180 protein-coding genes, 2 pseudogenes, 1 riboswitch and 3 other annotated features (1 of these 186 only partly in view) are annotated in these 221,151 nt (G+C 30.0%); of the genes and pseudogenes, 146 read left to right on the forward strand and 36 right to left on the reverse strand.

The window, feature by feature from the left end:
• Together B2P65_RS14395 and B2P65_RS14400 are read right to left on the reverse strand one after the other, a co-directional pair.
• A protein-coding gene (locus B2P65_RS14395) for a hypothetical protein (protein ID WP_346880384.1) crosses the window boundary here: on the reverse strand, positions 1-64 show its beginning. 416 nt of this gene lie to the left of the window's left edge; the window shows 64 of its 480 coding nt (coding positions 1-64); it begins with the start codon at positions 62-64; its stop codon lies off the left edge, out of view.
• A complete protein-coding gene (locus tag B2P65_RS14400; protein ID WP_035133418.1) occupies positions 55-270 on the reverse strand; it encodes a helix-turn-helix transcriptional regulator in 216 nt (71 codons plus the stop codon). The genes B2P65_RS14395 and B2P65_RS14400 overlap by 10 nt, the downstream gene beginning before the upstream one ends.
• A gap of 943 nt (positions 271-1,213) precedes the next feature.
• Here B2P65_RS14400 and glmS point away from each other — a divergent pair.
• From glmS to B2P65_RS14480, 16 genes are all read left to right on the forward strand, one after another.
• Positions 1,214-3,040: a glutamine--fructose-6-phosphate transaminase (isomerizing) gene (gene glmS / locus B2P65_RS14405; RefSeq protein WP_346880385.1), complete on the forward strand. Its 1,827-nt coding sequence runs from the start codon at positions 1,214-1,216 to the stop codon at positions 3,038-3,040.
• 401 nt (positions 3,041-3,441) lie between these two features.
• Positions 3,442-3,783, forward strand: coding sequence for a cupin domain-containing protein (locus B2P65_RS14410; protein ID WP_346880386.1), 342 nt, complete (start codon positions 3,442-3,444; stop codon positions 3,781-3,783).
• A 17-nt stretch (positions 3,784-3,800) separates the two neighbouring features.
• The gene (locus B2P65_RS14415) at positions 3,801-5,015 is read left to right on the forward strand and encodes an NAD(P)/FAD-dependent oxidoreductase (RefSeq protein WP_346880387.1); all 1,215 of its coding nucleotides are present in this window, start codon (positions 3,801-3,803) and stop codon (positions 5,013-5,015) included.
• Positions 5,016-5,029: 14 nt separating this feature from the next.
• Positions 5,030-5,248, forward strand: coding sequence for a DUF1450 domain-containing protein (locus B2P65_RS14420; RefSeq protein WP_150845930.1), 219 nt, complete (start codon positions 5,030-5,032; stop codon positions 5,246-5,248).
• Between the two features lie 156 nt (positions 5,249-5,404).
• Positions 5,405-6,622 (forward strand): MFS transporter, encoded by a 1,218-nt coding sequence (locus tag B2P65_RS14425; protein ID WP_346880388.1) that lies wholly within the window; start codon positions 5,405-5,407, stop codon positions 6,620-6,622.
• A gap of 270 nt (positions 6,623-6,892) precedes the next feature.
• The gene (locus tag B2P65_RS14430) at positions 6,893-7,309 is read left to right on the forward strand and encodes a DUF2178 domain-containing protein (RefSeq protein ID WP_346880389.1); all 417 of its coding nucleotides are present in this window, start codon (positions 6,893-6,895) and stop codon (positions 7,307-7,309) included.
• Between the two features lie 13 nt (positions 7,310-7,322).
• Positions 7,323-7,523, forward strand: a complete 201-nt coding sequence (locus B2P65_RS14435; RefSeq protein WP_346847762.1) for a helix-turn-helix transcriptional regulator — start codon at positions 7,323-7,325, stop codon at positions 7,521-7,523.
• Positions 7,524-7,584: 61 nt separating this feature from the next.
• Positions 7,585-7,800: a hypothetical protein gene (locus tag B2P65_RS14440; RefSeq protein WP_346847761.1), complete on the forward strand. Its 216-nt coding sequence runs from the start codon at positions 7,585-7,587 to the stop codon at positions 7,798-7,800.
• Positions 7,801-7,976: 176 nt separating this feature from the next.
• Positions 7,977-8,594, forward strand: coding sequence for an HD domain-containing protein (locus tag B2P65_RS14445; RefSeq protein ID WP_346880390.1), 618 nt, complete (start codon positions 7,977-7,979; stop codon positions 8,592-8,594).
• Positions 8,595-8,763: 169 nt separating this feature from the next.
• Positions 8,764-9,468: a 4Fe-4S double cluster binding domain-containing protein gene (locus B2P65_RS14450; RefSeq protein WP_346880391.1), complete on the forward strand. Its 705-nt coding sequence runs from the start codon at positions 8,764-8,766 to the stop codon at positions 9,466-9,468.
• Positions 9,469-9,815: 347 nt separating this feature from the next.
• On the forward strand, positions 9,816-10,673 hold the full coding sequence (locus B2P65_RS14455; RefSeq protein ID WP_346880392.1) for a metallophosphoesterase: 858 nt from the start codon (positions 9,816-9,818) through the stop codon (positions 10,671-10,673).
• Positions 10,674-12,170: 1,497 nt separating this feature from the next.
• The gene (locus tag B2P65_RS14460; protein ID WP_346880393.1) at positions 12,171-12,611 is read left to right on the forward strand and encodes a hypothetical protein; all 441 of its coding nucleotides are present in this window, start codon (positions 12,171-12,173) and stop codon (positions 12,609-12,611) included.
• Between the two features lie 80 nt (positions 12,612-12,691).
• Positions 12,692-13,507, forward strand: coding sequence for a hypothetical protein (locus tag B2P65_RS14465; protein ID WP_346880394.1), 816 nt, complete (start codon positions 12,692-12,694; stop codon positions 13,505-13,507).
• Between the two features lie 819 nt (positions 13,508-14,326).
• On the forward strand, positions 14,327-15,109 hold the full coding sequence (locus B2P65_RS14470; RefSeq protein ID WP_346880395.1) for a hypothetical protein: 783 nt from the start codon (positions 14,327-14,329) through the stop codon (positions 15,107-15,109).
• Between the two features lie 13 nt (positions 15,110-15,122).
• Positions 15,123-15,794: an ATP-binding cassette domain-containing protein gene (locus B2P65_RS14475; protein ID WP_346880396.1), complete on the forward strand. Its 672-nt coding sequence runs from the start codon at positions 15,123-15,125 to the stop codon at positions 15,792-15,794.
• Positions 15,778-16,320 carry a hypothetical protein gene (locus tag B2P65_RS14480; protein ID WP_346880397.1) on the forward strand — a complete coding sequence of 181 codons (543 nt, stop codon included), beginning with the start codon at positions 15,778-15,780 and terminating at the stop codon, positions 16,318-16,320. Before B2P65_RS14475 ends, B2P65_RS14480 begins: the two co-directional genes overlap by 17 nt.
• 837 nt (positions 16,321-17,157) lie before the next feature.
• On the opposite strand, the gene B2P65_RS14485 is transcribed toward B2P65_RS14480, so the two are convergent.
• Together B2P65_RS14485 and B2P65_RS14490 are read right to left on the reverse strand one after the other, a co-directional pair.
• Positions 17,158-17,673, reverse strand: a complete 516-nt coding sequence (locus B2P65_RS14485) for a spore coat protein (protein WP_346847756.1) — start codon at positions 17,671-17,673, stop codon at positions 17,158-17,160.
• 167 nt (positions 17,674-17,840) lie between these two features.
• Positions 17,841-19,118 carry a dicarboxylate/amino acid:cation symporter gene (locus B2P65_RS14490; RefSeq protein ID WP_346847755.1) on the reverse strand — a complete coding sequence of 426 codons (1,278 nt, stop codon included), beginning with the start codon at positions 19,116-19,118 and terminating at the stop codon, positions 17,841-17,843.
• 526 nt (positions 19,119-19,644) lie between these two features.
• Here B2P65_RS14490 and B2P65_RS14495 point away from each other — a divergent pair.
• From B2P65_RS14495 to B2P65_RS14510, 4 genes are all read left to right on the forward strand, one after another.
• Positions 19,645-20,118, forward strand: a complete 474-nt coding sequence (locus B2P65_RS14495; protein WP_346847754.1) for a hypothetical protein — start codon at positions 19,645-19,647, stop codon at positions 20,116-20,118.
• Positions 20,119-20,651: 533 nt separating this feature from the next.
• Positions 20,652-21,866: a hypothetical protein gene (locus B2P65_RS14500; RefSeq protein ID WP_346880398.1), complete on the forward strand. Its 1,215-nt coding sequence runs from the start codon at positions 20,652-20,654 to the stop codon at positions 21,864-21,866.
• Between the two features lie 134 nt (positions 21,867-22,000).
• Positions 22,001-22,729, forward strand: coding sequence for a hypothetical protein (locus tag B2P65_RS14505; protein ID WP_346880399.1), 729 nt, complete (start codon positions 22,001-22,003; stop codon positions 22,727-22,729).
• A 156-nt stretch (positions 22,730-22,885) separates the two neighbouring features.
• Positions 22,886-24,061 (forward strand): amidohydrolase, encoded by a 1,176-nt coding sequence (locus tag B2P65_RS14510; protein WP_346847751.1) that lies wholly within the window; start codon positions 22,886-22,888, stop codon positions 24,059-24,061.
• A 53-nt stretch (positions 24,062-24,114) separates the two neighbouring features.
• On the opposite strand, the gene B2P65_RS14515 is transcribed toward B2P65_RS14510, so the two are convergent.
• Positions 24,115-24,369, reverse strand: a complete 255-nt coding sequence (locus tag B2P65_RS14515; protein ID WP_346880400.1) for a hypothetical protein — start codon at positions 24,367-24,369, stop codon at positions 24,115-24,117.
• A gap of 332 nt (positions 24,370-24,701) precedes the next feature.
• Between B2P65_RS14515 and B2P65_RS14520 the strand changes: the two genes are divergently transcribed.
• The 16 genes from B2P65_RS14520 to B2P65_RS14595 all read left to right on the forward strand — a co-directional run bounded on the left by B2P65_RS14520 (position 24,702) and on the right by B2P65_RS14595 (position 49,452).
• Positions 24,702-26,000, forward strand: coding sequence for an APC family permease (locus B2P65_RS14520; protein ID WP_346880401.1), 1,299 nt, complete (start codon positions 24,702-24,704; stop codon positions 25,998-26,000).
• Between the two features lie 227 nt (positions 26,001-26,227).
• A complete protein-coding gene (locus tag B2P65_RS14525; protein ID WP_346880402.1) occupies positions 26,228-28,009 on the forward strand; it encodes a methyl-accepting chemotaxis protein in 1,782 nt (593 codons plus the stop codon).
• A gap of 444 nt (positions 28,010-28,453) precedes the next feature.
• Positions 28,454-30,529: a methyl-accepting chemotaxis protein gene (locus tag B2P65_RS14530; protein WP_346847747.1), complete on the forward strand. Its 2,076-nt coding sequence runs from the start codon at positions 28,454-28,456 to the stop codon at positions 30,527-30,529.
• 129 nt (positions 30,530-30,658) lie between these two features.
• Positions 30,659-30,829, forward strand: a riboswitch (cobalamin riboswitch).
• Positions 30,830-31,042: 213 nt separating this feature from the next.
• Positions 31,043-32,032 carry an iron ABC transporter permease gene (locus B2P65_RS14535; RefSeq protein WP_346847746.1) on the forward strand — a complete coding sequence of 330 codons (990 nt, stop codon included), beginning with the start codon at positions 31,043-31,045 and terminating at the stop codon, positions 32,030-32,032.
• Entirely contained in the window at positions 32,032-32,826 is a 795-nt protein-coding gene (locus B2P65_RS14540; protein ID WP_346880403.1) for an ABC transporter ATP-binding protein, read from the forward strand. Before B2P65_RS14535 ends, B2P65_RS14540 begins: the two co-directional genes overlap by 1 nt.
• Before the next feature lie 29 nt (positions 32,827-32,855).
• A complete protein-coding gene (locus tag B2P65_RS14545; protein ID WP_346880404.1) occupies positions 32,856-33,890 on the forward strand; it encodes an ABC transporter substrate-binding protein in 1,035 nt (344 codons plus the stop codon).
• 534 nt (positions 33,891-34,424) lie between these two features.
• Complete coding sequence (locus B2P65_RS14550; protein WP_346847743.1) at positions 34,425-35,801, forward strand: sodium-dependent transporter; 1,377 nt, start codon at positions 34,425-34,427, stop codon at positions 35,799-35,801.
• 109 nt (positions 35,802-35,910) lie between these two features.
• Positions 35,911-36,462, forward strand: a complete 552-nt coding sequence (locus B2P65_RS14555) for a 5-formyltetrahydrofolate cyclo-ligase (RefSeq protein ID WP_346880405.1) — start codon at positions 35,911-35,913, stop codon at positions 36,460-36,462.
• An 88-nt stretch (positions 36,463-36,550) separates the two neighbouring features.
• Positions 36,551-38,329 (forward strand): peptidoglycan-binding protein, encoded by a 1,779-nt coding sequence (locus B2P65_RS14560; RefSeq protein WP_346880406.1) that lies wholly within the window; start codon positions 36,551-36,553, stop codon positions 38,327-38,329.
• 164 nt (positions 38,330-38,493) lie between these two features.
• On the forward strand, positions 38,494-39,339 hold the full coding sequence (locus B2P65_RS14565; protein WP_346880407.1) for a C39 family peptidase: 846 nt from the start codon (positions 38,494-38,496) through the stop codon (positions 39,337-39,339).
• Between the two features lie 220 nt (positions 39,340-39,559).
• Positions 39,560-40,258: a response regulator gene (locus B2P65_RS14570; RefSeq protein ID WP_150845957.1), complete on the forward strand. Its 699-nt coding sequence runs from the start codon at positions 39,560-39,562 to the stop codon at positions 40,256-40,258.
• Complete coding sequence (locus B2P65_RS14575) at positions 40,233-42,545, forward strand: HAMP domain-containing sensor histidine kinase (protein ID WP_346847739.1); 2,313 nt, start codon at positions 40,233-40,235, stop codon at positions 42,543-42,545. Before B2P65_RS14570 ends, B2P65_RS14575 begins: the two co-directional genes overlap by 26 nt.
• Before the next feature lie 190 nt (positions 42,546-42,735).
• Positions 42,736-46,395: an efflux RND transporter permease subunit gene (locus B2P65_RS14580; protein WP_346880408.1), complete on the forward strand. Its 3,660-nt coding sequence runs from the start codon at positions 42,736-42,738 to the stop codon at positions 46,393-46,395.
• Positions 46,388-46,996 (forward strand): TetR/AcrR family transcriptional regulator, encoded by a 609-nt coding sequence (locus B2P65_RS14585; protein WP_346847737.1) that lies wholly within the window; start codon positions 46,388-46,390, stop codon positions 46,994-46,996. The genes B2P65_RS14580 and B2P65_RS14585 overlap by 8 nt, the downstream gene beginning before the upstream one ends.
• Before the next feature lie 87 nt (positions 46,997-47,083).
• Complete coding sequence (locus tag B2P65_RS14590) at positions 47,084-47,635, forward strand: pyruvate kinase alpha/beta domain-containing protein (RefSeq protein ID WP_346847736.1); 552 nt, start codon at positions 47,084-47,086, stop codon at positions 47,633-47,635.
• Between the two features lie 230 nt (positions 47,636-47,865).
• Entirely contained in the window at positions 47,866-49,452 is a 1,587-nt protein-coding gene (locus B2P65_RS14595; protein WP_346847735.1) for an ABC transporter substrate-binding protein, read from the forward strand.
• Between the two features lie 132 nt (positions 49,453-49,584).
• Here B2P65_RS14595 and B2P65_RS14600 read toward each other — a convergent pair whose 3' ends face one another.
• The gene (locus B2P65_RS14600) at positions 49,585-50,670 is read right to left on the reverse strand and encodes a uroporphyrinogen decarboxylase family protein (RefSeq protein WP_346847734.1); all 1,086 of its coding nucleotides are present in this window, start codon (positions 50,668-50,670) and stop codon (positions 49,585-49,587) included.
• Positions 50,663-51,331 (reverse strand): corrinoid protein, encoded by a 669-nt coding sequence (locus B2P65_RS14605; RefSeq protein WP_346880409.1) that lies wholly within the window; start codon positions 51,329-51,331, stop codon positions 50,663-50,665. Before B2P65_RS14605 ends, B2P65_RS14600 begins: the two co-directional genes overlap by 8 nt.
• A 224-nt stretch (positions 51,332-51,555) precedes the next feature.
• Positions 51,556-51,779: a binding site (T-box leader), on the forward strand.
• Between the two features lie 258 nt (positions 51,780-52,037).
• On the opposite strand from B2P65_RS14605, the gene aspS reads away from it, so the two are divergent.
• Complete coding sequence (aspS, locus tag B2P65_RS14610) at positions 52,038-53,327, forward strand: aspartate--tRNA(Asn) ligase (protein ID WP_346880410.1); 1,290 nt, start codon at positions 52,038-52,040, stop codon at positions 53,325-53,327.
• A 109-nt stretch (positions 53,328-53,436) separates the two neighbouring features.
• Here the strand turns inward: aspS and tpx are convergent, their stop codons facing one another.
• Positions 53,437-53,922, reverse strand: a complete 486-nt coding sequence (gene tpx / locus B2P65_RS14615; RefSeq protein ID WP_346847731.1) for a thiol peroxidase — start codon at positions 53,920-53,922, stop codon at positions 53,437-53,439.
• 100 nt (positions 53,923-54,022) lie between these two features.
• Positions 54,023-54,574, reverse strand: coding sequence for a manganese efflux pump MntP family protein (locus B2P65_RS14620; RefSeq protein ID WP_346880411.1), 552 nt, complete (start codon positions 54,572-54,574; stop codon positions 54,023-54,025).
• Between the two features lie 591 nt (positions 54,575-55,165).
• Between B2P65_RS14620 and B2P65_RS14625 the strand changes: the two genes are divergently transcribed.
• The 9 genes from B2P65_RS14625 to B2P65_RS14665 all read left to right on the forward strand — a co-directional run bounded on the left by B2P65_RS14625 (position 55,166) and on the right by B2P65_RS14665 (position 65,485).
• Positions 55,166-56,956 carry a MutS-related protein gene (locus tag B2P65_RS14625; protein WP_346880412.1) on the forward strand — a complete coding sequence of 597 codons (1,791 nt, stop codon included), beginning with the start codon at positions 55,166-55,168 and terminating at the stop codon, positions 56,954-56,956.
• 215 nt (positions 56,957-57,171) lie between these two features.
• Positions 57,172-58,644, forward strand: coding sequence for a flotillin family protein (locus tag B2P65_RS14630; RefSeq protein WP_346880413.1), 1,473 nt, complete (start codon positions 57,172-57,174; stop codon positions 58,642-58,644).
• Positions 58,645-58,879: 235 nt separating this feature from the next.
• The gene (locus B2P65_RS14635; protein ID WP_346880414.1) at positions 58,880-60,073 is read left to right on the forward strand and encodes a murein hydrolase activator EnvC family protein; all 1,194 of its coding nucleotides are present in this window, start codon (positions 58,880-58,882) and stop codon (positions 60,071-60,073) included.
• 270 nt (positions 60,074-60,343) lie between these two features.
• The gene (locus tag B2P65_RS14640) at positions 60,344-61,207 is read left to right on the forward strand and encodes an ABC transporter ATP-binding protein (protein WP_346847726.1); all 864 of its coding nucleotides are present in this window, start codon (positions 60,344-60,346) and stop codon (positions 61,205-61,207) included.
• Complete coding sequence (locus B2P65_RS14645) at positions 61,208-61,876, forward strand: ABC-2 transporter permease (RefSeq protein WP_346876662.1); 669 nt, start codon at positions 61,208-61,210, stop codon at positions 61,874-61,876.
• A gap of 11 nt (positions 61,877-61,887) precedes the next feature.
• A complete protein-coding gene (locus B2P65_RS14650) occupies positions 61,888-62,556 on the forward strand; it encodes an ABC-2 transporter permease (RefSeq protein WP_346880415.1) in 669 nt (222 codons plus the stop codon).
• A 45-nt stretch (positions 62,557-62,601) separates the two neighbouring features.
• Positions 62,602-62,982 (forward strand): GntR family transcriptional regulator, encoded by a 381-nt coding sequence (locus B2P65_RS14655; protein ID WP_035132342.1) that lies wholly within the window; start codon positions 62,602-62,604, stop codon positions 62,980-62,982.
• A 13-nt stretch (positions 62,983-62,995) separates the two neighbouring features.
• The gene (locus tag B2P65_RS14660) at positions 62,996-63,844 is read left to right on the forward strand and encodes an ABC transporter ATP-binding protein (protein ID WP_346878144.1); all 849 of its coding nucleotides are present in this window, start codon (positions 62,996-62,998) and stop codon (positions 63,842-63,844) included.
• A gap of 249 nt (positions 63,845-64,093) precedes the next feature.
• Positions 64,094-65,485: an MATE family efflux transporter gene (locus B2P65_RS14665; RefSeq protein WP_346878145.1), complete on the forward strand. Its 1,392-nt coding sequence runs from the start codon at positions 64,094-64,096 to the stop codon at positions 65,483-65,485.
• Between the two features lie 59 nt (positions 65,486-65,544).
• On the opposite strand, the gene greA is transcribed toward B2P65_RS14665, so the two are convergent.
• A complete protein-coding gene (greA, locus tag B2P65_RS14670; RefSeq protein ID WP_346847721.1) occupies positions 65,545-66,015 on the reverse strand; it encodes a transcription elongation factor GreA in 471 nt (156 codons plus the stop codon).
• Positions 66,016-66,254: 239 nt separating this feature from the next.
• Positions 66,255-67,364 carry a DUF3298 and DUF4163 domain-containing protein gene (locus B2P65_RS14675; protein WP_346880416.1) on the reverse strand — a complete coding sequence of 370 codons (1,110 nt, stop codon included), beginning with the start codon at positions 67,362-67,364 and terminating at the stop codon, positions 66,255-66,257.
• Positions 67,365-67,578: 214 nt separating this feature from the next.
• On the opposite strand from B2P65_RS14675, the gene B2P65_RS14680 reads away from it, so the two are divergent.
• From B2P65_RS14680 to B2P65_RS14700, 5 genes are all read left to right on the forward strand, one after another.
• On the forward strand, positions 67,579-67,707 hold the full coding sequence (locus B2P65_RS14680) for a hypothetical protein (protein ID WP_278245237.1): 129 nt from the start codon (positions 67,579-67,581) through the stop codon (positions 67,705-67,707).
• Between the two features lie 162 nt (positions 67,708-67,869).
• Positions 67,870-68,550 (forward strand): uracil-DNA glycosylase, encoded by a 681-nt coding sequence (locus B2P65_RS14685; protein WP_346847719.1) that lies wholly within the window; start codon positions 67,870-67,872, stop codon positions 68,548-68,550.
• Between the two features lie 116 nt (positions 68,551-68,666).
• Positions 68,667-69,140 (forward strand): C-GCAxxG-C-C family (seleno)protein, encoded by a 474-nt coding sequence (locus B2P65_RS14690; RefSeq protein WP_035132349.1) that lies wholly within the window; start codon positions 68,667-68,669, stop codon positions 69,138-69,140.
• A gap of 15 nt (positions 69,141-69,155) precedes the next feature.
• Entirely contained in the window at positions 69,156-70,100 is a 945-nt protein-coding gene (locus B2P65_RS14695; protein WP_346847718.1) for a TDT family transporter, read from the forward strand.
• A 350-nt stretch (positions 70,101-70,450) separates the two neighbouring features.
• Positions 70,451-71,842, forward strand: a complete 1,392-nt coding sequence (locus tag B2P65_RS14700; RefSeq protein ID WP_346847717.1) for an amino acid permease — start codon at positions 70,451-70,453, stop codon at positions 71,840-71,842.
• Between the two features lie 103 nt (positions 71,843-71,945).
• Here B2P65_RS14700 and B2P65_RS14705 read toward each other — a convergent pair whose 3' ends face one another.
• Both B2P65_RS14705 and B2P65_RS14710 read right to left on the reverse strand, forming a co-directional pair.
• Positions 71,946-73,718, reverse strand: a complete 1,773-nt coding sequence (locus tag B2P65_RS14705; protein WP_346880417.1) for a M3 family oligoendopeptidase — start codon at positions 73,716-73,718, stop codon at positions 71,946-71,948.
• A 244-nt stretch (positions 73,719-73,962) separates the two neighbouring features.
• Positions 73,963-74,289 carry a CGGC domain-containing protein gene (locus tag B2P65_RS14710; RefSeq protein ID WP_346847715.1) on the reverse strand — a complete coding sequence of 109 codons (327 nt, stop codon included), beginning with the start codon at positions 74,287-74,289 and terminating at the stop codon, positions 73,963-73,965.
• Between the two features lie 246 nt (positions 74,290-74,535).
• On the opposite strand from B2P65_RS14710, the gene B2P65_RS14715 reads away from it, so the two are divergent.
• The 5 genes from B2P65_RS14715 to B2P65_RS14735 all read left to right on the forward strand — a co-directional run bounded on the left by B2P65_RS14715 (position 74,536) and on the right by B2P65_RS14735 (position 79,432).
• Positions 74,536-75,579, forward strand: a complete 1,044-nt coding sequence (locus B2P65_RS14715) for an ABC transporter substrate-binding protein (protein ID WP_346847714.1) — start codon at positions 74,536-74,538, stop codon at positions 75,577-75,579.
• A gap of 262 nt (positions 75,580-75,841) precedes the next feature.
• Positions 75,842-76,609: an ABC transporter ATP-binding protein gene (locus tag B2P65_RS14720; protein ID WP_035135130.1), complete on the forward strand. Its 768-nt coding sequence runs from the start codon at positions 75,842-75,844 to the stop codon at positions 76,607-76,609.
• Entirely contained in the window at positions 76,596-77,390 is a 795-nt protein-coding gene (locus tag B2P65_RS14725; RefSeq protein WP_414632451.1) for an ABC transporter permease, read from the forward strand. The genes B2P65_RS14720 and B2P65_RS14725 overlap by 14 nt, the downstream gene beginning before the upstream one ends.
• A 155-nt stretch (positions 77,391-77,545) precedes the next feature.
• Entirely contained in the window at positions 77,546-78,454 is a 909-nt protein-coding gene (locus B2P65_RS14730; protein WP_346847713.1) for a DMT family transporter, read from the forward strand.
• A 36-nt stretch (positions 78,455-78,490) separates the two neighbouring features.
• Positions 78,491-79,432, forward strand: a complete 942-nt coding sequence (locus B2P65_RS14735; RefSeq protein WP_346847712.1) for a C39 family peptidase — start codon at positions 78,491-78,493, stop codon at positions 79,430-79,432.
• A gap of 69 nt (positions 79,433-79,501) precedes the next feature.
• Here the strand turns inward: B2P65_RS14735 and B2P65_RS14740 are convergent, their stop codons facing one another.
• Positions 79,502-81,175 (reverse strand): M4 family metallopeptidase, encoded by a 1,674-nt coding sequence (locus B2P65_RS14740; RefSeq protein ID WP_346847711.1) that lies wholly within the window; start codon positions 81,173-81,175, stop codon positions 79,502-79,504.
• A 352-nt stretch (positions 81,176-81,527) separates the two neighbouring features.
• On the opposite strand from B2P65_RS14740, the gene B2P65_RS14745 reads away from it, so the two are divergent.
• Together B2P65_RS14745 and B2P65_RS14750 are read left to right on the forward strand one after the other, a co-directional pair.
• On the forward strand, positions 81,528-82,871 hold the full coding sequence (locus tag B2P65_RS14745; RefSeq protein WP_346880418.1) for a helix-turn-helix transcriptional regulator: 1,344 nt from the start codon (positions 81,528-81,530) through the stop codon (positions 82,869-82,871).
• A gap of 3 nt (positions 82,872-82,874) precedes the next feature.
• Positions 82,875-83,006: a hypothetical protein gene (locus B2P65_RS14750; protein ID WP_346880419.1), complete on the forward strand. Its 132-nt coding sequence runs from the start codon at positions 82,875-82,877 to the stop codon at positions 83,004-83,006.
• 142 nt (positions 83,007-83,148) lie between these two features.
• Here B2P65_RS14750 and thrS read toward each other — a convergent pair whose 3' ends face one another.
• The gene (thrS, locus tag B2P65_RS14755) at positions 83,149-85,086 is read right to left on the reverse strand and encodes a threonine--tRNA ligase (protein WP_346847708.1); all 1,938 of its coding nucleotides are present in this window, start codon (positions 85,084-85,086) and stop codon (positions 83,149-83,151) included.
• 234 nt (positions 85,087-85,320) lie between these two features.
• Positions 85,321-85,569 (reverse strand) — a binding site (T-box leader).
• Between the two features lie 257 nt (positions 85,570-85,826).
• Here thrS and B2P65_RS14760 point away from each other — a divergent pair.
• Positions 85,827-87,173 carry an SH3 domain-containing protein gene (locus tag B2P65_RS14760; RefSeq protein WP_346880420.1) on the forward strand — a complete coding sequence of 449 codons (1,347 nt, stop codon included), beginning with the start codon at positions 85,827-85,829 and terminating at the stop codon, positions 87,171-87,173.
• Between the two features lie 69 nt (positions 87,174-87,242).
• The gene (locus tag B2P65_RS14765) at positions 87,243-87,803 is read left to right on the forward strand and encodes a phosphatase PAP2 family protein (protein ID WP_346847706.1); all 561 of its coding nucleotides are present in this window, start codon (positions 87,243-87,245) and stop codon (positions 87,801-87,803) included.
• A 138-nt stretch (positions 87,804-87,941) separates the two neighbouring features.
• On the opposite strand, the gene B2P65_RS14770 is transcribed toward B2P65_RS14765, so the two are convergent.
• Both B2P65_RS14770 and B2P65_RS14775 read right to left on the reverse strand, forming a co-directional pair.
• Positions 87,942-88,850 carry a polysaccharide deacetylase family protein gene (locus B2P65_RS14770; RefSeq protein ID WP_346880421.1) on the reverse strand — a complete coding sequence of 303 codons (909 nt, stop codon included), beginning with the start codon at positions 88,848-88,850 and terminating at the stop codon, positions 87,942-87,944.
• Positions 88,851-88,867: 17 nt separating this feature from the next.
• Complete coding sequence (locus B2P65_RS14775; protein WP_346847704.1) at positions 88,868-89,140, reverse strand: hypothetical protein; 273 nt, start codon at positions 89,138-89,140, stop codon at positions 88,868-88,870.
• Between the two features lie 195 nt (positions 89,141-89,335).
• Here B2P65_RS14775 and B2P65_RS14780 point away from each other — a divergent pair, with 195 nt between their 5' ends.
• Positions 89,336-90,715 (forward strand): CCA tRNA nucleotidyltransferase, encoded by a 1,380-nt coding sequence (locus B2P65_RS14780; RefSeq protein ID WP_346847703.1) that lies wholly within the window; start codon positions 89,336-89,338, stop codon positions 90,713-90,715.
• Positions 90,716-90,767: 52 nt separating this feature from the next.
• Here the strand turns inward: B2P65_RS14780 and B2P65_RS14785 are convergent, their stop codons facing one another.
• The 3 genes from B2P65_RS14785 to atoD all read right to left on the reverse strand — a co-directional run bounded on the left by B2P65_RS14785 (position 90,768) and on the right by atoD (position 92,445).
• Positions 90,768-91,049, reverse strand: coding sequence for a late competence development ComFB family protein (locus tag B2P65_RS14785; protein ID WP_346847702.1), 282 nt, complete (start codon positions 91,047-91,049; stop codon positions 90,768-90,770).
• A gap of 81 nt (positions 91,050-91,130) precedes the next feature.
• Positions 91,131-91,790 (reverse strand): 3-oxoacid CoA-transferase subunit B, encoded by a 660-nt coding sequence (locus B2P65_RS14790; protein ID WP_035135145.1) that lies wholly within the window; start codon positions 91,788-91,790, stop codon positions 91,131-91,133.
• Position 91,791: 1 nt separating this feature from the next.
• On the reverse strand, positions 91,792-92,445 hold the full coding sequence (gene atoD, locus B2P65_RS14795) for an acetate CoA-transferase subunit alpha (RefSeq protein ID WP_035135146.1): 654 nt from the start codon (positions 92,443-92,445) through the stop codon (positions 91,792-91,794).
• Positions 92,446-93,004: 559 nt separating this feature from the next.
• On the opposite strand from atoD, the gene addB reads away from it, so the two are divergent.
• From addB to B2P65_RS14815, 4 genes are all read left to right on the forward strand, one after another.
• Entirely contained in the window at positions 93,005-96,475 is a 3,471-nt protein-coding gene (gene addB / locus B2P65_RS14800) for a helicase-exonuclease AddAB subunit AddB (protein WP_346880422.1), read from the forward strand.
• A complete protein-coding gene (addA, locus tag B2P65_RS14805; RefSeq protein WP_346880423.1) occupies positions 96,468-100,376 on the forward strand; it encodes a helicase-exonuclease AddAB subunit AddA in 3,909 nt (1,302 codons plus the stop codon). The genes addB and addA overlap by 8 nt, the downstream gene beginning before the upstream one ends.
• A 148-nt stretch (positions 100,377-100,524) precedes the next feature.
• Entirely contained in the window at positions 100,525-102,144 is a 1,620-nt protein-coding gene (locus B2P65_RS14810; RefSeq protein ID WP_346880424.1) for a hypothetical protein, read from the forward strand.
• A 111-nt stretch (positions 102,145-102,255) separates the two neighbouring features.
• The gene (locus B2P65_RS14815; protein ID WP_156964387.1) at positions 102,256-102,423 is read left to right on the forward strand and encodes a hypothetical protein; all 168 of its coding nucleotides are present in this window, start codon (positions 102,256-102,258) and stop codon (positions 102,421-102,423) included.
• 46 nt (positions 102,424-102,469) lie between these two features.
• On the opposite strand, the gene B2P65_RS14820 is transcribed toward B2P65_RS14815, so the two are convergent.
• Complete coding sequence (locus B2P65_RS14820) at positions 102,470-103,084, reverse strand: 4Fe-4S dicluster domain-containing protein (protein WP_346880425.1); 615 nt, start codon at positions 103,082-103,084, stop codon at positions 102,470-102,472.
• A gap of 377 nt (positions 103,085-103,461) precedes the next feature.
• On the opposite strand from B2P65_RS14820, the gene B2P65_RS14825 reads away from it, so the two are divergent.
• Genes B2P65_RS14825 through B2P65_RS14835 form a run of 3 tightly spaced genes read left to right on the forward strand, consistent with a single transcriptional unit; the run spans position 103,462 to position 106,532 of the window.
• Entirely contained in the window at positions 103,462-104,502 is a 1,041-nt protein-coding gene (locus B2P65_RS14825) for a M20/M25/M40 family metallo-hydrolase (RefSeq protein WP_346876649.1), read from the forward strand.
• Complete coding sequence (locus B2P65_RS14830; RefSeq protein ID WP_346847696.1) at positions 104,493-105,521, forward strand: M42 family peptidase; 1,029 nt, start codon at positions 104,493-104,495, stop codon at positions 105,519-105,521. Before B2P65_RS14825 ends, B2P65_RS14830 begins: the two co-directional genes overlap by 10 nt.
• 18 nt (positions 105,522-105,539) lie before the next feature.
• Complete coding sequence (locus tag B2P65_RS14835) at positions 105,540-106,532, forward strand: hypothetical protein (RefSeq protein ID WP_346878159.1); 993 nt, start codon at positions 105,540-105,542, stop codon at positions 106,530-106,532.
• 144 nt (positions 106,533-106,676) lie between these two features.
• On the opposite strand, the gene B2P65_RS14840 is transcribed toward B2P65_RS14835, so the two are convergent.
• Both B2P65_RS14840 and B2P65_RS14845 read right to left on the reverse strand, forming a co-directional pair.
• Positions 106,677-106,847, reverse strand: a complete 171-nt coding sequence (locus B2P65_RS14840) for an HTH domain-containing protein (protein ID WP_084178217.1) — start codon at positions 106,845-106,847, stop codon at positions 106,677-106,679.
• 83 nt (positions 106,848-106,930) lie between these two features.
• Positions 106,931-107,728 (reverse strand): nitrilase-related carbon-nitrogen hydrolase, encoded by a 798-nt coding sequence (locus B2P65_RS14845; protein WP_346847694.1) that lies wholly within the window; start codon positions 107,726-107,728, stop codon positions 106,931-106,933.
• Between the two features lie 287 nt (positions 107,729-108,015).
• Here B2P65_RS14845 and B2P65_RS14850 point away from each other — a divergent pair, with 287 nt between their 5' ends.
• The 45 genes and pseudogenes from B2P65_RS14850 (at position 108,016) to B2P65_RS15070 (ending at position 161,810) form a co-directional block, all read left to right on the forward strand.
• Complete coding sequence (locus B2P65_RS14850; protein ID WP_346847693.1) at positions 108,016-108,843, forward strand: YihY/virulence factor BrkB family protein; 828 nt, start codon at positions 108,016-108,018, stop codon at positions 108,841-108,843.
• 132 nt (positions 108,844-108,975) lie between these two features.
• Complete coding sequence (gene galU / locus B2P65_RS14855; protein ID WP_346847692.1) at positions 108,976-109,851, forward strand: UTP--glucose-1-phosphate uridylyltransferase GalU; 876 nt, start codon at positions 108,976-108,978, stop codon at positions 109,849-109,851.
• A 233-nt stretch (positions 109,852-110,084) separates the two neighbouring features.
• The gene (locus B2P65_RS14860) at positions 110,085-112,124 is read left to right on the forward strand and encodes a PAS domain-containing sensor histidine kinase (RefSeq protein ID WP_346847691.1); all 2,040 of its coding nucleotides are present in this window, start codon (positions 110,085-110,087) and stop codon (positions 112,122-112,124) included.
• Between the two features lie 151 nt (positions 112,125-112,275).
• Positions 112,276-112,617 (forward strand): single-stranded DNA-binding protein, encoded by a 342-nt coding sequence (locus B2P65_RS14865; protein WP_035132193.1) that lies wholly within the window; start codon positions 112,276-112,278, stop codon positions 112,615-112,617.
• 318 nt (positions 112,618-112,935) lie between these two features.
• Positions 112,936-113,886 (forward strand): MoxR family ATPase, encoded by a 951-nt coding sequence (locus tag B2P65_RS14870; protein ID WP_346880426.1) that lies wholly within the window; start codon positions 112,936-112,938, stop codon positions 113,884-113,886.
• Between the two features lie 9 nt (positions 113,887-113,895).
• Entirely contained in the window at positions 113,896-115,023 is a 1,128-nt protein-coding gene (locus tag B2P65_RS14875; protein WP_346878160.1) for a DUF58 domain-containing protein, read from the forward strand.
• Positions 115,023-116,288, forward strand: coding sequence for a hypothetical protein (locus tag B2P65_RS14880; protein ID WP_346847688.1), 1,266 nt, complete (start codon positions 115,023-115,025; stop codon positions 116,286-116,288). Before B2P65_RS14875 ends, B2P65_RS14880 begins: the two co-directional genes overlap by 1 nt.
• 271 nt (positions 116,289-116,559) lie before the next feature.
• Positions 116,560-116,907, forward strand: a complete 348-nt coding sequence (locus B2P65_RS14885) for a DUF6514 family protein (RefSeq protein ID WP_346847687.1) — start codon at positions 116,560-116,562, stop codon at positions 116,905-116,907.
• A 203-nt stretch (positions 116,908-117,110) separates the two neighbouring features.
• Entirely contained in the window at positions 117,111-117,485 is a 375-nt protein-coding gene (locus B2P65_RS14890) for a holo-ACP synthase (RefSeq protein ID WP_346847815.1), read from the forward strand.
• Position 117,486: 1 nt separating this feature from the next.
• Entirely contained in the window at positions 117,487-118,389 is a 903-nt protein-coding gene (locus B2P65_RS14895; RefSeq protein WP_346847686.1) for an NAD(P)H-hydrate dehydratase, read from the forward strand.
• Positions 118,390-118,487: 98 nt separating this feature from the next.
• The gene (locus B2P65_RS14900) at positions 118,488-119,105 is read left to right on the forward strand and encodes a germination lipoprotein GerS-related protein (RefSeq protein WP_346847685.1); all 618 of its coding nucleotides are present in this window, start codon (positions 118,488-118,490) and stop codon (positions 119,103-119,105) included.
• Positions 119,106-119,189: 84 nt separating this feature from the next.
• Positions 119,190-120,353, forward strand: a complete 1,164-nt coding sequence (gene alr, locus B2P65_RS14905; RefSeq protein ID WP_346876645.1) for an alanine racemase — start codon at positions 119,190-119,192, stop codon at positions 120,351-120,353.
• A 126-nt stretch (positions 120,354-120,479) separates the two neighbouring features.
• Complete coding sequence (locus tag B2P65_RS14910; protein WP_051823997.1) at positions 120,480-120,743, forward strand: hypothetical protein; 264 nt, start codon at positions 120,480-120,482, stop codon at positions 120,741-120,743.
• A gap of 15 nt (positions 120,744-120,758) precedes the next feature.
• Positions 120,759-121,112, forward strand: a complete 354-nt coding sequence (locus B2P65_RS14915) for a type II toxin-antitoxin system PemK/MazF family toxin (protein WP_035132183.1) — start codon at positions 120,759-120,761, stop codon at positions 121,110-121,112.
• A 363-nt stretch (positions 121,113-121,475) separates the two neighbouring features.
• On the forward strand, positions 121,476-122,303 hold the full coding sequence (locus B2P65_RS14920; RefSeq protein WP_035132181.1) for a transketolase: 828 nt from the start codon (positions 121,476-121,478) through the stop codon (positions 122,301-122,303).
• A complete protein-coding gene (locus B2P65_RS14925) occupies positions 122,303-123,241 on the forward strand; it encodes a transketolase family protein (RefSeq protein WP_414632266.1) in 939 nt (312 codons plus the stop codon). The genes B2P65_RS14920 and B2P65_RS14925 overlap by 1 nt, the downstream gene beginning before the upstream one ends.
• Before the next feature lie 115 nt (positions 123,242-123,356).
• Positions 123,357-123,734, forward strand: a complete 378-nt coding sequence (locus B2P65_RS14930) for a hypothetical protein (protein ID WP_346847683.1) — start codon at positions 123,357-123,359, stop codon at positions 123,732-123,734.
• Positions 123,735-123,905: 171 nt separating this feature from the next.
• A complete protein-coding gene (ftsE, locus tag B2P65_RS14935) occupies positions 123,906-124,592 on the forward strand; it encodes a cell division ATP-binding protein FtsE (RefSeq protein WP_035132175.1) in 687 nt (228 codons plus the stop codon).
• Positions 124,582-125,475 carry a permease-like cell division protein FtsX gene (gene ftsX, locus B2P65_RS14940; RefSeq protein WP_346847682.1) on the forward strand — a complete coding sequence of 298 codons (894 nt, stop codon included), beginning with the start codon at positions 124,582-124,584 and terminating at the stop codon, positions 125,473-125,475. Before ftsE ends, ftsX begins: the two co-directional genes overlap by 11 nt.
• A gap of 164 nt (positions 125,476-125,639) precedes the next feature.
• The gene (locus B2P65_RS14945; protein WP_346847681.1) at positions 125,640-126,869 is read left to right on the forward strand and encodes a S41 family peptidase; all 1,230 of its coding nucleotides are present in this window, start codon (positions 125,640-125,642) and stop codon (positions 126,867-126,869) included.
• Between the two features lie 207 nt (positions 126,870-127,076).
• Positions 127,077-128,381: a PDZ domain-containing protein gene (locus B2P65_RS14950; protein ID WP_346847680.1), complete on the forward strand. Its 1,305-nt coding sequence runs from the start codon at positions 127,077-127,079 to the stop codon at positions 128,379-128,381.
• A gap of 29 nt (positions 128,382-128,410) precedes the next feature.
• Positions 128,411-130,396 (forward strand): excinuclease ABC subunit UvrB, encoded by a 1,986-nt coding sequence (gene uvrB / locus B2P65_RS14955; protein ID WP_346847679.1) that lies wholly within the window; start codon positions 128,411-128,413, stop codon positions 130,394-130,396.
• Between the two features lie 11 nt (positions 130,397-130,407).
• On the forward strand, positions 130,408-133,233 hold the full coding sequence (gene uvrA, locus B2P65_RS14960) for an excinuclease ABC subunit UvrA (RefSeq protein ID WP_346847678.1): 2,826 nt from the start codon (positions 130,408-130,410) through the stop codon (positions 133,231-133,233).
• Positions 133,234-133,303: 70 nt separating this feature from the next.
• The gene (locus B2P65_RS14965; RefSeq protein WP_035132164.1) at positions 133,304-133,732 is read left to right on the forward strand and encodes an FHA domain-containing protein; all 429 of its coding nucleotides are present in this window, start codon (positions 133,304-133,306) and stop codon (positions 133,730-133,732) included.
• A gap of 16 nt (positions 133,733-133,748) precedes the next feature.
• On the forward strand, positions 133,749-135,065 hold the full coding sequence (locus B2P65_RS14970; RefSeq protein WP_346847677.1) for an FtsW/RodA/SpoVE family cell cycle protein: 1,317 nt from the start codon (positions 133,749-133,751) through the stop codon (positions 135,063-135,065).
• On the forward strand, positions 135,058-136,476 hold the full coding sequence (locus B2P65_RS14975; protein ID WP_346847676.1) for a peptidoglycan D,D-transpeptidase FtsI family protein: 1,419 nt from the start codon (positions 135,058-135,060) through the stop codon (positions 136,474-136,476). Before B2P65_RS14970 ends, B2P65_RS14975 begins: the two co-directional genes overlap by 8 nt.
• Before the next feature lie 127 nt (positions 136,477-136,603).
• Positions 136,604-138,466, forward strand: a complete 1,863-nt coding sequence (gene uvrC, locus B2P65_RS14980; RefSeq protein WP_346880427.1) for an excinuclease ABC subunit UvrC — start codon at positions 136,604-136,606, stop codon at positions 138,464-138,466.
• A gap of 151 nt (positions 138,467-138,617) precedes the next feature.
• A complete protein-coding gene (murB, locus tag B2P65_RS14985) occupies positions 138,618-139,541 on the forward strand; it encodes a UDP-N-acetylmuramate dehydrogenase (protein ID WP_346873756.1) in 924 nt (307 codons plus the stop codon).
• 24 nt (positions 139,542-139,565) lie between these two features.
• Positions 139,566-140,750, forward strand: coding sequence for a pyridoxal phosphate-dependent aminotransferase (locus B2P65_RS14990; protein WP_346873757.1), 1,185 nt, complete (start codon positions 139,566-139,568; stop codon positions 140,748-140,750).
• 248 nt (positions 140,751-140,998) lie between these two features.
• Positions 140,999-141,883: an RNase adapter RapZ gene (gene rapZ, locus B2P65_RS14995; protein ID WP_346847672.1), complete on the forward strand. Its 885-nt coding sequence runs from the start codon at positions 140,999-141,001 to the stop codon at positions 141,881-141,883.
• The gene (locus B2P65_RS15000) at positions 141,880-143,223 is read left to right on the forward strand and encodes a gluconeogenesis factor YvcK family protein (protein WP_346880428.1); all 1,344 of its coding nucleotides are present in this window, start codon (positions 141,880-141,882) and stop codon (positions 143,221-143,223) included. Before rapZ ends, B2P65_RS15000 begins: the two co-directional genes overlap by 4 nt.
• 4 nt (positions 143,224-143,227) lie before the next feature.
• Positions 143,228-144,178: a DNA-binding protein WhiA gene (gene whiA, locus B2P65_RS15005; protein ID WP_346847670.1), complete on the forward strand. Its 951-nt coding sequence runs from the start codon at positions 143,228-143,230 to the stop codon at positions 144,176-144,178.
• 2 nt (positions 144,179-144,180) lie between these two features.
• Positions 144,181-145,485 (forward strand): DRTGG domain-containing protein, encoded by a 1,305-nt coding sequence (locus tag B2P65_RS15010; protein ID WP_346847669.1) that lies wholly within the window; start codon positions 144,181-144,183, stop codon positions 145,483-145,485.
• 32 nt (positions 145,486-145,517) lie between these two features.
• On the forward strand, positions 145,518-145,808 hold the full coding sequence (locus tag B2P65_RS15015) for a Dabb family protein (protein WP_346873758.1): 291 nt from the start codon (positions 145,518-145,520) through the stop codon (positions 145,806-145,808).
• Between the two features lie 200 nt (positions 145,809-146,008).
• Positions 146,009-146,599, forward strand: a complete 591-nt coding sequence (locus tag B2P65_RS15020; protein ID WP_346880429.1) for a class D sortase — start codon at positions 146,009-146,011, stop codon at positions 146,597-146,599.
• A gap of 60 nt (positions 146,600-146,659) precedes the next feature.
• Positions 146,660-150,223 (forward strand): DNA polymerase III subunit alpha, encoded by a 3,564-nt coding sequence (locus B2P65_RS15025; RefSeq protein WP_346880430.1) that lies wholly within the window; start codon positions 146,660-146,662, stop codon positions 150,221-150,223.
• Between the two features lie 65 nt (positions 150,224-150,288).
• Positions 150,289-150,626, forward strand: a binding site (T-box leader).
• Positions 150,627-150,788: 162 nt separating this feature from the next.
• The gene (lysS, locus tag B2P65_RS15030; protein ID WP_346880431.1) at positions 150,789-152,309 is read left to right on the forward strand and encodes a lysine--tRNA ligase; all 1,521 of its coding nucleotides are present in this window, start codon (positions 150,789-150,791) and stop codon (positions 152,307-152,309) included.
• 377 nt (positions 152,310-152,686) lie between these two features.
• The gene (gene pfkA, locus B2P65_RS15035; protein WP_346880432.1) at positions 152,687-153,646 is read left to right on the forward strand and encodes a 6-phosphofructokinase; all 960 of its coding nucleotides are present in this window, start codon (positions 152,687-152,689) and stop codon (positions 153,644-153,646) included.
• 108 nt (positions 153,647-153,754) lie between these two features.
• Positions 153,755-155,512: a pyruvate kinase gene (gene pyk / locus B2P65_RS15040; RefSeq protein ID WP_346880433.1), complete on the forward strand. Its 1,758-nt coding sequence runs from the start codon at positions 153,755-153,757 to the stop codon at positions 155,510-155,512.
• A 193-nt stretch (positions 155,513-155,705) separates the two neighbouring features.
• Positions 155,706-155,995 (forward strand): annotated as a pseudogene (gene tnpA / locus B2P65_RS15045) (IS200/IS605 family transposase); the annotation flags it as partial.
• Between the two features lie 9 nt (positions 155,996-156,004).
• Positions 156,005-157,090, forward strand: coding sequence for an IS200/IS605 family element RNA-guided endonuclease TnpB (tnpB, locus tag B2P65_RS15050; protein WP_346880434.1), 1,086 nt, complete (start codon positions 156,005-156,007; stop codon positions 157,088-157,090).
• A gap of 239 nt (positions 157,091-157,329) precedes the next feature.
• The gene (locus B2P65_RS15055) at positions 157,330-157,689 is read left to right on the forward strand and encodes a DUF1540 domain-containing protein (protein ID WP_035132134.1); all 360 of its coding nucleotides are present in this window, start codon (positions 157,330-157,332) and stop codon (positions 157,687-157,689) included.
• A 149-nt stretch (positions 157,690-157,838) separates the two neighbouring features.
• Positions 157,839-159,377: a 23S rRNA (uracil(1939)-C(5))-methyltransferase RlmD gene (gene rlmD, locus B2P65_RS15060; protein WP_346880435.1), complete on the forward strand. Its 1,539-nt coding sequence runs from the start codon at positions 157,839-157,841 to the stop codon at positions 159,375-159,377.
• 372 nt (positions 159,378-159,749) lie between these two features.
• Positions 159,750-161,039 carry a sensor histidine kinase gene (locus B2P65_RS15065; RefSeq protein WP_346880436.1) on the forward strand — a complete coding sequence of 430 codons (1,290 nt, stop codon included), beginning with the start codon at positions 159,750-159,752 and terminating at the stop codon, positions 161,037-161,039.
• Between the two features lie 24 nt (positions 161,040-161,063).
• Positions 161,064-161,810, forward strand: coding sequence for a LytTR family DNA-binding domain-containing protein (locus tag B2P65_RS15070; protein WP_346880437.1), 747 nt, complete (start codon positions 161,064-161,066; stop codon positions 161,808-161,810).
• A gap of 68 nt (positions 161,811-161,878) precedes the next feature.
• Here the strand turns inward: B2P65_RS15070 and ilvA are convergent, their stop codons facing one another.
• The 4 genes from ilvA to ilvC all read right to left on the reverse strand — a co-directional run bounded on the left by ilvA (position 161,879) and on the right by ilvC (position 166,161).
• A complete protein-coding gene (gene ilvA, locus B2P65_RS15075; protein ID WP_346880438.1) occupies positions 161,879-163,117 on the reverse strand; it encodes a threonine ammonia-lyase in 1,239 nt (412 codons plus the stop codon).
• Between the two features lie 312 nt (positions 163,118-163,429).
• Complete coding sequence (locus B2P65_RS15080) at positions 163,430-164,008, reverse strand: aminotransferase class IV (RefSeq protein ID WP_346880465.1); 579 nt, start codon at positions 164,006-164,008, stop codon at positions 163,430-163,432.
• Entirely contained in the window at positions 163,969-165,069 is a 1,101-nt protein-coding gene (locus tag B2P65_RS15085) for a thiamine pyrophosphate-binding protein (RefSeq protein ID WP_346880439.1), read from the reverse strand. The genes B2P65_RS15080 and B2P65_RS15085 overlap by 40 nt, the downstream gene beginning before the upstream one ends.
• A 93-nt stretch (positions 165,070-165,162) precedes the next feature.
• Positions 165,163-166,161, reverse strand: a complete 999-nt coding sequence (gene ilvC / locus B2P65_RS15090; RefSeq protein WP_346880440.1) for a ketol-acid reductoisomerase — start codon at positions 166,159-166,161, stop codon at positions 165,163-165,165.
• 629 nt (positions 166,162-166,790) lie between these two features.
• On the opposite strand from ilvC, the pseudogene ilvD reads away from it, so the two are divergent.
• The 11 genes and pseudogenes from ilvD to B2P65_RS15145 all read left to right on the forward strand — a co-directional run bounded on the left by ilvD (position 166,791) and on the right by B2P65_RS15145 (position 181,649).
• Positions 166,791-168,464 (forward strand): annotated as a pseudogene (gene ilvD, locus B2P65_RS15095) (dihydroxy-acid dehydratase).
• A 493-nt stretch (positions 168,465-168,957) separates the two neighbouring features.
• Positions 168,958-169,275 (forward strand): thioredoxin family protein, encoded by a 318-nt coding sequence (locus B2P65_RS15100; protein WP_346880441.1) that lies wholly within the window; start codon positions 168,958-168,960, stop codon positions 169,273-169,275.
• 184 nt (positions 169,276-169,459) lie between these two features.
• The gene (locus tag B2P65_RS15105; protein ID WP_346880442.1) at positions 169,460-171,223 is read left to right on the forward strand and encodes an ABC transporter ATP-binding protein; all 1,764 of its coding nucleotides are present in this window, start codon (positions 169,460-169,462) and stop codon (positions 171,221-171,223) included.
• Positions 171,220-172,968 (forward strand): ABC transporter ATP-binding protein, encoded by a 1,749-nt coding sequence (locus B2P65_RS15110; RefSeq protein WP_346880443.1) that lies wholly within the window; start codon positions 171,220-171,222, stop codon positions 172,966-172,968. Before B2P65_RS15105 ends, B2P65_RS15110 begins: the two co-directional genes overlap by 4 nt.
• Before the next feature lie 95 nt (positions 172,969-173,063).
• Positions 173,064-174,011 (forward strand): hypothetical protein, encoded by a 948-nt coding sequence (locus B2P65_RS15115; RefSeq protein ID WP_346880444.1) that lies wholly within the window; start codon positions 173,064-173,066, stop codon positions 174,009-174,011.
• Between the two features lie 2 nt (positions 174,012-174,013).
• Positions 174,014-174,328, forward strand: coding sequence for a thioredoxin family protein (locus B2P65_RS15120; RefSeq protein WP_346880445.1), 315 nt, complete (start codon positions 174,014-174,016; stop codon positions 174,326-174,328).
• Between the two features lie 145 nt (positions 174,329-174,473).
• The gene (locus tag B2P65_RS15125) at positions 174,474-177,395 is read left to right on the forward strand and encodes an insulinase family protein (protein ID WP_346880446.1); all 2,922 of its coding nucleotides are present in this window, start codon (positions 174,474-174,476) and stop codon (positions 177,393-177,395) included.
• Positions 177,396-177,579: 184 nt separating this feature from the next.
• Positions 177,580-178,038 carry a hypothetical protein gene (locus tag B2P65_RS15130; protein ID WP_346880447.1) on the forward strand — a complete coding sequence of 153 codons (459 nt, stop codon included), beginning with the start codon at positions 177,580-177,582 and terminating at the stop codon, positions 178,036-178,038.
• Positions 178,039-178,172: 134 nt separating this feature from the next.
• Positions 178,173-179,039, forward strand: coding sequence for an NAD(P)/FAD-dependent oxidoreductase (locus B2P65_RS15135; protein ID WP_346880448.1), 867 nt, complete (start codon positions 178,173-178,175; stop codon positions 179,037-179,039).
• A gap of 105 nt (positions 179,040-179,144) precedes the next feature.
• Positions 179,145-180,425: a serine dehydratase subunit alpha family protein gene (locus tag B2P65_RS15140; protein ID WP_346880449.1), complete on the forward strand. Its 1,281-nt coding sequence runs from the start codon at positions 179,145-179,147 to the stop codon at positions 180,423-180,425.
• A 426-nt stretch (positions 180,426-180,851) separates the two neighbouring features.
• Positions 180,852-181,649, forward strand: coding sequence for a DMT family transporter (locus B2P65_RS15145; protein WP_346880450.1), 798 nt, complete (start codon positions 180,852-180,854; stop codon positions 181,647-181,649).
• A 712-nt stretch (positions 181,650-182,361) separates the two neighbouring features.
• On the opposite strand, the gene B2P65_RS15150 is transcribed toward B2P65_RS15145, so the two are convergent.
• On the reverse strand, positions 182,362-182,688 hold the full coding sequence (locus tag B2P65_RS15150) for a hypothetical protein (RefSeq protein WP_346876633.1): 327 nt from the start codon (positions 182,686-182,688) through the stop codon (positions 182,362-182,364).
• 141 nt (positions 182,689-182,829) lie between these two features.
• Positions 182,830-183,156, reverse strand: coding sequence for a hypothetical protein (locus B2P65_RS15155; RefSeq protein ID WP_346876632.1), 327 nt, complete (start codon positions 183,154-183,156; stop codon positions 182,830-182,832).
• Between the two features lie 654 nt (positions 183,157-183,810).
• Between B2P65_RS15155 and B2P65_RS15160 the strand changes: the two genes are divergently transcribed.
• From B2P65_RS15160 to B2P65_RS15190, 7 genes are all read left to right on the forward strand, one after another.
• Entirely contained in the window at positions 183,811-186,243 is a 2,433-nt protein-coding gene (locus B2P65_RS15160) for an ABC transporter permease subunit (protein ID WP_346876630.1), read from the forward strand.
• 28 nt (positions 186,244-186,271) lie between these two features.
• Positions 186,272-187,252 (forward strand): oligopeptide/dipeptide ABC transporter ATP-binding protein, encoded by a 981-nt coding sequence (locus B2P65_RS15165; RefSeq protein WP_346847657.1) that lies wholly within the window; start codon positions 186,272-186,274, stop codon positions 187,250-187,252.
• Positions 187,242-188,186, forward strand: coding sequence for an ABC transporter permease subunit (locus B2P65_RS15170; protein ID WP_346880451.1), 945 nt, complete (start codon positions 187,242-187,244; stop codon positions 188,184-188,186). The genes B2P65_RS15165 and B2P65_RS15170 overlap by 11 nt, the downstream gene beginning before the upstream one ends.
• An 11-nt stretch (positions 188,187-188,197) precedes the next feature.
• A complete protein-coding gene (locus B2P65_RS15175) occupies positions 188,198-189,160 on the forward strand; it encodes an ABC transporter ATP-binding protein (RefSeq protein WP_346847655.1) in 963 nt (320 codons plus the stop codon).
• A 220-nt stretch (positions 189,161-189,380) separates the two neighbouring features.
• On the forward strand, positions 189,381-190,061 hold the full coding sequence (locus B2P65_RS15180; protein ID WP_346847813.1) for a YeeE/YedE thiosulfate transporter family protein: 681 nt from the start codon (positions 189,381-189,383) through the stop codon (positions 190,059-190,061).
• Positions 190,062-190,080: 19 nt separating this feature from the next.
• Positions 190,081-190,314 carry a sulfurtransferase TusA family protein gene (locus tag B2P65_RS15185; protein ID WP_035132122.1) on the forward strand — a complete coding sequence of 78 codons (234 nt, stop codon included), beginning with the start codon at positions 190,081-190,083 and terminating at the stop codon, positions 190,312-190,314.
• A gap of 12 nt (positions 190,315-190,326) precedes the next feature.
• Positions 190,327-190,854: a YeeE/YedE thiosulfate transporter family protein gene (locus B2P65_RS15190; RefSeq protein WP_150841602.1), complete on the forward strand. Its 528-nt coding sequence runs from the start codon at positions 190,327-190,329 to the stop codon at positions 190,852-190,854.
• A 31-nt stretch (positions 190,855-190,885) separates the two neighbouring features.
• On the opposite strand, the gene B2P65_RS15195 is transcribed toward B2P65_RS15190, so the two are convergent.
• Positions 190,886-191,776 (reverse strand): LysR family transcriptional regulator, encoded by an 891-nt coding sequence (locus tag B2P65_RS15195; RefSeq protein WP_035132118.1) that lies wholly within the window; start codon positions 191,774-191,776, stop codon positions 190,886-190,888.
• 278 nt (positions 191,777-192,054) lie between these two features.
• On the opposite strand from B2P65_RS15195, the gene B2P65_RS15200 reads away from it, so the two are divergent.
• From B2P65_RS15200 to B2P65_RS15240, 9 genes are all read left to right on the forward strand, one after another.
• A complete protein-coding gene (locus tag B2P65_RS15200; RefSeq protein ID WP_346847654.1) occupies positions 192,055-193,323 on the forward strand; it encodes a YeeE/YedE family protein in 1,269 nt (422 codons plus the stop codon).
• A 17-nt stretch (positions 193,324-193,340) separates the two neighbouring features.
• Positions 193,341-195,038, forward strand: coding sequence for an FAD-dependent oxidoreductase (locus B2P65_RS15205; RefSeq protein ID WP_346847653.1), 1,698 nt, complete (start codon positions 193,341-193,343; stop codon positions 195,036-195,038).
• A 12-nt stretch (positions 195,039-195,050) separates the two neighbouring features.
• Positions 195,051-196,388, forward strand: a complete 1,338-nt coding sequence (locus B2P65_RS15210) for an APC family permease (protein ID WP_346847652.1) — start codon at positions 195,051-195,053, stop codon at positions 196,386-196,388.
• A 255-nt stretch (positions 196,389-196,643) separates the two neighbouring features.
• A complete protein-coding gene (locus tag B2P65_RS15215; RefSeq protein ID WP_346880452.1) occupies positions 196,644-197,366 on the forward strand; it encodes a GntR family transcriptional regulator in 723 nt (240 codons plus the stop codon).
• A gap of 82 nt (positions 197,367-197,448) precedes the next feature.
• Positions 197,449-199,209 carry an NAD(P)/FAD-dependent oxidoreductase gene (locus tag B2P65_RS15220; protein ID WP_346880453.1) on the forward strand — a complete coding sequence of 587 codons (1,761 nt, stop codon included), beginning with the start codon at positions 197,449-197,451 and terminating at the stop codon, positions 199,207-199,209.
• Entirely contained in the window at positions 199,196-200,479 is a 1,284-nt protein-coding gene (locus B2P65_RS15225; RefSeq protein ID WP_346878172.1) for an NAD(P)/FAD-dependent oxidoreductase, read from the forward strand. The genes B2P65_RS15220 and B2P65_RS15225 overlap by 14 nt, the downstream gene beginning before the upstream one ends.
• Before the next feature lies 1 nt (position 200,480).
• Positions 200,481-200,870 carry a DUF1667 domain-containing protein gene (locus tag B2P65_RS15230; protein ID WP_343826045.1) on the forward strand — a complete coding sequence of 130 codons (390 nt, stop codon included), beginning with the start codon at positions 200,481-200,483 and terminating at the stop codon, positions 200,868-200,870.
• Positions 200,860-202,416, forward strand: coding sequence for an FGGY-family carbohydrate kinase (locus B2P65_RS15235; protein ID WP_346880454.1), 1,557 nt, complete (start codon positions 200,860-200,862; stop codon positions 202,414-202,416). The genes B2P65_RS15230 and B2P65_RS15235 overlap by 11 nt, the downstream gene beginning before the upstream one ends.
• A gap of 20 nt (positions 202,417-202,436) precedes the next feature.
• Positions 202,437-204,161, forward strand: a complete 1,725-nt coding sequence (locus tag B2P65_RS15240; RefSeq protein WP_346880455.1) for an FAD-binding oxidoreductase — start codon at positions 202,437-202,439, stop codon at positions 204,159-204,161.
• Between the two features lie 446 nt (positions 204,162-204,607).
• Here the strand turns inward: B2P65_RS15240 and B2P65_RS15245 are convergent, their stop codons facing one another.
• Both B2P65_RS15245 and B2P65_RS15250 read right to left on the reverse strand, forming a co-directional pair.
• Positions 204,608-207,955 carry a DEAD/DEAH box helicase family protein gene (locus B2P65_RS15245; RefSeq protein WP_346880456.1) on the reverse strand — a complete coding sequence of 1,116 codons (3,348 nt, stop codon included), beginning with the start codon at positions 207,953-207,955 and terminating at the stop codon, positions 204,608-204,610.
• A 560-nt stretch (positions 207,956-208,515) separates the two neighbouring features.
• Positions 208,516-210,894, reverse strand: a complete 2,379-nt coding sequence (locus B2P65_RS15250; protein WP_346880457.1) for an IPT/TIG domain-containing protein — start codon at positions 210,892-210,894, stop codon at positions 208,516-208,518.
• A 306-nt stretch (positions 210,895-211,200) separates the two neighbouring features.
• Between B2P65_RS15250 and B2P65_RS15255 the strand changes: the two genes are divergently transcribed.
• The gene (locus tag B2P65_RS15255; protein WP_346880458.1) at positions 211,201-211,785 is read left to right on the forward strand and encodes a recombinase family protein; all 585 of its coding nucleotides are present in this window, start codon (positions 211,201-211,203) and stop codon (positions 211,783-211,785) included.
• Positions 211,786-211,796: 11 nt separating this feature from the next.
• Positions 211,797-211,973 carry a hypothetical protein gene (locus tag B2P65_RS15260; RefSeq protein WP_346847635.1) on the forward strand — a complete coding sequence of 59 codons (177 nt, stop codon included), beginning with the start codon at positions 211,797-211,799 and terminating at the stop codon, positions 211,971-211,973.
• A gap of 309 nt (positions 211,974-212,282) precedes the next feature.
• Here B2P65_RS15260 and B2P65_RS15265 read toward each other — a convergent pair whose 3' ends face one another.
• Both B2P65_RS15265 and B2P65_RS15270 read right to left on the reverse strand, forming a co-directional pair.
• Positions 212,283-213,431 carry a restriction endonuclease subunit S gene (locus B2P65_RS15265; protein WP_346880459.1) on the reverse strand — a complete coding sequence of 383 codons (1,149 nt, stop codon included), beginning with the start codon at positions 213,429-213,431 and terminating at the stop codon, positions 212,283-212,285.
• 7 nt (positions 213,432-213,438) lie between these two features.
• A complete protein-coding gene (locus B2P65_RS15270) occupies positions 213,439-214,896 on the reverse strand; it encodes a class I SAM-dependent DNA methyltransferase (protein WP_346880460.1) in 1,458 nt (485 codons plus the stop codon).
• 702 nt (positions 214,897-215,598) lie between these two features.
• Between B2P65_RS15270 and B2P65_RS15275 the strand changes: the two genes are divergently transcribed.
• The gene (locus tag B2P65_RS15275; protein WP_346847626.1) at positions 215,599-215,736 is read left to right on the forward strand and encodes a hypothetical protein; all 138 of its coding nucleotides are present in this window, start codon (positions 215,599-215,601) and stop codon (positions 215,734-215,736) included.
• 95 nt (positions 215,737-215,831) lie between these two features.
• Here B2P65_RS15275 and B2P65_RS15280 read toward each other — a convergent pair whose 3' ends face one another.
• Both B2P65_RS15280 and B2P65_RS15285 read right to left on the reverse strand, forming a co-directional pair.
• On the reverse strand, positions 215,832-216,350 hold the full coding sequence (locus B2P65_RS15280; RefSeq protein WP_346880461.1) for a hypothetical protein: 519 nt from the start codon (positions 216,348-216,350) through the stop codon (positions 215,832-215,834).
• Between the two features lie 149 nt (positions 216,351-216,499).
• The gene (locus tag B2P65_RS15285) at positions 216,500-217,093 is read right to left on the reverse strand and encodes a hypothetical protein (protein ID WP_346880462.1); all 594 of its coding nucleotides are present in this window, start codon (positions 217,091-217,093) and stop codon (positions 216,500-216,502) included.
• Positions 217,094-217,322: 229 nt separating this feature from the next.
• Here B2P65_RS15285 and B2P65_RS15290 point away from each other — a divergent pair, with 229 nt between their 5' ends.
• From B2P65_RS15290 to B2P65_RS15300, 3 genes are all read left to right on the forward strand, one after another.
• Positions 217,323-219,527 (forward strand): glycoside hydrolase domain-containing protein, encoded by a 2,205-nt coding sequence (locus tag B2P65_RS15290; RefSeq protein ID WP_346880463.1) that lies wholly within the window; start codon positions 217,323-217,325, stop codon positions 219,525-219,527.
• Between the two features lie 402 nt (positions 219,528-219,929).
• On the forward strand, positions 219,930-220,469 hold the full coding sequence (locus B2P65_RS15295; protein WP_346880464.1) for a hypothetical protein: 540 nt from the start codon (positions 219,930-219,932) through the stop codon (positions 220,467-220,469).
• 18 nt (positions 220,470-220,487) lie between these two features.
• Positions 220,488-221,012: a hypothetical protein gene (locus tag B2P65_RS15300; RefSeq protein WP_346847621.1), complete on the forward strand. Its 525-nt coding sequence runs from the start codon at positions 220,488-220,490 to the stop codon at positions 221,010-221,012.
• Positions 221,013-221,151: the final 139 nt, after the last annotated feature.

Raw genomic sequence — 221,151 nt, forward strand, 5'->3', positions numbered from 1 at the left:
TCTTTAGTACTTTTTTGTAGTCCTTATCCGTTGTTGCATTAGATATAATGGCTTTTAATAACATAAATTTTCCTCCTCCAAATCAAAAATAAAGATATCTTCAATATTCATTTCAAAATATTGAGCAATTTTATGGGCCAACACCAATGAAGCTTTATACTTCCCGTTTTCTAAAGAGATAATTGTTTGTCTAGTAACATCTACAGCATCAGCAAGTTCACTTTGCGTAACACGTTTTTCTTTTCGAAGTTCTTGGATTTTATTTTTCAACTTATCACATCCTGTTCTATTAATATTATTTGTAATAAATATTAGAATTTAAATGTATAGTATGCTTTACAATTTAAGTATAGTACACTTTACATTGAATGTCAAGTTTACTATACATTTTTATATTATTTATTTTATATTTTAAATGTGAAAAACCTGAAAGGCCGCATGGGGAGAACAACTAGTTAACTAGTTATATAGTTATATAGTTTTATAGGTAAATAGATTTATAGTTTCATAGTTAAATATTTATATATAAAAAATTTTAGCTATGTTTATATATAAATATTTGTATAATTCACATTGAAATTAAATAAATATTAATAATTGTGGAATTAATTTGAAATAAAATAATATTTAATTGAATAATATTATAATTAGAATATGTATATATATAGATGAATTTCATTTAATAGACACTATTAATAAATACCATTGACCAAAATGTATTAAATGAATATAATATAATGAGGTTAATTGGTTTTAGATTTTGGATAAATAAATATTAAAATTTGGTTTTAAAAATTAATTTTAATATTAAGTTCACAAACTTTATTATTCTTTATATCGTATATGTGGAGTATGAGTATAGGAGAGTATATAAAATGTGGACATCCTAACTCTTTTAAAATACACTTTGAAAACCAAGTGTTGGAAAGGAGGAAATAGTCTAACCACATAACTAAGCGCCAGGACTCTGAGGAGTTGACGAGGATGGGGAGTATCGAATCTTCGGCGGGTGCCCCACGGTATCGCACTACCGTTAACGATTGATAAAGACAGGAAGTGATTCCTGTTACAAAGCAATCTGGTGTAAAACCTTAACTAAATGTGGATAAGTTGATAAGTATTTTTAAAGATCATACTAAATCAAAGGTTTTTCTTATTCATATAGAGTTAAATCTAATTTGAAATAGAAGACATTTAGGAGGAAGATTTTTTTATGTGCGGAATAGTAGGTTATTTTGGAAAGAGAGAAGCAGCACCACTGCTTATTGAAGGATTAAGTAAACTGGAGTATAGAGGATATGACTCAGCTGGAGTATCTATACTAAATGAGAAGGGTATTGATCTTACAAAATGCAAAGGTAGACTTGCAAATTTAGAGGAAAAGTTAGAAGAAGACCCAATAAAAGGACATATAGGTATAGGACACACTAGATGGGCTACTCATGGTAAGCCATCAGATTTAAATTCACACCCTCATACTAATGTGGATGGAACTATATCTGTAGTTCACAATGGTATTATAGAAAACTATATGGAACTTAGAGAATGGCTTATGGAAAAAGGCTATGAGTTTAAGTCAGAAACAGATACTGAGGTTATTCCAAACCTTGTAGATTTCTACTATAAAGGGGATTTGCTAAAGGCAGTAATGGAAGTTACTAAAAAGCTAGAAGGAAGCTATGCTATAGGAGTTATAGCCGCTAATGAGCCTGATAAACTAGTAGCTGTAAGAAATGAAAGCCCATTAATAGTTGGTCTTGGAGAAGATGAAAACTTCATTGCTTCAGACATACCAGCTGTATTAAATCAAACAAGAAAAGTTTATCTTTTAGAAGATAAAGAATTTGTTGTTATGACTAAAGATGGAATAAAAATATATGACCAAAATGAAAAAGAAGTTAAGAAAGAAGTATTTAATGTAACTTGGGATGCTGATGCTGCTGAAAAAGGTGGATATGATCACTTCATGATGAAGGAAATCCATGAGCAACCAAAGGCTATAAGAGATACTATGGCTTCAAGGATTATTCCTGGTCAACCTATAAGAATCGATGATATAACTATTACAAAAGAACAAATAGAAAAATTAAACAAGGTATATATAGTAGCATGTGGAACTGCATACCATGCTGGATTAGTTGGAAAAAATATTATTGAAAAACTTGCTAGAATACAAGTTGAAGTAGATATAGCATCTGAGTTTAAATATAGAGATCCAATAATAGACGAAAACACTCTTATGATAGTTGTTAGCCAATCTGGAGAAACAGCAGACACTATGTCAGCTTTAAGACTTGCTAAGAAAAGGGGTGCTAGAGTAATAGCTGTTACTAATGTAGTTGGAAGTTCAGCTTCAAGAGAAGCCGATGATATACTATACACTTGGGCAGGCCCAGAAATAGCAGTTGCATCGACAAAGGCTTATGTAACTCAATTAATAGCTATGTACACAATTGCTCTATTCTTTGCAGAGCAAAAGGGTACAGTACCTCAAGATAAGATAGAAGCTATTAAAACAGAAATGTTAGCTCTTCCAGAAAAAGCAGAAGCAGCACTTAAGTGTGATGATGTAGTTAAGGCTCTAGCAGCTAAAACTTGCTGTGAAAATAACATGTTCTTCCTAGGAAGAGGCCTTGACCATGCTGTAGCAATGGAAGGATCTTTAAAATTAAAAGAGATATCTTATATTCATTCAGAAGCTTATGCTTCAGGAGAATTAAAACATGGTCCAATAGCTTTAATTGAAGAAGGAACAGTAGTAGTAACTATGGCAACTCAAGAAGACTTATTTGATAAGACTGTAAGTAATATGAAAGAAGTTATTGCAAGAGGAGCTAGAGTGTTTGCAGTGGCTCAAGAAGGTCACACAGATATAGAAAAATCTGTAGAATCAGCAATCTACATTCCAAAAGTAATGGACTTATTAGCTCCAGTTATAGCTATAATTCCAATGCAACTATTCTCTTACTACATGTCCATGGAAAAAGGTTGCGATGTAGATAAGCCAAGAAACCTTGCAAAATCAGTTACTGTAGAATAAGTAATAGAAGCTATATGTAAAAATATTTAATTTTAAGATAAATATTAATTATTTGTAATAAGATTGAATTAAATTTTATAAAGTATAAAAGATATAAGACTAGACATTTTAAAATAAAAATGTCTAGTCTTTTTTTATAATTTCTTATGTTTTTTATTGGTATACATATTGCTATCAGCAGTATCCAATGTAGATTGCATTTTTGAAATTACATGTTCATTAGTAAATACGGATTTTAATACCTTTGAAGTATTTCTAATAAGCATATCACCACTTAAATGCAAAAAGAGTTATTATTATGTTTTAAAAATATATTTAATAATAATATGAAAATTACATAATACTAATAGCATAAGAATTATATTATATAATACTAACCAAAGATGAAGGAGAATTAATTTATGAAAATAGAAAAAATATCTGACAAAATAATGTACAATGATGAATCCTTAACTAAGAAAATAATTTATAAAGAAGATAAGATATTGAATTTTGTTTTAAATTTTAGACCAGGGCAAGGAGTGCCACCACATAATCATGAGCAAAGTGATTTACTTATTCATGTACTTTGTGGAGATGGTGAAATGACTGTAGATGGAAATTCAAATAAAATAACACAAGGAGATGTAATTCATTGTAAAGGAGTAGAAGTGTTTAGTATAAAAAATAATGGCAATAATGATATGTCATTATTTGTAGTATTAGCTCCAAATCCATCAGCAGTATATTCAAAAGGAATATAAAAGGGTGGTGAAAGAATATGACAAATAGGATTATTATAATAGGAAATGGAATAACAGGAATTACTGCAGTGAAAGCCATAAGAGAAGTAGATAAAGAGTCAGAAATATTTATATTTGGAGAAGAGAAATTTTACCCATATAACAGAATAAAATTGTCTAAGAATCTATTTGATGAACTCTCTGAAGATAATACTCTTCTTCTAAAGAAATCATGGTATGAAGAAAATAAGGTTAATATTTACGTAAGCAAAAAAGTAGTAAAGGTTAATATTGAAAATAAAGAAGTAGTTTTATGTGATGAAAGTATACTTAAGTATGACAAACTTTTATTAGCAAATGGAGCAAGAAATAATAAACCTCCAGTTGAAGGAATAGAAAAACCAGGTGTCTTTAACTTAAGAACGTTACAGGATGCATGGGATATTAAAAGTAAAATAAAAAAAGGTGAAAGTGTTATAAACATTGGCGGAGGAATACAAGGATTAGAAACTGCTTGGAATTTGAATCAGCATGGAATCAATGTTTCTATTGTTGAGATTCAATCTAGACTAATGCCAAATCAATTAGATGAAAGGGCATCTAAAATACTTCAGGATTCAGTAGAAAAGTTTGGCATTAATATATACTTAAATACGAGAGTTAATAAAATAGCAGGAAATAATGAGGTTGAAGGTGTTGTAACAAGTTCAGATGAATTTATGCATTGTAATAAGGTTATATATTCTGCTGGAATAAAGCCTAACATAGAAATGTTTGAAGATACGCCTATTAAGTGTGAAAAAGGAATTGTTATAAATGAAAAGATGGAAACTAATATAGCAGATATATATGCAGCAGGTGATGTTGCTGAACTTGATAACTTTGTTCCAGGACTGTGGAATATATCAATAGGCCAGGGTAAAGTTGCAGGATATAATATGATAGGAAAAGATAGTACTTATAAGCATATTGTTCCTGTTACTACTTTAAACGCTTTTAAATTATCCTTATTTTCTATGGGATGTGTAGATGAAAATAATGCAACTAATGTTCTTGTAGAGGATGATGATGAAGGTCAATATATGAAGGTGTTTGTAAGAGATAGAAAAATAGTAGGGGCTATTGTAATTGGAGATACGAAACGATCACCAATATTAAAATCAGCCATTGAAAAAGAAATATCTTTAGAAGCTATTGATTTATCTAAAATTTCAGTAACAGAATTATTGGATAACATACAAAGTAGAAAATAAAGGAGAGAATAAATATGACAGAAATAAAATTTTGTGAAAATAATTTTACATATGGAACTGAAGATACCATGAAGAAATTACAAGAGAATTATCCTGACGTAGATGTAACAGTAGAATCATGCTTAGGATATTGTGGAGACTGTGCTACTAATCCATATGCACTTGTTAATGACGAAATGATTCTGGCAGATTCAGCAGATGAATTATATGAAAAAATTGAAGAGTTAATATAAAGTCTTTGGCTCATATTGATAACACATAAATATCCTCTTTTTCAATAATTTATTTCCCTAACTTAATTATATCACTTAAAAAATGCAAAATATAGACTTTAAATTTCTAAATTTTGCTATTAAACTAAAGATAATAATTGTTTGGGGGATGGTGCTTTGTACAAAGATTTATTTAAAAATAAAAATTTTACTTTGTTATCTATTGGAGGATTTATTTCTTCTATAGGAGATTATCTTTACAATATAGGTGTAACTGTATACATATATAGCTTAACAAAATCCGTTGGTGCAGTGGCTCTTATGTGGCTTTCTAGGGGTGTTTTAAGAATTCCTATGCTGTATTTATCAGGACTCATAGCTGACTCTTATAATAAGAAAAGGGTTATTATGGTTACTAATCTAGTTAGTGTGATTTTTGCATTTCTCTTTATTTTTATTAATGAACAGAGATTATGGCTCGTGTATATTCTAGCATTTATTCTGCAATCTCTTAATGACATTGATGTAAGCTCTGAAACTGCCATTCTTCCTGAATTAGTATCTAAGGAAGAGCTGTCCTACTCTAATTCTATTTTTTCATTTTTACAATCCACCAGTGTATTTCTTTCTCCTGCTATTGGAGGAGTTCTTTATAAGCTTTATGGTAGCAATATTTTGTTTACTATAAATGCTATAAGTTTCTTAATTTCTGGAGTCTTATTTAGTCTAATTAAATATGACTTTATAAAGTCTGATAAAGCTGCAACAAGGTCTGGAATAATAAAAAGTGGCATTGAAGGATATAAGATATTTTCAAGATATTCTAGTGTTAAAACTGTATTTATTATAATGAGCATGTTTGCAGTATTAGGAAGGTTCTATGAAACCTATAAAGTAGCAGTTTCTGATGTTTTATTAAATCTAAACCCAGAAGGCATTATTTACTTTTCTTATGCTTTGGCCCTTGGAGGACTTTCAGTACCTTTCGTAGTTAAGGTCTTATCTAAGAAAAATCATGTAACATTATTTACTATTTCTACAGTAATTATTGGTATTAGCTATATTATATTTGGATATTCACAAAGCTTTATTATAACCTTTGGAATTTTAATTATTTTAGGTTTAGCTCAAAACCTTCAGGGGATATATTCTAGCACTATAATTCAAAATAGTATACCTAAAGAGTATCTTGGAAGAGTATTCTCCTTCTACAAAATACTACTAACTCTCTTTGCTATCCTAGGGCTTTTAATTGCTACTCCACTATATAATTTAATTGGTATAGGTAACTCCTTTACAAGTATTGCAGTTATACTAATTATTCTATGCATCTTCAATCTAAAAAGGAGTTTTAATAGAGCTGTTGATGAAGTTTTAGATATTAGCGAGATATAAGTATATTCAATAATTACAGAAGCCTATATATTAATTTACTAGTTAAATTAATATATAGGCTAGTTTTGCTTTATAACTAATCAAGTTGCCTGCTGCTCTTGTTATTGAACAATATGTAGATTATCAAGAGTAATTTTCCAAAACACTGTCAAAAATGCAATGGTCCTAACAAAATAAATTAATTCTTGACATCTCATTCAACATAGAGTAATATGAAGTTAGCTTCACATGAAGTGAACTTCATATTATACTATGTTAGGAGCGATTCGTTTGAAAAATAGATTTACTGAGCTATATTTATGCTCATTGGCAATTCTCATAATGGGTTTATTTGAAATAATTTTTAATTATACTAGAGCTAGTATTACAGAAGGACTTTATTCAGGTATTATAATGTTTTTCGTAGGGGTAGGGTTTTTAGTTTTCGCTATAACTTCCCACATTAAATATAATGCTAATAGAAAACAGTTGGAAAGAGAGATGTCAAAAGAATATGATGAAAGAGATGACTTAATAGAAGGAAAAGCTTCACACTTTACCATGAGAATTCTAATGATTGTGATTATACTTATGATGTTTCTTTCAAAATGGATTACAATTCCAACAAATGCTGCTTTATTTATAATTATAATATTTTGCATGATTACGAATATATTAGCTAAAAAATATTATAATTATTTTCTTTAATTAGGAGAAGGCTATGAAAAATAGGATAAAAGAATTGCGTTTAGAACATAAGATAACACAACAAGAATTAGCAGATAAAGTATGTGTGTCTTCAAGAACAATTATTTCTTTAGAAAAACAACAATATAATCCATCTGTTTTATTGGCATATAAAATTTCTTCGGTCTTTAACCTACCAATTGAAGAAACTTTTATATTTGAAGAAGATGACTAATTATAAAAATGTATGCAATAAAATTGTTAAAATAATAAAATAATGAGCGGAGGAAAATATTATGATAATTGAAAAACTATTATTTATACTTTTCGGAGTAGTATTAACATTATGGGGAGTATATAGAATGAAAACAGATAAGGCGTTTGTAGGGAAAACGCAAACAAGAAAAAATATTTTTAACCTTTTAATATTAGGAGAAGCTTCTGGAATAGGCCAATTGTTAGGTGGAATTACGTGTATAGGTTTAGGAGTTTTATCTTTTATAATTAAGTAATTTGTAATGTTGAGTAGTTAAAGTTAATAAAAAATGAGATAAAAACCATGATTCTTAAAAATAAGTTTCATGGTTTTTGTATTTAAAGGAATTTGAATGATGACTATAGAATAGTTTAGAGAAAGTTATGAAAAAATTTAAATTATTAATCTATTTAAGTAATAAGGAGAAGAATCATGGAAGAGTTGAAATACAAAGTTCCCAATCGAAAGATAGCTGAAAAAATATTAGAGGAAGCATCTATTTTAAATCCTGGTCCATGGGTGGAACACTCAAGATATGTAGCAGAGGCAGCAGCTCTAATTGCTCAATATGATAGGGATTTGGATGAAGATACAGCCTATGTACTGGGATTACTTCACGATATTGGAAGAAGGAATGGTAGACATTATGTAAGACATGCTATTGATGGATATAACTATGCATTAGAAAATGGATATGATTTTGTGGCTAGAATTTCAATCACCCATGGTTTTCTATGCAGTAATGTAGATGATATATGTGGAGAAATGGATTTAACTAAAACAGAATACGACTTTATTAAAAATTATTTAGATAATATCGAATATAATTCATACGATAAATTAATTCAATTATGTGATGTATTGGCTCTTCCATCAGGATTTTGTTTAATAGAAAAAAGGATGGTTGATGTGGTTATGAGATATGGATTTACTGATTTTACACTAGAGAAATGGAAAAAAACCTTTGAAATAAAAGAATATTTTGAGGGTAAAATAGGAAAATCTATTTATAGTATCCTGCCAGGAATAGAAAAAAATACTTTTGATTAAACTTTTAAAGAAAGTGCAAAACATGTAAGTATAAAATTGTTAAAAAGAAAAGAGAAACTCCTGAAGAATGTATTATAAGAAAAATTAAGGAAGGGATTAATTGTAAAATTAGCAATTTGAAGCTATTTAAAATTTATGTTATCAATTCTTTGAGTTAGGAGAAAGTATTGTGAGGGAGAATGAATTAAAGTCATATCTAAAAAGTCTAGGGGCATCATTGGTTGGATTTGCAGATTTAAATAGCGTTAATACCTCATTGCATAATAATCTAAAGTATGGTATTGCATTTGCAATAAAATTTAAGACTGAAATTATACAAGGTATTTATGAAGGACCAACAAAAGAATATTATGAGGAATACAAAAAAATAAACAAAGAACTTGATGATATCGCTATATGCTGTGTAAGATACATAGAGAAGCAGGGATATAGTGCACTAGCTCAAACTTCAACATATGTTACTAGTGATGAAAATTTGACTACTTATTTACCACATAAGAGAGTTGCTACACGGGCAGGAATGGGTTGGATTGGCAAAAATACTCTTTTAGTTACTCAACAATATGGTAGTGCAGTTCGTATCTCTTCAATACTAACTGATATGCCAGTCATACCAGATATGCATATCAATGATTCTAGGTGCGGAAAATGTAGTAAGTGTGTTGATGCTTGCCCAGCAGCAGCAATAAAAGGTAATTTATGGAATATAAATTCAACAAGAGAAGAACTAATAAATCCTTTTAAATGTCGTAAAAAAGCAAGAGAACTACTAAAACAAAGAATAGGAATAGAAATGTCTTTATGTGGAAAATGTATTGAGATATGTCCATATACACAGCAATATATTAAAAGAAATTCCCATAGGTGTGATTAGAAATATTTTAGTGATATTTTAAGTAAGAGATAAGAAGGCTAACTAAATTAATGTTACCTGATTTTCTCTTTTTATTTTGAAGAAAGTTAGAAAGAAAATTAAAAAATACAATAATATAACTCTAAGTTAAGTTTTATGAGAATCAATGTTTTTATGTTCTTGCACCTTTATGCCATTGATATGACTAAGGCTAAGTCTCCTAGAGTAAAGCAATATTTTAATAAAAATTAGCTTTCACTAATACGATTATTTCAATTATAAATAAACATTTATGTATAAATATGTTATTTAAGTAAAGAGGGTGTTATAATATATACTACAAACTACTTTAAAGGAGAGAGACATATATGAAAAGTAAGTTAAAACGAAAGAGTATAGTTTGTGCTACAGTAGTAGTAATTGCTGTTTTATTGTACTATTTTTTTTATTGGCAAAATAATGGTTTAATGATAACGGAATATGATTATATTAATGAAAAAGTAACAGCAGATACTGATGGATATACGATCATTCACATATCTGATTTACATAATAAGAAATTTGGAACGGATAACAAGAAACTTATAGATAAGATAGCAGAAGAAAATCCAGATATGATTGTAATAACTGGGGATATAGTTGATAGTAAACATACAGATATTAATGTTGCTATATCATTTGTTGAGAATATTGTTGATATAGCTCCTGTGTATTATGTTACAGGAAATCATGAGTGTTATTTAAGTAAAGGTGATTTTAAAAAGTTAGAAGAAAATATGAAAAATAAAGGAGTACATCTGCTTGATAATGACTATGTATCAGTAAATGATAATTTTTATTTAATGGGTATTGAAGACCAGAATTTTAATACATATGATAATGTAAATATATTAGATAATACATTAAATGATATGATGGAGAATGTACAAAGTGATGCCTTATGTATTTTATTAGCCCATGAACCACAGCAATTAGATAATTATGCAAAGAGCAATGTGGATTTAGTATTAAGTGGACATGCACACGGAGGCCAGTTTAGAATACCATTTGTTGACATTGGAATAGTTGCTCCCGACCAAGGATTTTTCCCGAAATATACAGCGGGTGAGTATCAGAAAGATAACACTTGTATGTATGTAAGTAGAGGACTAGGAAACAGTATTATACCTATAAGATTATTTAACAGACCTGAAATTGTAAAAGTGATATTGAAAAATAAAGAATAACCTAGATAATATAGGAGTGCCTAGTATTGCAATTGATAATGTAAGTTTTACTTATCCAGGAACTGTTAAAAGAAGCTATAGATAAAGCAGATTTTCAGGTTTCAAAGGAAAAATTTCAAGATGGTTATGATACCATGCTATCTAGAGAATTTGATGGTATAGATTTATCAGGTGGGCAATGGTAAAGGCTAACTATAGCTAGGGGTTTTTACAATGATAGTAACATGATAAGCCTAGATGAACCTACAGTGGCCATAGACCCTATATAAGAGTAAGATATATAAGAAGTTTAAAGAGATATCCAAGGATAAAACTGCCATAATAGTTATTCATAGACTTGGTTCTGCTAAGAGTGAAGATAGAATAGTAGTTATGGACAAAGGTGAAATTGTACAAGTAGGTACCCATGATGAACTTATGAGTATAGATAGAAGATATATTGAGATGTATGAAGCTCAAAGTAAGTGGTATTTAACTAATTAAGATGAAAAGGCAGTTTGATTTAAGGGATTAATGCAAAATATATCATGGGCAAACTTTTTACAAAAATAATTTAAGATAAACTAATAAAGAATTAATTTTTGAACAATCTTTTTTTCAAAAATTAGTTCTTTTATCTTTTTCACTATTAATCTCTATCTTTATACAGGATTTCTCATTTTCTGCTTTAAAAGGAAAAGGAAGATAAAAAAGAATTTTATGAAGATGATCCTTAATAAAATTATTTAGGTAAAATTTAAAAATAACCCCAGGGACCTATGGAACATTTTTAAATTTTAAATAGCTATACTAATGTAAATGTCAAGTTCAAAATGTAGAAAGTTTCAAGCATGACCACAAAAATTTGATAATTCCTTAATTATCTTCTTATTGTATCATTTCATAAGCACCTTTTGTAATGTAAGAAGGACAAACTATCTTAATAATATGAGAATGATGTTTATCCTGTTACAGTAAATAATTTAAAATATTAGGTTTATTGTTATGAAGGAAATCTTAATGGGATTTATAATGCGGTAATTATACTATTGACCTGAAATAGAAGCTGCTTTTAAAACCATGAAAGTAGCCTGGGGAGCAGTATAAATAATTACTGAGAAAACTTGTGTTTAAATTTTCTCATTGGTAGTTATTAACTGAGAGTCATCTATATTATTTTTATAATAAATAGTTTTATTTTTTTACTTTTCTATACTAAGGGAAGTATATTGGATTAATTTATATTATTTTACATTTATAATATTTAATACAATATTTTTAATTATTCATATAATTATATTAATATTTATAAATAAGTATATATTTATAAATATTTAATTCTATTTACTATATATCTATATATTTACTATAATCCTTTTTTTGTATACTATGTATTATGTAGGTTTTAGTAAAGAAAATACATTTAACTATTTAATACTATCTAAAATTTTAAGCAATTTTAATGTATAGACTTAATTAGAACTTATATAGTAAATATTTTATAGATGAGGTGTTTTGATGAAAAAAAGTAAAAAAATTTATGTAGCTTTATCTGCAGCAATATTATTATCAGGTCTTAGCTTATCTACAGCCTTGGCTAATAATTGTAAGGATTCAGACTGGTACCTTGATGCAAGCTATACTAATTCAACTTCAATGCTAACTAAAGCAAGACCTAAAACTGATACTACCTCTGGCTATGGTCGAGTTATATCTGGTAACATCGATCGGAACTATGGAATGGGTATGCAGCTTAAACGAGGAGATAATGGAAAAGACTTGACAGGTACTTATAGAGTCCTTCCAGCAGTTAGTTTTCCAGGGAATGTAGAAGTGTATGTTCCAAGTAATGCCTATGAAAATGGATATCGTTCTGTTAAGATGCACATTTCTAAATATAGAGGTTATAATAGTGGCTGTGGTTCTTCAGAGGGTAAATGGAGCCCGGATTCTGTTTAATCCATATGTTTAAGCAGTGTGAGAATTTTTCTCATACTGTTTGCTTATTTTATCATATTCTATTTTAAAAGGAGATTATTATGTTAAAGCTTGAACTTAAAAGGGGATTGAAAAGAAAATCATTTATTATAGCTTTGCTGATAGCTTTTATTTTTTGCGCAATTAATATTATTAAAAATGATTATTATTATCTTTCAATGCCTTATGCAAACTATCCGTATTTTTTAGAAGATTTCATGAAATGTGGAATAGTTTCCTCATGTGAAAACTTTATTATGTTTAGATTTACAGATGTATCTAATATATTATTTTGCATTATGCCTATCATTGTATCTATAGCATATGGAGATTCGTATTTGGAAGATTTAAACAGTGGGTTTTTAAAGAGCATTTTTTCAAGATGTAGTAAAAATAAATACTTCATAAATAAATTTTTTGCCAACTTTGTTCTTGCTGGAATAGCTTTTACTCTGCCACTGCTAATAAATTTCTTAATTCATATATGTTTTGAAGCAACTCTTCAGCCAGAAATTTTAAATACAAATAATCTCAGAATAGGAAGTCTTAATTTAGATTTATATTTGAATCATCCTATGATTTATACGTTTCTATGGTTATTTATATACTTTATCTTCTCTGGTGCTATTGCCAGTATATCACTGGCTGTTAGTATTATAACCAGAAATAAATTTATTGTTTTAGTCATTCCTTTTATAGTTATGCAGCTTACATCCATTTTTTTTGCAGTCATTAATATAAGGTCATATAGTCCTATCAACTTTTTATATTTATATAGCGATGCAAATATCTTAAGTATGGTAATTTCTTTTATTGTAATGGTTTTATCGACTTTTATGATTTTTTACTGGGGAGGCAAACATAATGAGATACTGTAATAATTTATATTTATTTAAAAAAGGGCAACTTAAATTTATTATTACAGTAGGCTTACTAATATGGGCAATATCTTCAGCTTATTATATTATCAATATTGATGATATAGTAAGTAGTTTACATGAATATTCTCTATGTAATATGGATTTTATTCTTTCGTTTGACATTAATTCCATACTTAAGGATACCAACTTTACATATATGATTAACCCACTATTCTGTGCCTGTTCTTTATACATAATCTCTATTAATTCACGCATGGTGAGAGTAATCAGATACAATTCGAAAGGTGATTTATGGAATAATAATTTCTTTCTAATTATATTATTTTCATTTATCATCAGTGTTTTATTGGTATTGGGAACGTATATTATCGGTGGTATAGTTCTTGGTGATTTTACCAACACATGGCCTACTGACAGAGGGTTTTTCTATAAAGTATACGGTGATACCAACATATGGACATCTTTAAGTAGAATTCTCACAACAAAGAAAATACTTCTTATTATGCTCTTTTCAACTTTTATATGTCTTTCCATGATTGGAAGCATTATAAATGTACTGAGCATTTTCATAAAAAAACGTTATGTTTTTATAGTTATGGTATCCTTGGTCTTTATTGATTATACCAAGGTATGTACATTCTCTCCATTAAAATGTGATATTATTTCTTCGAATAATATTATTAACATAAATACCCTAGCTATCAAAAACTTGTGTTATATATTTATTATATGGTCTTTATATATATTGGGTAAATTTTTTATGGTGAAAAAAGATCAGTTTATTAAAAATAATAACTTATAGAAGGTGACTAAGCTTTGAATGATATTAAAAGACTACTGTTCCGTGATATAAAAATAAATATTAAATCTGTACTATTTAAGTTAGGTATATTTTTTGCTTTTTATTTTTTATTAAATTGGGCAGAAATACAAGTGCTAAAATCTTATCAGCTTATTGATGTTAAAAGTGTTATTCTTGAAAATTTTAAGGGCTGCGAGTTTGGGGGGAGTTTAGCTAATAATTTTGTTTTCCCTATAAAATGGTTGTTAATTAATGCCTATATTCTTTATGTAATTGGTGACTATTTTTATAAGGATATAAAAGTTAATAGCAAATATATACTTGTAAGGAACAAAAAGCTATGGCAGATTTTTATTTCTAAAATAATATGGGCTTTTCTTGTTATTCTATTCTACTACAGCGTATTGCTTTTAATGAGTGTAGTATTAGGTGTAGCTTACTATTTTCCTTATAATGATATGGCTCCATATTATTATGAAATGGATACTAATAATTTAATTATCACTGTATTGCTATTATATTCATTAACTTCATTAACATTATGCATTATTTTATACACACTGTCATTTAAATTAAAGCATATATATTGCTTTCTTATAGCTATAATAATATGTGTCTCGTCTGTATTCTTTGAAAGTAGTTTTTTCCCAGGACAACATAATTTAGTGCTAAGACATGACCCTTTTGACACTATTCATAATTTATCTATAGGATATTCTATTTTATACAACATAGTTTTGAGCTTTATTTTCCTATTAGCAGGAATTTTTATATCTAGAAAAAAAGAAATATTTTAACAGGAGGGATTTTATGAGCTCATATATACACATGGAGAATGTGATAAAGGAAATAAACGGAAATATAATTCTTGATAATATAAATTTGTCTTTAGATAAAGGAAAAATTTATGGTATCAAGGGGAAAAATGGTTCAGGTAAAACCATGCTATTCAAGGCTATTTGCGGTTTTATTAAAACTGAAGGTACAATAACTGTTGGTGGTAGGCCTGTGGGCATGGACGGTTCATATGCTAAAAATGTAGGAGTGTTATTAGAAAATCCAGGTTTTTTGCATAGTTACTCAGGTTTTAAAAATCTGAAATATTTGGCAGAGATAAATAATAAAATTGACGATAAACAGATTAAAGATACTATGATTGCTTTGGGACTTAATCCTGAGGAAAAAAAACCATTTAAAAAATATTCTTTAGGTATGAAGCAAAAATTAGGTATTGTACAAGCTGTAATGGAAAACCCTGAGGTTATAATCCTGGATGAACCTATAAATGCCTTAGACGAGGACTCTGTAAAAAAAGTAAACAATATAATAAGAGAATTAAAGAGTCAGAATAAATTAGTATTAATATCAAATCACAATACTGAAGAATTAGAAAACATATGTGATGAAATTTACACTATAGATAATGGTAAAATATGCAATAAAAAACTTGTGAGAGGAATTTTAAATGAAAATGAGGCATAAAAACAAGATTAAAATTATTATTTCACTATGCTTAAGCTGTGTTTTATTATTATTTATCTGTTATAGATATTATAAAATGAATTTTGGAGTTCCTCAGAAATTTAAAAATGAAGTGTTCATGATGGATGATCAAGTAAAACTGGATAGTACTGATATTAAAATTACTGACTGTAAGCTGACAAATAATAAAAGCACTAATATTATCAGTATTAATCTTTATATTAAAAATACTAGTAATAAGGATGTTAATATCAATGACTTGATTTATCAGAGTAAAACTCTATATAAAGATACCATTATTGAAGTTCCATACACGATTGAAGGCAATGAAGATAACATTGTGAAATATAACGATGAAAAAAATATTACTCTTAGTTATATCTTCCCATATGAAGCTATAGATGATAATATAAAATTTTATCCCGGTAAACAGTTATATGAGCATCAAATAAAGGACTATATTGAAAATCATCTTTTAATGTATGAAAAATCTATTGAAATAAATTGTGAGGATATAAAAAAATGAAAAAATATTAAGCAAAAATCTAATTTGTAGCACAGTAATATGTCTTTTAGCTGTGGTACTGTTTTTGTATAAAATATATACTTCGCTTTTCAAAGATTATATATGCATTGAATGTAACACCTGCGAAAGATGAGCTGTCTAATGTCTCCGTGTATCAGAGGTTAAAATTGATGAAATTTTTTTGACCCAACGGATGAAAAGAAATTAATGTAAAGAATAAGGATTTAAATAAGCTAAAGCTATGTCGGCGATATAACTTTTGTGGGAATCTTTTATACAGAAATTTCAAACCATTCTATGATTCTGAAATCAGTATATTATCTTAGAGAATAATAACATATAGCATGAAGTACTATAGAAAATCGGATATTGAAGAATATAAGACCTTCTTAGACAGGCTATGTACTAAATATGCGGTGATGTAATCACTATTGATAAACTTACTAAAGTCAAAAAATATAGCTTGTTTAGATAAGGAATAACATGGTACCTAAATATTTACGAAGACGAAGGTAGTAGAAAACATACTTCCGAATTTGAAACTATATATAAAATATAATAATACTCTGGATGAAAATATGTTTAACTTGGACTACAACAAATATTCTAAAAAGGTTTTTTTATGGAATATAACTCAAATATATTCCATAAAACTTATAATAAAGGTGGTGTCCAGTCTATAGGTATAATCTTACATATGGGGTATAGATTATTGTTACAATTAATTATACAATTTAAGAATTTAAAAATCATGGATAGATATCAGTTATTTATACTGAACTATCCATGATTTTTTTATATTATATTACTAGAGATAATTTGGATACAATCCTAATACTATTGAACGTTATACATGCCATTCTTCTCCATGTATTGGAATATAGCTTCTCCGTGTTTTTGTTCTTCTTTTTGTATGTGATTTAATACATCACGAACTCTAGTATCTCTAAATTCGAATATTGTAGTATCATAGGTTCCTGAAACATATTTTTCAGTCATCAATAAATCTGTACACATATCAGCATCAGATAAATTAACTCCTCCTGATTGCATATTATTTGTATTTGTTGTGGAACCTTGAGCTGTCATATTTTGCCCTGAGTTTTGATTTTGACTTTGCGGATTCTGTTGACCTTGTTGTTGCTGACCCATTTGAGGAAGTTGACCACTTAATAATTGATTGATGCTACCTAGATGGGTTCTTTCTGATTGTCCATTAGCATTAAAAATATCTTTTAACTGACTGTCTTTAGCTTGATTTGCATAATTTGTATACTTTTCAATGCAAATTTCCTCATGTTTTTTTTGATCCTCTAGTAAAGTTCTTTCTTTTTGTGATAATGTTATTTCCATAATACTGCACCTCCGATTATATTTTGTGTAAAACCAATTATTTTATACTAGTAAATGAAATAGTATTGAATTTTAAACAGTATACTAGAAAAAACAGGTTAACACTCAATTTAGGTGTTAACCTGTTTGGTATATATATAGATGACATAACAATGAGAATTATATCACTATAGGGATTTGTTTTTTACAGTTTCAGAATTAAAGATTTCTTCATTAAATTCTCCTTCAGCCTTTGCTACAATCATTGTACATACTGCATCACCAGTAATATTAACAGAGGTTCTTGCCATATCTAGAATCCTATCAATTCCCATGATTAAAGCGATACCTTCCACTGGTAAACCTACTGATTGTAATACCATGGATAACATAATCATTCCTACACCAGGTACTCCAGCTGTTCCAATTGAAGCTAAGGTGGCTGTTAAAATAACAGTTAAGAAAGAACTTAAGGTTAAATCAACACCATAAATTTGAGCAATAAATACGGTAGCTACACCTTGCATAATAGCGGTCCCATCCATGTTAATAGTTGCCCCTAGTGGTAATGTAAAGGAAGCAACATCCTTTGAGATTCCTAAATTTTCTTCTGCAATTTCCATGGATACTGGTAAGGTTGCACTACTGCTTGAGGTAGAAAAAGCTACTGAAATGGCTGGGAAGAATTTTTTGAAAAATCTTATAGGACTTAATCTAGTAAATAATTTTAATAGCCCACCATAGACAATAGTAGCATGAATAAGTAAGCTTATTAAAACTAATGACATATATTTTATTAAAGGTATCATTGCATCAAAACCTTGAGTGGCAAAGGTACGAGCGATTAAACCAAATACTCCAATGGGTGCAATTATCATTACGAAGTCTACGATTTTCATAATAAGGTCATTTAATTGTTGAAAAAGATTTGTTATCATTTTAGTTTTCTCACCTAGAGTAGATAATCCTACACCTATTAACATGGCAAATACAATAATTTGTAGCATGTTCCCGTTTGCCATGGATGCAATAGGGTTGTTCGGTATCATATCAAGGATAACTTCAACTAATGGTGTAGCCTCTTTGATAGTAACTTCACTTAAACTAGAATTTGATAAATTTAATCCTACACCTGGTTTAAATACTGTAGACAGTGATAATGCAATTGAAATGGCAATAGCCGTAGTAGCTAAGTAAAATAATACTGTTTTTACTCCAATTCTACCTAACTTTTTAATATCTCCCATGCTGGCAGCTCCGTTAACTAGAGAAATAAAAACTAAAGGTACTACAAGCATCATAATAGCCTTTAAAAATGCCTGTCCAACTAAATAGAAAACTCCATTAATTAATAATTCATCGCGAATGAAACCCTCTGGAATGAAGTTGAATATAATACCTGTCATTAAACCTAGGATTAATCCGATAAATATTTTTGTTGATAAACTTATTTTGCCTTTTTTCATTTTACCAATCCCTTCTAATGATTTTTATTATATAAATTAAATTTTTACCTAAAATTATAGAATTATATGGTGAGTAAAATTATATAATGAATAAAAACAAAAGTCAAACTGCAATTATTGGAAAAGTGAAAAATGAATATGAAATATTTTAAAATCAATATAGCATTATTTGATTGAGTGTTAATCTAGTAATAGCGCACATTATCATGGATATAGATATAGATGTTGAATGTATAAAACTTTTGATATATACAAGTAAATTTTGAAGGATTTTAAAATAAGTATGCAATATTCGTGTAAATAATATCAATGTAGTTAAGAAGAAAGATAAAACTTGAAAAGTTATTTTAATAAATTAACAAATAATAACATATAAAGGATTGTTATTTGCATGGATATATTTTACACTTAGTATAATAGGTTAACAGATACTGTTTATCCGATGCCTACAAGCTCTAATACTCCAATATTCTTCAAAGTGGGAGTAAAGAGCTCTGTTTATATTAAATTTTTAGGAGGGGAATTTATGTTATTTATATTTATGGGGCCAAGCTGTTCGGGGAAATCTTCAGCAGCAGAAGAATTAAAAAAACTTACAGATGTACAGATTTACAGTGGAAAAGATTATTTACGTATGGACAAAAATGAAAATAATGCATGGCAACTATTTGAGGAAATATTGAAAGAAGGTTGTAATAACAAAGATTTACACTCAAAATCAATAATCTATGTAATCTCAGAAAAAAAGGATATAGTAAAATTTAAATTTATTAACGATGCTATTACTATAAATTTTACAGCTGATGCAGAAATAATAAAATCTAGATTTGCAAAAAGGATGAATGGAGTTTTACCAAAGCCAGTAGAAAGTATGATAGACAAGCAGTTACTTGAATGGAAAGACATAACTGCAAAGTTACATGTAGATACAAGTAAAGACAGTCCTAGTGATATAGCTAAAAAGATATATGATCTAGGATTAATAGATAATAATGTATAGGTATTATACTAATACACTATGGGTTGGTTGGAATTTATAATTTATGATAAATGTATTAAAAAATATGCTACTAAGCTTAAATTATGTAACTTTGCTGAAAAAATATTGGTGATGCAATAAATTGATAAAATAGTCTAATAATTTTTATTTACTTTATAAGTTTTCTATGGTAAAATTTACACATAACATATGGGAGGTGCTATAAAGTGATTATTGCTACTTGTTAATTAATTTTTAATGTAAAAATTAATACTGAAAGAAGTCTTAACTACCTAATTATTTAGGTTTATTTGTTGTGCTTCTTTAGAAAATTTACAAGTAAGCGATGTGAAGTTTATAGAACTAAAATTAAAATCTTTTTTACACTTTATATAGTATATTTTTTATTGTGTAAAATATTGTAGATATTTTGGTTGTAATGAGGCGTTGCTTTATTACAGCCTTTTTTAATTTAGTTGAAGAGGTAAAACATCTAACCCTTTAAATTAGATAGGTAAAAATGAAAAAATAAATAGGATAAGGGGTATGAGTATATGAAAAATCAAGTAAAAAATGAATTTAAGGAAATATTGAATATATTTAATGAAGCCTATGTTAAAAGGGATATTAATGAAATAGATATCTTTATGGATAAATTATTTGATAAGGATGAAAGTGTAACTATAGTAGGCACATGTGATGACGAGTGGTGTATTGGATATGAGGAAGTTAAGGATATATTTTTAAGTGACTGGGAATATTGGGGAGATTTAAGAGTTATAGCTGATGAGGCTACTGTAATGGAACTTGAAAATACAGCTATAATTTATACTCCAGCTACAGTGAAATATTCTTTTAACAGTAGAAGTGACACATATACACGTTATTTAGGATATATTAAAGAATATTTTGATGAAAGTTCTGATGAAAGTAAAAAATCTAATAAGGTTAAATTAACAGAAATTAATTGGTCCTTATGTCATTTATTAAATCAAAGGGATGATATAGAAAGAGATTATCTATGGGATATACGTATTTCCTTTATATTAATAAAAAAAGAAAATAGATGGATTATAAAGCATATGCAGTTTTCTTTACCTGTAGTTGGACATCTACCAGATGTAAGGGAATATAAAGATAGTTGTGATAGAACTGAGGTTAATAAAAAAATAAAGGAATTAGAAGAAGCTTATCATAAAAATAAGATAAATAAAAATGAAATAATAGAATTAATAAAAGACTTTAATAGTGAGTATCTAGATAAGGATATGGAATTAAATTTGATAATTGATAAATATTTTTCTTCTAATAATATATTTGTTGCTAATACAGATAAAGAAATATTCACTAGTAAAGAAGAAATTAAGAAGTTAATTAAGGATCATAGAGGATGCTATGATGAGATCAGGTTAGACAGTGAAAATTCTATGGTTGATTTTAATGAGGATATAGCTTGGGTAGTAATAAGAGGTATTATGGAAAAAGTTATTTCAGAAGAAGAGTCCTTTGAAAACACAGTTAATAAAATAAAGGATATATTTAATAAGGATTTAAATGATAAAGAAAAGCTTTTTAACATTAGAAGAAGAATTGCTGAAACCTTCAAAGAAAATGCTAAAGGTGAAGATTGTATATGGCCATTTAGATTAGAGGGTGTGCTTATTAAAGAAAATAACAAGTGGGTATTTAAATATCTCCAATTTGCTTTTCCTTTTAATTATATTCTTGAGGGAAAGACAGAAGCGGCATCTTTAATAAAGAAATATTAATAACAAAGAGACTAGTAGGGAGAATCCTTACTAGTTTTTTGTATAAATAAGGTTTATTCAAATAGTATAATAAGCAATTAAGGGGAATAATATAAATCTCAGTTAATGCAAATAAATATACTTGGGTGATGTAAATGGATAAACTTATAAGCAATAAAAATCTTATAAAAATTAGCTCTAGGATAATAATTATTATTTACTTTATTTTTTTATGGATTGATTTTATAACCAAAGATTTAAAAAACAAATATTCAGTGACATTAAAATATTCAGCTATAGTGCTTTGCTTTATCATATCCTTATTAATTAAATCCCATGGATATAGCAAAAGAGATAAAGGTTTAGTTCAGCTTGCTCGACTATTTACCTTAATTGCAGATTATTTTCTTGCAATTTCCGGCAATTATATTATGGGAGTTTTTTTCTTTTCTCTAGTTCAAATAACTTACATAATAAGGCATAGTATTATGGAAAATAGTAAATATAAAAACTTATTGTTTTTTATAGTATCATTGTCCATAGCCTTAACAGTTTCATTAAAAATAGAAATAGCATCAATAGGAAAAAATCTTGTTGTTTTAGCACTTATATATGCATCTTTATTAATCACTAGTCTTTACTGCTCAGTGAGTACCATAACTAGAGGTAAATATTCTCAAAAAACTTCATGGATAATTGCTTTAGGTATGTTTTTATTTTTTATGTGTGATTTAAATGTGGGACTTTATAATATAGTAGCAGGAGGCAACATAAAATTTTTTCTGGGTTTTTTAATATGGTTATTTTATCTTCCTTCTCAACTATTACTTACATTAAGTGGATTTAAAGTTCAATATCTAAAGAAAGTTTTTTGTAATATTTAACTTTAAAATATTATGAATAATTATTTAAAATCCTACAAAATATAAATACTTAGATAAGAGATAAGTCTAGCTAAGAAATGCATTTAGATTAAGATGAAATTAGAGTTGTTTAGCTATAATTTCAAATGATTATTATATGTTAGAAAGGAGAAGATTATGTTATTAATTAAAAATGGTAAAATATTGACCATGGCTGGTGTGGATTATGATAAGGGATGTATCTTAATAGATGGGAAAAAAATTATAAAGGTAGGAGAATACATTGATGAAGATAACAGTGACATTTCTGAAGTCATTGATGCAAGCAATTGTATAGTTATGCCTGGAATAATAGAAGCTCATAGTCATATTGGTATTCAAGAAGAAAGAAAAGGTTTCGAAGGTAATGATTGCAATGAAATGACTGAGCCAGTTACACCTTACCTTAAAGCCTTAGATGCTATTAACCCTATGGATTCCACTTTCCACAAAGCCTTGAGTGCTGGGATTACTGGAGTAATGGTTGGACCAGGAAGTTCAAATGTGGTGGGTGGGCAGTTTGTATTTATCAAAACTCACGGTAGAGCAATAGATAATATGGTTGTTCTGGAACCTGCTGCAATGAAGGTTGCATTTGGAGAAAATCCAAAATCAAATTATAATGATAAAGATAAGATGCCAACATCACGTATGTCCATAGCTGCTCTTTTACGAGAAGAGTTGTTTGAAGCTCAGCAATATTATAAAAATAAGAAAAACTCTCAACAATCAGGTAATGAAGACAAGGATTTTAATGAAGAGTTTAGAAAAGAATGTTGGTTACCTGTATTTGATAAAAAGATACCTTTAAAAGCACATGTACATAGAGCTGATGATATTCTAACTGCAATACGCATAGCTAAACAATTTGGATTAAAAATGACTCTTGATCACTGTACAGAAGGGCATTTAATTGCAGAAGAGATAAAGGAGTCTGGATTCCCAGCTATAATTGGGCCAACGCTATCAGTACGTAATAAAATAGAGACACAAAATATGGATTTTAAAACAGCAGGCTTGTTGCATAAGGCAGGTGTAAAGGTAGCTATTACTACAGACCATCCTGTTACAAGAATACAAGATTTGGCAATTTGTGCTGGATTCGCAGCAAAAGAAGGATTGGGTATAGATGAAGGACTTAAAGCAATTACAATAAATGCAGCTGAAATATGTAATGTATCACATAGAGTTGGAAGTATTGAAGTTGGAAAGGATGCTGATATTGCAATCTTTGATGGCAATCCCATGGAGATATTTACGAAAACTTTGTATACTATAATTGATGGTGAAGTGGTTTATAAACCAGAAGACTAGCTACAATAATTTTTAGGAACAGGTTTTTGATTTAAAACTAAATAACTTTTTTATTACTTTATTATAATAAAAGTGGCAACAAAGCCAGCTAATACTGATTTTGTTGCCACTTTCTTACATGTAGAAACAAATTCCTTTGTTCCCATAAGTTGTGTATGTGAAATATTATTTGTTGTTGTTATTTTTGTTGTTGTTGTTATTTTTGTTGTTGTTGTTATTTTTGTTATTATTGTTGTTATTATTATTGTTGTTATTATTATTGTTGTTTTTGTTGTTATTATTTTTACAATTGTTGTTTTCCATGACATATCACCTCCTACCTAACTTATAATTTGCAAAAAAAAATATATTATTCATTCTAATAAAAAATTATCAATAAAAATTTTTATGCATAGTTTTTCTTATATAAGTGATTTTACACTAGACTAATTAGCAAAAATTTTTTAAAATATAAGGTACATGATTTTAAGTTGTAAAATTGATATAAAAGAAATACATTTTGTTAAATTACACAAAAAAAATAAGGTGTTAAAAATTTGATTTCTAATGGAAGTATAGAAATTTATAACATTAAGCCTTAAGCATAAAAAACAAATTGTAAGATATAATAAAGCTATAAAAAGCTATTTAGGAGGAAACAATGATAGAAAAAATACAAAAGAAGACAATAACATTTATTGAAGCCATTGCAATAGTAGTTGGAATGATAATAGGATCTGGAATATTCCTAAAACCAGGTATTGTTTTTAATGATGCAGGTTCACCTATAATGGGCATAATGGCTTGGGTAGTTGGAGGTATTATAACTTTAGCTTCTGCTCTTACAATTGCGGAGATAGCTTCATCTATACCTAAAACTGGTGGGTTATATGTTTATCTTGAGGAGCTGTATGGAGAAGTATGGGGTTTCCTATTAGGGTGGGTTCAAACAGTAATATCTTATCCTGCATCGGGAGCAGCTTTAGCCATAGCTTTTTCCACTTATGCTACATTTTTTATTCCAATGAATAACTTCGAGCAAAAACTTCTAGCAGTAGGAATCTTAGTGTTTGTAATAATCATGAATATAATTAGTACTAAATATGGGGGAGTAATTCAAACTATTTCAACGGTGGGAAAGCTTCTTCCAATAGTTGCTATTATTATATTTGGTTTAATTAGTGGTAAAACTCATGATTTTCGCTCCGTTACCGTTATGACTGAAGGAGCTGGTTTTGGAGCTGCAGTATTGGGTACCTTATGGGCTTATGATGGATGGATAGGGGTTACAAACATAGCAGGTGAATTAAAAAATCCTTCTAAGGAAATGCCTAAGGCAATTATTTTTGGAGTTACTTCAGTTATATTTATATATGCATTAATAAGTATAGCAATGGTTAATGTAATGCCCATTGAAAATATAGTTGCATCAACAACACCAGCATCGGATGTAGCAGTTTCACTATTTGGAAAAGGTGGTGCTGCATTTATAACTGCAGGAATTATAGTATCTGTATTTGGAGCTATGAATGGATATTTATTAACAGGTGCTAGAGTCCCATTAGCTATGGGACAGAGAAAGCAATTGCCTTATTCAAAGCAACTGGGTAAAATACACAAAAAATTTGGAACTCCTACTAATGCATTAATTCTTGAAGGGGTATTAGCTACTATTTATATTTTCTCGGGAACATTTAATACTCTTACGGACTTATTAATATTTGTTTTATGGATATTCTTTGTTATGGGTGTCTTCGGTATATTTAGACTTAGAAAAAAAATACCTGCAGATAAAAGACCATATAAAGTTCCTCTTTATCCATTCATTCCAATGGTGGGAATATTGGGAGGAATTTATATATTATATAGTACAATTGTATCTGCACCATTGAATTCTATAATAGGGATTGGTATAGCTCTTGCTGGTCTTCCAATATTCTATTATTTAAAAAGAAAATAGTGTTCAGCCTCAATGATTGAGCTATGACTCTATATTAATAAAAGATTGATTCGGATAATTATTTGAATCAATCTTTTTTATAATGTATAGAAGACTATTTAAGCAAAAATTCAATAGCAAAGTAAATACAATAAAAATTGAATTTTACACTATTCTTATAACCGAATTGTTACGATAAATCAAACAATATATATATAATATGAATAAAGTGTGAAGGAGTTGATATTATGAGAATTGAGGGTATAAAAAAAGTTAGTTCTAAAATGAGTATTGCAACAGTAATAATAACTCTAATAACAGCGATTACTATAAGTGTAGTAATGTCTTATATGAATATTCAAACTAGCAATGCACTATTAGATAGTGAAAGACAAATCTTAAATGAAGATTATGATATGAAAATTAAGGAACAAGTAGAAATTGTAATTGGTATGATAGATACAATAAATAAAAAGACTGAAATAGGCAAACTAACTGTTGATGAAGCTAAGAAACAAAGTGCAGATTTAGTAAGAGAGTTGAAGTTTGGTGAAGAGGGTTATTTTTGGATCGATACTGTTGAGGGTGAAAATATTGTGCTTTTAGGGTCTAAAACTGAAGGAACAAATAGATTAAATTCACAAGATGTTAAAGGAAAATATCTTGTGAAAGAAATAATAGAGAATGGTAAAAAGGAGAATGGAGGATATACTGAATATTGGTTTCCAAAATCGGGAGAAATAGAAGCATCACTTAAAAGAGGATATAGTAAATTATATGAACCTTTTAATTGGGTAATAGGAACAGGGAATTATATAGATGAGATTGATAAGATAATAGCTGAAAAAGAAGCTATTATAAAAAAAGACTTAGTAAAGAGTATAGCTATTAATATAATTTTACTTATTGCCTCATTAATAGTAGCAATAGTTTTATCATCTTTTGTAAGTAAAAAAATAATAAAACCTTTAATTATAATTAAAGATTTTGCAACTCGATTAGCTTCTTATGATTTTTCAGCACCTATTAGTATAGAGAGTAAAGATGAATTTGGACAAACAGCTATTGCTTTAAATATTGCACAAGAAAATGTAAATGGATTAGTAAAAATAATAATGGAAAACTCAGAAAATATCAGTGCATCTGCAGAAGAACTTTCAGCAACAGTTGAAGAATTGGCAGCTAAAACTGTAACTGTTAATGAAGCTGTAAATATAATTGCAGAAGGTGTACAAGAATCCGGCGCTACCACAGAGGAAATAAGCGCTTCTATTGAAGAAGTAGACTCAAGTATAAATATATTATCTTCAAGAGCTATGGAAGGAAGTAATAATGCCAGTGAGTCTAAAGGAAGAGCAAGCAAGGTAAGGGATAATAGCAAAAAGGTAAAGCAGGTAGCAGGAGAACTATATATTCAAAAGGAAGCGAATATGAAAAAGGTAATAGATGAAAGTTCTGTAATAGATAATATTAGAGTTATGGCAGATACTATATCTTCTATATCAGATCAAACTAATCTGCTTGCTTTAAATGCAGCTATTGAAGCTGCAAGAGCAGGAGAGCAAGGGCGAGGTTTTGCAGTAGTTGCAGAAGAAGTAAGAAAACTTGCAGAACAATCTTCTGGTGCTGTAGTAGAAATACAAAAAACTATAGAGACAGTAAAACAAATATTTAATAAAAGTATAGAAACAGGAAATGACATATTAAAATTCATTGATGTAGATATAATGAAGACTTATGATGAATACGAAGAAACAGGTAATCAATATCATTTTGATTCTGATTTTGTAAGCAATATGTCAGAAGAAATAGCAGCTATGTCACAGGAAATTACAGCTACAGTGGGACAAGTAAGCGAAGCAATTCAAAATATGGCTGAATCTTCACAAGAATCTAGTGAAAAAGCAGAAACTATAAAAGAAAGCATGGATGAAACTACAAAAGCTATAGAGCAAGTAGCTCAAACAGCACAGGTTCAGGCTGAACTTGCGCAACAATTAAATGAAATGATTCAAAAATTTAAGATATAAATTTAAAATTTTTCAATATAAGAAGAAAGACTATGAGATATCTAAATTAATAACTCATAGTCTTTCTTTTTCCCTTTCTCGTAGATATTAAATGTCATGACCTAATTAGTTACATATATAAATAGTATTATTAATGTGTATTTTTAAGATTTTAATAGGAGTAAATGGTATAGTAAGGTTAACATAATGAATTATATGAAGTATCATAGGAAGATGAAAACTAAAAAATATATTTAAATTAACATTTAATAACAAAATATTATTACAAAAAATAGTATAAAATAGCTTATATATATTTTATACTATTTTTTGTATGTGAAAATAAAATCAATTTAATGAAATAACAAGAAATATTAAGCTTATACTATTTTAATATATTAATTGATACGATAAATAAAATAATATATTGTAAAATATAAGCTAAAAATGAGGGAGGCTGAAATTATGAAGTTTAAGGGTGTGAAGGTTAAAGGTATAAAAATTAAAAGTATTAAGGTAAAGATGATTTTGTTACTTATGCCTGTAATAATAGCTTCTATGGTTGTACTGGCATATATGAGTTATTCAAGTGCAAAAAAGATAATAAATAGTGAGCTCGAAATAAACATGAATAGTAAACTAAATGAAAAGTCGCAAGAAATTGAAAAGAGTTTGGAGAGGCATCAGAAAATATCTGAAAGTTTAGCTAAAGTGGCTGAGAATTCTGTATCATCGCTGACTGAAGAAAATTATAAAGGTGTGTTGGAAAGCTTAATTGACACAAATGATGAAACTTTTGGAGCTGGTGTTTGGTTTGAACCATTTAAATATAAGAAAGATATTCAGCTATTTGGACCTTATGCATACAAGTTAAACGGTAAAGGTACTTATACAGATGAATATAGTAAGACAGATTATAAAACAGGTGATTGGTATAAAATAGGACAAGACACTGATAAGAGTGTTGAATGGTCATCACCTTATTATGATGATGTAGCGAAAGTTTCTATGATAACTGCTACATGTCCAATGTACGATTCAAATAATAATTTTATAGGAGTTACCACAGCAGATATAGATTTATCTACTTTACAAAATAATATAAAAAATATGCAAATCGGTAAAGAAGGAAGGGCATTTTTAATAGATAAAAGTGGTTTATATGTTGCAGATGTAGATGAATCTAAAATTATGAAAACTAATATAAAAGATGATGAAAATTCTACATTGTCAGTCTTAGGTGAAAAAATGTTAACTGATAAGAATGGTCAAGGAACATTTACAGATGATAAAGGAATTCAAAAGGTTTATTATAGCACCGTAGAAGGTACAGAGTGGATTATTGCTGTATGTATTCCTGAGGAAGAAGTATATCTTCAAATTAATTCACTAAGAAATAAAATAAGTATAATAATAGTAGTTGCAATTGTAATAGTAGTATTATTTATATTATTTTTTGCTAATTATATAGGAAAGAACATTAAAAAGGTTAATGCTTTTGCTATGAAGATTGCAAATGGAGATTTAACAGAAAAACTAGAATTAAAAAGCAATGATGAGCTTGGTGAAATGAGTAAGTATCTGAATAAGATGACAGAAAACATTCATTCTATCGTAAAAATTATAATGGAGAATTCGGAAAATATAAGTGCATCTGCGGAAGAACTTTCAGCAACTGTTGAGGAATTGGCAGCTAAAACTGTAAATGTTAACGAGGCTGTTAATACTATTGCAGGTGGTATGCAGGAGTCAAGTGCTGCTACAGAGGAGATAACTGCATCTGTTGAAGAAGTGGATTCAAGTGTGAATATATTATCTTCAAAGGCCATGGAAGGAAGCAATAATGCAAGTGATTCTAAAGTGAGAGCCAGCAAGGTAAAGGAGAATAGCAAAGAGATTAAAAAGATAGCAAAAGAACTATACATTCAAAAGGAAGCTAATATGAAGAAGGTTATAGAAGAAAGTTCTGTAATAGATAGCATTAGGGTTATGACAGATACAATATCATCTATAGCTGATCAAACTAACCTACTAGCTTTAAATGCTGCTATCGAAGCTGCAAGAGCAGGAGAACAAGGACGTGGGTTTGCAGTAGTTGCAGAAGAAGTAAGAAAACTTGCAGAACAATCTTCTGGTGCTGTAGTAGAAATACAAAAAACTATAGAGTCAGTAAAACAAATATTTAATAAAAGTATAGAAACGGGAAATGACATATTAAAATTCATTGATGTAGATATAATGAAAACTTATGACGAATATGAAGAGACAGGTAATCAATATCATTTTGATTCTGATTTTGTAAGCAATATGTCAGAAGAAATAGCAGCTATGTCACAGGAAATTACAGCTACAGTGGGACAAGTAAGCGAAGCCATTCAAAATATGGCTGAGTCTGCTCAAGAATCTAGTGAAAAAGCAGAGACTATAAAAGAAAATATGGATGAAACCACAAAAGCTATAGAGCAAGTAGCTCAAACGGCACAAAGCCAAGCAGAACTGGCACAACAATTAAATGAAGTGGTTCAGCAATTTAAAATATAAGGTATAAGTTATACTTATTAATAAAGGGAGAATTCCAGTATAAAATGGGATTTCTCTCTTTATTTTTAAAATATGTAATACGGGTTATTACATTGACTTTATATTTATATAAACGTATAATAATAATATGTTAATAATGGAAATATGGGTGCATTTATGTTAAAAGGGAAGCTAGGTGAAAATCCTACGCAGAGCCGCTACTGTAATTGTCCTATACACAAAGCATATGCCACTGAGTTACTTGGGAAGGCGTTTTGTGTGGACATAAGTCAGGAAACCTGCCTATGTTAGTTGTACAATACTCTTCGTATCTAAGGGTGTGCAAAAATAGAGATTATCGGTGAGGGTATTCTTATCTTATCACCGACTAAATTTGCGTTGTCATAACTAATTTGATGTGCTTTTTATTTCCATACCATATTTGGTATGGATTTTTTATTTGTAGAAATATAATATTAACTGTATTTTGAAAAATGTGTATACCTAATTGAATATTTAAGGTAAGGAGGGTTTATGAGAATTAAGAATAGAAATAAATATATTATCTTGGTCATCTTATTAGTGATTTTTATAATTAGTCTATTTTTAAGTGTTGGCATGGGAGCTATAAATGTTAGCCCTAAAGAAATAATTCAAGCTCTTACAATTAAAAAGGGAACGGCAAATTATCATATTATTTGGAATATACGGTTACCAAGAACTATTGTTTCTGTATTAGTAGGGGCTTCCTTGTCTTTATCAGGTGCAATTATTCAAGGAGTTATGAGAAATTCATTAGCTAGTCCAAGCATAATTGGGGTATCTTCAGGTGCTGGATTTACAGCGCTTTTAATTCTAATTTTATTTCCTCAATATTATCATCTGGTTCCCTTAGGAGCATTTGTAGGGGCTTTTATAGTAACCATGCTTATTTATGGATTAGCTTGGAAAGATGGATTGTTGCCCAATAGGCTAATTTTAGCAGGGGTTGCAGTGAATTCTTTATTAGGTGCAGGAAATAATGCTTTACTAACCTTTTTCCCTGATAGAGTTTCGGGAGTTATAAATTTTATGGTTGGAGGACTTAATGGAGTTACTTGGGCAGATGTACATAGTGTATTACCTTATGTAATAGTGGGAGTAATAATTGCTTTAATGTTACCTGACAAGCTTAACATTCTTGTTTTAGGAGATGAAGTTGCTACTGGGTTAGGTGTTAATGTAGAAAGACTAAGATTTATATTTATAATTTTATCTTCATTACTTGCAGGTAGTGCAGTAAGTGTAGTAGGCTTATTAGGTTTTGTGGGCTTAATTGTACCACATATTACTAGATTGATTATTGGAGCTGATTACCGATTTTTGTTTCCAGCAGCAGTTTTATTAGGAGCTATTGTTGTGCTTATATGTGATTTGCTTGCAAGAACATTATTTTCTCCTATTGAAATACCAGTAGGAATAATAATGTCTGTATTGGGTGCACCTTTCTTCTTATATTTACTTAGATCAAGGGGGGCTAAATAATGATTGCCTTAGAAGCAAAAAAAATTAATGTGAGTTATAGTAAAAAGAAAATTATTGATAATTTAGATTTTGAAGTTAAAAAAGGTGAAATAGTAACAATTATTGGTCCTAATGGCTCAGGGAAGTCTACCCTTATAAAAGCTCTGTCTAGATTTATAAAGGTAACTAGTGGTGAAGTAGAGTTATATAGTAAGAATATTTATAAGTTTAATACCAAGAAAATTGCACAGGAGATGGCAATATTACCTCAAGTTAGAAATATTAATATGGATGTAACCGTTGAGAATTTGGTGTCTTATGGAAGGCAGCCCCATTTGAAATTTGGGACAAGAATAAATAAGGATGATGAGAAAATAATAAAGTGGGCAATGGAAAAGACAAAGATATACAATTTAAAAGATAGATATGTATCTACACTTTCGGGTGGAGAGAGACAAAGAGCGTGGATTTCAATGGCTTTGGCGCAAAAACCTAGTATTTTAGTGTTGGATGAACCTACAACTTTTTTAGATATATCATATCAATTAGAAGTTCTTGAAACGGTTAAAGAATTAAATGAATCTTTAAATCTTACTGTTGTTATGGTACTGCATGATTTGAACCAAGCAATTAGATATTCAGATAAAATTTATGTTTTAAAAAAAGGAAAGGTTTGTAACTTTGGAAAGCCTAATGATGTAATAACTTCAGAATTAGTAAAAGAGGTATTTGCCATTGATGCTAATATTTATCATGATGGAGTAAATGATTGTTCATATATAATTCCACAAAAATTGTGTGATTTAAGTATATAAGAAAAATAAATAAAATGGAGGAATAAATGATGAAAAAGTTTAAAATTATGTCACTAGTTATTGCTATAACTATGACTATGGCTTTATTAGTAGGATGTGGAGGTAAAGCTACTAATAAAGAAAATAATAGAGCAACAGATACTAATAAGAAAGGGGAACAAGTTGCAGCTGATTCATTTGAAAGTTATGGTATAAAGGATAATGGGGATAGTATAACTTTTATTGACAGTAGAGATAAAGAAGTAACAATCAAAAAAAATCCTACAAAAGTTGTTTGTGCTTATAATTCTTATTTAGATCTTTGGTATAAATTGGGCGGAAAGGTTGTTGGTCGTGTAGAAGAATCAGATGAGAAATCTGTTCCAGAAAGTAAAGATGCAACAGTTGTAGGAACGGCAGGTGCACCTAGTGCTGAGGCTATTATTTCTTTACAGCCTGATTTGGTAATCCTTTCTAATGGGTTTTCTGCTCATGTAGAATTAGCAACGGTTTTAGAACAAAGTAATATACCAGTTTTATGTATGGGAATTGATAATATAGATGATTATATTAAGGTGGTTAGAATTTATACAGCACTTTTAGAAAGAGAAGATAGCTATAAAAAATATGCCACAGATATAAAAGGTGAAATTGAAGAGATGATTTCCAAGGTTCCTCAAGGTGAAAAATCTAGAGTAATGTTAATGATGAGTACGGTAAAAGGAATAAAAATTAAAGGTTCTGATAGTGCCACAGGTGAAATTTTGAAAGATTTAGGTGCTGATATTATTGGTGATGGTATTGTACAAGGTAAAAGTTCTGTAGATTTTAGCATGGAAGTATTGTTAAAGGAAGACCCTGATTTTATATTTGTTACAGAAATGGGATCTGATACGGAAAAGATAAAGGAAAAGAGAATTGAAGACTTAGAAAAAAATGAAGTGTGGTCTTCTTTAAGAGCTGTTAAAGAAGGAAAATACATCGTATTACCAAAGGATTTATACACATATAAACCTAATGATAGATATGTGGAAGCTTATAATATAATAGCTGAATATTTATATCCTAAAGTGTTTAAAAAATAAAGTAATATTTAGTTAAATAGAAAAACAGGTGATAGTCTCATCTGTTTTTTATTTGCTAAAAAAGATGAAAAGCTTTAAATTGAAAAATTGAAAGAAAACGACAAAATTTTGTTGAAATTTATAATTATTTTATATATAATTTTAAATTAAATACTTCTATATGTTAATAAAGTATAAATAGAAGTTCTTATATTCATTGTTATTTAAAATATAGGATATTGCTATATACTGAAAATTTTTAAAGGGACATTATAGAGTTTTAATGGTATTGCAATATATTGTTAATAAAGTGTCAAAAACGATTTAACAATATATTTTATGGTGATTTCAAAATATAATTAATGTCTGGAAAGCCCTTAAATATAAGGAATTACATTTATGCGGCTATAGAGAATATGATAGCTATAAGCAAAACAATGAATATAGATAAAATTTCTATTCAATTATCTGAAAATTTGTATTATAATAATTATAAAATATATTCTATAATTAAATATATTTTAAACAATTATCAAATTTGATAGGGGGAAAGTTATGGATAAAAATACGAGTAACAGAGGACAATGGGCATCTAATATAGGTTTTATATTAGCAGCAGCAGGTTCAGCGGTAGGTTTGGGGAATATATGGAAGTTTCCGTATTTAGCAGGTGCCAATGGAGGAGGAGCTTTTGTTGTTATTTACTTAGTTATGATTGTAATCATTGGATTTGTAATTATGCTAGGTGAGATGGCAATAGGACGTAATACTCATTTAAGTTCAGTAGGAGCATACAAAAAGTTAAGTGAAAAGTGGGCCTTTGTAGGTTTTATTGGAGTAGTTGTGGGATTTTGCATACTAGCATTTTATAGTGTTATAGGTGGCTGGGTACTAAATTATATAGGTAAGTATTTAATTGGAGGAATATCAGGAGCAGAAGCAGGAAATTATTTTAGTGGATTCATAGCAAGTACTACTCAACCTATAGTATGGCATTTAGTATTTATGGTTCTTTGTTGTGTAATAGTATTGAAAGGAATAGCTGGAGGTATCGAAAAAGCAAGTAAATTTATGATGCCAGCACTATTTATATTATTAGTTATAATTGCTATTAGATCAGTAACTTTAGATGGAGCAATGGAAGGAATAAAGTTTTTTATAAAACCAGATTTTTCGAAGGTTACAATTGGAACAGTTATGGCAGCTTTAGGACAGGCATTCTTTTCATTAAGCTTAGGAATGGGGGCAATAATTACTTATGGTAGTTATTTGGGAAACACAGAAAACTTAGAAAAGAATGCAGTAATTATACCAGCTATAGATACAGCAGTAGCTCTTCTTGCTGGATTTGCGGTGTTACCAGCAGTGTTTGCCTTTGGATTTGAGCCGGGAGCTGGACCAAGCCTCATGTTTATAACGTTACCTTCAGTATTTGATTCAATGCCTTTTGGACAATTTTTTGGTATTTTATTTTTCATATTAATTTTGTTTGCAGCATTAACATCAGCCATATCGTTGCTTGAAGTTGTAGTAGCATTTGTAATTGATACTTTTAAAATAGAAAGAAAGAAGGCTACTATAATAATATCAACAATTTTATTTTTTATAGGAATACCTTGTTCCTTGGCCAATGGACCAGTTATGAAAGATGTATTAATATTTGGATACAATTTCTTTGACTTTATGAGTTTCTTAGCTGAAAATCTACTTATGCCACTAGGAGGACTTCTAATGTGTATATTCATAGGCTATGTATGGGGTGTTGATAATATCTCAGATGAGATTAGTTGCAATGGTAAATATAGATTTAGAAGTAAACAATTCTTTGTAATAATGATAAAATATATTGCACCAGTTTTAATATTCATTATATGGTTAAATGCCATAGGAGTATTACCATATATATTAAAAATATTTGGAATAACATTATAATAAATTTAAAGGAATACTACTAAACAATATTATTGTTTTGAGTATTCCTTTATTTAATGTATTATAAAATATATAAAGATATTAATCGGAAGAAAGGAGTAGATTACTAATGAATATAAAAGAAGAAAAAAGGCAACTTCGTAATGAAATTATGAAACGTATTGCTGAATTATCAAAGGATTATACTTTAGAAGCGGATAAGAAAATTTATGAAAAAGTAATAAATCTTAAGGAGTATAAAGAAGCAAAGGTTATATTTTGTTTTGTAAGTACAGAAGATGAAATTAATACAAGAAATATCATTGAGAATGCATTAGAAAGTGGTAAAAGAGTTGGAGTTCCAAAATGTATAGGTAAGGGGAGTATGGAGGTACATGAAATTAAGGGCTATAAATCTTTAAAGGATGGAAAGTATGGGATATTAGAACCTAAGGATGAATGTCCATTAATTAGGTCAGAAGAAATAGATTTTGCTATAATACCTTGTGTTTCTTGTAATAAAGAAGGGTATCGTTTAGGTTATGGAGGAGGATTTTATGATCGTTACTTAGAACATGCTACCTTTACTACAGCTGTTATATGTAGAGAAAAGATTACTTGTGACTATATTCCTTATGATGAACATGATGTGAAAATTCATAAAGTGATTACAGATAGATAAATTAAGATAATTATATTTTGGAATTTTACTAACATAAATAGCTTTTCTCCATATAATAACTATGGATAATATTTTTTAGGAGAAAATTATGGGAAGAGGTTTTATAAAAGTAGAACTCTTTACTGCAAGAGAGGTGGTACCTGTTTCAGGCGGAAATATATTTATTTTAAAAAGTACTTCAGTAGATTTTGATAAAGGGCATATATTAACTACAGATTCTAGCGGAATAACGAAAATATTAGAAGTAGATACACCAGATATTGAACTATCAAAAAATAAAGATTCTGATCAAATACCATATTCAGTATATGATTTATATGTTAGGGCTCCTGGATATAAGGATGCAGTAGTAGAAGGGGTTCAAGTTTTTTCTAATGAAGTATCAATACAACAAGTAGAAATGATACCTACTACTAAGGAAAGAGAATTCTTAGAGGAACTAGAGCATAATTATATTCCACCGCATCAGTTGATAGAGGAGATGCCTAGGGTTCAGGTAGATGAGAAAGAGCCAATTTTTCAAAGCAAGGTGTTGATAAGACCATATATTCCGGAATTCATAACAGTACATTTGGGTGCACCATCATCCTATGCAGAAAATGTTACTGTAAGATTTCCAGAGTATATAAAGAATGTGGCATCTAGTGAAATATATCCTACTTGGCCAGAGCATGCTATAAGAGCCAATATATATTGTCAAATTTCCTTTGCATTAAATAGAGTATATACAGAGTGGTATAGAAATAAGGGGTATAACTTTCACATAACTAACTCTACAGCCTATGATCAATACTTTATTAAGGGAAGAAATATTTTTGAGAATATTAGTAGAATTGTAGATGATATATTTAATGAATATATTACTAGAGAAGGTTATATGGAACCACTATTGGCACAATATTGTAATGGCACAACTGTAACTTGTAAAGGGTTATCACAATGGGATACTGTAAAACTTGCTACAGATGGATATGAAACTATGGAGATACTAAAAAATTACTATGGTGATAATATTGAACTAACAAAAACTAATGATATAAGAGGTATAGAGGAATCCTTTGGTGGAACTCCGTTAAAGCTTAATACTACAGGAAGTGATGTAGAAACAATTCAAAGACAAATAAATAGAATTTCTAATAATTATCCAGCAATACCTAAAATAGAACCTGTAGATGGAGTGTTTGGATCAGAGACAGAATCATCTGTAAAGGCATTCCAAAGAATATTTAATTTATATGCAGATGGAATCGTTGGAAAATCAACTTGGTATAAAATATCAGGAATTTATGTAGGAGTTAAAAGATTAGCAGAATTAGAGTCAGAAGGAGAAAAATTAGAAAGTGCAGGTGAGTATCCTGGATATTTATTAAAGCAAGGCTCCACAGGTGATGCTGTATCTCAAATGCAATATTTCTTAAATTTTGTATCTCAATATTATAAAGAAGTGCCTCCAATTAATGGAGATAGTATTTTTGGTGTAAGTACCTTAGATTCAGTAATACAATTTCAAAAGAAATTTGGATTAGATGTAGATGGAATAGTTGGAAAGCAAACTTGGAATAAAATATACTCTGTATATAAAGATATAATTAATGGAAGTAATAAGCCAGAAGGAGATGGATATGAGTATCCAGGATATATATTAAAACAAGGTTCTAGAGGAAATGTCATAAGTAAATTACAAACCTACTTAAGCGCTATAGCAGATAAGTATCCCTCTATAAAAAATATAAATGTGGATGGGATTTTTGGAAAGGCAACAAATCAAGCAGTTATAGATTTTCAAAAGTGCTTTGAATTGAATTCTGATGGTATAGTTGGGCCATTAACTTGGGAGAAGATTGTACAAGTATATCAAGATATTTAAATTAGGAACAATATGATAATAAGATAAAGCTTATTCTATGGATTTAAATTCTATAGGATAAGCTTTTAATTGTATATAATTTACAATTTGTTTAATTATTTGTTCTGTTTTACATAGTATACTATATTTAACAAATAAATCCTTTGGAAAGAAGGTAAAATCCATTGAAGATTACAAAAAGAGTAAGAGATAAGGATAAAAACTATTCAATAAAAGGGAAATCAATAAGTCTAAGAACAGTATCATTTTTTACATTATGCATTTTGACAGTATATATGTCAGCTATTTTAAATTCCTATACACCAGAGCAGATATCACTATGGAGTTATAAGAAACTAAATAATGAATTAAAAACTCACAAAATTAATGAACAATCTAATAAAAGTTACAAGCTTATCTCTGTACCCTATATAAGTCAAGCTGGAGAATATCCAACAGGGTGTGAGGTTGTAAGTACATCTATGATACTAAAATATTATGGATATAATATATCTGTTGATGAGTTTATAGATGATTATTTAGAGAGCTCATTTTTAGAAGAAGTTAATGGAGATTTATATGGTCCTAATCCTAATGAAGCTTTTGTTGGAGACCCAAGAAGTGTATATAGTTATGGATGTTATGCCCCTGTAATTGTTAATTCATTAAATAAAATCTTAGGAAAAGAGCACTGCGTAAAAAATACCACAGGAAGTGGGTTTAATGAACTTATAGAAAATTATATAGATAAAGAAATACCTGTGTTAGTTTGGACAAGCATTAATTTACTTCCTACTGAATCAGGTGCAGAATGGTATTTGCGAGAATCAGGGGAGAAGTTTCAGTGGATAAGTAATGAGCATTGTATGGTATTTGTAGGTTATGATAAAGATAAATATTATTTTAATGATCCCTATGAAGGTAATGGTGTAGTTGGCTATGATAAGAAGTTAGTTGAAAAAAGATTTAAGGAATTGGGAGACCAATCGATAGTTATTTTAAATAATAAATTAATGAATGAAATATATTAACATAAACATGGAGCTTATACTTTAAGAATATTAAAGTATAGGCTCTATATTTTATAAAAGTTAATGAATTATGTTTCATAGCTACCATTCTTATTATGTGAACATATTGTAAGAATTTCTTAAGGTTTATATAAACAATTATTTAATATTTCAAGGGTAATATAGAAGTATAGCTTGAGAGAAGTCATGGTATAATTAATATGAAGTGGAGGGGAGTACAATGAATTACAATATATTAGTAGTTGATGATGATAAAGAAATAGTAGATGCCATTGAAATATATCTCTCAAACGAAGGATTAAAAATATATAGAGCTTGTGATGGAATTGAAGCTTTAGAAACTTTAGTAGATAAGGAAATACATCTTATCTTGATGGATATAATGATGCCAAGGATGGATGGAATTAGAGCAACTCTTAAAATTAGAGAAGAAAAAAATATTCCAATAATTCTTATCTCTGCAAAGTCAGAGGACACGGATAAAATCTTAGGCTTAAATATGGGAGCAGATGATTATATAACAAAACCTTTTAATCCTTTGGAGTTAATTGCAAGGGTTAAATCACAACTTAGAAGATATGTGACCTTGGGTAATTTTAACAAAGAAGAAGAAAAGGAAGTTTTAAAAAGTGGTGGATTAGAACTAAACACTAAAAATAAGGAAGTATTTGTTGATGGTGAAAGTATAAAACTAACACCTATAGAATTTAAAATTTTGGAATTATTGCTTAAGAATAAAGGAAGAGTATTTTCCATGGAAGAAATATACGAAAGAGTTTGGAATGAAACTAGCTACAATGTAGATAATACTGTAGCTGTGCATATAAGAAGGATTAGAGAAAAAATTGAAATTAATCCAAAGGAACCAAAATATTTAAAGGTGGTGTGGGGAATTGGATACAAAATCGACAAGTGTTGATGAAAAGGATAGAGAGTATGAAGAAATGGTAAAAGACTGTAGAAGAATAAAAATAGCAAAGACTATAGCTATTATAATAACTGTAGTAATGGTCTCCATATCCCTAATTTCTTTTAAAGATATTAGAGTTAATAGTGGTATTTTTGATGAAAGAAGTTTGTATGGAAGTAAATTTTTAGGAAGTGAAATCAACTCTTTTACAGAAAAGATTCTTGAAGTAATGGAACTTTATAAAACAGAAGATTATATTAAGGAAATAAAAAATTTAACCCAGGAAGAAATTCAATGGAAAAAAGAAATTATAAGAAAGAAGATTCAAGAAGAGTATGATAATGAGCGAAGTAAGTTACATGAAAAATACACTAACAATTGGGATGAAGAGAAGGTTAACAAAGAGGAAGAAGCTATCTATAAAAGCATAGAGGAAAAGTACAATTATAGTGATGAAGAACTAAAAAAGTTAATAGTTGAAGAGAAGTTGGTGAATTATAATAGGTATATTAAGACTTTGGACAGTTATGCAAATTTAAGGTACATTGCCTATGATAAAGCTAATGACATATGGCTTACCAACTATAAACCAGGTAAGGATGCCATTGCAGAGTTAAAGAAAAATAGTGGCTATTTTTCGGAATATCATATTTCTAGCGGAGTAGAAAATAAAAATATATTTATTAATGGAGAACTTATTAAAGACAAGGAAGTAAATGAATATGGTAACTACAGGGAAGGTTATGGAGCTACTGTAGTAGTTAAACATAGTTATAATGAGAATGGTAATAGTTATACTAATGAAGAGAGCTTTAGAGTAAAGGGAGATTTGGATATATATGTAGCAGTCCCAAGTAAACTAGTAGCTGGAGATAGCATATATAATACCTATGAAAAATTTCTGCAAGCTAATTCTATTGTAGATACAGAAATAGGCATTTTGGTAGCCTCCTTATTTGGGGTAGTAATTATGATTTTTGTCCTTAAGAAGTTTAGATATAAGCCATGCTATTCAAATAGAATAGTAGAAAAATTGAAAAATATGCCTTTAGAATTTAAGTTATTAGGTATATTAATGGGATGGATATCTTATCATATGTTTTTTACACATAATTGGAGTAATGAATATAGATACACCATCAATATTAATAATATAATGGTGGTAACACTAATTTTGATAGCTTATTACTTAATTATCAAAGCTTTACTTCAAAATTATAAGGAGAATACACTTCTTAAGGATAGTTATGGAGTAAAACTTTATAATCATTTATGTATAGCTATGGAAAAAGGTACTTTAGGAAGAAAATTAGTATTGGTTATAGGTGTATATGTAGCTATTTGTACTAGTGTATCTTTAATATTAATGGTTATAGTAGGAGCAGTAGGAGCAGTTATTGCCCTTGGCTTTGATATAGTTGCTACAGCAATTGTTATATATAAATTAGTGAAAGAGTTTGCTTATTTAAATAAAATAACTAATGGTGCTAAGCTTATTTCAGAAGGAAAAATTAATGATGATATATCAGAAGAGGGTAAGGGAGCATTAAGAGATCTTGCCCATAGTATAAACAATATGAAGCAAGGACTTAGAAAATCTATAGAAAATGAAAATAAAAGTGAGAAAATGAAAACAGAGCTTATTTCAAATGTATCTCATGATCTTAAAACTCCATTAACATCAATTATTAATTATGTAGATTTACTTAAAAGAATGGGCATTGAACCAGAAGAAGCAAGAGCCTATGTAGAAGTTTTAGATAGAAAATCTCAAAGATTAAAGATATTAATAGAAGACTTATTTGAGGCTTCAAAGGCTGCCAGTGGAGCTATGCAGTTAAATTTTGAAAAAATAGAGTTAAATGCTTTAATAAAGCAGACGTTAGGAGAAGCAGAGAATAGAATTAAAGAAGCAAATTTAGATTTTAAAACCAATATACCATCAGAAAAAATATATATTAATGCTGATGGGAGAAAAATTTGGAGAGTATTTGAAAACCTAATTTCTAATGCTATAAAATATTCCCTAAAAAGCACTAGAGTTTATGTGGATGTAAAATCTGAAAATGGTAAGGTATATATAACAATGAAAAATATATCAGCCTATGAATTAAACTTTGACGCTAGTGAGATTACAGAAAGATTTAAAAGAGGAGAAGAATCAAGGAATACAGAAGGTTCAGGCTTAGGTTTAGCCATTGCAAAAAGCATAATAGAACTTCATGACGGAGCTTTAGAAATAGGTATAGATGGGGATTTGTTTAAGGTGACTGTTGAGTTTAATATTTATGAATAATACATTCTAAAAAAATATATAAGGAGAGTATACTGTTTGAAAATAGATTAAGTACTTTAGTAAGTATTTAGTCTATTTTTAAGCAGTTTTTTAATGCCATGAACTTATTGTAGCTATATGTAATATATGGTATAATATCTGGTGACTGGACGGTCAGTCATTTGAATTTAATAATAATGGGGGTACTAAAGTGTTATCAAAATTCAGCGTGAAGAAACCTATGACAGTTATAGTAGGGGTTGTACTGGTTATTATTCTTGGAATTATATCTTTTACATCAATGACTACTGATTTATTACCTAGTATAGATTTACCTTATGTAGCAGTAATAACTGCCTATCCTGGTGCAAGTCCAGAGAAAGTTGAGCTTACTGTGACAAAGCCACTAGAACAAGTTTTATCTACTACTAGTGGAGTAGAAGAAATTAATAGTATTTCTAGTGAAAACTCAAGCATGGTTATTATTCAGTTCACTCAAGGGACTAATATGGAAAGAGCTATGATTGAGATGAATGGAAATATTGATATGGTTAAATCCCAACTTGATGATGAAGTGGGGACACCTATGCTAATAAAGATAAATCCAGATATGCTACCAATTGTAGTTGCTAGTGTAGACTTTGATGGAAAAGATATTACTGAAACATCAAAGAAAGTAACAGAGGAGATTATACCTGAATTTGAACGATTGGATGGAGTAGCATCTGTTTCTGGTACAGGGATAATTGAGGAAAGTTTACAAATCTCTCTGAAGCAAGAAAAAATAGATAAACTTAATAATAGAATTCTTAAATCTATTGATGGAAAGCTATCTCAAACTAAAGCAGAATTAGATAAAGCTGAAAAAGCTTTACAAGATGGTAAAGTTAAGTTTAATGAAGAAAGTGATAAGCAGAAGGAAAAGTTATTGGAAGGTAGTATGAGCCTTTCTTCCGGAAAATATCAAGTTGAACAAGGGCTAAAACTATTAATCCAAGGTCAAGAAGGATTAGAAAAAAAGCGTGATGAGATTAAAAAGGAAAAGGAAAATCTAGAGAAAGTTATAGAAGAGCAAATAAAGGCAGGAGAAGAAACTTCAGCAGAAGAAAAATTAAAATTAACACAATTATCTATAACTTTGGAAGCTACTAATAAAAGTATTGAAGAGATTTTAAAGCAAAAGAAGGAATTAGAGAAGAAGTTATCAGAAATTATAGGGGGAGAAAAACAATTAGAAGCTGGAAAGGCCACCCTTAACTCTGAGTTAGCCAAGGCACAACTTCAACTAGAAGAAAGTGAAGAGGCTATTAAGAAAGGAAAAGAAGAATTTAAAATTGCAGAAGAAAATGCTTATAAAAAAGCAGGATTAGATGGAGTGATTTCCCAAAGTTCATTAAGTAGTATATTAGCAGCAGAAAACTTTTCCATGCCAGCTGGATATATTACAGAAAATAAACATGAGTATTTAGTTAAGGTAGGAGACCAATTTTCAAATATAGATGAAATAGAAAATTTAGAATTGATAACCTTGGATATAGATGGTATTGGTACAGTAAAGCTTAAAGATGTGGCAGATATAGGATTTATAAATAATTCCCATGACATGTATGCAAAAATTAATGGTAATGATGGTATTTTACTTTCTTTCCAAAAACAAAGTACAGCTTCTACTGCTGAAGTATCCCATGATATAAATAAAACTATTGAAAAATTATTAAAAGAAAATCCAGATATGCATATAAATCAGCTTAGTGATCAAGGAATGTATATTGATATTGTAATAAATTCTGTATTAAATAACTTAATTTTAGGAGGAATTCTTGCAATAGTAATATTACTTGTTTTTTTAAGAGATATAAAACCAACATTTATAATAGCAATGAGTATACCCGTAAGTTTATTATTTGCAATAGGTCTAATGTATTTTAGTGGAGTTACTATGAATGTAATATCTTTAGCAGGACTAGCGTTGGGAGTTGGTATGTTAGTAGATAATAGTATTGTAGTAATTGAAAATATATATAGATTAAGAAGTGAAGGTATGTCTTCTGCTAAGGCTGCCGTTTATGGTGCAGCTCAAGTTTCAGGAGCAATATTTGCTTCTACTTTAACAACAATTTGTGTATTCTTACCTATTGTATTTACTCAAGGAATATCTCGACAACTGTTTACTGACATGGGACTAACAATTGCGTATTCATTAATTGCTAGTTTAATTATAGCCCTAACCTTGGTACCTACTATGTCATCTACTATGCTAACCAATACTAAAGAAAAGCCCCATAAACTTTTTGATAAAATTATAGATATTTATGTAAAGTTACTAGATAAAGCCCTTAATCATAAGATTATAATTATAGGTTTAGTGGTAGTATTATTAATTTCTAGTGCTTATAGTGCTTTTTCTATGGGGACAGCATTTATGCCAGAGGTTGATAGTAATGAGATAATGGTATCAATAGAAATGCCTAAGGAAAGTACTACCATAGATGCTAGAGAAATGAGTAATAAGGTAATGGATATAATCCTTACAATACCAGATGTTAAAACAGTAGGTGCAATGCAAGGTGGCAATGGTTCTATGGGCCTTTTGGGTGGTAATGGTAGCAATAAAGCAGTATCTATGTATATAATTTTAAAAGACGAAAGAAGTAACACTAGTCAACAAGTGGCTACTAGCATAGATGAAAAGACAAAGGACTTAAATTGCGATATAACTGTAAATTCATCTAATATGGATATGTCAGCTATGGGTGGCTCAGGTATAGAAGTTCTTGTTAAAGGTAATGACTTAGATAAACTTAAGGAGATAGCTACTGATTTAACAGGAATTTTAGAAAACACTGAAGGAACAATTGATATATCAAATGGCCTAAAAGATGCATCAGAAGAGACTAGAATTACAGTTGATAAAAATAAGGCACTTAAATATGGCCTTACTGTAGCACAAGTATATCAACAAGTGGATACAGCTATTAAGAATGAAACTAAATCAACTAATATTACAATTAACTCTAATGAATATCCTGTAATAGTTGTAACTGAATCTAAGGAAGAATTAACAAGGGAAACATTGAAGGATTATACTATAAAAGCTACAGTTAATGGTGAAGAAAAGGAAGTAGCCCTTAAGGATATATCTACAATTTCAGAAGACCAGGCATTAGCTTCTATTAATCATAAGAATCAAGTACGAAGTATGTCGGTTACTGCAGGTATAGACAATGAACATAATATTGGACTTGTGAGTAGAGATGTAGAAAGCAAAATAAGTTCTTATAAATTACCTGAGGGATACACCATAGATATTACTGGAGAAAGTGAAACTATTAATGAAACCTTAGTAGATTTAATAAAAATGATTTCACTAGCTATTTTTTTAATATATTTAATAATGGTAGCTCAATTTCAGTCATTATTATCACCATTAATAGTAATGATTACTATACCTCTAGCGTTTACAGGAGGACTCTTAGCATTAGTAATAACTGGTTTCGAGATAAGTATGATTTCCATGTTAGGTTTTCTTGTATTAGCAGGAATTGTAGTTAACAATGGTATAGTTTTTGTTGATTATGTAAATCAATTAAGGTTACAGGGTGTGGATAAAAGAAGTGCTTTAATTGAAACTGGAAAGGCTCGTATTAGACCTATACTTATGACAGCATTAACTACTATTTTAGGACTTTCAACCCTTGCTATGGGAATAGGAATGGGAGCAGATATGATTCAGCCAATGGCTATTGTAACCATAGGAGGATTAACCTATGCTACAATATTAACATTGTTTATTGTTCCTATTATATATGACATGTTGCATAGGAAGGATTTTGTAGCAGTAGTAGAGGTTGAGGAGATTAAAAATGTTTGATAGCAACTATGGAAGAAGAGAAATAGATATATTTAATGCTGTAATAAAGCTTATTAATGAAGGCATAGACCTTCATTCAGTAAAAGCTGCTGATATTGCAGAAGTAGCTGGTATAGGAAAAGGAACCCTGTATAATTATTTCAAGTCTAAGGAAGAAATATTAGCTAAGGCTATTATATATAATATAGAAATTCAATTTAATGAAGTGTTCAGCATAGTTAATAAGGCTCAGGGATTTAAAAATAAATGTTATGGTTTATTTAAATTAATAGAAGAAAATTCTAGAAGCAAAAACTCAAACTTTATCCTGGCTTTATCAAGTATTGAAACAGATAAACTAAGACAATATTTAGAAGAAGGTAACCAAATTTTTATAAAGCGAAAGGAAGAAATGTCTGACGCTGTAAGAAGGTTAATGGAAGTTGGAATAGATGAGGGTATAGTTAGAGCACAAGAAAATAGAGAGTATGAATATTATGTATTTATAAGTGCTATGTTAGGCTATTCAAATTATTTTTGTTCTACATCAAACCTTGAAACTATGGATATAGAAAAGATAAAAGAAAATGCTTACACTTTGATTTTAAAGTCGTTAAGTTAAAGGATTTTAATTAGGGTAGAATTATTAGCAAAGAGGATATATGTTATAATTTAAATATATTATATATAATTTTGGGAGGAAGTTAGTATGTATTTTGAAAAACCAGGAAAACAGAATACTAAAGATACATTAGAGAGTGCATTAAAAACAGCTCGTAAAAGGAGTATTAAGACTATAGTAGTACCTACTAGTACAGGGAATACTATAGAGGAGCTTCTTAAGTTAGATATAGATGGAATAAACATAGTATGCGTTACACATGTTAATGGGTTTAAAGAGCCCGGAGTTCAAGAAATTTCTGAAGAGAAACTAGCGTTATTTAAAAGTAGAGGAATTAAGGTTGTAACTACAACCCATGTGCTTAGTGGAGCAGAGCGTGGACTTTCACGTAAGTTTGGAGGAGTAAATCCTGTAGAAATAATTGCATACTCTCTACGTATGTTAGGTCAAGGTACTAAAGTAGCAGTGGAAATAGCAGTAATGGCTTTAGATAGTGGTGCTATAGGATATATGGAGCCCATTATAGCTTTAGGGGGAACAGGCCTAGGAGTAGATACTGCCATTATTATGCGTACGTCTCATGGTTCTAATATTTTAGATTGTAAAATAGATGAATTTATTTGTAAACCAAGTTTATAGTATAATTTTATTTAACTTATTTTAAACTCAATATTTCATTAAGGTTATAGAACTGTCTCAAAACAATTTACTAATATAAGATGTAATTTGTTTTGAGATAGTCTTTTTTTGTGTGGGTATATTTCATAGTGGTCCTTTATTTTAAGAATAATTTATTTTCATGCTTAAAATTAGTCTAAAGTGCAAAAGCTAAAGTAAAATAATTTATGTTTTATATCAAGGAGGACATTATGAAACTTAAAAGAATGATTTCTATGTTATTAATAATTATAAGTATAATGAATTTTACTGGGTGCGGTAATTTAAAAGGTCCTAAAAATGATGAAGGGCAAATATCTACTACGGTTGGAGGAAATATAATTGTTCCAGTAACAGAGAAACCAGAAATAGTAAACCCTGCATTTACCAATGTAGGAGAGGTTCAGCTAGTGTCTAATATAATTTATTCTCCACTTTTTTCTTATGGAGAGGGAGATGTTAGAACTTATCTAGCAGAGTCCGTTGACTTTAAGGATAATATGGAGATAACTATTAAATTAAAGGAAAATCTAAAATGGCATGATGGTAAACCTATAAATGCAGATGATTTGGAGTATACAATAAACCTGATTTTAGATGAGAATCAGGATTCACCCTTAAGAGAGTATTTAATTATAGATGAAAAGCCTATAAAAGCAGAAAAATTAGATGAATTAACTATTAAAATAACCCTTCCAGTTGAGAACTCAATGTTTTTATATAATCTTTCCAAGGTGGTTCCTATTCCTAAGCATATTTATGAAAATGAAGGTATAGTTGCCACCTCAGAGAGAAATAAGACACCTATAGGATCTGGTCCCTTTAAATTTAAAGAATGGACTAAAGAAGATAGTATGGTTTTAGAAAAATATGATGATTATTATTCAGGAAGTCCTAAGGCTGATTTCATAACAATAAAAGTATTTTCATCAGAAGAAGCTGCAGAGGAGGCTTTTAATAAGGGAGAGCTAACCTTAGTTAAAGCAAACCCAGAATTATATGATAAAGCCTATAAGGGAGAAGAATTGCAATCTTATACCTTTAGCCAAGGAAGATTAAACTATATAGTTTTTAATCAAAATGTTAGTTCAATGCAAAATATAGTATTTAGAAAAGCACTATCCTATGCTTTAGATAGAAAAGAAATGATAGTTGCAGCCTATGGAGAATCAGGTGCAGAGAAGGTAGAAGAAGGAAATTCAATTTTAATTAAAGAGGCAGAACTATACATAGAAGATGAGGTAGAAGTATATAATCATGATATAGAAAAGTCTAAAGCATTAATAGAAGAAAGCGGAGTTGCTATAAATAACCTTAAGTTAGCATATAATACAGAAGCTTTTGCTCATAAGGAGTATGCAGAAATTGTACAGAAACAATTGAAAGACATAGATATAGAGGTTGACATAGTACCTTATGAAAATGTAGATTTTTATAACAAGTTATATAGTAAAGATGATGAATGTGCTTTATACATTAGTGGATATTCTTTAGGATTAGCTCCAGAAGATTATAGAAAGATGTTTGAAACAGGCTCTTACTATAATCAAACAGGATATACTAACTTTAAAGTAGATAATTTATGGAAGGTAGGGGCAGAAGAGGTAGATGCAGATAGAAGAAAAGCAATTTATCGAGATATACAACGTCAGATTGCATCAGATGCAGCAATTTATGCTATAGATTATGAACAAAACCTTATGGTAGCACAAAAAAACCTAGATGGAGTACCAGAAGCTAAACCTACAGCTAATATACTTTTTGAAGATTGGTCAAAGTTACATTTAAATAATAAATAGACTACATGTAATTTAAGCGCTGAAACTTACCTAATAGTTATAAGAAAGATTACTTTCAACAATGTAAGAAAATTTCAGCGCTGATTCAATTTTGAATATTTTAAAACTCATTTATAAACCAATAGGATACATTTAAATACCACCATACTTTTTAATAAGAAAGTCTATTTTTTCTGGATCTATAGGCCATCCAAGTTCTCTAGTAACATCCAGCATAGCATGGATATTATCCATAGGAGTTTCAACAGGAAGTCCACATCCAGACATTACCGAATAGCCTTTAGGACTATCATAACCATCCCTTATACATATTAATGTAGCTACCTTAACTTCATTAGGAGTACCGCTATACATTACAGTAGAAGGATCTACATTTCCCATGATTTTTATTTGGTTTCCTATAGTTTCTTTACACTTTGATAGGCTTACTACATTATCTATGCTAAATGCACTGAAGCCTAAATCTACTATATTTTGCCAAATAGGATCTGTTTTTCCACAAATATGAACAGAAGGAGTTGAACCTTTATCCTTTATGAAGTTAACTAATTGTTCCATATATGGCGTACAGTATTTTCTGAAATGAGTAGGACTAATAACAGTGGAAGATGCCATAGGTTCACAGATGCTAATTCCAACGCCTTGTTTTAGAGATTCTTTCACAAAAGAAATACAACTATCAAGAGAAATTTTGCATAGTTTATGAACGGCTTCAGGATTTCTTATCATGAGTTTGGTCATTTCTTGAACACCAATTAAGAAACATGCATTAGTGAATGGTCCTACTATTGCTGCACTACAAGGAACTTCAGAACCTATAGCATCTTTTACGATTTTCATAGATTCTATATGAATAGGAAGCCTTCCATCCTTTAATGGATTTACAGGGGTAAGTTTACTTAGTTCATCTATAGATTTAATTGCTGGTTCAAGTAGGTCTACAGTATTATCCTCTGGATATTTCATTTTTGCACCCATGGCTTCTGAGATGATAAATAAATCTGTAAATATTTTAGCACCATCTCCACCAAATCTTTTGTGGGTTTCTATAACTGCATGGGATAGAGCTTTACTACTATGATTAAACTCAGAAATTTTTAATCCTGCTACCCTTGCAATGCCGTTGGAAAGATTTGGATTGCATTGTATTCTATCGATAGTGTTTCCTTGAGAAATTGCTATAGCCCTTTCCATAGGAGTCATTTTATCTTTAAACATTAGCTACACTCCTCCTTGAAACAAGTTCTTTGGCTAAACGAGCAGCCTTTGAAGCCTCTACTTCATAACCATCTGCCCCTATTTTATCTGCAAAGCTTTGAGAGATGGGTCCACCACCTATCATGACTACAACATCATCTCTAAGTCCAGAATCATTTAACATATCAATAACTACCTTCATATTATCCATAGTTGTAGTCATTAAAGTAGACATTCCAACTAATGTAGCTTTTGTTTCTTTTACTTTATTTATGAATTCCATAGGAGGAACATCTCTTCCTAGGTCATGTACTTCAAAACCACAGGTTTCAAGCATAATTTTGAATAAATTTTTACCTATGTCATGGGTATCGCCCTCTACTACACCCACAACAGCCTTATGTTTTATCCCATTAGAAGCAAATTTTAGATGAGGTCTAAACTTATCCATACCTGCATACATAGCATCAGAACACATAAGTAGCTCAGGAATATAATACTCCTCTTCCTCATATAAAATTCCTGCCTTATCCATTCCTACAGCTAAACCAGAAGATATTCCATCATAGGCATCATATCCTAGATTTAGGTATTCATCAGCTTTAGCTCTTACTAAATCTTCATCCATATCAAGGACGCTGTTACATAGAGCATCTAAAAGTAAATTTTTCTTTTCGTCCATTTTCACACACACCTTTTTGTTTTATTGTAGGTTTCTATAAATTCATAAAAAAATAAATTTATATCCAAGTATATAATAATATTTTTTTTAGAATAATTTAGCATTATTTGAAATAACTATTAGTTAAATTTATTTATTTAAAGTTCTAACTAAAAATAATGAAGAATTATCAAAATATATTGACAAAAATTCTAAAAAGGCATATTATATAGAAAATATATATTTATAATTCTTTGAAAGGAAGAGTAAATATTACTAAGTATGTAAAGCGAGTAGAGGATGGTGGAAGCTCTATGAGAAAAGTAGTATTGAAAGACATCCTGGAGATATTTACCTGAAATGAAAAGTAGGGTAGATCGGATTCCTCCGTTAAAGGGATTGAGATGATAAAGTAAATAATACTTAATCAAATTAGGATGGTACCGTGAATATTGCTTTCGCTCCTATTGGAGTGAAGGTTTTTTTTATTTTAATGAAATAGAGCTCATTTCATTAATGTAAGTTTTCTTAGAATACCGGTATAAGGCATCTTGAGATGCTTTAAGAAAATTAATCTATCCTAATATATAATAATTTCTAGTGTGTATAACTCTAAGAATTTATTAGTATTTAATTACTATATCAGCAAGGGTGGTACCGCATATTTTGCCCCTTGAGCCGTTGGCTTAAGGGGCTTTTAAAATGTTTAAATTTAGGAGGTATAACAATGAAAAGAGTATTAGTAAATAATTTAATTGATCATATGAATGAAAAAGTAAAAATATCAGGATGGATTTATCGCATAAGAAAGTTGAAGTCTATTACTTTTATAGTATTAAGAGATAGAACAGGTCTAGTGCAATGTGTAGCTGAAAATTCTATTGCTGAAAAAATGGATTTAAAAACAGAATCTGTAGTTTCTATTGAAGGTATAGTTAAAGAGGGAAAAAATAAATTAAATAACTTTGAGATTGAAATTGAAAGTATTAAAGTTATTAATTCTACAATAGGGGAACTTCCTATAGAACTTAATAATAAAGATCTAAACATTAATTTAGACACTATGTTAAATAATAGAGTATTAAGTTTGAGACATGAAAAGATAAGTTCAGTATTTGGTATTCAAAATATACTAGTTCAGGGATTTAGAGAATTTTTAACTAAGGAAGGGTTTACAGAAATTTTCACACCCAAATTAGTATCTGAGGGAGCAGAAGGAGGAACAGAGGTATTTAAGGTTAGATATTTTGAAAGAGAAGCTTATCTAGCTCAAAGTCCTCAGTTTTATAAACAGATGATGGTAGGTGCAGGTTTTGAAAGAGTTTTTGAGATAGCTCATGTATATAGAGCAGAACAGCATAATACCAATAGGCACTTAAATGAATATATAAGTATGGACTTTGAAATGGGATTTATTGAAGATGAAAGAGAAGTTATGGACATGGAAGAAAGACTATTAAAGTATATTTTAAGTAAGGTTAAAGAAGAGGGAAATAAATACTTAGACATACTAGAAGTTAAAATTCCAGAGATCCGGGGAGAAATACCTAGAATGAAGTTGAAGGATGCCTTGGACATACTAGAAAAAGAGTACGGCAAAGAGAACTTAGATGGAGACCTTGATCCAGAGGGTGAAAAACTTATTTATAGATATGCCAAAGAAAGGTTAAACTCAGATTTCATATTTTTAACCCATTACCCAAGGAAAAAGAGACCAATGTACACCATGCCTTGTGGAGAACTAGAGACTTACAGCTTTGACTTATTATTTAGAGGAGTTGAAATAACTACTGGAGGACAAAGAATTCATAATTATAATGAGTTAATAAAAAATATAGAATATAAAGGTCTTAACCCGGAGAATTACAGTAGCTATACCTGTGTATTTAAACAAGGTATGCCAACCCATGGAGGTCTTGCCATAGGATTAGAAAGATTAACGGCTCAGCTATTAGGATTAGAAAATGTAAGAGAAGCATCACTAATTCCTAGGGACAGAACTAGACTTACACCATAAGTGACCTTAGGAGCAAAGAGAAAAAAAATTAAAATTTAAGTATAAGTTCTAAGTCCAGGATATTATTATACATCCTGGACTTTCATTAAAACATATACAAATTATTGTATTACTTCACAGCTTGAAGTGCAGCTTCATAGTTAGGTTCATCAGTGACTTCACTGCAATATTCTACATAGGTAATTGTGTTATCTTCATCTAATACGAAAACAGCTCTAGTAAGTAATCCTAGTTCATTGATGTATACTCCATATCTATCACCAAATTCTCTAGTTTTATAATCGGAAAGAGTAATTACATTTTTAATTCCAGCAGCTCCACACCATCTACCTTGAGCAAAAGGTAAATCCATTGATATGGTGTATATAGTAACATTATTAAGTTTAGAAGCTTCTTCATTGAATTTTCTAACTTCCATATCACATACACCTGTATCTATAGATGGAACAACTACAAAGATTCTTTTTCCTTTAGTATCTTGTAAAGTAACAGGTTGTAGTTCATTATTAATTAAAGTAAAGTCAGGAGCCTTATCTCCTACTCTTAGTTGAATTCCTTTTAAAGTAATTGGATTGCCTTGAAATGTAATTTCCAAGCATATCATCTCCTTTTAAATTTATATTCCATAGATATAATATGCTCAAATATACTATTTATTATAAGGTTTTATAACAATATTTAAATAGTAAACAATATTATAAAACTGCCTTTACAGCTATAATAATTAAAATAATTCCGCCTAATATTTCAGCTTTTTTACCAAGTAAATCTCCACATTTCTTTCCTATGAAGATGGCAATAAAACTACAAATAAATGTGGTTATACCGATGATACAAATAGCTGGAAGAATAGCAATATTCATAGCGCTAAAGCCAATACCTACTGCAAAAGCATCTATACTAGTAGCTATTCCTTGAAAAAATAAAAGCTTGTAGTTAAGGGGTACAACTTTATTTTCATCTTCTTCTTTATCTGGGAATATGCCTTCTTTTAACATATTTGCCCCTATAAATCCTAATATGATTAAAACTAAAATACCAGAATATTTACTTAAAATTTCTGAGAACATTCCTCCTGCATAATAACCTAGAAAAGGCATTGCCCCTTGAAAGAAGCCGAAGAATAAAGGCATAGCTATAATTTTTTTTTTAGTAGCATCCTTGTACACCATACCATTAGTCATAGATACTGCGGCAGCATCCATACTAAGACATAATCCTATCATTATAATTTCAATAGTACTCATTAAAAAACTCCTTAATCTTATTTTATTAAACTTTAAGTTATCCTCCTCATACATAATAAAAGACCCATGTATAGCAAAGTTTAAAGTATCTCTTTTATTAGAGACATCTTAATTAAGCTATACATGAGTCTTGTTCTTTAAGGCAAGCCAGATTAAAAAATTAATCATTATGTTGACTTGTCACGTATAAAAGCATTATACGCAAACTACTCCCCCATGATACATTATTTTATTATTATATTATAAAACCATGAATAAGTAAATATGATTTACACTTTTATATAAGTTTGATATAAGTAGAAATATTGGATATAATATACATGTAATATAACATGTAGTAACAGTGAAGAGCAACAATATAATTTAAACATAAAATTAAACTGAAAAAGATATTATAAAATAGCTTATCTATATATGGAGAATTTAACTATAAAACTATATAACTATATAAATAGTTAACTATTTGTTCTGTTCATGCGGGTTTCGGGGGTTTGCTGTTTAAATATTATATTTAAACTTATGTTAAATATATAAGAAATTGATATAGGTACAGTGATGATTTTAAAGTGTAAAAAGGAAAGGAGTAATAATGTGGTTGAAGATAAATTTTTAAGCAAAATAAGTAAGTATAATGATGATATTGCTAAATATAAAAAAGAATTTGATAGAATCGGATATTTAAGATTATTAGTAATGATACTAGCCTTGTATTTCACCTATATAGGAATAAAGGTAGAAGTGACAAATAGGGTTCTATTTCTTTCTATAGTTTTTTATGGAAGTTTTATATTTTTAGTAATATATCATAGAAAAGTAAAAAGTAAATTAAAACTGGCTGAGGATATGATTGAAATAAATAATAGATACCTTCAAAGAATTTCTGGTCAGTGGATAAAGTTTCAGGATTTGGGAGAAGAGTTTGTAAATAAGGAGCACAGATATGCATCTGATTTAGATATTGTAGGTAGTGAATCTTTATTTCAATTAATAAATATAACTAATACTTGGCATGGAAGAAAATCTTTAGCTAATTCTTTATTAGAACCTAGGTTTGATTATAATGAAATACTATTAAGACAAGAGGCTATAAAAGAGTTATTTGATGACTTGGATTTTTGTGAGGAAATGGAGTATATAGGTAGAAATGGTAGGAATAGATTAAAAAGTCCTGAAAAATTAATAAAATATGTAGAAGATAAAGGTGTCCTTATAAAATCGAAATTAATTAAAAAGACTATATATTTAATGCCCTTAGTTACAATACCAATTACTTTAATAATACTTATATTTAAAATGAATAATTTTAATTGGTTAATGTATTTTCTTTTAATTGTGCAAACAATTATATGGACAATATCTACTTTAAAGTTAAATTTAGTTCTAGAAGTAGTTAATTATTTTAGAGGAAACCTAGAAGAGTATTTAAACATTTTAAAGTTAATAGAGAAAAAAGATTTTAAATCTAAAAAGTTAAAGAATATAAAAGAAAATTTATTTAAAGATAAAGATTCATCAATTAAAGCTATAAAAAGACTTTCTAATATATCAGAAAGAGTAAATATGAGAAATAATGGATTGTTATATTTAGCTTTAAACATACTATTTCTTTGGGATTATCAATGTGTATTTTCTCTTGAGGATTGGAAGGCTGAAAATGGTGATAAAATAGAAAGTTGGCTTTCCAATATTGGGGTTATAGAAGAACTTATGAGTCTTGCTGTGTTAATTCATATAGATGAAAATGTAACATTACCAACAATAAATCCTAGGGGTGTTAAAATAGAGGCACAAGACCTTGGTCATCCTTTAATAAATAGAGATGTACGAGTTAATAATGATTTAAGTATGAAGGAAAATATATTTATAATTACAGGATCAAATATGTCAGGTAAAACTACATTTTTAAGAACTATAGGTATAAATTTAGTTTTAGCCTATGTAGGTGCACCAGTATTTAGTAAGAAAATGGAGTGTAGCTTATTAGAGATATATACATCTATGAGGATAACAGATGATTTAAAAAATGGAATTTCAACTTTTTATGGAGAATTAATTAGAATAAAGGAAATTATTGAAGGTGCAAAGAATAATAAAAATATGATTTTTCTTATTGATGAAATTTTTAGAGGAACTAATTCTAAGGATAGGATTACTGGAGCTGAAGCTGTAATTAAAAACTTAAGTAAAGCTGGAGTTATAGGGGCTTTAACTACTCATGATTTAGAATTATGTAGTCTTTCAGAGCATAGTGGAATAAAAAATTATCATTTTTCTGAGTATTATAAAGAAAATAAAATATATTTTGATTACGAACTAAAAGTAGGTAAATCCAATACCACAAATGCTAAATATTTAATGAGAATTGTAGGAATTGAAATTTAATTTACATGGGTTCTTTGTTTTTAAAGAAAATGGTGTAATTTTAAGTATGTATTAAGTACTTTTAAGTTAATATTCTCATGGAAAGTAATATATGTGTTATTATTTTCATAAGATATATAAGGCATCTTCAAAAAATAAATAAGTCAGAATATACTTTCCATCTTTGACTTATTATTTATTTTCAGATGCCTAAAATAATTAGGGGGAAAGTGTAAATGGGAGAACTGTTAGAAATTTTTACTGACAACTTAGGATGGATAATTCTTGCATTAGCGATTATTTGGCTTATTTGTATTACTTGGAAGAAGGCAGCCCAAGATAAAGCTATTGTAGTTACAGGACTTAAGAGAAGGGTTATAAGTGGTAAGGGAGGATTTGTTGTTCCATTCTTCGAACAAACCAATAGATTATCACTTGAAAACATGAAGGTTGAAGTAAAGACTCATGAATCCTTAGATAGTAATGGAGTACCAATAGATACTGATGGAGTAGCTATAATAAAGGTTAAGTCAGATCCTGCAAGTGTATTATTAGCTATGGAGCAATTTAATACTGGAAAAGAAAGAGAAACTATTGAAGTAATGAAGGGAACTGTACAGGATGTACTGGAAGGTAAACTAAGAGAAATAGTCTCAAAAATGAGTATTGAAGAGATATACAAAGACAGAGAAATGTTTGCAAATGAAGTTGAAAATGTTGCAAAGTCAGACCTTGAAAGGATGGGTCTTGAAATTAAGACCTTTACAATTAGAGACATAGACGACACTAAGGGATATCTTCAAGCACTTGGTGCTAAACAAATAGCAGAAGTTAAGAAAAATGCAGCAATAGCTGAGGCAGAAGCAAAGAGAGAAGAGATGCAAAAAACCGCAGAAGCAAAGAGACTTGGAATGGAAGCACAAATATTTGCAGAAGCTGAAATTGCTAGAGCTAATAAAGAGAAGGAATTAAAAGTTCAATCCTTTAAAGAAGAAGAGAAAAAGGCACAAGCTAAGGCAGACTTTGCTTATGAAGTTGAAAAGAATATAGTTCATAAGAAAGTTGTAGAAACCTTAAAGGATGCAGAATTATTTGAAGAACAAAGACAAACTGATATAGCAGAGCAACAAGTACGTAAAAAAGAGAAAGAACTTGAATCTACAGTTAAAAAAGTAGCAGAAGCTGATAAATATAGAGCTGAGCAAGCAGCAGAAGCTGAGAGATTTATGATGATTAAGAGAGCTGAAGCAGAGGCTGAAACAATAAAAATTAAAGGTATGGCAGAAGCAGATGCCATAAGATTAGTAGGAGAGGCTAATGCAGATGCAATGAAGGCTGAGGCAGAGGCTATGAAGAAGAAGGCTGAAGCTTATAAGGAATATGGAGAAGCAGCTATTATTCAAATGTTAACAGATAAGCTTCCAGAGGTAGCAAAGAATATAGCAGAGCCATTATCTAGAACTGAGAAGATGGTTATTATTGACAATGGGGGTCAAGGTGGAGCAGCTAAGGTGTCAAAGAACATAGCTAATATCATGGCTGAAGTTCCAGAAGTTATCAATTCCTTAACTGGTATAGACCTTGTAGAGCTAGTAAAGGTAATAACCTTAAATAAGAAAAATGAAGATTTAGAAGATGATGAAGAAAAAACTATTATAGAACCTGAAACTATAGAATCAGAAGTAGAAGAGAGTTCTGTAATAGAATAAATATTTATACAGTAAAAAGACTCTAGGCTATTAAATTAGTGGCTTAGAGTTTTTATTTTTCAATTTATCATTTTAAGCAAATACAGAGTCTAATAAAGAGTTTAGAAGGTTTCATATAAATATGAAATTTCTACCAAAACCCCTAGTTATGTTGACAAGGGGGGTGTACATTGCTAGAATTAAAAATAGATATTGGTAAAAGTATGGAGAAAAGGTGCCATTAGGGGGGAAAACCATGAATAAAAAATTAAGATTCATAGCAGCGGTAGTTGTAAGCTGTAGTTTAATGTCATCAACAGTATTAGCAGATGACTTATCAGATGCAAAAAGTAAATCTAAAGAAATTGAAACGCAAATTGAAAGTAATAAGGCTAAAGTATCTGAGTTAGAAGAAAACAGAGATAATATATTAAGTGAAATTTCAGAGTTAGACAACAATATGGACAAGTTGTATAGTGAGGTAAATAATTTACAAGCTCAAATTTCACAGTCAACTAATAAAATAGAAGAGCTAGAAGAAAGATCTAGTGAACTTAAAAAAGAGTTAGAAGCCAGTAAAAAGGTCATGGATAAAAGACTAAGAGTTTTATATAAAAACAATGGTACAAGCTACATAGAAATTCTACTTAGTGCCGAAGGTTTTTCAGATTTTTTTGAAAAGATAGATATAATTAATACCTTAATTTCTTTTGACAATGAAGAAATAAATAAATTTAAGGCAAATCAAGAAGAATTAGATAAAAATATAAAGGATTCCTCTGAAGAAAAGAAAACCTTAGAAAATGCAAAAGCTATAGTGGATGCAAATTTGGAAGAATTAAATGCTAAAAAAGATGAGAAGACAAAACTTATGGCAAAGGCAGAAAATGAATTAGGAACAGCTGAAAAGCTTCTAGCTCAAAATGAAGCAGAATCTGAAGAAATTTTAGCCAGTATAACAGCTATGGAAAAGGCTGCAAGTAGACCTTCTCGTGGAGGTTCAATTTCTCAATCAAACACTAAGCCTTCAAATAGTGGGTCATCTTCAAGTCAAGTATCCACTAATGGAATGTACTCAATAACAGGAACTAGATATGCTATTACATCTCCATTTGGAAATAGAACTAGTCCAGTAGGTAGAGGGCAAGAATTCCATAAAGGAATAGATATAGGTGCTCCATATGGTGCTCCGGTGTATTCTCTTAAGGCTGGAACTGTAACTTATGCAGGATGGATGGAAGGATACGGTAATGTTGTTGTGGTAAGTCATGGAGACATTAGTACATTATACGCTCATAACTCATCTTTATCAGTAAGTGTTGGACAAACAGTAGCAGGAGGACAACAGCTATCAAATGTTGGTTCTACTGGATGGTCAACAGGTCCTCATATACATTTTGAAGTTATTAAAAATGGAACTAATATAGATCCTGCACCATATTATTTTTAATGCAAATTTTTAGAATATAAGAAGTTTAACATATATGTAGATAAAAACATCTAAGCATTGGCAAGTCACTAATGCTCAGGTGTTTTTATTTTGGATTAAATTTAGTATTGACATAGTGTATATAAACAATATATACTGTTAGTATAAAGAAGCAATTTAGCTTAATTTTTTTATAAGTACTGTACATACTGAATATTAACAGCGTTAAACAGTAGTTATAGTAAACTTAATTTTAAATTAAAATTTATAAGAATTAATGGAGGTGTTACTTTGTCCAATAAAATAATAGAAATAAAAAATTTGACTAAAGAATATGAAGATTTTAAGTTGGATAATATTTCATTTAGTTTAGATAGAGGATATATTATGGGCTTTATAGGTGAAAATGGAGCAGGTAAAACAACTACTATAAAACTAATTATGAATTTACTAAAAAGAGATGAAGGTGAAATTCAAATCTTTGGTAAAGATAATATTGACAATGAAAGAGAGATAAAGGAGCGTATAGGATTTGTTTATGATGAATGTTTTTATTATGAAAATATCTCTATTAAAGATAATGAAAAAATAATCTCTGGTTTTTATAAAAGTTGGAATACTAAGGTATTTGAGAATTATTTAAGGAAATTTAACTTAAATAAAAAGCAAAAGGTAAAAGAATTATCTAAAGGAATGAAAATGAAATTTGCCATTGCTTTAGCATTAAGTCATAATGCAGAATTTTTAATACTAGATGAACCGGCTTCAGGACTAGATCCAGTTATGAGGCGTGATATTTTAGATGTATTTCAAGAGGTCATACAAGACGAAAATATAGGTATTTTAATTTCAAGTCATATAATTTCTGATTTAGAGAAGATATCAGATTATATAACTTACATCCAAAAGGGAAAGATAGTTTTCTCTAAAGCTACTAGTGAATTAATGGAGGAATATAAAATAATTAAAGGGGATAAGACTCTATTAAGTAAACTTGATGAAAAAGTTATATATGGATTGAGAGAAACACCATATGGTTTTGAAGGAATAATTAAAGATAAATACATTGAAAAAAGTATAAGGCAGAAAATTGTTAGTGAAAAGCCATCTTTAGAGGAAATTATGGTAGCTATGAATAAGGGGGTAAGAAAATAAATGTGGAAAATGGCCATGAGAGATTTAAGGGGAGTATTTAATCTATACAGCAATAAAAGTGGACTAATAATGATAGTGGTAGTTATATTGTTTGGAGTTGGGAATAAAGGAGCTGGCTTATTTAATTATTTTTTACTAATGGGTGGGGTAATTAGTATAGCCTTTACTGAAATGGAAGCTAGAGATAAGATTCATATTAGTATACTTAGTAGTCCTTGTAAAAGAAGTGATTATGTATTAGGTAAGTTTCTGTTTTCTATTATGTGGATAATCATAGTAACAGTAATAGGAGTGCTATTAAATAATCTAATTTATATGATATATCCAGCAGAGTATTTAAAATTGCCTCCATCTGTAATTAAAGGGACTGTTAGTTATATTCTTATATTTGTAGCTCTTTATTATTGTGTATATTTTTCATTAGGAATAAAGTTTGCAAAGATATTTTACTTTGTTATCTTCTTTGTTATAATGGCAGGAACTTTAACCATAGGTGAGTATCTTAAAGGAGAAGCATTACCTGGGTGGTTATCTAGCATAGAAAGACTTTTAGTGATATTTCAAAGTAATACTTTAGTAAGTAACATTATATTAAGTGCACTGGTATTAGGTATTTTAGCTTTAATTGCTACTATATCAGTGGTTATTTATGAAAAGAAAGATTTTTAGGAGGAGAATTTATGGGAGCTCTTTTAAAAAAGGACTTTATGACTAGTCGATATATCTATACTATTTCTCTTTTAGTTGTAGGGATAGCATTATGTTTTGCTTCTATGTATAGCTTTGAAGCTACACTTTTGATTTATTTATTGGGAACCTTCATAGTACCGTTAATAGCAAATAAATTTACAGCCACAGATGAAATGAGAAGAAACTATGATGTGATAATTAATAGCTTTCCGGTAAGAAGAGTTGATGTAGTGATAAGTAAATTTATTTATTATTTCATAATTTATGTTTTATGTTCATCTATACTTATGTCAATAGTATTATTAGTTGGAAACTTTAATCAAGAAAATTTATGTATAATTTATATTATCCAATCTTTATCCTTTATATATTACTGTTTAATAATTGGGGTTACGAATTTTATATACTATAGATATGATTATAGTGTTGCTGCAAAATACTCCGCAATCATTATTATTGCAGTTATAAATGTGCCTATAATTATTTTGAAGCTTATTGATAAGATACGCCCTAATATTTTCAAAGGAATTAGCAAGTATTTATTAGTAAGTACAATTCCTAAAGTGTATTTAGCTATAGGTATTATTCTAATAGGAATTATAATATATTTTTTCTTTATAGTATTGTCTATAATTGGATATAGAAAGAGAGATTTATAGGTAGATAAAAATTTTCAGAATACATTTAAACTTGGAGGAATTTCAATGAATATAATAATAAACAACTCTTCGGGAGAACCCATATATTCTCAGATAGAAAAACAAATAAAGGACGATATTTTAACAAATAAGTTAGAGCCTAATGAGCCATTGCCATCTATACGAGGGCTTGCTAAAGATCTGAGAATTAGTGTAATTACAACTAAGAGAGCTTATGATGAGCTAGAACGGGAAGGCTTTATATACACAGTTCCAGGGAAGGGATCTTTTGTAAATGTTCAAGATAAGGAACTTTTAAAAGAATCTATTATGAGAAATATGGAAGACTATCTAATTAAGGCAATAGAGGAAGGTTCTAAAGCTGGAATATCAGTAGAAGAAATCATAGAAAGTTTAAGAGTACTTGCTGAAGAATATAACCTATAGTAGGAGGAATATGATGGATAATATATTGTATGTGGATAATTTATGTAAAAAATACAAAAACTTTAAGTTAAATAATGTTTCTTTACAGTTGCCTAAGGGATTTATTATGGGGTTAATTGGTGAAAATGGTGCAGGTAAAACTACGTTAATAAAACTTATAATGAATTTAGTAAAGAAGGACAGTGGAGATATAAAGATATTTGATAAAGATAACGTTAAATTTGAAAGGGAAATAAAAGATAGAATAGGTTTTGTTTATGATGAAGTTTGCTACTACGACCATATGTCTTTAAAAGAAAATGGCAACATGGTTTCTATGTTATATAGTAAGTGGGATAAGGATAAATTTAATTATTATTTAAATAAGTTTGAGCTTAATAAGGATAAAAAACTAAAAGAATTATCTAAGGGTATGAGAATGAAATTTTCATTATGTATAGCCCTTAGCCATGGAGCAGAGTTTATAATAATGGATGAACCTACTGTGGGATTAGACCCAGTGGTTAGATCGGAAGTGTTAGAAGAACTTCAAAGTTTAATGGAAAATGAAAATATGGGGGTATTAATATCTACTCATATAACTTCAGACCTTGAAAGAATAGCAGATTATATTACTTTTATAAAGGATGGAAGTATTGTATTCTCAAAACCAAAGGATGAAATAATGGAAGCCTACAAAATTATTAAAGGGGACTGCAATATACTTACAAAGGAAGTTGAGAAACACTTTGAAGGCATAAGTAAAAATAGATTTGGTTTCGAAGGGTTGACATCACAAGTCGATAAAGTAAGAGAAATTTTAGGAGATAATATTGTAGTAGATAGGGCTACCATAGAGGATATTATGATTTTAAAAAAGTAAATTGAATATATGTAAGTTAAATATGTTATTTACCATGGTTTATGTATAATAAATTAATTAGTTATACATAAACCATGGTATTTTTGTTATATCAAATATAATTAGGGAAAATTGAAATAATAAAATAATTTCAAGAAAAATTCATGTTAAAATTATGTAGACATTCTTCGTAGTACGAAGTAAAATATTTATTGAGGTGTTGTAGAAATATTAATAGCATAAAATTTTATAGTGGTGGGGATTGATATTATGGAGAAAAGAATAGACTTAACAGAAGGGTCTATAAGTGGAAAGCTAGTTCAATTAGCTCTTCCTATTATGGCAACTTCATTTATTCAAATGGCATACAATCTAACAGACATGCTTTGGGTTGGAAGAATAGGAAGTACAGCAGTAGCAGCAGTAGGAACAGCAGGTTTTTTTAGTAACTTAGCTGCAGCTCTTACCATGATAGCTAAGGTAGGTGCAGAGGTAAAAGTATCCCAAAGCTTGGGACGTAAAGATGAAAAAGCTACAAGGAATTATATTGTTAGTGCCCTACAAATTAATATAGTATTATCTTTAATCATGGGAGTAATAATACTATTATTTAGAAGTAAGTTTTTAGCATTTTTCCAGTTAGAAAATGTGAAAGTTATATCTATGGCAGAAACTTATCTAGCTACAATAGCTATGGGGATGGTTATAACAAATTTAATACCAGTACTAACAGCAATATTTAATGGAGCAGGTAACAGTAAGACACCCTTTATTATTAACACTGTTGGTTTAGTAGTTAATATAGTATTTGACCCAATTTTAATTTATGGTATGGGACCTATTCCAAAGATGGGAGTCTTAGGAGCGGCCTTAGCAACAATAGGGTCACAAAGTATAGTTGTAACTTGTTTCTTAATATCTATTTTAAAGAGTAAAGAAAAATATTTAAAATTTACTCTATTAAAGAAACCTGATTTTAGAGCTATAAAAACTATATGTAAACTTGGAATTCCTTCTGGAGTTCAAAGCGGATTATTTACTACTTTTTCTATTTTAATAGCAAGGGTAATAGCTGGATCTGGTGAAGTCGCTATAGCAGTACAAAAAGTAGGAGTTCAAATTGAAGCAATAACTTGGATGACTGCAGGTGGATTTTCAACAGCCCTTAGTTCTTTTGTAGGACAAAATTATGGAGCTAAAAAACATGATAGAATTAAGGAAGGCTATAAAGCTACTATTTTAATAGCAGGAGTAGTTGGAATTTTAGCCACTCTAGTATTAATAATAGGAGGAAAAGGAATTTTTTCAGTATTCATAAAAGAAAAAGAAGCTATAAGGTTAGGTACAGATTATTTAAGAATCCTTGGATATTCTCAATTGTTTATGTGTATTGAAATTACAACAGTAGGAATGTTCAATGGTTTAGGACGAACATATATACCTGCAGCTGTAAGCATTATACTGACAGGACTTAGAGTTCCAGCATCTATGATATTATCATCACCAAACCTTTTAGGCATAGATGGAGTTTGGTGGAGCATTAGTATGAGTAGTGTTCTTAAAGGAATAACTATTGTGATGATTCTATATTACATGACTAAGAAGAAGAATTTATTACTCGATAATACATCAGAAAAAAATATATCTGTAGAAGTGATTTAATATAAAGTAGAAGGCTGTGTCAAAATGAGATTTAGATTATTTTGACATAGCCACTTTTATTATTTTATCATTTCGAGCTTTTCTATGACTACACTATAAGAGCCATCTGGAGATGTAACTTCTGCTTTTTCACCTAAATTTCTTTTGTATAACGCTTTTCCTAAAGGACACTCTATGCTAATTTTATTATTAAGAGGATCTGCTTCAACAGTGGTTACCATGGTGAAATCTTCTTCCTCATCATCATCTAGAAATCTTAGGGTTACAATTTTTCCAACACCAACCTGATTTTCTGATATGTCATCATTTATTATTTTTGCTGTTTTAATCATTTTTTCTAGATATCCCATACGTCTATTATTATCAGCTCTATTCTTTTTAGCTGCTTTGTACTCAAAATTTTCGCTTAAGTCTCCATGAGCTCTAGCTTCTTTTAATTCTTCATTTATCTGAAATCTAACTACATTTTTTCTATGTTCGAGTTCATCTTTTAGAATTTGAACTGATTTTTCAGTGAGATAGTTATACATAATTTAAAACCTACCTTCTAAACTAAATTATATTTATATAATACTATTATACAGCTAAAGATATTAATACAATATACTCTTTTAAATAATATGACTTAGTTAAAGGCTCTGTTGAAAATTACAGTGATAGAACATATAAAATCTAAGAATAAATTAAGAAAAGGACTTATTTAAAATTACTTTAAAATAAGTCCTACTTTATAATTAATTTATTAAGTGTTAAATATTATAGTTATTCGTTAACGGAACTGAGTTTGAATAAGTCGAACTAGTGGACTTTCTGGATATAAAATATTGGAAAGTTCATTATAAAGAATAGTAATTCTAAATAATCCACTAGAGGCTGGTGTAAATTCATCAACTTGATAATATAATACTAAGCCTTCAGGAGTTAAATAGAATTTTTGGGTATCTGTAACTCCGGTATATGGTGTAGTGAAATTTATATTCATTTCATTAGCCTTTTGTGTAGCTATATCACTAACAATTTGAGTATAGTTCATGCTATTATTAAATAAATTACCAAAGTCATAGACCTCTCCAGTATTAACATCCATAGTTAAAGAAGTAAATAAAGTACTGCCAGCTGGATTATCTTCAGTTTCTGTGTACAAAGACATTACTATACTTAATAGACCATCAGAATTTAGCGGAACTTCATAAGCACTTTCTACTGTTGTAAAGTTCACTTTATCAGGAACTAAAACTTCATTAAGCCATAAAGAATTCAATGAATCAATAATTTCTTGATTCACTATACTAGCAGTATCTCCATTTTCAGCATTTTCAATAAATGGATATTCAAGTTTGAATTGTGAAGGTGATAATACTTGAGTTTCTAAGGTAGATGTAAGATTATCTTCTGGTGGGGTATAACGTCTACCAAAGCATTCAAAGTAATCTATTCTGTTTAAGCTTATACCAAAGTAAACCCATCTCCAGCCAGTCCATCTAAATCCATAGGCAGTTCGTCTATCGACATTAATAAGCCATGCCCAAAAAGAATTTCCATTACGAAGCCATATATATACAAATTGGAATCTACAAGGTCTTATAGATCCAGGGGATACAGCTTTAGTCTGTGGTCCTGAAGAAAATGATTTCTTAGGCGTCATATTTGGGGGAGGTCCTGGAGGTCCTCCTGATTGTGGACCTGAAGGTGAACCAGGTTGTGATACTGGGGGTCTTGGTGGTTGATTCCATGGTGGTGCTGATGGGCCAGGACCTCCTGGGAAAAATGGAGGTACTATCCTTTCATCAAAACACTCATTACAACTTTCTTCGTCATCTAAGTATCTATTAGTATAATAATTTTGTGAGTTTATATCATAGGGTTTCCTAATGAACATAACATGCTCCTTAATAGTATTACAATATCATAATATACAATTTAAATTGGAATGTGAGTTTAAAAAAAGTTTTTTTATAAATACATAAAAAAATTTTTTCATGACATACTATTATCATACCAATAAAATCATTATTTGTTTTGTAGTAAGTTTTCATGCCTGTGAATGTTTAAGTGAATTTCATAGAAACGAGAATTTGAAGGAGGAATAGCTTATGAAGAATGTTTATCAATCTACACATATAGCTACTAGCCCCAAAACAAAGCAGCAACTAAGGAAATTTAAAGAGGAATTTTCTGAAGAGTTATCATGGGATAAAGAACGGGGGAAGTACCGGAAATAATATCATGATAGTGTAATGATTTTATTGTTATAATAAATGGTGAAAGCCTTTCTGCACAGTAGCAGAAGGGCTTTCTTTTATAAGAGTTATTGACATAAAAGTTTTTATAAGTAATTATATAAATATAATTGTATAAGTAATGGATGGAAAGGATGATTAGCAATGGTAAATATAGGAAATTATTGGGATGAAAAGCTAAAAGGAGAATTTGATAAGCCTTATTACATAAAATTAAGACAATTTTTGATTAGTGAATATAAAACTGGAAATGTATTCCCAGATATGAATAATATTTTTAATGCCCTTAAATTTACATCTTACGAGGATGTTAAGGTGGTAATATTGGGGCAAGATCCATATCATGGAGCTGGTCAGGCACATGGATTATCTTTTTCAGTTCAACCTGGAGTTAGAATTCCACCATCTCTTTTAAATATGTATAAGGAATTAAAAAGTGATTTAGAGTGCTATATTCCTAATAATGGTTACTTAGTTCCTTGGGCAAAACAAGGAGTATTACTTTTGAATGCTGTACTTACAGTAAGAGAAGGTGAGGCCAATTCACACAAAAATAAGGGCTGGGAATGTTTTACTGATAGAATAATAACATTATTAAATGAAAGAGAGAAGCCTATAGTATTTTTATTATGGGGAAATAATGCAAAGGAAAAGATGAAGTTTATTACAAATCCTAATCACTATATTTTAACTTCAGTACATCCTAGTCCTTTATCTGCAACTAGAGGGTTTATGGGATGTAAGCATTTCTCAAAGACTAATGATATATTAAAATCTTTGGAACAAAAAGAAATTGATTGGCAAATACCTAATATTAATTCATAGTATATTTGAAATTCAAATAGATAAAATATAACTATTTAATATTATAATTATTAAAGTTTATTTATTAGCAAATAGTTATAATGAAGATGAATTAAATATGAAAGAGGGTATATGTAATGATTGAAAAAATTAGTGTGAAAAAGGTTAGAGAAGTTGCAGAAGAACATTTCAGAAAAGGTGAGTTTTATTGTTCAGAAGCAATAGTTGCATCTATTAAAAGTAACTTTGAAGTAGACATGCCAGATGAAATGATTGCCATGGCTTCTGGATTTCCAGTAGGTATTGGAAAATCAAAATGTACATGTGGAGCTGTTACAGGAGCTGTTTTATGTCTTGGATACTTTTTTGGAAGAACTAAAGGAAGTAATCCTCAAGATCCCAAGAGTGTTAAAGCTTTACAGTTAGCCTATGAATTACAAGATAGTTTTAGACAAAAGCATAAATGTTTATGTTGCAGTGTTCAAACTAAAGGTATGGATATGGCATCTGGTGAGCATAAAGCACAATGCATAAGATTTACTGGAGAAATGGCAGAAAAGGCTGCAGAAATTATTGTAAGAGAATTAAATATTGAAAATATTGATGAATAGTTGAGGAAAATGAATATGAATTATATAAAAAAAATACCATTGCCAATGGCAGCTGTAATGCTAGCATTAGCTTCATTAGGAAATTTATTATCATCATACAATATAGTATTTAAAAATATCCTTGGAGTGATATCTGCAATAATATTAATACTTCTTACAATAAAGATTATAACTTGCTGGAAAGATGTAAAAGAAGAAATAAAACATCCCGTTATTGCAGCAGTTATACCTACCTACTCCATGGGGGTTATGCTTTTATCTGCATATTTAAAGGAAATATCTTTCTCATCTGGATTTATTCTATGGTGGGTGGGGGTACTAATACATATAGGCCTAATAATATTTTATTCTAAAAACTTTATATTAAAATTTGATATTAAGAAGATGTTTCCAAGTACATTCATTGTTTATGTGGGAATAGGTGTAGGTGGAATAACTGCACCAGCATTTAAATTAGCTCAACTAGGACAAGCTTTTTTCTGGATTGCCTTTATTTCACTTATTATATTAATTCCTGTTTTAGGTTATAGAACCCTTATAGTAAAGGGAATACCAGAACCAGCCTTTCCAACCACAGTAATATTTGCAGCGCCAGCTGCACTTACACTTGCTGCATATTTAAATTCTTTTTCAGAAAAGAATATTAATATGGTCATGTTTTTAGCAGTATTGGTAATGGTATTATATATATGTGGAATAGTGTATCTTGTACAGGGGTTAAGACTTAAATTTTATCCCAGTTATGCTGCATTTACATTCCCTATGGTAATAAGTGCAATTGCAATGAAGGGTACTAATGGATTTTTGATGAAAGCTGGAAAAGAAATTTCTTGGCTAAAATATGTAGTTAAATTTCAAGAGGTAATTGCAACTGTTATTGTATTATATGTGTTTATAAGATTTTTAATGTTTATCCTAAAAAGGGATACAGTTAAAGTAAATACTACAATATCAAGATAATTTAAATATTAATTTTAAATAAACTCTATGAAGAAGATTTTTTCATAGAGTTTTGTTCCTTATTGATGAAAATTAATGATGGACTTTATGAAGAATTTTATATAGAAAGTAGAAAATATATTATGGATAAAAATTGATTTAATATAATATTGTTCATAATAAACATTAAACATACAACTTATATATAAATATCGATAAAAATCCTTTTAAAATATTAAAATTTATTTAAAAATAGGTTGATTTTTGTAATCGATTAAATTAAACTAGATAATTGAGTGGAAATTTAATGTCTAAGGTTTCTAGAAGTAAATTAACTACTTTTAAAAGAAATCAATTATAGGGGGAAAAAAATGGCTAAAAAAGACGGAATACAAACTGATGCTTCACTAAAGAGAGATCTTGGACTAGCTGCAGCTACAGCTATCGTAGTTGGGAATGTAATAGGTTCAGGAATTTTTATGTCACCGGCAAGTTTCGCAAGAGTAACAAACCCAAAAGTAGCTATACTAGCATGGGTTTTAACTTCAATAGGATCATTACTTATTGCTTTAAGCTTTGCTAATTTAGGATCAAAAATGCCTAAAACTGGAGGTCCTATTGTTTATACAAGAGCTGCCTTTGGTGATTTTGCAGGTTTTCTAATTGCATGGTCCTTTTGGATAGGTGCATGGGTAGGAAATGCAGCTATAATTACAGCATTTATGAGTTATTTTACATACTTTGTTCCAGCTGCAAACAATCCACTAGCAGCATTCTTGATATCTTCTGCAGTGGTATGGATATTTACATTAATAAATATATATGGTGTAAAATATGTTGGAAAAATAGGAGTTATATCAACAGTATTAAAAATTGCAGTACTTGTAGTATTTATTGTAATTGCTGCACTAAATTTTGATCCAAGCTATATGAAGACTGTATCTAGTCCAGAAGTAAGCGGAATGGGAACATTACCATCAGCTATAGCTATAGCACTATGGGCTTTTGTAGGATTAGAAAGTGCTACAGTAGCAGGTGGAGAGATAAAAAATCCAGAGAAAAATATTAAAAAAAGTACTATATATGGAATAGTAATAGTGTCTGCCATATATATAGTAATGAGTGTTGTTTCTATGGGTGCTATGGATCAAGCAGCTCTTGCAAATTCAGATGCACCGCTAGCAGATATTATAAATAAAGCTACAGGAGCTTCATGGGGGGGGACTTTCATAGCAGCTGGTGCACTAATTTCTACTTTAGGAGCAACTTCTGGATGGTTATTAACAACAGCTAGAAGTGCTGTTGGAGCAGCTGAAGATGGATTATTCCCAGCAATATTTAAACGTATAAATCCTAAATTTAATACTCCTGTGGCATCTCTTGTTATAGGAAGTATATGCATGAATTTACTTTTAATAATGAACTATGTAGGGTCTCTTAGAAGTGCCTTTGACTTTATGATATTACTAGCTACATTATCTTTCTTACCAGCATACACATTCTCAGCAGCTGCTGAAATAGTATTACTATGTAAGAAATCAAAAGATTTTAGCTTTATAAACTTCTTAAAGAGTTCATTCTTCTCATTACTTGCATTTGCTTATTCTATATATGCTATATATGGAACAGGAGCTGATGTAGTAATGTATGGATTTATATTAATGCTTGTAGGAATACCAATATATGTTTACATGATGCTTCAGAAAAATAAAGAAGATAAGAATATAGATAAAATAAGAGAAGCTGCAGGCTTAGAGAAATAGTATAGAGTTTACTAATTTACTAAGTATGCAAAATAATAACAGTCTGATTAAAATAATTTAAATCAGACTGTTTTCTTAAATTTCTAATATAATCTTAAGTACTTTAACTATTATATTTTAAGAATAGATTAATGTCTTCTTCTATCATTTTTAAAGAAGTTATCCAAAAGTCTTTAGAAGAGATATCAATATTCATTATTTTAGCTATATCGCTTAAAGAATTTTTCCCTGTTGCTGAAAGAAGGGTTTTATATTGTTCTGGGAAGGAATCGCCCCTCTTTAAGTATTCTGCATAAAGACCTTTTGCAAATAATTGACCAAAGGCATAAGGGAAGTTATAGAAATTATTTTCAGCATAATAGTAATGAGTTTTACAAGCCCACATGTATGGATGAAGGAAGTTAGAATCAAGGCCATCACCATAAGCTTCTTTTTGGGCATTAATCATTATTTCATTTAAATCTTTTACACTAAGAGATCTTTCTTTTCTTATTTTAAATAATTCACTCTCAAACAGAAACCTACTATAAATATCAACTATAACTTGAGTACAGTCACTAATTTCAGTTTCTAAGATAGAGAAAGCCTCATCTTTAGTAGCAGTTTTAATAGCTGCTTTTTTTACTATAGTCTCACAGAAGTTAGAAGCTGTTTCTGCTATTGGCATAGGATAATGTGCATTTAATATACTTTCATTGTTAAGGCAATATCCATGATACCCATGACCAAGCTCATGGGAAAGGGTAACTACATCACTAAAGGCATTACCATAGTTTAATAACACCCTACTCTCACCTACATGAGGAAGTCTAGAGCAAAATGCACCTCCTACCTTTCCTGCTTTAGGTAAAACATCTATCCATGATTTTTCCATGGCATTTTTAGCGAAATCTGCTAAGTCATCACTAAAGGTTCTAAAATTATCAATTACACACTTACATCCATCTTCATAGGTGTAAGTCATATCAGCATTACCCATAGGCGCAAATAAATCATAAAATGGTAGACCATTTTTATGGCCTAAAAGTTCGCCTTTTCTTTTGAGATACTTTCTAAATATAGGAAGATATTCTTTAATAGCATCGAGCATTGAGTCTAAAATTTTTCTATCCATCCTTGAATTAAAAAGAGTTTTATCTAGTGGAGAAGAAAACCCTCTTATATCACAAAGTGTTATAACTTCGCCCTTTATTCCATTAATAGCAGCAGCCATACCATCATGAATTTTTTCATAAGCCTTAATTTCAGCCTCATAAGCTTTTCTTCTAATAGTTGAGTCAGCCTCATAAGCCATGTTTCTAATCATAGATAAGGGTAGTTGTCTATTTTCTCCATGTAGTTCTATATCAACCATAAGGCCAGAGATTAGCACATTTTTAAGTTTGCACCAAGCGTCTGATCCAGTATTTTTCATTTTTGCTATTATAGCTTCTTCTTTATCACTTAGCATATATTTTGCATTTTCTGCTTTTTCTTTAAGGAAAAAATTATGGTCACTAAGTAATCTAGAACCTTGAATTATTTTATCTAAATCTTTAAGATTACCAATCCATTTTGTAATTTTAGCTTCGCTTTCAGCTAGATTACTAATTTTAGAAGAAAGAATATCATCATATTTTAAAGCAGTTGAATTTTTGGTATCTACACTAAGAGTTAAGTGAACCATACTACCTAATTTTCTTGCTAGAGTTTTTAATTCTATATTCATAGATATGAAATTTTCTAACAACTTATCAGGTGAATCTGTACTATCAATAATGTTATTAGTAGTAGTTATGAAATTTTCTATAAGTTCATCTAGATTATTCAAATCCTCTTTAAATTCATTGCATTCAAAGGAAGAATAAAGCTCTTTAAGACTCCAATTAAGTTCCAAATTTATCATCTCCTTGTATGTTTTAATTATATTATAACATAAAAATACAATATATATAATTTTATAAATAAATGTAACTATATAGATAATAAGATGAATTGGAGCTATTACTAACAATTAGGTGATAAAATATATGATAAAAATATAGAAGTGACCAATTGAACTTTTATCTATTAGTCACTTTTTAATATAATTATTAATATTAGATTTTAATTGATTTCTTTAAATTATATAATAAATCTAATTATTTATGAGTTCCATGAATTACATTAAATCCATGATTCTTTAAAAGCTTTTCATGCTTATTATAATTATCACACTCAACATCTATACAAAGAGCTATATGAATGGTATCGACTTTTTTTCTTTTAAGTTGCTCTATTTTATGATTCCAATCTTCTTGATCTGATATAGTTGTATCACAACCACTACAATAGAAGAAGCTTGATAATATAGGTTTTGAATTTTCATACTTTCGAAAGGTATCAGTTAAATTGTTATAGGCATCAAAACATCCAGTTCCAGCACATTGACCGACTAACTTTCTACATGCCATTATTGCTATAGACATAGAAATCCTCCTTATATTTTAAAATGAATAGAATATATAAATTCAGTAATGCTACACAAGGATACTAACATGGGCTATGATACATGTCAAATGGCACAGTATTTTTAGGTTATACAATTATACTTTTTCAATATTAATAATTGTTAGTTATAAACTTTAGTTAGCAAAAATCATTATTCTACATATTATAGAGTATGAGAAGTGAAGTGTTAAACTGTATTACTAATATTATTCTAGGAGGAAATTATGAGAAAGAAAACTATTAAGTTATTAAGTGCTTTAATTTGTGCATTTATATGTGTTGGCTTATTTACAGGATGTAATAAAAATAAGACATCAGACAAAGAAAATCAAGGAAATAAAGATAAAATAACAACTATACGACTTAATGAAGTAACTAGATCCATTTTTTATGCACCAATGTATGCAGCAATTAGTGAGGGATTCTTTGAAGAAGAAGGAATTGAGATTGAACTTTCCACAGGCCAAGGTGCAGATAAAACTATGCAACAACTTATTAGTGGAAGTGTTAATATTGGATTCTCAGGACCAGAGCAAGTAATGTATATTTATAATCAAGGTAGAGAAGATTATCCAGTAGTATTTGCCCAGTTAACTCAAAAGGACGGATCATTTTTAGTATCTAGAGAAAAACATAGTGAGTTTTCATGGCAAGACATTAAAGGGAAGACAGTTATAGGAGGAAGACCGGGTGGAGTACCTGAAATGGCTCTTGAGTATGTATTAAAAAATGAAAATATCGACAAAGAAAAGGACTTAAATTTAGTTACTAATATAGCATTTGACGCAGTTCCAGGAGCATTTAAAGGCGGTACTGGAGACTATGCTGCAATATTTGAACCAACTGCTAGTGTAATAGCAAATGAAATAAATGGATCTGTAGTAGCATCTATTGGAGAAAGCGCTGGAAACCTTCCATATACATGTTTTTATACTGTTCAATCTTATATTAATGAGAATGAAGACTTGTTAGTAAGATTTGTTAAGGCTATTCAAAAGGGGCAGGAGTGGGTAATGTCTAATGAGGATGCTACAGTTGCCAATTCTATAAAAGATTTCTTTCCAGGAACAGATGAAGAAGTAATAGCAACAGTTGTGAGGAATTATAAAAAAATAGAGGCTTACGCTAAAACTCCAACGGTAAGTGAAGAGGATATGAATAGATTAATGGATATTATAGAATCCTACGACTCTGAACTTTTAACTAAAAGACCACCATTTAAAGATATAGTTAATAATTCAATTAGTGAAAAGGCTATGAAGAAATAAAGAAAAAATGATTTTTTAAAATCATTAAAATCTATAAATTATATATACAAATAAATAATTTTAAAGGAACATGTCTTTAGGATTTTAAAGGCATATTCCTTTTATTTATATATGGTATAAGTTTTATTATCAACATTTATTATAACCTCATATATTAGTACTATAAAATATTAAAGAACTTTAAAGCTAAGGATTATAAGTAATGATAGAAAAGAAATTAAAAAACTAAGAAGATAAAAAATAAAGATATGGAGATGGAGATATGAATAGAATAGAGATAAAGAATGTTTACATGAATTATCATACACTATCTGCAGAGACTGTTGCTTTAAAAGATATTAACTTCACAGTAGACGGTGGAGAGTTCGTAAGTATAGTTGGACCTTCAGGATGCGGAAAATCCACACTTTTAAATATAGTATCTGGGCTTATTGAAGCTTCATCAGGAGATATATTAGTTGATGGACGTGTTCAAGAAGGGTACTCAGATAAAATTGGATACATGTTTCAAAAGGATCAACTTTTTGAGTGGTTAACGGTATTGCAGAATGTAAGTATAGGATTAAAAATTAAAAAAATGATGAATGATGATGCAAAAATAAAATTAGAGAAATTATTAAAAAACTATAATCTATGGGAGTTTAAGGACCATTATCCAAGACAGTTATCAGGCGGCATGAGGCAAAGAGTTGCTTTAATTAGAACCTTAGCTTTAGACCCAGAAGTTTTACTTTTAGACGAACCATTTTCAGCCCTAGATTATCAAACTAGACTCAATGTCAGTGATGAAATATACGAAATAATTAAAAATGAAGGTAAAACAGCCATTATGGTCACCCATGACATTTCAGAGGCTGTGTCTATGTCATCTAGGGTAATAGTGCTATCAAAAAGACCAGCAGTAATAAAGAAAATTATAAAGATAGAATTTGATGGAGAAAATCTAACTCCTTTAAAGTGTCGTGAACACAGTAAGTTTAGAGTATATTTTAATGATATATGGAAGGAGATGGATTATGATGATAAGTAAGGAACATGAAGAATATTTAAAGAAGGTAAAAAGAAACAGAAGAAAGATTATTTTTACTAGAATACTTATATTAGTTGCATTTTTTCTTCTTTGGGAAGTATTAGGCAATTTAAAGATTATTGACCCGTTTTTAACTAGTACACCATTAAGAATGTTTAAGAGTTTTATAAAGTTGTATAATGAGGGAGCTTTAATTAATCATATAACAATAACTTGTTTTGAAACTATAATTGGATTTACTTTAGGAACCTTTTTAGGGACTATAATTGCAATAATGTTGTGGTGGTCAGACTTTCTTTCAAATGTTTTAGATCCATATATTGTAGTCCTAAATGCACTTCCTAAAGTAGCTTTAGGACCTATAATAATATTCTGGGCAGGGAATGGAATGAAGGCAATTATAATCATGGCATTGTTAATTTCTATAATTTCTACAATAATAAGTATACTTTCAGGCTTTAGAGAAGTAGAAGAAGATAAAATAAAACTCTTAAAGACCTTTGGTGCGTCAAAGTTTAAAATTTTAACTAACTTAATCATTCCTGCTACGACACCAACTTTTATATCTGCACTAAAGATTAGTGTAGGACTTTCTTGGGTAGGAGTTATAATGGGAGAATTTTTAGTAGCAAAAAAAGGACTTGGTTTCTTAATAGTATATGGAGGACAAGTAGCACAATTAGATATGGTAATGATGAGTGTAGTTATTCTTTCAATAATTGCTTATTTAATGTATGAAGTAGTTCACTATTTTGAAAAAAAATATGCCACAAAGTTATAAAATAAAAAACAATCCATTACATTTATCAGATTTTAATAAGTGTAGTGGATTTATTATATTAATATAAGATGCTAGAGTATAATAAATGTTTATATTAATAATAGAAATAGTACAAGATTATGATATAATTAAGCATGCAGATAGGGGGAAAAATTATGAAGACAAAAAAAGCATTAGCGTACATAACGTTAATAGGTGTAGTGGTAGCTTGGGGAATTTCTTTTGTTAGTATAAAAGTAGTATTAGATGCATTTTCACCTGTAGCAATGGCCTTTGTTAGGTTTTTTATTGCCACTGTAACACTTATTATAATAAAACAATTTACAAATAAGGAGAAAGTTAATAAAGAAGATTATGGAAGATTGGCTGTTAGTGGAATTTTTGCTATCACCTTATATTTCTTCTTTGAAAATAATGGTATATTAAGGGTGTCTGCCAATTCAGCATCCATAATAGTAGCTACTTTACCTGTAGCAGCAATAATAGCAGATAAAATATTTTATAAAACAAAGATATCTAGATTAAGTGTAATTAGTATTATAGTATCTATATTTGGAATTTATTTAGTTATAGGAAAAGATGTAGTAGGTGGGTCTTTATCAGGATATCTTTATATGTTTGGTAGCGTAATAGCATGGTGTGGGTATTTAATAATTACAAAGCCTCTGTTTAAAAAATATTCTAACATAACAATTACAACCTATCAGTCTATTTTTGGTACACTAGCATTTATACCCTTATTACCTTTTGAAACTATAAATTTCCAGATGATTAATGGTAATATAATTTTAAATCTTTTATTTTTAGCATTAATATGTTCTTCTTTTGGAAACTTTGGATATAATTTTGCTTTTAAGGAATTAGATGTAGGTATATCTACTTTATTCTTAAACCTATGTCCTGTAGTTACTTTTATATTTAGTTTCTTTATACTTGGAGAAACTTTGAGATTTAGTCAAATAATAGGTTCAATAATTATTATATCAGCTGTATATATTGCAACTAAACCGCCTAAAGTACAATCAGAACTTGACGATAATATTAAAAAGGCGGATTTAAATTAATATTCTATAGGAGTTATATACTAGGGAGGGAGTACTATGAAAAAGCTTTTTGCATTGTTTATATTAGCACTTTCCTTTGTAGCATTAACAATTACATTTAACATATATATTTATGAAAGTAAAAAGGTTAGTGCTCTTCAAGATCATATGAGTTTTTTAGCTAGTAAGGGCAATGTTAGTTATATAAGTTCAGAGGAAGAAGCTAGGCTTGAAAAGGAAGAAAAGAGAAGGAAAAAAGAAGAAGAAAAGGCAGCAAAAGAAGAAGCTAAAAGAAAAGCTAAGGAAGAAGCAGAAGCTAAAAAGGCTGAAGAAAAGCGATTAAAAGAAGAAGAGCTTCAGAGAAAGAAAGATGAATTAGAAAAAGCATTAAATGCATCAAAGCAAATAAATCTAGATGTAGCTATAATTAATCAGTTGCCAGAATATAAAAATGGATGTGAGGCAACATCCTTAACTATGATGCTAAATTATGCAGGAGTTAACGTTAGTAAGGATTCTGTAATTGGAAAGGTCAAGAGGGATTTAACTCCAATTAAATATGACTCAAAAGGCAGTATAATAGAATGGGGAAATCCAAAGAAGGGATTTGTTGGAGATATAACAGGTAAAACTCCTGGATATTCTATAGATCCTGTGGCTCTTGCACCAGTAATAAATGAATACTTACCAGATAAAGCACTAGATTTGACAGGGTGTGATTATGGTGAGTTGGAAAATGTACTATCAAGTGGAAGACCAATTGTAGTATGGATAACATCTACTTTTAAAGAACCAAAAGTCTCTCATACTTGGACCAGTAATGGAACAGTTATAAAATCTTATTTTACTCAACATGCAGTATTAATCACAGGTATGGATGAGAATTCAATATATTATAATGATCCTTTAACTGGAGTTAAAAATGCAAAGGTTGATAAAAGCACATTTAAGTCAGTATGGACTAAGATGGGTAAAAAGGCATTATCCTATTATAAATAAAAATAAAAAACTCTATATCTAATCATAATACTAGATATAGAGTTTAAATTTTTATAAATAGGAGTACTGCTAGTTACCTAGAATTCCAACTGATGTTAAAGCATTAGATACTGCTTGTACTTCAGTTGAATTTGCTCCATATAAGTCTGTTGCAGCTTGTATTAAACCAAGTCTTGCTTGAGAGAAATTTGTAGTGGAGTTAAAATAAACAGTTAATGCTCTATAATATATATCAGCAGTTTTTTCACAGCCTATATTTTGAGCAACTAAATAAGCAGCTTTATTAGGAATCCCAGAGTTGATGTGAACTCCACCCCAGTCTCCAGATTCTGTGTTTGGTAGATTTTGATAATTATTCATGTGAGCAGGTTGATCATATAGTGTTGGATTTGCTAAGCTTCTTAATGCATCTCCTGATACTTTTGGAGTATAAATTTCATCTCCAACTACCCAATCAGAAGAATTGAATGTCCATTGACCGCCATTTGCAACATTGTACTTGTCGTAGGTTTGTACTAAAACACCTAGAACGTCTGACATAGATTCGTTTAATGCTCCAGATTGGTTTTCATAAGCAAGGTCTGCAGAGTTTGAAGTCACTCCATGAGTCATTTCGTGAGCAACTACGTCAAGATCTCCTGATAATGGAGCAAAATAGGATCCATCACCATCACCATAAACCATTTTATATCCATTCCAAAAAGCATTATTATAACGAGAGCCATAGTGTACAACAGAAGTTAAAGACATGCCTCTATTATCTAAACTATTTCTATTAAATAAATCTTTATAAAAATCATATACAACTTCTGCATAGCTATGGGCGCTTACTGCAGCTTTATCAGAAACTGTAGTACTAGAACTTGTCATTAAAGTACCCGTTGTTGTAGTTCTATAGTTAGCTGTATAAGTGTTTATAGTTCCAGTCATAGGTTTAGTAGTATCTTTTAATTGATATGAGTTAGTTTTATTTTGGTATAAATTTAACTCTCTAGTAGTACCATTTACAGCGATGCCTGTACCAGTAACTGGACCGGCTTCTCTTATTAAACTTTCTGTTTTTATAATATCACCACTATAAGCATCTACAAATATTTCCCAACTTTCCATTTCAGGAAGATCATAAGCAAGGTTTATTTTATAAACTTCATAAGCATTTTTATCGTCGAAGTATATATAATTTTCAGCTCTGACTTCTTCTGTTAATTCAGTAAATGTCTTAGAAGCTTTAGCTATTTCTATAGCTTTATCTGCAGTAAGGGGTTTATTATTCTTTTTAGTTACTGAGGATATTCTATTTTCTAAAGTTCCTGTTAGTCCAGTAATAACACCATTTTTATCAAAGTGTGCAGTTATAGTTTTTCCATAAACTTTTTTTCCGTCAAAGGTTTGCTGAAGTTTTATATGGGTAAATCCTAAATCATCTTGTTCAGCAGTGATAAGAGAAAAGTTATTTTTAATATTTTTCATATTGAATAGTGACATGTTTTCATTTAAGAAATCAATAACACTACTAGAAGATGGATTAACAGTTTCCGATAGGATACCGCTTATAAATAGTTTCATTCCATCTTTGTTGTCAATGTGAACTTTCTCCTTACCTTTGTTTAAATTTTTGAATTCCTTTAAGATATCTGCTTTATTTTTTGTAGGTTTTTCTAAGCCTTGTGCACTTACAGGTTGAAAAGTGAAGGTTGCAGCTAAAGCTACAGTTGCAAGAATTGAAATTAGTTTTTTGTCCATAAGATCATCCCCTTATTAATATTATACTTTTATTATATATTTTTGTATCAAAAATGCTATAAAAAGTTTAAGTCAAATTACTTTAACAGTTTACAGTGAAACACTGAATATTACATATTGTATCACGAAAAATGTAGTATCTTGTAAATAAATTTTTATTTTCATCTTAAAATTCTATGAAGATATAAAAAAAGAATATATTTTTATGGAATAATATGTATTTGAGATACATATTATATATAAATGTAGTATCCAATTTATTGTAGTATGAATTTAAAAATGATATGATTTAAGATGAAGTAGAAAATAAAAAATTAAAACTTAGGTATAGAAGGGGTTTAATAAGAAGGCTATGGATAGAAGTGTGGAGTTTATAAGTGGAAATAAAAAAATAAAGTTATTAAGAAAACAACTAAGAATGACTCAGCAAGAATTTCAAGATTCTCATTTTACCAGAGGATATTTAGGTTTATTGGAAAATGGAAGAAGGAATATTACATTACAGGCATCAAAGATTATTACCGAAAAGTTTATGAAAAAAGCAAAAGAATTGAATATTGAATTAGAGCTAGAAGAAGATTATTTTTCAAGAAGTGTGGAAGAAGATGCTAAATTATATTGTGAAAAAATCCTTAAAAATGATTTATCCATGGATGAGTTAAACGAAATTATGAATATTGGAGAAGAGTATAACTTAAATTCAATTGAAGCCAAGGTATACAGAAGAAAGGGAGATCTTTATTTTGGAGAAAATCAATATCTAGAAGCCTATAAAAATTATTTTTATTCTATGGATATTTTAAGAGGTGAAGAGCTAAATAGTGAAATATGTTACGTTTATAATAGATTAGGTTATTGTAAATTTTTACTTCTTGACTATGAAGAGGCTATTGTATATTTTAATAAAGCAATATATAATGCAGAAATGTTTAAGGATGAAAAGGTTTTAAGGTATGCTACATATAATTTGTCAGTAGCATATAGCTGTATAAATAAATTTCAAGAAGCTATAGATATTATAAATAAATTTATTCATAGGATTGACGTGGAAAAAAGATTTTTAAATTATGTTTATGTGAATATATTAAAGGCCAACTGTTATGAAGGATTAAATGAAATAGATAATGCTATAACAATACTTCAGGAGTTAATTGAAATAGTAAAGGAAGAAAATGATGAGGAAAGTACTAAGATACTAGGACTCATATATAACAATCTAGGTTCCTTATATAGACGAGAAGAAAAATTATCTAAGGCATTGGATTACTATAATAAATCTCAACAAATTAGAAATAAGGTTGATAATAAAAATGTATCTCACACCTTAATTGAAAAGGCCAATATCTATGTTAATAAAAAGCTTTATGACGAAGCTATAATGATAATAGAACTTGGTATTGAAAAAGCTAACGAATATAATGATTATGAGTATATATTTAAGGGCTATGAACTCCTTGAGAAAATTTACTGTGAATTAAATATGAAAGAAGAATTAGAAAAGATTATAGAAGCTGCTATTGGGGTTTTGAAAAATACTAATAATTCAGATTTGAAGATAAAATATTATACTAAACTTCAAGAACTTTATTTTAAAAATAAAGAATATGAAAAGGCTGAAAAGTGTTTATATATGATACAACATTTATTGCAATCTGTTTCTTTCAATGATAAAATATGTATAAAGGAGGTGCTTTGATAAATGAGTAAGTTTTGTAAAAAAATGTGTGTACTAGGAATTTTTGTTTTACTATGTGCAACAGTTATTGGTATTCCTAAAAATGGAGAACATCCACCACTATTAGGAAGTATTAGCTCAAGTGAATTACTATAGTTTATAGTTAATGAAAGTGGCTATTTTAATATGGAGCTATCTATTTTAAAATAGCTCTTTTTACATATAGAATTAAAAATTAGTATAATAAAAGGACTGAGATTATCTCAGTCCTTAGTTACATTAAATTCTGTTTACTCAATTATCTTTCTTTACTATCAATTTCTTTGACAATTCTTTCAATGAATTTATCTATAGAAATTGAACCCTCATCTCCGTTTTTACGGCTTCTTACTGCAACTTCTTTATTTTCAGCTTCTTTTTCTCCTACAACTAAGATATAAGGAGCTCTTTCATTACGTGCTTCTCTAATCTTATAACCAATTTTTTCTGCTCTGTAGTCAACTTCAACCCTAATATTATTTTTCTTAAGTTCAGCATAAACTTCATCAGCATAGTCATGATACTTCTCAGAGATTGGAAGTAGTTTAACTTGAACTGGTGCAAGCCATACTGGGAATGCTCCTGCATACTTTTCAATAAGAAGGGCAAGAGTTCTTTCATAGCAACCAATAGAAGTTCTATGAATAACATATGGATATTTTTCTTGCCCATCCTTATCTACATAAGTCATTCCAAATCTTTCAGCAAGAGAGAAGTCTATTTGAGCTGTAATTATAGTGTCCTCTTTACCATGAACATTTTTAATCTGAAGATCAAGTTTAGGACCATAGAAGGCAGCTTCACCAACAGCTTCAGTATATTCAATTCCAAGATGATTTAAGATTTCTCTCATCTTATTTTGAACTGCATTCCAAGCTTCAGGTTCTCCAATATATTTTTCTTTATTATTTTCATCCCATAGAGATAATCTATAACTAATATCTTCTCTAAGACCTAGAGTATCAAGCATATAGTTAATCAAGTCAACTACCCCTTTAAACTCATCTTCAAGTTGATCTGGTCTACATGCAAGGTGACCTTCAGAAATTGTAAATTGTCTTACACGAATTAATCCATGCATTTCTCCAGAAGATTCATTTCTAAATAATGTAGAAGTTTCAGCATATCTTAGAGGTAAGTCTCTATAACTTTTAGATTCAGCTTTATAAACTGTGAATTGGAATGGACAAGTCATAGGTCTTAATGCAAATACTTCATTATCCTTTTCTTCATTACCTAGTACAAACATTCCTTCTTTATAATGGTCCCAGTGTCCAGATATTTTATATAAATCACTTTTAGCCATTAATGGTGTTTTAGTTAAAAGGTAGCCTCTTTTTTGCTCTTCATCTTCAACCCATCTTTGAAGAAGTTGAACAATTCTAGCACCCTTAGGCATTAGAAGAGGTAGACCTTGACCTATTGGTTCAGAGGTAGTAAATAACTTTAGTTCTCTTCCAAGCTTATTGTGGTCACGTTTTTTAGCTTCTTCTACAGCTTCTAGGTATTCATCTAGTTCTGCTTTCTTTGTAAAGGCAGTTCCATAAATACGAGCAAGCATTTTATTTTTTTCGTTTCCTCTCCAATAAGCTCCTGCAAGTTTAGTTAACTTGAAAGCTTTCACTGGTTTTGTAGTCATTAAGTGAGGCCCAGCACAAAGGTCAGTAAACTCACCTTGTTTATAGAAAGTTATGATTTCACCTTCTGGTAGATCTTCTATAAGTTCTACCTTATAAGGTTCATCTTGTTCCTTCATAAGTTTAATCGCTTCTTCTCTTGGAAGTTGAAAACATTCAATTGATAAATCTTCCTTAACTATTTTTTTCATTTCAGCTTCTATTTTATCTAAATCTTCGTTAGAAAATCCACCTTCAAGGTCGAAGTCATAGTAGAAGCCATTATCTATAGCGGGTCCTATAGCAAGTTTTGCTTCAGGAAATAGTCTTTTAACAGCTTGTGATAATATGTGAGCAGCTGTATGTCTAAAAGCTCTTCTACCTTCATCCTCATTAAAAGTTAAAATATTCAATTCACAATCCTCTTTAACTATATAACGAAGGTCTACAGTTTTTCCATTTACTGTTCCAGCTGTAGCGACTCTAGCGAGTCCTTCAGAAATACTTTTTGCAATTTCAATAATACTCATTTCATTTTCTAATTCTTTAACTGATCCATCTTTTAAAGTAATTTTAATCATTTAAAAATCTCCCTTCTATATCTAATATTCTAGCCAAAAGCTTTAAGTGAGAGTCCAAATCTTTGATTTGGTTCCTCGAACTTACTCCACCGAATGTATGTGAGATGGAGTTTCATATCGAGCAAAGCGAGAAAAGTAAATCTTTGATTTGGTCCTCGAATTTACTTCATCCAACCTATGTGAGATGTAGTTTCATCTTATATAAAATAAAAAAACTCGTCACTTTTCATAAAGAAAAGGGACGAGGTATACCCGTGGTTCCACCCAAATTGTCCTTAAACTTATTAAAATTAGATTATAAAGATAACTAATTTAACAAATTGATATAAAGGACCACTTTAAAAACTATAACGTAGTTAACGGACTTTATTAGAGTCACTCAGAGGTGGTCTTCAACATGATTTATTTAAAAGCAATTTCAGCTACTGTGCTTTCTCTCTGTAAATAAAGTGACATATCTACTGTCCTCTTCATTGCGATAATATTATTAGTTATTATTCTATTATATCATAAATCTTAGGTTATGATGCAGAAATTATTAACTTTATTTTAACATATATATGTTTAATGTCAACATAAATTGTTAAGTAAATAAAGAATAATAAGAAAGGATTACATTTAATTTATATTTATGTAAATTTATAATATGTTAGCGAAATAAATAGTATAATTATATTAAGGATTGCTTGAAATTAAGAAATATTTAAGTGAAAATATATAATTAGAGGTGAGGATATACTATGAATCGTAATACTAATCTAAATGTTATGGATGAAATGTACTATAGTGATTTATGGATAAGATTATGCAAGAGAAGTAAAGATATTATTCTCACTAAGGATGAAATAAAAAAGTACAATGCTGAAGGAATTAAAAAGGGATATATTTATGATATATTTAATGAACCCAATGAAGTAGCTAAAGAATATGTAGTTACTATGATAAATTGTGTAAGTAAGATTCCGGAAGGTGATAGATACAAGAATGGTAGTAAAGTAAACAAGGAATATTATGATAAACTTATTGATGATATGAATTTAAAAGAAATAAAGGACAAGATTTCTATAGAATATGGATTGGTGGTAAAGAGGGGAAGTATAAGAACATTTCCTACTAGTGATAGAGTGTTTAAGGGGGATAAAGAATATGATTTAGACAGATTTATGGAAAGTGCTATATATGCAGCGGAACCTTGTATTATATATGCTTTTAGTAAAGATGGAAAATGGTGTTTTTGCAAAACCTATAATTATTTAGGATGGATTAAAAAAGAGAATATAGCTTTTGGAAGTAAAAAAGAAATAGAAGAATATTGTAAATGCAAAGATTTCATTGTAGTTACAGGTAAAAAGATAAATCTCGGTTATAATCCTTTTATAGAGGCATTAAGAAATTTAGATATTGATATGGGAGTAAAACTACCAATAGAAACTAATTTGAGCAAGGAAGAATTAATTTATGATATGTATAGTGAAGGTAATTATGTAGTTAAGTATCCACTAAGAGAAAGTAATAGTAAATTAAAGTTTACTAATATTTTAATTCCATACAATGAAGATGTTCATAGAGGATATTTAAAATGTAACAGAAGTAATATATTAAAACAAATATTTAAATTCCAAGGAGAAAGGTATGGGTGGGGTGGAGAATTCAATGGAAGAGATTGTTCTTCCCTTATCATAGATACCTTTAGAAGTTTTGGAATACAATTTCCAAGAAATAGTGGTGATCAATTAAAAAAATCAGTTGGGAAAACATTGCTTGTTCATAAAGAAATGACTTATCATGAAAGATTGAAAATGTTAGATAGCTTGAAACCTGGAACCCTTATATTTTTAAATGGGCATGTAGCTATGTTCATAGGGAATTATAAAAATAGTCATTATATAATTCACGATGTTATAGGAGTATTTGTAAATAAAAAGGATTATGAAAAGAAAAATAAAGGGCAGAAGGAACAGGTTAATGAAGAAAAGATATACTTAGGAATAAAGGGTGTAACAGTATCTGAATTAAAAGAGATATACACCTCTAGTGGAAAACCATATGTTGAAGAGATTATTGGAATTAAGGACATATTCAATTAAAGTTAGAAGCAAAGTAATAGTAACAAAAAACAAAATATAGAAAAGATTATTTAAGAAAGGGATAAACTAATGAATCAATGGCTATACGGAATAGATAAGGGTATAACTGATGCTATACATTTTGGGTTACAGAATAAAATTTTTGATACTATGATGCCATTCATAACAAGGCTGGGAGATGCAGGGTTTATATGGATAGCAATTAGCATTATTCTTATATGCACTAAAAAATATAGAAAAGTAGGAATAACAAGTTTACTAGCAATATCTATAGGTACAATTTTAACAGAGGGAGTAATAAAGCATTTAGTGGAGAGAGTAAGACCCATTATTGCATATCCTATAGATAATCCTCTAATAAAACTGCCTATTAGTTTTTCTTTTCCATCAGGGCATACTGCATCTTCTATAGCTGTAGCATATGTACTTTCCACATATATTAAGAGATATAAGTTTTATTTCATATCTTTGGCAATCTTAATAGGTTTTTCTAGAATATATTTGTATGTTCATTATTTTTCGGATGTATTAGGTGGAGCAGTAGTTGGACTTGTAAGTGGAATTCTAGCTGTGTATATAATGGGGAAAATTAATAAACGAAAAGAAAAAAATTGGAATATAAGCATATAAAATAACTAAAGGGGTGTCTCAAAATAAGCTAAATTTTATTAAAGTACAAGCTCAATACTTAGTAAGATTTAGTGAATTATTTTGAAACAACCCTTATAAATAGATTTTGTAATTGGGTAAAGTTATAAAATTTAATTGTTAATTTATAAAACGAATATCAGCTGAATTGTGATTTAAAGGTCTAAATACATATCCTTGAGCTTTTAAACCTTCAAGAATTTTTGGCATTGCATCTAATGTGGTATATTTGAAGTTTGTATCATGCATTAATATATTAGCTGTATTAACGTTAGAGCTACCATCAAGAACACTTTTTATTATACTTTTTTCATCCAATGTTACCTTAGTAGCATCTGAAGAATCAACATTCCAGTCAAAATAGGTGTACCCACGGTCTTTTAGGGCTTTAAAAATACAATGAGGCATATTTTTATGTTCACTCATATATCCTGTATTTGAACCACCTGGGAATCGTAAAATTTTAGAGGGTTCTTTACCGGTTATTTCTTTTAGCTTATTATCAAGAGCTTCCACATCACTAATAAAGGCCTTAGTAGATGAATAAATCTTTTGATAATTATGACTATATGTATGGTTAGCAAGAACATGTCCACGATTAACGATTTCTCTATAAATGTCATCAAAGCCTTCTTTGTATATTACAAAAAAAGTCGCTTTAGCATTGTATTTGTCAAGTACATCTAACAGTTTTAAGGTATTAGATGAAGGACCATCGTCAAAGGTTAAATGAGCAATCTTTTTTTGTGACATTACCTTATCATATGCGGATTGTTTTTCACTTAGTTCTTTTTCTAACTTAATATTTTCTGCAAGTATAGAGTTGTTAGACGATGATAAAGAATCGATTTCTTTTATTAGATTACTTTGCTTACTAGAAGATACAAACATTTTTGTTGTTGCTAATACTGATATAAAAAAACATAAACATAAAGCTGATAAGGATATAATACTTAATATAGAGGGTTTCTTTCTTCTTCTTCTTCTAATATTCCCTTTTGATGATTCAAGATTAATATTGTAATTCATGATTTTAGCTCCTTATGTTAATTATTAATTTCAGCAAGTTCGTCAAGTAAGGCATCTAAATCTGAACTTGACTCTAGCAAGGTCTTATTTGCTTTATGTAAATTAGCCTTTGTAGCTTTAAGGGATTCTATTTCAGTAGATAATTCATTATTTTTAAACTGGTATTCTTTCTCCTTTGAATTAGCAAAGACTGAAATTCCTATAAATATGAAGCAAAATATAGAAGCCATTACACAGAGTTTACCATGTGAGTTATTATGTTTTTTAGAATGAAATAAAGTATTTTTCATAAGAATCTCCTTTAATTAGTTATTATGTTTTATACTAATAATTATAAAGGAAATATTATGTATAATCATTACGAAATAGTAACAATTTGAAAACTTTTTTGTTGTTTTTTATATTTTAAATTTAATTGTAAACAGTTTTGTGGTATAAATTACATTGTAAAATTAAATAGGTGTATTTAAGGAGAAGGTATAAGTATGTATATTAACATGCCAAGGTATATAGAGAATTGTATTAATGACATAGAAAGAAATGGCTTTGAAGCGTACATAGTAGGTGGGTGTGTAAGAGATAGTATTATAGGTAAAAAGCCTAATGACTGGGACATATGTACCTCAGCAACTCCAAAGGAAATAAAGGAAATATTTATAGATAAAAAAACTATAGATGTAGGAATTGAACATGGAACAGTGGTAGTATTAATGGAAAATGAAGCAGTAGAAATAACTACATTTAGAGTAGATGGGAATTATTCCGATGGGAGAAGACCAGATAGAGTAGAATTTACTTCAAAACTTATAGATGATTTAGGAAGAAGAGATTTTACTATAAATGCTATAGCTTATAATCATAAAATAGGAATAATAGATTATTTTAATGGAATTAAGGATATAGAAAATAAGGTTATAAGGTGTGTAGGAGAACCAAATAAAAGATTTAAAGAAGACTCATTAAGGATAATGCGAGGATTAAGATTTATGGCACAGTTAAACTACAAAATAGAAAAAGAAACTCTAATTGCCATAGAGAATAACAAGGAGCTTTTTAAGAAAATTTCTAGGGAGAGAATAATTGTAGAGTTAAATAAGCTAATACTATCTGATTACCCTGGTGATGGAATTAAATATATGCTTAGTATGGGAATTATGCCTATATTAGTACCTTATCTATATAAAGATAAAGAAAAATATATTTATGATTTCTTTAAGGTAAAAGAATGTATTAAGGTTATAGAGGGATGTCCTAAAAAACTTTATGTGAGATTAACTGTATTTTTGTACTATATATTAAAAAGTAATAAAGATGAAAATAATATAAGAATTGATTATAAAGAGAATACATCTAAGTTAATACCTAAGCAAGACATAAAGATAAGCATTAAATGTAAAGAAATTCTTAAAGAACTTCATTATGATAATAGGACAATAAAGAACGTAAGTACACTTATAGCATATTATGATACTCCAATTTATGAAGATAAAGCATATCTTAAAAGGCTATTACAAGGAACAGGATTAGATGTATTAGGAGAATTAATAGTTGTAAAAGATATAACGAAAACATTTTTAAAAGAAGAAAACTTAGAAATGATAACTCAATTCAATTTAAATAAGACGAGAATAGAATTAATTTTAGATGAAATTATGAAAAATGAAGAAGTCTATAGGAAGACTGACTTGAAAATTACAGGAAAAGATTTAATAAATTTAGGGGTAAAAGAAGGCATAGTAATAGGAAAAATATTAGATGAATTATTAGAAATGGTTATTAAAGATCCTAAATATAATAATAAAGAAAAGCTAACTATATATGTAAAAGAAATATATGAAAAGTATAAAAGCAATGAAAATAAATAAAAAATAAGACCACTATGATTTAATCAATTAGTTAATCATAGGGTCTCTTACCTTATCTATATTCATGGTGTTTAGGATTTACTGAAACTTTTTCTACAGCTCTAATAACTTGAGCAGTTATACAGATTTCTTCTTGCTTGTCAATTTCATTTAAAGCAGTAGTATAAATTTTACCTTCTTCACTAACCACATACTTGGGTTTTATAGAATTTAGGGCAAGAGCAGACATATCATCAAGGCACTTTTGACAAGTGCAAATATTAGGATAATCTTTAAGCACACTTTTTAAAACATGTTCAACTTGATCTTCTGCATAATTTTTGTAAGGTGGCATAAAAAAATTCCTTTCCAACATAAGTCTATTGGTAATTATTTTTAATTACCAATAGACTTTAATTAATTATTTTAAGTAAAATTATAATTCCATTTTCTTAACGTTTTCTGGGATTATAAGATCTGCAAGTGTTGCATTTTTTACATCTTCAATAGTAGCTTCTGGTCCAAGTTCCTTAAGAACAAGACCTTCTGAAGTTACTTCAAGAACTGCCATTTCAGTAATAATTAAGTTTACTTGATGAGCAGCAGTTAAAGGAAGTGTACATTTCTTTAATATTTTTGGATTACCTTTAGCTGTATGTTCCATAGCTACTATAACTTTTTTAGCGCCAACAACTAGGTCCATAGCTCCGCCCATTCCAGGAACCATTTTACCAGGAATCATCCAGTTTGCAAGGTTTCCTTCTTGGTCAACTTCTAAAGCTCCAAGTACAGTAGCAGCAACATGACCGCCTCTGATTATTCCGAAAGATACAGAAGAATCAAAGAATGCAGCTCCAGGGATAACAGTAACATGTTGTCCGCCAGCATTTACTAGGTCTTTTTGCTCTTCTCCAGGAGCAGGAGCAGCACCAATTCCTATGAATCCATTTTCAGATTGTAATGTTACATCTATGCCTTCTGGTATATAGTTAGCTACCATTGTTGGAAGACCTATACCTAGATTAACTACGTCTCCATCGTTAAGTTCTTTTGCAACTCTTTTAGCAATGACTTCTCTTATCATGTTCTTATCCATGTTAGTTCTCCCCCTTTACTATATAATCAACAAAGATATATGGTGTCATAACTACGTTTGGATCTATATCTCCAACTTCTACAAGCTCTTCAGCTTGAACGATTACAGTATCTGCAGCAGTAGCTATTAAAGGATTGAAGTTTCTTGTTGCTTGATTGTAGTATACGTTTCCTTTTTTATCAACCTTTGAACCGAATAAAAGAGCAACATCTGCTTTAAGAGGTTTTTCAAGAATGTATTCTTGTCCATCAACAGTAATAACTTCTTTACCATCTTGTACAATTGTTCCAAGGCCAGTTGGAGTTAAGAATCCACCAAGACCAGCTCCGCCACATCTGATTCTTTCAGCAAGAGTTCCTTGAGGTGATAATTCTACTTCCATTTCTCCAGAATTCATTTGGTTTCCAGTTTCTTTGTTTGTACCAATATGTGATGCAATAGTTTTCTTAACTTGTTTGTTAACTATTAACTTACCAATACCTCTATCTGGAAATCCAGTATCGTTTGCTATGATAGTTAAATCTTTAACGCCTTTTTTAACTAAAGCATCTATAATAGCTTCTGGAGTACCTACAGCTAAAAATCCACCAATCATAACAGTCATTCCATCTTGAATTTTAGCAACTGCTTCATCAATTGAAATAAGTTTATTCATATGTTAAACCCTCCATAAATAAAAAATTTTCTTCCATACTAGTTTACCCCTAATTTAAACATTTTGCAATGTATAAAGGCTGATTAAATTTTTAATTAAAAAACTAATGAAATTATTTATTTTAAATTATTAAGGTCTAATTTTGTTAAATATTACACGAAATACTTAAAACTATATTTTCTTCATTTAATATATCTATCTATATAAATAGGTATATATGGAACTATTTATATAGATAAATATAAAACTAGTTACCTAGGAAACTATATAAATATATAACTAGTTAACTAGTTGTTCTCGCCACAAGGGTTTCAGGGATTTTGATATTTTAAAAGTGGAAGAAAAGCTGTATTAAAAGAGAAAGAATTTATAGATTTATTATTTTTGATTTAATTATAATAATGGGTAAGTATAGAGATGTTTAGATACTTATAAATAAGCTAAGGATATTAAAAAAGAATCATTGGTTTATGCTATAATTAGGTAATAATAAAGTAAGAAAGACACTATAAGAAATTGTGAAATATATAAGGATATTTAAAAGTTAGGAAGTGAGATTTTGGGAATTAGATTTATTTACGGCAGAGCAGGTACAGGTAAGAGTTATACCTGTATTGAAGAAATCTATGAAAAATCCTTTGATAATAAAACTCCATTAATATTAATAGTTCCAGAGCAGTTATCCTTTAGAGCAGAGAAGGCTCTCATTGAGAGGATTGGTGCCACTGGAATAAATAATGTACATCTTTTAAGTTTTAAAAGATTAGCTTTTACTATTTTTAATGAAGTAGGTGGAGTAACTCATAAGTACATGAATGATACAGGAAAAGCAATAATTGTAGGAAGAGCTATAGATGAGTCAAAAGATAAACTTAGCATATTTAAGCAAGCTACAAAACAAAAGGGGTTTATAGATAAAATCATAGGAGTACTTACGGAATTTAAAAGACATAAAATTACTCCACAGACTCTTAAAGATTTAAAGGAAAATGTGGATGAAAGTTCACTACTAGTGGATAAGTTAAGTGATATTGAAGCAATTTATTCAAAGTTTCAAGATAAACTTAGTGAAGGATATTTTGATCCTGAAGATAATTTAACCATTTTAAAAGGAAAGATTGAAGAAAGTAGGTTTTTAAAGGGAGCAGAAGTGTGGATAGATGAATTTAGTGGCTTCACTCCTCAGCAATATGACATCATAGGAAAACTTTTAAGAGTGTGTGCCAATGTCAATATAACAATACCCTATGGTGGGGATGAGGTCAAAGATAAAAATGAGGATACTAATCCTTTTTATCCAATTTATACTACAGAAGAAAAGCTTACAAAACTTGCACAAGATTATGGATACTATCCTAAAAATAATCTTCATTTACACATTGGACATAGATTTAAAGAAAGTGAGGAATTGTCCTTCTTAGAGGAAAACTACTTTAATAATAGGGGAAAAGCATTAAAAACTCCTACAAAAAATATAAGTATATTTAAAGCTCAGAATCCCTATGGAGAAGTAGAATATGTAGCCAAGGAAATATTGAAACTAGTTAGAGAGAAGGACTTTAGATATAAGGACATTATAGTTATAAGTAGAGATTTGGAAAACTATAAGGACATAGTTAGAGTAATATTTGAAGAATATGAGATTCCATTTTTTATTGATGATAAGGAAGATATAGCTTCAAATCCATTGGTTATATATATAACTTCACTTTTAAACATATTTTCTAAAGGCTTTAGAGATAATTCCATAGTTAATTATTTTAAAAGTGGTTTTGCAAATTTATCACCATCAGAAGTAGATTTACTAGAGAATTATGTTTTAGAGTTTGGTATTAAAACTAGGAAAAAGTGGATAGATGATAATGATGAGTATTGGAGAGAGAGTTCTAAGTATGAGAATATAATAGAAATAAAAAATAAAGGAATAGAGCCTCTCATTAAATTAGAGGAGAAATTAAAAGGTAAACATAAGGTTAAAGATATTTGCTCAAGTATTTATAAATTCTTAGTTGATAATAGAGTTTATGAAAATGTAAATGAATATATAGAGAAATTTAAAAGAGATAATAATCTTTTATTAGTGGATGAGTATAGTAGTATCTGGAATATGCTTATTGAGCTTTTAGATCAGTTTGTAGATATTCTTGGAGAAGAAGTGGTGACCATTGAAGAGTTTAATAATATCCTATCTATGGGCATATCCCATAATAAAATGGGGTTAATTCCTACATCTATGGATCAAGTAGTGATAGGAAGTGCTGAGAGAATAAAGGCTCAAGAGGTAAAGGTAGCTATAGTTGTTGGTGTAAATGATGGGGTACTTCCAAGGATTACAGGAGATGAAGGTCTATTTAATGATAATGATAGAATAGTGTTTAAAAATAATAATATAAGTGTGGCAGATAATAGCTTTGAACTAGCCTTTGGAGAACAATATTTAATATACAATTTGCTAAGTATTGCAAGTAATCTACTATATATTACCTATCCAATTGCTGATTTAGAAGGAAAGACTAAGAGATATTCCATGGTGATTTCAAGGTTAAAAGCCTTATTTCCTAATGTTTTGGAGAATACAGATATATTAAAGGATGAAGTTGGAGAAGATGAAAAAGGCATAGTAGGAAAAACTCCTACCTTTAATAATTTAATAAAAAAGCTCCATGAATATATAGAGAAAGATGAGATAACAGACCTTTGGAAGGAGATATATAGATATTATTATAAGGAGCCAGAATATAGAGAAAAACTTCTCAAGGTAATAAGTGGCTTTACATATAAAAATCATATAGAAGCCATAAGTAAAGATAAAATAAGGCAATTATATGGGAAAAGTCTCAGTGTATCTAAAATAGAAGCCTATGCAAATTGCTCCTTTGGCTATTTTGTAAAGTATGGTCTTAAAGCTAAGGAAAGAAAGATTTATACCTTTGCACCCCTGGATTTTGGAAATCTAATTCATGAAGGCCTTGAAAAGTTTTCTAAAAGAGTAGAGAAAGAAAAAGCGGTGTGGGGAACTTTAGATAAAGAATTTTGTGAAAGAGTTATAAGTGATGTTATATCAGAGCTTATAAATTCTGAGGAACATAGAATATTAAAAAGTTCTAAGAGATATGAATATGTAGCTACAAGGGTAAAAAGAATTTTATACAGAATGGTGTTAATTATTAATGAGCAGATGGAAAGGGGAACTTTTCAGCCTATAGGCTATGAAATTTCCTTTGGATTTGAAAAAGATGATTATTATCCACCAATACCAATAATTTTATCCACAGGAGAAGTAGTAAAATTACAAGGAAAGATTGATAGAGTGGATAAAACCTCAATAGATGGGGTTAATTATTATAGAGTTGTGGATTATAAAACAGGAAAAATAGACTTAGATATAAATGATGTATATAATGGATTAAAAATTCAGTTACTAACTTATTTAGATGCAATTTTAACTCTTGAACAAGAGAAAGTGTCTAAAAAACCAGTGGTATCGGAAGGAAAAGGAAGAACCATGCCAGGAGCTATGGTATATCTTTCTGTAGATGATCCAATAATGGATGGGTCTAAAAAACTTACCATGGAGAATTTAGAAGAAGAAGTATTAAAGGCGTTAAAAATGAAGGGAATCGTCATAAGAGATTTAAAGGTAATTAAGGAAATGGATAAAACCATAGAAAAAGGAGGAACCTCTTCCATAATTCCTGTAGCTTTAAATAAACCCAAAAAGGGTAGTGATGAAGCCGAATTTTCAAAGAATAATAGCTCAGTGATAACCTATGAAGGTTTTAATGTGCTTAGAAGTCACATGAAGGAAAAGGTTAGAAAAGTCTGTGAAGATATGTTAGAGGGAATTATAGAAGTAACTCCATGTAAAAATGGAAAAAGCTATTACTGTGAATTTTGTGAGTTTTCTTCTATATGTCAGTTTGATGAAACAATGGGGATTAATAATTTTAAAGTAATGCCTAGAAAAAATAAAAAAGAACTTCTTCAGCAGCTTGAAGTAGAGGGAAAAGGAGGTGAAGGTAATGAGTAGCGTAAAGTGGACAGAGGACCAACAAAAGGCCATTGATATTAGATATAGAAACACATTAGTATCTGCAGCAGCAGGTTCTGGAAAAACTGCAGTTTTAGTTGAAAGAATTATAAAAATTATCACAGATAGAGATAATCCTGTGGATATTGATAAATTACTTATAGTAACCTTCACTAATGCAGCAGCGGCAGAGATGAGAGAACGTATAGGAGAAGCTATTAATAAAAGAATTAAAGAGGAGCCTAATAATAGAAACCTCCAAACTCAATTAATACTTCTTAATAAGGCAAGTATATCAACTCTTCACTCCTTTTGTTTAAACCTAATTAAAAATAACTTTCATCAATTAGATATAGAACCAAACTTTAGAGTTGGGGATACTACGGAGATAAATCTTTTAAAGGTAGAAGCCTTAGAAGAACTTATGGAAGGGAAATATATTGAAGGAAAAGAGGAATTTATAGAGCTAGTAGAGAGTTATTGTGATAATAAAAGTGATAGAGCATTGGCAGAAATGGTGCTAAGATTATATAACTTTTCTATGAGTATGGGTGCTCCTGTAGCTTGGCTAAAATCCAAATCCGAAATTTTCAATGTGGGTGAAGATTTTTCCTTTGAAAAATTACCTTTTAAGGATGCCTTACTAAAAGAATTAAGAGAAGATATAATAAATGCTTTAGAGATAAATAATGAAGGGTTAGATTTTGTACTAAATAATCCTATTATTGATAAATATAAGGCTGCCTTTGAAAATGATGGAGAAATATTAGAGAGAACTTTAACAATAATTGAAGGTGAACTAAAGGAAGATAGACAATACATTGAAGAAACTGGTTTTGGAAGAATTCCAACTTTAACAAAGTTAACAGAGGAAGAGAAAGTAATACAAAAAAAAGCCAAGAATTTAAGAGATGCTGCTAAGGAAATATATGTGGAGGTAAAGAGTAAGATATTAAATGCTACTTCTGAGGAAAATATTAAAATTACTAAAAAACTTTATCCACTAATGAAGGAACTAACAAACCTAGTAATAGAATTTAAAGATATCTTTGATAAGAAAAAGAGAGAACGAGGTATCATAGATTTCAATGACCAGGAACATTTTGCCCTTGAAATTTTAAGAGATAAGGAGGATAAAAATAAACTATCAAGCATTGCGTTAGAGCTTAAAGATAAATTTGAAGAAATACTAGTAGATGAATATCAAGATTCAAATAGTGTTCAGGAAGAAATAATCAATCTTATTTGTAGAACAGAAAAGGATACAAGAAACGTATTCATGGTTGGAGACTTAAAGCAAAGTATATATAGGTTTAGAATGGCAAAGCCCGAGCTATTTAAAAATAAGAAAGAAACCTACACTAAAAATGGAGATGACTATAATGCTCTTATTACTCTCCATAAAAATTTTAGAAGTAGAAGAGAGGTTATAGACGGGATAAACTATATCTTTAATGCTGTTATGAGTGAGGATGTAGGGGAACTAGCCTATGATGAAAGTGAAGAGCTCAAGGTTGGGACCAGTTATAAAGAGTTTTTAGGTGAAGGTAATATTGGTGGAGAGGTGGAATTTAACCTTATAAACCTTGATTATGAAGATGTTGAAGCTAATGAAAATAATGAAATAGAAGAAGAGCTTCAAGAACAAAGTGATATCACAAGTAGTGAGGAAGAACTGGATAAAGAAGAACTAGATTCTATGCAGCTAGAGGCTAGATTTGTGGCAAAACGAATAAGAGAGCTAATGGAGCATCATGGGGAAAATTCATTAAAGGTATATGATAAGAACTTAGATGATTATAGAAGAGCTACCTATAAAGATATGGTTATTCTTTTAAGGTCAAGTAATAAGCTTTCTCCTATATTTATAGAAGAATTCAAAAGAGTAGGAATTCCTCTTTTCTCAGAAGGGGGAGGGGGGTATTTTGATACTCTTGAAGTAAAGACAGTTATAAGTGCTTTAGAAATTATAGATAATCCAATACAAGATATTCCTCTAATTGCTGTATTAAGGTCACCTATTGGTGGATTCACTACAGAAGAGTTAGCGGATATAAGAATTTCTAATAAAAATGTGAGTTTTTATCATGCCATGGTAGGCCTTTTAGATTATGAGAAAAAGGATTATGAAGATGAAAACCTTAGTGATACTTGGGAAGAAATCTATAATAATACTGGTCTAAAAATAAAAATAAAAACCTTCCTAGATAAAATAAATAACTGGAGATTAGAAAGTAAATATACCCCTATAAATCAGCTCATATGGGAAATCATAACGGATACAGGCTACTACGGTTATGTGGGAGCATTGCCTGGAGGAGAGCAAAGACAGGCTAACTTAAAAATTTTATTTAAGAGAGCTAAGGATTTTGAAAGAACTAGCTATAGAGGTTTATATAATTTTATAAATTTTATCAATAATATAAAAACTAGTAGTGAAGATATGGGAAGTGCTAAAATCATAGGAGAAAATGAAGATGTAGTAAGAATCATGAGTATTCATAAAAGTAAGGGCTTAGAGTTTCCTATAGTATTTCTCTGTGGTCTTGGTAAAAGATTTAATGAAGGTGATTTAAAAGGCAAGATACTATTCCACCATGAATTAGGTTTTGGACCTACTTATATTGATTTAGATAATAGAGTTAGTTATAACACATCTCAAAGGGAGTTTATAAGCAAAAAAATTCAAGGGGAAAACAAGTCAGAAGAGATGAGACTTTTATATGTTGCCCTAACTAGAGCAAAGGAAAAATTAATCTTAGTTGGAAGTGGTAAGGCTCTAGATAAGAAAATTGAAAAATGGTCTGGGGCAGGTATAGATGAAAATGGAAGTATAAAATCAACCTATGTAAAAAATCAAAAAAATTATATGGATTGGATAGGAGCTTCTCTTATAAATCATAAAGCTGGAGAACCCCTAAGGCATTATAATGAAAATATTTTAAAGGAAGATTTTAAAGAAGATCATAGTAGATTTAAGGTAGGTATATATTCTAGAGAAATTTTTGAAGAAATAGAAGATGCAGCCTTAGAAGAAGTGCCAGTAAAGGAAAAAATAAATAAACTTTTAGATAATGCTGATGAAAATATAAGTAAAGATTATTATAAAGTAATTAAAAAAAGATTAGAATTTACTTATAAATATGAGGAAGCAACAAAGCTGCCTACAGTAATAACTGTTACAGAGTTAAAAGAGCTTCACAATAATCTACCAGAAGCCAATAGAGAAAATAATCTATATATAGAAGGTGATGGTTTAGATGAAGATAATTATAAAACTATAACCTATGGAGATGAAGTAGAAGGACCGAGAAAGTTTAGGCCTCTAATGCAAACACCACTATTTCTTCAAGAAAAAAAAGGATTAACTCCATCAGAGGTGGGAACTGCTTATCACAATATAATGCAAAGATTAGACCTAAGTGGTGACCTTTCTAAAGATGACCTTACAAGGCAAATTAATACCATGGTAGAGAAGGAGTTAATAACCTTTGAAGCAGCAAAATCAGTTAAGGTAGATAAAATTCTTAAGTTTTTACAGAGTAACATAGGAAAAAAAGTAATAGAAGCTTTTAAAGAAAACTCTTTAAAAAGAGAGCTGCCTTTTAGAGTGGAAATCAGTGCTTCTACTATTTATCCTAATGTTAGTAAAGAAACTTACTTAGAGGAAAAGATGCTTTTAAGAGGAGTTATAGACTGTTACTTTGAAGAGGGAGAAGAAGGGATTATTTTAGACTATAAAACTGATTATGTAAAAGCAGATAATATAGAAGAAATTAAAGAAAGATATAAAGTGCAATTAGATTATTATAGTAAAGCTATAAAAGATGCCTTTAAGAAAGAAAAAGTAAGGAAATACTTATACTTATTTTCACTAGATAAAGAAGTTGAAGTAGAATAATAGAAAAGGTATGCCATAAAATGAGGCATACCTTTTATTATTAGAGGAGAATATTAATAGATTTCTGTAGTGAATTATTTTTGAAACAAGGAATTTTATGTATTTTGTAGAATAAGTTATTCAATTAAAGTATTGGAGTTGAGCACTTATGGAAGAGGTAAATAAAACACTAGTAACTTCATTGTATAATAAAATAAACTTGTATCTAGATATTGTAGAGATATTTGAATATTTACAGAAAGAATTTTCAAGCTATTTTAAATATGATAGTTCTATTACAGAGTCTACAACAAAGAAGTTCATTGGAGATTTTAATACCTTTGTTATAGTAGAAGAAAAGGAAAGAATTGAAGAGGTTTTTCATAAAGTACATACTAGTGAAGATCATAAGGTAAGCTGCAATGCTTTAAGTAAGGAAGTAAAAATAGATAAGAAATTCATCCATGATATTTTAGATAGTATAGAAAAAAATATAAATTCTAGGTTAAATCTATTTAAAAAGAAATTTGAGCTAGAGGTGTATACGTTTCACATGAAGCATGGTGAAAAAGAAATATATAATGAACTAAATAGATATGTTTATGAGGATATGGAAGGGACATTATCATACATAGAAATAGGAGTTGTTCATCTTAAAAACATTGTAATGGGTGCTTTAGAAGAAGAAATAAAATCTTATCATAGGTTTATTTGGAATACATTCAAAGAATTAATGGTTGATTTAAGGGGAATAGATACCTTAAATAAGGGTGATATTTCAGATAAAATAATTATTAAAGAAGATGAGATTTTAAATTCCTTAGATGCTTTAAAAGAAAAGATATCAGAAGTGGTAAGGAAAGAATTTATAGAAGTACTACTTAACTTAATTAATGAAGCCTTTGGAGATGAATTTACTAAAAGAATAAAAATTTATAAAAAAGAATTAAATAAATACTTAGCCAAAGAAATTTGTGAATCAAATTTAACTAAAATAGAATCAATAGGATATACAACTACTTACGATAATTCTATGAAAAATAGAGAATGTACCATAGGATATAAGGTGTTTTCCTTAGAGCATGACTTTTTAAATATGATTATAAATATAAGTAAATTTAGCTTTGATGAAATAACAGATGAAATAGAACTCAGTATAAACAGTATATTTTATAATGAATTTACTAGACTAATTTATTATATAAATAGTGAAGAAGAGTTTTATGCCATGTGTAGAAGTTTTCAAGATAAGTTTAATTATATAACTTGTGAAATTATTAAATCTTCATTGAAGTCCATAAAGGATAATTATTATAACTCTATTATAGATATACTCATGGATAATATGAAATCTATCAGTGGTATTAATGTTTTTAAATCTATAGATAGCTATAGAGGAAATATAAAAGTATATAATCAAGGCTTAATTATGGATTTATATAATAAATGGAATAAGATGTATGGTAATTATAATGAGCTAAAGAAGTACTGTATAGATATATCTAATATATTAATTTTAGATGAAAAAGATATTTTAAAGGAGTATTTTCAGTTGGATTTTAAAGAAGATAGTATATTCAAAGGTGAATATTACTGTGACTTTAAGGCATTGGAAAGAAAAAAGGAAGAACTTTATAACAATGTAGCTTTAATAAAAGAAAAACTATTAAAAACTCTTCAAGGGGATTTTACAACTTATTTTGATCATTTATTTCAAAGTATAGGAAAAAATTTAGAATATGCAAAATCAGAAGAGAAGAATTATTATACGGCAATTAATACTATATAAACTTATAAGTACTTTTTAGATACTTTTAGGTATTAATAAATTTTTTAACTACACTAGGTGGTACAATTAACAGAATATAAGTAATATTTTAAATTGAATGGAGTTGGTATTATGTCAGTGGATTTGTTTAAAAGAGCTAATGCTAAGGATTCAGAGTTTAAGGGAAGAAGTGCTGATACAGAAAAATATTATTATAATCACTCTTTTAAAGCAAATATGATAGCTACTGGAATTATTGTTGCTGTAATTTTAGGGTTTATTTACTTACTTATTAGATAATAATACCAAAAGCCTAGAAAGGGGAGTTCCTTTCTGGGCTTTCTTTTTAGTCTTCAATATAATTTAAAAGGTTATTAAAACCTATTCTATAAACAGTAGTTGCAAAGGCCTCCCCTTGGATTTTATGAGCATTATAGAAGGATAAAAGTTTATCCATTACCTTAGGAATTTCCTCTATGCCATAAAATTTAGGTAATATGTGTGGAGGACAGGCTAATTCTGTACTATTAATATAAATAGTTAATCCTGTTCCTGCTGAAGATAGGGCTAAGAATGAACAGTTGCCAATGCAATTTCCACATCTTAAACACTTGTCCTCATGTAGGACTAATTCTTTATTTATTTTTTCAAGGGCGCCACTAGGACAATATTTAGTACATCTTGTACATGCTATACATTCACGTTGATTTAAACCTACTTTTGTACCATTAATTATTCCTATTGAATCTTTATATATTTCACTATACTTGTCTACTATATCTACTAGTTTAGTTAAATCATTTTCATTATAATTTTCTGCCGGTGTAGGTAGTGTGCTTCTCTTAAAAATAGACTCACAGTTATCATATAAGAAGCCTTGAACCTTTCTTCTTAATTCTATTGAAGTTTCATCTAATTTTTCATCAAAGGCCTTAGTAATATCTTTAGTATAATTAGTCATAAATATATTCTCCTTTTATAAAATATAATCCCTATAATAATTGTAATATGATTTAATAATAGAATAGCAAAGTATATTATTAGGTTCAAGATTTACTATAAATATAAGTTAAGAAGTATTTTTACTTAAGGCATATTCAAAAAATAAATAAGTCAGAATGCTCGTTTATTTTGTGTTATACTGCGTCAACAGAACCCGTAGATAGTGCTACTATCTACGGAACCTGTTTCCTTGTCTAACTCAAAATATACTTCCCATCTTTGACTTGTTATTTATTTTCAGATGCCTTAGTAGTATTGTTGTAAATACTTAACAGCTAAGGTATACTTTTATTATCATTAAATGTATTTTGTAATTAGAAGGGGAGTCTTATGATTATGGAGGATAAAGAGTTACTAAAAACACTTTGTATGTCTCATGGCCCTAGTGGAAGAGAACACTGGCTTGGAGATTATGTGACAGAGGTATTTTCGGAATTTGGACAAGTTACTAGGGATAATTTAAATAATATAATTATTCATAAGAAGGGTAAGGGCAAAGGTAAAATCATGCTTATGGCTCACCTGGATGAAGTATTTATGATTATAACAGAGGTAAAAGAAAATGGATTTTTAGCATTTAAAGGTAATGGTATTGATCCTAAGACTTTAGTTTCTAAAGAGGTTATAATCCATGGAAAAGAAGCTATTCACGGTATTATAGGAATTAAGCCACCTCACTTAATGAAGGATGAAGATCGAAAAAAAGCAGTAACTATAGATTCTTTATTGATTGATACAGGATATTCTAAGGAGTCTTTAGAGAACATAGTTAAACCAGGAGATTATGTTACTGTTAAAGGAAACTATAAAGAACTTTTAAATAATAATGTAAGTGTTAAAACTGTTGATGATAGAGGTGGAGTTGTAGCCTTATATAGATGTGCTAAGGAACTTAAAAATATAGAACATGATATGGATGTTTATTTTGTATGTTCTGCTCAAGAGGAAGTAGGTCATAGAGGTGCTAAAACTGCTACTAATAGAATTAATCCAGATATAGGTATTGCTGTAGATGTTACCTTCGATTGTGGAATGTATGGTCTTGAACATGGTGATACTGAACTAGGTAAGGGTGGAGTAATCTGTATAGGTCCTAATATTCATCCTAAGGTTAGAAAGCATCTTATGAAGGTTTGCAAAGAATATAATATTCCATTTCAATTAGAAGTGGAAGCCGGAAATACAGGAACAGATGCTTGGGATATTCAAGTAGCTGGTGAAGGGGTTGCTACACTTCTTATATCAATTCCTATAAAATACATGCATACTTCAGTGGAAACTGTAAATATGGATGATATAAAAAACACAGGATATATGATGGCAAAGTTAATAGAGAGTATAAAGGGTGAAGAATTGGAGGAATTAGTATGTTTTTAGATGAAATTCTTCAAAAGAACGGTATTTTAGATAAATTGACTTCTTTAAGTGGTCCTTCAGGATTTGAGGGAGAAGTAAGGGGCTTTATTAAAGAACAGGTTACCCCTTATGTAGATGAGATTTTTACAGATAGAATAGGAAATATTATTGTTCATAAAAAGGGTAAAGGAAAAAAAGTAATAGTTGATGCTCATATGGATGAGGTAGGTTTTATAATAACTGGCTACAATGAGGATGGAAGCTTAAGATTTAGTGCTTTAGGAGGGATAAATGCTAAGATAATACCTTCTAAGACTGTACTTATAGGGCCTAATAAAATACCAGGAGTTATTGGAGCAAAACCAATTCACCTTCAAGGAGCAGAGGAGAGAGAAAAGGGTCTAAATTATAGTGATTGCTGTATTGATATAGGAGCTAGGTCTAGAAAACAAAGTGAGGAGCTTATAGATCTAGGGGAGTATGTAGTTTTTGATACAGAGTATGATGAATTTGGAGAAGGGCTTGTAAAGGGAAAGGCCTTTGATGATAGAGTAGGATGTTTTGTACTTATGGAGGCATTAAAGGAAAATTATGATGTAGACCTATATGGAGTGTTTGCAGTTCAAGAAGAAGTTGGAGAAAGAGGCGCTTTCATTTCGTCTTTAAATTTAAAGGGAGATTTAGGAATTGCTTTAGAGGGTACAATATGTGCAGATATGCCAAGTGTTCCTAAGCACTTAAGAGCTACTGAAGTTGGAAGAGGACCAGCTATATCAATAATGGATTTAACTAGTATATTCGATGTTGATGTGGCTGATGATATTATGGAAGTAGGGAATAATTTAAATATTCCATATCAAAGAAGAAAAGCTATAGCTGGAGGAAATGATGCAGCTACTTTCCATGGCACAGGATCTGGGGCAAAGATTGCTACTATTTCAGTTCCATGTAGATATATCCATTCTTCAGTTTCAGTAGCATCAAAGGAAGACATAAAGAACACAGTTAAATTATTAGTAGAATACTTAAAAACACTATAGATTTTGGAGGTATTTGTGATGAATAAATTATTTGAAGATTTAGTAGGAGCATTTGGAGTTAGTGGACATGAGGAAGAAGTTAGAAGTGTAATTGTTGAGCAATTAAATTCACTAGAAGTTGAAAATAAGGTAGATAACATGGGAAATGTTATAGCTAAAATAGGTAGAAGTAATGGAGAGGAAGAAAAGAGAATTATGATTTCTTCTCATATGGATACCATGGGATTTATAGTTATGTATATTGAAGATAATGGTTTCTTGAGAATTGGAAAAGTAGGAGAATTTGATGAAGCTGCCTTTGTGAATAATATGGTAGAATTTGAAAACGGAAATTCAGGAAGAATTTGCGGAACTAAAGATAGTCCTAAAATAGATGACATGTATATAGATTTAGGAGTAGAAAGTATAGAAGAGGCTTTAGAACTAGTAAGAGAAGGAGATGTATGTATTATTACATCTAATGTTATAGAGGAAGAAAAGAATATAATTGCACCAGCTTTAGATAATAGAGTAGGCTGTTATATGTCACTAAAATCTATAGAGAAACTTATAGAGAATAAAGAATCATTAGAGAAGTTAGATAAGGAAATATATTTTGTATTTTCGACTCAAAACACTTTAGGAGGAAGAGGAGCAAGAGCAGCTGCTTATGAAATAAATCCTATGTATGCTTTAGTTGTAGATGGAGAAAATGCTGGAGATACATTAGGGGGAAGTGGAAAGTTTTCTTTAGGAAAGGGTACAGGAATAAAGTTCATGGATAAAACTTTGTTAATGCATCATGAAGTGAAAGAACAATTGGAAAAAGTTTATGAAAAAATGGATAAAAAACCACATTATATCTTTGGTGAAACTCAAGGTGATGGTAAAACAATCCATAAAGAGGGAGTAGGAGTTAAGACTGGAACCTTAGTTTATCCTGTAAGATATAAGGATACAAATATGGAAATGGTTAATTATAAAGATATAGAAGAAGGAATAGAAGTTATTTATAATTATACTACATTATAATATAAGGTTATTTAAATAGACCTATAGACATAACTTTTAGAGAATATACAAAAAAATAATAAATATTAGAGCCTTCACTTTAAGAATATGAGTGAAGGCTCAATTTAGTTTAGGATTAATTTGTTTTAAATTATAAGGTAGTAACTATTTTGCAGCGTAATAGCATCTTTTTGGAGATTCTATTTTATCCTCTGCTTTAAGTGATTTTATAGCTTTATCTACCTCTTTTTTGTCAATACCAGCCTTTTCAGCAATTTCTCCAGCTTTTAATGGCTCAGATGAATTTTTCAGTACTTCTAAAACTTTATCTACCATGTTAACACCTCTTTTAATAATTATAGTTATTTAATAATATTTATTATATAATATTTTAATAAAAATATCAACAATATTATATTTTATCTGTTATCAGTTTGTAATTTATTATAAAGTAATTCTCGTCTGTCCTCCTTTACTTTAAAAGAATTTCTGACTCTACTGACTAAAGATCTATCTATGTCTGCTATGAGAATATCCTCCACACCTTCCTCTGTGCTACCTATAATTTTACCTAAAGGGTCTATAATTAAAGAATTTCCACTATAGTTTATATTATTACCAATACCAATCCTATTAACTCCAGCAATATAGCATTGATTTTCAATAGCTCTACTTCTAAGCAAGGTTATCCAGTGTTCTTTTCTACTTTCAGGCCAATTAGCAGCTACAGTAATTAAGTCACATTTTTTTGAAGCTATTTGAAAGATTTCAGGGAATCTTAAGTCATAGCATATAAAAGGTGAAAGGGTTATTTCATCAATTTGTGCAAAGCATATTTCCTCACCACCAATGTAGTATTTACTTTCTTCACCATAGGAGAAAGGATGTATTTTAGAGTAGTTACATAGAATATTTCCATTAGAAGATATTATTGTATAATTATTTTTACCTTTTATATCATTAGTAATACCCTGAATATAACCAATTCCTGCATTAATGCAATAACCTTTGCATAAACTAGAAATGTAGGAAAACGTAGAAAAATCAAATTCTTTTAATTTTTCTATGTTCATTGTAAACCCAGTAAAGGATAGTTCAGGAAATAAAAGTAAGTCTATTTTTAGCTCTTTAGCTTTTTTAAAAAATTCTTTGCTTGCTGATAAGTTAAATTGCTTATTTTCCCATAAAATATTATTCTGTACCAGTCCAATTTTCACAATATCACCCCTTATATTACTAATTATAATATATTTTAAAGTTATTATTCATAATAATCCTAAGAAATTTATTATTTTATAAGAAAGTTAATACTAAATTATATGAAGGGTGATTTGTTTAATTATGTTAAAGAAAGTGGTATAATTAAAGGAAACTTAGCTCCAATAATAGGTCAATTTTTAATTGAGTTTATAAATTCTTAATACTGTCTATATACTTCCTAGATAATAGGTCAATATTATAATATATAGACAATAGAATAATGTAAAAGGTAGGGGTATTGCCTATGAAAATAACTGAAAACACAGTGAAAATGGCATTGAGATATAAGAACCATCATATATCTTCATTAGCTTCACAGTTAGCTTTTGATATGCTGTTTTCATTTTTCCCATTTTTGATTTTATTACTAACTCTAGTTGGATTTATAAACGTAGATCCCATAGAAGTGATTGGAAGTTTACAAAATATAATGCCCGAGGAATTATATAATTTAGTATCTACTTTAGCCCTTCAATTGTTACAAACTAGAAATGGAAATTTATTATCTTTTTCATTAATGTTCTCCCTTTATACAGCATCTAGAGCTTTTAGAGCCATAAGATACGGGTTAAACAGAGCATATAATGAAGAGGAAGATAAAAATAAGATAAAGTTAATAATACTCTCCGTTTTATTTATGATAGTGATATCTTTTATGATAATATTTGTACTAGGTTTTTTAGTATTTGGAGAGATGATAAGTTTAGAATTAGTTCAATGGTTAGACCTTGATATTAAGTTATTTTATTTTATACGATATTTAAGGTACCCAATTGGTTTTGCAGGTATGATAGTTATATTTACAGCCATATATAAGCTTATACCTTCAAGACGAATAAAATGTAGAGAGGCCTTGCCAGGGGCTATATTCACAAGTATTGCTTGGATAATTTTATCAATGGGGTTTGCGTTTTATGTAAACAACTATGGGAAATATACTGATATTTACGGAAGCATAGGAGTGGTTATTGTTTTGATGGTTTGGTTACAAATAACATCTACTACAATTTTATTAGGGGGAGAACTGAATGCACTATTAATGTATGATAAAGAAAATAGCTTCAAAATATAATAAATTCATGTTTAATATTAACACTTATGAGAATGTTTAGTTTAATTATTTGTAATATTGTGTTAAGATAATGAAGAAGAATGACAATGATGTAGAATATTATATAAGGTCAATAGTAATGGAGGGTATGAGATGAAGGTTAGAAAGGCTATAATTCCAGCAGCAGGTTTAGGAACTAGATTCTTGCCAGCTACAAAAGCGGTGCCTAAAGAGATGATTCCTATTGTAGATAGACCTACTATAGAGTATATAGTAGAAGAGGCTGTGGCTTCAGGTATAGAAGAAATACTTATAATAACAGGTAGAAATAAAAAAGCTATAGAAGATCATTTTGATAGAGCTGTAGAACTAGAAATGAATCTTGAGAGAGATGGGAAGAAGGAACTTTTAGAGTTAGTCCATAAGTCAACTAATATGGCTAATATCCATTATATTAGGCAAAAGAATCCAAAGGGGTTAGGCCATGCCATAAGTTGTGCTAAAGCTTTTGTTGGAGACGAACCCTTTGCAGTTATGCTAGGAGATGACATAGTAGATAGTGAAGTTCCTTGTTTAAAGCAATTAATGGATGCTTATGATAAACATGGTACTTCAATTTTAGGAGTTCAAGAAGTAGCCAAAGAAAATGTAAGTAAATATGGAATTGTAAAAGGCGATAAAATTAATGATAGAGAGTATGTAGTTAAGGATTTAGTGGAAAAGCCAAAGGTTGAAGAAGCGCCATCTAATGTTGCTATTTTAGGTAGATATATTATAACTCCTGAAATATTTGACATACTAGAAGATACTAAACCAGGAAAAGGAAATGAAATACAATTAACTGATGGTTTAAAAACTCTAATGGAAAAGGAAAGTATGCATGCTTATATTTTTGAAGGTAGAAGATACGATGTAGGTGATAAATTAGGATTTTTAGAAGCTACAGTGGAATTTGCTTTAAAAAGACAAGATTTACAAGATAACTTTAAAAAAATTTTGGAAGAAAAATTTAATTTAAAGCATATATAATTTAATAATAGAGCATAAAAACTGGTATATAATCCCAATGATATATATCAGTTTTTATTTTATATATCAAATTTTATTATTTTTACTCAGAAGAGGTACGGAGACTTATTCTCATTAACCTGTCAAGAAAAAAATGTAGAATAATAGTAGAAAAATGTAGTAAAAAAAGTATTAATTTTAGTGTAAAATGATTAAGTGGTACATTGAGTAACGTTAAAATTGGAGGATAAATAATGGAGTTTAAGAATAAGGAAGATTTGGAGTTTTACAACAACATTTCGGAACCTATTATAGTTATAGATAGTAATAATGAAATTAAATACTGCAATGAAGGAGCGTTAGAATTTTTAGGAGTTCAAAGTATTGATTCAATTGAAGAGTTGGATATAAACACAATGATAAAGTTCTCTACGTTGAAGAGTGGTGTCTTTGATGTAAAGGATTTTATAAAAAATGATAGAAGTGAGAGAATTCGTGCAAGTATAGATACAAGAATATATAAAGAAATAGAAATAGAATTAGTTTTTAGAAGTATAAAAGTTGGTAATAGTGAAGGCACCTTAATGTTGTTGAAAAATATAGTAAGTAATAATCTCCATTTTAAATCAGAAGTTATCAATAAAGACAATAGCAAATTAGAGGAGCATGAAGAATTTAAATATATTGTAGTAGATAAAGACGAGGATGAAGCCTTCATCTCAACAAAAGAAATAGACTTAAATATAAATTTTTATAAAGCTATTTTTGCTAATAGTACCACTGGAATTGTAATAGAAAAGGAAAATAGAATTAGTTATATAAATAAAGTTGCTATGGATATAATTGGAGACCCAAAAAGTGATACCTTTTTAGGTAAAAGTATTTTTGAAATAATTAAGTTAGATTCTATACAATATAATGATGAATTTTTGAAAAAACAGTATTCTAAATATAATTCTAGTTTGAACATAGTAGAAAGAAAGTTTATTAGAGAAGATGGGAGCATTGTTTATTGTGAAGTTACACCCATGTGTTTTGTGAATGATAATGATATATATTCTATATTTTTAATTAGGGATATAACAAGAAGAATAAAAGTAGAGGAAGCAGTAATAAGCAATAGGGATAATTATGTTGAGCTTCTTAAACTTTTACCCTTTGGTATGGTTATATATTCTGATGGTAAGCTTGAAATAGGTAATGAGGCTTTAGTTAATATTTTAGGACTTAACGGAATAGATGAATTAAAAAATTTATCCTATATAGATATAGTAGATGAAGAATATAAAGATGTAGTTAAAGAAATGTATTTTGATGCTCAATTTAGAGGAAAATCTACAGAATTTAAGGAAGTTAAAGTGAGAAGGGAATATGGAGCACTAATAGATGCTGAGATTGCAAGTTTCGGAATAAATTTTAGTTATGGAAGATCTGTAGTATTTTTAATTCAAGAAGTTACAGAACGCAAAAAAGCTCAATTAAATAAAGTTAAATTGGAACAAGCTATAAAATATGATAAGTTAAAAACTGAATTTATATCTAATATGTCCCATGAACTAAAAACACCATTGAATATAATATTAAGTACTGTACAAGTATTGCAATACAATTATAAAGATAAAAATGATGAACAATTGGATAGATATCTAGATTTAATGAAAGTAAATAGCTATAGGTTATTAAGACTAATAAATAACTTAATAGATGTTACTAGAATTGATGTAGGTAACTTAAAAATGAATTTTGGCAATTATGATATAGTAGCTATAGTAGAGGATATAACTATGGCTGCAGTAGAATATGTGGAAAGTAAAGGTATGACTTTAATATTCGATACTGATATTGAAGAAAAAATTATAGGAATTGATAGAGAAAATATAGAAAGAATAATATTAAACCTATTATCAAATGCAGTTAAATTTTCTAAGGATGACGGAACTATTATGGTGTCTATTCATGATTTAGGGGACAAGGTTCAAATTTCAGTGAAGGATAATGGAATTGGTATTCCAGAAGAACTTCAGGAAAAGATATTTGATAGATTTGTGCAAGGTGAGGATCTATTTACCAGATCTCACGAGGGGAGTGGAATAGGATTATCCCTAGTAAAATCTATAGTTGAAAATCATGGTGGAAAGACATATGTAAAAAGTATTGTTAATGGAGGAAGTGAATTTATTGTAGAACTTCCAAACATTCTTTCTAAAAATCAATTTTGTTCAACAAATCTATATCATGCTGATAAATATAATTTAGAAAGAATAAAAATTGAGTTTTCAGATATATATAGATAAGAATATTTAAAATGCTATTGGAATAGTTGTTCCAATAGCATTTTATTTTTCATACATTAAAAGAATGGTTAAGATATTTTTAATAATATGTTTAAAAAATATATTCATGGGTAAAATTACAAAAAATGATATGTTTTTTTGGAGGTATATGATGAATAGAATAGTTTTAGTTGGTAGATTGACACGAGACCCTGAAATTAAAGTTTTTGAAGATAGTAGTAAGGTTTTTACTAGATTGGTTTTGGCTGTAGATAGACCTTATAAAACTGCATCGGGAGAAAAACATGTAGATTTCATTCCAGTAGTACTAAGAGGAAAGAAAGCAGAAATTGTTAATGAATATCTAATTAAAGGAAGTGTTATTAGTGTAACTGGTAGACTTCAAAGTAGGCATTATGAAGGTGAAGATGGACAGAAAAAGTACATATCAGAAGTTATAGCAGATGAATTTCAGTTCATGAATACTAAGAAACCTAAAGAAGAAATTGGTTAAATCTACATGACTTAAATTGTTATTTTAGTAAATCGCATATATGTGTATAACAATCTAAACAATATTTTTAATCAGTAAAGTCTATTCTATTGTAATATCACAATAGAGTAGGCTTTTTTAAATTAATTAATAATAAGTAAAAAAATATTTATTTATTAAAAAGTCACAGGTTAGTATATTAAAAATATTTGGATAATAGGCATATTAAGAGTATAATAAATTCATAAGGCAAAACTTTAATCTTATTTAAAAATGGTAAATTTTAGGTATAAAATATAGATTATAGTTAAACAAAATATAAGGGTAGAGGGGTTTATTATGGATCTTGAAAAATTTAAAGTATTTAGAGAGAAAACAATGGAAAACATATCTAAAGTTATAATTGGTAAAGAGCATATAATTGATAAAATAATAGTGTCATTTATAACTTCTGGTCATGTATTATTAGAAGATGTTCCAGGACTTGGGAAAACTAAACTGTGCAAAACATTGTCAAAAACTATGAATTGTAGCTTTAAAAGAATTCAATTTACACCAGACTTATTACCTTCGGACTTAACAGGAATATATTTTTATAATCAACAATCAAAAGAATTTGAATTCAGAGAAGGACCGCTTCTAAGTCAAATTGTTTTAGCTGACGAAATAAATAGAGCTACGCCAAGAACACAATCTGCTTTACTTGAGTGTATGGAAGAGAGACAGATAACAGTAGAAGGAAATACGATAAAGTTAAAGAGGCCATTCTTTGTTATAGCCACTCAAAATCCAGTAGAACAATTTGGTACATTCCCGTTACCGGAAGCTCAATTAGATAGATTTTTTATGAGATTATCTATGGGGTATCCAAGCTATGATGAAGAAATAAAAATGATGGATAGGTTTATAGGAAAAGATCCATTAGACTCCCTAGAGTCTGCTATAACTATAGAAGAAATAAACTATGTTCAAGAGAATTATAATAAAGTTTATGTTAGTGATGAAATAAGAAGATACATAGTAGATTTAGTCAATGCTACTAGAACTAACAGTGAAATAGAGTTGGGATGTAGTCCTAGAGCTACATTAAATCTTATGAAAGGTTGTCAAGCATTAGCTGCTATTAGAGAAAGAGATTATGTGATTCTTGAAGATGTTAAAGAGCTTGCAATACCTATAATGAGTCATAGAATTATCTTGAAAAGCGAAATAAATAGTGGCAGTGAGAAGAGTGAAAGAGTTATACAAAAGATTCTCGCAACTATAGAAACTCCAATAGATAGGCAATAGAGGTGTATTATGATACTTCAAATATTTGTTTTTGCAGCAATTGTAATTATACTGGTAAATATAATGAGTTTTATTACTGAAAAAGGGTATGAAAACTTAAAGGTGTATAGGGAAATAAAACCAGATAGGGTAACTGTGGGCGAAGAATTTACAATAACTATGAAAGTAGAAAACAATAAAAGAATGCCCGTTCTATTCTTAGTGGTGGAAGAAAGAATACCTGTTGAATTAAGATTTGTTGGCGAAGTCTCTACTTACAAATATGGAAATGATAATTGGCACATATGCAAGTATGTAATGGGTAAATTTCAAAGAAAAAGTAGAACTTATACTTTAGTAGGAAAAAAAAGAGGAGCTTACATAATAAAGTGCATGAATATTTTTATAGGGGATATGTTGGGACTAAATATTAAAAGTAGAGAGCAGAATGATTATATTGAAGTTTTAATTTATCCTAAGGTAAAATCAATAGGAAGCTTTAGATTTGATGTGACAAATTTTTTAGGAGATAATACAGTAAGGAGATGGATACATAAGGATCCTTTATATATAAAAGGAGTAAGAGAGTATAACGTTGAAGATAGAATGAAGGATATTCATTGGAAAACTTCATTAAAGGCAGATAAGCTTATGGTTAAGGACTATGATTATACTTCAGAACAACAGATGGTTATAATCCTTAATACACAATGTGGAGATCCTTGTTGTAATTATATAGATGAAGATATTATAGAAACATCTATAGATATTGCAGTTGCATTAGCTGCAAAAGCATCTAAAGAAAGTATCCCAACAGGTATTTGGAGTAATGCACATTTGATTTACTGTAATGAAAATTCTGTAAATGAGATTGAGCCGAAGGTAGGAAGTTTTAATAGTATATTGGAGTTTTGTACTAGAATATATCTTGCTGTAAAATATGAACTTAATGAATACTTAAAGAGTAGAATGCCTTATTTTGATAAAAGTTGTACCTATGTATTAATTACTACTTATTTAAATGAAAAAGATATTAGGATTTTAAATATTCTAGTGGCAAATGGCTATAAAATAAAGATTATAGATGTTTCTAGAGAAAACAAAATTAAAAATATCAAAGGAATTGATAAAATTTCATATAAGGGGGAGATGAAGTAATGAGTTGGTCTGAACAAGTTAGGCTTTATTATGATATAACATTTAGTATGCTAACATCTGTTGTTTGGATGATAGTAACAGCTCTTATATTTTCTAAGGATATGAAATTTTCTATTTTCATTTTAATGATGATATCTATATTAACTAGCAAATATTTACTAAGAAAAGGTAAGAAGGTAGAGATTTGTATTGGGGTTTCTTTAATCCCAATTATTGTTTACGAAATATTTAGTCAAGAAATAGTAATTGCCATTGTAGATATAATATTTGTAGCATTAATCAGTGCTGTTTTACTTAGAGAAACTAATGAAAATATAAATTATGATAGATATAAAAATATTTTTATAAATGGAATTTCTTATATTTTCATAGCATCAATTATCTGTAGTATGTTCAGGCCTATTTATGCAGAAATCATATTTAGAGGTATAGTTATATATCTGATTTTGATGGTTATAACTATGAGAGAGACTATGGGATATTGTTATAATATAAAAAGTTCAAAAGTGAATAAAATTATAAATATATCTCTAATTTCATTGGCATTATTAACTACACAGGAGTTTTTTTATAATATATTTGTGAAGGTAGTTTCAATTTTGTATAGAGGAATTGAATTTATAACTGAATTTATAATAGATGTAATAGTAAAAATTATTGGGATTCCAATGACTTGGGTTTTTAATGCTTTACAAAAATTATTTACTGAAAGACGAGGAGCTTTAGAAGATATATTTGGAAGAATAGATTCAGGTAGTAAAAATCCCCCAAATATAAAAGGATTAACGCCAGAAATGGTAACAGCAAGTCCCACATTTATATTTATAATGAAGGTTATAGTTACAATAATATTAATATTAATTGTAAGTAGTATCATAAGAAAAATAATAAAAGGTACTAATTTAAATAGAGATGATGGTTATACTGAAATAATTGAAGAGATTGAGCAAAAGGATCCTGGTTATAAAAAAGTTATAGATAAAATCAAAAAAATATTTAGAAAGAAGGGTACCCCTAGGGAAGAAGTTTTATATAAGTATAGTGAGTTTGTAGAAGTTGCAAATAAAAAAGAGATTTTTAAGACATATATGACTCCAAGACAACTTGGTAATATTGTTAAGATAAAAGTGGATAACTGTATGGAAGTTGATGAAGTTACTAATATGTATAATGAAGCAAAGTTTTCTACACATATTATAAACAAGTCTTATGAACAAAAAGTGGAAAAATATGTGGATAACATCAATAAAAACATAAAAAAGTGACAAGAAAAATTAATCTACAATAAAAGACAAGAAAACTCACATAATATTAACATTTTATCCACTGATATATTAACAATAACAAATAGTTTTGTATAACTGTAAAGAATAAGTAATTTTGTGAAATAAGGTGTAAATTTTGAGGGGGAATATATTATTGTTGCCTACAAGAATTTACACATTATTTTTTTATATAGTGATACAATTTCTTTAGGCAATAAAATGTTGTAATTTTATTGCTATAAATGGTTTTACATTATTTGGGGGTGCTTTTATGATAATTGAGACGTTGAAATCTAACATGGTATGTGAAGAGAATACTATAGAATACACTTATAATTTAATTCAATCAGAATTAGAGGTCCATATGAATGGTGAAAGAAGGGTTATAGATGTATATGGTGTAGAAATAGAAAGTGAAGTGAAAAATAAAGGCAAACATGTAAAGCAATACAAAGAACATGTAGAATGTATAACTCCTAATAGATATAAGGGAAGTGAACTTCTGGGATTATTAAAAAATAATGTGGTCTCACCAATACATCTTATAGATATTATAGAAGAATATATAGAGGCATATTATGCTGATTTTGACGAACTTGTACAAGCAATAGCAAATTAATTATAACTATTTTTATTTATATGAGTAGTTTATAAAGTTAAACTTAATTAATATGATAATTGAAAATATTATCATCATATACTTTCATATATATATAAGTTATAGTTGATATTAACCTATTTATTTATTAAAATTAAAGATGTAAAAATATGTTTATAATTTAATTATAAGTATATGAAATATTTAGGTTTGGAGGTGAGATGGTGATAGTAGGAGTTGGAGTAGATATAGTTGAAATAAGACGTATAAAAGATGTAATGGAAAAAAATGAAAAGTTTTTAGAAAAAATATTTACAAGTAAAGAAATACAATACTTGAAAACTAGGAATTTAAGGCCGGAATATGTAGCAGGTAGGTTTGCTGCAAAGGAAGCGGTTTCAAAAGCACTAGGAACAGGGTTTAGAGGATTCAACTTCAGAGATATAATAGTAGATAGTACTACTCTTGGTAAACCTACAGTCACATTAGAAGGGCAGGCAAAAAATATTGCTAACAAGAATGGGAATACAACTATTCATCTGAGTATTTCTCACGGATGCGATAGTGCTATTGCCTATGCTGTTTTGGAGGTCGTTTAATATGGTAAATCCTTTTGATAAATTAAAAATTAATAGATTAGGGTTTATAGGATTTAAACATAGGGCCATACAAATGGATAAGGAAATGATACAAAGTATATTAAAAGCTAGAGATGATGATACCTACAAAGGAGATTATGGACAAGCATTTATAATAGCTGGCTCTATGGGCTTTTCTGGTGCTGCATATCTTACTACTCAAAGTGCAGTAAGAAGTGGCGCTGGATTAGTGACCCTTTGCGTTCCTAAAGAAATACAGGAGATAATGAGCATAAAGTTAAATGAGGCTATGACAATCAATTTTGAGCAAAGTGAAAAAATAGGTAATATTATGGTTAAGTCTAATTGTATTGCTATTGGACCAGGAATGGGGAATGCTAAGTTAACTTTTAATATAGTGAAAAGTATGATTGAAAATGCAGAATGCCCTATTGTAATAGATGCGGATGGACTAAATGTACTACAGGGAAAACTTGAATTGCTTCATAGTAAAAATAATAGCATTATATTAACACCTCATTATGGGGAGATGGCAAGATTAACTGGATTATCTGTTGATGAAATAAAAGAAAATAGGGTAGAAGTAGCAAGGAATTTTGCTTATGAGTATGATGTAATAGTTTTATTAAAGGATCATAGAACTGTAATAACTGATGGAACACAGGTTTTTGAGAATACTACAGGAAATAGTGCAATGGCATCAGGTGGAATGGGAGATACTTTGACAGGAATTATAACTTCATTTATTGCTCAGGGATATGATGCTCTAGAAGCTACATGCATTGCTACATTTATACATGGATATTGTGGTGATAGGCTAGCAGAGAATATGTTCTGTGTCAATGCTACCCATATTATAGAAGAATTACCTTTTGGGATAAAAGAAATTTTGGATAGTAATTGATACATAGAAATAACTGTGGATTATAATAAAATAAATATGGTTATAGAGAGTAGAAAACTATAATAAACATATAGTGTAATAAGTAATTGGAGGAATTTATGAAAAAAAGACTAACTTATACACTATTTATTATAGCTATATGCCTAACCATTGCAGTGGCTTTATTCATTAAAGGAAGAACAAGGACTTTAGATGAGTATAATGTAATTGATTCCTTAAGTGAGATTAAAGCCTATAAGAGTGATATAACTATAGAGGTCGTAAATGACAGAGAAACAAATAAGTATGAAGGGTTTCAAACCTATAAAAAAGATATAGGATATAAACTGGATTTAAAGGATAAGAGATCTTTTACTTTTAAAGGTGATGAGATACTTGTTAAAGATAAGGAGAATATCAAAGAGTATACCTTAGATAAAGGGTTTGATGAAGTATTTAAATATGGATTTATTGGTGAATATATAGGATTAATATATACAAATGAACAATTAGAATTTGAAACTGAAACAATAAATAATAGTGAGTGCTTTGTGATAACAACAGTGATTCCTGGAAGCAATAACAACATTTGCCAAGGTAGCTTATATTATGATATTAAAAATAATAGACCGAAGAAAATAATAATCTATGATAATAAAGGTAGAGAAAGAATTATATATACTTATGAAAACTTTAACTGGACTGATAAGGTTGAAGATGTGGAGTTAGATTTATAACAATGATACAAAACAGTAAGAGCGAATCTAGTATTTACTATGAGGTAGTTCTTGACAACTGGAAAGGTGAGCAAGGTGAGTAATATGGAAAAAAAGATAAGACCCTCTTGGGCAGAAGTGGATTTAGATGCTTTAAGGAATAATGTAAGTGAAGTAAAAAGGGTTTCAGAGGGGAAGGAAATAATTGCTACAATAAAAGCTGATGGATATGGACATGGAGCTATAGATATATGTAAGTCTATGATGGATGAAGGTATAAATAGATTTGCAGTAGCTATTGTTACAGAAGCGGTAGAACTAAGAAAAGCTGGTGTGGAAATTCCTATTATTATATTGGGATATACACCAAAGGAATTTTATGATGAAGTTATTGATTTAAACCTAGAGCAAACTATATATGATTATGAAGATGCTAAAATACTTTCAGACATAGCTATAAAGAAGAATAGCATAGCTAAAATTCATATAGCTGTAGATACAGGTATGGGGAGGATTGGATTTTTAACAACGAGGGAGCAGGCTAGGGAAGTACATAGGATAACTAAGTTAAAAGGAGTAAGAATTGTAGGAATATTTACTCATTTTGCTACTGCTGATGAGAAAGACAAAACTTATGCTAGTTTTCAAATAGAAAAATTTAATATATTTAATATATATCTTGAAGAATTAGGTATAATTATACCCTTTAAGCATGTAAGCAATAGTGCTGCTATAATAGATTTTCCTGACTTACCATATGATGGAGTTAGAGCTGGTATTATGCTTTATGGATATTATCCTTCCAAGTATGTTAATAAAAATAATGTTAACTTAATACCTGTTATGTCGCTAAAATGTAAAATTGTTCATTTGAAAAAAATACAGGAAGGCGATTATGTAAGCTATGGTAGATTGTATAAAGCACCTGCAGAACGGATAATTGGAACTCTTCCTATAGGATATGCAGATGGCATTTCGAGAGCATTAACAGGGGTGGCTAAAGTAATTGTGAATAGTAAAATAGTACCTGTTGTAGGTCGTATTTGTATGGATCAATGTATGATAGATGTAACAGATGTACCTGGGGTGAAGATTGGGGATGAAGTTATATTAATTGGAAAAGATAATATAGGGAATGTTATAACAGCAGATGATATAGCAGAATCTATAGGTACAGTCAATTATGAAGTAATTTGTGATATAAGTAAGAGAATTCCAAGAATATATACAAAAAACGGTAAAATTTTCAGTGTAAGAAACTACGTATAGTAAAAAGTATAAAAAAATGTTGTAAAAAGTAGAAATTGAGGATAATTTCTTTGACATAATAACAATTGATGATTTATAATTAAGTTGTACATAAAGTTGTTATTTAAATTGGAGGTAATGAAATCCATGGGTAGCTCAAAGAAATTTATTCTGAATTTTGGTAGTAGTTTTTGCGAAAAATTTAATGATGTAGATAAAAAACAATTTATAACAAATAGTAAATTAATTATGGATTATGGAATAGTATATAGTGAAGGCTATAATAGTAATAGCTATATAGAGAAAATGAAACAAGGATATTTAGCTATGAGAGAATTAAATTTAGAATTATCAGAATATGGCTTTGAGAGTTATATTAATGACTTAAGTGAATATGAAGCTAGCCTTTAGGAGTGTGAATGCCTAATGACAATTGTTATAAAGAGAGGCGATATATTTTATGCTGATTTAAGCCCAGTGGTTGGATCAGAACAGGGTGGAATAAGACCTGTAATAATTATACAAAATGATGTGGGAAATAGATATAGTCCAACTGTGATAGTTTCAGCTATAACCTCTCAGATAAATAAGGCAAAACTTCCAACTCATGTAGAGATTTCTTCTGAAGAATACGGATTAAATAAAGACTCGGTAGTTTTGCTAGAGCAAGTTAGAACTTTAGACAAAAGAAGATTAAAAGAAAAGATAGGTCATATGACCGATGAAGATATGATTAAAGTTGATGTTGCTCTTAAAATTAGTTTAGATTTAAAAATGTAAAAATAAGCTTAATATTAAGGGGCTGTTTCAAAATACACTAAATCTTAATTGGATGTGGAGTATGCACTAACAACAATATTTTAGTGAAACTTAACATTTTATAGAGATTAGTGAATTATTTTGAAATAGCTCCTTTTAAATTAAATCGGTAGATGGACAAAAAAATATAAAGTATTTATTACTTTTATAATGATAGAAGTATAGTTGTATTTAATTGAAGTGTAAGGTAAATAATATATTAATAATTATTGGAGATTTCTTATAATGAAATGTATGGATAAAAGTAAAATTTCAACTAAATAGTTGAGAATAAATAAATTATTGATATAATGGGTTTAGAAGAAAATCAGGGAGGGATAAGCAATGGAAAAGTCATTAATAGCATTAGAGAATATAGCGAAAGTTTTAAGAAAAGATATTATAAAGATGGTAACAGAGTCAGCATCTGGTCACCCAGGCGGTTCTCTATCAGCTGTAGAAATCATTACTACATTATATTTTAATGAAATGAATATTGATGTAGAAGACTCTAAGAATCCTAATAGAGATAGATTTGTATTATCAAAAGGTCATGCTGCACCAGTTTTATATGCAGCTCTTGCGGAGAAGGGTTTCTTTAATAAAGAAGAACTTATGAAATTAAGAAAAACTGGAGCAATGCTACAAGGTCATCCAAATATGAATTACATACCAGGAGTAGATATGTCTACAGGTTCATTAGGTCAAGGAGTTTCCGCTGCGGTAGGTATGGCACTAGCAGGAAAGCTTGATAATAGCTCATATAGAGTATATACCCTACTAGGAGATGGAGAATTAGAGGAAGGTCAAGTTTGGGAAGCAGCTATGTGTGCAGCTCATTACAAACTAGACAATTTAACAGCTTTTGTAGATTATAATGGACTTCAAATAGATGGAGATATTGATAAGGTTATGAATCCTAATCCTATAGCAGATAAGTTTGTAGCATTTGGATGGAACGTGATTTATTTAGAAGATGGTCATGATTTAGTTAAGATAAAAGATGCTATAGAAGCTGGAAAAGGAGTAAAAGATAAGCCTACAATGATAGTTTGTAAAACAATTAAAGGAAAAGGTGTATCTTTTATGGAGAATCAGGCAGGTTGGCATGGTTCAGCTCCAAGTAAAGAGCAGTGTGAAATAGCATTAAAAGAGATTGGGGGAGAAGAATAATGAAAAGTGTTGCAACTAGAGAAGCCTATGGAAAAGCATTAGCAAGAATAGGTAAAGAAAATGAAAATATAGTAGTTCTTGATGCAGACTTATCTAAGTCTACTAAAACTGCTGATTTTAAGTCTGTATGCCCAGAGCGATTTATCAATATGGGGATTGCTGAAGGTAATATGATGACTGTGGCAGCGGGAATGGCAGCTTGTGGAAAAATTCCTTTTGCATCTACTTTTGCTATATTTGCAACAGGAAGAGCTTTTGAACAAATAAGAAATTCTATATGTTACCCTAAATTAAATGTAAAGGTATGTGCTACTCATGCTGGTCTAACAGTAGGAGAAGATGGTGCTTCTCACCAATCTGTAGAGGATATTTCATTAATGAGAAGTATACCTAATATGGTGGTGATTAGTCCAAGTGATGGAATTGAGGCTGAAGCAGCAATAGAAGCTATAACAAAATATGAAGGCCCTTGCTATGTTAGACTTGGTAGAAGTTCGGTACCTATAATAAATGATAATGAAGATTATAAGTTTGAAATTGGTAAAGGAATAACTTTAAGAGATGGGAAAGATGCTACTATAGTTGCAACTGGAATTATGGTAGAGGCAGCATTAGAAGCGTACAATATTTTGGCTGAAGAAGGCATAAGAGTTAGAGTTATTAATATACATACAATAAAGCCTATAGACGAAGAATTAATAACAAAAGCTGCAAGAGAAACAAATCTTATAGTTACTGCAGAAGAACATAGTATCATAGGTGGCCTTGGTTCAGCAGTGGCGGAAGTAGTAACTACACATTGTCCAGCTACAGTTTTAAGAGTTGGAATAAAGGATACTTTTGGTGAAAGTGGTAAGCCTGCAGAATTATTAAAAGCTTATGGATTAACAGCATTAGATATAGTTAAAGCAGTTAAGACTGGAATTAGTATGAAATAAAAAATAAAATTGAATATGGAAGAAATCTAAGGAGACTTAGGTTTCTTTTTTTTATAGCCTATGATATAATTTATAAATAATTTGAAAATTCGATTTACTAAGGAGAGCGTTATAGATGAAACAAGATGTTAAAGGATATATGAGTGATGTAGTCTTTTGTTTTAAATTGTCTTTAAAATTAGTTATTATACCCGTAGTTTTAGGTATAGTTATTAGTTGTATATATCTATTAGTTAAAGGTCAATCTATGGAACTTTATGGAATACTTAGAGGAATAAGAAATACAGGAATTATATTTTCTTGTGGAGGATTATTTGTATCAGCATTAGCATTTCTACAACCGACAAAGTTATTGAGACCTTTAAGCTATGAGAAAACTTGGAGACAATATCTTTATAAATTTGGTTTAGTAGGAACTATATTCTGCACCTTTGCATTATTAGCAACATATTTCTTAGTATACGATATGCTAATTCATAACTTATATGTGTAGTTTACATACATAAAGAAGCATGAGTGGAAAAAAATATATATATTTCCACTCTTTTTTTATGAAGAAAAATAAGAATTTATTATTTTTTAACTTATGTAGGACTTGCATTTTAAATTTTTATGTTATAATATACACAGATAAAAAGTAAAAAGTCGAGGAGAGTTAATAATTATGATAGATTTTAAAAATGTTACTAAGGTTTATAATAACAATGTACTAGCTTTATCTAATTTAAATGTACATATTGACCAGGGTGAATTTGTTTTCTTAGTAGGCCCAAGTGGAGCAGGAAAATCTACCTTTATAAAGATGTTATTAAAAGAAGTTGATCCAACAGCGGGTTCGGTTATAGTTGCAGGATCAGATTTAACAAAGCTAACAAGGAAAGAAGTGCCTTATTATAGAAGAAAAATTGGAGTAGTGTTTCAAGATTTTAGATTGATACAAAGTTTGAATGTATTTGATAATGTAGCTTTTGCACTAAGAGTTATAGGATCAAGCGAAAAGGATATACAAAAAAAGGTTCCAGCAGTGCTTTCAATGGTAGGATTATCAAAAAAGAGAGATGCTTTACCTACAGAGTTATCAGGTGGAGAACAACAAAGAGTATCTATAGCTAGAGCTATAGTAAATAGTCCATCATTATTAATTGCTGATGAACCAACAGGTAACTTAGATCCTGAAACTTCATTAGAAATTATGGATATTTTAAGTGATATTAGTAGAGCTGGAACTACCATTGTTATGGCAACCCATGCAAGAGACATAGTTGACTCTATGAAAAAGAGAGTTATAGCTATTGAGAAGGGTGTTATTGCCAGAGATGAGGAAAGGGGGAAATATGGTTATGAAATTTGATTCTTTTAAATATTCATTTAAGGAAGCACTTAAAAGTATAAAAAGAAATAAAACTTTAAGTATAGCATCTATAGCTACAGTAACAGCTACACTTTTTTTATTAGGAGCTATAACACTAGGAGTTGCTAATGCAGATAAATTAATTACGCAATTGGGATCCATGGTTGAGGTGAAAATCTACTTAAAAGAGGATATAAGTGATAATAATAAAAATGCTATAGAGAATAAAATTAAAGAAGTAGATGGTATTGATAAGATAACTTTTCAAAGCAAGGAAGATGCTTTGAAGGATGTAAAGGAACAAATGAATGATGAATTAGGTCAGTTAACATCTGGATTTGAGGATAATAATCCATTCCCAGCTTCCTTTACAGTAAATGTTAAAGAGCCGCTAGTAGTAGATAAAGTTGTAAGTAGTATTAAAGATATGAATGGTATTGATGAGATAAAAGATGCAAGATCTATAATTGCAAAAATTTCTAAGCTTACAGATTCATTTAAAATAGGTGCTGCAGTAGCATTTGTAGTTTTTATTATGATATCTCTATTCTTAATAGGAAATACCATAAAAATTACAGTGTTTACGAGAAAAAAAGAAATAGGAATAATGAAGTATGTAGGAGCTACAGATTGGTTTATTAGATGGCCATTTATAATAGAAGGTATGATACTTGGAATATTTGGAGCAGTCATATCGGTAGTAGTACTAGGTTTTATATATTCTATTATAATTAATAATTTAAGCGCCGATACACTATTTGGATTTGATTTAGTAGGTATTTCTTATATATTGAAGGTGATTATTTGGGAATTCCTGGGATGTGGAGTTTTCATAGGTGCTATTGGAAGTATAATATCCATGAGAAAATTCTTAAAAGTTTAAATTATAAAGAACAAATAAGACTAAGAATTTATTTCTTAGTCTTATTTGTGTATAATATAATATATTGGTAATAGAAAGGATTAATAAAATAATTTAAATTTCATAGTATTATTATCGGGGATAAAAAGTAATAATAAATATATGAGAATGAGAGGGTGATTTTTATGGATGGTAAGAAAAATAAATGGAAAAGAGTAACGGGTATAGTGGCTCTTTTGATAGTGACAAATTTAATTACTTTAGGATTATCTAACTATATATCTTTTAAGTTACCAGATGGTAAAGTTATAGTTAGTAGAAAAACATATGAAAATATAGTAGACTTTGAAAAGTTATATACTATAAAAGATAAATTAGATAGATATTATTTGGGTGAAATTGATATTAATAAACTTATAGATGGAGCAGCAGCGGGAATGACAGAAGCTGTAGGAGACCCATATACAACATATATGAATGCCGAAGAGTTTAAAGACTTCTATTCTCAAACAGAAGGAAATTATGTTGGATTAGGAATACAGGTAGGAGTTAAGGAAGATAAGATAGTTGTAGTAGCTACCTTTGAAAATTCACCTGCAGAAAAAGTGGGAATACTTTCAGGGGATATAATTGAAAGCGTAAATGGTACAAAGGTTGAAGGCAAGGACTTAGAAAAAGCAGTGAAAACTATGAAAGGTGAAAAAGGAGAAGCTGTAGAACTTACTTTATCTAGGGAAAACAAAGGTTCTTTTAATGTTAAAACTGTAAGAGATGAAATAGAAATGATAACTGTAAAGAAAGAAATGATTGATAGTCAAGTAGGATATATTCAGGTAACTATGTTTGATGAAAATACATCTAGCAATTTTGAAAATGCAATTAAAGATTTAAACTCAAAAGGAATGAAGAGTTTAATAGTAGACCTAAGAGAAAATCCAGGAGGATTATTAGATCAAACTGTGAATATGTGTTCACAATTTATTCCTAAGAATAAGAATATAGTTTATACGGAAGATAAGAATGGAAATAGGAAGGATTATAATTCAGTAGGTGGAATTGCTGAAGGATTACCACTTACTATATTAATAGATGAGGGGAGTGCAAGTGCTTCAGAAATATTTACAGGAGCTATAAAAGATTATAAGTTAGGAACTTTAGTAGGTACTAAGACCTTTGGTAAGGGTGTTGTTCAAACAACTTTTTATAGGGATAGAGATGGATTTAGAGATGGAACTGCATTGAAGGTTACTATATCAAAATACTATACTCCTAATGGACAGAATATCCATGGTATAGGAATAGAGCCAGATATTTTAGTTGAGTATCCAGAAGAACTAAAAGGGAAAGCCTATGATAAATCAGTAGATCCTCAATTTGAAAAGGCTTTGGAAGTGGCAAAAGAAAAGATTAAGTAATAAAATATAGGGTATTATAATAGATATTAGTATTTTTATTATAATAAATACTAATTAAAATAAGTTAACATATAGAAAAATAATAAAATTAATTTTATAGTTTCAAGTAGATAAATGATGATGTAAAATTAAGTATCTATTATAGTAGATACTTAATTTTACTTATGCACATCTACTCTTTGTTACATAATGAGAAGGAGAAAAATAATGGAACTTTTAAAGTATACTTTGCAGCAGGTGTCCTATGCTATTGTGGAGCCGTCTTATGCGCTTATATTAATAATGATGGCTGTTGTATTCTATATGAAAAATAAAAAAACTACAGTGATGGAAAGATTAATTATGGGTAAAAACTCGTCAACTGCTTTTGAACTTACTGTGTCACAAATAGTTATGGGAATATTGGGAGGTGTAGTAGCTAGTTTAATTCTTACATTTTTGGGAATTACTTTTTATGAAACTTCTAATATATTTCTAATATTTATATTATCAGTAGCGTTAATGTTCTTTAGTCCCAAATTAGTTTGTCTTTCATATTCAGGAGCTATTTTGGGACTATTATCAATACTGTTGTATTTTATATCATTAATCATGGAGAATCCAAGTTTAGATGTACTAAAAATGGATATAACTAATTTATTGGTATTGGTTGCAGTAATGCATATTGTTGAAGGGTTATTAGTAATCTTTGATGGGAAAAGAGGTGCTATACCTGTATTTGGATCAAGAGATAAAAAAATCATAGGTGGATTTGCATATAGAAGACAATGGATATTACCAATGATAATATTATTAATGGTACAGGCTACTAGCGCCAATACAGTTATGGGGGGAAGTGTAAACACTCCAGAGTGGTGGCCAATAATTAATCATAATAAAAACATGTTGATTTTTGCTACTATGGTAATTGGTGCATTACCGATTTTTGCAGGAGTTAATTATGCTACCATAACATTTACAAAAAGTAAAAAAAATAAGCCAATATTCTCAGGACTATTAATTTTAGGCTATGGTACTGTATTAATTCTATTATCTTTTCTTGGGGATATAAATAAGATTTTAGATGTAATAATTCTTACATTGATGCCTGTATTACATGAGTATATGTTATATATTGATCGCTTAGCAGAAAAGAAAGGTAAAATAAAGTATGTGAGTAATGAAGAGGGAGTATGTGTTCTAGATGTAGCCCATGATTCAATAGCTAAAAATATGGGGGTTAAAATGGGAGATTTAATATTAGAAATAAATAATATTAAATTATATAAGGATGAAATTATATTTAATATGTTAGAACGTCTTCCAGATATTATAAATATGAAGGTTAGAAGAGAAAATGGATCTATGGAAGAATTAGAATGTAAAGTAAAAAACAATAAAGAAAAATTAGGAATTGTTATAGTTCCTAGAGAAGTTCCAAAGCAGGCTACTGTAGCAAAGCCAGGAGGTTCTAGTTTTTCTGATATTCTAAATAAAATTAAAGAAAAGAAAGATAGTAACGATAAAGAATAATTTTTTATAAAAAGATGAGGTGATGTATCATGGGTCAGTTTAAGATTCATTCAAAATTTAAGCCAACTGGAGATCAACCTGAAGCAATAGATAGTATAGTTAAAGGAATCCTTGAAGATAAAAAATATCAAACTTTACTTGGAGTAACAGGATCAGGGAAGACATTTACTATGGCAAATATTATTGAGAGAGTTCAAAGACCAACTTTAATTCTTGCTCATAATAAGACTTTAGCAGCTCAATTATGCTCTGAATTTAAAGAGTTTTTTCCAGAAAATGCTGTTGAGTACTTTGTTTCTTACTACGATTACTATCAACCAGAAGCTTATATGGCTCAAACTGACACCTATATAGAAAAGGATGCATCAATAAATGAGGAGATAGAAAAGCTACGGCACTCAGCTACTTCAGCCTTGATAGAAAGACGAGATGTTATAGTTGTGGCTTCTGTATCATGTATATATGGGCTAGGAAATCCAGAGGATTATAGAAAGCTTACTGTATCTTTACGAGAAGGTATGATTAAAGATAGAAATAGTGTTATTAGTCAGCTAGTGGATATTCAATACGAAAGAAATGATATAAATTTTGTAAGAGGAACCTTTAGAGTTAGAGGAGACGTGCTAGATATATTTCCAGCATCATCAACTAATAAAGGGATAAAAGTTGAGTTTTTCGGAGATGAAATAGATAGAATCCGTGAGTTTGATGTATTAACAGGCAATATAATTAGTGGAAGAAAACATGTATCTATATTCCCAGCATCACACTTTGCTACATCAAAGGAAAATTTAGAAAGAGCTATCTCTCAAATTGAATTTGAATTAGAAGAGAGATTAAGGGAGCTAAAGGATGAGGATAAGTTATTAGAAGCTCAAAGATTAAAACAACGAACCAATTTTGATATAGAAATGATGAGAGAAGTAGGTTATTGTACTGGAATAGAAAATTATTCTAGAATATTAGATGGAAGAGAAAAAGGAACACCACCACAAACTCTTATTGACTATTTCCCAGATGATTTTCTTTTCTTTGTAGATGAAAGTCATGTTACACTACCACAAATTAAGGCTATGTATGGAGGAGACAGATCTAGAAAAACTTCTTTAGTAGAGTATGGATTTAGACTTCCATCAGCCTATGATAATAGACCACTTAAATTTGAAGAGTTTGAAGATAAATTAAATCAGGTATTATTTGTAAGTGCTACACCTGGAGTTTATGAGAATGAACATTCAGCTAATATAGCAGAGCAAATAATAAGACCAACAGGATTATTAGATCCTGAAATTATAATAAGACCAGTAAAAGGTCAAATTGATGACTTATATGGTGAGATTATCAAAACTACTGAAAGAGGGTTTAGAACTTTAGTTACAACTCTTACAAAGAAGATGGCAGAGGACTTAACTAAATATTTAAAAGAGTTAGGAGTAAAAACTACTTACTTACATTCTGATATAATTACTATGGAAAGAATGGAAATAATAAGAGATCTTCGAAGAGGAGATTATGATGTGCTAATTGGAATAAATCTTTTAAGAGAAGGATTAGATATTCCAGAAGTAGCATTAGTTGCTATATTAGATGCAGATAAGGAAGGATTCTTAAGGAGTGAAACATCTTTAATTCAGACTGTAGGTAGAGCTGCAAGAAACTCAGAAAGTAAAGTAATAATGTATGCTGATAATATGACAAATTCTATGGAAAAAACTATAAATGAGACCAATAGAAGAAGAAGTATTCAAGAAAAGTATAATGATGATCATAATATAGTACCTAAGACTATAATCAAGGAAATAAGAGATGTTATAGAAATTTCTACAGTGGCAGAAGATGAAGATTTATATATCAGTGAAGCAAGTAGTGATTTGCTTTTAGATAAGAAGGAATTGACTAAGCATATTACTAAACTAGAAAAAGAAATGAAAGAAGCAGCTAAGGACTTACAATTTGAAAGAGCAGCGATTTTAAGAGATGAGATAGAACGTATGAAGAGAGAATTTAATTTGTAAAGGAGAAATTTATGAGAAATAGTATTTATATAAAAGGTGCAAAAGTACATAACCTTAAAAATGTAGATTTAGAAATACCAAGAGATAAATTTGTTGTTTTTACTGGACTTTCAGGTTCAGGAAAATCTTCTTTAGCCTTTGATACTCTTTATGCAGAAGGACAAAGAAGATATGTAGAATCTCTTTCAGCTTATGCGAGACAGTTTTTAGGCCAAATGAATAAACCGGATGTAGAGTATATAGAAGGTCTATCACCAGCTATATCTATTGACCAAAAAACTACAAGTAAAAATCCAAGATCTACAGTAGGAACAGTAACTGAAATTTATGATTATTTAAGACTACTTTATGCAAAGATAGGTGTACCCCATTGTCCTAAATGTGGCAAGGAGATTACCCAGCAGACTGTAGACCAAATGGTAGATCAGGCAATGGCTCTGCCACCTAGAACTAAGGTTCAAATCTTAGCACCTGTAGTTACAGGGAAAAAAGGAGAACATGTAAAGATCCTTGAGAACATTAAAAAAAATGGATATGTTAGAGCAAGAATTGATGGTGTTCTGGTAGATTTAGAAGATGAAGATATCAAACTAGAGAAGAATAAAAAGCATACCATTGAAATAGTAATAGATAGAGTAGTTATTAAAGATGGAATTGAATCAAGAATTACAGACTCTTTAGAGTCAGCATTAAAAATAGGTGAAGGTATAGCTATCTTAAATGTAATTGATGGAGAAGATATACTTTTAAGTGAAAAATTTTCATGTGTAAGTTGTGGAATAAGTATTGGTGAAATTGAGCCTAGAATGTTTTCCTTCAATTCTCCCTTTGGAAAGTGCGATGAGTGTGATGGACTTGGGACTTTAATGGAGATAGATGAGGATTTGGTGATTCCGGATAAAAGCAAATCCATATTAGGTGGAGGAATTTTAACTTTAGGTGAAGGTAGTTTAAAGGAGGATTCATGGACTCGTGCCATATTAGAAGCTCTTGCTAAAAAAAGAGGGTTTACTTTAGATACTCCTATAGAAGAACTATCAGAAGAAAATTTAAATTCTGTTTTATATGGAACAAATGGAGAAAAATTACGAATAGAGTATACCAAGGAATTTAAAACTGGTATATATAATTATGCTTATGAAGGTATAATAAATAATTTAAAAAGAAGATATATGGAAACTAACTCAGATTACATAAAGAGAGAAGTAGAAGAGTATATGAGTGATAATCCTTGTCCTAAGTGTAAAGGAAGAAGATTATCTAAAGAAGCTCTATCTGTTACTGTAGGTGGTAAAAATATAAGTGAATTTTGTACTATGTCTATTATAGAAGAACTTGATTTTGTAGATGCATTAAAATTATCTAAAAAGGATGAAATTGTAGCAGAACAAGTATTAAAGGAAGTTAAGAGTAGACTTAGTTTTTTAAAGGATGTAGGACTTAGTTATCTTAACTTAAGTAGAGCATCAGGTACTTTATCAGGAGGAGAAGCGCAAAGAATTAGATTAGCAACTCAAATTGGTTCTAGTTTGATGGGGGTTTTATATATTTTAGATGAGCCAAGTATTGGATTGCATCAAAGAGATAATGATAAATTAATAAAGACTTTAAAGCATCTTAGAGACATAGGAAATACTTTAATTGTAGTTGAGCATGACGAAGATACTATGCGAGAAGCAGATTACTTAGTAGATATAGGCCCAGGAGCAGGAGAGCATGGAGGAAAAATAGTAGCTGCAGGTACAGTAAAACATGTGATGAAGTGTAAAGAGTCCATTACAGGTCAATATTTAAGTGGGCATAGAACTATAGATGTGCCTGAAAAATATAGAATTATGGATAAAAATAGAGTTATAAAAGTTAAAGGTGCAAAGGAAAACAATCTAAAAAATATAAGTGTTGAATTTCCATTAGGATTATTTACATCTGTAACAGGAGTTTCAGGGTCAGGGAAAAGTACTTTAGTTAATCAGGTTTTATATAAGGGGTTAAATAGAAAATTAAATGGTTCTAAGAAACTACCAGGAAAACATGAGGAAATTGTAGGTGATGACCAGATTGATAAGATTATAAATATAGATCAAAGTCCAATAGGAAGAACACCTAGAAGTAATCCTGCTACATATACAGGAGTATTTGATTTAATAAGAGAAATTTTCACTATGGTTCCAGAGGCTAAAAGCAGAGGATATAAACAAGGTAGATTCAGTTTCAATGTTAAAGGTGGAAGATGCGAAGCTTGTAAAGGTGATGGAATAATAAAGATAGAAATGCAATTTTTATCTGATGTCTATGTTGAATGTGAAGTGTGTAAAGGAAAGAGATATAATAGAGAAACATTAGAGGTAAAATACAAAGGAAAAACTATTGCAGATGTTTTAAATATGACTGTAGAGGAAGGCTTAGCTTTCTTTGAAAATATACCTCGTATAAGTAGTAAACTTCAAACTCTTATGGATGTTGGATTATCCTATATAAGATTAGGTCAACCATCAACCACATTATCAGGCGGAGAGGCACAAAGAATAAAGCTTGCCTATGAATTATCTAAAAGAAGTACAGGAAAGACTTTGTATATATTAGATGAACCCACTACTGGATTACACATTGATGATGTTAGTAAACTTATAAAAATTCTCCAAAGGCTTGTAGAAGGAGGAAATACTGTAATAGTAATTGAACATAATTTAGATGTAATAAAGTGTTCAGATTATATTATAGACTTAGGACCAGAAGGTGGAGATCAAGGAGGAACTATTATAGTTAAAGGAAATCCTAAAGATGTAATTAAATGTTCTAAATCATATACAGGACAGTACCTAAAAAAGATGATATAATTACTTATAACTAGCATCATAATTTATAATGATGCTAGTTATGTTATATATGTATAAAGGAGTTTTGCTTATGAATATTTTAAAATTCGCATTGAATTTAGGAATAATAGCAATAGTTTATTTTATTATAATCTACGCTTTAAAAATAATGTATACAGATACTAAATCAGTGGGTAAAAGAAGGAATAGAACTAGAAAGGCTACTTCTGGGCTAGAAATAATAGTAGCTGGAGAAAATACAAATCTAAAAAATGGAGGAATACTACCAATAGTAGATAACTTAACTATGGGAAGAAAAAGTGATAATACAGTAATCTTAGATGATAAATATGTTTCTTCTCATCATGTTAAAATTTTCAGAAGAAATAATGAGTATGTGTTGGAAGATTTGGAGAGCACTAACGGAACTAAGGTTAATGATATTAGAATAAAGAATTCCCTTATATTAAAGTCAGGGGATATAATAAAGGTGGGAACTGCTACCTTTAAATTTATGTAGTTATTAGGAGGCAAGTATGAAGGGTATAAAACAAGAAAAAAGAGTGCTTAGATTTACTTATTTGCTTGTAATGGCACTATTTTTTAATGTAGCAATTCTAACTCCAACTATTGATAAGGGTGCAATATTTATAGGAGCAATAATATGTGGTTTATTATGTTATTCCCACTTTGTAATAAGAAGATTTTATCCAGATGGGGATAAATTTATATTATTATTTTCAAATATCCTTGCTGTTATAGGGATTGCTATGATATATAGGTTGGATTTACCCATATCGGGAGGTAGTTATATAGCGGAAGGTACTAGAAGTTTTTTAACAGCTAAGCAAATTATATTTTTTGCTTTAGGTATGACTATGTTTATATTAGTAGTTGTAATACTTCCAGATTTAAAAAGATTTAGTAAGTACAAATATTTATATCTAATAATAACATTATTATTTATGTCCATGGGTACCTTTTTTGGAAAGGAACAGTTTGGAGCTAAAAACTGGGTAAATTTATTTGGGTTCGGTTTTCAACCTTCTGAGTTTGGGAAAATTGCCTTAGTAGCTTACCTTGCTTCAGCATTAAAGGATTATGAAAAGCCTTCGAAGTTTTGGATTAAGATAGGAAAGGCAATTGGATTTAGGAAAGAAAGCTCATATAAATATATAAGTTTAATAGAGCCTGCTATGGTAATGATGATATCATTGCTATTTATGTTAGCTCAAACAGACTTGGGTTCAGCGCTAATTTTCTTTGCCATAGCACTTACTATGCTTTATATTGCTACATCAAATAAAAAGTATGTAATAATAGCATTGCTGTTATTTGTAGTTGGTGGTGTCATAGGATATTACTTATTTTATCATGTTCAGATAAGGGTTATGATATGGCGAAACCCATGGAAGTATGGATATGATGAAGGACATCAGCTTGTTCAATCCCTTATAGCTATAGCAAATGGTGGATTTTTTGGGGTAGGACTTGGAAATGGATATCCAGGATATATTCCAGTAGTAGAATCTGACTTTATATTTGCGGCTATATGCGAAGAATTAGGATTACTTATTGGATTTGCAGTTATAATTTTAAATTTTCTATTATTCTATAGATGTATAAGAGCTGCACTTTACATAAAGGATAAATTTTCAAGATTATTAGCCGTTGGATATAGTACTATGATGGTATCTCAAACACTAGTAATTATTGGTGGTGTAACTGGAGCTATACCTCTTACAGGAATAACTTTGCCTTTTGTTAGTTATGGAGGAAGTTCTATGCTGATAAGTTATCTTTCACTAGGTATAATACAAAAAATATCAGAGGAGAGTAGTAATTATGAATAATCTACAAAAGAACATAAAAAATGTAATGATTGTATTTCTGTTATTATTTATTGCTCTAATCTCTTATATAAGTTATAGTACATTATTTAAAAATCAAATAGCTTTGGATAGTGTTTATAATAAAAGAAATCAAGCGGAGAAAAATAGAGTTCTTAGAGGAACTATTTATGACAGAGATATGAATCCTTTAACTACAGGTGAAAAAACAGGGGAGTTTTCTCAAACAAGAAAGTATGTTGGAGGAGTAGCTTTTTCTCATGTGGTTGGTTATAATGATGCTAAGTATGGGGCTAGTGGAATTGAAAAGAAGTTTGATAAAGAACTTTCAGGACAATCAGTAAATTCTATAAAGGATATATTTTCCAACAAAAAGGATGAGAATAAAGTTGGAAATCATGTAGTGACTACCTTAAATTCTAAGTTACAACAAAGAGCCTTTGAGGTTTTAGGTAATAGAAAGGGATCAATAGTAGCATTAAATCCTAAGACAGGAGAGGTTCTTGCTATGGTGTCAAAACCAAGTTTTGATGCAAATACAATACAAGAAGACTTTGAAAAACTGTCACAACAAGAGGATACACCTTTCTTGAATAGAGCAGTTTCAGGTCTTTACCCACCAGGCTCAACCTTTAAAGTTATTACAGCCATAAGTGCTTTGGAGAATATGTCGGATATAACCAATAGGACCTTTAATGATGAGGGGAAAATTAGTTTTAATGAAAGTGAATACCTAGAAAACTACAAAGGGTATGCTTATGGAAGCATTGGACTTAGAACAGCTTTTTTAAAGTCTAGTAATGTGGTATTTGGTACCTTAGCTATGGAACTTGGAAATGATAATTTAAAGGGAACATCAGAAAAGTTCTTCTTTAATAAAGATATTCCATCAGAAACTCTTACCATTGATAATAGTATTTTCCCAAAATATAAAAGTGATGAGGTTGGTAATATAGCTCAAAGTGGTATAGGACAAAGTGGAGTACTAGCAAGTCCAATAGAAATGGCACTAGTAGCTAGTACTATAGCTAATAATGGTGTAATGATGGAACCTAATGTAGTAAAGGAAATCATAAGTCCGGAAGGGAAAGTAGTTAAAAGCTATGAACAAAAGGAAGCAGCTACAGTTACAACTCCTGAAAATGCAGCATTGCTAAAGGAATATATGAAAGCTGTAGTCAATGAGGGAACTGGTCAGGCAGCAAAGTTATGGAACGTTCAAGTATCAGGAAAGACTGGAACTGCAGACCATGACTCTGGAGATAAGGAGCCACACACTTGGTTTATAGGTTTTGCAGGTTATGATGACCCAGAAATAGCCTTTGCTATAATTGCAGAAGAAGGTGGAAATGATAGCTTTAATGCCAGCGCTATGGCAAAGGAGCTTATGAAATCTTATTTTAGTACAAATTAATATTAAAACTTTTGAAATATAATTATATAATATACCTTATGAGTATTAATCATTGCATTAAAAGTGAAGCTCAATAAGTATTATACTAAAGATGAAACAACTTTTGGATGAGAAGTGAGGTGATTTAATGTTTGATTTTGAGTATCATCTAAAAAATCTTCCAGACAATCCTGGAGTTTATTTAATGAGAAATTCTTTGAGAGAAGTAATATATGTAGGAAAAGCAAAAAATCTTAAAAATAGAGTAAGACAATACTTTCAGAATTCTAAAAATCATAGTGAAAAAGTTAGAGCTATGGTTAAGAATATAAGTGAATTTGAGTATATAGTTACAGATTCTGAAGTAGAAGCTTTAATACTAGAATGTAATTTAATTAAAAAGTATAGTCCTAAATATAATATTTTGCTAAAAGATGATAAATATTTTCCGTTTATTAAAATTACAAATGAAGAATTTCCAAGGGTATTAATTACAAGAAATTATGGAAATGATTCATCTAAATATTTTGGACCATATACGGATGGAAGTGCAGTATATACTATAAATGAACTTATAAAGAAGGTATTTCCTCTTAGAACATGTAGAAGAGTTATAAAGGAAGATGGGCCTAAAACAAGGGTTTGTCTTAACTATCATATAAAATTATGTAGTGGACCATGTGAAGGATTAATTTCTAAAGAGGAATATAAAAAAATTATCGATGATGTGGTGGATTTACTTACAGGAAAGGATACAAAGATTACTAGTAAGATTAAGGCTGAAATGGAAGAAGCAGCAGAAAATTTAGATTTTGAAAAAGCGGCTTCTTTAAGAGATAAGTTGATAGCCATAGATAAAATAAATGAAAAGCAAAAGATTATTAGTAATAATTTTGAAAATGAAGATTTTATAGGTATTTCTCAAGATGAAAAAGATAGTTGTATTCAGATATTCTTTTTAAGAGATGGTAAAATCGTTGGAAGAGAAGATTTTATTTTAGACAATACAGGAGTAGAAGAGCCTGCCTATGTCATAGAGGAATTTATTAAAAACTTTTATGGTGGAACTGCTTTTATACCTAAGACTGTATATGTAAGTCATTGTGATGAAATTGATATCTTAGAGCAATGGTTATCTATAAAGAAGGAATATAGAGTGACTATAAAGGTTCCACATAAAGGAGAAAAGAGAAAGACTCTTGATATGGTAGAAAAAAACGCTAGCCATGCTCTCGAAATGTTTAAGATTAAACATAAAGTAGACAAGGAACTTAATAATGTGGCACTTTCTGAAATTCAAGAGGCTCTTGGGATTGAAGATATGCCTAGTAGAATTGAAGCCTATGATATATCTAATATCATGGGAATGGATTCTGTAGGAACCATGGTAGTATTTCAAGATGGAGTAGCTAAAAGTAGTGATTATAGAAGATTTAAAATTAAAACTGTAGAAGGTGCAGACGATTATGGCTCTATGCGAGAGATATTAACAAGGAGATTTACCCATGGATTAGAAGAAATAAGGAAAATAAATAATAATGGTATGGATTTTAAGTCGGGTAAGTTTTCTATTTTTCCTGATTTGATTATGATGGATGGTGGAAAGGGACAAATTAATATAGCACTTCAAGTATTGGAGGAGTTAAATATTAATATACCTGTATGTGGCATGGTGAAGGACGATAAGCATAGAACAAGAGGACTTATTTATAAAAATAAAGAAATTCTGTTAAAGCCATCTTCCAAGGCTATGCTTTTAATAACTAGGATTCAGGATGAAGTTCATAGATTTGCCATTACATATCATAGAACCTTAAGAGATAAACGTACTTTATTTTCTATATTAGATGAAATACCTAAAATAGGAGAAAAGAGAAGGCGTGAACTTCTAAAAAAATTTGGTAGTATTGAAAATATAAAAAAGGCTACCTATGAAGAGTTAATGGCTACACCTTCTATGGATGGGAAAGCTACTGAAAGTATAATTAATTATTTTAAGAAAAATAGTTAATAACCATATGTCAGCATAAAATATTGAATTAGAGTGTTTATACTATTAGTAGGATAGTATACTTAAAATGAAAGAAATATGTAATAACTGTTGATATATATAACCTAAGTATTTTATACTTAATATATAATAATATAGTAAGAGGTATACAATGAAATTAAAGGATAGTTTTATAAGAAGTGTTTTAGATGTAGCAGGGAATGAAAATGTAAAAATAGATGAACTAATGAAGAATCATACTTCTTTTAAGGTAGGTGGACCAGCTGACCTATTAGTTTACCCTTCTAATTATGAAATGGTAAAAGACTTAATTAACATATGCAAGGAAAATAAGGTGGATTATTTCATATTAGGAAATGGATCTAATCTCATAATAAGAGATGGAGGAATAAGAGGAGTAGTCATAAAACTAGGACACATAAATAAAATAGTAGTAGATGAAAATTTAATATCTGCACAATGTGGAGCTAAGTTATATTCAGTTGCAGATCAGGCTTTAAAGAATAGTTTATCAGGGCTAGAATTTGCGTCTGGGATACCAGGATCTATTGGAGGTGCTACTGCAATGAATGCAGGTGCCTATGACGGAGAAATGGCAAAAGTAATTGAAAGTTCATTAGTAATTGATAATGAAGGGACCATTAGAGAATTAAATAAAGAAGAACTAGAATTTGGATATAGGAATAGTGCAATTTTAAAGTATGGATATATAGTTCTGGAAACAAGAATGAGATTGTCTCATGGAGATAAAGCTTTGATCAAAGAAAGAATGGATGATCTAGCAGAAAGAAGAAAAAGTAAGCAACCCTTAGAATATGCATCAGCAGGAAGTACATTTAAAAGACCCGAGGGATATTTTGCAGGTAAGCTTATTCAAGATTCAGGATTAAAGGGTACTAGCGTTGGGGACGCACAGGTATCTGAAAAACATTCAGGATTTATCATAAATAGAGGCAATGCAACGTCAAAGGATATTTTAGATCTTATTGAAGTTGTAAAAGCTAAAGTTTATGAAAAATTTAAGGTTGAATTACACACTGAAGTTAGAGTTATAGGTGAAGATAATTTAACCTAATATAAAAAATAGGGAGATGGGGATATGATTTCAAAAAAAATGGTGGATTATGTTAATGGTAGTTCATTAATCAGAGCTATGTTTGAAGAAGGTAAAAGACTTGCATCAATTTATGGTGCAGAAAATGTTTATGATTTCAGTTTAGGAAATCCAAATCTTGAACCGCCATGCACTGTAAAGGAGGCAATTGTAGATATTTTAAATAATGAACCTAATACTATGGTTCATGGTTACATGAGCAACTCAGGATATGAGGATGTTAGAGAAACTATTGCCAACTCAATTAACAAAAAATTTGATACAAGTTTTACAGAAAAGAATATAGTTATGACTGTAGGTGCAGCAGGTGGTTTAAACGTGATTTTTAAAACTCTCTTAAACCCAGAAGATGAAGTAGTAGTATTTGCACCATATTTTGGTGAATATAGAAGTTATGCAGCTAACTATGATGGAAAGCTTGTAGTAGTATCACCAAACACTACAGATTTTCAACCTAATTTAGATGAGTTTAAAAGTAAAATTACGGATAAGACTAAAGCTGTTATAATTAACTCTCCAAACAATCCTACAGGCGTTGTTTATTCAGAAGAGACTATTATAAAACTTACTAATATCTTAAAAGAGAAACAAAAGGAATTAGGAACTGACATATATCTAATATCAGATGAGCCTTATAGAGAGCTTGTATACGATAACATTCAAGTGCCATATTTAACAAAGTATTATGATAATACAATTGTTGGATATTCCTATAGTAAATCTCTTTCATTACCAGGAGAAAGAATTGGATATTTAGTTATACCAAATGAAGTATCCGATTTTGAAAATGTTGTATCTGCTGCTAATGTAGCTACTCGTATTTTAGGATATGTAAATGCGCCATCACTTTTCCAAAGAGTGATAGCTAGATGTTTAGATGATAAAGTTAATATTGATTTTTATAATAAAAATCGAGAACTACTTTATAGTGAACTTACTTCTTATGGATATAATTGTATAAAACCAGAAGGTGCTTTCTATTTATTTGTTAAATCACCTATAGAGAACGATATTGAATTCTGTAATATGGCAAAAAAATATAATATTTTAATAGTTCCTGGAACTTCTTTTGCTTGTCCAGGATATATTAGAATTGCTTATTGTGTAGCTTATAGTACTATAGAAAATGCCTTACCTGGATTTAAATCATTAATTGAGTCTATAAAATAAATAAATATAAAAATAATATTGTTAATTTTAAAAATTTTATGTGAAAGATATAGGATAAATAAATATTTATCCTATATCTTTTTTAGTAATATAAATTACTATATGATATAATTAATGTGTATAATATATAGATATTAGTGTTAATTTTTATTAAAAATATTAATTTAAAAGAAGTATAATTTTAAATTAAAATAAGATTAAATTTAAAAGTTTTACTGGAATTAAATATGCAAAAGAGGTGTGATAGAATGAAATTTTTGATAGTTACAGGTATGTCAGGAGCAGGTAAGACACAAGCAATAAGATCACTTGAGGATTTAGGGTTTTACTGTGTAGATAATTTACCACCAACCCTTATAATAAAATTTGCTGAAGTATGTTTTAAAACTGAAGGTAAAATAGATAAAATTGCCATAGTAGTAGATATTAGAGGGAGAACATTTTTTGATGACTTATTAGGTAGTTTGTCCACTCTTGATAAAGAAGGTTATCTATATGAAGTATTATACCTTGAAGCTACAGATGAAACCTTAGTTAAAAGATATAAAGAATCAAGAAGAAAACATCCTCTTGCACCAGATGGAAGGATTATTAATGGTATAAGTATAGAAAAGAAAAAACTAAAAGGAATAAGGGAAAGGGCTAGTAAAATAATAAACACATCAAAACTAACTAATAAAGAGCTAAATGAAGAAATAACTATGGCCTATGGAGATGAAGGTCAAATTGAAAGTCCTTTACTTATTAATGTAATATCCTTTGGATTTAAATATGGAATACCTTTAGATGCGGATTTAGTTATGGATGTAAGATTTATTCCTAATCCATATTATATTGCTGATCTAAAGCCTTTTAGCGGCCTAGATAAGCCGGTAAAAGATTATGTATTATCTAAAGTTGAAACACAGCAATTTGTAGAAAAATTTATAGATATGCTTAAATTTTTAATCCCTAATTATAAAATAGAAGGAAAAAGACAATTGATTGTTGCTATTGGTTGTACAGGAGGTAGACATCGTTCTGTAGCTATTGCAAATAAAGTATATGAGACTTTAAATCATAATGGTAATAGTGTAACTATAGATCATAGAGATATAAATGAGGATGTAAGTAGAGGAGCTGGAAAGCGATGAAGCTTAAGGACGGGTTAATGCCTGGTGTGGGAATTAAGAGGTGGATATGCCAAATTATTTTAGGTGTATTTTTAATTTCCTACTCTATAATTGAGCTTATAAGAAGATGGGGTGAAGGTATTTCTATTAAAATATTTTTAGTAGCAATACTAGTTTTAGGGTGTGTATTGACCTATATAAGTTTAGAGAAGTATACTAAAAAAGTAATAGATATAATAAAGTTTGAAGCCTTGAATTTTTCTATGGGAAAGAAAAATTTTGACGATGATTTTTTTAAAAATAGTATATTAGTAAAGGGTCCTAAGGTGGTAGTTATTGGAGGTGGAACAGGGCTCTCCAATATGCTTAGTGGACTAAAAAGATATACCACTAATATAACCGCAGTAGTTACAGTGGCTGATGATGGAGGTGGTTCTGGAGTACTGAGGCAAGATTTAGGAATGTTACCACCAGGAGATATTCGTAACTGCATAATAGCTTTAGCAGATACTGAACCTTTGATGGAACAGCTCTTTAGGTATAGATTTAAGGATGGTTCTTTAGAAAATCAAAGTTTTGGTAATTTATTCTTAGCTGCTATGAATGGGATTTCCGATAATTTTTTAGAGGCAATTAAAAAAACTAGTGAGGTTTTAGCAGTAACAGGAAAAGTACTGCCTGTTACTCTAGAAAATGTGCAATTATATGCAAAACTAAAAAATGGAGACATAATAAAAGGAGAATCCTCAATACCTACTGAGAGCTTAAATAGAAAATCACCTATAGATAGAGTATTTATAGAGCCTAAACATGCTAAGGGGGTTCAAGAGGCCGTTGATGCTATAAGAGATGCTGATGCAGTTATATTAGGTCCAGGAAGTGTGTATACTAGTATAATCCCTAATCTAATGGTAGGTGATATAAGAGAGGCTGTAAAGGCCACTAAAGCATTAAAGATTTATGTATCAAATATAATGACTCAACCAGGTGAGAGTGATAACTTTAGTGTTCAAGATCATATAAGAGCTATAATGAAACATTGCCAAGGTATGCCTATTGATTATGCTATTGTAAATAAAGGACTCTCAAAGGAAGAAGAAAATATAAAAGAAAGATACTTACAAAAAGGCTCAACCTTTGTTCAACTTGACCATGGTGACAAAGATAAGCTAAATGTAAAATATATAGAATTTGATATGATAAAGATTAAAAAAGAACTCATAAGACATGATGAGGATAAACTTGCTAAAATACTTATAGAAACTATATTAAAGAAAAAAATGATTAATGATGAGAAAAGAATTTTTGAATATATATATTTATCACAGAGATTAAGAAGAGAAAAAAAGGATAGGGAGTAGAGAAATGTCATTTTCACTAAAGGTAAAAAATGAAGTATGTAGAAATAGTGAATTATCTAAAGATGAAATAGCTGCCCAATTATCAGCTATAATGAAGTCAAGTGGAACATTGGGTTTTGGATTTAACAGATCTATTACTTTTAAGATAGTAACTGAAAATCCAGCTATAGCAAGATGGATTTTTAAGAATTTAAAAGATTTCTATGATATTCACACTAAATTATTAGTAAAGAAAAGCAATTCGTTAAAGAAAAATAATATATATATGGTTTTAATACCAGAAGAAGTAGATGTAAAGGGACTCCTTCAAGAATTGGGAATAATAGAAAAGGATGGCTTATTTAATATACACTACGGAGTACCTAGTGAAGTTATAAAAAATGAAAATTGTAAGAGAGCATATATAAAGGGAGCTTTTTTAGGGGGAGGAAGTATTAGTAACCCAGAGAAAACTTACCATCTAGAGTTTGTAACTCATGATCAAGATTATGCCAATGAACTTAGTGATCTTATTAACAGTTATAAGCTTAATTCTAAAGTAATACAAAGGAAAAATAGTTTTGTAATATATTTAAAAGAGGGAGAGCAAATAGTAGATCTTTTGAATATAATAGGTGCACATAATGCATTATTAGAGCTTGAAAATATAAGAATCATGAAGGAAATGAGAAATAATGTAAATAGAATTGTTAACTGTGAAACTGCAAATCTTAGTAAAACTGTTAATGCAGCTGTAAGACAGGTGGAAAGTATAAAGCTTATTGAAAGTGAAATTGGACTTGATAGGCTACCTAAAAATTTAAAGGAAGTAGCTAAATTGAGGCTTGCCTTCCCAGATGAATCATTAAAGGAGTTAGGAGCTATGTTAAATCCGCCTGTAGGAAAATCAGGAGTAAATCATCGTCTTAGAAGAATTGAAAAAATAGCTGATGAGCTTAGGAAAGAGGGTAGATAGGCATGTCAAAACATGAAGAAATAATTAAATATATTCTATCCTTAGATATAAATACTAAGATATCTGTTAGAGGAATTAGTAGTAAATTAGGTGTCAGTGAAGGAACGGCATATAGAGCAATAAAAGAGTGTGAATCTATAGGAATTGTCAATACAATTCCTAGGGTTGGTACAGTAAGAGTAGAAAAGTTAGAAAAAAAGAATATTGACAAGATATCCTTTAGGGAAATTGTAAACATGGTAGATGGAACCTTAATTGGTGGTAAGGGTGGAGAGAATAATTTTCTTGAAAGATTTATAATAGGAGCCATGGAAGTTGAAACCATTAAGAGATACATAAGCCCAGGTTCGTTACTTATAGTAGGAAATAGAGAAAAAGCTCAAAGACTAGCTCTTGAAAATCAATGTGCTGTGCTTATCACTGGGGGCTTTCAATGTAGTGATGAAATAAAGACTCTAGCAGATAAAACAAATTTGCCTGTAATATCCTGTACCTATGATACCTTTACTGTTGCAAGCATGATAAATAAGGCTATATATGAAAATAATGTTAAGAAGGAAATTGTATTAGTAGAAGATGTTATGGATAAAAATCCAGAATACTTAAATGTATGGGACAAGATTAAAGCATTAAAAGAATTATCAGAGAAAACTAGGCATGAAAGATTTCCAGTTTTAGATGAGGAATCTAGAGTTATAGGTCTTGTAAGTATAACTCAAATAAATAATCATGATGACAATGAGATCGTAAATACCATTATGACAAAGAATCCTATTGTGTTAAACCCTACAAGCACAGTTGCCTATGCAGCACATATCATGGCTTGGGATGGAATTCAAATATGCCCAGTGGTATATAAAAAGAAATTAATAGGTATAATTTCCAGAGGAGATGTAATAAAGGCATTACAAATAGTTACAAGACAGCCTCATGTAGGTCATACTATGGATGATTTAATTTTAAAGAATTTTGAATTTGAGTCTAGTAAGAATAAGATGCATTTCTGGGGAGAAATTGTGCCTGAAATGCTTGACTCTATAGGTACTGCATCATGGAATGCATTAAATATGCTTTTATCAACTATGGGAACTATGGTATTAAGACAAAATGGTATTACAAATGTAGCTATAGATAGTTTCACATCTTATTTTACTAAGCCAGTTCAAATGGGTAGGATAATTGATGTATATTCTGAAGTAATAGATAGAGGAAGATATTATTCAAAGGTAGAAGTAACAATGTATAATCAAAATAAAGAGATTATGGCGAAGGCTATGCTATCAGCCAAGGTACTAAAAAATAATTAAATAAAATAGGTTAATGTATAGGGGGTAAAAAGTTGTTTACACATGTGGTTTTATTTAAATTAAAAGAAAATACAAGTGAAAACGTAAAGTTTGTAGCAAATACTCTTAAAGCTATGGAAGGAAAAATACCTGAGCTTAAGGAGATAGAAGTAGGAATAGATGAGCTTCATACGGATAGATCTTTTGATGTATGTCTTATAACTAGATTTGATTCTGTAGATGACATGAATGAATATCAGATACATCCATATCATGTTAATGAAGTTTTAGGTAAAATTAAGCCCTATATTGAGGTTTCCAAAGTGGCTGACTATATTAAATAAAGTGTTATTTTAAAGATAAAAAGAACTCTGTTTATCATGGAATGTCTCAAAATCATTAATTTTTAGTTCAGTTTTATAGATAAATTACTGGGACTAAAAAGATTAATTATATAAGACATTCCATTTTTGAGAATGTTACAAAACATATGTGTGTATAATTACTTAATAGTTGATAATTTTAAGTAAAAAGAGGTGTTTTAATGAAGGGGAAGATTAGAAACATTATAAGTATACTTTTAATTTTAGTGGGGATTGGATTATTACTGTTTGCTGTTAGAGGAAAGTGGGAAACAAAAAAAGTTCAAGATCAGCTTTATGACAAATTTGTATCAGAAGAAAAGCAAGAAGTTAATCATGAAAAAAATAAGAATAGTAAGGAAGAAAAACTTCCTTATATAGATATGGTAAATCCAATTGCAGTTTTAGAAATACCAAAAATAAATTTGAAAGTAGTAGTAGCAGAAGGTACTGAGGATGAAATAATAAAATATGCAGTAGGACATTTTAAGGATACTGCTATGCCAGGGGATATGGGTAACTTTGCACTAGCAGGACATAGAAACTATGATACAGGAGAATTTTTTCTAAGACTAAACAAATTAGAAGTTAATGATGATATAATAGTATCTACTCATGATAAGACCTTTACCTATAAAGTTACAGAGAGCTTTACAGTTGCTCCAGAAGACACCTATGTTTTAGATAAAAGTGAGGATGCAACAATAACCCTTGTAACATGTACTTATGATGGTAAGGACAGATTAATAGTAAGAGGTAAGTTAGAAAGATAATATAAAATAAGTATTTTAAAAGAATTTAGTTTTGTTACCAAGGATGCAGGGGGTGAAAATATGAAGGATTTTGTACATCTGCATGTGCATACAGAGTATAGTCTCTTAGATGGTTCAGGTAAAATATCTAAACTTATTAAAAGAACTAAGGAATTAGGTATGAAAGCTATTGCTATTACTGATCATGGAACTATGTACGGTGCAGTAGATTTTTATAAAGAAGCTATAGAAAATGGGATAAAACCTATAATTGGATGTGAAATATATGTGGCAGGAAAATCAATGTACATTAAAGAACCTCAAAAAGACAATGATACCTATCACTTAGTTTTGTTAGTTAAAAATCAGGTAGGTTATGAAAATCTAATGAAAATAGTATCTACTGCTTCTATAGATGGGTTTTATTATAAACCAAGAGTAGACTATGAATTTTTAAAGGAAAATTGTGAAGGATTAATTGCTACTAGTGCTTGCTTAGGTGGTGAGGTTCAAAAAAATTTACTTAGAGATAATAAAGAAAAGGCCAAGGAAGTTGCTTTAAAGTATAAGGAAATATTTAAAGATGATTTTTATTTAGAATTACAATACCATGGAATTTCCCAGCAGTTACAAGTGAATGAAATGTTATTAGAGTTGTCTAAGGAATGTGATATTCCATTAGTATGTACTAATGATACTCACTATATAAATGAAGAAGATAGTAAATCACACGATGTATTACTTTGTATTCAAACAGGCAAGACCGTAGAAGATAAAACTAGGATGAGATATCCTTCAAATCAATTTTATCTTAAGTCACCTGAAGAAATGTATGAGACTTTTTCTTATATACCAGAGGCTATGGAAAATACACTAAAGATAGCAGAAAAGTGTGATTTCGATTATAAATTTCATGAATCTAAGTTACCTAAATTCCCTTTGCCTGAGGGGGTAGATCCCTTTGAATATCTTAGAGAAAATTGCTATAAGGGACTTATTGAAAGATATGAAGTATTCTCAGCTTTAAATGGAGTATTGGATGAAGAAAAAGTAAATAAAATAAGAGAAGAAAATGAAGAAGGAAAACTTCTGTGCGATAGATTAGATTATGAGTTAGGAATAATCAAGAAAATGGGATATGTTGATTATTTTCTAATTGTTTGGGATTTTATAAAATATGCCAATGAAAATGGGATTCCTACAGGACCGGGAAGAGGTTCAGCAGCAGGAGCTATAGTTGCTTATACCTTGGGAATAACCAAAATAGATCCAATAAAGTATGCTTTAATTTTTGAGAGATTTCTTAATCCAGAAAGGGTAAGTATGCCTGATATTGACTCAGACTTTTGCTATGAAGGACGTCAAAGGGTAATTGATTATGTAGTTGATAAGTATGGAGAAAATAATGTATCACAGATAATTACCTTTGGAACCATGGCACCAAGGGCATGTATCAGGGATGTAGGAAGAGCAATGAATTATTCCTATGCTGAAGTAGATAAAATTGCAAAGATGATCCCTTCAGTATTAAATATAACTATAGACAAAGCACTGGAAATGAATAGTGAGTTACAAGAGCTTTATGATGTAGATGAGAGAGTACGTGAACTTATAGATGTAGCTAGAGATTTAGAAGGTTTACCAAGACACTCCTCTACCCATGCTGCTGGAGTAGTTATAGCATCTCACCCTTTGGTAGAATATGTTCCATTACAAAAGAATGAAGGTATGATAGTAACTCAGTTTACCATGGGTACATTAGAGGAATTAGGACTTTTGAAGATGGATTTCTTAGGGTTAAGAACCCTTACAGTAATGGATGAAGCTATTAAGAATATATGGGAAAATAAAGGTATAAAAATAGATATAGACCATATAGATTTTGAAGATTCAAAAGTTTATCAAATGGTTGGCGAAGGAAAAACAGTAGGAGTATTCCAGTTAGAATCTGCAGGAATGACTTCTTTTATGAGAGATTTAAAACCAGACTGTCTTGAAGATATCATAGCAGGAATAAGTCTTTATAGACCAGGCCCAATGGCAGAAATTCCAAAATACATTGAAGGAAAAAGAAATCCAGACAAAGTAGAGTATGTAACTCCACAATTAGAAGGTATACTGGATGTGACATATGGGGTAATGGTGTATCAGGAACAAGTAATGCAAATAGTTAGAGATCTTGGAGGATATTCCCTAGGCAGAAGTGACCTTGTGAGACGTGCCATGTCTAAGAAGAAACATAAGGTCATGGAAGAAGAGAGAAAAAACTTTGTTCATGGAATAGTAGATGAAGAGGGGAAGATTGTAGTACCTGGATGTATTCGAAATGGAATTACAGAAGAAGCAGCTAATAAGATATTTGATCAGATGATGGATTTTGCATCCTATGCTTTTAATAAAAGTCACGCTGCAGCTTATGCAGTAGTTGGATATCAAACAGCATATTTAATGTATTATTACCCAGCAGAATTTATAGCTGCCATGCTTAATAGTATAATGGGAAACAATGAAAAGGTAGCATACTACATTAGGTTTGCAGAAGAAATAGGAATAAAAGTACTTCCACCAGATATAAATGAAAGCTTTAGTAAGTTTACAGTACAAGGGAACACTATAAGATTTGGTCTTTCAGCTATAAAAAATGTTGGAGTAAATGTTATAGAATCAATAGTGGAAAGACGTAAGGAAAAAGGGAAATTTAAGAGCTTTAGCGATTTTTGTAACAAGATTGATTCTGGAGCAGTAAATAAGAGAGCTGTAGAGAGTCTTATAAAAGTTGGAGCCTTTGATAGTTTAGGAGTATACAGATCTAAATTAATAGCTGTATTTGAAAAAATATTAGATGGAATAAACAATGAAAGAAAGAGAAATGTCCCAGGACAAATCAGTCTATTTCAAGGAGCTGAGGATGAAGATAGTGCTTTTAAGATAGTTTATCCAGAAATTCAGGAATTTAATAAAAAGTATTTATTAGCTATGGAAAAAGAAATGACAGGAATATATTTATCAGGTCATCCACTAGATGATTATGAGAAGACTTTAAAACATGTAACCACTCACAAGATATCAGACTTAGTTTTAGCAGATACCTTAGAAGATGGAAGTGCAGGTGTAGAAGGACTTATTAGCGAGAGAGTTTCAAAGGTAAAGGATAAACAAAAAGTAATTTTAGGGGGGCTTTTAACATCCGTTTCTAAAAAAATTACAAGAAATAATCAGGCTATGGCATTTGCCACCTTAGAGGATTTATTTGGAACAATAGAACTAGTCATATTTCCAAAGACATTTTCAGCTTGTAGAGAATTTGTTGAGGAGGATGAAATAATCACTGTGGAAGGACGTATAGCCCTGGAAGAAGAAGAGCAACCTAAAATATTATGTGAAAAAATATCGCCATTAGTTAAAGTGAGTGCAGATAAGATATATATAAGGGTTGAAGATGATAGCAAGCTAAATAGTGCAATGAAGCTTATAAGAGACAATTTTATGGGGGAATTCGGTTCAGCACCAACCTACTTATTTGCTGCTAATACGAAGAAAAAGTATCTTATAAATAAAAATAGTTGGCTTAATAATGATTATGAAACTACATCTAAATTGAGAGAAATCTTTGGGGATGATAATATTAAAGTTTTAGAAGAATAAGGCTAATAATATAAGTTTTTTTGAAAATTCTTGACATTGTATATTGAGTATATTAAAATATACTCAATAAAACTATGAAGAGAAGAGTAATCAAACTCAATTTTTTTACAGAGAGCTTTAGATGGTGAGAGAAAGCAAAAAACAGTTTGGTGAAAAAAGCCTCGGAGTTGTACACAGGATCTTTACTTCACTAGAGTTTATCTTAAAGTGAGGTTGCTTCTTAAAAAAGAAAGAAGTTTCCTTTAGGAAGAGAGATGGTGTAACGGGTGCTCCCGTTATAGAGCTAGGGTATAAGCTTAATATATTTTATTGTAAAGCCGTACTTGAAAAGGTTAATATGGTGACATATTAATAAACTGGGGTGGTACCACGAAGTTGAACTTACCAAACTCTCGTCCCCAAGACTAATGTCTTGGAGGTGAGAGTTTTTATTTTGCAAAAAAATTATTAATGGACGAAAGTAACGTAACTGAGTCTACTAGAAAATACTATAATGAGGTGTTATTTAGCTTCATAAAAGTTATGAGAAATTAAAAAGCAAAATTGAAAGGTGGTACTATTATATATGTACAATGATTATGTAGAATTAAATAACTTACAAGAAATAATGCAAGATGCCAATGAATTTAACGTAGAGAGAATAAAAAAATTAAATGAACTTTTAAGCAGAGGAATCAATCCTTATCCCTATACTTTTGAACCAAACACTACTTCAATCTATATAACAAAAAACTTTGATAAAATAGATAGTGAAGAGAGATTTATTTTATCAGGAAGAATAATGCTTTTAAGAAGAATGGGTAAAGTAACATTTTTAAATTTAAGGGATCAGAATGGAAATATTCAAGTGTATATAAGTAAAAATGATCTTGGTGAAGATGCCTATGGAGTTATTAAACTTCTTGATGTAGGAGACATAATTGGTGTAGACGGATTCGCATTTAAAACAAAAACGGAGGAAATAACTATTAAAGCTCTAAATGTTACCGTGCTTTCAAAATCCATAAGACCTCTTCCAGAAAAATATCACGGAATTCAAGATATGGACTTAAGACAAAGACATAGATCCCTAGATATGATAATGAATGAAGATGTAAGAGATAGATTTGTAAATAGAGCTAAGGCGATGTATGCCATAAGAGAGTTTATGAATTCTAAAGGGTTTATGGAAATGGAAACCCCTATTTTAGATACAAAATATGGCGGAGGAGAAGCTAAACCATTTATAACTAATGTAAATGCATTAGACTGCGAAGTATTTATGAATGTATCTCCAGAGTTATACTTAAAGAGATTAATGGTTGGAGGCATTGATAGAGTTTTTAGTATGGGACGTTCCTTTAGAAATGAAGGAATAGATAGAACTCACTATCCAGAATTTACATTGTTTGAATGTTACATGGCTTATGCTGACTACAATGATATGATGAGAATTATGGAAGATTTATATGAGCATGTATTTACTAAAATTAAAGGAACAACTAAAGCTGTATATGACGGTGTTGAAATTGATTTTAAAGCCCCTTGGAAGAGAGAAACTATGTGCAATCTAGTTCTTAAAGATACAGGAATAGATGTGGAAAGGTTAACTAAGGAAGAAATAGTACCTCTAATTATAGAAAAAGGATTATTAGAAGAGGAGCAAAGGGAAGGGTTTAATATTGAAGAAACAAATAAAGGAGACTTAATACTTATACTATTTGAGGCTTATTGCGAGGATAAATTAATAGAGCCAACCTTTGTAATAGATTTTCCATTAGATTCGTCTCCACTATGTAAAGTTCATAGAGAAAATCCAGAGTTAATAGAAAGATTTGAACCTTATGCCTTTGGAGTAGAACTTGGAAATGCATATTCAGAACTTAATAATCCATTAAGACAAAGAATTTTACTTCATGAGCAAGCAGCAAAATTAAGAGCAGGACTTGAAACTGCTAGCCCAATGGATGAAGAATTTGCAGTAGCTATAGATGTAGCTATGCCACCAGCAGGAGGTCTTGGAATAGGAATAGATAGAATGATGATGTTTTTAACAAACTCATCATCTATAAGAGATGTAATTGCTTTTCCATTAGTAAAAAGATAATTAAAAGATAATATGAGAAGAGTTAGTTCAAATTTTACTTAGATTTAACCTTAATTTGCATGAAGATAAAAAAATTTATTAATATTAGATTGCAAATTGAATTGTTGATAAAACTTAGTTTAATTATAGAGGTAGCTCTTCTTAATTTTGCATGTGAATTTTAATAAAATTTATTAATTATAAAGGATAAAATGGGGAAGAATAAATTATAAGAGACTTTATTAAAAGTTGACAACATTTACAATGGGAAATTTATCGTTATTCATTTAAATGCATTTAATAAGAGGTTGCAATGAGTAACTTTAGACATTAAACTTAAGTTAAGTAAGTAGAGATTTAAATAAATAGCAACCACAATAAAGCTAGGGGGTAATATCATGAAAAGAATTGCAGTATTAACTAGCGGTGGAGATTCACCAGCAATGAATGCAGCAATAAGAGCTGTGGTTAGGATTGGAATTGAAAATGAAGTCCAGGTATTTGGAGTACATAGAGGATTTAATGGGCTTATTAATGGGGAAATATTTGAGATGGATAGACACTCTGTTTCTGATATAATTCAAAGAGGTGGTACTATCCTAAGGACTGCTAGAAGTGAAGAGTTTAGAACACCTGAAGGGAGACAGAAGGCACTTAATGTTATTAAAGTCCTTAAAATAGATGGAATTATAATCATTGGTGGAGATGGATCCTTTAGAGGAGCTAAGGAATTAAGTGATTTAGGTATACCAACAGTTGGAATACCAGGTACTATAGATAATGATTTACCTTATACAGATTATACAGTTGGTTTTGATACAGCTTTAAATACAGCTATTGATGCTATAAATAAAATTAGAGATACATCTAGCTCCCATGAAAGAGTGAGTGTAATTGAAGTTATGGGAAGAAACTGTGGAGATTTAGCTTTATTTTCAGGTATTGCTGGTGGCGCGGAACAGGTAATAGTTCCAGAAAAAAAATTCACTATTGAAGATATATGTGAGAATATTTTCAAAGGAAAACGTAATGGTAAGCTTCATAATATTATAATCTTAGCTGAAGGTGTAGGTGGAGCACAGAAATTAGCTAAAAGCATAGAGGAAATAACGGGTATAGAGACTAGGGCAACGGTGCTTGGATATATACAAAGGGGTGGAAGTCCAAGTGCTTTTGATAGAATTTTAGCCTCAAGAATGGGTAGTAAAGCGGTAAAAGTGTTGTTAGAAGGAAAGACAGCAAGACTTATTGGTATAAAGGCAAATAAAATTATAGATATAGATATAAAAGAAGCTTTAGATTTAAAATCATGTTTTAATGAAGAGTTATATAAATTAAGTGTAGATTTGTCGAATTAATGGGTTATAGATATTGTAGAATTACAAATATTTTAATATAATTTTATATAATGGTAAAGTTATCTAGGCAAAAGAATTTAAATATATGAAATATAAAGGAGGATAACTATGAAGAAAACTAAAATTGTTTGTACAATGGGACCTACTACTGATGAAAAGAAAATTATAAAAAAGTTAATTGAAAATGGTATGAATGCTGCCAGATTAAATTTCTCTCATGGAAGTCATGAAGAGCATAAGAGAAGAATAGATATGGTTAAGGAAGCAAGAGCTGAATTAGAAAAGCATATTGCTATATTACTTGATACAAAGGGACCAGAGATTAGAACTGGAAACTTTGAAAATGGAACTGTAGAACTTAAAGAAGGAACAACTTTTATAGTTCATTGTGGAGAGGATATTATAGGAGATGAAACTAAATGTTCTATTACTTATAAAAACCTCTATAAAGATGTAAAACCAGGAAACATACTTTTAATAAATGATGGATTAGTGGCATTAAAAGTATTATCTATAGAAGGCAAAGAAATAAAAACTCATGTTGAAAATACAGGAGTTATAGGAAATCACAAGGGAATGAATGTGCCAGGAGTTAAATTAAATCTTCCAGCATTAACAGAGAAAGATATAGCAGATTTAATGTTTGGTATAGAAAGTGAAGTAGATATAGTAGCTGCATCTTTTATAAGAAAAGGTACAGATGTTCTAGATATAAGACATCTTCTTGATAAGAATGGTGGAGATTATATTCAAGTATTTTCAAAGATTGAAAATAGAGAAGGCGTAGATAATATTGATGAAATTATAAGGTATTCTGATGGAATTATGGTAGCAAGAGGGGATTTAGGAGTGGAAATTCCTACTGAAGAGGTACCAGTAGTTCAGAAGATGATTATACAAAAATGTAATGAAGCTGGAAAGCCCGTAATTACTGCAACTCAAATGTTAGATTCTATGATTAGAAATCCAAGACCTACTAGAGCAGAAGCTTCAGATGTAGCTAATGCCATCTTTGATGGAACTGATGCTATAATGCTAAGTGGAGAGACTGCCAGTGGTAAATATCCAGTAGAAGTTGTAAAAACTATGTCTCAAATAGCTATGAAGGCAGAGGAATATATAAACTACGAGGAAAGTTTTAAGAAAAGAAGAAAGTTACATGTTGCTAATGTGCCTAATGCTATAAGTGTAGCTACATGTACAACAGCAATGGAGTTAAATGCATCAGCAATAATTACAGCGACTCAAAGCGGTCAAACTGCAAGACAAATCTCTAAATATAGACCGGAATGTGAAGTAATAGCTTGTACTCCTTACGAAAGGGTTGCAAGAAGTTTAGCACTAAATTGGGGTGTGTTCCCTGTAATAACTCCAAAATTAAAGGATACAGATGAATTAATAGATAAGACTTCAGAAATTGCATTAGCAGCTAATTATGTAGAGAAGGGTGATCTTGTAGTAATTGTTGCAGGAATACCAATGAACTACATAGGTAGTACAAATATGATGAAGGTTCATATTATAGGAGATGTACTTTTACAAGGTAAAGGAAGTAATTCTGGTACAGCCTTTGGAACAGTAATGCATGTAAATAATTCTAAGAAGTTTTTTAATTCTCTAGATGAAAAGCAAATTATTATAGTAGATAAATTAAGTAGAGATTTTTCAGATGTGCTTAATGAAGTTGGTGGAATAATAGTAGAAAGCGATGAGATGAGTTCTAGTGTATTACTAGAATGTGCATCAAGAAACATTCCTATTATATATAATGCACAAAACGCATCTTCAATTATAAAATCTGGATGTTTTATAACTATGGACTCAAAAGTAGGAATGGTATATAGCGGCAAAGCTAATATAAAGTAGTTTCATCCAAGGAATTATTTAAAAATTAAGATAATTATGGTATTTATGTAAAATTTATAAAAAATATTGAAATTATCTGAAATTTAATGTATAATTAATAATCCAATGGATAAGACTTAAAATATAACATTTTTGGCAACTGATTCATTATTGACACCCGCTAAGGGTGTCTTTAATTTTTTCGAGAGTTTTAAAAGAAATATTCGAGTATATATGTCCTAAATATGATATTGTTTTAGAACAATGGAATCATGATTTAGACCATGTACATTTATTATTTAGAGGTTCACCCAATACAGATATATCAAAATTTATTAATGCGTATAAAAGTGCCAGTAGTAGACTTATAAAAAAGAATTTCCGAAAATAAAAAATCAGTTATGGAAAGAATATTTTTGCAGTAGAAGCTATTGCCTTATAACAACTGGGGGTGCTCCTATAGATATAGTTAAAAAGTATATAGAAAATCAAGGAATGAAATGAGGTGAGGATATGTTAAAAGCTTATAAATATAGGATTTATCCTAATGAAGAACAAAAATTATATTTAGCAAAAACTTTTGGTTGTACTAGATTTATCTATAATAAGATGTTGGCTGATAGAATTAAGTCTTATGAGGAAAACAAAGATTTAGATGTTAAGCAAATTAAGTATCCTACACCTGCACAATATAAAAAAGAGTTTGAGTGGCTTAAAGAGGTTGATAGTTTAGCACTAGCTAATGCACAACTAAATTTAGATAAAGCATATAAGAATTTCTTTAGAGATAAATCAGTTGGATTTCCTAAGTTCAAAAAGAAAACCAATACTAATAGTTATACGACAAATAATCAAAACGGAACTGTGTCTGTAGAAAATGGATTTGTAAAGATACCTAAATTAAAATCAGTGATAAAAATGAAACAACATAGAGAACTCAAAGGATTAATAAAAAATTGCACTATATCTAAAACACGAAGCGGCAGATATTATATATCAATTTTAGTTGATACAGAAAATTTTATATTGCCTAAAGTAGATAAAAAAATAGGTGTTGATGTTGGACTAAAGGAATTTGCAATATGTTCAGATGGATATAGGGAACCTAATCCAAAACATCTTATAAAATCTGAAAAAAGACTAGCTAAACTTCAAAAAGACTTATCACGCAAGCAAAAAGGTAGTAAAAACAGAAATAAAGCTAGAGTGAAAGTTGCTAAACTACATCAAAGAATAGCAGACCAAAGGGCGGATTTCTTGCATAAGTTATCAATTAAACTAATTAGAGAAAACCAATCTATAGTAATTGAGGACTTAAAAGTAAAGAATATGCAACAAAATCATAAATTAGCTAAAGCTATAAGTGAAGCTAGTTGGTCAGAATTTAGACGAATGTTAGAATATAAAGCTAGTTGGTATGGTAGAAAAATAATTATAGCACCTTCCAATTATGCTAGTAGTCAGCTATGTTCTGAATGTGGATATAAAAATGAAGAAGTAAAAAATCTAGCACTTAGAGAATGGATATGTCCTAATTGTGGAGTACACCATGACAGGGATATAAATGCAAGTAAAAATCTACTGAAATTAGCTATATAATTTTGGTAATAAGCGAGGTTGGTTCGACCTTTTGAGCGTGGGTAAACTTGCTACAGTAGTAGTATTGACCACGAAGCCCCCACTTCAACGAAGTAAGTGGGGTGTAGTTCACTTTAGATATATTAGCATTAAGAAGTAGCTATAATTTTAGGCCTACCCCGTGCATAAAAAAAATATTTTTCCACATAATAGTATTATCTAATAACTTAAGATAATAATTAAGAATAGGAGTGCTATGAATGAGTGGAAATTTAGCATGTAATGCAACTAATTGTACACACAATAATTCTGGAATGTGCACCGCTAACAGTATTCATGTACAAGGAGCAAATGCTCACTCTAGTGAGTATACTCAGTGTGGAAGCTTCACAGAAATGGGAATAAAAAATTCTCTTTCCAATGTATATAATATGAATATTGGAGGAGAAGTAAAACAAAGCTTTAATAATTTCTCTGGAGGTACAGGACCAAGAATAGTATGTGATGCAATAAACTGTAGATATAATATCAATAAGGATTGTGTTGCAAACTTTGTACACATTAATGGTGTAGGTGCAATAAGTAGTAATAGAACAGACTGTGAAACTTTTAAGATTTAATTCACTATAGTAAGGGTAACTTTAGCTAATTTTATTAATAATCTAAAGTTGCCCTTACTTTAATTTTATATTATGACTACTTATTATGGTTAATTGACTAGTTTTCTGATAAAATTAAAATTAATTAGAAGCTAATAAAGGGTGGTTTTATGAAAATACGTAAAGAGATAAGTAAGGTTAAAGTTATAGAAGAAGCTGAAAAAGAAGAGAGAGAAAGAGTGGAAGCTTCATTAGAAAAAGAAAGATTTCTAAAAGAGGATAGGGAAAGTGAAGAAAGAGAAGCAGAGATAGAAAATCTTATTTTAGAATTAAACAATAATCATGCAGATATAGAAATTGCAAAGAATAAGGATTATATAATTAAAATAGAAGGATATGGACATGAAGGAGAAGGGGTAGGTAAAATAAATAACTTTACTGTGTTTGTTAAAGGAGCCATAAAGGGTGAAACAGTAAAGATAAAGCTTATAAAAGTAAGTAAAACCTATGGTATAGGTAAACTATTAGATGTAATTCTCTCATCTAAATATAGGACAGAACCCATATGCCCAATTTATAAGAGATGTGGAGGCTGTAATCTTCAACATATATCCTATGAAGAACAACTTAACTTTAAAACTCAAAGAGTAAAGGATGTTATGGAAAGAGTAGGAAAGATAGAAGGATTAAAGGTACATAATACTATGGGTATGGATTTCCCATATAACTATAGAAATAAGGTTCAGTTACCAGTTGGAAATAATGATGAAAATATAGTAGTAGGATTTTATGCACCAAGATCACATGAAATAATCAATATGGATCACTGTTATATACAAAGTAAAATAGGTGATAAAGTTGTTAAGATTCTTAAGGAATGGATGAAAGAGAATAAAGTAACTCCTTATGATGAAAAAAATCATAGTGGTGTAGTTAGACATATAATGATTAGAGAGGGTTTTCAGACTAAGGAGGTAATGGTTGTAATAGTTACTAATGGAGAAAAGTTACCTAATATAAAACCACTTATAAAATCTCTAAAAGAAGAAATTTTAAATCTTAAATCTATAATACAAAATGTAAATAAGGATAAAACAAATGTGATTTTAGGTAACAAATCTATTACTCTATGGGGAACAGATACAATATCGGATTATATAGGTGAATTTAGATTTAATATATCACCATTATCTTTCTTTCAAGTAAATCCTGTACAAACAGAAATGCTATATAAAAAAGCATTAGAATATGCAAGTCTTACAGGAGACGAGGTTGTATTTGACGCATATTGTGGTACAGGGACTATATCACTGTTCTTATCTAAAAAAGCTAGAATGGTATATGGAATTGAAATAATACCAGAAGCTATAGAAAATGCTAATGAAAACAAAACAATTAATAATGTAAAAAATGTGGAATTTATAGTAGGAAAATCAGAAGAAGAAATTCCGAAACTAATTGAAGGCGGAATATACCCAGATGTAATTATGCTAGACCCTCCAAGAAAGGGTTGTGAGGAATCACTTCTACATGCCATAGCAGAAGTAAAACCTAAAAGGATTGTTTATGTATCATGTGACCCTGCAACCTTAGCAAGGGATTTAAAAGTTCTTGAAGGATTAGGCTATAAAGCTGTAGAGCTGCAACCAGTAGACATGTTCCCTCAAGGACATCATGTTGAGGTCGTAGCAAAACTAATAAAGAAGTAGCATGGCAGAGTTAGCTTTTAATAGTATCCGTGTAAGGCTTTCCCATGATGAGGAATCTGAAGGATGTTAAGATAGTAGAAAGCTACTGCTGAATTTGTTGTTCATTTACAAGGAGAAACGCGACGAAATAAGATGTTTATAATGGTTCATGCAAGGACTCTCCAAGAAGACAAGCGATAGTGACATATGATTGGAATAAAGAAATGACTATTATTTATCTTAATTCTTGCAATTATTCAAAGTATAAATAGTGAAAAGCTATTGCCATTATTTTATAATAAAATAGAGTATTTGTATTTATGCAAGTTCTATATTAAATGTATAAAACAAATTTTATTCTGAAGAGTCCTTAAGAACAAAAGGTGGGATGGTATGGAAAATGAGTATTTAAATATTATTAATGCAATAGTATTTGCATGTTCTATAAATGTTACTCTTATGCTTGGAATTTTGTTAGTAGATAACATAGGGTCAAATCATATTAAAAAACTAAATTATATTGTTCTATCAATTGGATTTTGCTTTTATTTATTTTTTGATAACAGTAATTATGTAATTTTAATCTATATATTATTTTTTTTAGTTTCAAAAATAACACTAAATATCACATATTCTCACACATTACTAGGAGTATTATTATCAATCATTTGTAAATATGTGATTGAAATCATTATTAATCAGATTTTCTTATGCTTTTCAATATATATAAGTAACCTGTATGTTAATTTGGTAATTATAATATTTTATCTTCTAATTAATCTTATTCTATACTATAAAAAGATATCGTTATTTCCAAAAGATTGGTTATTATATTCTAATATAGAAAAAAAGAAAACTAAAAAAGATTACGTAAATATATTTAAAAAATTTTTTGTGCTTACTATAATGATGCTTTGGATATTTTATATAAAAAGTATTATGCCTACATTATCTTTGGCACAACAAAATTATGTAACATTATTTTTAATTGCTTTTTGTATTATATTCATTGTTTTTATAAGAATATCAGCCTTTTATGATATGAAAATCGTAGAAGCTTTAATTGATAAAGAATATCAAAAGGAACTGCTTGCTTTAACAGATATAATTCGATCTCAACGCCATGATTTTAATTTTCATTTACAAGCTGTTTCAAGACTGCTTAAAAATGAAAAATATCAAGAATGTAGTAAATATATAGATGTAATGGTAAAAGAGGTACAGTCATTTAATGAAATTTTATCTTTACAGGATCCTGCTATAGGAGCATTGCTTAATGCATTTAGAGAGATAGCAGCAAGAAAGGGAATACAACTTCAGATTGTTATATATTATAATTTAGAAAAACTTCGGTGTACAGTTTATGAAACAAATAAAATTTTAGGAAACTTGATACAAAACGCTATAGATGAAGTTGAACAGCATTTAGATGATTCAACCTGGATTGAGGTTATGATCTTAAAACGGAGTGGAAATAGTGTTTTTAGGGTATCAAATAAGATAAATGAAAACAATAAAGCACTTAAGGATATTTTTAACTCAGGGTATTCTACAAAAAAATCTCATGAGGGTATTGGACTAAGCACAATAAAGAAAATTTTAGAAAAGTATAATGGTATTATTTATACTGAAATTGAAGATGATATTATTCATTTTATTGTTCAAATTCCTAACGGCTTATAATTTTCTCAATAGGAGATGGTGTATATGCAATTAAAAGTTCTATTAGTTGATGACGAAGATATATGTTTAGAAGATTTAAAATCAACATTAGCTACATTTAAATATATTAATGTTATTGGCGAGGCTAGAAGTGGTTCAGATACTGTAAAATTTTTGCAAAAGTATGAAAAAGAAGTTGATTTAATTTTTCTAGATATAGAAATAAAAGATATAAATGGATTTGAACTTGCAAAACATATTCAGTCAGCATATTCATATGTAAAGATAATTTTTCTAACTGGACATGTAGGTTTCGCCTTGAAAGGCTATGAATTTCAACCAGTTGATTTTCTTACAAAACCAATAAATATAATTAGATTGGAACAGTCATTATTAAGGGTAAAAAGTTTAAAAACAAGTGAAAAGGTAAATACAGAAATAAAGATAGGAATTCATGTTGAAGGTGGTTTTGAAATTATTACTGTAAATGATATATTGTATATAGAAAAGAGAGGCAGGAAAGTTTGTATAATTTGTAAGGATGGTTTGGTTTTTAATTCTAGTGACTCTGTTCAAAAACTAGAAAGTATTTTTCAAAATTACGGATTTTTTCGCTCACATCAATCTTTTATAATTCCTACTAACAAGATTAAAAGAATAAGCTCAGATAAATTTTCAAGAGTATATGGTGTTAAACTTGAGGATGTTGAAGAAAATATTCCGTTAAGTAGAGAAAAATATAATGAGCTAAAGGAATTATTAAAGAATGAGGAAATGGAATTTTATTTATAGTTAAGAAATAGGCAGCAACAAAAGTAAATTTATACTTTTATTGCTGCAGTATTTGCATAAGTTTCAATCTAATAAACCTTATCTACATTGTATCCTTGCTCGGTTAAGGCTTTAACTATCTGCACTATATGCTCGTGTCCATTAGTTTCAACTGTTACTTCTAAAAAAGCATATTTCAATCTATGAATAGACTTAAATTGATCGTGATCTATTTTTATTACGTTGGCGCCACTTTTTGATAGTATTTCAGATATTCTAAGAAGTTGACCAGGTGAATCTTGTAGTTTAACGGAAAAGCAAAATATTCTACCTCTTGAAAGTAGACCATGATTTAAAAGTGCAGCCATTGTTACTATATCTATATTTCCTCCGCTAACTACTGAAACTATTTTTTTATCCTTAAAGTTTAGCTGCCTCAAGGCAGCTAGTGACATTACACCTGTTGCTTCTGCTACAAGCTTATGTCTTTCTAGTATAATAAAAACAGCTTCGATAAGATTCTTATCACTTACTGTGACAATTTCATCTACGTATTTTTTTATTATATAAAAAGTGATATCTCCTGGTTTTTTTACTGCTGCTCCATCCGCAATAGTATCAATATGGTCTGCATAGGTTAAACTACCACTATCAAATGAAAGTTTCATTGGGTTTGCTCCCTCAGCTTGAACACCTATTATTTTAATATTAGGATTAATAGCTTTAGTTGCTACTGACATACCGCCTATTAACCAGCCGCCGCCTATTGGAACTAATATAGCATCAACATCATTTAGTTCTTCAAGAATCTCAAGAGATATAGTTCCTTGACCTGCCATAATATCTACATCATTAAATGGATGAATAAAAGTATATCCATTTTCTTTTTCAAGCTGTTTAGCTTCTTCGTAGGCCTCATCGTATACCTTTCCAGCTAAAATAACGTCAGCTCCATAGTTTTTAGTAGCTTGTACTTTTATAAGAGGTGTAGTTTGTGGCATGACAATTGTAGCATTAGTTCCAATCTTATTTGCTGCATAAGCGACACCTTGAGCATGATTACCAGCTGAAGATGCAATTAAGCCTTTTCTTTTCTTCTCATTACTTAGTTTGCCGATTTTATTTACAGCACCTCTGATCTTAAATGACCCTGTAAGCTGAAGGTTCTCGGGCTTAATATATACCTCATTGCCGCTTTCTCTACTAAACTCGGAACTATACATTAATTTAGTATCTGTGCATATATCCTTTATTCTACCCCTAGCTTTTAGTATATCATCTAAAATTAATCTTCTTATGACTTGAGTTGATTTTAAGTACTCATTCATAGTTTTTATGCCCCTTTATTTAAAATATAACTTTAACGCTATTTTTTTACTGACTTTAGAAATAAAAGAATCTTTCATCCTTATAAACATAATTTTAGTTAGCCTAAAAGGACGAAAGATTGAAATACTATTGTAATATCTTAGTTGGAAATAGATAAACTAACTAGTTCTCCACTATTAATTAGTAAACTTTTGTACAATAATTCTTGTAATTTGGGTTTCTACCTTTTGTTATACTACTATAAAATTCTTTAATTTTTCCAGTAATATCGCCATGCTTTCTATCTCCAATTTTTCTTCTGTCAACAGAAATTACAGCTGTAACTTCCATTGCGGTACATGTAAAGAATGCTTCATCCATTGAGTAGATTTCTGCTCTTGATATGCTGATTTCCTCAGTTTCATTCCAAATTCTTTTTTTGCAATTTCAATTACTGTTGCTCTTGTTATGCCTTCAAGTATATTATCTGAAGGTGGAGGTGTTATAAGTTTTCCGTTTTTAACGCAAAACAAGTTTTCACCAGGCCCTTCACAGATATGATCATTATCAGTCAAAAATATTGCTTCATCAAAGCCGTTTTGGACTGCTTCCAGTGATGCAAGTCCTGAATTCATATATGCTGCAGTCGCTTTTGTTCTCGTTGGCAGCATGTTGCTATTTAGTCTTTTCCAAGAAGTTATACATGTATGAAGTTCATCTTTTCCCGTAAATGAGCCTAAAGGCATAGCATATAATAAGAAGCTATTATCATTATCCGAAAGGGAAGGGGCTACATTGATAGAAGATTTATATGCTAAAGGTCTTATATATGCTGTTGTTTTAAACTCATTTTTTCTAAGAACCTCCACCGTTATGTCGCATAAATCCTGAACTGTATATGGTATGTTAATTGAAAGAGTTTTACATGAATCAAGAAGTCTTTTCTGTGCATTCCAAGCTGTACTTTTTTTTCAATTAGTTTACTATTTATTTCTCTAAGTATATACTTAAGATCACCGCTGAGAGTTATCTTTGGAACAACATTTTTTCCAAATTCTAAAGGATCTATATCTATGTGAACTATTTTTGCATTTGGAGCAAATCCATCTCTTTTACATACAACTCTATCACTAAATCTTGTTCTAAGTGCTAATATCAAATCACACTTTGACAATGCATAATTTGCACATTGAGCCCCATGCATTCCAGCCATTCCCATAAAAAGCGGATGATCTCCTGAAAATCCTCCAAGTCCCATAAGAGAACTTGCAACAGGAATTTTCATTTTTTCAGCAAGACCTTTAAGCTCTAGTTCAGCATCTGAATTAATTATACCTCCACCAGATAATATAACTGGTTTTTCGCTAGCTTTTATAAACTTCACAATTTCATTGATTTTCTTTAAATTACAGCTAGTAATAATTGGGACATGCCTTTCAAAACTTATTTTTTCCCTATAATAATCTACATTTGACTGTTGTATGTCTTTTGGAATATCAACAACAACTGGTCCGGGTATTCCCTCTCTGGCTACCTGAAAAGCTTCTCTTATGATATGCGGAAGTCTGTTAGGATCCATTACCTTATATGTTTTTTTTGTAATACTCCTTGCAATTTCTACTATATCTAGTTCCTGAAAACTTGCTTTCCCAAGTTGGGGTCGCGCTACTTGCCCTGTTATTACTACTAGAGGAATTGAATCCATAAAGGCTGTAGCAATACCGGTTACTGTGTTTGAAGCGCCTGGACCGGATGTTACTAATACAACACCGACCTTTCCTTTTGACCTGGCATATCCGTCTGCAGAATGCGTTGCACCTTGTTCATGAACAGCAAGTATGTTTTTTACGTCTTCATTATTATAAAGTTCATCAAAAATGTCTAAAATTGTTCCTCCAGGATAGCCCCAAATTGTATCAATACCCTGCTCTTTAAGGCATTCTATAAGTACTTTAGCACCTTTCATTATCATACATTTTACTCCTTTCCTCTAGCATAAAACTTAAATTCAAAGCTTTGAACAAACAAGTTCTTCAGTTTTAAAAATTTCAACCTTATTGATTTATTATTTCTTTGTCCAAGACATCATTTTTCTTAATTGCTTTCCTACTTTTTCGACAAGATGTTCACTTTCTCTTTTTCTTCTTGCATTAAAACTCGGTCTTCCTATTTGATTTTCAAGCAACCAGTTTTTTGCGAAGGTTCCATCCTGTATCTCTGATAGAACTTTTTTCATTTCTTTTCTTGTTTCTTCTGTTATAAGTCTCCTTCCTACTGAGTAATCCCCATATTCAGCAGTATCACTTATAGAATATCTCATGTAACTTAGGCCGCCTTGATTAATAAGATCTACTATAAGTTTCATTTCATGAACACATTCAAAATATGCACTTTCTGGTGCATAACCAGCTTCTACAAGGGTGTCAAAGCCTGCTTTCATAAGCTCTGTAACTCCACCACATAGAACTGCTTGCTCTCCGAAAAGATCTGTTTCTGTTTCTTCACTAAATGTTATTTCAAGAACTCCAGCTCTTGTTCCACCTATACCCATTGCATAAGCAAGTCCTATATCATGTGCTTTTCCAGTGTAGTCTTGATACACTGCTATAAGGCAAGGAACTCCTTTTCCTTCTTGGTACTGGCTTCTTACTGTATGACTTGGCCCTTTTGGCGCTATCATAAATACATCACAATTTGCTGGTGGAACTATTTGACCATAGTGTATATTGAAGCCATGTGCAAATGCTAGTGCTGCACCTTCTTTAAGATTTGCTGCTATTTCTTCCTTGTAAAGTTTTGCTTGTTTTTCATCAGGAACAAGTAGCATTATAACGTCTGATTCTTTAGCTGCTTCAGCAGCAGTTTTAACAGTGAAACCATTTTTTTCAGCAAGCTCCCAGGACTTACTTCCCTTGTATAGACCAACACAAACATCAACACCACTTTCCTTAAGGTTAAGTGCGTGGGCATGGCCTTGACTTCCATAACCAATTACTGCAACTTTCTTTCCTTTCAAATTTTCAAGGCTTGCATCCTCTGCATAATAAAGTTTTACATTGTTCATAATTCTTTCCTCCATTATTTATATTTTTGTATAAAAAAATGAACTTCCGCCCTGTTGGGGCGAAAGTTCATCGCAATATACCCAAATTACTTTTTTAATTAACGGCTATGCCGACACATCACTCAAAGTTTATGTGCAACCTTGAGAAACATCAGCATTGACTCTATTTTACAATCAATAATTGACTGCAATTAAATATAAGCAAAGTATTGATCCCGAAGTTTTTAACGTTTTTCTGTTTTGAAATCTGAAGCTGTTAATGCACACTAGGCTAATAACAGCAATAATAATGATGCTAATAGTAATGACGACTGGAATCAGGTTAATTATATTTTCAATTTCCATAGGAATTAATAAGCTTAATATGTGTATCATGGTAAAATACATCCTAAAATTTGTATTATTATTTGAAAATCTATGAATTACTTAAATTAACTTTGTGATTACTAATTATTTTTTTCAATGTGTAGTGCTAATTTGGTCATTTTAGATGCTTATTTTGTACATGTATTAGTAAAAAGGTGAATTTACAACACTAATCTTATCTTTTTTTATGTTGACAAGGCAAAAACATGTATAGTATATTTACAATTAAAATTCTTTGAGATTGAAATTAGGGAGTGAAATATATGAGAAGTCATGAAATAACACAAGGATTTACTCGAGCACCACACAGATCTCTTTTCTATGCAATGGGTTATTTACCCGAGGATCTTGAAAAGCCATTAATTGGTGTTGTAAATGCAGCAAATGAGATAATTCCAGGACATTTTCACCTTGATAGTTTAGCTAAAACAGCGAAGGATGGAATTATTGCAGTTGGAGGAACACCTGCAGAATTCACATCTATAGGTGTATGTGATGGTATAACCATGAATCACAGTGGTATGAAATACCCACTGTCAACTAGGGAGCTTATTGCTGACTCAATCGAAGCAGTAGTTGAAGCTTATAAATTTGATGGAATACTTATGATTGGCTCTTGTGACAAAGTAGTTCCAGGCATGCTTATGGCTGCAGCAAGACTTAACATACCTGCAGTTTTTATTGGTGGCGGACCAATGCTTACAGGTACTGTATTTGGAAAACCTTATGATCTTGTAAGTGTTGCATTTGAAGGTGTTGGAGCCTTTGCAAGTGGAAAAATTACAGAAGAAGAGCTTGATGAAATAGAAAACAATTGCTGCCCAACATGTGGAAGCTGTGCAGGGCTTTTTACAGCAAATACTATGAACAGCTTAGCAGAAGCACTTGGTATGGCGCTACCTGGCAACGGAACAATTCCAGCACCTTACGGTAGAAGACTTCAACTTGCAAAGAAAAGTGGTATGAGCATTGTGGAAATGGTGAAAAAAGATATAAAAGCAAGGGACATCTTAACTTATGAGGCATTTAAAAATGCAATAACGCTTGATATGGCAATTGGAGGAAGTAGTAATACTGTACTTCATCTTCTTGCAATTGCAAGAGAAGCTGATGTGACATTGGGGTTAGAAGACTTTGATGAAATCAGTAAACACACACCTAACTTTGTAAAGCTTTTACCTTCTGGAACTCATTCAATGCTTGATTTAGAGAATGCTGGCGGAATATCTGCAGTAATAAACTCTCTTATTAAGCAAAAACTCTTTAACGGAAATATTATAACAGTTTCAGGAAAAACTCAGGCTGAAAATTGTTATAATGCAATAATCAAAAACCCTGAAGTTATTAGAACTATGGATAATGCTTATAATTCTGAAGGAGGCATTGCAATACTTAAAGGAAACCTTGCTCCACTTGGCGCTGTAGTAAAATCAGCTGGGGTAAAACCAGAAATGATGATACATAGAGGACCAGCAAGAGTATATAACTCTGAAGAAGAAGCTTTTAATGCAATAATGAAGGGTATAATAAATCCAAGAGATGTTATTGTTATTAGATACGAAGGACCAAAGGGATGTCCTGGTATGAGAGAAATGTTAAGTCCAACGGCAGCACTCATTGGAATGGGACTTGAAAAGTCAGTTGCATTAATAACTGATGGTAGATTCTCAGGTGGTACATAAGGTCCATGCATAGGGCATATTGTTCCAGAAGCTAGTGATGGGGGTCCGATTGCTGCTATAGAGGAAAGTGATATTATATCAATAGATATTCCTAAACGTAGAATAGTTTTAGAACTTGAGGATGATGTAATAAAATCAAGACTTACTCTTCTTAAAAAGCCTGAATCCAAAGCTAAACCAGGAACATATCTTTATAGATACAGCAAGCTAGTATCCTCTGCAAGTGATGGGGCTGTTCTTCGTTCTGATTTTTAAGTTTATTTATAGAGTGTGTAATTTTTTATGTAGATAGTTTTCTATATAAACATTTTTAGGCATGAAGGTATATGGAACTTTCATGCCTTTATGGCAATACAAGTTTCTAAATATTTCTACACCCACAGGTATTTTGGTATTATTCTGGTATTTTTGACGTCAATTTGGCATTAAAAAAACATATCAATTCGTAATGTTATATTTCGATTGCCTAATATTTGTATTTCTAGAAATTATGAAATAATAGAAATGAGTAAAAAAATGTACAAGATAAGCAGTATTAATATCAGAATAGACAAAAAACATTGAAAAAAGCAGAGGATAATTATAAAGTTAAGTTAGTAAAAAAATAATGGAATTTTCAGATATTAAGTTAGAACAATTCTATAGAAAGGAAAGTAAATTTTCGATATTGTGAAGAAAAAATTAAAGAGTATTTTGAAACTAAATTTAACTGTGAACTAGTAAATTAATTATGGGAGGAGTAATAGAAATGGCTATAAGAGAAGCTAATGTTAGTAATTATGACGATATGATAAAGGAGGGATTTGTAATCGTTGATTTGTATGGGGAAAATTGTAATCCATGTAAAATGCTTTCAAAAGTTATAGAGGAATTAAATTATGAACTTGATTTTATAAATATTGTAAAGGTAAACATTACACAAAACCAATATATTGCAGTAAAAAATGATGTTTCTGCAGTACCGACTATACTGTTTATGAAAGATGGTAGGGTTTTGGAAAGAAATCTGGGATTTATGAACTTGGAACAAGTAAAAGAGAAAATAGGAAAATATCTTTATTATTAAATGATATTGCTAAAACAATCTAAAGTTAAAAATTAGAATAAGTAGTTCAATTAAGGTTACAATTGGACGAACTAGTAAAATGTTAAGAAAATGAAATAAACATACAAAGGTGCGGACAAAGATGAGATAATCAATGTTCAACTAATAACATTTTTATCTTAGTTTAAATTAAGGAGGGAAAAGTTTGGAAACTGAAATAGGTATTAATAAGGCAATAAAAAAAAGTCCTAAAAAAAATGTGAATAAGGGAATTTGGAAAACATTTTTTAGTCTTTGCTTAAAAGCAAATCTCCCTATTCTCGGAATTGTTATTTTTGTTGCAGTTAGTATGGTTTCTTCAAAGATATATTTACTTGTTCCAAGTAAAACAGGAGAGCTTTTTGCAGGTAATGTAAGTGTTCAATTGGTAATTATAATTATTGTGTCCAATATTCTTACCAGTACTCTTGGACAAATAGCTGGTTTTGTAGAACAGGTAGTTAATGCTAAAATAGACCGTAATTTTAGAAATGTTTTATGGAAAAAGACATTACAGCTTCCTATGAGTTTTTTTGACAAGATTCCAGCAAATAGTATGATAAGCCGTATAACATCAGATACTGAAAATCTCAGAACCTTTATTGTGAAAGTAGTAATCTCGGAACTTGTAGGCTTGTATCCAATGTATATTATCCTTAAGCAGATATCCCTATATAATAAAGCACTTGCATATATTTTACTTGGACTTATACCAGTAGTGGTTACACTATCCATAGTACTGGGGCGCATTACCTTAAAGATACAGATAAGAGTCCGTGATGAAATATCCAACTTAACTCGTTTTTTAAGTGAATTGATTACGTATGTTCCTGTTATAAAATCATTTAACAAAGAGAACTATGAGAGTCAAAGAGGAAATGATGCTATAGAAGGGTTGTACAAGGCAAATAAATTGGAATTATACTTAACCCTTGCTCAACATCCTATTAACACCATAGTGGAACTCGGAAAGCAATTAACTTTAATACTTGTTGGTATACAATTTATTAACAAAGGAGTACTTAATATCGCAACTTGGTATGCTTTTTATGCGTTTGCTACAACAATTCTTAACCATGTAAGTTCAAAACAGGGAGTATGGCAGCAGATTAAGGCCACTCAAGGGTCTTTACTCAGAGTAGCTAAGGTGCTGGAAGAGCCTGAAGAGGGCTTCCTGACATATAAGACAGAGGTAATTGAAACAGGGGATATTGTATTTGAAAATGTGACATTTGCTTATGAAGATAATTCTATATTGGAGAATGTATCCTTTATAATACCTTATAATAAGACTACGGCAATAGTAGGTCCAAGCGGTGTAGGAAAGAGTACTGCACTTAAGCTTATTGAAAGGTTTTATGCACCCTCTAAAGGCAGAATTACAAGAGGTGGAGTTGATATTCAAGAATTCAATTTAAAAAATTGGCGAAGCCAGGTTTCTTATGTTACTCAGGATATCCCTATGATGTCAGGGACTATTAGGGAAAATATACTTTATGGTGTCAAAAAAGAGGTAACAGATGAAGAGTTGAAACAAGCTGCAGAGGTTGCTAATGCGTATGAATTTATAATGAAGCAGTCAGAGGGCTATGATACTCAGGTTGGACAGTTTGGTTCAAGGCTTTCTGGAGGTCAGAAGCAGAGGATTACCATTGCAAGAGCTTTATTATCAAAGCCTTCAATTCTTATACTTGATGAACCCACATCAAACCTTGATGCAGAGGCAACAGCTGAGGTTATGAAAGGTATAAAAAATCTTAAAATAAATCGTACAGCCATAGTGGTTGCTCATGATGAGAAGGCTATCCTTGATGCGGATCACATTGTAGTATTTAACTTGGATGGAAGTATTTCGTCAGGTACACATATGGAATTGCTTGCAACTAATAGCTTTTATAGGAGCATGATGGGAGGCGAAATATCAGCATGAGAAAAATAGAAAAGGCAAATAAGAATACTAAAAAGGCTGAAACTTCATGGAAAACATTTTTGAAGTTCTATACAAAAATAAATATGCCATGGCATCTTCTTATAGCCACAGCAATTTTGGGCTTCGGAATGACAAAGATTAACCTCATGATTGTACCCTACACAGCTGCTATAAATAAAGGAGATATAGCAAAGGCGAGTTTCCTTAAGGGATTCCTATTTTGGACTATATCAATTGCCTTGGTTAGATTGACCTACGAACTTATTTGGGGATTTTGCAGAATTATTACTAATAGAAATGTTAGAAAAATAGTATGGGCAAAACTTTTGAGGATGCCAATGGCTGAGTATGACAAAGAAGATCCTCAGAGATTTGTTTCCCGTATAACCTCTGATGCAGAAAAGGCCATATCAGCACCTGCAAGTGTTATATCATTCTTTGCGTCAAGTTATGGACTCATTATTGCATATACAGAGATGAACAAAATATATTCTGATTTAGCAAAGTTGATGCTGTTTGTAATTCCTATAGCCTTAATTATCATTACTATAATAGGAAAATTCTCCTATAAGCTTAATTTAGTAGTTCAAAGTGCTTTATCATTAATAACAAGTTATTTTGGAGAAAGATTATCCAATGTTTATTATATTAAATCAACAAGTATGGAAAATGAAGAATATGGAGCTGGAATTAAGGCTAGTCAGGAAAAATATAAGGCCGATTTAGTAAGTGCTGTGCTTAGTTCACTGCAGGTTCCTATTGGGTATATTACTCAATATGCCATTATGATAATTGTTTTTGCGGGAGGAGCCCTTTATGTAAGAAGTGGACAGATGGACATAAGTGGCTTGGTGGATTTCTATTCTTACTCAGGGATACTTCTTCCTTCCTTTTTTGAAATAGTTACACAGTGGATGAATATTAAGGGTTCACATGGTGCTACCGCAAAGATAGCTGCCATTATGGATCTTGAAAATGAAGTTACGGATGGAAAAATCTCTATGAATAGACCTGATGAGGATATAAATTTTAAAGATATTGTATTTTCCTATGATAACGAAAATGAAATTCTTCATGGAATTGATTTTACTATACCAAAGAATAAGAAGACTGTGATAGTAGGTTCAAATGGAAGCGGTAAGACTACCATATTTAAACTTATTGAAAGGTTTTATAAGCCTCAGCAAGGAAGTGTAGGTTTTGGTAATGATAGTATTTTCGACATAAAGCTTGATGAATGGAGAGCTGCAATAGGTTATGTTTCTCAAAACAGCCATCTTATATCAGGAACTATAAGGGATAATATAGCATATGGGACAAACCATGACTATTCTGAGGAAGAAATAATAAGAGCTGCTAAGCTTGCCAACGCTTATGATTTTATAATGGAGCTTGAGGACGGCTTTGATACCTATGTCAGCCAAGTTAATTCCAAGATGTCAGGGGGAGAAAAGCAGAGAATTGCCATTGCCAGAGTAATAATGAAGGATCCAGATTACCTGCTATTGGATGAAACTACAAGCAGCCTTGACATAATATGTCGCCAAGATGTAATTAAGGCTCTAAGAAACCTTATGGAGGGCCGAACTACCATAATGATAAGTCATGATATGGCTTTAGTGAAGGATGCAGATCATATTGTAGTTGTAAAAGATGGTTTAGTTGAAACTGAAGGAAGTTACGAGGAAGCTCTTGCAGTAAGCCCAAGCTTCCAAAGGTTTACATCGCTTCAGAAAGCAAGATAATACTTCTTCCACTCAACTGTTTTTCGCAAAACAGTTGAGTAGAAATACAAATTTTTATAGTTAAAAAGAAAAAAATTATAACAGGAGATATTTATATGAAAAAATTAAAATCAGTAGTAATAGAGGAATTTGATTTCAGGGAAGCTGATGTATCAAGAGAAGATTTTACTTACGAAATTGACAAAGAGTTTATTGAAAAGGAAATCCTTCGTATAAGGAAAAAGAACAAAGTGCTTCATGAGGTGGAGGAAGTAAAAAAAGGAGATATTGTAGTTTGTTCTTTAAAAAGTATAAATCCTAAATTTAACAAGGAAAATGTAAGTATAAGTGCAGGTCTAGGACTTTTTAAAAGGGAAATAGAGATTGCCCTTATAAACATGAAAAAATGTGAAAGCAAAACTATTGATATAGATAATGAAAGTGTCAGTATTGGTATAATAAATGTGAAAAGAAGTATGATGCCTGAGTTGACGGATGAGATGGTTCAGAAAGAGGGAATAGATGATGTAACTAACATGAAATCTTTAATGGAATATCTTGAAAAACTTTATAAAAATGAAAAAAATAAAGCTATTGATAATAAATCTTATAGTCTAGTAGAGAATGTTATAAAGCAGGTTATTGATAAGAGTAAGTTTGATATTAATGAAGAGGACATACAATATTTAAGTGAACTTGAAACTCATAAAGCAAGAGTGCTTTGTGAACTTGAAGGCTTGACCCTTGAAAAAATGACACCTGAGGATTTTAATGGAAAGATACCTGTGAAAAGCTATGATGAGTTCTTAAAGATGGTAGATGGTTTATCAAAGGAACAACTTCCTGTGCTTCTTCTTGGACTTAAAAATGCAGAAAAGGATGGTTATAAAGTATCACAGGAGAATTATGATAAAGACACAGAGGACTTTAGTAAAATGTATCATTTAAAACCAGAAGATGCTTATAGGGCAATGCCTTTTGAGTATTATGAAACAGGTCAGTATACAGGCTATTACAGAAATATAATAAGAGAATACTATAGGGAAAGATATCAGGAGGTATAATTATGGGAACTCAGTTAGCAACACCTGAAAATTATGAAGATCTTATCAAAGAAGGTTTTGTTATTGTAGATTTTTTTTCTGAAACTTGTGTGCCTTGCAAGGCGTTTGCAGAGATCTTAGTTGAAATAGAATATGAGCTCCCTTTTGTAAATATTGTGAAGGTGAATACTACAAAATATCCTGAATTAGCAAAGAAAAATAAAATATTTGGTGTGCCAACTGTATTTTTTATGAGTAATGGAAAAATGCTTGAAAGACATACAGGTGTTTTGTCGGAGGAAGAAGTAAAGGGGAAAATAGGAGAATTTTTATATTAATAAAAGAAGTTAACAGACTGTATTTATAGGCTTGATTTGTGCTATTTGGACAATCTATTACTAATTGATTTATATAATAATAGATTGTCGTTTTAAGCACAGAACATTGCTTATTATAAATCAAAGTTTAAAGAAGAGGTGTTTTATGAAAGAATTACTTAAGTTAGAAGCTTATAAAATACATGAAAAGCAGAAAATAGAAGAGTTGAAGGCAGAAGCCTATTTAATTGAGCATATAAAAACAGGAGCCAGAATAGTTGTTATTTCCTGTGCTGATGAAAATAAAGTGTTTTCCATAGGATTTAGAACTCCACCAGAAAACAGCAAGGGTATTCCACATATTTTGGAGCACTCTGTGCTATGCGGTTCTAAGAAATATCCTGCTAAAAGTAACTTTGTTGAACTTAATAAAGGCTCTATGAATACCTTTTTAAATGCAATGACGTTTCCGGATAAGACAATTTATCCTATTGCAAGCTGCAATGATAGCGATTTTATAAATTTGATGAGTGTATATACAGATGCTGTCTTTAGAACAAATATTTATGAAAGCAAAGAAATATTTCTTCAAGAGGGATGGAACTATCAACTAAATTCCCGCGACTCTGATTTAATGCATAACGGAGTAGTATATAACGAGATGAAAGGTGTTTTTTCATCTCCAGATTCAGCACTTTATCGAGAAAGTCTGAAGTCTTTACTACCCAATACACCTTATTCTCATGTTTCAGGTGGAGATCCGGATTTTATTACAGATTTAAGCTATGAAGAGGTTTTGGACTTTCATAGTAGATATTACCACCCTTCAAATAGCTATATTTATCTATATGGAGATATGGATGCTTCTGAAAGACTCAAATGGCTTGATGAAAACTACTTAAGCAAATATGAAAAGGCAAGCATAGACTCAGAAATACCTATACAGGCTCCTTTTAATGCTATGTCTGAATCTACTCTTTATTATCCTATTGGAGATGATGAGTTTGAAAAAGATAATACTTATCTTTCCTACAATGTAGTAATAGGAGGCGCAAAAGATAATGAGCTTGCCATCGCTTTTGATATATTAAATTACTCTATTTTAGGTGCTAACGGTGCGGAACTTAAACAAGCTATATTGGATAAAGGAATCGCTAAGTCGGTTGAGGGAAATTATGGATCTTCCATACAACAGCCTATATTTAGCATTATAGCTAGAAACAGTAACCAAGAAAGTAAGGTATGCTTTTTAAATACAATAAGAGAGACTCTTAAGAAAATTGTAAAAAATGGAATTAATAGAGATACTCTTAATGCTGCTATAAATATGTTTGAGTTCCAATATAAAGAAGCAGATTTCGGAAGAATGCCAAAAGGGCTTGCATATGCATATCAAGTATATAATAGCTGGTTGTATGATGACAAACATCCTTTTGAGTATCTCAAATTCAATAAAGTATTTGTAAATCTTAAGAAAAAGGTTTATGAAGGTTATTTTGAGAGCTTGATTGAAAAATATATCCTAAACAATCCTCACAGTTCTTTTGTTCAGATTATTCCGCAAAAGGGACTTATGGCAAAAAAAGAAAAAGAACTAAAAGAAAAGCTTGGTTTATACAAAAAAAGCCTTTCAGAAAAAGAAATAGAACAGCTTATAGATAACACCAAAAAGCTAAAAGAATATCAGAATTCATCTTCAAAAAGAGAAGATATTGAAGCCATACCTATGATTTCTGTAGAGGATATAAACCCTAAGGCACAGCCTCTGTACCAAAACATTTGCAAATTAGAAGGAATGACTATAGTACATCATGATATTTTTACAAATGGAATAGGATATCTAAAATTGTCCTTTGATATTAAAAATATTCCTTCAGTGCTTATACCTTATATGGGAATACTAAGACAGGTTTTAGGGGCTGTTGATACTGAAAAACATAACTATTTACAGCTTTCTAATATTATAAATATGAATACTGGGGGAATCAGTGCATATCTTAAGTTTTATTCCAATTCCAAAGAGAAGGATGGCTTTAGAGCTGCATTTGAAATAAATGCTAAAGTTTTGTATGAAAAGCTTGGTTTTGCCTTTGAAATGATATCTGAGATAATTGGTACTTCCAAAATGGACAATAGCAAAAGGCTTTATGAGATTATTTCTGATATAAAGTCTCAACTTCAATCTTGGCTTCAAAACTCCAGTCATATGGCAGCTGTGCTGAGAAGTCTTTCATATAATTCTGCTAGTTCTTATTATGAGGAGATGGTAAGCGGAATTTACTTCTATCACTTTATAGAAGATATTGAAAAGAACTTTGAAAATAAAAAGGAGCTTATTGCTAAAAATCTGAAAGAGCTTATGAAATATATATTTAGACAAGAGAATATGACTATAAGCTATACCTCTGAAACAGAAGGTTATAAGGATTTGGAAGAACAGGCAATTAGCTTTAAAACAAAACTTTACACTGATGAAATAAAAGAAGAGACTTTTAAATTTATACCTGCAAAACTTAATGAGGGGTTTAAAACAGCATCGTCTGTACAATATGTAGCTCAATCGGGAAATCATAAAAATGAATTTTTATATACAGGCGCTCTAAAGGTTCTAAAGGTTCTTTTAAGCTACGATTATTTGTGGCTGAACATTAGAGAAAAAGGCGGTGCATATGGCTGCATGATGAATTTTTCACAAAATGGAAATGCTTATATTGTTTCCTACAGAGATTCAAATCTCTCTAAGACATATGAAGCATATAATTATATTCCTGAATTTTTGAAAAATCTAAGTATTGATGAAAAGGATATTATACGCTATATAATAGGAGCTGTAAAAGAGATGGACATGCCTATGACTCCTTATTTAAAGGGGACTCATTCTTTTAGTTGTTATATGTCGGGAATTACAGAGAAGGATATTCAAAAGGAAAGAGATGAAGTGCTTGGAACTACAAAAGAGGAGCTCATATCACTCTCTCCTCTTATAGAAGCTGTTTTAAAACAGGGAAATATATGCACAGTAGGAAATGAAGAAAAAGTAGAATGTGAAAAGCAAGTTTTTAACACAGTAAGGTATCTTTTCTCATAGAAAAAGTGATTAAGGTTGTGCAGAATGGCTTGAAAAATTTCATAAGAGGGAAATGTTCAATTGTGATTACTCCTATATGAAAACAATTATAATTGCTTATCAATTAATCTTATAAATAGGGGGAAGGTACAAGCAATAGGTAAGAAAAATTCAAAATTTATAAATAATATTTGGAGGTTTTATAATGAAAAAAATATTAAGCACAATTATTGTTATTACAATGCTTATTTCCATGGTGGGATGTGCAACTAAACCGTCCACAAATACTAAACCAGCTGAAACACAAGGTCAACTGAAGCAAGAAAATAAATTTGATTTTGATAAATTTCAAAAGGCTTTAGAAGAAGATGGGTTTAAGGTTGAAAAGGGTTTACCAATTGAGAATCTGGTAGGGGCAGTTAACGGGTATTTTTATAAAATTAATGATGTGGCGATTGAAGTATATAAATTTGATTTAAACAGTAAGAATCCACTAACAGTAGAAAATATAAAAATGGCAAAAGAATCAAGTAAAATTAAGCTAGATTTACAGCAAGGTCCTTTAGAAGTACCTGCTGAAATCAATAATAACTTGATAATATCAGCAATAGACATGCATCCTGACAAAGACAAAATTGTAAAAGTACTTAAGGATTTAAAATAATAAAATTGGAAAAATAATGTTATTTTAGAATTTATCCCCTATCAATAATTAAGTAATATGACTAGGCTGTGAGTTCCTACAAACTTAAGGCCTAGTTCTTTAATGTAATAAACTATAGATAAAAGGAGATAAAAATGGAAGATAGATATGATATAGCTATTATAGGAAGTGGTCCGGCAGGCTTATCAGCCGCCATTAATGCTAAAATAAGAAATAAACGAATAATTGTGTTTGGCAATAAGGACTTTAGTAGTAAATTAGTTAAGGCTTCAAAAATTAATAATTATCTAGGGTTTTATGATATAACTGGAGAACAGTTAAAAAATAGTTTTCAAGAACATATTGATAAATTTGAAATAAATATTACTAATGAAAGAATAAACGAAATTTATTCTATGGGTGATTATTTTGCTCTTATGGTAAATGAAAAATGCTATGAAGCTAAATCAATTGTAATTGCAACAGGAATTGAATACACAAAGCCTATAAGTGGAGAAGAAGAGTTTCTTGGAAGAGGTGTAGGATACTGTGCAACTTGTGATGCTCCATTATACAAAGACAGAATAGTTACTGTTATTGGATATAATAAGGAAGCTGAGGAAGAAGCAAATTATGTAAGTGAATTAGCCATTAAATTGTATTATGTACCAATGTATGAAGAAAATTATAATTTGAGAAAGAACATAGAGATTATAAAGGACAAGCCTATTGAAATAGTAGGGGATGATAAAGTTGAGAAGCTCGTATTAAAATCGAAGGAAATATATACAGATGGAGTGTTTGTGCTTAAAGACAGCATATCTCCTGCTCAACTGGTTCCTGGACTTTTAATGGAGGAAGGACATATAAAAGTAGATAGAAGTATGGGAACTAATATTAAAGGTTGTTTTGCGGCAGGTGATTGTATAGGAAAGCCTTATCAATATATGAAGGCAGCTGGAGAAGGTTTGATAGCAGCGTTAAGTGCTGTATCATATATAGACTCTAATAGAACATATTAATATACATTTTATCAAAGTAATGTTAGATACCTAATATAGAGAGAGAAGTGTTTAAAATAAATATTTCTTATCTATATACTATAACAATAGATCGGAGGAATTCTAATGAATTTTAGTAAAGATAAATACTCTGCCTACATAAAAATACTTCAAGAAGAACTTGTGCCAGCTCTTGGTTGTACTGAACCAATAGCTATAGCATATGCCGCTGCTAAAGCTCATGAAGTTTTAGGCAATTTTCCCGATAAATTAATCGTAAAATGTAGCGGTAATATTATAAAGAATGCAAAATCAGTTGTAGTACCAAATACGGGCAGTCTAAAAGGAATTAAGGCGAGTGCTCTTATGGGAATAATTGCTGGAGATTCATCTAAAGGCCTTGAGGTGTTGTCAAAAGTAACTCAGGCTGATGTTGATAAAGTTAATAAATTCTTAGAAACAGAACTATGCAGTATTGAAATGATACCTGATGATGCAAGTCTTCATATTATTGTAAATGCTATGTTCAGAGAAGAATACACTCAGGTAGAAATAATTCATACTCATACTAATATATCAAGAATTGAAAAGAACCATTCTATTATATTTGAAAAGAGTTTTGAAAAGGAAAACTATAATGCACCATTGTCAGACAGAAGTACTTTGAATGTAAAAGATATTTATGAGTTTGCTAATATCGTAAGTGTTGAAGATGTCAAAGATTTATTAACTATGCAAATTAAGTACAATTTAAAAATTGCAGAAGAAGGTCTATCTAAGAAATATGGGGTAAATATAGGGAAAATGCTTTTAGACAATTATGGAGATAATGTTTTAACTAAGATTAGAGCATATGCTGCGGCTGGATCAGATGCAAGAATGAGTGGATGCAGCATGCCTGTAGTTACGAATTCAGGTAGTGGAAATCAAGGTATGACCACATCCTTGCCAGTTGTTATATATGCTAGAGAAAAGAAAATTTCAGATGAAAGAATGTTTCGTGCATTAGTATTATCTAACCTTATTACAATTCATCAAAAAACAGGAATTGGCAGATTATCAGCTTATTGTGGAGCCGTTAGTGCTGCATGTGGAAGTGGCGCTGGAATAACGTATATAGATGGTGGAACTCTAGAGCAAATTGAAAAGACAATAACAAACACTATTGTAAATGTTTCAGGAATAGTATGTGATGGAGCAAAAGAATCCTGTGCTGCCAAAATAGCATCAAGTTTAGATGCCGCCTTGATGGGACATTTTCTTGCCATGAAAGATATTTCTTTTGCAGCTGATTCGGGTATTGTAAAAGAAAACGTTGAAAAAACTATTTCTGCTGTTGGAAGACTCGCACGTAAAGGAATGAAAGATACAGATATTGAGATTTTGAAAATAATGCTCAATCAATAAAAATGATAAACAGGATGAGGGGATCTTATCGAATAGTTCATTTGTTTTATATAACACATGTAGTAAAAAGAGCGAAGAAATAAGAAAAATTATAATATATACAAAAATGAGATCATTGTCATGTAAAGATGCAGAGAATAGTTAAAGCCTTAAAGAGGAGAATTGCAAATTTCAAATGGTTGGGGAGGCTAAGTCCTCTCCATACCCCTTTATAAGACTTGCATATCAAATATAAGATTAAATATTAATAATATAAATTGATTAAAATACTATATTTATTTTGGAGGGAAATTTGAAAAAGGGTTATTTATATATAGTCTTAACAACAATTATTTTCAGTACATTGGAAATAGCACTTAAACTTGTCGTTGTAGCATTTAATCCAGTACAGATCACTTTTACTAGATTCTTTATTGGTGTTTATCTTTGGCCCCATTTGCTTTGAAGTCGCTTAGAAAGAAAGATATAACTATTAAAGGTGATTTAGGCTATTTTGCCTTTCTGGGATTTTTGGGTATTGTCATAAGTATGGGGTTATATCAATTAGCTGTACAGACTACGAAAGCAGCTGTAGTTGCCGTTTTATTTAGTTGCAATCCAGTTTTTGTTACAATTTTAGCTTTTTTCTTTGCTGGAGAAATGGTAAAAAGGAATAATATTATTGCACTGATTCTTGAAGTTATAGGAACTTTAATTATCATAAATCCGTTAAACACAAAACTTTGTGCATTTGGTATGCTTCTAACAATCGCATCAACACTAACTTTTGCTTTATACGGAGTTTTAGGAAAAAGAAAGTGTGAAAAATATGGAGGAATAACAGTTACTTGCTTTAGTTTTATATTTGGAAGTTTAGAGTTGCTAACATTAATTGCATTGAGTCACAATAACTATGTTTCTAGTTATCTTAGTTTAAAGGGCTTCTCCATATTCTGTGATATAACCTTATTTACAGGGTATTCAATAAGATTAATACCTATTTTACTTTATATATTTGTTGTTAATACAGGTATAGGGTATGCTTGTTACTTTAAATCTCTAGAAGAGACATCTGCACAAGCAACTTCATTAGTATTTTTCATAAAACCTATTTTAGCACCAATTCTTGCACTAATTTTATTACATGAGATTATACCATTTAATATGATTATTGGGATTATATTTATACTTATAGGGTCATTATCATCGGTTTTGCCTGGATTGTTAGACCAAAATATTATGTAATAGATTCATCAAAAAGCAAGAGTTATGGATCGCTTATAGAATGTATACTGCTGTGCAGTAAAAAAATGATGTTGTAGTATAATCTTTTCTAGAAATTCGGAAGTCAAAACTAATGTTAAGTGTATATTCGGTGGTTAATGGAATGACGTTGCTATTGAAGTGTATTATTGTTTAACAAAATTCATTATATAGTGATAAGCAAAAATTGTCTTAATATGTTTTTTGATGACGTATTAAAGGGATGATTAAAGTAAAAGCACATGAACAGATTAAAAATCTGATTATGTGCTCTTTTCATTTTCAAAAACTTTTTTAATAGTTTTCTAAAAAACAAAATAATCATCTCATGTTGAGTGTGTAGGTAAACTAGTGATATAAATAAAGGGTTTAAGATACTTTAATATAAATAGAAATATGATTTGTCATCAATTTGCTACCAAAAATTTTGTATTCGTGGCAAATTATTTTTTATAATTATACTTTCTAAAATATTAACAGTATCATTTTTCATTTTATTAGTTACATAAAAATTAGTATCTAAAAATAGAGCTACAGTTGATAAGATACTAGTTAGGGGTGAGTTAATTTTTATGAACTATGAGCCAAGCATTTAAGAATAATTAAAAAAATTTTAAGATCAAGAATAAGGTCATATGAGAGCACTGCTGTAAGGCGGTATTCTCATATGACAATGAAATATTAAATGTATATTTTATTTTGCTGGTTTTATAAGTACTTCTCCAGCACCAAATATAACAATTCTATATTTGGGAGTAAGAGGAATTAAATCATGTATTGGAGATTTAGGCTCTAAACGTAGAAATTGCAGTGAAGTAAGATTTTCATCCATAACTATTAAGTAAGAATTATCCTTTGATGAAATGTTTTGGATAGTATAAAGATTATCTTTTGTAGGAGCAAAGTCTGATAATGTGTAAATACCTTCTTTATAAGTAGTGTTGTCAGATGCAAGAGCTACAATAGAAGTACTAAGTATTAATGCAATCAAAATTACTAATGTGGTAGTAAATTTTTTCATATAATAGCCACCTTTCGATAATAGTTTATGTAGTCAAAAAATAATGTAAAATAAAAATTTTATAGTATTTGTAAAGGGAATACATATCAATAATATATATTTTATTTATTACTAATTTAAGATTAAATAGAAAAATATATATTAATCAACACCTTTAATGAATATTTCACCATCTCCAACTATAAAAATTTTATATTCTGATTTAAGAGGAATTAGATTATATCTTGACGATTTTGGAGTTAGGTATATAACTTGTAATAAGGTATCATTTTCACCCATAACTGCGAAGTAACAATTACCTTTTGATGAAATATTCTGAACGAAGTAAGAATTGTTTTTTGCAGGAACGAAGTCTGATAATTTATATGAGCCTTCTTTGAATAGATTTTGGGCAAATGCAGGAGTAGAAGCAGATGCACCAAACATTAGAGTTATCAAGATTAATAGCATAACAGTAAATTTTTTCATATAATGACCACCTTTCAACAATAGTTTATGTAGTTGAAAAGATAATATACAGATTTACGATTTAGGAAGTACGTTAGATAAAATTATCTTTGAAAATTGAATAGTACGGTGTTTAAAAAGTAGGTTATGATTATTTATATTTGTGTATAATTTATATTGAGTACCTACACTGATAATTATTAATTAGGTATAAGAATTACAAGTCTTTATATCCAGTATTTTATCAGTGGAGTTTCTTTTTTAAAAAGTTCATTTAGCTTTATAACAGGAATGTTATTTAAATAGCATTACAGGTGTATAGTTGTGTATATAATAATTTTAAAATGATAGAGAATAAAAATAAATTTTAATATTGAATTTGAATGTGATTAGAAATTAGAAGTTATATATTAGAATATCACAATAATGCTAAAGAAAGTTATACAATAATCCATGTATAAACCAGTTAAGATTAAAAATAATAATCTTTGCTGGTTTTTTATGTTGAAAAAATATTGGGGTTTTACGATTAATGTTGAAATATGGCATTTGAAATTCATTGATGAAACCTTTACGATTAGATAAAATAATAGACAAGTATATAACTATTAATTTACATATAGAATAAAAATATACTTATGAGTAAAATATTATTTGAAGGGAAGTACCTATAAAATGAAAAAGATAAATTTTCCACTACTTCTTGGAAGTATAATTGTAATATTTCTAGCAATTGTGGCCTTTTACCCAGAATTTTTCACATCAAAGGATCCTCTTTTTGAAGAAGCACCTAAGTATATAGAGTACAAAGAGGAAGGTGAGTGGGTGAAAAAGTTTGCTTACAACCCAATGCCGCCTAATAAGGATAATATTTTTGGAACAGATGATGCTGGAAGGGATGTATATTCAAGGCTTGTATATGGAACAAGAAATACATTAAAGTTAGCACTACTTATAGGTATATTTAGAATGATTTTAGCTCTTCCCCTTGGATTAGCTGCAGGAATGGGTATAAAGTTTATTTCAAATATAATAAAAATATTTAATACATTTTTTACTGCTATACCTATGCTTTTATTTAGCTTTGTAATTTTGAACATTGGATATTTCAGAAATCTACAAATGGATAAATCAATTTTTGCTTTTGCAATAGTACTTACCATTGTGGGATGGGCAAAGTTGGCTGGAATAATTGAAGATTCAACTAGGATGGTTATGGAAGAAGATTTTATTGAAGGTGAGATAGCTATAGGGAAGACAAAACTGCAAATAGCACGTCAAAATGTTTTACCTCACATATTACCAACTAGTATAAGCTTATTTTTTAAAGAAATGGGTATGGCGTTGTTTTTAATTGCTCAGTTAGCAGTTCTTGAAATTTTTGTTGGAGTAACAAGATCTATCAATGAACTAGCTTTTAAGGCAAATTATGCAATGAATTTAGAACCTGAATGGGGAGGTAGCCTTTCTAGAATTGCAGAAAATGTTGAAAAATACCAAGCAACATATTGGATGACCCTTTATCCTATATTGGTTTTTAGTATTGCAATCATTGGGATAAACCTTACAGGAGAAGGATTAAAAATAGAATTTCAAAAGAGAGATTCTAGAGTGATTAGTTCTATTAGAAAAATTGGTTATCTAATATCACCAAAAATGTTTATATCTCAAATTAAGGACATTAAGAAATACTACAAACCTGTAATTATCAAGAGTTTAATTATAATAGGAATTATTACATGGGCGATAATCCCTTGGCATCCAAGCCTTTATGAATTTGACATAGATCAAGCAAAATTACATCTTGAAGAACTTACAAAGGACAAATATGGAGGTAGGGTAGCTGGAACTGAAGGTGGATATTTAGCTGGAGAATATATAATTGATACTTTAAAATCCTATGGATATCAGGTGAATACCCTAGATATATCATTAATAGAAACTACAGATAAAATAAAAAATGAAAGTTTTGCACAAAAGCCTAAAACTTTGACTCCTGTGGTAATTGAATCAGGGTGTATAAAGCTTAAAGATGACAAAGGTGAGGATAAGACTTACTATCTTAATCAAGACTTTACAATTATATCTGTAAGTAAAAATATATTTAATGATACTCCAGAAGAAGAATTGCATTATAAAGGAGTTGCTGCAGAACCTGAAAATATAATTAATATACCAGAGGGTACAGAGTTTTTTTCAATTGAGAGAAATTTCAATGGTCTAGGAAATGAATCTCAGAATACTACTAATAATCCTAATAATAAAGCAGTTAGTGATATACAGTTTATATTATCAGAAGGCTACAATACAAACACCAACGTATACCTTTCTGAATCTACTATTATTGTTCCCTTTGATAATTTAAGGTTGGAGTTAGAAGCTGGTTACAGAGAAGTTGAAATAGACCTTGATTATCCAGAGATGCCTAAATATAATGGACGAAATATTACTGCGTTTTTACCTGGAAAAGACAAAACATATGAAGATCCAGGCGAATTAATATTAATAGGAGCAAGCTATGATGGTGTTCATATAAATGAAACTCAAAGTACACATGCAATGACAGCAACTCCTACTGCAATATCGCTGGAGGTAGCAAGGATGTTGTCTATTGCAAAGGAACCATTGGAAAAATCAATTCAATTTATATTCTGGGACAATGAATATGATTTTATGAAGTACTCAAATGTTGATGGTTCCTATGATTACAATATAACAAGAAATATACCTGTAAATATGGCAATATCACATAAGTACTATTATTTTGATATAAGCTATCCAGGTTATAGTAAGGATGAAAATTTAAATATTATTACTGCTAAAGCTCAGATAAGAGAGAAAAGTAATTATCTTATGGGGCTGGGAATGGAAAAGCGACTTAAACAAATGGATGTGAAATACCAAAGATTTCATAATGATTATACAACTACAAAAGCTATGAATAATTTGAGCTTAAATGCACTTTCAAGTGTGGCAATAGGGAATTCTTCCACAGAGGGAGTTAATAGTAGTATTGACATCTTAGAAAATGTAAATTATAAAAAAATGAAAGATATTGGACAAATTATATTAGATACCATGACAATGAATTCTTATATGATGGATTAGTAAGAAACCTTTGAAAAGGAGAAAAACCATGATAGAAGTAATAAATCTAACTAAACAATTTTTAATAAAAGACAAAATTTTTGGTGTGAATAAAGGGGTTGTACATGCAGTAAATGGTGTTAACTTTAAAATAGAAAAGGGAGAGACTTTGGGTCTTGTTGGAGAGTCAGGAAGTGGTAAATCAACCATAGGGAGATTGATGTTAAGACTCTTAGAACCAAGTGACGGAAAGATATTCTTAGAAGGAAGAGATATTAGTACCATTAGCAACAAAGAATTCCGAAAGCTAAGAAAGAATTTACAAATAGTTTTTCAAAATCCCTATTCTGCATTAGATTATAAAATGACTATTGAAGATATTTTGATTCAACCACTTCAAATACACAATATAGTTAAGCCATTAGAATACAAAAAAGAGGTGTTAAGATTACTTGAAATGGTAGGATTATCAGCACAGGATGCTAATAAGTTACCTCATGAATTTAGTGGAGGTCAGAGACAAAGAATTGCAATAGCCAAAGCTTTGGCAACAAGACCTAAGTTTGTAGTATGTGATGAATCTGTATCAGCTTTAGATGTATCTGTTCAATCACAGATACTCAATCTTATTATGGATCTTCAAGAAGAGTTTGGTTTATCATATTTATTTATATCCCATGATCTAAGTGTAATAAGGCACGTTAGTAACAAAGTAGCAGTGATGTATCTTGGAAAAATAGTAGAAAAAGGTAGTGTAGATGATATATTTGACTCTCCAAAGCACCCATATACTGAAGCATTAATGTCTGCTTCACCAGTACCAGAGCCTAGCAGAAGCATTGATAGAATAAAGCTTCAAGGTGAAATACCTAGTGCAATGAATATACCATCAGGATGTGCATTCCACAATAGATGTCCTAAAAGAGTGGCTAAATGTGAAACTGTTGAGCCAGAACTTATAGAACTTGATAATGGAAGGTTAGTTTCTTGCCATTTATATGAAGATGGGAGGAGTAAAAATGAAAGCTGAAATATTAAAGGTGGTAACTAAAAAAGTTCTTATGAATATATTAATACTCCTTGTAATTGTATTTCTTGTTATAGGTGTAACAGGAATACCATTAGATTTTGATATAGTTTCATACAATGGAAAACACACACCTAATATGAATATGGATGGAGTTATCGAAAACATAAGAAATAACTTTAAAATATTTTTGCGAGGTGAAGAATTTAATATTAAGGTTCAGGGAGAAACTATAGGACAACTATTACTTAAAACAGCAACTAAAAGCTTATTTATATTATTTTTTGGAACGCTTTTAGCAGTTGTTATTGGAATTCCTAAAGGAATTATAGATAGTAGAAAGAGGGAGAGGAGTGGAACAATAAAATTACTGCAATCTCTAATACCTCTTTCAATCCCAGATATATTAACAATAGTACTTGTACAGATGGGTGCTATATACTTATATAACAACGGAATTTCATTATTGGGTTTAGGGCCACTGCCAGCATTGGGAGATGAAGGATTTGTAAATGCAATTTACCCTATAATATCAATATCAATACTTCCAGCAGCATATATTGCAAGGATAACAGCTACTACAATAGAAGAAAATTTTGAAAAGCCATATATACTGGCAGCTAGGGGAAAGGGATGTTCTAGGGTTCAAATTATAAAAAACCACATGATGAAAAGCATAATCTATGGAGTGTTATCTGGATTTCCAACAGTTATGGGTATAATGTTTTCAAGTCTTATTATAGTAGAAAGATTATTTTACTTTAGAGGAATGGGATTTTATATGATACTTTTTTATACAACAGATTTGATTCCACCATATGAAGGTGGAATAGCCTTTACTACATTTATTTTATTTCTGGCGATTTTTTACTATTTTATTTTTCTGATTTTTAATGTGTTAAAAGATATTATAGTACCTAAGACAAAATTTCATTAAGGAGGGATAAGATGACATTACTTCAGGTTAAGAATTTAAAAACATATTTTTATTTGAATGGAAAGGAATATCCTGCAGTAGATGATATAAACTTTACCCTAGATGAAGGTAAAACAATGGCGATTATCGGAGAGTCTGGAAGTGGTAAAAGTGTGACTGCTTTATCTATCATGGGGTTAATTGATGCTCCAGGAAAAATAATTCATGGAGAAATACATTATAAAGGAGAAAATTTGCTTAAAAAGAGTGAAAAGGCAATGAGACAAATAAGGGGAAATGAAATATCTATGATATATCAGGATCCAATGACAACATTAAATCCTATGAATAAGGTAGGAGAACAGATTGCAGAAGCTCTCATAATTCATAAAAAAATTAGTAAGAAGGAAGCTCAAAAGGTTGTTATAGAGTTAATGAAAGCCGTTGGTATTACGGATGGAGAAGAAAGATATCATCAGCTCCCTAATCAGTTTAGTGGGGGAATGAGACAAAGACTTATGATAGCGATGGCAATAGCTTGTAATCCTAAAATATTAATAGCAGATGAACCTACAACGGCTTTGGATGTTACAATTCAAGCAGAAATTTTAGATCTATTACGTAAACTTAATAGTGAATACAATATGTCCATAATATTAAATACCCATGATTTGGGAGTAGTAGCAGAGATGGCAGATGAAGTAGTGGTAATGTATTGTGGAAAAGTTATGGAAATAGCACCAAATAAAGAACTATTTGAAGAGCCTATAAATCCATATACTAAAAAGCTTATGGAATGTATTCCAAGAATAGATGATAAAAAAAGGAGATTAGATACAATTGAAGGATATGTTCCACATCTATCACAATTATCAAAGGGATGTAGATTTTCAGATCGTTGTCATGAAGCCTGTGATAAATGCAGAAGTGAATTGCCAGATTTAAAAGAGGTTTTTAAAGGACATTGGTCTAGATGCTGGCTTCATGAAGATTAGTTTAGGGTGTTTTTAAATAAATCATCTGAAAAAATAACATTTTATATAAAAGAAAATTCATGTAAATATAAATATGATTTGCTACCATAATTTTAGTATTGGTAGCAAATTGTTTTTTTATTAAAATATTGACCAATATATATTATTGGTTTATGATATGGGCATAATATATAATTTTGAGGCACGAAATATTAATTTTATTTAAAGGGATGATAATATGTTGTCAAAAGAAATGGATGAATTGATTAAGCAACGACAAGGTCAAGTAAAAAAGGAAAATTCTCAGATTCCTTACGGTGTTGCATTGCTTTTAATTACATTAATAATGTGTGCTATACTTTGGAAAAGCAAGTTTAATTATGCTGTATGTTTAGGTGTAGGTATTATAATTGGTATTATTTTAAGATATTCGAGATTTTGTTTTACAGCAGCATTTAGAGATCCTTTTATTAGTGGAAATACAAGAGGGTTAAGAGGGATGATACTAGCTATGATTGTAAGTACTGTAGGTTTTGCTGTAATTCAATCTGGATATATTCATAATAAAGGTATTGATTACAATTTGATTCCAGGAGCAGTTAGTTCAGTAGGTATTCATGTAATGATTGGTGCTTTCATATTTGGTATTGGAATGGTTTTAGCTGGAGGCTGTGCTTCAGGTGTATTGATGAGAATAGGAGAAGGACATGCTTTACACTGGGTTGTCCTTATAGGATTCATAATTGGAACCTTACTAGGAGCTAAGGATTATTCTTTTTGGTATGAGCATTTTATTAAGGATGCTAAGACCATTTACTTTTTAGAGCATTTTGATTTGAAAATTGTTGTTTTAGTGCAGATAGTTGTATTAATAATTTTATATAAATTAGCATTAAGGTATGAAAATAGACATTTGAAATAATTGTAATGGAGGAGCTTATATGACAGTAAGAAAGGTAGATTGTTTAAGCGAATTATGTCCTATTCCTTTGCTAAGGGCAATGCAGGAGCTTAAAACAATGGAGCCAGGAGATATTTTAATTCTTAATTGCGATCATAGTTGTGTAGCAATTGATATAGAGAAGTGGGCACTAGAAAAGGAATATCCCATACAGCTTGTGGAATTAGGTAGAGGAGAGTGGGAAGTATATATTCAAAAGCCAAAAGGAAAATAGGGGAGAGATAAAATGAAGTCTATAATAAAATATCTTAAGAAACCTTGGCCTTATTGGGTAGGTGGAATTTTATTAGGAGTAATGAATGTAATTTTACTAGGTCTAATTGGTATAAGCTGGCAAATAACTAGTGGTTTTTTATTATGGGGTATTGGCATACTACAATGGTTTGGGTTAGACCCCTTTAAATGGGAGTATTTTAGTCATTTTCAATCTTACTACGGTCCTATAATTTCCAATGGAAACATATTTATTAATCAATATACAATTTTAAATATAGGTGTTATTTTAGGATCTTTAGTTGCAACGTTATTAGCTTCCCAATTTAAATGGAAGAAAATAAAGAGTAAAAAGCAGTTTATAATTGCTCTTTTAGGAGGAATTATGATGGGATATGGAACTAGGCTTGCCGTTGGTTGTAACATTGGTGCTTTTTTCAGCGGTATACCGTCTTTTTCCTTACACGCTTGGGTTTTTGGTATTTTTGTAATGTTGGGTACATGGGTAGGAGTTAAGATTTTAGTTAAATTCTTTATATAAAAATGGAAAAGAGGACATGTGTCCTCTTTCTTTAACAAAAACCTCTTTTATTAGAAATTATAAAATCTACAAACATTTGCTCGTGCTTTGTAAGTGTATATTTTTTTCTTGAAGCTATATAATAACTGAAAGAAATTTTAAAATCCTCTACTTCAACGATTTGAATAGACTGTTTTTTTAGTTCTTGAGCAACTGTTAATTTTGGTAAAAAAGAAAAACCTTTTCCCGAAAGAATAGAAGACTTAATAGATTCGGGAGAATTTAAATCATAAATCACATTTAACTCTTCTACAGTTACATTTTTTTCTTTTAATGATTTTTCAATTACATATCTAGTTCCAGAATTTTGTTCTCGTAAAATTAGTGGAATATGTTTTAATTCTTCCATAGAAATTCTTTTAGGTGAATTATCACTATTTCCTACTAGCAAAAGCTCATCCGAAATAATAGGTTGAGTAGAAATATCATTTAACATTGGATCATGCTGAATGATTCCAATATTAATATCGTGTTCTTGTAGTTTTTGAATAACTTCCCTTGAATTTATTACCTCCATACGAATGTCAACTTCTTCATGGAGATGTTTAAAGGTAAAAATACTACAAGGAAGAGCATATTCACCCACACTTTTGCAAGCACCAATCATTAACTTTGGTTGCTCTTGATGCAAGTTAATCAAATCTCTTTTAATATTTCCTTGAATAGAAAGTAAAGTATCTGCATAGTTAAATACTACTTTTCCTTCTTCTGTTAATTCTACACCTTTATTACTTCGATTTAAAAGATTTACACCTAATTCATTTTCTAAGCTCTTAAGCTGACCACTGAGACCAGGTTGGGTAAGGTGAAGAATTTGTGCTGCTTTTGAGATACTATTATATTTCACTGTTATATAAAATGATTCAAGATATTCAAGATTCATATAGTCACATCCTAAAAATAATTATACATATATTCTATTTTACTAGTATATTACACAGAAATAAATATATTTATTTTTATTAGGCATATTTTAAAATTGGTTAAAGGGAAGTGTTATGGTATATAACATTTAGTTTCTATGGAAAAAGAATAATATGTAATAGAATTTTATTATAAAGATAACAAGTCATGATGTAAACGAAAACACAACCACTTTGCACCAAATATTGTTAAAAAAATCACACTGAATTTTAAATTAAAAGTATAAGGAGGAAAAAAATGAAAAAGACTGAACAAATTTTAGGATTTATAGGAATTTTACTAGTATTACTTTTAGGAAAGACATTATTAAAAACTGACATGCTATTTTTTAGACTTTTAGTGGGTGTGGGATTAGGTTATGCTTTATCTAGGGCTTATACAGGATTTGCAGGTAGTGTTAATCGTGCATTTAACACAGGATCAACAAAATTAATGAGGACACTAATGTTCTTGTTCTTTATCTCATCTTTATTGACTACTGCATTTTTATTCAAGGCAGATCCAGCTAGTTACGATCTGTGGATAAACCCAATTAACTTTGGTCTTATATTAGGGGCAATACTATTTGGGTTTGGTATGTCATTTTCATCATGTTGTGCATCAGGAGTACTTACGGACTTAATAACAGGTCTTCCTAGAGCGTTTATTACATTAATCTTCTTTGGGTTAGGAGTATTCTTAGGATTCCCTATACAAAATACTGTAGGATGGGTTAAGAACTCTTGGTTTTCAACTCCAGTAGGTGAAAAGTTGGCAGGAGGTGTATTCCTACCAGATCTATTTAAATGGGATGGTCTTGAAGGATATCTAGGTGCCTTAGTATTAATGGCATTATTTTGTGGAGTAGTTGTATTTATATCATACCGTTACGAGAGAAGTCGTAAGCAAAATAATACTTATACTGGTCACTCAATGGAAAAGGTACAGGATGAAAATGAAGTGTTAGACACTAAGAATTACAAGCTTTTAAGTGAAACAACATACAACAGATTATTTGTAAAACCTTGGACATTAGTGCAAGGGGCTGTAGTTATAGGTATATTATTTGCTTTGTTAATGGGAATTACTAAGGCTGGATGGGGCGCATCTACTCCTTATGGAATATGGTTTGGTAAATTCTTGATGATATTTGGAATTTCACCAGAATCTTTGGCAGCCTTTACTCAAATGCCAGCAAAGGCGTATCTTGTTCCATTCTTTGAACATGCTGTTTCAGTGCAAAACTTTGGAATACTCATTGGAACTAGTATATACTTGTTAACTGCTGGTAAGTTTAAGAAAACATTTATGTCAGAGATGCACATTACAGTAAGAGAAGTATTACTATATGCACTAGGCGGAATTACTATGGGATTAGGTACTAGACTTGCTAATGGATGTAATGTAGGAGCATTATATACTCCAATTGCAAATTTCTCACTTTCCGGTTGGATTTTCTTAATTTTCATGGTAGTTGGTGGTATTGTAGGAAATACACTAGCTAAAAGACTATTTAAGCAACATTAAAAGGAGGTATCATTGTTATGGGTAAAAGAATTTTAATTATTGGAGGAGTTGCTGGAGGAGCTTCAGTTGCAGCAAGAGCACGTAGAATTGATGAAAAAGCAGAAATAATTATGTTTGAGAAGGGACCTCATGTATCTTTTTCTAACTGCGCTTTACCATTTCATTTAAGTGGCATGGTGGAAAATGGTGACGATTTAGTTTTAATGTGTCCAACACAGTTCAAAAATCAATATAATATTGAAGCTAGAGTTAATAGTGAAGTTATAAAAATTATAAGAGATGATAAAAAAGTAGTAGTTAAGAACCTTCTTACAGGAGAAGAATATGAAGAGTCCTATGACAAATTAGTTTTATCTCCAGGGGCTAATCCAATATTGCCAAGAAGTATTGAAGGAGTAACAGGTTCCAATGTATTTACAGTAAGAAATGTAGTTGATATAAAGAAATTAAAGAATTATATTGATAGTAACAATATTAAGGATATTGCTGTTGTTGGTGGTGGTTTTATAGGGGTTGAAGTAGCGGAAAACCTATGTTTAGCAGATAAGAATGTAAGTCTTATAGAAGCACTTGATCAAATAATGAGTCCTTTTGACTATGATATGGCCCAAATACTTCACAAGGAAATGATGGATAAGGGAGTAAACCTTATATTAAGTGATGGAGTTAAGAAGATAGATGAAGACTTTGTAGAATTACAATCAGGTAAAAAGGTGGCTGCAAAAGTTGTAGTAATGGCAATTGGTGTTAGTCCGGAAACAGGATTAGCTAAGGATGCAGGACTTGAAATTGGAGTAACTGGAGGCATTAAAGTTGATCATAACTATTTGACTAATGACAAAGATATATATGCTGTAGGTGATGCTATAGAAGTTTATAATCGCTTAACACATAAAACTTCGAGGCTGGCTTTAGCAGGACCAGCTCAAAGACAGGCTAGGGCAGCAGCTGATAATATGTATAATATTCATCACAATAATAATGGAGTTATAGGATCATCTGTAGTTCAAGTATTTGATCTAGGAGCAGCTTCTACAGGATTAAATGAAAAAGCTGCTAAAGCAGCAGGTATTTCTTATGATTTTGTATACATTATTCCAGGAGATAAAGTTGGCTTAATGCCAGATAGTAATCCAATGCATTTCAAATTAATATATGAATATCCAACGGGAAGAATTCTTGGAGCACAGGCTATAGGAAAAGGAAATGTAGATAAGAGAATAGATGTAATTGCAACAATGATAACAATGGGTGGAACCTTAGAGAATTTAAAGGAATTAGAGTTATGTTATGCTCCTTTATTTGGAACAGCAAAAGATGTAGTTAATTTTGCAGCTTTAGTAGGACTAAATTTATTATATGGTAAGTTTAGACAAGTACCAGTAACAATAGTTAGGGAGTTAGTAGAAAAGGATGAATTTATTGTAGATGTAAGAGAGAAGCATGAATATGAACAAGGACATCTTAAGAATTCAGTAAATATTCCATTAAGTGAAATTAGAGAAAGAATGTCTGAAATTCCAAAGGATAAACCGGTATATTTACATTGTCGTTCAAGTCAAAGAAGTTATAATGCAGTAATGGCACTACAAAATAGTGGATATGATAATGTAATCAATATATCTGGTTCTTATCTAGGTATTTGTTGCTACGAATATTATCAAGATCAAGTAACAGGAAGAGCAAAGATAGTTACAGAATATAATTTTAATTAAGGATTGAATTTTATGAAGAAAAAGTTGAACAGAATAGACATATTAGCCTTAGCATTAGGATCTATTATTGGATGGGGTTCATTTACCTTGCCAGGTTCAAAGTTTCTCCATGAAAGTGGTATTATTAGCACGGCCATCGGTTTCATACTTGGTGGTCTTGCTATTGTTTTTATACAAAAGGGTTATCACATAATGATGGAGAAGCATAATGAAGATGGGGGAGAATTCTCTTATACTTACAATAACTTAGGAAAGGGAAATGGATTTATAGTAGGCTGGTCCTTGACATTGTGTTATATAAGTATGGTTCCACTTAATGCCACAGCCTTTGTATTGGTGCTTAAAAGATTATTTGGTTCAGCAGTGGATTTTATATATCTATATCAAGTAGCAGGTTATCCAGTATACTTGTCAGAGGTTATCATTGCCAGCTTGATAATTCTTGTATTTGCTTATATTAATATCAAAGGATTGAAATTGAGTTCCATGGTACAGAACATCTTAATTTTATTAATGGTGGTAAATGTAATTATAGTGTTTGCTTTCATGTTTATGAAGGTAGACCACAGCTTGATTAGGGATACCTATATTAATAACTATAAGTTTAATATTACTGAAGTAGTAAAAGTTTTTGCTATAGTACCATTCTTGTTTGTTGGCTTTGATGTAATACCGCAAGTATCCACAGATTTGAATTTTGAAGCACCAAAAGCTACAAGAATGGCATTACTAGCAATATTTGCTGGAGTACTTTTTTATAACCTATTAAATATTACAACAGGTCTAGTTTATACTCCAGAGAAAGCTTTATTGGAGCAGTGGGCTTTAGGGTCTGCAGTACTTGATAATATGGGATATATAGGCTTTATTCTACTAATAATATCCCTAGCTGGTGCAGTAGCAGGGGGGATAAATGGGTTTATGTTAGGGAGTAGCAAGTTAATTGGAGCTTTGTCGAGATATAAACTTATCCCAGCAAAGTACAAAGAGAAAAATAAAAATGGTGTTTTCGAAAATGGAGTTAAATTTATAGCCGTAGTCAGTTTAATAGCGCCATGGTTTGGTAGAGAAGTTATTATCTATATTGTAGATATGTCATCCTTACTAGCAGCAGTAGCATATTTTTATGTATGTTATATTGGGTTTAAAAACTCAATAGGAGTTGACAAATATTTTTCAGCATTGGGGGCTTTTATAGGGCTAGTATTCATAGGATTATTGATAATACCAGGTTCTCCTGCAAGATTAAGTAGACCTTCTATGGTATTGGTGATTTTATGGGCAGTGTTAGGATATTTTTACTATAAGAAGTATTCAAAGACAATGAAATCAATTGATAATCACATATAAGTTTAAAAATAATTTCAAAAGTAAGTTATTCTTGAGAAATATGTTCATTTTAAAATATCATAGGAAAGTTAAATAAATTGGTGTTAGTATATTATAAAATATTATATAAGGCAGCCTGAAAAATAGTTTCAGGTTGCCTTTTTATAGTTTAACAATATAAATCATAAGATATAAATAATCCTCAACATGTTAATAAATTGGTAATCATATAAATCATCCAGCATATAAATATAAAAAACATTGGAGGAATTAATAATGATAGATAGATATAATAAAACACCGTTATATATACAAGTAAAAGAAGAAATAACCAAGGCAATTATAAGTGGTAGATGGGAGGTTAATTCTCGAATTCCAACTGAAAGGGAACTGATGGAGAACTATGAAGTAGGTAGAGCTACAATAAGACAAGCTATAGACTTATTAGTTAGTCAAGGGTATCTGTATAAGAAACAAGGAATTGGTACCTTTGTTTTAAGAGATAAGCCTTCTTTGGGATTTGAGCCACTTATTAGTTTAACTTTTACATTAAGAACTAAGGGAATAAAGATTAGCAACAAAATACTAGATGAGAATTTTTTTATCCCAGGCGAGGAATTAACAAATAAGATGAGATGGAAAATGAATCAAAAGTGCCTTTATGTAAAAAGGTTAAGAACTGTTGAAGAAATCCCGGTAGCCATTGAGAATTCATATTTTTCACAGCGGTTTTTTAATGATAATAGTAAATTTGATTTTAATAAATCCTTGGCAAGTATGATTATAAATGATTTAAAGGTAGACATATCAAAGGTAGATCAGACGATAACTATTAGAATTCCTAATAGCGAAGAAAAAAGTCTGTTAGAAATAGATGAAACTACAAGAGTATTAGTTATGGAAAGATGGATATATGAAGAAAATAATGAAGAACCATTCTATTATTTAAATTTTATAGTTCCAGAAAATTTATACTATGTACCTATGATAAATTATTAAAAATAAGTATTTATTTTATAGTTAAATCATAGTATATACAGAGAAGTTAAGATGTCCGAACATCCTAAGGAAGGGATATGTAATGATAAAAAAATATGAAAAGGTTCAAAAACTTATACAAAAAGAGGTTTATAAAGAGATTTACTGCAGGGAATGGAACTCTTCCATTATTTTAGAAGGGCAGGTAGAGAGTTGGGATATGGTTATTAAAGCTGGTAAACTTGCATCTAAAAGAGGATACAAGGGTGTAGTAAACCAAATAACTGTGAAAGGTTTAAAAATACCTATAATTAAAGCACCGATTATAAGAGATTCAAATTTAAATGGGAAAAGGGTAGATGTACTCATTATTGGAGGAGGAGTTATAGGATGTGCTATTGCTAGAGAGCTTGCAAAGTGGGAAATGTCTATTTTATTGCTTGAAAAAGAATCAGATTTGGCAATGCACACATCATCAAGAAATGATGGGATGATACATCCAGGTATAGAAGCTCCTATAGGAAGTAAAAAGTCCATATTTAATGTTAGAGGTAATGAGCTTTATTCAAAGATTACAAAAGAGCTAGGGGTACCTTTTGAAAGATGTGGCTCTACAGTGCTTTTTGATAGAGGATTTATAAGGTTAGCTAAACCTTACCTTATGAGTAGAGCACGGAAGGCTGGAGTAAAGGATGTAGTTATTTTAAATAAGGCACAGGTAAAAAAAATAGAACCAAATGTGACGGAGAATATAGTTGGGGCAGTTCATTTTGGAACAACAGGTATATTATCTCCTTATAGGATGACCTATGCTTTTGCAGAAAATGCAGCTATGAATGGAGTCGATTTTTCCTTAGATACCTTAGTAGAATCATTCCTTATGGATGGAAATGAGATTATTGGAGTAAATACAAATAGAGGATTAATATATCCTAAGGTAATTATAAATGCAGCTGGAATCTTTGCTGATAAAATTGCTAATATGGCACATGATCAGTTTTTCACAATACATCCAAGAAAAGGAGAGACGCTAATACTAGATAGAAAGAAAGGTTCTTTAATTAATGGAGTGGTAGCTAAGCCAAGCTTAAACCTGACTAAAGGAAATACCAAAGGTGGAGGTATTATAAAAACAATAGATGGAAATATTTTGGTAGGGCCTGATGCTTATGAACAACCCTTTAGAGAAGATTATTCTACAAATTCAACAAATATAGAGAATATATTAAGAAAGCATTTACCTGTAGTACCTAAATTATCTAATGGTGATGTAATAACATATTATGCGGGAATAAGAGCCGCTACTTATGAAGAAGATTTTATCATTGAACGATCTGAATGTGTTGATAATTTAATTTATGCAGCAGGTATCCAATCACCAGGTCTTGCATCTGCACCAGCTATAGCAGAGGAAATTGAGAAGATAACCTGTAGATTACTAGCTGAAAAAATACAGTTAAAGAAAAAAGATTATTGGAATCCAATAAGAAAAGCAATACCAGAAGTAAGAAATATGTCCTTTGAGGAAAAGGCTAAGCTAATAAAAGAGAAACCAGAATATGGTGAAATAATTTGTAGATGCGAGGAAATAAGCAAAGGTGAAGTTCAGGATGCTTTAAGAAGTCCAATAAAAGTGGATACAGTAGATGCTATTAAAAGAAGAGTTAAGGCTGGAGCAGGTAGGTGTCAAGGAGGATTTTGTTTACCACAGGTATTAAAGATTATTAATGAGGAATATGGTAAAAGTTTTGATGAAATAACTAAGAAAGGTAAATATTCTAACATTCTTATAGAAAAAGTACAAAGTAAATATAATAATCTTACAATAAATGATAATGAGGTGAAATTAAATGAAAGACAATAAATTTCACTTTGATGTAATAGTTATAGGTGGAGGTCCAGCGGGGCTTGCAGCAGCATTAGCATCTAATGAGAAGGGAAGTAAAACATTAATTGTTGAAAGAGAAAAAAAATTAGGTGGAATATTAAAACAATGTATTCATGATGGATTTGGATTAATTACCTTCAATGAGACACTTAGTGGACCAGAATATGCCGATAGATATATGAGAAAGATTATGGGAAAAGATATATCAATATATACATCAACATTTGTAAGTAAAGTAGAAAAGGTAGGAGATAGTTTTATATTAACCTTAATAAATTCAAGAGAAGATGTTTTTCAGGTTAGCTCTAAGGCGTTAGTTTTAGCCAATGGGTGTAGAGAGAGAACGTCTAGACAAGTTTTTATAAATGGAGATAGACCTGCTGGCATATATTCAGCAGGAACAGCACAATATTTAACAAATATCATGGGTTATCTACCTTGTAAAAACTGTGTGATTTTAGGAAGTGGAGATATTGGATTAATTATGGCTAGAAGGTTAACCTTGGAAGGTGCAAAGGTTATAGGTGTGTATGAAATGAAAAGTACTCCTTCAGGATTAAGCCGAAATATTATGCAATGCTTAGAAGATTATAATATTCCATTACATTTATCCCATACAGTAACTAGGGTAATAGGGGAGAGCAAAGTTTCAGCAGTTGAAACATGTAGAGTTGACGAAAATATGAAGCTCATTGATGGAACAGAAGAGATAATTAAGTGTGATGGATTAATATTATCAGTAGGATTAATACCAGAAAATGAGGTAGCAGAAAGTTTGAATATAGAAATTGATCCATTAACCAAAGGACCAAAGGTAGATCATAACTTTAGGACAAGTGTAAATGGGGTATTTTCCTGTGGAAATTCTCTTCATGTTAATGATTTAGTAGATTATGTATCAGAAAGTGGGAAATATGCTGGAGAACAGGCAGCAACTTATGAAGAAAATAGTTATAGAAAATTAGTGGATATAACCTTTGATAAAAAAGAATTTCTATATGTAGTACCACAAAGCATAGATTTAAATTCTATAGATAAAGATATAACAATTTACTTTAGAAGTAAAGATGTAATAGAAGATGTAAAAGTGGAATTTTACTTAGGTAACAAGGTAGTATTTATGAAAAAGTATAATATAATAAAACCTCCGGAGATGGAAAAAATAATTTTAAACTTAAAATCATTTTCTGTAAAAAATATGGATAATCTAAATTTGGTTATGAGTAAAATTAAAGAAGGTGTATAAGGTGGAGTTAAAAAAAATCACCTGTATAGTGTGTCCTAATGGTTGCAAACTTACTATAATTGAAAAAAATGAAGAACTATTAGTGGAAGGTAATAAGTGCAAAAGAGGCATAGAATTTGGAATTAATGAGATAAAAAATCCATTAAGAAGTATTGCTTCAACAGTAAATACTATATATAAGGAAATGCCAAGACTACCGGTGAGAACTGACGGACTGATTCCAAAGAGTAAAATATTTAATGTAATGAGAGAAATAAGTAAAGTAGTAATAACAAATCATGTTGATATAAATGAAGTAATAATTGAAAATGTATTAAACACTGGAGTTAATATAATTTCAACCTCAAGTTTGATTGAGATATTAAAGGAGGAGTATCCGAATGGAGGATAAATATGTTCTCTCCATAGATTGTGGGACACAAAGTGTAAGAGCGTTGATATTTAATGGATTAGGTACATTAGTAGCTAAAGAGAAGCTAGATTTTCAACCATACTTTTCAAATAGACCAGGATGGGCAGAACAAGATCCAGAGATTTGGTGGCAAGGTGTATGTCATGTATGTACAGCACTAAAAGAGAATAATTCTGCTTTTTTCAATGAAATACTTGCAGTATCAGTAACAACACAAAGAGATACAGGTATAAATGTAGATAAAAATGGGGAAGCATTAAGACCTGCAATAATATGGTTAGATCAGAGGATGGCAGAGTGTAAAAAACCTATAAGTAAAAAATATGATTTTCTCTTTAGGTTAATTGGAATGAAAAAAGCCATAGAGGTTTCAAGGAAAAAATGTAAAGCAAATTGGATAATGGAAAATCAGCCGGAAATATGGAGAAACACTTATAAGTATTTATTACTTTCAGGATATTTAAATTTTAAATTAACAGGAAATTTTGTAGATTCTATAGCATCTCAGATTGGACATATACCTTTTAATTTTAAAAAGAAAGATTGGCCAAAAGGAAATAAAGATTATAGATGGGAAATTTCGGGAGTTGAAAGAGAAAAACTACCTCAGCTTGTAGAGGTGGGAGAAAGAATTGGGGAAATAAGTTCAGAAGTTGCAAAGGTTACAGGGTTAAAGATTGGAATACCTGTTATTGCAGCAGGATCAGATAAAGGTTGTGAAACCTTAGGTACAGGTTGTAAGAATGAAAAATGGGTAAATTTAAGTTTTGGAACAACAGCTACAGTTCAGACTATGTCAAAAAAATATATAGAGCCTTTAATGTTTATGCCAGCTTATCCAGCTTGCATCCCAGGATATTATAATCCGGAATTTGAAATTTTTAGGGGGTATTGGATGATTAGTTGGTTTAAGAGAGAATTTGCTAGAAAGGAAGCTATGGAAGCAGAAGAAAGAGGCATTTCTTATGAAGAAATATTAAATGAAAGATTAAAGGATGTTCCACCGGGATGCCATGGGTTAATGCTTCAACCATATTGGGGACCAGGTTTAAAATATCCTGAGGCAAAGGGAGCAATTATAGGTTTTGGAGATGTTCATACAAGAAGCCATATTTATCGAGCTATTATTGAAGGAATAAATTATGGATTATTAGATGGAATAGAAAAAATAGAAAGAAAAACTAAGGAAAAAGTGAAGTATGTAATGGTTTCAGGAGGCGGCTCTCAAAGTGATACTATTTGTCAAATAACTGCCAGTATGTTAAATAGAAAGGTTTATAAAACTACGACCCATGAGACGTCAGGATTAGGAGCAGCTATTATAACTTTTGTAGCTTTAGGAATATATGTAACTTACAATGAAGCTATTGAGAAAATGGTTCATTATAAAAAAATATTTACTCCAGAAAAAGAATATACAGAAATATATTCAAAACTTTTTAAAAAAGTTTACAAGAGAATATATAGAAGACTTAAATCACTATATTCAGATATTGGAAAGATAACAAATTATCCAGATATTTAATTGTAATGGGGGAATTATTTATGAATAAAAATGAAGATATTTTCACACCAAATTGGTATGAAGATTTACCACCAGAAGGATCATATAGATCTATTTTAAAATGGGGAAACCCTAAGGAATTTAAACATCCCAATCCTAGATTATACACTTTGATGAAGAAAACCTTTGAAATGACTGATGATGATTTTAAAACACCTCAAAAAATGGGTTTAGAAAAGGTTAGTTTTGAAAAAGAGATTACTTTAACAGAAGGTCAAATTGCTCACTTTAAGCACATAGTAGGAGAAAATAATGTAAGAATGGACCCTTATTCAAGGCTTCAAATAGCTTATGGAAAAACTATGATAGATTCAATGAGACTTAGAGAAGGTATCGTTGAAAATATTCCTGATATAGTAATACATCCAAGAAGCAAAGAAGATATAAAAGAAATAGTTGAGTACTGTAATGAAGAGAAAATACCAGTGTATGTTTACGGAGGAGGTTCATCTGTAACTAGAGGTGTTGAGTGTGTAAAAGGTGGAGTATCCTTAGATATGAGAGTTCATATGAATAAGGTAGTTAACTTTAATGAAATAAATCAAACAATAACTGTAGAAGCTGGTATGTCAGGTCCGAAACTAGAAGAAACATTAAATAAAGCAAAGGAACTCTTTGGTGCAAAGAGGGCATATACCTGTGGACATTTCCCTCAATCCTTTGAATATTCGGCAGTTGGAGGTTGGGTTGTAACTAGAGGAGCAGGTCAGAATTCAACCTACTTTGGAAAGATTGAGGATATGGTTATATGTCAAGAGTATATCACGCCGGCTGGAGAAATAAAAACCGATGAATATCCTGCATTAGCTACAGGACCATCCATCGATGAAATCATGATGGGAAGTGAAGGTGCCTATGGAATATTAGTTTATGTAACTCTTAAGATTTTTAGATACATGCCAGAAAATCAAAGGAGATTTAGTTATATATTCAAGAACTGGGAAGATGCTAGAAATGCAGCAAGAGAGATTATGCAAGGGCAATTTGGATTTCCATCAGTATTTAGATTATCAGACCCAGAAGAAACTGATGTTATGATGAAACTCTATGGAGTAGAAGAAACAATTATTGATAAAATAATGACTGTAAGAGGATATAAGCCAAATGAGAGATGTATGTTTTTAGGATTTACAGATGGAGAAACATGTTTTACAAAGGTAGTAAGGAAAAAGGTTCATAAGATATGTAAAGCGTATGGAGCTATGTCGACAACAGGATATGTAACTAAGGCATGGGAGCACGGAAGGTTTAGAGATCCATATTTAAGAGAAGATTTACAGGATTATGGTATTATGACTGATACCCTTGAATGTTCAGTTAATTGGGAGAATATGGATTGCGTTCATAAGGGAGTAAGAGCTTACTGCAAAAGTAGACCAAATACAATTTGTATGACACATATGTCTCATGTTTATCCACAAGGTGCAAATCTATACTTTATTTTTATAGCTAAAATGAATAAAATAGATGAGTATTTAGAATATCAATATGGAATACTTGATAATATTCAGAAGTATGGAGCTGCGATGAGTCATCACCATGGAATAGGAAAGATGACAGCCCCTTGGCTTGAAGGTCAAATAGGTAAAAATCAAATGGAGGTATTCAAGGTATTAAAAAATCATTTTGATCCAAATAATATTATGAATCCAGGTGGAACATTAGGTCTTGATTTATCTGATGATAAGAAAAGAATGGTAAAGTAAAAGGATGAAGTGAAACCTTGATAAAAGGTACTTACTGATGGTAAGTGCCTTTTAATATATGGTAGTTTAGGTTTGGCTTTATTTGTTTTGTATTGATTTTACTTACACCTTGGGCTGGAGATGAAGCAGTTGCTGTTACAGCTTTTTTTAGGTAATGTGTTTAATAAATTATTACCAATAACCAAGTATTATATTGAATGAAATTTTAATAATTTTACATTATATGTATTATAATATAAAATTAACAATAATAAGGTAAAAATTAAAAAATAAGCTAAGAGTAAAGAATATATTACATCTCAGTAAATAGTATTGGGAGTTTTATTTATAAATCAAACAGAATTTCTTAGTTATTATAAAAAGCTACGTATCTAAAATTTACGTAGCTTTTCACATTTTATTTTTCATTTTTACTTATATAGAGAGTTATTTCAATTTCACTTACATTAACCAATCTGCTCACAATTATTTTTAATATCTGTTATACCATTCATGATTTCTCTTGCATCATTTATGTTATCTTTGAATAAGGTGGTTATACTGCCAAGACTTCTGAAGGGTTCTTCCATAAGAACTCTATTGTCCTCTATAATTCCATTAGCTACAATGTAGTCTACAATAAGTTTTACAAATCTTATTTGTATTACATTGAGATTCTCTTCACTAAGAAATTTGCTAAAGGCCTCATTGGCTGCTTCTCTTTGAAGTCCTACTATTTTTCTCACTAGCTTGGTAACTGGAGTATTTCCATACTCTTTTTCATATTCTGCTTTGCTGCCAAGGTCTTTCCATAGGATACGTTCTAAGGTTTTCATATCTTCTTTTGTGAGTTTTTTATTATTACGAAGTTTGTATATAGCTAATTCATCTTTATGCTCTTTTAGGTAATGCTCCACCTTTTTCTTATAATCCTTAAGGTCATTACTATTATACATTGCTCCATTTTCATTGATTTCAAGGATTTCATCTTTAAAGTTGGTGTAATATATCTTTTGGCCATCTTTTTCGATAAACCTAATAAGGTCTCTTAAGGCATTTCTTACTTCTTCAAGGTCAAGGATATCTGCACTTTCCCAGAACTCATTAGTTAGAACCTTTTCAATGATGTGTTTTTGCTCCATAACCTTTGGGATTGTCCCTAATTTAGAAAGCTGCTCTGCCGTATTAATAATAGCTTTTATAGGCTTTGTGGCATTTTTGTTTTGCAAATATGCAAGATCCACTGTATAGATAAGACAATCAAATCTCTTGGCAAGTTCATCATCATTAAGTGGTGTAATTAATGGTGAGATGTACTCCTTTATATCAGCTACACTTCCCGTTCCTAAGGCATTCCATGGCTCATTGTTTTTATAAATTTCTACATATCTTTCATGGAGCTTTACTCTAAAGTTTTCTCTATTTAGGCTTCTTACATCCTCTAAAAGTTCCCTTAAGATCTCTTTTCTATAATGAATATAATCGTCTTCTTGATACTTAATATCCTGAAGTTCTCTTAAAATATCAACTTTAGTATTAAAGATTTTCTCAGTTAAGCTATGGGTACCCTTACTCTCCATGCCTTTAGGATTAGCTCTAAAAAATTCAAAGTTAGTACAAAAATCAAATATATAGAACTGTTCCTTGTTAAGACCTATTCCAAGGAGGTCAGTGCAGAGTCTTGTACCTCTTCCTATCATCTGCCAGAACTTAGATTTAGAACGTACTTTTTTAAAGAATACAAGGTTTAATATTTCAGGGATATCAATACCAGTATCAAGCATATCTACAGATACAGCTATTTGTGGCATCTTTTCATTTGTACTAAAATCATCTATCAAGGTATCTACATAGTTAATGCTATAATCTATCTGCTTTATAAAATGTGAGCCATACTCTGGAAAGATTATATTAAATCTATCTACAATAGCCTGGGCATGGCGACTACTTTTTGCAAAGATAATTGTTTTTCCAAGTTTATCGCCACCCTCAACCTTTAGGCCTTTTTCCATAAGCTCTTTAAGAACCATATCTATAGTATTTGCATTAAAAAGCCATTCATTAATAGCACTATTTGAAATGTTATCATCTATATTTTCATCTTCTTCAAAGGTTTTTTCAAATTCATCCTTTTCCTCATCACTAAGGTCGTCGTAATAAATTCCCTTTTCTATAAACTTAAATTTAACCTCTATGGACCTATAATCTACCAAAAATTCATCCTCTACAGCTTTTTCTAGTTCATAGGCAAAGGTTGGTACATTATTCTCCAGCTCAAAAATGCTATAGGTATTCTTATCAATATCATCCTTTGGAGTTGCAGTAAGTCCAAGGAGCATAGCATCAAAGTACTGAAAAATATCTCCATACTTTTTATAAATACTTCTATGACTTTCATCAATGATTATAAGGTCAAAATGTCCAGGAGTGAAAAGTTTTCGTCCATCCTTGCTTCTTTTCTCATCTATAGCATTCATCATAGTTGGATATGTAGAGAAAATCATTCGAGCCTGCTCTGGATTATCTTTATTATCTAATAAATTGCAAAGAGTGAGACTTGGTAGTAGATTACTAAAGTTATTCTTAGCTTGCTTCACAAGGGCCTTCCTATCTGCAAGAAATAAAATATTTTTCACATGATTATGTCTCATTAATATATCAACTATAGAAATGGCAGTTCTTGTTTTACCACTTCCTGTAGCCATAACGAGAAGCATCTTTCTATGCTTAGTTTTTATAGCTTCACATACAGACATAATTGCTTCCTTTTGATAATAACGGTTAGAAATATCATCATTAATCGTTACATTATCAAAGGAGATTTTATTGCTTCTTCTATCAACTATAAGTTGTAATTCATCCTTAGTGAAAATTCCACTGACAGGTCTTTGAGGATAGTCCTCTGCATCATTGATATAATTTATGTCAAAGCCATTGGTTGTAAAAATAAGAGGTCTTTGCATGTATTTATGCTCCAAAGAATCTGCATAAAGCCTTGCTTGCTGAGAACCCACATTAGAGTCCTTACTTGTTTTCTTAGCCTCAACCACTGCAAGAGGTTTTCCATTATTACCATAGAGCACATAATCTACAAAACCTGTACCTGCAGCATTAGGCATTCCCTCCACTGGTACTTCTACAAGACAATCCGTGCCTATATTCCACCCTGCAAGCTTAAGCTCAACATCAATATATTTCTTTCTTGTCTCTGCCTCACTTAGCTCATCAACTTCAAAGTCATAGCTTTCAGTATTACTTATTCTTTGCTCCGTCATAGTCTTACGTAAAGATTCATTCTCTTTGCGTATGTCTTCAAGTTTTTTATCCCTTGAACTTAGCCTATCATAAAGGTCTCTAAGTTCCTGAGGTCTTGTACGTTTTTCTTCACCTTGTGCTAGAATACTCTCATCAAAATCTTTACAAGTATATTCATCTGCATAACAATAATCAATCCATCTTACCACTTCATGAAGATTCCTAAGGGAAAGCACAGCCTCATCCCTTGTAATGCTAGCATTTGTATGAACTGCAGTATTACTAAGTTTAATTATGTATTTAATAAGTGAAAACAAAGATGGGTCTATAATCTGCCTAAAGGTAGTCTCATGAATAAGACTTGAAATATTATCTTGATAAGGAACTGTGAGATCATTATCAAAACTATAAACCCACTTAACAGCAAGCTCCACTGCTCTCCTTGAAAGAATAGCACAAGTAGCAGGTGACACAAGAAGACTCTTCTCCGCCTCCACTGCACTAGTTGCAAAACTTTTAAATATATGTTTTGACTTTAAAAAGTCAAAGTTGGTACACAATAAAATCCCCTCCCCATGGGCATTTGATATATATTACTTTTATCGAATTATATGTATATTTTAATATTAATTATGTTTAACTATCAATAGATTTAGTTGCTATTTTTATAAATTAAAAGTGGACTAGGAAAGCATTTATCGTCAGATTTTGTATTTATCATTTAATTATCCATAGCATGCCTTATTGTAAAAAAAATATAGAGTACTTTCGTACTCTATAACCGATTATATCATATAGTAAAACAATTGTGATTGGTAACAGTAAAATTATACCTTTTAAATTTTTGACACCTTCGTAATATGAAACTTAAACACAGGGTATTTGGGTATTACTTCAGCGTATACCTTTTACTTTTTTAGAGGTAGTTATTGGATATTTTTGTAATTTGTATATCAAAACTACAAGGAAAAATTTATTGTATCTAGATTACGTAAAGTTTTAAATAGCATTTATTAGATTGATTTAAGAATCTAACATATATAAAATACCTTCATTAATAAACTCTAAATCTTTAGTATATAAAAACATTGTTACTGAATTGAGTAGTAGTCATATTCTACTAATTAACAGTTATCGGGGCTAAATACTCATAACCATCTACCACAGTTACTTTTTGTCCATCTCCATTTGTTACTACTACATCGTACTTTCCAGGAGTACTATTTGATGGTATTCTTACACGTATTTTCCCAGTATTGTAATAGTTAAGTAAATCAACTTTGTTTCCGCCAATCTCAACGGATAAGTCATCACCGTTTACAAAATTAGTACCAAGTATATATACAAGTTCTCCACCTTTAATACTTCCTACATTAGGCGTAATTTGACTAATTGTTGGTGCTAGTATTGGTGTGGCTAAATATTTGTATGCATTAACCTTTGTAACACTTTTACCGTTACCATTAATTATTTTAACATCAACATCTCCCGCTACAGCTACAGCTGGCACTCTTACGCGTATCTTTCCAGTATTGTAATAGTTAAGTAATTCAGCTTTATTTTCTCCAAAAAATACTTCAATATCATTTATGAAATCTTTTCCATAAATATACACTAATTCTCCACCTTCTATCTTACCTTCTATACGGTTTAAACTAGTGATTTCTGCTACTCTTTCAATATAAGTATATTTCATAGGAGCAGCTACACATTCTCCATCTGGATTAGTTACAATTACTTCTACATCTCCAGGAATACCCTTTGGAACCTTCACCCCTATTTTAGTGTCTGCAACATAACTTGTTGGAGTTACATTACCACCTATTGTTACAATTGATTCCTTAAGAAAACCTTGTCCTGTAATATATATATAATTGCCTCCTTCTTCATATCCACTAGTATTAGATATTGATTTAACCTCTAACGGTAACACTGGTGGAGGTGTTAAATATTCATACCCATCCTTCACCGTTAACTTTTGTCCATCTCCATTAATAAATACCACATCATACTTTCCAGGAGTATTATTTGCTGGTACTTTTATACTTAGTTTTTTTGAACCATAAAAGTGTTCTAAAGGAGCTTTATTTCCACCAATCTCAACGGATAAGTCATTACTATTTAAAAAATTAGTACCATAAATATTTATAATTTCTCCACCCTCAACATTTCCTGAATTAGGTGAAATATTCGTAATAGTTATGTCCTGATTTCCATAATAAGAAAACTCAGCTTTAGCTTTCTGGTTATCATCATTAGTAACTGTAAGTATAGTATTTCCTTGAACCCCTGGAGGTGTTACTGCTTCAATTGTATTGCTATCAATAAATACTACATTGGTACATTCGTTATTATTAATGCTAACCTTAGCACCGTTTCTAAAGTTACTGCCTTTAATTATTATTTTTTCTCCACCATTAGCATGACTACTATTATTAGTAACTGATGTAATAACTGGTGGGTGATTTTTTATTTCTAACACCTTGTTAGGAATATCATAAGTCTGTTCATTTCCTTCATAATTTTTGTATGTTATGACAGATTTAGAAGCTACATTATATTTTCCCACAGGTGTATCTGATTTTGGTCTTATTTTATAGCTCAATTCTAAAGTGTCTGCTTTTAACTCTAAAATATTCCATGTTAATGTATTACCATCAACATGAGGTTTTGGTATATTATTATCATAAGAACCTGGAACTATTTCAAATTCAGGTGAAACTTCTTCTGTGATCTTAACATTATAAGCGCTTGCAACTCCTATTTCGTTGACTATAGCTCTGTATATATCTATCAATCCAACAGAACCTAATACAAAGTGATGATGACTACTCGTTGTCGCCATATCCTTCAATAGTATGTTAGGTGAACTTGTATCTGGATTTTCATTAGGTCCAAGTAGTGCAATAGTATAAAATACAATTCCTGCATTTTTAGCTTCCTCTGCTGCTTTCAAAGCATCGCTACTACTATTAGCTTGTCCATCAGTTAGTAGTAAAATTACTGGTTGTGCATCTTTTCTTTCATTCTCTAAAAGTTTAGCTGCTTCTCTGATAGCATAGCCTGTTTCAGTGCCACCACCGCATTCTATACCATCTATATAGTTTTTCAACGAATTAGCATCATTAGTTAATCCTTTAGTACCAACATAGTTAGTAGAACTAAAATCAACTAATCCTAAATTATGTTTATCGAAATCTATCAAATCAACAAACTCTTTTGCAGAATCTTTCATTGCACCAAATCTATTGTCATTCTGCATGCTTCCTGACTTGTCCAAAATTAGTACAACATCATTTGGTTTTACCACATTTACAGGTGGCTTACCTGTAACTTTTATGTTTATTTCAGCTTCACCATCAGGGGTAATAACTCCAGGATTAACATCTCTGATAGCAGTTACATAATTTTCTACTGCCTCAGCTTCTATGCTAAAGGTATTAATAAATACACTTAAAAACATAAGAAAAGCTAAAACTCCACTTATTTTCTTTTTCATATAGTCCCTCCTAAAAATATTATAATTATACTTTTATTGATATTTTCCATTAGTTTACCAATTAAAAATACATTCATATCATAACATATATTTATAATGTTTTGAATAAAATTATATTTTATTATAATAATTTAAATTTTACAATTTATATAATTTCTCTTTTTCAATCTTAAATGTATTAAAATTATAGATCTTCATTTTTTAGTTAAGTATCAAAACTTAACAGTATTGACACCACTTAAAGAATAACCTATACTCAATATATAAAGCAGTGTCAAAACTAATATTCAAAAGTAAGGTGATTATATGGGTAATATCATAGGATATATAAGAGTATCAACCAAGGGACAATTAGAAGGTAATTCAATAGAGGATCAAAGGAAGAATATATTAGATAGATATTCTAATGCTAAAATAATTGAGGAAAGTTATAGTGCAGCTAAAGACAGATATGTATTTAATAAATTATTAGATGATATAGAACCTGGAGATACTTTGGTTGTAACTAAGCTTGATAGATTCTGTAGAACAACAAAAGAGGGATTACAGTATATAGATAAGCTAATGGGTAAAGGGGTTAAAATCCATATTCTTAATATGGGGTTAATTGAAGATACACCAATGGGAAGATTGATAGTAACTAATTTACTAGCCTTTGCAGAATTTGAAAGAGCAATGATAATAGAACGTACTCAAAGTGGTAAGGCTATAGCGAAAACAAAGCCAGGATTTAAAGAGGGTAGGCCTAAGAAACATAGTCCTAAACAAATAGATCATGCTTTAGATATGCTGATAATAAATGGTGGTAATTCTAGCTATGCAGAAGTTGCAGAAATCACAGGAATAAGTAAAAGTACCCTTATAAGGGAAGTTAACAAAAGAAAACTATAGGAGGAATATAGATGAATACAAACGAAGAAGTCATTAAAGCTCTACTAGATCAGCTAAGGATGAAAGATAAGCAGATTGAAGAATTACATAAAATCATAAATAAGTTACTGGAAGAGAAAAACACAGCAACAGAAAATCTCAACTATAATGAGGGTTTTTGGGAAACTGTAAAGAATCGAAAGGATTAATAAGAAATCTATAATTATATGATTCTACATGAAATTAGGGAGTATAGGGATGTAATTACAATTGTATGTTCGAACAGAAAAGGATATTTATCCTTAGATTTTGTATTTATCATTTATAAAACACAAGGGAGCATAGCTCCATAACTTAATCAGTTATTTTGCGACGCCCCCTTAAACTTTAATACCAAGAAATGATATTAAAACCATCTACATATTTTGAAACAGTTTTAATACCATGAACCTAGCTTTAATTTTTATTTCAATTTTTCAAGTTCAACATGTCATTACACAAATTAAGTGTAATTTATTTTAAAACAATTCCCCTTTAAAAGCCCTTTGCATAAGGGAGTTAAAGTTGTTTTCTAACTCTTTAAGACTTTGTTCTAGAAGCTTTTTTTGTTGCTCTATTTTTTCTACTTGAGCGGCAAATTTGTTTTGGAGAGGGAGTGGAGGTACTATTACTTTTAAACTTGATAGCATTTGTTGATTCAAGTTATTTATATTAGCACCACGGCTATCTTTCTTAAGTGACTTTTTAAAGTTTTGGTCTAAAAATAATTGAATTAAGAAATCAGGTATTACTTCTCTACATTGATTTCTATATCTTATACAAAAACCACTATATATTGTCTTTTCCTCTAATTCTCTAACTAAAATACTTCTTCCTACTAATTCTTTACTACCATTTGAACGAACAAATATGATATCACCTTTTTTAAGTAAATATTCTTCGTTTGGTTCTTGTTGTAATTCTAATGTAGGTAATATATTAGAATTATTTATTGTATTTCCATACTTAAATTCACTAACTCCAAGAAATTTTATATTAAATCCTGAATCACTTTGCTTATAATTCATTCCATTTTTAAAGTAACCCAATGTTCCTAAGTCTCTAATATCCCATCCTTTTGGATTTAAAACTGCATCCCCAAACATCTCATAAAACAAACTCTTCACCAGCTCATCATAAGCTTCAATTTGTTCTTTTCTTTTGTCTATGAGGGATTGGGCCTTGTCTAGGATGGTTGCTATTTTTTGTTGAATTTTTATATCATATTTAGGAATAAGTATGTCCTCTAGGACGCTTTTTTGTATATGCGGAATAGTTGCACCCATGCATTTATCTCTTAGAGTTTTTGATTGTGCTTGCATATATCTGCCAATAAAAGGTGTGTATACTAGCTTATTATCAGTTCGTAATAAAGCTAATGTACTTCCTATTGCTCCTTCAATTCCATATCCGATAGTACCAGCATTTGCACCATCCCATGCTATTATTAAATCCTCTTTTTTAGCAAATACATATTTTCCATTAGACATACAATACTTAATATTATTATTATTTCTTAAATCATCTATTTGAATATATCTAACACTATCATTATTAATTTCTTCTAAAGCATCAACCTTTTTACCTTTTGTAATTTTATATAAATCACCTAATCTAATATATTCCATATCTTCTCTACCCCTCAATCATCTCACTTAGCTCTTCAATGCCTTGACTTATCTCCATCTCTAACTCTCTTATTTTCATAAGAATCTCTTGTGGGTGAGGATATTTTACTTCTTCATAAACAATTTCTTTGTATTTATTAATTGAAAGGTCATAGCCGTTATCTTTGATTTCTTCTACATCAACAAAGAAACTTTGGTCTGTTGGTTTTCTATCTACCTCTTTATCTAGGTTATTAAATCTTTCAATGATATCTGGAATGTCACTGCCTTCTATTTCTTGTCTTTTATCATCTAGGGAGTAACCATCTGATTTCATGTCATAGAACCAAACCTTGTCTGTTCCACCTGAGGCTGTTTTTGTGAAGATTAGAATGGCTGTGCTAACTCCTGCATAGGGTTTAAATACACCGCTTGGCATGGAGATAACTGCTTCTAATTTATTATTATCTACTATTTCTCTGCGGATTTCTTTATGAGCTTTACTGCTTCCAAAGAGTACTCCATCGGGTACTATAGTTGCACTTCTTCCACCAATTTTAAGACTTCTAAGGATTAATGCTAAGAATAGTAGTTCTGTTTTCTTTGTCTTTGTCACTTTAAGTAGCTCAGCACTTACTGCCTCATAGTCAAGGGAGCCTTTAAAAGGTGGGTTTGCAAGGACTAGGGTATATTTTTCCTTGTCTGTATTTTTCTCTGATAGACTATCCTTATATTCAATGTTTGGATTATCGACTCCATGAAGGAGCATGTTCATAGCACCGATACGAAGCATGGTTCTATCCATATCAAAGCCATGAAACATATGGTTATTAAAGTGATCCTTAAGTCCTGCATTTAAAAATAGGTCTGATTCATTTTCTCTTAAATACTCCTGGGCAGCTACTAAAAAACCTGCACTTCCCATGGCAGGGTCAACAATTACATCACTGGGTGTTGGCTTCATAAGGTTTACCATCATTCCTATGATGTGTCTTGGTGTACGGAACTGTCCATTTGTACCAGCTGTAGCTACCTTAGAAAGAAGATGCTCATATAAATCTCCCTTAGTATCTCTATTCTCCAGGTCAATACCATCAATTCCATCTACAATCTTAGAAAGCATCTGTGGAGTTGGAATTTTAAAGATAGCATCTCCCATATATTTTGAATAAGCTGAGCCTCCATCTTCATGAAGATTCTTTATAAATGGAAACACCTTATTTAAAACTATGTTGTACATTTCTGTAGCTTCCATATTCTTAAACTGGCTCCATCTAAGGTTCTTATTCTCTTTTTTAAACATACCCTCATAGGTAAGACCAAGAAAAGCTGCTTCATTTTCCTTTGTAGTTTCTATATCATCAAGACCTTTTATAAATAATAAATATGTAAATTGCTCTATAACCTCAAGAGGGTTTGTAATGCCACCTGTCCAAAAGGTTTCCCATATCCTATCAACTTTACTTTTTAATTCTCCTGTAAGCATAATGTCCTCCTAATGTGTCTTTATTCTTAAAATCATTATATAGTTGTTATTATAATTAATTACTAGCATTATTATAGCATTATTATTGGTTATTGATAATGTCTAAGCATCCAATTCCCTAGAGATGAATTTATATATTCCTTATATGGTGTGCTATAAATCAAATTGTAGCCAGGGTTATTTTTGTGTTTTATTTGTAACAGTTTTTGTAACAAATTATGTAATGTTATCTGTATCAAACACCTTCTAAGCTTTACTTCAAGTCATTTTTTAATTTGAATTTGGTGACAACTTTAGTTGTTACCAATGCTGAGAGATAGTCTTTAATAACTACCTAAAAGCTTTTGAAAGGCACTTTGAGAACCTTAATTTAAACAGATAGATTTATATTTAGCAGCGACAAGGTTTCCTTGTTACTGCAGCTTAAGGATAGTCTTAAATTAATATTATTGGAAGTGTGAGAAAAAGTGGACCAACTTTAAAAAGTTAGTCCACTTTTTCTGACACTTCCACCAGGTTTTATTATGTAGAGTATTTGTAGATGTTAATGAAAGGTTTAATTCTAGAAAATTATTTTTAAAAAATTAAATATATATATTTATATAATCCTATTTATCCCTAAGAGGTTTAATGTTAGTTATATCAATGCTTTAAGGATGAAATAACATAAAAAGCTAAAAACATGATAAGGATGATTTTCAAATGTCAAATCAAAAATTAATTTTTAGTAATGATGGAACAATTAAAACTATTGATAATTATGTATTATCCAAAGAGGAAGAGTCATTCCAAACATTTATCAAGGGATTAGCAGTTGATTCAAAGATAGAATATTATTAACTTTGAAATTAAGGCATGGGATCATATGATAATCACCATGCCTTTAAAATATTTGTTATAAAAATATATTTACAAAAAACTTTTATACTTTAAATTTAAAACCCTCTTCCATAGACCGGGGTATTCATAGAATTTAGTCTTATCTTACAATCTACATAGTATCCGCCACCTGTTCCAGATATAAAATTTTGACCTTTATCACGTAGACAATAAATTCTCATAAAGTCTAACCTTTTATCTCCACATTGTGTTGGTTTGTTCTGCCAACGAGCATAAGGTATTACTATAGTTCCAGCTGGATATGTTTTTACAAACTTTCCTGCCATATTATACATATCTACTGGTGCATCAGTAAGGAAGCCATATTCGGATGTAGATCCTATCCTGAATGCATACTTGGACCAATCACTAATTTTTGTATTCATATTTATACGTCCTCTAACCCATTTACTTGAAGGATTTAAAAACTGAATTATTCTTGTTATAGGCCCATCCTCTATAACTGTAAACCTTTCTCTATGATATAATTCACCTATTTTTATATTTTTCTCTATATCATTTGCTGAATATACTGGTATACTCGCACCTGACATATTAACTGCTAAATATCCCATTTGTACCTCCTAAATACTTATTTATTAATTATAGGTTAGCTAACTCTATATCAATAAAAGATGTATTTAGTTAAGAAGTGTAAACTGATTATAATGGTATTTTACTAAAACTATTTATTTCTTCAAAATAAACTAAGATAATATAAATACTAATATTCTCTTAGATAGGATATACCTACTACACTATTAGTATCAACAGTTTCATTACCACTTTCATAACTTATTATAGGATGAACCAAGTTTACAATGAAATTACCTTTGCTAGAAGAAAAAATTAAATTTGTGTTTTTTATTTCATTATTTTTATTAAATTTCTCTCTTTCTTTTTTTATATCATCTGGTAACACCTTGTAAATTAAATCTAATGCCTCATCATAGGTTATGTCAGTTGGATTAACTTCACATGCATAGGTGTAATCTTTTAATATATATCCATATTTTTTATCATCAATATTAGGTATTTCACTTAACCGTGAACTAGAAACTAAATCATCTTCACTCTCGTAAAAATAATAAGATTTTTGTGCTACTTTGTATGTCAAATCCTCTTTTTTTACATTTTTATATCTTTCTGAGATTATAGTATTATCTATTTCATCTTTGTCAGTATTATCAATAATAGGGTTACTAGAAGAAATATCTTTATTTGGTATTTCTTCTTTTACATTAGGTTTATCTCCACATCCTACCATTAATAAGGACATTATGAATATACCAATATAAATAAGTTTAAATTTTTTCATAAAAACCTCCGAAATTTTTTATATGATTAATAATTATATTAACATAAAAAGAAATCTTTCCCAACATCAATATTGGTTTATTTTGTTTAATACTTTATTTTAGTTGTTTGGAACTCAGGTCAATTGTTGTAAACTAATATTTTTATATTTCTAATAAAAATATTAGTTTACATTTAATAAGAAATATCATTTATACATTATGAGATTAAAAAATAAAGGAGTGTTTATTATGGATCAAATGGTTAAAACCACACAGGAATGGTTAAACAGAACTTACGGTAATGATTCAAGGTTTAATATTATTCCTACAAATGGAGAAACAGGATGGACTACCATATATGCTCTAATAAGAGCATTACAAATTGAACTTGGTATTCAATATACCGCAGATAGCTTTGGACCTTCAACACAAAGCTTATTTAAACAAAGATATCCTAGTGGAATAATTCAGCAAGAATATCCATCTACTTTCGAAAGTAATATTTATGGCATTATTCAAGGTGCATTATGGTGTAAGGGGTATAGTACTGGTTCTAGTGATATAACAAAACATTTTTATGGCGGAACCGGAAATGCAATAATTAAATTAAAGAAAGATGCTGGAATGAGTAATCCTGATTCTTCAGTTACTCTTAATGTAATGATAGCATTATTATCAATGAATCAATATGTAACATTAATAGATTATGGCGGAACTGATGAAATAAGAGAAATTCAACAAAGATTAAACCAGAATTATGAAGATTATATAGGCCTTATTCCATGTGATGGAGTATATGGTAGACAGATGAATTTGGCTTTAATTACAGTAATGCAGGCAATAGAAGGATTATCACCTTTAGAGGCCACTGGATACTTCGGAGATACAACAAAAAGATTATGTCCCATATTACCTGATACTGCAAATGTACTTGAAAAGTATAAAGAAAATGCTGCAGTTAAATTGCTAAGATATGCACTATGTTGCAATGGCTATTCTATAGACATATCCAGCGAAGAATTTGACAGTACATTAGTGAGCAAAATTAAAGAGTTTCAACAACATTATATTTTAACGGTTACTGGTACTGCAAACTTAGATACATGGATGTCTTTATTATTAAGCAAAGGAAATCCAGATAGAAGTGCTAAAGCTTGTGATTGCGCAACAATCTTAACACAAGGAAAAGCTACATCATTATATAATGCAGGTTATCGTTTTGTAGGCAGATACTTAACTGGTACAGTGGGTATAGCACATGAACCAAAATCCTTAACAAAGGGGGAGCTTTTTAATATTTTTAATGCTGGATTAAATGTATTTGCAATATATCAAGACAATGACCCTTCTGTAGAATACTATAACTTAATGCAAGGTGCTGCAGATGCTACAAAAGCAATTAAAGCAGCGAAGGAACTCGGAATTCCATATGGAGAGATAATTTATTTTGCAGTAGACTATGATGTTATGGATGGTCAAGTTACATCTAATATATTCCCATATTTTTTAGGTATAGCAAATGTTATGAAGTCTAATCTAAATATTTATAAAGTTGGAGTATATGGTGCAAGAAATGTTTGTAGTAGAATGAGTAAAGCAAATCTTTCTTGTAGTAGTTTTGTTTCTGATATGTCAACTGGGTTTAGTGGAAACATGGGATATCCAATTCCTAGTGATTGGGCATTTGATCAGTTCCATGAATATATGTTCAGTTCTACAGATGGAGAATTTGGACTAGATAAAGATGCTTATTCTGGAAGATATAGTGGATTTAACAAATTAATTAACCATATTGATGATGAGGTTCAAGATGAAGAAACTGATAAGTTGATTCTAGAGAAAGCTAGGAAATTTCTAAATGTATTTGATCTGAAATATAACGGTGAGATTACTACCAATAAAGAGATTGTAGCTGATTTAGGGCCAATAGAAGTAAAAGTTATTGTAGGCAGAACAAAGAATCTTCTTCCTGAAAATGGTGAAAATTATGTTACACTAAGTGTTGTAAATGGAAAAATCCAAGATCCACAATATACTCTTGCTGAAAAGACATATAATAATTTTACAACATCATTAAAAACACAAATAGATGGCAATAACAATATGAGTGCAATGATGTCTTTAGCTATAGAAGTTGAAAATGGTTCAATTAGTTATAGTATAGGTATTAATGACAAAAATCAACTTTTCTATACTTACTACGTTGAACATGAATTAAAATTAAATAAGGTAATGTATTTTGAAATGACTGTTACTATAAAAGAACCTAAAAAATACTTAGAAACAGAATCTGAATGGGATGAAATTAAAGAAAAAGTAGCAAAAGGTGTTATAATAGTTGCAGTTGGTGCTATAGTAGCTGTTGCTCTCATCTATGTAGGGATACCAGCTTTAGTGGCAGCCCCTGGTTTACTTTTAGAAATATTTAATAAAGCTACATTATCTGCCTTATAAAGAAATTAGATAGTAATATTTTTATAGATTAAATATACTAAAAAATTTTATATATTTTCTAAACTTGACATTAAAATAAAATATTAAGAGATACACATTTATTTAGTGATCATCGATTGAAGATATTGCTCTAATTTTAGTAAACTTATAATCTTAAAGGAAATGCCATATAACACATTTGTAGTGTATATAATATTTTAATACTAAGTAAGCATATAAACAAGTTATCCTAATTATTATAATTATAATAGTTAGGATAATTTGTTTATATTTCTTCAGTTATTATACATTTATTACTATGAAATCTAAATTTACAAGTATCAGTTACCATAAAAAGTATGTTGACAATGTGATTTTATATGTATATAGTTTACATAGAATACATTATAAGGGGGGAACTTAATGGATTTATTATTACAAGTACAATATAAAGGAGACAATGATAAAGAAGATGAATTGGTGAGATTTACTGATATGTTATTTAATACTCTAAAAGAAGCATATATAAAATCGAGAAAAGTTTTTTATATATTAGGTACAATTTCTATAATGACATTGATATATCTTATGTGTATTATGCATACAATTATAATTTTGTTAATTGGAATAATAGTTATTTCCTCAATAGTATATGTTATGATAACTTTTAAAAAAATATCTATTACATACATATTAGGAAAATATTCCGAGGATTTTTTATCTAGTCATTCTAGAACTTTTACGCTCAACTTTTACGAAAATGCTATAGAAATTAAATTTGATGAGCAAAACTCACGAAAATTAGTTTATTCTTGGGTAGAAAAGGTATATGAAACAGTAGATATGTTCATTATTAATGATATTACTTGGATTTTTAAATCAAAGTTAAGCAAAGAAGAGATAGTGGCTATAAAAGATATATTAAAAAATAAATTTGAAGATAAATATATAGAATTGAATTAATTTATGGGGGGGATTTCAGTGAATCAATTATTAGTAGTTGAATATGATAATAATTTAAGTAATTCAGCTAATGAAATATATCTAATGAAATGTTTAACTCATATTAAAAAGAGAGAAAATAAAACTCTAATACTTTCAATATTTCTATTTGTGGCATGCATTATAGGTTTTATATCGCTTTTTTATGAGGGAATATATGATGAGTTGGGTATATTTATTATATGTACTACAGTGCTTATTGTATTAGCTCGAAGAATTACTTTGAAAAAAAACATAAAAAGTAAATGTAACATTTATAATAAATATAAAAAATTTAATCTTACATTCTATGATGAGTTTCTAGAGTTTAATGTAGACAATAAGTATATTAAAAAAATATCATATTCCAAATTTAAAGAATTATATGGGACTAAAGATATATTTTTAATAAATTCAATATGTTGTATATATAAAAATTGTATAGACCCCAATGTTAGTAATGAAATAGAAAATATTTTAATGGATAAGTTAGGAGACAGATATAAGCAATTAGATATTAAATAAATGTATATGTAAATTGTTGTTTAAGATTATTCCATTTTCATATTGTTATGGATTACTATATTATACTAAATTAAATCAATTTATATATTGTAAATGAGGACATAAAAGAGTCTATTTTAAAATAGACTCTTTTATGTCC

The sequence above is a fragment of the Clostridium sp. UBA3061 genome (assembly GCF_002367465.1).
Classification (GTDB): domain Bacteria; phylum Bacillota; class Clostridia; order Clostridiales; family Clostridiaceae; genus Clostridium_J; species Clostridium_J sulfidigenes.

Bases quoted from the DNA above. Each gene is read 5' to 3' on its own strand.
- whiA (WP_346847670.1), top strand. From the start codon at position 143,228: ATGTCATTTTCACTAAAGGTAAAAAATGAAGTATGTAGAAATAGTGAA.
- B2P65_RS14750 (WP_346880419.1), top strand. From the start codon at position 82,875: ATGAGTAAGTTTTGTAAAAAAATGTGTGTACTAGGAATTTTTGTTTTA.
- B2P65_RS15120 (WP_346880445.1), top strand. From the start codon at position 174,014: ATGGGAACTCAGTTAGCAACACCTGAAAATTATGAAGATCTTATCAAA.
- B2P65_RS15065 (WP_346880436.1), top strand. From the start codon at position 159,750: ATGGAAAATGAGTATTTAAATATTATTAATGCAATAGTATTTGCATGT.
- B2P65_RS14505 (WP_346880399.1), top strand. From the start codon at position 22,001: ATGGATAAACTTATAAGCAATAAAAATCTTATAAAAATTAGCTCTAGG.
- B2P65_RS15000 (WP_346880428.1), top strand. From the start codon at position 141,880: ATGAAGCTTAAGGACGGGTTAATGCCTGGTGTGGGAATTAAGAGGTGG.
- B2P65_RS14880 (WP_346847688.1), top strand. From the start codon at position 115,023: ATGAGTTGGTCTGAACAAGTTAGGCTTTATTATGATATAACATTTAGT.
- pfkA (WP_346880432.1), top strand. From the start codon at position 152,687: ATGAAAAGAATTGCAGTATTAACTAGCGGTGGAGATTCACCAGCAATG.
- B2P65_RS14970 (WP_346847677.1), top strand. From the start codon at position 133,749: ATGAAGGGTATAAAACAAGAAAAAAGAGTGCTTAGATTTACTTATTTG.
- B2P65_RS15185 (WP_035132122.1), top strand. From the start codon at position 190,081: ATGACAGTAAGAAAGGTAGATTGTTTAAGCGAATTATGTCCTATTCCT.
- B2P65_RS15215 (WP_346880452.1), top strand. From the start codon at position 196,644: ATGATAGATAGATATAATAAAACACCGTTATATATACAAGTAAAAGAA.
- B2P65_RS15175 (WP_346847655.1), top strand. From the start codon at position 188,198: ATGACATTACTTCAGGTTAAGAATTTAAAAACATATTTTTATTTGAAT.
- B2P65_RS15055 (WP_035132134.1), top strand. From the start codon at position 157,330: ATGAGTGGAAATTTAGCATGTAATGCAACTAATTGTACACACAATAAT.
- B2P65_RS14810 (WP_346880424.1), top strand. From the start codon at position 100,525: ATGGAAGAGGTAAATAAAACACTAGTAACTTCATTGTATAATAAAATA.
- B2P65_RS14745 (WP_346880418.1), top strand. From the start codon at position 81,528: ATGGATAGAAGTGTGGAGTTTATAAGTGGAAATAAAAAAATAAAGTTA.
- B2P65_RS14635 (WP_346880414.1), top strand. From the start codon at position 58,880: ATGAATAAAAAATTAAGATTCATAGCAGCGGTAGTTGTAAGCTGTAGT.
- B2P65_RS14965 (WP_035132164.1), top strand. From the start codon at position 133,304: ATGAATATTTTAAAATTCGCATTGAATTTAGGAATAATAGCAATAGTT.
- B2P65_RS14780 (WP_346847703.1), top strand. From the start codon at position 89,336: ATGTATATTAACATGCCAAGGTATATAGAGAATTGTATTAATGACATA.
- B2P65_RS14835 (WP_346878159.1), top strand. From the start codon at position 105,540: ATGAATAAATTATTTGAAGATTTAGTAGGAGCATTTGGAGTTAGTGGA.
- galU (WP_346847692.1), top strand. From the start codon at position 108,976: ATGAAGGTTAGAAAGGCTATAATTCCAGCAGCAGGTTTAGGAACTAGA.
- B2P65_RS14870 (WP_346880426.1), top strand. From the start codon at position 112,936: ATGGATCTTGAAAAATTTAAAGTATTTAGAGAGAAAACAATGGAAAAC.
- B2P65_RS14600 (WP_346847734.1), bottom strand. From the start codon at position 50,670: ATGTTTAAAGATAAAATGACTCCTATGGAAAGGGCTATAGCAATTTCT.
- B2P65_RS15100 (WP_346880441.1), top strand. From the start codon at position 168,958: ATGGCTATAAGAGAAGCTAATGTTAGTAATTATGACGATATGATAAAG.
- B2P65_RS14540 (WP_346880403.1), top strand. From the start codon at position 32,032: ATGATTGCCTTAGAAGCAAAAAAAATTAATGTGAGTTATAGTAAAAAG.
- B2P65_RS14420 (WP_150845930.1), top strand. From the start codon at position 5,030: ATGACAGAAATAAAATTTTGTGAAAATAATTTTACATATGGAACTGAA.
- B2P65_RS14730 (WP_346847713.1), top strand. From the start codon at position 77,546: ATGAAGACAAAAAAAGCATTAGCGTACATAACGTTAATAGGTGTAGTG.
- ilvC (WP_346880440.1), bottom strand. From the start codon at position 166,161: ATGAACAATGTAAAACTTTATTATGCAGAGGATGCAAGCCTTGAAAAT.
- B2P65_RS14545 (WP_346880404.1), top strand. From the start codon at position 32,856: ATGAAAAAGTTTAAAATTATGTCACTAGTTATTGCTATAACTATGACT.
- B2P65_RS15135 (WP_346880448.1), top strand. From the start codon at position 178,173: ATGGAAGATAGATATGATATAGCTATTATAGGAAGTGGTCCGGCAGGC.
- ftsE (WP_035132175.1), top strand. From the start codon at position 123,906: ATGATAGATTTTAAAAATGTTACTAAGGTTTATAATAACAATGTACTA.
- B2P65_RS14465 (WP_346880394.1), top strand. From the start codon at position 12,692: ATGTTAAAGCTTGAACTTAAAAGGGGATTGAAAAGAAAATCATTTATT.
- B2P65_RS14680 (WP_278245237.1), top strand. From the start codon at position 67,579: ATGAAGAATGTTTATCAATCTACACATATAGCTACTAGCCCCAAAACA.
- uvrA (WP_346847678.1), top strand. From the start codon at position 130,408: ATGAGAAATAGTATTTATATAAAAGGTGCAAAAGTACATAACCTTAAA.
- greA (WP_346847721.1), bottom strand. From the start codon at position 66,015: ATGTATAACTATCTCACTGAAAAATCAGTTCAAATTCTAAAAGATGAA.
- atoD (WP_035135146.1), bottom strand. From the start codon at position 92,445: ATGAATAAACTTATTTCAATTGATGAAGCAGTTGCTAAAATTCAAGAT.
- B2P65_RS14760 (WP_346880420.1), top strand. From the start codon at position 85,827: ATGAATCGTAATACTAATCTAAATGTTATGGATGAAATGTACTATAGT.
- B2P65_RS14990 (WP_346873757.1), top strand. From the start codon at position 139,566: ATGATTTCAAAAAAAATGGTGGATTATGTTAATGGTAGTTCATTAATC.
- B2P65_RS14715 (WP_346847714.1), top strand. From the start codon at position 74,536: ATGAGAAAGAAAACTATTAAGTTATTAAGTGCTTTAATTTGTGCATTT.
- glmS (WP_346880385.1), top strand. From the start codon at position 1,214: ATGTGCGGAATAGTAGGTTATTTTGGAAAGAGAGAAGCAGCACCACTG.
- B2P65_RS15255 (WP_346880458.1), top strand. From the start codon at position 211,201: ATGGGTAATATCATAGGATATATAAGAGTATCAACCAAGGGACAATTA.
- B2P65_RS14770 (WP_346880421.1), bottom strand. From the start codon at position 88,850: ATGAATTACAATATTAATCTTGAATCATCAAAAGGGAATATTAGAAGA.
- B2P65_RS14630 (WP_346880413.1), top strand. From the start codon at position 57,172: ATGGGAGAACTGTTAGAAATTTTTACTGACAACTTAGGATGGATAATT.
- B2P65_RS14445 (WP_346880390.1), top strand. From the start codon at position 7,977: ATGGAAGAGTTGAAATACAAAGTTCCCAATCGAAAGATAGCTGAAAAA.
- B2P65_RS14475 (WP_346880396.1), top strand. From the start codon at position 15,123: ATGAGCTCATATATACACATGGAGAATGTGATAAAGGAAATAAACGGA.
- B2P65_RS15250 (WP_346880457.1), bottom strand. From the start codon at position 210,894: ATGAAAAAGAAAATAAGTGGAGTTTTAGCTTTTCTTATGTTTTTAAGT.
- B2P65_RS14480 (WP_346880397.1), top strand. From the start codon at position 15,778: ATGAAAATGAGGCATAAAAACAAGATTAAAATTATTATTTCACTATGC.
- B2P65_RS14875 (WP_346878160.1), top strand. From the start codon at position 113,896: ATGATACTTCAAATATTTGTTTTTGCAGCAATTGTAATTATACTGGTA.
- B2P65_RS14765 (WP_346847706.1), top strand. From the start codon at position 87,243: ATGAATCAATGGCTATACGGAATAGATAAGGGTATAACTGATGCTATA.
- B2P65_RS14895 (WP_346847686.1), top strand. From the start codon at position 117,487: ATGGTAAATCCTTTTGATAAATTAAAAATTAATAGATTAGGGTTTATA.
- B2P65_RS14700 (WP_346847717.1), top strand. From the start codon at position 70,451: ATGGCTAAAAAAGACGGAATACAAACTGATGCTTCACTAAAGAGAGAT.
- B2P65_RS15275 (WP_346847626.1), top strand. From the start codon at position 215,599: ATGTCAAATCAAAAATTAATTTTTAGTAATGATGGAACAATTAAAACT.
- B2P65_RS14710 (WP_346847715.1), bottom strand. From the start codon at position 74,289: ATGTCTATAGCAATAATGGCATGTAGAAAGTTAGTCGGTCAATGTGCT.
- B2P65_RS14840 (WP_084178217.1), bottom strand. From the start codon at position 106,847: ATGGTAGATAAAGTTTTAGAAGTACTGAAAAATTCATCTGAGCCATTA.
- B2P65_RS15195 (WP_035132118.1), bottom strand. From the start codon at position 191,776: ATGAATCTTGAATATCTTGAATCATTTTATATAACAGTGAAATATAAT.
- B2P65_RS14775 (WP_346847704.1), bottom strand. From the start codon at position 89,140: ATGAAAAATACTTTATTTCATTCTAAAAAACATAATAACTCACATGGT.
- B2P65_RS15205 (WP_346847653.1), top strand. From the start codon at position 193,341: ATGGGTAAAAGAATTTTAATTATTGGAGGAGTTGCTGGAGGAGCTTCA.
- B2P65_RS15190 (WP_150841602.1), top strand. From the start codon at position 190,327: ATGAAGTCTATAATAAAATATCTTAAGAAACCTTGGCCTTATTGGGTA.
- B2P65_RS15225 (WP_346878172.1), top strand. From the start codon at position 199,196: ATGAAAGACAATAAATTTCACTTTGATGTAATAGTTATAGGTGGAGGT.
- B2P65_RS14930 (WP_346847683.1), top strand. From the start codon at position 123,357: ATGAAACAAGATGTTAAAGGATATATGAGTGATGTAGTCTTTTGTTTT.
- ilvA (WP_346880438.1), bottom strand. From the start codon at position 163,117: ATGAATGAGTACTTAAAATCAACTCAAGTCATAAGAAGATTAATTTTA.
- uvrC (WP_346880427.1), top strand. From the start codon at position 136,604: ATGTTTGATTTTGAGTATCATCTAAAAAATCTTCCAGACAATCCTGGA.
- B2P65_RS15150 (WP_346876633.1), bottom strand. From the start codon at position 182,688: ATGAAAAAATTTACTACCACATTAGTAATTTTGATTGCATTAATACTT.
- B2P65_RS15210 (WP_346847652.1), top strand. From the start codon at position 195,051: ATGAAGAAAAAGTTGAACAGAATAGACATATTAGCCTTAGCATTAGGA.
- B2P65_RS14460 (WP_346880393.1), top strand. From the start codon at position 12,171: ATGAAAAAAAGTAAAAAAATTTATGTAGCTTTATCTGCAGCAATATTA.
- B2P65_RS14655 (WP_035132342.1), top strand. From the start codon at position 62,602: ATGAATATAATAATAAACAACTCTTCGGGAGAACCCATATATTCTCAG.
- B2P65_RS14860 (WP_346847691.1), top strand. From the start codon at position 110,085: ATGGAGTTTAAGAATAAGGAAGATTTGGAGTTTTACAACAACATTTCG.
- B2P65_RS15285 (WP_346880462.1), bottom strand. From the start codon at position 217,093: ATGAAAAAATTTAAACTTATTTATATTGGTATATTCATAATGTCCTTA.
- B2P65_RS14660 (WP_346878144.1), top strand. From the start codon at position 62,996: ATGGATAATATATTGTATGTGGATAATTTATGTAAAAAATACAAAAAC.
- B2P65_RS14920 (WP_035132181.1), top strand. From the start codon at position 121,476: ATGGAAAAGTCATTAATAGCATTAGAGAATATAGCGAAAGTTTTAAGA.
- B2P65_RS14820 (WP_346880425.1), bottom strand. From the start codon at position 103,084: ATGACTAATTATACTAAAGATATTACTAAGGCCTTTGATGAAAAATTA.
- B2P65_RS15140 (WP_346880449.1), top strand. From the start codon at position 179,145: ATGAATTTTAGTAAAGATAAATACTCTGCCTACATAAAAATACTTCAA.
- B2P65_RS15260 (WP_346847635.1), top strand. From the start codon at position 211,797: ATGAATACAAACGAAGAAGTCATTAAAGCTCTACTAGATCAGCTAAGG.
- aspS (WP_346880410.1), top strand. From the start codon at position 52,038: ATGAAAAGAGTATTAGTAAATAATTTAATTGATCATATGAATGAAAAA.
- B2P65_RS15265 (WP_346880459.1), bottom strand. From the start codon at position 213,431: ATGGAATATATTAGATTAGGTGATTTATATAAAATTACAAAAGGTAAA.
- murB (WP_346873756.1), top strand. From the start codon at position 138,618: ATGAAATTAAAGGATAGTTTTATAAGAAGTGTTTTAGATGTAGCAGGG.
- B2P65_RS14865 (WP_035132193.1), top strand. From the start codon at position 112,276: ATGAATAGAATAGTTTTAGTTGGTAGATTGACACGAGACCCTGAAATT.
- tnpB (WP_346880434.1), top strand. From the start codon at position 156,005: ATGTTAAAAGCTTATAAATATAGGATTTATCCTAATGAAGAACAAAAA.
- B2P65_RS14550 (WP_346847743.1), top strand. From the start codon at position 34,425: ATGGATAAAAATACGAGTAACAGAGGACAATGGGCATCTAATATAGGT.
- B2P65_RS14515 (WP_346880400.1), bottom strand. From the start codon at position 24,369: ATGTCATGGAAAACAACAATTGTAAAAATAATAACAACAAAAACAACA.
- B2P65_RS15160 (WP_346876630.1), top strand. From the start codon at position 183,811: ATGAAAAAGATAAATTTTCCACTACTTCTTGGAAGTATAATTGTAATA.
- B2P65_RS14850 (WP_346847693.1), top strand. From the start codon at position 108,016: ATGAAAATAACTGAAAACACAGTGAAAATGGCATTGAGATATAAGAAC.
- B2P65_RS15290 (WP_346880463.1), top strand. From the start codon at position 217,323: ATGGATCAAATGGTTAAAACCACACAGGAATGGTTAAACAGAACTTAC.
- B2P65_RS15085 (WP_346880439.1), bottom strand. From the start codon at position 165,069: ATGATAATGAAAGGTGCTAAAGTACTTATAGAATGCCTTAAAGAGCAG.
- B2P65_RS14690 (WP_035132349.1), top strand. From the start codon at position 68,667: ATGATTGAAAAAATTAGTGTGAAAAAGGTTAGAGAAGTTGCAGAAGAA.
- B2P65_RS14830 (WP_346847696.1), top strand. From the start codon at position 104,493: ATGTTTTTAGATGAAATTCTTCAAAAGAACGGTATTTTAGATAAATTG.
- B2P65_RS15270 (WP_346880460.1), bottom strand. From the start codon at position 214,896: ATGCTTACAGGAGAATTAAAAAGTAAAGTTGATAGGATATGGGAAACC.
- B2P65_RS14410 (WP_346880386.1), top strand. From the start codon at position 3,442: ATGAAAATAGAAAAAATATCTGACAAAATAATGTACAATGATGAATCC.
- B2P65_RS14695 (WP_346847718.1), top strand. From the start codon at position 69,156: ATGAATTATATAAAAAAAATACCATTGCCAATGGCAGCTGTAATGCTA.
- B2P65_RS14925 (WP_414632266.1), top strand. From the start codon at position 122,303: ATGAAAAGTGTTGCAACTAGAGAAGCCTATGGAAAAGCATTAGCAAGA.
- B2P65_RS14685 (WP_346847719.1), top strand. From the start codon at position 67,870: ATGGTAAATATAGGAAATTATTGGGATGAAAAGCTAAAAGGAGAATTT.
- B2P65_RS15220 (WP_346880453.1), top strand. From the start codon at position 197,449: ATGATAAAAAAATATGAAAAGGTTCAAAAACTTATACAAAAAGAGGTT.
- rapZ (WP_346847672.1), top strand. From the start codon at position 140,999: ATGAAATTTTTGATAGTTACAGGTATGTCAGGAGCAGGTAAGACACAA.
- B2P65_RS15130 (WP_346880447.1), top strand. From the start codon at position 177,580: ATGAAAAAAATATTAAGCACAATTATTGTTATTACAATGCTTATTTCC.
- B2P65_RS14485 (WP_346847756.1), bottom strand. From the start codon at position 17,673: ATGGAAATAACATTATCACAAAAAGAAAGAACTTTACTAGAGGATCAA.
- B2P65_RS14535 (WP_346847746.1), top strand. From the start codon at position 31,043: ATGAGAATTAAGAATAGAAATAAATATATTATCTTGGTCATCTTATTA.
- B2P65_RS14525 (WP_346880402.1), top strand. From the start codon at position 26,228: ATGAGAATTGAGGGTATAAAAAAAGTTAGTTCTAAAATGAGTATTGCA.
- B2P65_RS14785 (WP_346847702.1), bottom strand. From the start codon at position 91,049: ATGCCACCTTACAAAAATTATGCAGAAGATCAAGTTGAACATGTTTTA.
- B2P65_RS14590 (WP_346847736.1), top strand. From the start codon at position 47,084: ATGTATTTTGAAAAACCAGGAAAACAGAATACTAAAGATACATTAGAG.
- B2P65_RS14570 (WP_150845957.1), top strand. From the start codon at position 39,560: ATGAATTACAATATATTAGTAGTTGATGATGATAAAGAAATAGTAGAT.
- uvrB (WP_346847679.1), top strand. From the start codon at position 128,411: ATGGGTCAGTTTAAGATTCATTCAAAATTTAAGCCAACTGGAGATCAA.
- B2P65_RS14440 (WP_346847761.1), top strand. From the start codon at position 7,585: ATGATAATTGAAAAACTATTATTTATACTTTTCGGAGTAGTATTAACA.
- B2P65_RS15235 (WP_346880454.1), top strand. From the start codon at position 200,860: ATGGAGGATAAATATGTTCTCTCCATAGATTGTGGGACACAAAGTGTA.
- B2P65_RS14675 (WP_346880416.1), bottom strand. From the start codon at position 67,364: ATGTTCATTAGGAAACCCTATGATATAAACTCACAAAATTATTATACT.
- B2P65_RS14435 (WP_346847762.1), top strand. From the start codon at position 7,323: ATGAAAAATAGGATAAAAGAATTGCGTTTAGAACATAAGATAACACAA.
- B2P65_RS14720 (WP_035135130.1), top strand. From the start codon at position 75,842: ATGAATAGAATAGAGATAAAGAATGTTTACATGAATTATCATACACTA.
- B2P65_RS14520 (WP_346880401.1), top strand. From the start codon at position 24,702: ATGATAGAAAAAATACAAAAGAAGACAATAACATTTATTGAAGCCATT.
- B2P65_RS14555 (WP_346880405.1), top strand. From the start codon at position 35,911: ATGAATATAAAAGAAGAAAAAAGGCAACTTCGTAATGAAATTATGAAA.
- B2P65_RS14605 (WP_346880409.1), bottom strand. From the start codon at position 51,331: ATGGACGAAAAGAAAAATTTACTTTTAGATGCTCTATGTAACAGCGTC.
- addA (WP_346880423.1), top strand. From the start codon at position 96,468: ATGAGTAGCGTAAAGTGGACAGAGGACCAACAAAAGGCCATTGATATT.
- B2P65_RS14945 (WP_346847681.1), top strand. From the start codon at position 125,640: ATGGATGGTAAGAAAAATAAATGGAAAAGAGTAACGGGTATAGTGGCT.
- B2P65_RS14910 (WP_051823997.1), top strand. From the start codon at position 120,480: ATGGGTAGCTCAAAGAAATTTATTCTGAATTTTGGTAGTAGTTTTTGC.
- B2P65_RS15115 (WP_346880444.1), top strand. From the start codon at position 173,064: ATGAAAAAATTAAAATCAGTAGTAATAGAGGAATTTGATTTCAGGGAA.
- B2P65_RS14415 (WP_346880387.1), top strand. From the start codon at position 3,801: ATGACAAATAGGATTATTATAATAGGAAATGGAATAACAGGAATTACT.
- alr (WP_346876645.1), top strand. From the start codon at position 119,190: ATGGAAAAAAAGATAAGACCCTCTTGGGCAGAAGTGGATTTAGATGCT.
- B2P65_RS14585 (WP_346847737.1), top strand. From the start codon at position 46,388: ATGTTTGATAGCAACTATGGAAGAAGAGAAATAGATATATTTAATGCT.
- B2P65_RS15280 (WP_346880461.1), bottom strand. From the start codon at position 216,350: ATGGGATATTTAGCAGTTAATATGTCAGGTGCGAGTATACCAGTATAT.
- B2P65_RS14595 (WP_346847735.1), top strand. From the start codon at position 47,866: ATGAAACTTAAAAGAATGATTTCTATGTTATTAATAATTATAAGTATA.
- B2P65_RS15165 (WP_346847657.1), top strand. From the start codon at position 186,272: ATGATAGAAGTAATAAATCTAACTAAACAATTTTTAATAAAAGACAAA.
- B2P65_RS15155 (WP_346876632.1), bottom strand. From the start codon at position 183,156: ATGAAAAAATTTACTGTTATGCTATTAATCTTGATAACTCTAATGTTT.
- ftsX (WP_346847682.1), top strand. From the start codon at position 124,582: ATGAAATTTGATTCTTTTAAATATTCATTTAAGGAAGCACTTAAAAGT.
- B2P65_RS14650 (WP_346880415.1), top strand. From the start codon at position 61,888: ATGGGAGCTCTTTTAAAAAAGGACTTTATGACTAGTCGATATATCTAT.
- B2P65_RS14735 (WP_346847712.1), top strand. From the start codon at position 78,491: ATGAAAAAGCTTTTTGCATTGTTTATATTAGCACTTTCCTTTGTAGCA.
- B2P65_RS14665 (WP_346878145.1), top strand. From the start codon at position 64,094: ATGGAGAAAAGAATAGACTTAACAGAAGGGTCTATAAGTGGAAAGCTA.
- B2P65_RS15070 (WP_346880437.1), top strand. From the start codon at position 161,064: ATGCAATTAAAAGTTCTATTAGTTGATGACGAAGATATATGTTTAGAA.
- B2P65_RS14885 (WP_346847687.1), top strand. From the start codon at position 116,560: ATGATAATTGAGACGTTGAAATCTAACATGGTATGTGAAGAGAATACT.
- B2P65_RS14495 (WP_346847754.1), top strand. From the start codon at position 19,645: ATGTTATTTATATTTATGGGGCCAAGCTGTTCGGGGAAATCTTCAGCA.
- B2P65_RS15295 (WP_346880464.1), top strand. From the start codon at position 219,930: ATGGATTTATTATTACAAGTACAATATAAAGGAGACAATGATAAAGAA.
- B2P65_RS15020 (WP_346880429.1), top strand. From the start codon at position 146,009: ATGAAGGGGAAGATTAGAAACATTATAAGTATACTTTTAATTTTAGTG.
- B2P65_RS14915 (WP_035132183.1), top strand. From the start codon at position 120,759: ATGACAATTGTTATAAAGAGAGGCGATATATTTTATGCTGATTTAAGC.
- B2P65_RS14950 (WP_346847680.1), top strand. From the start codon at position 127,077: ATGGAACTTTTAAAGTATACTTTGCAGCAGGTGTCCTATGCTATTGTG.
- B2P65_RS14510 (WP_346847751.1), top strand. From the start codon at position 22,886: ATGTTATTAATTAAAAATGGTAAAATATTGACCATGGCTGGTGTGGAT.
- B2P65_RS14645 (WP_346876662.1), top strand. From the start codon at position 61,208: ATGTGGAAAATGGCCATGAGAGATTTAAGGGGAGTATTTAATCTATAC.
- B2P65_RS14500 (WP_346880398.1), top strand. From the start codon at position 20,652: ATGAAAAATCAAGTAAAAAATGAATTTAAGGAAATATTGAATATATTT.
- B2P65_RS14530 (WP_346847747.1), top strand. From the start codon at position 28,454: ATGAAGTTTAAGGGTGTGAAGGTTAAAGGTATAAAAATTAAAAGTATT.
- rlmD (WP_346880435.1), top strand. From the start codon at position 157,839: ATGAAAATACGTAAAGAGATAAGTAAGGTTAAAGTTATAGAAGAAGCT.
- B2P65_RS15025 (WP_346880430.1), top strand. From the start codon at position 146,660: ATGAAGGATTTTGTACATCTGCATGTGCATACAGAGTATAGTCTCTTA.
- B2P65_RS14620 (WP_346880411.1), bottom strand. From the start codon at position 54,574: ATGAGTACTATTGAAATTATAATGATAGGATTATGTCTTAGTATGGAT.
- thrS (WP_346847708.1), bottom strand. From the start codon at position 85,086: ATGATTAAAATTACTTTAAAAGATGGATCAGTTAAAGAATTAGAAAAT.
- B2P65_RS14825 (WP_346876649.1), top strand. From the start codon at position 103,462: ATGGAGGATAAAGAGTTACTAAAAACACTTTGTATGTCTCATGGCCCT.
- B2P65_RS15110 (WP_346880443.1), top strand. From the start codon at position 171,220: ATGAGAAAAATAGAAAAGGCAAATAAGAATACTAAAAAGGCTGAAACT.
- pyk (WP_346880433.1), top strand. From the start codon at position 153,755: ATGAAGAAAACTAAAATTGTTTGTACAATGGGACCTACTACTGATGAA.
- B2P65_RS14975 (WP_346847676.1), top strand. From the start codon at position 135,058: ATGAATAATCTACAAAAGAACATAAAAAATGTAATGATTGTATTTCTG.
- B2P65_RS15170 (WP_346880451.1), top strand. From the start codon at position 187,242: ATGAAAGCTGAAATATTAAAGGTGGTAACTAAAAAAGTTCTTATGAAT.
- B2P65_RS15200 (WP_346847654.1), top strand. From the start codon at position 192,055: ATGAAAAAGACTGAACAAATTTTAGGATTTATAGGAATTTTACTAGTA.
- B2P65_RS14815 (WP_156964387.1), top strand. From the start codon at position 102,256: ATGTCAGTGGATTTGTTTAAAAGAGCTAATGCTAAGGATTCAGAGTTT.
- B2P65_RS15240 (WP_346880455.1), top strand. From the start codon at position 202,437: ATGAATAAAAATGAAGATATTTTCACACCAAATTGGTATGAAGATTTA.
- B2P65_RS14490 (WP_346847755.1), bottom strand. From the start codon at position 19,118: ATGAAAAAAGGCAAAATAAGTTTATCAACAAAAATATTTATCGGATTA.
- B2P65_RS14725 (WP_414632451.1), top strand. From the start codon at position 76,596: ATGATGATAAGTAAGGAACATGAAGAATATTTAAAGAAGGTAAAAAGA.
- B2P65_RS14900 (WP_346847685.1), top strand. From the start codon at position 118,488: ATGAAAAAAAGACTAACTTATACACTATTTATTATAGCTATATGCCTA.
- B2P65_RS15125 (WP_346880446.1), top strand. From the start codon at position 174,474: ATGAAAGAATTACTTAAGTTAGAAGCTTATAAAATACATGAAAAGCAG.
- B2P65_RS14455 (WP_346880392.1), top strand. From the start codon at position 9,816: ATGAAAAGTAAGTTAAAACGAAAGAGTATAGTTTGTGCTACAGTAGTA.
- B2P65_RS14740 (WP_346847711.1), bottom strand. From the start codon at position 81,175: ATGGACAAAAAACTAATTTCAATTCTTGCAACTGTAGCTTTAGCTGCA.
- lysS (WP_346880431.1), top strand. From the start codon at position 150,789: ATGTACAATGATTATGTAGAATTAAATAACTTACAAGAAATAATGCAA.
- B2P65_RS14560 (WP_346880406.1), top strand. From the start codon at position 36,551: ATGGGAAGAGGTTTTATAAAAGTAGAACTCTTTACTGCAAGAGAGGTG.
- B2P65_RS14790 (WP_035135145.1), bottom strand. From the start codon at position 91,790: ATGGATAAGAACATGATAAGAGAAGTCATTGCTAAAAGAGTTGCAAAA.
- B2P65_RS15010 (WP_346847669.1), top strand. From the start codon at position 144,181: ATGTCAAAACATGAAGAAATAATTAAATATATTCTATCCTTAGATATA.